General features: G+C 71.7%; 214 protein-coding genes, 2 pseudogenes and 1 riboswitch (1 of these 217 only partly in view). Of the genes and pseudogenes, 107 read left to right on the plus strand and 109 right to left on the minus strand.

The features are described from left to right. From trxB to AB4Y83_RS00555, 6 genes are all read right to left on the minus strand, one after another. On the minus strand, positions 1-379 hold the beginning of the coding sequence (gene trxB, locus AB4Y83_RS00530; protein ID WP_442295700.1) for a thioredoxin-disulfide reductase. Its footprint begins 668 nt before the window's first position; only the first 379 of its 1,047 coding nucleotides appear in the window; the start codon lies at positions 377-379; its stop codon lies beyond the left edge, outside the window. Between the two features lie 195 nt (positions 380-574). Further along, positions 575-1,489: a hypothetical protein gene (locus tag AB4Y83_RS00535; RefSeq protein WP_442295701.1), complete on the minus strand. Its 915-nt coding sequence runs from the start codon at positions 1,487-1,489 to the stop codon at positions 575-577. Positions 1,490-1,699: 210 nt separating this feature from the next. After that, a complete protein-coding gene (gene sigM / locus AB4Y83_RS00540) occupies positions 1,700-2,272 on the minus strand; it encodes an RNA polymerase sigma factor SigM (protein WP_056823337.1) in 573 nt (190 codons plus the stop codon). A gap of 2 nt (positions 2,273-2,274) precedes the next feature. After that, positions 2,275-4,215, minus strand: coding sequence for a hypothetical protein (locus tag AB4Y83_RS00545; RefSeq protein WP_442295702.1), 1,941 nt, complete (start codon positions 4,213-4,215; stop codon positions 2,275-2,277). A 64-nt stretch (positions 4,216-4,279) separates the two neighbouring features. Continuing rightward, on the minus strand, positions 4,280-6,649 hold the full coding sequence (locus AB4Y83_RS00550) for a DUF6049 family protein (protein ID WP_442295703.1): 2,370 nt from the start codon (positions 6,647-6,649) through the stop codon (positions 4,280-4,282). A 53-nt stretch (positions 6,650-6,702) separates the two neighbouring features. Further along, positions 6,703-7,188 carry an NUDIX hydrolase gene (locus AB4Y83_RS00555; RefSeq protein ID WP_020141640.1) on the minus strand — a complete coding sequence of 162 codons (486 nt, stop codon included), beginning with the start codon at positions 7,186-7,188 and terminating at the stop codon, positions 6,703-6,705. A 200-nt stretch (positions 7,189-7,388) separates the two neighbouring features. On the opposite strand from AB4Y83_RS00555, the gene AB4Y83_RS00560 reads away from it, so the two are divergent. The 15 genes from AB4Y83_RS00560 to AB4Y83_RS00630 all read left to right on the plus strand — a co-directional run bounded on the left by AB4Y83_RS00560 (position 7,389) and on the right by AB4Y83_RS00630 (position 34,196). After that, positions 7,389-8,888 (plus strand): CCA tRNA nucleotidyltransferase, encoded by a 1,500-nt coding sequence (locus AB4Y83_RS00560; RefSeq protein WP_442274495.1) that lies wholly within the window; start codon positions 7,389-7,391, stop codon positions 8,886-8,888. A gap of 268 nt (positions 8,889-9,156) precedes the next feature. After that, positions 9,157-9,708, plus strand: coding sequence for a hypothetical protein (locus AB4Y83_RS00565; RefSeq protein WP_442295704.1), 552 nt, complete (start codon positions 9,157-9,159; stop codon positions 9,706-9,708). Next, on the plus strand, positions 9,705-10,517 hold the full coding sequence (locus tag AB4Y83_RS00570; protein WP_442274497.1) for a PP2C family protein-serine/threonine phosphatase: 813 nt from the start codon (positions 9,705-9,707) through the stop codon (positions 10,515-10,517). Before AB4Y83_RS00565 ends, AB4Y83_RS00570 begins: the two co-directional genes overlap by 4 nt. 2 nt (positions 10,518-10,519) lie before the next feature. After that, entirely contained in the window at positions 10,520-13,264 is a 2,745-nt protein-coding gene (locus tag AB4Y83_RS00575) for an FHA domain-containing protein (protein WP_442295705.1), read from the plus strand. 46 nt (positions 13,265-13,310) lie between these two features. Further along, the gene (locus tag AB4Y83_RS00580) at positions 13,311-15,011 is read left to right on the plus strand and encodes a serine/threonine-protein kinase (protein WP_442295706.1); all 1,701 of its coding nucleotides are present in this window, start codon (positions 13,311-13,313) and stop codon (positions 15,009-15,011) included. A 178-nt stretch (positions 15,012-15,189) separates the two neighbouring features. Then, positions 15,190-15,975, plus strand: a complete 786-nt coding sequence (locus AB4Y83_RS00585) for a hypothetical protein (protein ID WP_442295707.1) — start codon at positions 15,190-15,192, stop codon at positions 15,973-15,975. Then, on the plus strand, positions 15,972-22,292 hold the full coding sequence (locus AB4Y83_RS00590; protein WP_442295708.1) for an Ig-like domain-containing protein: 6,321 nt from the start codon (positions 15,972-15,974) through the stop codon (positions 22,290-22,292). Before AB4Y83_RS00585 ends, AB4Y83_RS00590 begins: the two co-directional genes overlap by 4 nt. A gap of 93 nt (positions 22,293-22,385) precedes the next feature. Beyond that, complete coding sequence (locus tag AB4Y83_RS00595; protein ID WP_056779668.1) at positions 22,386-23,378, plus strand: AAA family ATPase; 993 nt, start codon at positions 22,386-22,388, stop codon at positions 23,376-23,378. Between the two features lie 31 nt (positions 23,379-23,409). After that, positions 23,410-24,885: a DUF58 domain-containing protein gene (locus AB4Y83_RS00600; protein WP_442295709.1), complete on the plus strand. Its 1,476-nt coding sequence runs from the start codon at positions 23,410-23,412 to the stop codon at positions 24,883-24,885. Next, the gene (locus AB4Y83_RS00605; RefSeq protein WP_442295710.1) at positions 24,882-27,650 is read left to right on the plus strand and encodes a transglutaminaseTgpA domain-containing protein; all 2,769 of its coding nucleotides are present in this window, start codon (positions 24,882-24,884) and stop codon (positions 27,648-27,650) included. The genes AB4Y83_RS00600 and AB4Y83_RS00605 overlap by 4 nt, the downstream gene beginning before the upstream one ends. Next, positions 27,647-32,047: an FtsK/SpoIIIE domain-containing protein gene (locus AB4Y83_RS00610; protein ID WP_442295711.1), complete on the plus strand. Its 4,401-nt coding sequence runs from the start codon at positions 27,647-27,649 to the stop codon at positions 32,045-32,047. Before AB4Y83_RS00605 ends, AB4Y83_RS00610 begins: the two co-directional genes overlap by 4 nt. Before the next feature lie 284 nt (positions 32,048-32,331). Next, positions 32,332-32,607 (plus strand): WXG100 family type VII secretion target, encoded by a 276-nt coding sequence (locus tag AB4Y83_RS00615; protein WP_081633740.1) that lies wholly within the window; start codon positions 32,332-32,334, stop codon positions 32,605-32,607. 54 nt (positions 32,608-32,661) lie between these two features. Continuing rightward, a complete protein-coding gene (locus tag AB4Y83_RS00620) occupies positions 32,662-32,937 on the plus strand; it encodes a WXG100 family type VII secretion target (protein WP_156022898.1) in 276 nt (91 codons plus the stop codon). A 189-nt stretch (positions 32,938-33,126) separates the two neighbouring features. Beyond that, the gene (locus tag AB4Y83_RS00625; RefSeq protein ID WP_056779656.1) at positions 33,127-33,711 is read left to right on the plus strand and encodes an RNA polymerase sigma factor; all 585 of its coding nucleotides are present in this window, start codon (positions 33,127-33,129) and stop codon (positions 33,709-33,711) included. After that, positions 33,711-34,196 carry a carboxypeptidase regulatory-like domain-containing protein gene (locus tag AB4Y83_RS00630; protein WP_442295712.1) on the plus strand — a complete coding sequence of 162 codons (486 nt, stop codon included), beginning with the start codon at positions 33,711-33,713 and terminating at the stop codon, positions 34,194-34,196. The genes AB4Y83_RS00625 and AB4Y83_RS00630 overlap by 1 nt, the downstream gene beginning before the upstream one ends. A gap of 18 nt (positions 34,197-34,214) precedes the next feature. On the opposite strand, the gene AB4Y83_RS00635 is transcribed toward AB4Y83_RS00630, so the two are convergent. Beyond that, positions 34,215-36,872 carry a CHAT domain-containing protein gene (locus tag AB4Y83_RS00635; protein WP_442295713.1) on the minus strand — a complete coding sequence of 886 codons (2,658 nt, stop codon included), beginning with the start codon at positions 36,870-36,872 and terminating at the stop codon, positions 34,215-34,217. 38 nt (positions 36,873-36,910) lie between these two features. Between AB4Y83_RS00635 and AB4Y83_RS00640 the strand changes: the two genes are divergently transcribed. After that, positions 36,911-38,230 (plus strand): S8 family peptidase, encoded by a 1,320-nt coding sequence (locus AB4Y83_RS00640; protein WP_442295714.1) that lies wholly within the window; start codon positions 36,911-36,913, stop codon positions 38,228-38,230. 91 nt (positions 38,231-38,321) lie between these two features. Here AB4Y83_RS00640 and AB4Y83_RS00645 read toward each other — a convergent pair whose 3' ends face one another. Then, positions 38,322-38,960: a peroxiredoxin gene (locus AB4Y83_RS00645; RefSeq protein ID WP_442274508.1), complete on the minus strand. Its 639-nt coding sequence runs from the start codon at positions 38,958-38,960 to the stop codon at positions 38,322-38,324. Between the two features lie 176 nt (positions 38,961-39,136). Between AB4Y83_RS00645 and AB4Y83_RS00650 the strand changes: the two genes are divergently transcribed. Further along, complete coding sequence (locus AB4Y83_RS00650; RefSeq protein WP_442274509.1) at positions 39,137-39,820, plus strand: DedA family protein; 684 nt, start codon at positions 39,137-39,139, stop codon at positions 39,818-39,820. Positions 39,821-40,000: 180 nt separating this feature from the next. After that, positions 40,001-40,399, plus strand: a complete 399-nt coding sequence (locus AB4Y83_RS00655; RefSeq protein WP_442274510.1) for a hypothetical protein — start codon at positions 40,001-40,003, stop codon at positions 40,397-40,399. Between the two features lie 81 nt (positions 40,400-40,480). Here AB4Y83_RS00655 and AB4Y83_RS00660 read toward each other — a convergent pair whose 3' ends face one another. The 4 genes from AB4Y83_RS00660 to AB4Y83_RS00675 all read right to left on the minus strand — a co-directional run bounded on the left by AB4Y83_RS00660 (position 40,481) and on the right by AB4Y83_RS00675 (position 44,014). Then, positions 40,481-41,572 carry an inositol-3-phosphate synthase gene (locus AB4Y83_RS00660; protein ID WP_442274511.1) on the minus strand — a complete coding sequence of 364 codons (1,092 nt, stop codon included), beginning with the start codon at positions 41,570-41,572 and terminating at the stop codon, positions 40,481-40,483. Between the two features lie 3 nt (positions 41,573-41,575). Beyond that, the gene (locus tag AB4Y83_RS00665) at positions 41,576-42,229 is read right to left on the minus strand and encodes a PadR family transcriptional regulator (RefSeq protein ID WP_056779632.1); all 654 of its coding nucleotides are present in this window, start codon (positions 42,227-42,229) and stop codon (positions 41,576-41,578) included. A gap of 196 nt (positions 42,230-42,425) precedes the next feature. Further along, complete coding sequence (locus tag AB4Y83_RS00670; protein ID WP_442295715.1) at positions 42,426-43,505, minus strand: hypothetical protein; 1,080 nt, start codon at positions 43,503-43,505, stop codon at positions 42,426-42,428. Beyond that, entirely contained in the window at positions 43,502-44,014 is a 513-nt protein-coding gene (locus AB4Y83_RS00675; protein ID WP_442274513.1) for a SigE family RNA polymerase sigma factor, read from the minus strand. The genes AB4Y83_RS00670 and AB4Y83_RS00675 overlap by 4 nt, the downstream gene beginning before the upstream one ends. 261 nt (positions 44,015-44,275) lie before the next feature. On the opposite strand from AB4Y83_RS00675, the gene AB4Y83_RS00680 reads away from it, so the two are divergent. The 6 genes from AB4Y83_RS00680 (at position 44,276) to rplI (ending at position 49,942) form a co-directional block, all read left to right on the plus strand. Next, complete coding sequence (locus AB4Y83_RS00680; protein ID WP_442274514.1) at positions 44,276-46,528, plus strand: transglycosylase domain-containing protein; 2,253 nt, start codon at positions 44,276-44,278, stop codon at positions 46,526-46,528. Positions 46,529-46,576: 48 nt separating this feature from the next. Continuing rightward, positions 46,577-47,920 carry a glycosyltransferase 87 family protein gene (locus AB4Y83_RS00685; protein ID WP_442274515.1) on the plus strand — a complete coding sequence of 448 codons (1,344 nt, stop codon included), beginning with the start codon at positions 46,577-46,579 and terminating at the stop codon, positions 47,918-47,920. 238 nt (positions 47,921-48,158) lie between these two features. Continuing rightward, on the plus strand, positions 48,159-48,446 hold the full coding sequence (rpsF, locus tag AB4Y83_RS00690; protein ID WP_028785248.1) for a 30S ribosomal protein S6: 288 nt from the start codon (positions 48,159-48,161) through the stop codon (positions 48,444-48,446). 48 nt (positions 48,447-48,494) lie between these two features. Continuing rightward, a complete protein-coding gene (locus AB4Y83_RS00695; protein WP_442274516.1) occupies positions 48,495-49,115 on the plus strand; it encodes a single-stranded DNA-binding protein in 621 nt (206 codons plus the stop codon). 116 nt (positions 49,116-49,231) lie between these two features. Next, positions 49,232-49,468: a 30S ribosomal protein S18 gene (gene rpsR, locus AB4Y83_RS00700; protein WP_056779614.1), complete on the plus strand. Its 237-nt coding sequence runs from the start codon at positions 49,232-49,234 to the stop codon at positions 49,466-49,468. Positions 49,469-49,495: 27 nt separating this feature from the next. Continuing rightward, positions 49,496-49,942 carry a 50S ribosomal protein L9 gene (gene rplI, locus AB4Y83_RS00705; RefSeq protein WP_056750292.1) on the plus strand — a complete coding sequence of 149 codons (447 nt, stop codon included), beginning with the start codon at positions 49,496-49,498 and terminating at the stop codon, positions 49,940-49,942. A gap of 184 nt (positions 49,943-50,126) precedes the next feature. On the opposite strand, the gene AB4Y83_RS00710 is transcribed toward rplI, so the two are convergent. From AB4Y83_RS00710 to AB4Y83_RS00735, 6 genes are all read right to left on the minus strand, one after another. Then, positions 50,127-50,576 carry a DUF6299 family protein gene (locus AB4Y83_RS00710; RefSeq protein WP_442274517.1) on the minus strand — a complete coding sequence of 150 codons (450 nt, stop codon included), beginning with the start codon at positions 50,574-50,576 and terminating at the stop codon, positions 50,127-50,129. Positions 50,577-50,697: 121 nt separating this feature from the next. Then, positions 50,698-51,726 carry a LacI family DNA-binding transcriptional regulator gene (locus tag AB4Y83_RS00715; RefSeq protein WP_056823279.1) on the minus strand — a complete coding sequence of 343 codons (1,029 nt, stop codon included), beginning with the start codon at positions 51,724-51,726 and terminating at the stop codon, positions 50,698-50,700. Then, the gene (locus AB4Y83_RS00720) at positions 51,723-53,264 is read right to left on the minus strand and encodes a GH1 family beta-glucosidase (RefSeq protein ID WP_442274518.1); all 1,542 of its coding nucleotides are present in this window, start codon (positions 53,262-53,264) and stop codon (positions 51,723-51,725) included. The genes AB4Y83_RS00715 and AB4Y83_RS00720 overlap by 4 nt, the downstream gene beginning before the upstream one ends. After that, positions 53,261-54,142, minus strand: a complete 882-nt coding sequence (locus tag AB4Y83_RS00725; protein ID WP_056779603.1) for a carbohydrate ABC transporter permease — start codon at positions 54,140-54,142, stop codon at positions 53,261-53,263. Before AB4Y83_RS00725 ends, AB4Y83_RS00720 begins: the two co-directional genes overlap by 4 nt. Continuing rightward, positions 54,139-55,134 (minus strand): carbohydrate ABC transporter permease, encoded by a 996-nt coding sequence (locus AB4Y83_RS00730; RefSeq protein WP_442295716.1) that lies wholly within the window; start codon positions 55,132-55,134, stop codon positions 54,139-54,141. The genes AB4Y83_RS00725 and AB4Y83_RS00730 overlap by 4 nt, the downstream gene beginning before the upstream one ends. A 122-nt stretch (positions 55,135-55,256) precedes the next feature. Next, the gene (locus tag AB4Y83_RS00735) at positions 55,257-56,582 is read right to left on the minus strand and encodes an ABC transporter substrate-binding protein (RefSeq protein ID WP_442295717.1); all 1,326 of its coding nucleotides are present in this window, start codon (positions 56,580-56,582) and stop codon (positions 55,257-55,259) included. A 224-nt stretch (positions 56,583-56,806) separates the two neighbouring features. Between AB4Y83_RS00735 and iolC the strand changes: the two are divergent. After that, positions 56,807-57,747, plus strand: a pseudogene (gene iolC / locus AB4Y83_RS00740) (5-dehydro-2-deoxygluconokinase). 277 nt (positions 57,748-58,024) lie between these two features. Here iolC and AB4Y83_RS00745 read toward each other — a convergent pair. After that, positions 58,025-58,996 carry an AraC family transcriptional regulator gene (locus tag AB4Y83_RS00745; protein WP_442295718.1) on the minus strand — a complete coding sequence of 324 codons (972 nt, stop codon included), beginning with the start codon at positions 58,994-58,996 and terminating at the stop codon, positions 58,025-58,027. A gap of 89 nt (positions 58,997-59,085) precedes the next feature. Between AB4Y83_RS00745 and AB4Y83_RS00750 the strand changes: the two genes are divergently transcribed. Then, entirely contained in the window at positions 59,086-59,568 is a 483-nt protein-coding gene (locus tag AB4Y83_RS00750; protein WP_442295719.1) for an anthrone oxygenase family protein, read from the plus strand. 3 nt (positions 59,569-59,571) lie between these two features. Here the strand turns inward: AB4Y83_RS00750 and AB4Y83_RS00755 are convergent, their stop codons facing one another. The 5 genes from AB4Y83_RS00755 to AB4Y83_RS00775 form a co-directional block, all read right to left on the minus strand. Continuing rightward, positions 59,572-60,912, minus strand: a complete 1,341-nt coding sequence (locus AB4Y83_RS00755; protein WP_442274524.1) for an MATE family efflux transporter — start codon at positions 60,910-60,912, stop codon at positions 59,572-59,574. Between the two features lie 7 nt (positions 60,913-60,919). Then, on the minus strand, positions 60,920-61,630 hold the full coding sequence (locus AB4Y83_RS00760) for a DNA alkylation repair protein (RefSeq protein ID WP_442295720.1): 711 nt from the start codon (positions 61,628-61,630) through the stop codon (positions 60,920-60,922). A 290-nt stretch (positions 61,631-61,920) separates the two neighbouring features. Beyond that, the gene (locus AB4Y83_RS00765) at positions 61,921-62,547 is read right to left on the minus strand and encodes a class I SAM-dependent methyltransferase (RefSeq protein ID WP_442274526.1); all 627 of its coding nucleotides are present in this window, start codon (positions 62,545-62,547) and stop codon (positions 61,921-61,923) included. 21 nt (positions 62,548-62,568) lie between these two features. After that, entirely contained in the window at positions 62,569-63,240 is a 672-nt protein-coding gene (locus tag AB4Y83_RS00770) for a metallophosphoesterase (RefSeq protein WP_442295874.1), read from the minus strand. Positions 63,241-63,466: 226 nt separating this feature from the next. Continuing rightward, positions 63,467-63,742 carry a DUF2277 domain-containing protein gene (locus tag AB4Y83_RS00775; protein ID WP_056823265.1) on the minus strand — a complete coding sequence of 92 codons (276 nt, stop codon included), beginning with the start codon at positions 63,740-63,742 and terminating at the stop codon, positions 63,467-63,469. A 171-nt stretch (positions 63,743-63,913) separates the two neighbouring features. Between AB4Y83_RS00775 and AB4Y83_RS00780 the strand changes: the two genes are divergently transcribed. The 9 genes from AB4Y83_RS00780 to AB4Y83_RS00820 all read left to right on the plus strand — a co-directional run bounded on the left by AB4Y83_RS00780 (position 63,914) and on the right by AB4Y83_RS00820 (position 75,311). Beyond that, positions 63,914-65,050, plus strand: coding sequence for an ROK family transcriptional regulator (locus tag AB4Y83_RS00780; protein WP_200961823.1), 1,137 nt, complete (start codon positions 63,914-63,916; stop codon positions 65,048-65,050). A gap of 178 nt (positions 65,051-65,228) precedes the next feature. Beyond that, the gene (locus tag AB4Y83_RS00785) at positions 65,229-66,587 is read left to right on the plus strand and encodes an extracellular solute-binding protein (protein WP_442274527.1); all 1,359 of its coding nucleotides are present in this window, start codon (positions 65,229-65,231) and stop codon (positions 66,585-66,587) included. Between the two features lie 83 nt (positions 66,588-66,670). Continuing rightward, positions 66,671-67,618, plus strand: a complete 948-nt coding sequence (locus AB4Y83_RS00790; RefSeq protein ID WP_442295721.1) for a carbohydrate ABC transporter permease — start codon at positions 66,671-66,673, stop codon at positions 67,616-67,618. Further along, positions 67,615-68,490, plus strand: a complete 876-nt coding sequence (locus tag AB4Y83_RS00795) for a carbohydrate ABC transporter permease (RefSeq protein ID WP_442295722.1) — start codon at positions 67,615-67,617, stop codon at positions 68,488-68,490. Before AB4Y83_RS00790 ends, AB4Y83_RS00795 begins: the two co-directional genes overlap by 4 nt. Before the next feature lies 1 nt (position 68,491). Then, positions 68,492-69,922, plus strand: coding sequence for a beta-N-acetylhexosaminidase (nagZ, locus tag AB4Y83_RS00800; protein WP_442295723.1), 1,431 nt, complete (start codon positions 68,492-68,494; stop codon positions 69,920-69,922). Beyond that, a complete protein-coding gene (locus tag AB4Y83_RS00805; protein ID WP_442295724.1) occupies positions 69,919-70,986 on the plus strand; it encodes an ROK family protein in 1,068 nt (355 codons plus the stop codon). The genes nagZ and AB4Y83_RS00805 overlap by 4 nt, the downstream gene beginning before the upstream one ends. Then, a complete protein-coding gene (locus AB4Y83_RS00810) occupies positions 70,986-71,765 on the plus strand; it encodes a glucosamine-6-phosphate deaminase (protein ID WP_442274532.1) in 780 nt (259 codons plus the stop codon). Before AB4Y83_RS00805 ends, AB4Y83_RS00810 begins: the two co-directional genes overlap by 1 nt. 437 nt (positions 71,766-72,202) lie before the next feature. Then, the gene (gene dnaB / locus AB4Y83_RS00815; RefSeq protein WP_442295725.1) at positions 72,203-74,791 is read left to right on the plus strand and encodes a replicative DNA helicase; all 2,589 of its coding nucleotides are present in this window, start codon (positions 72,203-72,205) and stop codon (positions 74,789-74,791) included. An 85-nt stretch (positions 74,792-74,876) separates the two neighbouring features. Then, positions 74,877-75,311, plus strand: coding sequence for a VOC family protein (locus AB4Y83_RS00820; RefSeq protein WP_442274534.1), 435 nt, complete (start codon positions 74,877-74,879; stop codon positions 75,309-75,311). 62 nt (positions 75,312-75,373) lie between these two features. On the opposite strand, the gene AB4Y83_RS00825 is transcribed toward AB4Y83_RS00820, so the two are convergent. From AB4Y83_RS00825 to AB4Y83_RS00850, 6 genes are all read right to left on the minus strand, one after another. Next, positions 75,374-75,610: a DUF1059 domain-containing protein gene (locus AB4Y83_RS00825; protein WP_020141695.1), complete on the minus strand. Its 237-nt coding sequence runs from the start codon at positions 75,608-75,610 to the stop codon at positions 75,374-75,376. Between the two features lie 75 nt (positions 75,611-75,685). Then, entirely contained in the window at positions 75,686-76,459 is a 774-nt protein-coding gene (locus tag AB4Y83_RS00830) for a MerR family transcriptional regulator (protein WP_256793079.1), read from the minus strand. Between the two features lie 4 nt (positions 76,460-76,463). After that, positions 76,464-76,802 (minus strand): DUF1048 domain-containing protein, encoded by a 339-nt coding sequence (locus AB4Y83_RS00835; RefSeq protein ID WP_442295726.1) that lies wholly within the window; start codon positions 76,800-76,802, stop codon positions 76,464-76,466. A 37-nt stretch (positions 76,803-76,839) separates the two neighbouring features. Further along, positions 76,840-77,601 (minus strand): ABC transporter permease, encoded by a 762-nt coding sequence (locus AB4Y83_RS00840; protein ID WP_442274538.1) that lies wholly within the window; start codon positions 77,599-77,601, stop codon positions 76,840-76,842. Further along, the gene (locus tag AB4Y83_RS00845; RefSeq protein WP_442295727.1) at positions 77,598-78,380 is read right to left on the minus strand and encodes an ABC transporter ATP-binding protein; all 783 of its coding nucleotides are present in this window, start codon (positions 78,378-78,380) and stop codon (positions 77,598-77,600) included. The genes AB4Y83_RS00840 and AB4Y83_RS00845 overlap by 4 nt, the downstream gene beginning before the upstream one ends. Positions 78,381-78,458: 78 nt before the next feature. After that, a complete protein-coding gene (locus AB4Y83_RS00850) occupies positions 78,459-79,355 on the minus strand; it encodes a hypothetical protein (RefSeq protein ID WP_442295728.1) in 897 nt (298 codons plus the stop codon). A 175-nt stretch (positions 79,356-79,530) separates the two neighbouring features. Between AB4Y83_RS00850 and AB4Y83_RS00855 the strand changes: the two genes are divergently transcribed. From AB4Y83_RS00855 to AB4Y83_RS00880, 6 genes are all read left to right on the plus strand, one after another. Next, positions 79,531-80,175 carry a DUF4396 domain-containing protein gene (locus AB4Y83_RS00855; protein ID WP_442295729.1) on the plus strand — a complete coding sequence of 215 codons (645 nt, stop codon included), beginning with the start codon at positions 79,531-79,533 and terminating at the stop codon, positions 80,173-80,175. A gap of 162 nt (positions 80,176-80,337) precedes the next feature. Beyond that, positions 80,338-81,120, plus strand: a complete 783-nt coding sequence (locus AB4Y83_RS00860; protein WP_442295730.1) for a metal-dependent transcriptional regulator — start codon at positions 80,338-80,340, stop codon at positions 81,118-81,120. Positions 81,121-81,367: 247 nt separating this feature from the next. Further along, complete coding sequence (locus AB4Y83_RS00865) at positions 81,368-81,934, plus strand: TMEM165/GDT1 family protein (protein ID WP_442295731.1); 567 nt, start codon at positions 81,368-81,370, stop codon at positions 81,932-81,934. 83 nt (positions 81,935-82,017) lie between these two features. Next, positions 82,018-82,890: a DinB family protein gene (locus tag AB4Y83_RS00870; RefSeq protein WP_442295732.1), complete on the plus strand. Its 873-nt coding sequence runs from the start codon at positions 82,018-82,020 to the stop codon at positions 82,888-82,890. Between the two features lie 143 nt (positions 82,891-83,033). Next, on the plus strand, positions 83,034-83,360 hold the full coding sequence (locus AB4Y83_RS00875) for a Sec-independent protein translocase subunit TatA (RefSeq protein WP_442274545.1): 327 nt from the start codon (positions 83,034-83,036) through the stop codon (positions 83,358-83,360). Between the two features lie 9 nt (positions 83,361-83,369). After that, the gene (locus tag AB4Y83_RS00880; protein WP_442274546.1) at positions 83,370-83,792 is read left to right on the plus strand and encodes a cupin domain-containing protein; all 423 of its coding nucleotides are present in this window, start codon (positions 83,370-83,372) and stop codon (positions 83,790-83,792) included. A gap of 62 nt (positions 83,793-83,854) precedes the next feature. On the opposite strand, the gene AB4Y83_RS00885 is transcribed toward AB4Y83_RS00880, so the two are convergent. Beyond that, the gene (locus AB4Y83_RS00885) at positions 83,855-85,048 is read right to left on the minus strand and encodes a RimK family alpha-L-glutamate ligase (RefSeq protein WP_442295733.1); all 1,194 of its coding nucleotides are present in this window, start codon (positions 85,046-85,048) and stop codon (positions 83,855-83,857) included. A gap of 78 nt (positions 85,049-85,126) precedes the next feature. Between AB4Y83_RS00885 and AB4Y83_RS00890 the strand changes: the two genes are divergently transcribed. Beyond that, complete coding sequence (locus tag AB4Y83_RS00890) at positions 85,127-85,549, plus strand: ATP-dependent zinc protease family protein (RefSeq protein ID WP_442295734.1); 423 nt, start codon at positions 85,127-85,129, stop codon at positions 85,547-85,549. Here the strand turns inward: AB4Y83_RS00890 and AB4Y83_RS00895 are convergent. Next, positions 85,471-86,748: an MFS transporter gene (locus tag AB4Y83_RS00895; RefSeq protein ID WP_442295735.1), complete on the minus strand. Its 1,278-nt coding sequence runs from the start codon at positions 86,746-86,748 to the stop codon at positions 85,471-85,473. The genes AB4Y83_RS00890 and AB4Y83_RS00895 overlap by 79 nt on opposite strands. 87 nt (positions 86,749-86,835) lie before the next feature. On the opposite strand from AB4Y83_RS00895, the gene AB4Y83_RS00900 reads away from it, so the two are divergent. Next, on the plus strand, positions 86,836-87,402 hold the full coding sequence (locus AB4Y83_RS00900) for a CGNR zinc finger domain-containing protein (protein WP_442295736.1): 567 nt from the start codon (positions 86,836-86,838) through the stop codon (positions 87,400-87,402). Positions 87,403-87,443: 41 nt separating this feature from the next. On the opposite strand, the gene AB4Y83_RS00905 is transcribed toward AB4Y83_RS00900, so the two are convergent. Both AB4Y83_RS00905 and AB4Y83_RS00910 read right to left on the minus strand, forming a co-directional pair. Next, positions 87,444-88,442 carry an NAD-dependent epimerase/dehydratase family protein gene (locus AB4Y83_RS00905; protein WP_442295737.1) on the minus strand — a complete coding sequence of 333 codons (999 nt, stop codon included), beginning with the start codon at positions 88,440-88,442 and terminating at the stop codon, positions 87,444-87,446. Positions 88,443-88,530: 88 nt separating this feature from the next. Continuing rightward, positions 88,531-88,968, minus strand: a complete 438-nt coding sequence (locus AB4Y83_RS00910) for a MerR family transcriptional regulator (RefSeq protein ID WP_442295738.1) — start codon at positions 88,966-88,968, stop codon at positions 88,531-88,533. A gap of 81 nt (positions 88,969-89,049) precedes the next feature. Between AB4Y83_RS00910 and AB4Y83_RS00915 the strand changes: the two genes are divergently transcribed. The 5 genes from AB4Y83_RS00915 to AB4Y83_RS00935 all read left to right on the plus strand — a co-directional run bounded on the left by AB4Y83_RS00915 (position 89,050) and on the right by AB4Y83_RS00935 (position 93,667). Then, positions 89,050-89,970, plus strand: coding sequence for an NAD(P)/FAD-dependent oxidoreductase (locus tag AB4Y83_RS00915; RefSeq protein WP_442295739.1), 921 nt, complete (start codon positions 89,050-89,052; stop codon positions 89,968-89,970). Positions 89,971-89,989: 19 nt separating this feature from the next. Further along, positions 89,990-90,589 (plus strand): ATP-binding protein, encoded by a 600-nt coding sequence (locus tag AB4Y83_RS00920; protein ID WP_442295740.1) that lies wholly within the window; start codon positions 89,990-89,992, stop codon positions 90,587-90,589. 155 nt (positions 90,590-90,744) lie between these two features. Beyond that, the gene (locus AB4Y83_RS00925; protein WP_442295741.1) at positions 90,745-92,079 is read left to right on the plus strand and encodes an aminopeptidase C; all 1,335 of its coding nucleotides are present in this window, start codon (positions 90,745-90,747) and stop codon (positions 92,077-92,079) included. 90 nt (positions 92,080-92,169) lie between these two features. Beyond that, entirely contained in the window at positions 92,170-92,703 is a 534-nt protein-coding gene (locus AB4Y83_RS00930; protein WP_442295742.1) for a hemerythrin domain-containing protein, read from the plus strand. A 46-nt stretch (positions 92,704-92,749) separates the two neighbouring features. Next, complete coding sequence (locus AB4Y83_RS00935) at positions 92,750-93,667, plus strand: amidohydrolase family protein (RefSeq protein ID WP_442295743.1); 918 nt, start codon at positions 92,750-92,752, stop codon at positions 93,665-93,667. Between the two features lie 22 nt (positions 93,668-93,689). On the opposite strand, the gene AB4Y83_RS00940 is transcribed toward AB4Y83_RS00935, so the two are convergent. Beyond that, complete coding sequence (locus tag AB4Y83_RS00940; RefSeq protein WP_442295744.1) at positions 93,690-94,778, minus strand: alpha/beta hydrolase family protein; 1,089 nt, start codon at positions 94,776-94,778, stop codon at positions 93,690-93,692. 81 nt (positions 94,779-94,859) lie between these two features. Beyond that, entirely contained in the window at positions 94,860-95,993 is a 1,134-nt protein-coding gene (locus tag AB4Y83_RS00945; protein WP_442295745.1) for a glycoside hydrolase family 76 protein, read from the minus strand. A gap of 138 nt (positions 95,994-96,131) precedes the next feature. Here AB4Y83_RS00945 and AB4Y83_RS00950 point away from each other — a divergent pair, with 138 nt between their 5' ends. The 6 genes and pseudogenes from AB4Y83_RS00950 to AB4Y83_RS00975 all read left to right on the plus strand — a co-directional run bounded on the left by AB4Y83_RS00950 (position 96,132) and on the right by AB4Y83_RS00975 (position 100,939). Beyond that, positions 96,132-96,527, plus strand: a complete 396-nt coding sequence (locus AB4Y83_RS00950; protein ID WP_442295746.1) for a YciI family protein — start codon at positions 96,132-96,134, stop codon at positions 96,525-96,527. 13 nt (positions 96,528-96,540) lie between these two features. Next, positions 96,541-97,779 carry an RNA polymerase sigma factor gene (locus AB4Y83_RS00955; protein WP_442295747.1) on the plus strand — a complete coding sequence of 413 codons (1,239 nt, stop codon included), beginning with the start codon at positions 96,541-96,543 and terminating at the stop codon, positions 97,777-97,779. 131 nt (positions 97,780-97,910) lie between these two features. Further along, positions 97,911-98,345 (plus strand): annotated as a pseudogene (locus tag AB4Y83_RS00960) (alpha/beta fold hydrolase); the annotation flags it as partial. 8 nt (positions 98,346-98,353) lie between these two features. Further along, positions 98,354-98,683: an alpha/beta fold hydrolase gene (locus AB4Y83_RS00965; protein WP_442295877.1), complete on the plus strand. Its 330-nt coding sequence runs from the start codon at positions 98,354-98,356 to the stop codon at positions 98,681-98,683. A gap of 129 nt (positions 98,684-98,812) precedes the next feature. Next, positions 98,813-99,637, plus strand: a complete 825-nt coding sequence (locus tag AB4Y83_RS00970; RefSeq protein ID WP_056823211.1) for an SDR family oxidoreductase — start codon at positions 98,813-98,815, stop codon at positions 99,635-99,637. Positions 99,638-99,787: 150 nt separating this feature from the next. After that, positions 99,788-100,939, plus strand: coding sequence for an SGNH/GDSL hydrolase family protein (locus tag AB4Y83_RS00975; protein ID WP_442295748.1), 1,152 nt, complete (start codon positions 99,788-99,790; stop codon positions 100,937-100,939). 114 nt (positions 100,940-101,053) lie between these two features. On the opposite strand, the gene AB4Y83_RS00980 is transcribed toward AB4Y83_RS00975, so the two are convergent. Next, positions 101,054-101,653 (minus strand): TetR family transcriptional regulator, encoded by a 600-nt coding sequence (locus AB4Y83_RS00980; RefSeq protein WP_056779476.1) that lies wholly within the window; start codon positions 101,651-101,653, stop codon positions 101,054-101,056. Positions 101,654-101,755: 102 nt separating this feature from the next. Between AB4Y83_RS00980 and AB4Y83_RS00985 the strand changes: the two genes are divergently transcribed. Then, a complete protein-coding gene (locus AB4Y83_RS00985) occupies positions 101,756-103,213 on the plus strand; it encodes an MFS transporter (protein WP_442295749.1) in 1,458 nt (485 codons plus the stop codon). Positions 103,214-103,351: 138 nt separating this feature from the next. Here the strand turns inward: AB4Y83_RS00985 and AB4Y83_RS00990 are convergent, their stop codons facing one another. After that, a complete protein-coding gene (locus tag AB4Y83_RS00990; protein WP_442274566.1) occupies positions 103,352-103,576 on the minus strand; it encodes a hypothetical protein in 225 nt (74 codons plus the stop codon). A gap of 37 nt (positions 103,577-103,613) precedes the next feature. Next, the gene (locus AB4Y83_RS00995; protein ID WP_442295750.1) at positions 103,614-104,498 is read right to left on the minus strand and encodes a DUF429 domain-containing protein; all 885 of its coding nucleotides are present in this window, start codon (positions 104,496-104,498) and stop codon (positions 103,614-103,616) included. Between the two features lie 91 nt (positions 104,499-104,589). Here AB4Y83_RS00995 and gndA point away from each other — a divergent pair, with 91 nt between their 5' ends. The 5 genes from gndA to AB4Y83_RS01020 all read left to right on the plus strand — a co-directional run bounded on the left by gndA (position 104,590) and on the right by AB4Y83_RS01020 (position 111,171). Further along, entirely contained in the window at positions 104,590-106,041 is a 1,452-nt protein-coding gene (gndA, locus tag AB4Y83_RS01000; RefSeq protein ID WP_442295751.1) for an NADP-dependent phosphogluconate dehydrogenase, read from the plus strand. A 278-nt stretch (positions 106,042-106,319) separates the two neighbouring features. Continuing rightward, positions 106,320-107,717, plus strand: a complete 1,398-nt coding sequence (locus AB4Y83_RS01005) for a sigma 54-interacting transcriptional regulator (RefSeq protein ID WP_442295752.1) — start codon at positions 106,320-106,322, stop codon at positions 107,715-107,717. A 9-nt stretch (positions 107,718-107,726) separates the two neighbouring features. Then, positions 107,727-109,718 carry a vWA domain-containing protein gene (locus AB4Y83_RS01010; protein ID WP_442274570.1) on the plus strand — a complete coding sequence of 664 codons (1,992 nt, stop codon included), beginning with the start codon at positions 107,727-107,729 and terminating at the stop codon, positions 109,716-109,718. Positions 109,719-109,766: 48 nt separating this feature from the next. Further along, positions 109,767-110,357, plus strand: a complete 591-nt coding sequence (locus AB4Y83_RS01015) for a dihydrofolate reductase family protein (RefSeq protein ID WP_442295753.1) — start codon at positions 109,767-109,769, stop codon at positions 110,355-110,357. A gap of 49 nt (positions 110,358-110,406) precedes the next feature. Further along, positions 110,407-111,171, plus strand: coding sequence for a GNAT family N-acetyltransferase (locus AB4Y83_RS01020; RefSeq protein ID WP_442295754.1), 765 nt, complete (start codon positions 110,407-110,409; stop codon positions 111,169-111,171). Between the two features lie 114 nt (positions 111,172-111,285). Here the strand turns inward: AB4Y83_RS01020 and AB4Y83_RS01025 are convergent, their stop codons facing one another. Continuing rightward, complete coding sequence (locus AB4Y83_RS01025; RefSeq protein ID WP_442295755.1) at positions 111,286-112,284, minus strand: thermonuclease family protein; 999 nt, start codon at positions 112,282-112,284, stop codon at positions 111,286-111,288. Positions 112,285-112,428: 144 nt separating this feature from the next. Between AB4Y83_RS01025 and AB4Y83_RS01030 the strand changes: the two genes are divergently transcribed. After that, entirely contained in the window at positions 112,429-112,851 is a 423-nt protein-coding gene (locus AB4Y83_RS01030) for an iron chaperone (RefSeq protein WP_442295756.1), read from the plus strand. A 15-nt stretch (positions 112,852-112,866) separates the two neighbouring features. Here the strand turns inward: AB4Y83_RS01030 and AB4Y83_RS01035 are convergent, their stop codons facing one another. The 6 genes from AB4Y83_RS01035 to AB4Y83_RS01060 form a co-directional block, all read right to left on the minus strand. Continuing rightward, positions 112,867-113,148: a DUF427 domain-containing protein gene (locus AB4Y83_RS01035; protein WP_442295757.1), complete on the minus strand. Its 282-nt coding sequence runs from the start codon at positions 113,146-113,148 to the stop codon at positions 112,867-112,869. Positions 113,149-113,252: 104 nt separating this feature from the next. Continuing rightward, positions 113,253-113,984 (minus strand): class I SAM-dependent DNA methyltransferase, encoded by a 732-nt coding sequence (locus AB4Y83_RS01040; RefSeq protein WP_442295758.1) that lies wholly within the window; start codon positions 113,982-113,984, stop codon positions 113,253-113,255. Further along, entirely contained in the window at positions 113,981-114,235 is a 255-nt protein-coding gene (locus AB4Y83_RS01045) for a DUF4287 domain-containing protein (protein WP_442274577.1), read from the minus strand. Before AB4Y83_RS01045 ends, AB4Y83_RS01040 begins: the two co-directional genes overlap by 4 nt. A 102-nt stretch (positions 114,236-114,337) precedes the next feature. After that, entirely contained in the window at positions 114,338-115,720 is a 1,383-nt protein-coding gene (locus tag AB4Y83_RS01050; RefSeq protein WP_442295759.1) for an NAD(P)/FAD-dependent oxidoreductase, read from the minus strand. Continuing rightward, on the minus strand, positions 115,717-116,793 hold the full coding sequence (locus AB4Y83_RS01055; RefSeq protein WP_442295760.1) for a semialdehyde dehydrogenase: 1,077 nt from the start codon (positions 116,791-116,793) through the stop codon (positions 115,717-115,719). The genes AB4Y83_RS01050 and AB4Y83_RS01055 overlap by 4 nt, the downstream gene beginning before the upstream one ends. A 136-nt stretch (positions 116,794-116,929) precedes the next feature. Then, entirely contained in the window at positions 116,930-117,130 is a 201-nt protein-coding gene (locus AB4Y83_RS01060) for a hypothetical protein (RefSeq protein WP_056779437.1), read from the minus strand. On the opposite strand from AB4Y83_RS01060, the gene AB4Y83_RS01065 reads away from it, so the two are divergent. Then, positions 117,129-117,269: a hypothetical protein gene (locus AB4Y83_RS01065; protein WP_442295761.1), complete on the plus strand. Its 141-nt coding sequence runs from the start codon at positions 117,129-117,131 to the stop codon at positions 117,267-117,269. The two genes, AB4Y83_RS01060 and AB4Y83_RS01065, sit on opposite strands and share 2 nt — an antisense overlap. Here the strand turns inward: AB4Y83_RS01065 and AB4Y83_RS01070 are convergent. After that, a complete protein-coding gene (locus tag AB4Y83_RS01070) occupies positions 117,242-117,823 on the minus strand; it encodes a dihydrofolate reductase family protein (RefSeq protein ID WP_442295762.1) in 582 nt (193 codons plus the stop codon). The genes AB4Y83_RS01065 and AB4Y83_RS01070 overlap by 28 nt on opposite strands. 33 nt (positions 117,824-117,856) lie before the next feature. Continuing rightward, positions 117,857-118,957 (minus strand): DNA glycosylase AlkZ-like family protein, encoded by a 1,101-nt coding sequence (locus AB4Y83_RS01075; RefSeq protein WP_442295763.1) that lies wholly within the window; start codon positions 118,955-118,957, stop codon positions 117,857-117,859. Between the two features lie 187 nt (positions 118,958-119,144). Between AB4Y83_RS01075 and AB4Y83_RS01080 the strand changes: the two genes are divergently transcribed. Then, the gene (locus tag AB4Y83_RS01080) at positions 119,145-119,348 is read left to right on the plus strand and encodes a hypothetical protein (RefSeq protein WP_442295764.1); all 204 of its coding nucleotides are present in this window, start codon (positions 119,145-119,147) and stop codon (positions 119,346-119,348) included. 23 nt (positions 119,349-119,371) lie between these two features. On the opposite strand, the gene AB4Y83_RS01085 is transcribed toward AB4Y83_RS01080, so the two are convergent. The 5 genes from AB4Y83_RS01085 to AB4Y83_RS01105 all read right to left on the minus strand — a co-directional run bounded on the left by AB4Y83_RS01085 (position 119,372) and on the right by AB4Y83_RS01105 (position 123,067). Next, a complete protein-coding gene (locus tag AB4Y83_RS01085) occupies positions 119,372-120,151 on the minus strand; it encodes a methyltransferase family protein (protein WP_442295765.1) in 780 nt (259 codons plus the stop codon). Between the two features lie 69 nt (positions 120,152-120,220). Then, the gene (locus AB4Y83_RS01090) at positions 120,221-121,240 is read right to left on the minus strand and encodes an alpha/beta fold hydrolase (protein ID WP_442295766.1); all 1,020 of its coding nucleotides are present in this window, start codon (positions 121,238-121,240) and stop codon (positions 120,221-120,223) included. A gap of 45 nt (positions 121,241-121,285) precedes the next feature. Then, entirely contained in the window at positions 121,286-121,747 is a 462-nt protein-coding gene (locus tag AB4Y83_RS01095; protein WP_442295767.1) for a DUF4440 domain-containing protein, read from the minus strand. A gap of 93 nt (positions 121,748-121,840) precedes the next feature. Further along, positions 121,841-122,350: a putative immunity protein gene (locus AB4Y83_RS01100; RefSeq protein WP_442295768.1), complete on the minus strand. Its 510-nt coding sequence runs from the start codon at positions 122,348-122,350 to the stop codon at positions 121,841-121,843. Positions 122,351-122,434: 84 nt separating this feature from the next. Then, complete coding sequence (locus AB4Y83_RS01105) at positions 122,435-123,067, minus strand: dihydrofolate reductase family protein (RefSeq protein ID WP_442295769.1); 633 nt, start codon at positions 123,065-123,067, stop codon at positions 122,435-122,437. 250 nt (positions 123,068-123,317) lie between these two features. On the opposite strand from AB4Y83_RS01105, the gene AB4Y83_RS01110 reads away from it, so the two are divergent. The 4 genes from AB4Y83_RS01110 (at position 123,318) to AB4Y83_RS01125 (ending at position 126,985) form a co-directional block, all read left to right on the plus strand. Next, the gene (locus AB4Y83_RS01110) at positions 123,318-123,665 is read left to right on the plus strand and encodes a YciI family protein (protein ID WP_442274588.1); all 348 of its coding nucleotides are present in this window, start codon (positions 123,318-123,320) and stop codon (positions 123,663-123,665) included. Between the two features lie 81 nt (positions 123,666-123,746). Further along, complete coding sequence (locus AB4Y83_RS01115) at positions 123,747-124,430, plus strand: N-acyl homoserine lactonase family protein (protein ID WP_442295770.1); 684 nt, start codon at positions 123,747-123,749, stop codon at positions 124,428-124,430. Between the two features lie 12 nt (positions 124,431-124,442). Next, complete coding sequence (locus AB4Y83_RS01120; RefSeq protein ID WP_442295771.1) at positions 124,443-125,036, plus strand: YdeI/OmpD-associated family protein; 594 nt, start codon at positions 124,443-124,445, stop codon at positions 125,034-125,036. A gap of 116 nt (positions 125,037-125,152) precedes the next feature. Then, a complete protein-coding gene (locus tag AB4Y83_RS01125; RefSeq protein WP_442295772.1) occupies positions 125,153-126,985 on the plus strand; it encodes a GMC family oxidoreductase in 1,833 nt (610 codons plus the stop codon). A gap of 124 nt (positions 126,986-127,109) precedes the next feature. On the opposite strand, the gene AB4Y83_RS01130 is transcribed toward AB4Y83_RS01125, so the two are convergent. The 9 genes from AB4Y83_RS01130 to AB4Y83_RS01170 form a co-directional block, all read right to left on the minus strand. After that, positions 127,110-127,601: a potassium channel family protein gene (locus AB4Y83_RS01130; protein ID WP_442274592.1), complete on the minus strand. Its 492-nt coding sequence runs from the start codon at positions 127,599-127,601 to the stop codon at positions 127,110-127,112. A gap of 91 nt (positions 127,602-127,692) precedes the next feature. Further along, positions 127,693-129,159, minus strand: coding sequence for a DUF2252 domain-containing protein (locus tag AB4Y83_RS01135; RefSeq protein WP_442274593.1), 1,467 nt, complete (start codon positions 129,157-129,159; stop codon positions 127,693-127,695). A gap of 8 nt (positions 129,160-129,167) precedes the next feature. Then, entirely contained in the window at positions 129,168-130,901 is a 1,734-nt protein-coding gene (locus tag AB4Y83_RS01140; RefSeq protein WP_442295773.1) for a SulP family inorganic anion transporter, read from the minus strand. Next, entirely contained in the window at positions 130,898-132,544 is a 1,647-nt protein-coding gene (locus tag AB4Y83_RS01145) for an MFS transporter (protein WP_442295774.1), read from the minus strand. The genes AB4Y83_RS01140 and AB4Y83_RS01145 overlap by 4 nt, the downstream gene beginning before the upstream one ends. Positions 132,545-132,712: 168 nt before the next feature. Then, entirely contained in the window at positions 132,713-133,831 is a 1,119-nt protein-coding gene (locus tag AB4Y83_RS01150) for a VWA domain-containing protein (RefSeq protein ID WP_442295775.1), read from the minus strand. A 1-nt stretch (position 133,832) separates the two neighbouring features. After that, positions 133,833-134,768: a VWA domain-containing protein gene (locus AB4Y83_RS01155; RefSeq protein ID WP_442295776.1), complete on the minus strand. Its 936-nt coding sequence runs from the start codon at positions 134,766-134,768 to the stop codon at positions 133,833-133,835. Between the two features lie 109 nt (positions 134,769-134,877). Beyond that, entirely contained in the window at positions 134,878-135,888 is a 1,011-nt protein-coding gene (locus tag AB4Y83_RS01160) for a DUF58 domain-containing protein (RefSeq protein WP_442295777.1), read from the minus strand. Continuing rightward, positions 135,867-136,982 carry an AAA family ATPase gene (locus AB4Y83_RS01165; protein WP_442295778.1) on the minus strand — a complete coding sequence of 372 codons (1,116 nt, stop codon included), beginning with the start codon at positions 136,980-136,982 and terminating at the stop codon, positions 135,867-135,869. Before AB4Y83_RS01165 ends, AB4Y83_RS01160 begins: the two co-directional genes overlap by 22 nt. A gap of 102 nt (positions 136,983-137,084) precedes the next feature. After that, complete coding sequence (locus AB4Y83_RS01170) at positions 137,085-138,002, minus strand: S1C family serine protease (protein ID WP_442295779.1); 918 nt, start codon at positions 138,000-138,002, stop codon at positions 137,085-137,087. A 106-nt stretch (positions 138,003-138,108) separates the two neighbouring features. On the opposite strand from AB4Y83_RS01170, the gene AB4Y83_RS01175 reads away from it, so the two are divergent. After that, on the plus strand, positions 138,109-139,005 hold the full coding sequence (locus AB4Y83_RS01175) for a CHAD domain-containing protein (protein WP_442295780.1): 897 nt from the start codon (positions 138,109-138,111) through the stop codon (positions 139,003-139,005). On the opposite strand, the gene AB4Y83_RS01180 is transcribed toward AB4Y83_RS01175, so the two are convergent. From AB4Y83_RS01180 to AB4Y83_RS01195, 4 genes are all read right to left on the minus strand, one after another. Continuing rightward, positions 139,002-140,546 (minus strand): sulfatase family protein, encoded by a 1,545-nt coding sequence (locus AB4Y83_RS01180; protein ID WP_442295781.1) that lies wholly within the window; start codon positions 140,544-140,546, stop codon positions 139,002-139,004. The two genes, AB4Y83_RS01175 and AB4Y83_RS01180, sit on opposite strands and share 4 nt — an antisense overlap. Further along, positions 140,543-141,241 (minus strand): DinB family protein, encoded by a 699-nt coding sequence (locus AB4Y83_RS01185; protein WP_442295782.1) that lies wholly within the window; start codon positions 141,239-141,241, stop codon positions 140,543-140,545. Before AB4Y83_RS01185 ends, AB4Y83_RS01180 begins: the two co-directional genes overlap by 4 nt. 81 nt (positions 141,242-141,322) lie before the next feature. Then, entirely contained in the window at positions 141,323-142,150 is an 828-nt protein-coding gene (yidC, locus tag AB4Y83_RS01190; protein ID WP_442295783.1) for a membrane protein insertase YidC, read from the minus strand. 82 nt (positions 142,151-142,232) lie between these two features. Continuing rightward, positions 142,233-142,583 carry a hypothetical protein gene (locus tag AB4Y83_RS01195; protein WP_442295784.1) on the minus strand — a complete coding sequence of 117 codons (351 nt, stop codon included), beginning with the start codon at positions 142,581-142,583 and terminating at the stop codon, positions 142,233-142,235. Between the two features lie 378 nt (positions 142,584-142,961). On the opposite strand from AB4Y83_RS01195, the gene AB4Y83_RS01200 reads away from it, so the two are divergent. Next, the gene (locus tag AB4Y83_RS01200) at positions 142,962-143,954 is read left to right on the plus strand and encodes a potassium channel family protein (protein WP_442295785.1); all 993 of its coding nucleotides are present in this window, start codon (positions 142,962-142,964) and stop codon (positions 143,952-143,954) included. Between the two features lie 9 nt (positions 143,955-143,963). Next, a complete protein-coding gene (locus tag AB4Y83_RS01205) occupies positions 143,964-144,602 on the plus strand; it encodes a GNAT family N-acetyltransferase (protein ID WP_442295786.1) in 639 nt (212 codons plus the stop codon). Between the two features lie 181 nt (positions 144,603-144,783). Here the strand turns inward: AB4Y83_RS01205 and AB4Y83_RS01210 are convergent, their stop codons facing one another. The 4 genes from AB4Y83_RS01210 to AB4Y83_RS01225 form a co-directional block, all read right to left on the minus strand. Then, the gene (locus AB4Y83_RS01210) at positions 144,784-145,854 is read right to left on the minus strand and encodes an alkene reductase (RefSeq protein ID WP_442295787.1); all 1,071 of its coding nucleotides are present in this window, start codon (positions 145,852-145,854) and stop codon (positions 144,784-144,786) included. Positions 145,855-146,133: 279 nt separating this feature from the next. Next, positions 146,134-147,033, minus strand: a complete 900-nt coding sequence (locus tag AB4Y83_RS01215; RefSeq protein WP_442274609.1) for a CHAP domain-containing protein — start codon at positions 147,031-147,033, stop codon at positions 146,134-146,136. 4 nt (positions 147,034-147,037) lie between these two features. After that, positions 147,038-147,225, minus strand: a riboswitch (cyclic di-AMP (ydaO/yuaA leader). 305 nt (positions 147,226-147,530) lie between these two features. After that, entirely contained in the window at positions 147,531-148,322 is a 792-nt protein-coding gene (locus tag AB4Y83_RS01220) for a sortase domain-containing protein (protein WP_442295788.1), read from the minus strand. Positions 148,323-148,462: 140 nt separating this feature from the next. After that, entirely contained in the window at positions 148,463-149,242 is a 780-nt protein-coding gene (locus AB4Y83_RS01225) for a hypothetical protein (RefSeq protein WP_442295789.1), read from the minus strand. Between the two features lie 230 nt (positions 149,243-149,472). Here AB4Y83_RS01225 and AB4Y83_RS01230 point away from each other — a divergent pair, with 230 nt between their 5' ends. Then, positions 149,473-149,868: a VOC family protein gene (locus tag AB4Y83_RS01230; protein ID WP_442295790.1), complete on the plus strand. Its 396-nt coding sequence runs from the start codon at positions 149,473-149,475 to the stop codon at positions 149,866-149,868. A gap of 18 nt (positions 149,869-149,886) precedes the next feature. Here the strand turns inward: AB4Y83_RS01230 and AB4Y83_RS01235 are convergent, their stop codons facing one another. The 4 genes from AB4Y83_RS01235 to AB4Y83_RS01250 all read right to left on the minus strand — a co-directional run bounded on the left by AB4Y83_RS01235 (position 149,887) and on the right by AB4Y83_RS01250 (position 153,523). Further along, positions 149,887-150,261 carry an iron chaperone gene (locus tag AB4Y83_RS01235; RefSeq protein WP_056823129.1) on the minus strand — a complete coding sequence of 125 codons (375 nt, stop codon included), beginning with the start codon at positions 150,259-150,261 and terminating at the stop codon, positions 149,887-149,889. 238 nt (positions 150,262-150,499) lie between these two features. Further along, complete coding sequence (locus tag AB4Y83_RS01240) at positions 150,500-151,228, minus strand: alpha/beta hydrolase (protein ID WP_442295791.1); 729 nt, start codon at positions 151,226-151,228, stop codon at positions 150,500-150,502. Between the two features lie 99 nt (positions 151,229-151,327). Continuing rightward, positions 151,328-152,344 (minus strand): zinc-dependent alcohol dehydrogenase family protein, encoded by a 1,017-nt coding sequence (locus AB4Y83_RS01245; RefSeq protein WP_442295792.1) that lies wholly within the window; start codon positions 152,342-152,344, stop codon positions 151,328-151,330. Between the two features lie 180 nt (positions 152,345-152,524). Beyond that, positions 152,525-153,523: a pirin family protein gene (locus AB4Y83_RS01250; protein WP_442295793.1), complete on the minus strand. Its 999-nt coding sequence runs from the start codon at positions 153,521-153,523 to the stop codon at positions 152,525-152,527. A gap of 144 nt (positions 153,524-153,667) precedes the next feature. Between AB4Y83_RS01250 and AB4Y83_RS01255 the strand changes: the two genes are divergently transcribed. Beyond that, complete coding sequence (locus tag AB4Y83_RS01255; protein ID WP_442295794.1) at positions 153,668-154,993, plus strand: MFS transporter; 1,326 nt, start codon at positions 153,668-153,670, stop codon at positions 154,991-154,993. 155 nt (positions 154,994-155,148) lie between these two features. Here AB4Y83_RS01255 and AB4Y83_RS01260 read toward each other — a convergent pair whose 3' ends face one another. Further along, complete coding sequence (locus AB4Y83_RS01260; RefSeq protein ID WP_442295795.1) at positions 155,149-156,693, minus strand: S8 family serine peptidase; 1,545 nt, start codon at positions 156,691-156,693, stop codon at positions 155,149-155,151. 162 nt (positions 156,694-156,855) lie between these two features. Next, the gene (locus AB4Y83_RS01265; protein ID WP_442295796.1) at positions 156,856-157,668 is read right to left on the minus strand and encodes a hypothetical protein; all 813 of its coding nucleotides are present in this window, start codon (positions 157,666-157,668) and stop codon (positions 156,856-156,858) included. A 274-nt stretch (positions 157,669-157,942) separates the two neighbouring features. Between AB4Y83_RS01265 and AB4Y83_RS01270 the strand changes: the two genes are divergently transcribed. The 3 genes from AB4Y83_RS01270 to AB4Y83_RS01280 all read left to right on the plus strand — a co-directional run bounded on the left by AB4Y83_RS01270 (position 157,943) and on the right by AB4Y83_RS01280 (position 161,431). Beyond that, positions 157,943-158,260: a hypothetical protein gene (locus tag AB4Y83_RS01270; RefSeq protein ID WP_442295797.1), complete on the plus strand. Its 318-nt coding sequence runs from the start codon at positions 157,943-157,945 to the stop codon at positions 158,258-158,260. 1 nt (position 158,261) lies between these two features. Beyond that, positions 158,262-159,362 (plus strand): hypothetical protein, encoded by a 1,101-nt coding sequence (locus AB4Y83_RS01275; RefSeq protein WP_442295798.1) that lies wholly within the window; start codon positions 158,262-158,264, stop codon positions 159,360-159,362. Between the two features lie 245 nt (positions 159,363-159,607). Next, positions 159,608-161,431: a hypothetical protein gene (locus AB4Y83_RS01280; protein WP_442295799.1), complete on the plus strand. Its 1,824-nt coding sequence runs from the start codon at positions 159,608-159,610 to the stop codon at positions 161,429-161,431. 92 nt (positions 161,432-161,523) lie between these two features. Here AB4Y83_RS01280 and AB4Y83_RS01285 read toward each other — a convergent pair whose 3' ends face one another. Further along, a complete protein-coding gene (locus AB4Y83_RS01285) occupies positions 161,524-161,913 on the minus strand; it encodes an SRPBCC family protein (protein WP_442295800.1) in 390 nt (129 codons plus the stop codon). A 33-nt stretch (positions 161,914-161,946) separates the two neighbouring features. Continuing rightward, complete coding sequence (locus tag AB4Y83_RS01290) at positions 161,947-162,411, minus strand: cupin domain-containing protein (RefSeq protein WP_442295801.1); 465 nt, start codon at positions 162,409-162,411, stop codon at positions 161,947-161,949. A 97-nt stretch (positions 162,412-162,508) separates the two neighbouring features. Between AB4Y83_RS01290 and AB4Y83_RS01295 the strand changes: the two genes are divergently transcribed. From AB4Y83_RS01295 to AB4Y83_RS01315, 5 genes are all read left to right on the plus strand, one after another. Then, positions 162,509-163,873, plus strand: a complete 1,365-nt coding sequence (locus AB4Y83_RS01295; RefSeq protein WP_442295802.1) for an NAD(P)/FAD-dependent oxidoreductase — start codon at positions 162,509-162,511, stop codon at positions 163,871-163,873. Between the two features lie 63 nt (positions 163,874-163,936). Beyond that, positions 163,937-166,273 (plus strand): TIM-barrel domain-containing protein, encoded by a 2,337-nt coding sequence (locus AB4Y83_RS01300; protein ID WP_442295803.1) that lies wholly within the window; start codon positions 163,937-163,939, stop codon positions 166,271-166,273. Positions 166,274-166,412: 139 nt separating this feature from the next. Further along, on the plus strand, positions 166,413-167,381 hold the full coding sequence (locus AB4Y83_RS01305; RefSeq protein WP_442276628.1) for a cation diffusion facilitator family transporter: 969 nt from the start codon (positions 166,413-166,415) through the stop codon (positions 167,379-167,381). Between the two features lie 108 nt (positions 167,382-167,489). Further along, entirely contained in the window at positions 167,490-167,798 is a 309-nt protein-coding gene (locus AB4Y83_RS01310) for a PadR family transcriptional regulator (RefSeq protein WP_442276629.1), read from the plus strand. After that, entirely contained in the window at positions 167,795-168,166 is a 372-nt protein-coding gene (locus AB4Y83_RS01315) for a hypothetical protein (protein WP_442276630.1), read from the plus strand. The genes AB4Y83_RS01310 and AB4Y83_RS01315 overlap by 4 nt, the downstream gene beginning before the upstream one ends. Positions 168,167-168,230: 64 nt before the next feature. On the opposite strand, the gene AB4Y83_RS01320 is transcribed toward AB4Y83_RS01315, so the two are convergent. Further along, positions 168,231-169,793 carry a DUF222 domain-containing protein gene (locus AB4Y83_RS01320; RefSeq protein WP_442295804.1) on the minus strand — a complete coding sequence of 521 codons (1,563 nt, stop codon included), beginning with the start codon at positions 169,791-169,793 and terminating at the stop codon, positions 168,231-168,233. Between the two features lie 242 nt (positions 169,794-170,035). Then, on the minus strand, positions 170,036-171,079 hold the full coding sequence (locus AB4Y83_RS01325) for a LacI family DNA-binding transcriptional regulator (RefSeq protein WP_442295805.1): 1,044 nt from the start codon (positions 171,077-171,079) through the stop codon (positions 170,036-170,038). Between the two features lie 240 nt (positions 171,080-171,319). Here AB4Y83_RS01325 and AB4Y83_RS01330 point away from each other — a divergent pair, with 240 nt between their 5' ends. The 4 genes from AB4Y83_RS01330 to AB4Y83_RS01345 are packed head-to-tail and all read left to right on the plus strand — an operon-like array spanning position 171,320 to position 175,476. Next, positions 171,320-172,615 carry an ABC transporter substrate-binding protein gene (locus AB4Y83_RS01330; RefSeq protein ID WP_442295806.1) on the plus strand — a complete coding sequence of 432 codons (1,296 nt, stop codon included), beginning with the start codon at positions 171,320-171,322 and terminating at the stop codon, positions 172,613-172,615. A 9-nt stretch (positions 172,616-172,624) separates the two neighbouring features. Then, entirely contained in the window at positions 172,625-173,563 is a 939-nt protein-coding gene (locus tag AB4Y83_RS01335; RefSeq protein WP_028785260.1) for a carbohydrate ABC transporter permease, read from the plus strand. Further along, positions 173,560-174,504, plus strand: a complete 945-nt coding sequence (locus tag AB4Y83_RS01340) for a carbohydrate ABC transporter permease (RefSeq protein WP_442295807.1) — start codon at positions 173,560-173,562, stop codon at positions 174,502-174,504. The genes AB4Y83_RS01335 and AB4Y83_RS01340 overlap by 4 nt, the downstream gene beginning before the upstream one ends. Before the next feature lie 3 nt (positions 174,505-174,507). Continuing rightward, a complete protein-coding gene (locus AB4Y83_RS01345; RefSeq protein WP_442295808.1) occupies positions 174,508-175,476 on the plus strand; it encodes a glycosyl hydrolase family 32 in 969 nt (322 codons plus the stop codon). Between the two features lie 134 nt (positions 175,477-175,610). On the opposite strand, the gene AB4Y83_RS01350 is transcribed toward AB4Y83_RS01345, so the two are convergent. The 4 genes from AB4Y83_RS01350 to AB4Y83_RS01365 are packed head-to-tail and all read right to left on the minus strand — an operon-like array spanning position 175,611 to position 180,309. Continuing rightward, positions 175,611-176,027, minus strand: coding sequence for a hypothetical protein (locus AB4Y83_RS01350; protein WP_442295809.1), 417 nt, complete (start codon positions 176,025-176,027; stop codon positions 175,611-175,613). Further along, the gene (locus tag AB4Y83_RS01355; RefSeq protein ID WP_442295810.1) at positions 176,027-178,000 is read right to left on the minus strand and encodes an AAA family ATPase; all 1,974 of its coding nucleotides are present in this window, start codon (positions 177,998-178,000) and stop codon (positions 176,027-176,029) included. The genes AB4Y83_RS01350 and AB4Y83_RS01355 overlap by 1 nt, the downstream gene beginning before the upstream one ends. Continuing rightward, positions 177,997-178,254, minus strand: a complete 258-nt coding sequence (locus tag AB4Y83_RS01360; protein ID WP_442295811.1) for a hypothetical protein — start codon at positions 178,252-178,254, stop codon at positions 177,997-177,999. The genes AB4Y83_RS01355 and AB4Y83_RS01360 overlap by 4 nt, the downstream gene beginning before the upstream one ends. A gap of 3 nt (positions 178,255-178,257) precedes the next feature. Further along, complete coding sequence (locus AB4Y83_RS01365; protein WP_442295812.1) at positions 178,258-180,309, minus strand: DEAD/DEAH box helicase family protein; 2,052 nt, start codon at positions 180,307-180,309, stop codon at positions 178,258-178,260. 306 nt (positions 180,310-180,615) lie between these two features. On the opposite strand from AB4Y83_RS01365, the gene AB4Y83_RS01370 reads away from it, so the two are divergent. Genes AB4Y83_RS01370 through AB4Y83_RS01380 form a run of 3 tightly spaced genes read left to right on the plus strand, consistent with a single transcriptional unit; the run spans position 180,616 to position 183,667 of the window. Further along, the gene (locus AB4Y83_RS01370; RefSeq protein WP_442295813.1) at positions 180,616-181,431 is read left to right on the plus strand and encodes a ParB/RepB/Spo0J family partition protein; all 816 of its coding nucleotides are present in this window, start codon (positions 180,616-180,618) and stop codon (positions 181,429-181,431) included. Next, on the plus strand, positions 181,428-182,294 hold the full coding sequence (locus tag AB4Y83_RS01375) for a hypothetical protein (RefSeq protein WP_442295814.1): 867 nt from the start codon (positions 181,428-181,430) through the stop codon (positions 182,292-182,294). Before AB4Y83_RS01370 ends, AB4Y83_RS01375 begins: the two co-directional genes overlap by 4 nt. Beyond that, on the plus strand, positions 182,291-183,667 hold the full coding sequence (locus AB4Y83_RS01380; protein WP_442295815.1) for a DNA methyltransferase: 1,377 nt from the start codon (positions 182,291-182,293) through the stop codon (positions 183,665-183,667). The genes AB4Y83_RS01375 and AB4Y83_RS01380 overlap by 4 nt, the downstream gene beginning before the upstream one ends. Positions 183,668-184,538: 871 nt before the next feature. Here the strand turns inward: AB4Y83_RS01380 and AB4Y83_RS01385 are convergent. The 13 genes from AB4Y83_RS01385 to AB4Y83_RS01445 form a co-directional block, all read right to left on the minus strand. After that, positions 184,539-185,093, minus strand: a complete 555-nt coding sequence (locus AB4Y83_RS01385) for a hypothetical protein (protein ID WP_056823075.1) — start codon at positions 185,091-185,093, stop codon at positions 184,539-184,541. Positions 185,094-185,190: 97 nt separating this feature from the next. Next, positions 185,191-185,805 carry an isochorismatase family protein gene (locus AB4Y83_RS01390; RefSeq protein ID WP_442295816.1) on the minus strand — a complete coding sequence of 205 codons (615 nt, stop codon included), beginning with the start codon at positions 185,803-185,805 and terminating at the stop codon, positions 185,191-185,193. A 92-nt stretch (positions 185,806-185,897) separates the two neighbouring features. Then, positions 185,898-186,500, minus strand: a complete 603-nt coding sequence (locus tag AB4Y83_RS01395; RefSeq protein ID WP_442295817.1) for a hypothetical protein — start codon at positions 186,498-186,500, stop codon at positions 185,898-185,900. After that, positions 186,497-187,447 (minus strand): hypothetical protein, encoded by a 951-nt coding sequence (locus tag AB4Y83_RS01400; RefSeq protein WP_442295818.1) that lies wholly within the window; start codon positions 187,445-187,447, stop codon positions 186,497-186,499. The genes AB4Y83_RS01395 and AB4Y83_RS01400 overlap by 4 nt, the downstream gene beginning before the upstream one ends. Beyond that, positions 187,447-188,346: an ATP-binding cassette domain-containing protein gene (locus tag AB4Y83_RS01405; protein ID WP_442295819.1), complete on the minus strand. Its 900-nt coding sequence runs from the start codon at positions 188,344-188,346 to the stop codon at positions 187,447-187,449. Before AB4Y83_RS01405 ends, AB4Y83_RS01400 begins: the two co-directional genes overlap by 1 nt. Beyond that, positions 188,343-189,290 (minus strand): anti-sigma factor family protein, encoded by a 948-nt coding sequence (locus AB4Y83_RS01410; RefSeq protein WP_442295820.1) that lies wholly within the window; start codon positions 189,288-189,290, stop codon positions 188,343-188,345. The genes AB4Y83_RS01405 and AB4Y83_RS01410 overlap by 4 nt, the downstream gene beginning before the upstream one ends. Further along, complete coding sequence (locus tag AB4Y83_RS01415; protein ID WP_442295821.1) at positions 189,287-189,841, minus strand: RNA polymerase sigma factor; 555 nt, start codon at positions 189,839-189,841, stop codon at positions 189,287-189,289. The genes AB4Y83_RS01410 and AB4Y83_RS01415 overlap by 4 nt, the downstream gene beginning before the upstream one ends. 66 nt (positions 189,842-189,907) lie before the next feature. Further along, positions 189,908-191,818, minus strand: a complete 1,911-nt coding sequence (locus AB4Y83_RS01420; RefSeq protein WP_442295822.1) for a glycoside hydrolase family 15 protein — start codon at positions 191,816-191,818, stop codon at positions 189,908-189,910. A 370-nt stretch (positions 191,819-192,188) separates the two neighbouring features. Then, the gene (locus AB4Y83_RS01425; RefSeq protein WP_442295823.1) at positions 192,189-192,707 is read right to left on the minus strand and encodes a glycine cleavage system protein R; all 519 of its coding nucleotides are present in this window, start codon (positions 192,705-192,707) and stop codon (positions 192,189-192,191) included. A gap of 180 nt (positions 192,708-192,887) precedes the next feature. Continuing rightward, positions 192,888-193,844 (minus strand): oxygenase MpaB family protein, encoded by a 957-nt coding sequence (locus AB4Y83_RS01430; protein WP_442295824.1) that lies wholly within the window; start codon positions 193,842-193,844, stop codon positions 192,888-192,890. A 62-nt stretch (positions 193,845-193,906) separates the two neighbouring features. Then, a complete protein-coding gene (locus AB4Y83_RS01435) occupies positions 193,907-194,302 on the minus strand; it encodes a PPOX class F420-dependent oxidoreductase (RefSeq protein ID WP_442295875.1) in 396 nt (131 codons plus the stop codon). Between the two features lie 71 nt (positions 194,303-194,373). Further along, entirely contained in the window at positions 194,374-195,726 is a 1,353-nt protein-coding gene (locus tag AB4Y83_RS01440) for a hypothetical protein (RefSeq protein WP_442295825.1), read from the minus strand. Continuing rightward, the gene (locus AB4Y83_RS01445; RefSeq protein ID WP_442295826.1) at positions 195,723-196,343 is read right to left on the minus strand and encodes a hypothetical protein; all 621 of its coding nucleotides are present in this window, start codon (positions 196,341-196,343) and stop codon (positions 195,723-195,725) included. Before AB4Y83_RS01445 ends, AB4Y83_RS01440 begins: the two co-directional genes overlap by 4 nt. A gap of 144 nt (positions 196,344-196,487) precedes the next feature. On the opposite strand from AB4Y83_RS01445, the gene AB4Y83_RS01450 reads away from it, so the two are divergent. From AB4Y83_RS01450 to AB4Y83_RS01460, 3 genes are all read left to right on the plus strand, one after another. Next, the gene (locus AB4Y83_RS01450; RefSeq protein ID WP_442295827.1) at positions 196,488-197,012 is read left to right on the plus strand and encodes a 2'-5' RNA ligase family protein; all 525 of its coding nucleotides are present in this window, start codon (positions 196,488-196,490) and stop codon (positions 197,010-197,012) included. Positions 197,013-197,105: 93 nt separating this feature from the next. Continuing rightward, positions 197,106-198,254: a hypothetical protein gene (locus AB4Y83_RS01455; protein WP_442276660.1), complete on the plus strand. Its 1,149-nt coding sequence runs from the start codon at positions 197,106-197,108 to the stop codon at positions 198,252-198,254. A gap of 310 nt (positions 198,255-198,564) precedes the next feature. After that, positions 198,565-199,197, plus strand: coding sequence for an SRPBCC family protein (locus tag AB4Y83_RS01460; RefSeq protein WP_442295828.1), 633 nt, complete (start codon positions 198,565-198,567; stop codon positions 199,195-199,197). 31 nt (positions 199,198-199,228) lie between these two features. On the opposite strand, the gene AB4Y83_RS01465 is transcribed toward AB4Y83_RS01460, so the two are convergent. Further along, the gene (locus AB4Y83_RS01465) at positions 199,229-199,468 is read right to left on the minus strand and encodes a hypothetical protein (protein ID WP_056779221.1); all 240 of its coding nucleotides are present in this window, start codon (positions 199,466-199,468) and stop codon (positions 199,229-199,231) included. Between the two features lie 71 nt (positions 199,469-199,539). Then, a complete protein-coding gene (gene rocD / locus AB4Y83_RS01470) occupies positions 199,540-200,760 on the minus strand; it encodes an ornithine--oxo-acid transaminase (protein WP_442276662.1) in 1,221 nt (406 codons plus the stop codon). A gap of 186 nt (positions 200,761-200,946) precedes the next feature. On the opposite strand from rocD, the gene AB4Y83_RS01475 reads away from it, so the two are divergent. Genes AB4Y83_RS01475 through AB4Y83_RS01490 form a run of 4 tightly spaced genes read left to right on the plus strand, consistent with a single transcriptional unit; the run spans position 200,947 to position 204,492 of the window. Further along, positions 200,947-202,371: a cyclic 2,3-diphosphoglycerate synthase gene (locus AB4Y83_RS01475; RefSeq protein WP_442276663.1), complete on the plus strand. Its 1,425-nt coding sequence runs from the start codon at positions 200,947-200,949 to the stop codon at positions 202,369-202,371. Next, positions 202,368-202,853 (plus strand): hypothetical protein, encoded by a 486-nt coding sequence (locus AB4Y83_RS01480; RefSeq protein ID WP_442276664.1) that lies wholly within the window; start codon positions 202,368-202,370, stop codon positions 202,851-202,853. The genes AB4Y83_RS01475 and AB4Y83_RS01480 overlap by 4 nt, the downstream gene beginning before the upstream one ends. A gap of 5 nt (positions 202,854-202,858) precedes the next feature. Then, complete coding sequence (locus AB4Y83_RS01485) at positions 202,859-203,473, plus strand: hypothetical protein (RefSeq protein WP_442295829.1); 615 nt, start codon at positions 202,859-202,861, stop codon at positions 203,471-203,473. Then, positions 203,470-204,492 carry a DUF4389 domain-containing protein gene (locus AB4Y83_RS01490; protein WP_442295830.1) on the plus strand — a complete coding sequence of 341 codons (1,023 nt, stop codon included), beginning with the start codon at positions 203,470-203,472 and terminating at the stop codon, positions 204,490-204,492. The genes AB4Y83_RS01485 and AB4Y83_RS01490 overlap by 4 nt, the downstream gene beginning before the upstream one ends. 36 nt (positions 204,493-204,528) lie before the next feature. Here AB4Y83_RS01490 and AB4Y83_RS01495 read toward each other — a convergent pair whose 3' ends face one another. After that, positions 204,529-204,717 carry a hypothetical protein gene (locus AB4Y83_RS01495; RefSeq protein ID WP_020141819.1) on the minus strand — a complete coding sequence of 63 codons (189 nt, stop codon included), beginning with the start codon at positions 204,715-204,717 and terminating at the stop codon, positions 204,529-204,531. A gap of 184 nt (positions 204,718-204,901) precedes the next feature. Here AB4Y83_RS01495 and AB4Y83_RS01500 point away from each other — a divergent pair, with 184 nt between their 5' ends. Further along, complete coding sequence (locus AB4Y83_RS01500; RefSeq protein ID WP_442295831.1) at positions 204,902-206,686, plus strand: alkaline phosphatase D family protein; 1,785 nt, start codon at positions 204,902-204,904, stop codon at positions 206,684-206,686. Between the two features lie 69 nt (positions 206,687-206,755). On the opposite strand, the gene AB4Y83_RS01505 is transcribed toward AB4Y83_RS01500, so the two are convergent. Further along, a complete protein-coding gene (locus tag AB4Y83_RS01505) occupies positions 206,756-207,682 on the minus strand; it encodes an alpha/beta hydrolase (RefSeq protein ID WP_442295832.1) in 927 nt (308 codons plus the stop codon). Positions 207,683-207,938: 256 nt separating this feature from the next. Here AB4Y83_RS01505 and AB4Y83_RS01510 point away from each other — a divergent pair, with 256 nt between their 5' ends. From AB4Y83_RS01510 to ptsP, 5 genes are all read left to right on the plus strand, one after another. Beyond that, the gene (locus AB4Y83_RS01510; protein WP_256792930.1) at positions 207,939-208,700 is read left to right on the plus strand and encodes a DeoR/GlpR family DNA-binding transcription regulator; all 762 of its coding nucleotides are present in this window, start codon (positions 207,939-207,941) and stop codon (positions 208,698-208,700) included. Continuing rightward, positions 208,697-209,641, plus strand: coding sequence for a 1-phosphofructokinase (gene pfkB, locus AB4Y83_RS01515; protein WP_442276669.1), 945 nt, complete (start codon positions 208,697-208,699; stop codon positions 209,639-209,641). Before AB4Y83_RS01510 ends, pfkB begins: the two co-directional genes overlap by 4 nt. A 58-nt stretch (positions 209,642-209,699) precedes the next feature. Next, positions 209,700-211,775, plus strand: a complete 2,076-nt coding sequence (locus tag AB4Y83_RS01520) for a PTS fructose transporter subunit IIABC (protein ID WP_442276670.1) — start codon at positions 209,700-209,702, stop codon at positions 211,773-211,775. Positions 211,776-211,851: 76 nt separating this feature from the next. Continuing rightward, positions 211,852-212,121 carry an HPr family phosphocarrier protein gene (locus tag AB4Y83_RS01525; RefSeq protein WP_256792927.1) on the plus strand — a complete coding sequence of 90 codons (270 nt, stop codon included), beginning with the start codon at positions 211,852-211,854 and terminating at the stop codon, positions 212,119-212,121. A gap of 5 nt (positions 212,122-212,126) precedes the next feature. Further along, complete coding sequence (gene ptsP, locus AB4Y83_RS01530; protein WP_442276671.1) at positions 212,127-213,833, plus strand: phosphoenolpyruvate--protein phosphotransferase; 1,707 nt, start codon at positions 212,127-212,129, stop codon at positions 213,831-213,833. Positions 213,834-213,872: 39 nt separating this feature from the next. On the opposite strand, the gene AB4Y83_RS01535 is transcribed toward ptsP, so the two are convergent. Beyond that, positions 213,873-214,313, minus strand: a complete 441-nt coding sequence (locus AB4Y83_RS01535; protein WP_442276672.1) for an SRPBCC family protein — start codon at positions 214,311-214,313, stop codon at positions 213,873-213,875. A 145-nt stretch (positions 214,314-214,458) separates the two neighbouring features. Here AB4Y83_RS01535 and AB4Y83_RS01540 point away from each other — a divergent pair, with 145 nt between their 5' ends. Then, positions 214,459-214,800 (plus strand): hypothetical protein, encoded by a 342-nt coding sequence (locus tag AB4Y83_RS01540; protein WP_235508532.1) that lies wholly within the window; start codon positions 214,459-214,461, stop codon positions 214,798-214,800. Between the two features lie 56 nt (positions 214,801-214,856). On the opposite strand, the gene AB4Y83_RS01545 is transcribed toward AB4Y83_RS01540, so the two are convergent. After that, positions 214,857-217,058, minus strand: a complete 2,202-nt coding sequence (locus tag AB4Y83_RS01545; protein ID WP_442295833.1) for an ATP-dependent DNA ligase — start codon at positions 217,056-217,058, stop codon at positions 214,857-214,859. 182 nt (positions 217,059-217,240) lie between these two features. Between AB4Y83_RS01545 and AB4Y83_RS01550 the strand changes: the two genes are divergently transcribed. Beyond that, positions 217,241-217,642, plus strand: coding sequence for a PPOX class F420-dependent oxidoreductase (locus tag AB4Y83_RS01550; protein WP_056779166.1), 402 nt, complete (start codon positions 217,241-217,243; stop codon positions 217,640-217,642). A gap of 12 nt (positions 217,643-217,654) precedes the next feature. On the opposite strand, the gene AB4Y83_RS01555 is transcribed toward AB4Y83_RS01550, so the two are convergent. Beyond that, on the minus strand, positions 217,655-218,461 hold the full coding sequence (locus AB4Y83_RS01555; protein WP_442276675.1) for a UbiA family prenyltransferase: 807 nt from the start codon (positions 218,459-218,461) through the stop codon (positions 217,655-217,657). Positions 218,462-218,554: 93 nt separating this feature from the next. On the opposite strand from AB4Y83_RS01555, the gene AB4Y83_RS01560 reads away from it, so the two are divergent. The 5 genes from AB4Y83_RS01560 (at position 218,555) to AB4Y83_RS01580 (ending at position 222,700) form a co-directional block, all read left to right on the plus strand. Next, on the plus strand, positions 218,555-219,625 hold the full coding sequence (locus AB4Y83_RS01560; protein WP_442276676.1) for a type III polyketide synthase: 1,071 nt from the start codon (positions 218,555-218,557) through the stop codon (positions 219,623-219,625). Between the two features lie 12 nt (positions 219,626-219,637). After that, positions 219,638-220,189 (plus strand): isoprenylcysteine carboxyl methyltransferase family protein, encoded by a 552-nt coding sequence (locus tag AB4Y83_RS01565; RefSeq protein ID WP_442276677.1) that lies wholly within the window; start codon positions 219,638-219,640, stop codon positions 220,187-220,189. Beyond that, positions 220,186-221,301 carry an NAD(P)/FAD-dependent oxidoreductase gene (locus AB4Y83_RS01570; protein ID WP_442295834.1) on the plus strand — a complete coding sequence of 372 codons (1,116 nt, stop codon included), beginning with the start codon at positions 220,186-220,188 and terminating at the stop codon, positions 221,299-221,301. Before AB4Y83_RS01565 ends, AB4Y83_RS01570 begins: the two co-directional genes overlap by 4 nt. Then, a complete protein-coding gene (gene idi / locus AB4Y83_RS01575) occupies positions 221,298-221,930 on the plus strand; it encodes an isopentenyl-diphosphate Delta-isomerase (protein WP_442295835.1) in 633 nt (210 codons plus the stop codon). Before AB4Y83_RS01570 ends, idi begins: the two co-directional genes overlap by 4 nt. Before the next feature lie 74 nt (positions 221,931-222,004). Next, entirely contained in the window at positions 222,005-222,700 is a 696-nt protein-coding gene (locus tag AB4Y83_RS01580) for a phosphodiesterase (protein WP_442295836.1), read from the plus strand. An 88-nt stretch (positions 222,701-222,788) separates the two neighbouring features. Here the strand turns inward: AB4Y83_RS01580 and AB4Y83_RS01585 are convergent, their stop codons facing one another. The 5 genes from AB4Y83_RS01585 to AB4Y83_RS01605 form a co-directional block, all read right to left on the minus strand. After that, positions 222,789-223,235, minus strand: a complete 447-nt coding sequence (locus AB4Y83_RS01585) for a hypothetical protein (RefSeq protein ID WP_056779155.1) — start codon at positions 223,233-223,235, stop codon at positions 222,789-222,791. A gap of 187 nt (positions 223,236-223,422) precedes the next feature. Beyond that, positions 223,423-223,770, minus strand: coding sequence for a YciI family protein (locus AB4Y83_RS01590; protein WP_442295837.1), 348 nt, complete (start codon positions 223,768-223,770; stop codon positions 223,423-223,425). A 126-nt stretch (positions 223,771-223,896) separates the two neighbouring features. Further along, a complete protein-coding gene (locus tag AB4Y83_RS01595) occupies positions 223,897-224,607 on the minus strand; it encodes a dienelactone hydrolase family protein (protein WP_442295838.1) in 711 nt (236 codons plus the stop codon). Between the two features lie 32 nt (positions 224,608-224,639). Then, positions 224,640-225,095 (minus strand): hypothetical protein, encoded by a 456-nt coding sequence (locus tag AB4Y83_RS01600; protein ID WP_442295839.1) that lies wholly within the window; start codon positions 225,093-225,095, stop codon positions 224,640-224,642. An 83-nt stretch (positions 225,096-225,178) separates the two neighbouring features. Further along, entirely contained in the window at positions 225,179-225,730 is a 552-nt protein-coding gene (locus tag AB4Y83_RS01605) for a DoxX family membrane protein (protein WP_442276684.1), read from the minus strand. Positions 225,731-225,899: the final 169 nt, after the last annotated feature.

Here is a 225,899-nt window from a genome sequence, read left to right on the forward strand (position 1 = left end):
CCTTCTCGCGGGGCAGGCCGAGCTCGCGGTAGGCCGAGCCCATCGCGAGGATGACCGAGCGGGCGCGGTGGACGGTGCCCTCGCCGTCGGTGACGGTCTTGACCTCGCCGGTCAGGTCGACGGCGGTGACGTCGTCGGTGACGAGCTCGGCGCCGAAGCGCTCGGCCTGGGCGCGCATGCCGTCCATGAGGTCGGGCCCCATGATGCCGTCCTTGAAGCCGGGGAAGTTCTCGACCTCGGTCGTGTTCATCAACGCGCCACCGGCGGTCACAGCGCCCTCGAAGACGAGGGGCGCGAGGTTCGCGCGCGCGGCGTAGACGGCGGCGGTGTATCCCGCCGGGCCTGAGCCGATGATGATGACGTTGCGGACGTCGGACATGTGGGCTGCTCCTCGTGAAACTCGTGTCGTCGCCGCTCGTCCCCGCCCGGTGACCGATTGGAACCGGTACGGCGGGAGGCCGCGAGCCGCATAGGCCTCAACCGATCCTAGGCGGTTGTTGTTCCCGTGCCCGTCAGCCTGCGCGGGTGCGCCCGCGTGGCGGGACGGCGCGTGGTGCGAGTGCGCTCGTGGGGCTCAGGGGACGGGCGTGGCACCCGCGAGCAGGCCCGGCGCCCCGGTCGTGCAGCTGCGCTCGACGGCCCAGGCGGTGCTGGCGCCGGCCAGCGTGACGACGACGACGACCGCTGGACGTCCGGCGAACGTGGCGAGGTCTGCGGACACGGCATCGGGCGCCGGGTCGGCTGCACTGACCGCGCCGATCTCCTCGAGGCACGCCTCGAGCCCGATCGGCGTCGCGATCGGCCCGATACCCGGAGACTCGGCCGCCAGGTCGCGGATCGGCTGACCGGGGTGGTCGAGCAGCGCCCGGGCCTGCGTGGCGAGCGTCCCGGCGGTGTATGGCGTCGTGCTGAGCTGGATGTGCAGCCCACCGGAGGTCGCCAGCGGGTTGGGCGTTGGCGTCGTGGCCCCCGTGGCGTACGTGTCGCCGACGACCGCCGCGCCGTTGGGACGCTTGGTCACGTGCAGGGCCGAGGCGCCCACGGCGACGACGGCGGTAGCCGCGGCGACCGCGGCCACGAGGTAGATCGGCTTGGGACGGCCGGCGCGGCTCGGCATCGCGAGCACGGTGCCGTGGTCCGCGTCGTTCGTCCCCGTGGCGTCCGAGCCGGAACGGGAGGCGGACAGCGGTCCGGGGTCGACCCGCAGCCGCGCCGCGTCGAGCAGGGCGCCCGAGATGCGCTCGGACACGGCGTCGGGCATCGGTCCCGGGTCGGCCGCGCCGGCGAGCAGGGTGCGCACGTGCTGCTCGACGTCCGGGTCGAGGYGGGTCAGGGGGGCGTCGTCCGCGACCTCGTGAGCGAGCCCGTCGAGCCCATCGAGCCCATCGAGCCCGTCGAGCTGGGCGGGAGGCGCCGGCTCGGTCGTCGCACGTCCGTCGGGGTCGCGGACGCGAGGGTCGTGCTCAGGGGTGTGCGCGGACTCGTCCACGGATGTGGTCCTTCGGGCAGAGCGTGCGGTGGTCGTACGGGCAGGGCAGGGGTATGCCGGTCGCCGTGGTTTCGACGGCCCCCTGTGGCCGTCGGGTTCCACCGGATTCAACCATTCTTCGGCCGGTGCCCGAGCGGTGACCCGGCGAGCCCAGGGGCCGACCGGTCACCGGTCGTCCCGTACCCCATGAGGGCCGGACGTGGACCGCCCTCAGTCCTGCTCGACGGGACGGACGCCCGGCGTGAGCCCGAGGTGCTGGGCCAGGGCCGCGCGTCCGCGGGCGCAGCGCGACTTGATGGTCCCTTCGGCCACGCCGAGGATGACGGCGGCCTCGGCCACGGGAACGGCGTGCATGTCGACGAGCACGAGCGCCGCCCGCTGCCCCTCGGGGAGCCTGGCGAGGGCCTCCTGGATGTCGAGGCGGACCTCCGTCGAGGCGTGGTGGTCGTGCCGGTCGGCGAGCTCGTACTCGGGCAGCTCGGCGGTCGGCTTGCGCCGACGGAGCCGGTCGAGGCAGGCGTTGACGATGATGCGGTGCAGCCACGTCGTGACGGCAGCCTCGCCGCGGTAGGACTCGGCACGGCGGAAGGCCGCGATGAAGCCGTCCTGGACGCAGTCGGCCGCGAGCTCGGGATCACGCACGGTGCGCAGCGCCACCGCCCACATCCGGTCCTTGTGCCGGCGGAAGAGCTCGGCGAAGGCATGGTCGTCGCCGTCGACGTGCAGTGCCAGCAGCTCCCGGTCGCTCAGATCGGCGATCGGGGCGGCAACCCCCGGGCTCACGGTCAGCGCACCGTCACTTCGCTGATCTGCGCGCGGTAGTGGTTCGCGGCCTCGGCGGGCGCCGCCTTGGTGACGATGACGAGGATCTTGCTCGCCGGCTGGAGCTGGCCGCTGGTCTTGATGACGACGGTGCCGTTGGCCTTCTTCATCGAGCCGATCTTCTGCGCGCCGTCGAGCGACTTCGTCGAGCCGGAGTCGGTGGCGTAGACGGTGACGTTCTGCTCGGCGGGCAGGACGAGCTCCACCTCCTTGACGACGGTGGGCGCGCTGAGGTCGAGCAGGACCCCGACGCCGTCCTTGTTGCCGTTGAAGGAGGCAGTGCCGTACCAGCGGGAGCGCCACTGGGTGCTCGGGTCGCCGTCGAAGGTCAGCTTGACGTTCTGGTCGGCCTCGGTGCCGTCCTCGGGGTCGAAGCCCGTGCCGCCGACGACGCTGACCGCGGCGGCAGGCGGCGCCTGGGTCGTGCTCGGCGGCGCCTGGGTCGTCGTGCCCTGCGTCTGCGTGGCGGCGGGGGTGCGCGTCTTGGTCACCGTGACGGCGGGAGCCGGGCCGTCGTGCTGGCCGATCTTCATGACGTTGTTGATGCCGATGAAGAGCGCGATGAGCACGAGCACCCCGACGATCGCGAGCGCGATGCGGGACTGGGCACCGCTGGGGGCCTCAGGAGCCTCGCGGCCGAAGACGGGCAGGGGCGGCTCGAGGCGGGTCGCGGGGGCCTCGTCGAGCGCGTCGACGAGGCCGATGTCCTCGCCGTCGAAGTCGTCGTCGTGCGCTGAGCGGCGCTCGGCGGCCCGGGAGGCGGCCTTGTCGGCGGCGGCGCGGGCGAACGAGCCGACCTTGTCACCGATGGCTCCGGCCACGCCGGCTGCTGCCGCCCCGGCCGCGGCGACGCCGCCCTGGAGCCGCTCGGTGGTGGCGCCGCGGGCGGGCGTCGTGCCTGACTGTGCGTCGGGGACGCTGTCGAAGAAGATCGTGCTGGACTGGCCGGAGTCGCCGGCAGCGCCCGCCATCGATCCCCCGGCCACACCGGCTGCGCCTGCAGCGCCGACCGCGGCGGCGTCGGCGCGCACCGACGGCATGACGCGCGTCGGCTCGAGGGACTCGCGGTCGTCACGACTGCGCAGGCCGATGCCGGTGGCGCCGTCGGACGACGCCTGCTCACTGGGCCATGGCGCGATCTGCAGGGCGAGGTCGCCGGGCGAGACGGGTCCACGCCGGCCGCTGCCCAGGGTCATCCGGCAGATGAGGTCGAGGTCGTTGGGCACGCCCACGGCGATCTCCGAGGGGGCGGCCACGCCGCCGACGATCGTCGGGGCGGCCTCGAGTCCGACCGGCCCGCCGGCGGGGATCAGCCCGTCGTCGACGGACACCATCGGCCAGCGACCGGTGAGGCCGGCATACGCGATCTTGACGAGGCCGACCGCGTCGGCGCGGGACGCCCGCTCGTCGGAGAGCCGGTCGGCGTCGGTGAGGGCGGCCTCGGTGGCGAGGCCACGCACCTTGACGGCGCCGTCGGACATGCGCAGCAGCGAGCTCGGCGTCAGGGCCAGGTGGTGCAGGCCCCGATGGCTCGCCTTGTCGAGGGCGGTGGCGGCCTCGCCCGTCAGGCGGCGCACCTCGTCGGGTGACAGGCCGCCGCTCTGCAGCAGGTGCGAGAGGGGCGCGGCGCCGGTCAGCGGCTCCTCGACGATGAAGCCGACGCCCTGGTCGGTGCCCACGTCGAGGACCCGCACGAGACGGGAGTCCTCGATGCCGGCGGCGCGGCGTGCCGCATCGAGCGCGGCGGCGGCGACCGACGAACCGGCCGGGAAGCAGACGAGCACGACCTCGCGCTCGAGGGTGTGGTCGTTGGCACGCCAGCGTTCGTGGTGGGTGCCCTCGGAGGTGCGCAGCGTGACCGCGTAGCGGCCGCCCAGGACGGATCCGGGTCCGACTCCCTGCACGTGCGTCACCCTCCCTCGTCATGTCGTGCGCGGATGCGTGGCTCGCCACCCATCCTAGGCCGACTCAGACGTGATCCCGGTCGTCCGCATCGCCGAGCGCCTCGTGTGCCGCGGTGACGGCCTCGATGTCGGCGATCTCGTCGACACGCGAGGTGCCCTTGACCACGGCGCGGATGACGCCGGCGAGCAGGACGAGCCCGACGAGGATGCCGCCGACCCAGTAGATGGCGGCGTCGAGCGGGTTGGCCGACACGGGGATCGTGGCGGGCGAGCCGATCTGGGTGCCGTCGGCGGTCGTGAGAAAGGCACGGATCTCGGCGCGCCCCGCGGCCACCGCGGCGACCTCGACGGGGACGTTGGTGCGCGAGGACGGTCCGATCGTCACGGGGTCGGGCTGCTCGACGATCCGGATGCGGGGGTTGTCGGGCACGAGCCGCAGGCGGATGTCCTCGACGGTGTAGTCGAGACCGTTCTCGACCGTGATGCGCAACGTGCCGTTCTCGGCGAGCAGGTTGATCGTGCTCGTGCGCGGCACGACCCGGATGGCGCTCGTGGCGGCCTTGATGTCGGCGTCCACCGAGTTGGACAGGGTGACCCACCCGGCAGGGTTCCAGCGCCACCGGGCGCTTGCGAGCCCGTCGAGCACCTCGCGGTAGGTGCGCTCGAACTCCTCTCCGTCCCGCAGCACCGACGAGACGCTGAGGAGCGTGTCGCGCTGGTCGGCCATCCGGGCGAGCCGGCGCGCGTTGAGCACGGGCTTCGGGGCGGCGGAGGCCACGGCGGTGGTCGGCCTCGTCTGCGGCACGGCCTTGTCGTTGCCGTTGTCGGTGAGCAGCGACGCGGCGTCGACGGTCTCGAGCCAGGGCGCGCTCGACGTGGCCGCGAGGAAGGTCGCGAGGTCGGCGGCGTCGGGGTCGTAGGTGCGCGGCGCGGTGACGAGCAGGGAGCGCGGCGTGCCGGCGCGCTCGCCGAGCAGCACGAGCGTCTCGGCGAGGTATCGCTGCACCGACAGGACGGGGCTGGGGTCGGTGCGCTTCGGGAGCAGTGCGGACAGACGCGTGTTGTACGCGAGCAGCCGCGTCCCGCTCGCCGTGACCCGCCGCGCGGTCGGGGTGTATGCCGACTCCTTCGTCACAGCCGCGGCGTTGACGACGATGCCGGCGGGCTTCCTGACCGTCGTGCCGGACAGCAGCGTCTTGATGCCCTGCTCGCGCCCGGCGGGCAGGAGGCCGTCGACCGGCCAGACGATGTCGGCCCGGGCCGGCTGCCCGAGGCGGCCCGCGAGGGTGGACGCCCGGCTGACGAGGTCGCGCACGAGGGAGTTCACCGGGTCGACACCGACCGTGGCGGCGACGTCGGCGTCGGCGTACGGCAGGGCCCAGACGCTCCGCCCGCTCAGCTGCGTGACGACGTCGTCGCCGAGGCGCGCGATGGCCAGCGTGGCCTCGGACGGGGTGCCGGCCGGCGGCGGGGTCGACGTCGCCGACGGCGTCGGCGGGGTCTGGGTGGTGCCATCGGGGGCGGGGGCGCTCGTCCCGGCCCCCGGGGCCGGGGTGCCCGGGGTTCCCGTGGCGGACGGGGCGGGAGCCCCCGAGGTGCCGGACGGCGCCGGAGCGGTGGTGCCGCCGGGCGTCGACGTCCCGCTCGGCGTCGGACCGGTCGTCCCGGAGCCGGCGCCCACGTCGGGACCGAGCACCGACGGGTCGACGGCGAGGTCGACCGGCGTTCCACGCGTGCCCTCGAGGATGCGGTCCACCCGCGAGTCGGGGCCGATCGCCTGCTCCCAGGCCGCCAAGCGGGCCGCGTCGTCGCGCGCGGCGAGCGCGACGGTGGGGGGGAGGGTCACGGGCAGGACCGTCGCGACCTTGAGCGGGACGTACTCCTTGCGGCCGTTCCAGGCGATGAAGGTGCGCGTCATGCCGGTGGGCTCGCTCGCGCCCTCCTGGACGACCTCGACGGAGATCGGCAGCGCCGCGAACGCATCGTCGGACCGCAGCCGCTCCCACGGGACCGTCGCGGTGAAGGGCTGCGTCTGACCGGCGGCGACCGTGGCCAGCGACGTCGTGTCGACGGTGCGGCCGGACGTCTCGGTGCGGCCCGTGGCCCAGTCGTCGAGGGCGCTGCGCTGGTTGACCGCCACGTCGCCGCGCACGACCCGGACCTCCGGGCCCGAGAGCGGTCCGGTGAGCGGGGCGGTGACCGTGCCCGTGATCGTGACGTCCTTGCCGGGTCCGACGACGGCGGGTGTCAGCGTGTCGAGCACGACGACGGCGACGTCCTTGGCGGGCACCACGGCGGCTCGGTGGGTGGGGGACGAACCCGGGCGGGTGGCATACGTGCTCAGCCCGGCCGGGGACGGGACGGCGCTCGCAGCCGGGCCGACGGACAGGCCGAGCGCCGCGAGCGTCGCTGCCGTGGCGGTCAGCCGGCGCACGAGGTGGCTCCCGCGGCGCCCCCTCGTGTCGGGACGCCGCGACCCTCGAAGGATCACGCCGTCCCCGCCAGCCGGTTCCACGCCGCCTGCGCGATGCGACGCTCGTTGGGGAAGGTGAGCCTGCGGTGCACCTCGTCGAGGCGCATCCAGGCGACGTCGATGGCCTCGTGGTCGGGGTCGTTCTCGATGGAGAGCTCACCGCCCGTGGCCTCGAGGAGGTAGTGGTGCACGAACTTGTGGACGCGCTTGTTGGACGTCGCGAACCAGTAGTCGATGGTGCCGAGCTCGACGAGCACGCGGCCCACGATGCCGGTCTCCTCGGCCACCTCGCGCGCGGCCGTCTCGACGAGCGTCTCGCCCGGCTCGACGTGGCCCTTGGGCAGACACCACTCGACGCGGCCGGCCCGGTTGCGGCGAGCGATGATCGCGATGAGGGCCAGGCCCTCCTGCACGTCCACGACGATGCCGCCCGCAGAACGCTCCTCGACGGCGGGCAGACGCCTCCCCGGCACGGGGCTGGGGACGGGCTGCGCGCTCACATCGCCACCATAACGGGCAAGGCCCGGAGCGCTCTCGTCGTCGGGGAGACCCCGCCCGCGAGGGTGCCGACCGGCGTGTCCGGGGCGGGGTCGGTCGGGTCCCCGTCGGGTCCCCGTCGACTCCCGGGCGCGTATGCGTGGGCCACCCCTCGCGTACGCGCGCGGTCAGGAGCAGCGCGAACGCTCACTAGGCTGGTCGGGTGCCTGACCGTTCCGACACGCCCCTCGCCGACAGCCACGAGCCGGTCGACGCCGGACTCCCGCTCCTACGGGCCGCCGTCGCCCGGCTCGCACCCGTCCTGCCCATGCTGACCGAGCTGGGGGAGCGGTTCGCCGCCGCGGGGCACGAGCTGGCCCTCGTCGGCGGGCCGGTACGCGACGCCTTCCTCGGGCGTGTCTCACCCGACCTCGACCTCACCTCCGACGCCCGTCCCGACGACATCCTGGCGCTCGTCATCGGATGGGCCGACGCGCACTGGGACATCGGTCGCGAGTTCGGCACGATCGGCCTGCGCAAGGGTGCGCACGTCATCGAGATCACGACCTACCGCGCCGACACCTACGACCGCACGTCACGCAAGCCCGAGGTGATGTTCGGCGACCACCTCGAGGGCGACCTCGTCCGGCGCGACTTCACCGTCAACGCCATGGCGATCCGGCTGCCGAGCCTCGAGTTCGTCGACGTCCACGGCGGGCTCTCCGACCTCGTGCGGCAGCGCCTCATGACACCGGCCGCGCCCGAGGAGTCCTTCGCCGACGACCCGCTGCGGATGATGCGGGCGGCGCGCTTCGCCTCGCAGCTCGGCTTCGACGTCGCGCCCGAGGTGCGGGCCGCGATGGTCGAGCGGGCCGGGACGCTCTCGATCATCTCGGCCGAACGGGTCCGCGACGAGTTCACCAAGCTGCTCCTGTCGCCCCAGCCCCGGCTCGGTCTGACCCTCCTCGTCGACACCGGCCTCGCCCAGGTCTTCCTGCCCGAGCTGCCCGCGCTGCGCCTAGAGCTCGACGAGCACCACCGGCACAAGGACGTCTACGACCACTCGCTCATCGTCCTCGAGCAGGCGATCGACCTCGAGGGCCCCGCCGACGGTCCGCCGGAGTCGGTGCCGGGCCCCGACCTCGTGCTGCGTCTCGCCGCCCTGCTCCACGACATCGGCAAGCCGGCCACCCGGCGCTTCGAGGACGGCGGCGGCGTCTCCTTCCACCACCACGAGCTCGTCGGCGCCAAGCTCGCGAGCAAGCGGATGAAGGCGATGCGCTTCGACAAGGACACGACCAAGCAGGTCGCACGCCTCGTCGAGCTGCACCTGCGCTTCCACGGCTACGGCGACGGGCAGTGGACCGACTCGGCCGTGCGGCGCTACGTCAACGACGCCGGACCACTGCTCACGCGCCTGCACCGCCTGACGCGGTCGGACTGCACGACGCGCAACGCCCGCAAGGCGCAGCGGCTGTCGCGGGCCTACGACGACCTCGAGAAGCGCATCGAGCGCCTGGCGGCCGAGGAGGAGCTGGCGAGCGTCCGTCCCGAGCTCGACGGCAACGAGATCGCCGAGGCCCTGGCCATCCGTCCCGGTCCGGTGCTGGGAGAGGCCTACGACTTCCTCCTGTCGGTCCGCCTCGACGACGGGCCCATCGGCAAGGACGCCGCCCGCGAGAAGCTGCTCGCCTGGTGGGCCGCCCGCGAGTCGGTGGGCTGACGGTTCGAGGCCCTCGGGCTCCGCCCTGTGTCCGCGCCTGAACGGGCTGCGGCGCGTGGGCTGCGCCTGAGCGGCCGCCCATCGTGCGGTGGGGAGTTCTCCCCATCGCGGCGCCGGGTGGTGCGGTCGTACGCTCGACGGGACCTCGTTCCCGCGCCGCCATCGCCGCCGTGACGGTGCGTCACCCGATCTGACACGGCATGCCGTGAATGATTGACTGACCGCGCCGTCCCCGACCCCCGCGGGAACGACCGAAAGGAACGAGCCCATGAGCACCCTCGCCTACCCGAGCGCCGACTTCCCGGGCCAGCCGTCGGTGGCCCTCGAGGTGCCGGAGGGCTGGGAGCCCGCGCACGCGCCGGGAACGACGATGGCGGCGCGACTCCCGCGCGAGGGGTCCTTCGCACCCAACGTCGTCGTCACGATCGAGCAGTGCGGGCCGTCCTTCCGCATCGAGGACTCCCTCGAGCAGATCGCCTCCCTGGCCACCTCGCGGGGCGGAGCCGTCTCCGAGCCGTATGCCGCCGACCTCGGGGGCGCGCAGTTCGTCGGCTGCGACGCGACGTGGCCGGACGCAGACGTCGAGACCGTCCTGCAGGCCAACCTCTTCCACCTCGTGACCTCCGGGGCGTCCGCCGCGGCCGATGCCCCGGCACACCTCGTCCAGCTGACCGGCGCCGTGGGTGGCGCCGACGCCCTGGCTGACTACGAGCTCATCCGCCAGGTGCTGACGACGGCGCGCGTCACCCCGTGGGGCTCCGCGGACGACTCGGACGCCGGCGCTGCCACCGCTGCCACCGACCTGGACGTGGACGCATGAGCACGACGCTACCGGCCATCTCGGCAGGCCTGGCCACCGATGTCGGTCGGGTCCGGGCGCACAACGAGGACTCTGCGTGCACGCGGGGCACCGTCTACGTCGTCGCCGACGGCATGGGTGGCCATGCTGCGGGCGAGGTCGCGAGCCGGATCGCCGCCGAGACCGTCGCCGAGCTCGCCGACCGGCCCGTCGTGCAGGTGCGCGACGTCGTCGCCCAGGTCGGCGAGGCCAACCGCCGCATCCTCGCGTCGGCCGCGCGACACCCCGAGCAGACCGGGATGGGCACGACCGTCGCCGGCCTCGCCCTCGTGTCCGTCGGGGGGTCGCGCCACTGGGCGGTCTTCAACATCGGCGACTCCCGCGTCTACCGCTGCCTCGACGGCCGGCTCTCGCAGGTGACCGTCGACCACTCGGAGGTCTGGGAGCTCGTCGAGCGGGGCCTCATCACCCCGGAGCAGGCGCACCGCCACCCCGGGCGCAACGTCGTCACGCGCTCGCTCGGGCGCGACCCGATGGGTGTCGTCGACACGTGGGTCTTCCCGCCCTACCCCGGCGAGGCGTTCGTCATCTGCTCCGACGGTCTGTCCAACGAGCTCACCCGGGAGGAGATCGAGGCCGTCCTCGCCGATCACCCCGACGCCGACGAGGCCGCCGAGGAGCTCGTGCGACGTGGTGTCGCAGCCGGTGGCCGCGACAACGTCACTGCTATCGTCGTCGCCGTACAGGGCGAGGACTCCGACTCGGACGTCGACGAGGACACGACCCCGCGCGAGAACGTGAACGGCTCATCAGGGGAGAGCAGGTCGTAGACGTGAGTGGCCCGTCCGTGGTTGTCGACCGGGCCCCCGAAGGGTGGACGCACATCGGGGGCCCCGGCATGCACCTGCTCATCGGACTCGACGAGGACGACGAGCGCACCATCGCCGCGAGCGACGCGGCCGACGGCGGTGACATCGACGACGTCGTCGAGGTGCTGACGGCCGGCGGGATGCGCAAGGCGCACCACTTCGTCGGCGTGCACTGGCAGCCCCGCACGCGCATCGTCGCCTTCGGGCCGGTCTCGGCTCTCGTGACCCTCGCTGACGGCACCGAGCACGACGTGCGAGCCACGAGCAGCAAGGTCTGGACGGACCTCGAGCTCCCAGAGCACCCCGACCGGATCGTGCTCCGCGTGCTCGAGGAGTCCGAGCGGGCGCAGCCCGTGCCTCGGCAGGGCCTCGCGGCCGGATCGCCGTCGCCCGGCACCGCATCCGCGGCAGCGCTCGTCGGCGAGTCGGCGCAGCCCACCGTGCCGGACGAGCCCGCCGACGCGACCCCGCAGCAGACGGCGGCGTCCATCGCTGCGGCCGGTGCGCCGGTGGTGAGCGGGCAGCACGTGGACCATCCCGACGCAGCGGCGGTGTCCGAGCCGGAGGGGGCGCCCGGGCGCGACGACGCCACGGGGTCGGGCGGCATCCCGACCTTCGCCACATCGACAGCGGACGGCAGGGCGTCCTCGGACCGTCCTGACGCGCAGAGCCTGCCTGGCCGCTCGACGTGGGAACGCAGCTGGGCCCAGGGTGGCACTCCACCGACGACATCCGACGTCAGCGCCTCGAACGACGAATCCACCTCTGCTGCAGCGACGTCCGACATGTCGGGTGCGAAAGAGCCTGCAGCGCAAGGTCATTCCCAGAGTGCGGCCGAGCCCTCCCGCGCGCCGGAGGTCGTCGCCACAGGGCCTCTCCCCGCTCCGCTGCCGGCGCTCCGCTCGTGGACCTCGGTCACCCCGGCCGTGCCGGTTCGTGCCACCCCGTCGAGCGACCTCCTGGGTGACGGGGCAGGTGCGTCCGGCGAGACACCCGCCCCCGCCGCTGCATCCGGTCACGACACGTCCGTGCCGTCCGTGCCGTCCGTGCCGTCCGTGCCGTCCGTGCCGTCCGTGCCGTCCGTGCCGTCCGTGCCGTCCATGCCGTCCGTGCCGTCCGAGCCGGTGACGCCGCCGACTCAGCCGACGGCCTCCTCGCCGACCGAGGCCGTCGCTCCGGCGCCCTCGCCGTCCACCGCGCCCGTGGCGCCGACGTCCCCGTCACCCGTCGCCCTGACGGCACCGGCGACGACACCCGTACCGACAGCGCCCACAGGGCCGACAGCGCCGGGGCCGGTGGCCGACGACCTGCCCGCGGCGGCGCCGCGTGACGTCGACTCGACGTGGGCCGGCCGCCCGGTGCTCGAGCCCGACGCGTCCCCGACGTCGACGACTCCGTCCGCCCCGGTGGCCGGAGCGGTCCGTCGTCCGGCCGCGGGGCCCACCACCTCCGCACTCGACGACCCTGACGAGACGGACGACGCGGACGACGACCAGCCCGCTGCGCCGCCGAGCTACGACTACCTCTTCGGCCACACCACGGCCGCCGACGAGCACCGCAAGGTGCTTGCGTCACTGACGCGGTCCGACGACGACGAGGCCGGGCACGACGAGGACGACCACCTTCCCAACCCGTCGGTCCCGTCCGTCGCCGACGCCTCCGACGCGCCGGTCACGAACGCTGCCCCGGCGCCCGAGGTGCCGGCGCGGCCCATCCCGTCGGCGCCCGTCGTGCCCGAGGGTGGCCTCATCTCCTCCGTGCCGTGGGCCCGGTCCACCCCGGCCGCCGAGGTGCCCGAGCCCGAGCCGGAGCCGGAGGTCCCGACCTTCTCGGGGCGGCACACGCCGCCGCCGGCCCCGAGCCTGCTCCCCCCGATGAACACCCCGCCCCCCGGCGTCCGCGCACCAGAGGCGACCCCGCTCATCTCGACCGGACCGCCGCAGGCGAGCACCGCCCCCGCACCCGCGCAGACCGCGCCATCCACACCGACGGCGGCGACGGCATACGCCAGCGCGGCGCAGCCGCCTGCCGAGCCCACCTTCGACGTGCCCGTCTCGCTCCCCGTCGCCCTGCCCCCGGTCCCCCCGGTCCCCCCGGCGGCTACGGGCGCGGAACCCGTCGCGGACCCGCCCGCGCACACCGCCGACATCGGCGCGGGGACCGACGACGACGAGACGGAGCTGACCGTCGACCGAAGCGCCCTCCTCGAGGCACGCAACGCCGCGCAGAACCAGACCTTCTCCGGACCCAGCGTCCTCGCCGTCCTCTGCTCAGCGGGCCACCCGACGCCTCCGCACAGTGATCGCTGTCGGGTGTGCGGCTCGAGCATCCCGCCGCAGGAGCCGTTCACGATGCCGCGACCGCCGCTGGGCGTGCTCCGCCTGTCGACGGGTGACGTCGTGACCCTCGACCGCAGCGTGCTGCTCGGCCGCGCGCCGAAGCTCGGCGACGGCCTGGCCGTCCACGACCGACCGCACGTGGTCAAGGTCCCGAGCCCCGAGCGCGACGTCTCGCGCAACCACGTCGAGGTCATCCTCGAGGGCTGGCACGTGCTCATCCGTGACCTCGGGACGACCAACGGCACGACGGTGACGCTGCCCGGCGAGAGCCCCCGCCGCCTGCGTGCCAACGACCAGCAGGTCCTCGAGCCCGGGTCGCTCGTGTCCATGGCCGACGAGGTCTCCTTCACCTTCGAGGCGGCGTCGTGACCCGCACGCCCGACCACCACCTGCCGGCCGCGGACGGAGGTGCCTCGTGAAGAAGGGTGCGCCCCCGAAGATCCCGGGCCTCGTCTTCGTCCAGCCGCTCGGCTCCGGCGGCTACGCCGACGTCTTCCTCTACGAGCAGCAGAGCCCCCGCATGCCGGTCGCGGTCAAGGTGCTCAAGTCCGAGGGCCTGACCGACGCGCTGCGTCAGCAGTTCGTCGAGGAGGCCGACACCATGGCCGCCCTCGGCGACCACCCGTACATCGTGCAGGTCTTCCGTTCGGGTGCGTCCGACGACGGCCGGCCCTACCTCGTCATGAAGTACTACCCGCCGCCCAACCTGGCGATGCGGGCCCGGGCCGAGCGCTTCTCGGTCGAGGACGTCCTGCGCACCGGCATCCAGCTCGCGAGTGCCGTCGAGACGGCACACCGCGCCCACATCACGCACCGCGACATCAAGCCGGCCAACGTCCTCGTCAGCGCCTACGGCGCCCCGGGCCTGACCGACTTCGGCATCGCCGGTCGCGGCGCCCGCGAGGGCGACGCCCCGGCCGAGGCCACCGACGACGTCGGCGTCTCGGTGCCGTGGGCCCCGCCGGAGGTGCTCTACGGCCAGAGCAACGGCGACGAGCGCTCCGACGTCTACTCGCTCGCCGCGACCCTGTGGCAGCTGCTCGTCGGCCGTTCGCCGTTCGAGATCCCGGGCGGTGACAACTCGGCGTATGCGTTGATGCCGCGGATCCGGAGCACCGCGCCGCCCGCGACGGGCCGCCAGGACGTGCCGGCCGGCCTCGAGCGCCTGCTGGCCCAGGCGATGGCCAAGGACCCCGCGCACCGACCGGCGTCGGCGCTCGAGTTCGCCCGGGCGCTGCAGGCGGTCGAGCAGCAGCAGCGGTTGGGCCGCACGCCCATCGTCGTCCTCGACGAGCAGGGTCACACGACGCTCGTCAGCCAGACCCAGGGCTCGCCGACCGGCCGCGGCGGTGACGACGACGACCGGACCCGGATCAAGGCGCCGCAGACCGTGGTGGCCCAACCCGTCGGTCCGTCGCCGACCATGCTCGACGACGAGACGCGCCGCCGCTCCGAGGCCGGCGGCCAGCGGTGGTCGCCCGCACCGATGCCGAGCCCGAGCGTCCCGGCCGCAGCGGCCCCGGTCCGTCCGGCTGCCGTGACCGACCCGGTGCGGAGCCAGACCGCTCCGCTCGGGAGCGACTCCGCCGAGGAGGCGACGGTCCGTCGCGCCGCGAGCACGCAAGGGACACAAGCACTTCCGGCTTCCGGGCCGGCATCGACGTCCCCGCTCGCGAAGCCCGCGGTGCTCTGGGGTCTGGCCGCCTCGGTCGTCGTCCTCGTCGGTCTCGTCGTCTTCCCCGTGCTGCAGTCCGGGTCCGGTGACCCGACTCCGGCGACGCCCACGCCGAGCGCCACCATCTCGATGCCGGGTGACGACAGCGCGATCGGCGACGGAGTCTTCGACAAGCCCACCATCTCGGCGACGTCGGGGCGGGGCAGTGTCCGTTTCACGTGGAACTACCCGCAGCCCTCCACGAAGGACACGTTCCGGGTGTCCTACGGACCGACGCCGTCCGACGCGGGGAACCCGGAGCGGGCCAGGCTCGTCTCCGTCACGGCCAGGACGTACACCGTCAAGGCACCGAAGGGCACCAAGGTGTGTGCCACCGTCGTCGTGGCCCGCGCGGGCCAGGCCTCCCCGGGGGCCGATGTCCAGTGCGAGACCGCGCAGTGAGGGCGGCTGGCACCAGCTGCCTGAGTATGGCGGCGGGTGGACACGAAACGGTCGGACCGGCAACCTCGACGCAGACACCACCAAACCACCACAGACGTCCGTAACGCCGCGCGGCCGGACATCGTTGGCCGCGAACACCCGCGCGAGAGCGTGTCGACAGGGATTAGGGGACCTGATCGTGATCCACAGCAAGGTGACCGTCGTGTTCTGCGGCGAGGAGTACTCCGTGTCACCCGACACCGGCCTGACCATCGGTCGCACCGGCGACGTCGAGGTGGATGACAACCCCTACCTGCACCGCACCTTCCTCGTCGTGTCCTTCGAGAACGGCTTCTGGTGGCTGAGCAACACCGGCTCGACGCTGACGGCCACGGTCGCCGACGAGCAGGGCCTCTTCCAGGCGTGGCTCAACCCGGGCGCGAAGATCCCGCTCGCGATGAAGCAGCTCATCGTCTGGTTCACGGCCGGCCCCACGACCTACGACTTCGAGATCCACGTCGCGAGCCCCGCCTTCACGTCGGTGACGGCCGACCCGCCAGCCGACTCCGACGACGAGGAGGTCGGCGCGGCCACGGTCGGGCGCGTCTCGTTCACCCCCGACCAGAAGCTGCTCATCGTCGCGCTCTGCGAGCCGTTCCTCCGCCGCCGGGAAGCGGGTACGAGTCAGATACCCTCCTCGGCAGCTGCCGCCGACCGGCTCGGCTGGACCATCACCCGTTTCAACCGCAAGCTCGACAACGTCTGCCAGAAGCTCGCCGACGCCGGCACGCGCGGCCTGCACGGCGGCGTCGGCAAGCTCGCGACCAACCGCAAGGCCCGACTCGTCGAGCACGCGCTCTCGACGAAGCTCGTCACCGAGGACGACCTCGCCCTCATCGACGACCCGGCCCGCACCGACACCACGCCAGCTGAAGAGAACCGGGCCGAGCACCGCATGGTCGTCGCCGAACAGGGGAACGCATGAGCACCGCCGCTACCAAGCGACGGGTCGGAGTCATCTCCACCGTCGTCGTCGCCCTCGTCGCGAGCCTGCTCGTGTGGCTCGCCACCCGCAGCGAGGGCGAGGTGGCGCGCAAGGCCGACCTCAACGACGGTGGCGTCTGGGTCACCAACTCCGAGCAGGCGCGCTACGGCCGCATCAACAAGCCGGCGGGGCAGCTCGACGCCGGCGTCCTGTCCGACGGCTCGACCGGCTCGGGTCTCGACATCTTCCAGGACGGCGCCGCGATCGTCGGCTACTCCAAGGCGAGCAACCAGATCGTCCCGATCAACCCGGCCGAGGGCACCCTCGCTCCTGAGCAGTCGATCGTCGTGCCGAAGCCGAGCACGGCCACCGGCAACCGCGTCTTCACCGCCCCGCTCGTCGACGTGCGCGGCGGGACGATCGCGATGATCGACCCGGCCAAGGGCGAGCTGCGGGCGCAGCGGGTCGACGACCGGAGCGGCATCACGGGCCTCGACGCCCTCCAGACGCAGGCCAAGCCGCTCGCGAAGGTGGGCGGCAACTCCGCCGTCGCCGTCGGCGTCGACGGCACGGTGTATGCCGTGTCCGCCGAGGTAGGCACGGTCACCCTGCTGAGGCCCGAGGGCAACGCCTTCGCCAAGCCGGTCACGACGAAGCTCGGCTTCACGTCGAAGTCGGCGCAGGTGACGGCGGTCGGCAGCCACTGGATCGTCTGGGACTCCGCCACCGGCAAGCTCTACTCCGACGCGCTCACCGAGCCGGAGCAGCTCTCGGTCGGCAACGCCGAGCCCGGCAACCCCGCCTTCGCCGCCCTCCAGCAGCCTGGCCCCGACGCGGCGTCCGTCCTCATCCAGGACGAGGCGCAGCTGACGCAGGTCTCCCTGACCGGCGACAGCCCGACGACCGGTGGCGTGAAGCTGAGCCAGGGCGCTCCGGGCCAGCGGCTCTTCCTCTCCGCGCCCGTGCGTCTCGCGAGCTGCATCCACGCGGCGTGGGCCGGGGCCTCCAACGTCTACTACGGCCGCAACTGCGGGTCGCCCACCGACGCCGACACGGTCGACCTCGGAGCGATGAAGAAGGGCGTGCGCACCGACGGCGTCAAGCTGCGCGTCAACCGTGGGCTCATCGTCCTCAACGACCTCGACTCCGGTGACGTCTGGGACATCGACCGCAACCGCGTCAAGATCGACAACTGGAACTCGGTCATCCCGCCGCCGCAGACCGACGACAAGAACAAGAAGAAGGACGAGAACCTCGTCGACGACGAGGTGAGCCGCACGCCGCCCAAGGCGCAGCCGGACAACCTCCAGGTCCGTGCGGGGCGCACCTCGACCCTGCACGTGCTCGACAACGACTCCGACTCGCAGGGCTCGATCCTCGCGATCTCCCCGGGGGACGTCACCCAGCCCGGCGTCGAAGGCATCTCCTCGAGCGCCTCGGCCGACGGCCAGACCGTCCAGGTGACCGTGCCGGAGGAGGCCAGCGGCTCGTTCTCCTTCGACTACACCGTCAACAACGGCACGACCGCCAAGAACGGCCGGGCCACGGCCAAGGTCAACGTCCGCATCGTCGGCGCCGACACCAACACCCCGCCGAAGATCCGTACGGGTCAGGCCAAGCTCGCCCAGGCGAAGTACCCCGTCGTCGCGAGCGGCTCGGTGCGCATCGGCGTCATCGCCGACTGGCGCGACGCCGAGAACGACCCGATCCAGGTCTCGGCGGTCGACCCGACCACCACGGGCGTCGACGGCTCCGGCGCGCTCACGGTCAAGGCGCAGGGCGACAAGGGCGACCAGGTCGTCGACTACGTCGTCGACGACGGCCGCGGCGGCACCCAGAAGGCGTCGGTCACGCTCGACGTGCTGAGCGAGCAGGACAGCAAGGCCGTCCCGCCGAAGACGCAGCCCGACGTCGTGCGGGCGGTCGTCGGCAAGCCGGTGCAGCTCCAGCCGCTCGGCAACGACATCGCCGGCGCCGACCCGACCGACCCGCAGGCCCGCATGCGCCTCGCGCAGTCGGTCAAGGGCCCGGGCCAGCTCAAGCTCGACACCAACCTCGACACGAGCGTCCTCACCGTCACGGGGCAGACCCCCGGCACCTCGACGGTGACGTATGCCGCCCAGGTCGGTTCCGGCGTCAGCGTCGGCCGGATCCGCGTCGACATCCTGCCGAACCCGTCGGTCGACCTGCCGCCCGTCGCGACGCCGGACGCCGCCGTGCTCCGTGGTCAGACGCCGGTCATCGCCGACGTGCTCTCCAACGACTACAGCCCGCGCAGCGACGTCCTCGTGGTCCAGCGCGTCGTCACCGGTGACGCGTGGCTGCGCGTCTCGGTCGTGCAGGGCCGGTGGGTCCGCGCCGAGGCCACGGCCCCGCTCGACGGTGACACGCCGCGCCGCGGCACCGTCGGCTACACGATCAGCGACGGCACGAAGACCGCGGTCGGACAGCTGTCGGTCGTGCAGAAGCCGGAGCCCAAGGACAAGGTGCTCCCGACGGTCGTCGACGACGTCGCGACCGTCCGCGTCGGTGACGCCGTGACGATCCCGGCGCTGGACAACGACTCCATGAGCGAGGGCATCCCGCTCAAGCTCGACCCCGCCGGCGTCAAGGTGCTCTCCGGTGGCGGTCAGGCCTTCGCCTCCGGCACCGTCGTGCGCTACGTCCCCGACCAGGAGACCCTCAAGGGCCCGAAGTCAGCCATCCTCGAGTACGCCACCTACCCCGAGGGCCTGCGCGCCCGGGCGGTGACGGGGCGCATCAACGTGACGATCAACCCGCTGCCCGATGCGGTGAAGTACCCCAACCAGCCCCCCTCGGCGCGCAGCTTCTCGGCCAGCGTGACCGCCGGTGACACCCTGGCCATCACGGTGCCGACGAGTGGCGTCGACCCCGACGGTGACCTCACCTTCGTCAGCGGGATCGTCGGCGAGGACGGCAAGGCCGTCGACCTCAAGCTCGGTCGCGTCCTCGGCTTCGGTGCCGCGACGATCCGCTACGAGGCCTACCCGCGCAGCGCTGGCACGGAGGTCATCCGCTACCAGCTGCGCGACCGCTTCGGCCTGACGAGCGAGGGCTTCGTGCGCGTCGGCGTCGTCCAGCCGGGCGACCCGCAGCCGCCGGTCGCCGTCGAGGACGACGTCGTCGCCGCACCCGGGCGCACGGTCCACGCCGACGTCCTGTCCAACGACCTCATCGCCGCGGGTGACTCGGTGTCGTTCGTCGACCTGTCGACGCTCAACGACGCCGACGTGCTCAAGGACTTCCAGAAGCAGAAGGACGACACCTTCAAGGTCGTCGCCCCCGAGGACGGCCCGGCCAAGGTGCTGACCTACGGCATCACCGACGGGCTCTTCGACGCGTCGAAGTCGACGTTGACCGTCCGCGGCCAGAAGGACTTCAACAACCCGCCGATCGCCGTCGACGACACCGGCCTCGCCAAGCAGGGCGAGACCTCGATCCTCGTCGACGCGCTCGCCAACGACCGCGACCTCGACGGTGACCAGGCGAGTCTCAAGATCACGAAGTTCATCGGCGACGGCGTCGTCCGCGAGGGTCGCAAGCTGCGCATCCAGCTGCGTCCGCAGGCACGCGTCGTGCCCTACCTCATCGAGGACGCCGACGGCGCGTCGGCCATGGCCCTCATCTACGTGCCGGCCGGCACCAACGGTGCGCCCTACGTCGTCGACGGCAAGACCATCAAGATGGGCGCCGACTCGACGGTCGACGTCAGCCTCGCCGACTACGTCGTCGACCCCCGTGGCGGCAAGGTCTCGGTCACGTCGCCCGAGACGATCTCGACGTCGCCCGACGAGGACCTCCAGTCCGCCCTCTCGTCCGGCACCGAGCTCAAGCTCACCTCCACCAACGGCTACGTCGGACCGGCCGCCCTCATGCTCGAGGTGACGAACGCGACCGGCCCGTCCGACAAGGCGGCCCAGAAGGCGTACGTCACGATCCCGGTCCAGATCGGACCCGACGTGCCGGTGCTCCGCTGCCCCGACCACGAGGTCCGCCTCGTCGCCGACGGCCCGGCCCGCACCTTCGACATCCCGCGGCTCTGCCACGCCTGGCTGCCCACCGGGATGGATGCGAGCACGGCGCAGTACGAAGCGACGTGGGACCCCGCCATCGACCGCGTCGACCTGAACCAGACCGGTGCCGGTGGGCGCCAGGTCGTCCTCAAGGCCCAGCCGGCGGCGCAGGAGGGCTCGACCGGTGCGGTCACCGTCAAGGCCAAGGGCGGCGCGGAGTCCTTCAAGATCAAGGTCCGCGTCGTCAGCGCCCCACCCGCAGCCACGCTGCGTCCCGTTCGCGTCGAGGGCCTCATCGCCGGGACGAGCCGCACCGTCAACCTGTCGCAGTACCTCGACAGCCCGCTGTCCGCTCCCCGCTGCCAGGTGCAGTCGGCCCGGGTCGTCTCGGGCACGGGAGTGAGCGTCACACAGAGCGGCTGCCAGATCACGGTGTCCGCGTCGGACAAGGGCCGTGGCGACGCGCGCATCACGGTTCAGGCCGTCGACGCGCCCGGTCGACCCGCGGCGCTCGGCCAGGTCTCCGTCAGCGTCCGCAGCAAGCCCGACCCCATGGCCGCGCCGACCGCGGTCGCCGACCGCATCCTCGGCAGCAGCGCGCGGGTCGACTTCCGGCCGCCGGCCTACGACGGCGGCCTGCCGATCCAGGCCTACGAGGTCACCGCGATCGGACCGGGTGGTGGCACCAAGGCCTGCTCGTCCTCCCCGTGCACCGTCACGGGGCTGACCAACGGTCAGGACTACTCGTTCACGGTCCGCAGCCGCAACCCCGTCGGCTGGTCCGACCAGAGCCCGCGGAGCAACACCGTGCGGCCCGACACCAAGCCGAAGGCGACGTCGATCACCGACATCACGCCGGGCGACCGCAAGCTGACGGTGCGCTGGAGCGAGCCGCCCAACGAGGGCAGCAAGGTGCTCAAGTACCGCGTCCAGTGGGTCAACATCGGCGGCAGCGCGGGCGCGACCGGCCAGGCCGAGGTGGCCGCACCGGGGCTGACCAAGGTCATCAGCGGCCTCATCAACAACGACGCCTACAACGTCCGGGTCCAGGCCAACAACGAGGCCGGCTGGGGTCCCTTCGGGGCGCAGGTCAAGGCGCAGTCGTTCGGCAAGCCGGCCGCGGTGCCGGCGCCGACGCTGACCCCGCGCGAGCCCGTGCCCGGCGAGGCGAACGCCCAGGTCTCCATCGCCTGGTCCGCGACCGACCCGAACGGGCCGCCCATCACCAAGTACGACGTCTTCCGTCGCACCGGCGGCGGCGCGTGGAACCTCATCGCCACCGTGTCCGGCGGTGACCAGCGCGTCGCGAGCGACACGATCCCCTACCAGGGCCAGACGGTGCAGTACGTCGTCACGGCGACGAACGGCGGACCGGCGACCTCCGACAAGGCCAACTTCAGCAGCTACACCGCCGACGGCATCCCGGAGACGCCCAACCTCACGTCGGTCGCGACGCCGACCGAGAACTACGCGGCGAACGCCTCGTTCAGCCTCGGTGACTCGCGCTCGCGCGGCTACGACAAGGTCAACTGGCGCACCAACGAGGGCCGTTCCGGCTCGTGGGCGTGCGGCAGCGGCTGCTCGGGCGGCACCGCGTCCAACCTCGGCAACAACCAGCAGTCGATGGAGATCCAGGCCTGCAACGTCGCCGGGCGGTGCTCGCCGTGGTCCAACAGCGTCACCTACCACCCCTTCGGTCCGACCCGGGCGATCCGCAACCCGGGCGAGAACCACGACAACAACAGCATCACGTTCACGTGGAACGCGCCGACCAACAACGGCCGCCCGATCACGCAGTACCAGGTGACCGGCGACAAGAACGAGACGTTCGGCGCCGGCCGGGAGTCGACGACGATCGGTGGCCTCGGCTACAGCGACACCCGCACCATCCGGGTCCGCGCCTTCGCGACCGACTCGGGCTGGGGTCCGTACACCTCGATCTCGGGCACGACGAACGCCGCGCCCAAGCCCAAGGTGAACTCGGTCTACAAGGGCAGTGGCTGCGGCGCGACCGGGTGCCTCAAGCCGGACGGCACCCAGTGCGGCTCCAACTGCAACCACATCGGCTACAACCTCTCGAACTACAACGGCGCCATCAGCTGCACCGTCGACAGCTCCGACGGCGGCTGGTCCAACCCCGACAACGGCTCCGGCGGGTCGCACCGCCCGAGCAACGGGGGCAACGACTCCAACAAGTTCTTCGGGTTCCCCAACGGCTGGGTCCGCGTGACCTGCTCGTCGTCGAACGGGTCCGACTCCGCGCAACGCAATCCCTGGGGGTGACGGCCCGCTCCCGCGAGGGAGCCTGCCGCGCCCCGACCCAGCCACACGGCATACCCCACGATCGATGAAACACATGACAGGAGAACGACACCCATGACGGCCACCCCCACCACAGGTCGCATCACGCAGGAGCAGGTCACCTGGTTCGCGCACACCTTCGACCAGCTCGTCGGCAACATCGAGAAGGCCGTCCTCGGCAAGCAGCACGTGACGCGGCTCGCGCTGACCTGCCTGCTCTCCGAGGGGCACATGCTCCTCGAGGACTTCCCGGGCACCGGCAAGACGCAGCTCGCCCGCGCCCTCTCGGCCACGGTGCAGGGCACGCACAGCCGCATCCAGTTCACGCCCGACCTGCTCCCGAGCGACGTCACGGGCGTCACGATCTACGAGCCGACGAAGCAGAGCTTCGAGTTCCACCCGGGCCCGATCTTCGCGACCATCGTGCTCGCCGACGAGATCAACCGCGCCTCGCCGAAGACGCAGTCGGCGCTGCTCGAGGTCATGGAGGAGGGGCGGGTCACCATCGACGGCAAGCCGCACTCCGTCGGTGAGCCGTTCATGGTCATCGCGACCCAGAACCCCATCGAGCAGGCCGGCACCTACCGCCTGCCCGAGGCGCAGCTCGACCGCTTCCTCATGAAGGCGAGCGTCGGCTACCCCGACCACGAGGCGACGATCGCCGTCCTCGCCGACGCCAAGACGCGTGACCGCGCCAAGACGCTGAGCCCGCTCATTGCGAGCAACGTCATCGTCGAGATGTCCAAGCTCGCCGACGAGGTGCACGTCGACCCGGCGATCCTCGGCTACGTCAGCCGGATCGCCGAGGAGTCGCGGCGTCACCCGTCGCTCAAGCTCGGCCTCTCGGTCCGTGGCTGCCTCGCCTACGTCCGCTGCGCCAAGACGTGGGCCGCGAGCCAGGGCCGCACCTACGTCGTGCCCGACGACATCAAGCTGCTCGCCGAGCCGATCCTGAGCCACCGTCTGCTCCTCAACGCCGAGGCGCAGTTCGCCGGAACGACTGTCGAGCAGTGCGTCGACCAGATCCTCGGCGACATCGCGCCGCCGGCCGAGCGCGCCTCGGCCTGACCGCGACCGTCGAAGCAACCAAGGGGACCGCATGACCCAGCAGGACCAGGGGGCCACGTCGTCGCGTCGCGGCGGCCGCTTCCGTATGCCGTCACGCAGGGGAGCGCCGGCCGGTGCCGGTGCGCCCGTGGCGGCGTCCGCCCCCACGGCGGCCACGACCGGCGGTCGGGCGCGCGCCGTCCCGGGCACGACGAGCCGGGGGATCCGTCAGATCACCCAGCCGATCACACGATCCATCGAGCAGGTGGCCGGTCAGACCGAGGGCGTGTGGCGCCCGGTCGCCGGCATCCTCCGGTGGATCTCACCGCTCGGCTGGACGATCCTCGCGCTCGGCCTCGTCTGCTGGTTCGTGGGGGCCCGCTGGGGCTGGACCGAGCTGCTCATGGTGGCCGCGGCGGCCCTGCTCCTCTTCGCGATCTGCTTCGTCCTCGCCCTCGGTCGCACCAAGGTCCGCATCCTCGCCGAGGTCGACCCGCGCCGTGTCGTCGTCGGCGACCCCGCGACCGGGCGCATCCTCGTCACCAACGAGGCCCGCACCCCCATGCTGCCGATCCTCGTCGAGCTGCCGGTGGGTCTGTCGGCCGCGCGATTCGTGCTCCCCGCCCTGACCTCGGGCAACGCCCACGAGGAGCTCTTCGTCGTGCCGACGTCGCGCCGCGGCGTCATCCAGGTCGGGCCCGCCACGACGGTCCAGGGTGACCCGCTGGGTCTCATGCGCCGCACCCTGACGTGGACCGAGCGCACCGAGCTCTTCGTCCACCCCCGCACCGTCGCGCTCGAGTCGCTCGGCGCCGGTCTGCTGCGCGACCTCGAGGGCAGCACCACCGAGGACGTGTCGATGAGCGACCTCGCCTTCCACGCGTTGCGCGAGTACCAGCCCGGCGACGACCGCCGATACATCCACTGGCGCAGCTCGGCCAAGGCCGGCAAGCTCCTCGTGCGCCAGTTCCTCGACACGCGCCGGTCGCACGTGACGATCATCGTGGACCCCGACCCGGAGCAGTACCGCTCGGGTCACGGCAAGACCGGCCGGAGCGACCGCGACGTCGAGCGGGACGTCATGGCGGCGAACGCGCCGACGGCGATCCAGGCCGACGTCGAGACGGCCATCTCGGTCGGCTCCTCGATCATGGTCCGCGTCATGCTCGACGAGCAGGACTGCACCATCGTCTGCGGGTCGCAGAAGGTCACGAAGTCGGTGCCGCAGGTCGGCCTCGACGCGATGTCCCGGGTCGAGCCCGGGCCCGTCGACCTCTTCACCACCTCGCTCGACGCCGCCGACCTCGCGCCCGACACGAGCACGTGCTTCATCGTCACCGGTCCGCACCGGCCGTTCATCGAGCTGCAGCGCGCGGCCGGGCAGTTCCCGCCCGAGGTGACGCGCGTCATCGTCGTCCTCGACCCGCAGGCCGACCACGGCATCCGTCGAGGCGGTGGCCTCGTCATCCTCACGCTCGCCGCGCTCGAGGACCTCCGCACACTTCTCGTCGGAGGGGTGGCCCGATGAGCTCTCCGACGTCTCCCGGCGCTGCCGGCTGGATCCCTGCACCGCCCCCGTCCGCACTGGTCACGCCCCCGTCCGCGGGTGAGCGCGTCCGCACGCAGCTGTCGCGTCTGCTGCCCACCACCACCCACCTCGTCGACGCCGGCTTCACCGTCGTGCTCGTGGGCCTCGCCCTCGTCGGCTTCCGCACGACGTTCTTCGGCCTCGGTTGGCTCTGGGTCGGCCTCGCCGGTCTCGTCATCGGAGTGCTCGTCGCCCACGTGACCGCGACCTTCCGGGCACCCGGGGTGCTCACGCTGCTCGCGGTCGCGGCGGCATACCTCCTCCTCGGTGGTCCGCTCGCGGTCCGCGAGGACCTCATCGCCGGGTTCATCCCGTCGGGCGAGACGTTCGCGACCCTCGTGCACATGGCCGTGCCAGGCTGGAAGGAGCTGCTCACCGCGCTCCCGCCCGTCGACTCCGAGGGCCCCTACATGGCCCTGCCGTTCCTCTTCGCGCTCGTCGGTGGGTCGCTGACCTACGGCGTCGCGCGCCGGTGGACCGGCGCCGTGACGGCGCTCGTCGCGCCGGTGGTGCTGCTCGTCGCGTCGATCGTGCTCGGCACGCTGACGCCCGCAGGCGTGCTGCTCCAGGGCGCCCTCTTCGCCCTCGTCGCCATCGGGTGGACGGCGTTGCGCAGCAACCGCAACCGACCCGCGCTGCAGAACGGCGCGGGTCGTGCGACGCGCGCGGTCACCACCGCGGCCCTGCTCGCCGTCGCGACCGTGGGTGGCTTCTTCGTCGGTCCGATGCTGCCGGGCGCCGACCCCGCTGACCGCACGGTGCTCCGCACCGGCCTCCAGCCGCCAGTCGACGTGACGCAGTACGCCTCCCCGCTGGCCGGCTTCCGCCAGTACACCGAGCCCAACGGCTCCGAGCTCTTCGACAAGACGCTGCTCACGGTCAAGGGACTGCCGCCCGGTGTCCCGGTGCGCATCGCGGCGCTCGACTCCTACGACGACTTCGTGTGGGGCGCGGGCAACAACGCCAACCTCGGCACGGGCGAGGTCCCGGAGGGCACGAGCTTCCGCAAGGTCGGCAGCCACATCGCCGCGGAGGGGGCCGGTGACCCGGTCACCGCGACCGTCGGTGTGCCGGCCGGTGGCTACAGCGACGTCTGGCTGCCGACGTTCGGCACCGTCACGGGTCTCGACTTCGGTGGACCCCGGKGGGACCAGCTTGCGGACGACCTGCGCTTCAACGTCGACACCGACACCGGCGTCCTGCCCGAGAAGCTCCAGGCCGGCGACACGTACTCCGTCAGCGCCCTGGCGCAGAAGGTCGACGCGCAGCTGCCCAAGGACGTCGACGTGGCCGACGGCACCGTCGTCGACAGCCAGAACCTCACCTTCATCGACGACAAGATCTCGCCGTGGACCGAGCGCGTCGACGGCCAGTGGCAGAAGGTCGTCGCCGTGGCCAAGGCCATGCAGGACGGCGCCTACACGGACGGCGGCGCCCCGGGCGACTACCAGAACGTCTTCCTCCCCGGCCACAGCCTCCGGCGGATGACCCAGTTCATGAAGGCCACCCAGCTGGCCGGCAACGACGAGCAGTACGCGTCGGCGCTCGCCCTCGCTGCCAACCGCCTCGGCGTGCCGGCCCGGGTGGTGCTCGGCGCCGAGCCCGACGCCACCGGCTCGATCAAGGGCAAGGACGTCCACGCCTGGGTCGAGATCGCCAAGACCGACGGCTCGTGGCAGCCGATCTACTGGAAGCAGTTCGTCCCAGACMGCAACAAGAAGCCGCAGCAGCTGATCCAGAAGTCCGAGGAGAAGAAGACCGGCGCCCAGGTGCCGCCGCCCGCGGCCAACAACCCGCCGAGCGTCCTCCAGGGTCCCGATCAGGCGCAGAACGCGACCCAGCTGAAGAACCCGCCCAAGGACGACAAGAACCCGCTCGACCCCGACAACTGGCCGGACTGGCTTCGGTGGCTCTTCTTCTTCGTCGTCGTGCCGCTGCTCGTCCTGCTCCTCGTCTACGGCGCGATCCGACTCGCCAAGTGGCTGCGGCGGCGTCGCCGGCGCACGACCGGCGAGACCGCGAGCCGTGTCAGCGGCGGGTGGCGCGAGGTCGTCGACACGGCCCGCGACCTGCGGATGCCGCTGCCGGTCAAGGGAACTCGACTCGAACAGGCGCGCGCCCTCGAGGAGCACGTCTTCGGCCCGCCGCCCGAGAAGCCGAGCCCGGTCGTCGACGGCGCCCTCATGGGCGCCCCGGTCCGCGTGACCTCCTCGGTCTCGGAGCCGGCCGACCCGGGGCGCACCGAGCCCCTCCGTCCCGGCGAGCCCTCGAAGACGGGGGCGACCCCGGTCGGGGCCCCGGCGCCGAACCTGGCGCTCGTGCCGCTCGCGGCCGCCGCCAACGGCCACGTCTTCGACGTCGCCGAGCCGACGCCCGAGGAGGTCGAGGCCTTCTGGGCCGACGTCGAGACGGCGCGCAAGCGGATCCGCAGCGGGCAGGGCTTCTGGCAGAAGCTGCGGGGCGACGTGTCGCTGCGCACCTTCCGCGACCACCTGCCCACCGGGGCCGGACTCGGCCCTGCCCTCGCGCGGACGTCGCGCCGCCACGGCGGTCCGCAGCAGCCGGTTCGACGCGGCAAGACCACCAAGGCCGGGATCGGCACGAGCGCGCCCGGCCGCGACGCCGGACGTCGCGGCAGCCGGCGCGGAGCAGGATCGAGCCCGAACAACTCGAACGCCTCGAACAGCACGAAGGGTGACGCGTGAAGCTGAAGTTCGTCCTCCGGTCGGGAGACCGTGAGACCGACCTCGTCGCGACGACGGACTCCGCCACCACGGTCGGGGACCTCGCCGCCTATCTCGCGGCAGCCGACCCGCACCGCTCGAGCGTGCTCGGCGTCGACGCCCCGATGACGCTCGCCCTCGTCGACCAGGACATGCGTGGCCTCGACCCCCGTGCGACCGTCGCCGAGAGCGGCCTCCAGTCCGGCATGCGCGTCTCGACGACCCGTGCCGGCGAGGGCTTCGTCGACCGGGGCCGGCCCGCGGCCGTCGCCTACATCCGCACGGGCCCCGACGCCGGGCGCGAGTTCCCGCTCGCCCGCGGGACGGCATACATCGGCCGCGGCCGCGGCAGCGAGGTGCAGCTGTCCGACGAGTCCGTCTCGCGCAAGCACGCCAAGCTCGTCATCCAGGAGGTCGTCGAGGTCGTCGACCTCGGCTCGGCCAACGGCATCACCGCCGGGGGGCAGCAGGTCACCCGTGCCCACCTCAAGAGCGGTGACGTCGTGCGCATCGGCGACACCGAGCTCGAGGTGCACCTCGAGGGCGACGGCGTGGTGACGCGACCCGGCAGCGGCGTGCTGTCGGGCGACGCCGGCACCGTGGCGTTCTCGCGCTCTCCGCGCGTGGCGCCGCTCTTCTCCGGCCAGGAGTTCCAGGTCCCGGACCTGCCCGAGCGCGGCAAGCCCAACCCGATGCCGCTCGTCGCGATGATCGTGCCGCTGCTCATGGGGGCGGTGCTCTTCGCCATCACGAAGAGCCCGTTCTCGATCATCTTCATGCTCATGATGCCGGTCATGATGGCGGGCACCTACTACGAGGCCCGCCGCCAGCAGAAGAAGGACTTCGCGCAGGCGATGGAGGACTTCACGGAGGACCTCGCACTCCTCTCGCAGCGCATCCGCGGCTCCCTCGAGGTCGAGGGCCACACCCGTCGCGGTGAGCACCCCAGCGGCACCGAGTGCCTGACCGCGGTGCGCGACCGGAGCGCCCTGCTCTGGACCCGTCGTCGCGACGGCAACGGCTACGCCGAGCTCCGGCTCGGCCTCGGCACCCGTCCGTCCCGCTCGGCCATCAAGATGCCGGCCGTCGGCCGCTCCAAGGCCGAGGCCTGGCTCGAGGTCTCCGAGCAGCTGCACGGCCTCGAGGTCGTGCACGACGTGCCGATCGTCGCGAGCCCGCTCGCCGACGGTGCCATCGGCGTCGCCGGCCAGCGCGCCAACGCCCTCGGCGCCGCACGCTCGGTCGTGCTCCAGACCGCCGCGCTGCACTCGCCCGCCGAGCTCGCCGTCTGCTCCTTCGCCTCGGGCAGCTCGGCCCGCGACTGGGACTTCCTCAAGTGGCTGCCGCACACGACGTCGCCGCACAGCCCGATCGGCACCGACCACCTCGCTGCCAGCGCCCCGGCCTGCTCGGCGCTCGCCGACGCCCTCGAGGACATCATCGAGGCCAAGGGCACCGCGAACGAGCGCGAGCAGGCCAGCGCCGAGCGCCCGACCGTCCTCGTGCTCGTCGAGAGCGACGCGCCCATCGACCGCAGCCGTCTCGTCGCCATCGCCGAGCGCGGCCACCGCCAGGGCGTCCTCGTGCTCTGGGTCGCCGAGACCCAGCAGCTGCTCCCGGCGGCCTGCCACACCTTCCTCGTCGTCAGCGACGACCAGAGCTCGCTCGCCGGCTACGTCCACGCCGGCGAGGAGGTCCAGCCCGTCGCCGTCGACCGCATCGGCTACGACGAGGCGATGGCCTGCGCCCGCCAGCTCGCACCGGTCGTCGACGCCGGCGTCCCCGTCGACGACGCGAGCGACCTGCCGCGTGCCGTCTCGCTCCTCACCCTCGCCGGCACCGACCTCGCGAGCTCCGAGGAGGCCGTCATCGAGAAGTGGGGCGAGTCGCGCTCGATCCTCACCGGTCCCTACGCGCCCGCCGTGCTGCCCCGCAAGCCCGGCAACCTGCGCGCCATCGTCGGTCAGTCGAGCCAGGGCACCTTCTCCGTCGACATCCGCTCCGACGGCCCGCACGCCCTCGTCGGCGGCACGACCGGTGCCGGCAAGTCCGAGCTGCTCCAGGCCTGGATCCTCGGCATGGCCGCGGCCCACTCGCCGCAGCGCGTCACCTTCCTGCTCGTCGACTACAAGGGTGGCTCGGCCTTCCGCGACTGCGTCAAGCTGCCGCACACCGTCGGTCTCGTCACCGACCTCTCGCCGCACCTCGTCCGTCGTGCTCTCGCCTCCCTCGCGGCCGAGCTGCACTACCGCGAGCACCTGCTCGCCCGGCACAAGGCCAAGGACCTCCTCGAGCTCGAGCGTCGCGGAGAGGTGGACGCCCCGCCGTCGCTCATCCTCGTCGTCGACGAGTTTGCCGCGCTCGTCCAGGAGGTGCCGGAGTTCGTCGACGGCGTCGTCAACGTCGCGCAGCGCGGCCGGTCGCTCGGCCTGCACCTCATCCTCGCGACGCAGCGTCCCGCGGGTGTCATCAAGGACAACCTCCGCGCCAACACCAACCTCCGCATGGCGCTGCGGATGGCCGACGAGAACGACTCCGACGACGTGCTCGGGTCCAAGGAGGCCGCTTTCTTCGACCCTGCGCTGCCCGGCCGTGCCGTGTCCAAGACCGGCCCCGGCCGGCTCGTCCCCTTCCAGACGGGGTATGCCGGTGGGTGGACCTCCGACGTCCCGCCGCCCCCCGACATGAAGGTCGAGACGCTCACCTTCGGCCGAGGCGTCGAGTGGGAGCCGCCGCGCGTCGAGGGCGCCGACGACGCCGCGGACCTCGGGCCCACCGACATCCAGCGTCTCGTCAGCACGCTCGGTCGGGCCGCCCGCGTGGCCGAGCTGCCCAAGCCGCGCAAGCCGTGGCTGCCGGACATGCGCTCGGTCTACGACCTCGCGACCCTCCCGACGCAGCGCCGCGACGACGAGCTCGTCTTCGGCGTCGCCGACGACCCCGACAACCAGGCCCAGCCCGAGATCGCGTTCCGCCCCGACAAGGAGGGCAACATCGCGATCTACGGCACGTCGGGCTCCGGCAAGTCCGTCTTCCTCCGCTCGATGGCGGTCGCGGCCGGCTACACGGTGCGCGGCGGTCCCTGCCACGTCTACGGACTCGACTTCGGCAACCGTGGTCTCGCGATGCTCGAGGCCCTGCCGCACGTCGGCTCGATCATCCCCGGGGGCGACCACGAGCGCGTCATCCGCCTCCTCCGCACGCTCCGGTCCACGATCGACGAGCGCGCCTCGCGCTACTCGGCCGTCAGTGCCGCGACGATCACCGACTACCGTCGCCTCGCCGGCCGCCCCGACGAGCCGCGCGTCATCGTCCTCATCGACAACATGACGGCGTTCCGCCAGGCCTACGAGGTCGGCGGCCGCTTCCAGTGGCTCGACCTGCTCGCCGGCCTCGCCGCCGACGGCCGACCGGTCGGGGTCCACTTCATCATCGCGTCCGACCAGCGCACCGGCCTGCCGACGAACCTCGCTGCGGCCGTGCAGGGCCGGATCATCCTGCGCATGAGCAACGTCGACGACTACTCCGTCTTCGGCGTGCCGGGTGACGTCCTGACGATGGCCTCACCCCCGGGGCGCGGGCTCATGTCCGGGTCCGAGGTGCAGGTCGCGGTGCTCGGCGGCTCGTCCGACGTCACCGTGCAGGCCGCTGCGATCGAGGCCTTCGCCGACGCGACCCGCAAGGCCGGCGTCAGCCAGGCCCCGCCGATCGAGAGCCTCGCCGAGGTCATCCCCCTCGGCGACCTCCCGTCGGAGTTCACTGGGCGTCCAGTCGTCGGGGTCGCGTCCTCGACGCTCGAGCCGATCGGCTTCGACCCGAAGGGCACGTTCATCATCACCGGGCCGTCCGGGTCGGGACGCACGACCGCCGTCGCGACGACCGCGGCCGGCCTCTTCCGTTTCAGCTCGGGATCGGCGCTCTACCTCATGACGCCGCGTCGCACGTCCGAGCTGCTCGACCTCGGCATCTGGGCCGAGACCGCCGTCGGTGGCGAGGCCACGTCGGCTCTCGCGGGCCGGCTCGCTGCCGAGATCGAGGAGGGGCGCGTCACGAGGCCGATCGCCGTCTTCGTCGAGCGCATCGACGACCTCGCGCCGTCGGGCGCCGAGAACGCCCTGACGACCCTCGCCAAGGCCTGCGTCGACAACGACCAGCTCGTCGTCGCCGAGGGCGAGGCCGCCTTCTTCAGCAGCAACTTCGGCCTCCAGGCCCTGCTCAAGACGTCGCGCTCCGGCCTCGCCCTGCACCCCGACGGCAACGAGGGCCTGTCCGTCTTCAAGGCCAACCTCCCCGCCCTCAACCGGGCAGAGCTGCCCCCGGGCCGGGGTTTCATCATCGAGAAGGGCAAGTTCGAGCTCCTCCAGGTGGCCCGACCATGAGCCTACAACTCAAGCCGAAAGCCTTGGTGCACAGGGGAATCGGACGAAGCACACGGCATACGCCATCGGTGCCCCACAGGGTCACGAATCATGGGGAGTGCTCCCCATCGACACCCCCCGAGGGCTGACATAGGTTTCTGCATGTCGACGAAAGCCGCCCATCAGGACGAACTGCCCGAAGGGCCCAGCGGACGTCGAGGAGTTGGCACAGCGCGGGCCTGCACGGTTGGTCCGGAAGAGAACTTCCCGAATCAGTCGGGGGAACACAGGCAAAGGAGAAGGTCATGGCTTGGCTCGGAATGAACGACGATGAGGTCAACGCTCAGGGCAACGTCCTGCAGCAGCAGGCGGAGGCCATCCAGAAGCTCATCACGAAGGTCGACCAGGAGGTCGAGTCCCTGAAGCAGAACTGGCAGGGTGACGACTCCAAGCAGTTCGAGCAGGAGTGGACCGGCACGCACCGTCCCGAGCTCCAGAAGGCCCAGAAGCTGCTCACCGAGATGAAGTCGACGATCGACCACGAGGTCCAGCAGCAGCGCAGCACCTCGTCGCAGTACTGATCCACCTCATCTCACCACGACCTACACACGCTTCACTCCTGAAGGGGAACTGACATGGCTGTTTACAAGAAGGGTATGAATGCCGACGCGGTGTCCGCGTCCGGTGACAAGCTCGTCGGCTACAAGGGCGAGCTCGACGGCATCGTCGAGGCCGTCAACGGCGCCGTCTCCACGATCAAGGGCAACTGGGGCGGCACCGACGCCGACCGCTTCCAGAGCGACTGGCACGGCCAGCGTCAGGTCGTCTCGGCCGCCGGCGACAAGCTCGACGCCATGGGCAAGAAGTGCAAGACCAACGCCGAGTCGCAGAAGCAGACGTCGTCGAAGTGAGCCCGGCTGCCGCGTGAGCACGGCTCCGCAGCACCCGACGCGAAGGGTGGTCGCTCCCGGACAGGGGAGGAGCGGCCACCCTTTCGCCTGCCCGGCCCACGCGTGCCCCCCCGGGACGTATCAATTCGCTTGACAGCCGCGTCTGCCCGGTGTGAGACCTAGACTGAGCACCCAGAGGAGGGGCGACGCATGGGCGAACCTGGTGAACTCACCGAGCTGGTCGCCCGCGCCTCGCAGGGAGACGCCGCCGCGTGGAACACCGTCGTCGAGCGCTTCTCGTCACTGCTGTGGGGCGTCGCGCGCGGCCACCGGCTCCGACAGGAGGACGCCGCCGACGTCGTGCAGAACACGTGGCTCAAGCTCCTCGACCACCTCGACACCATCGCGCAGCCCGAGGCACTGGCGGGCTGGCTCTCGACGACGGCTCGCTATGAGTGCCTCGCCGTCCTGCGCAAGAGGGGCCGCGAGCACCTCGTGCGCGACGACGACCTCGCGACGCGTGTCGTGGATGACCAGGTGCTGGCCCTCGACGCCGCACTGCTCGACGACGAGCGCGACGGCGAGCTCTGGACGTGCTTCTGCCACCTGCCCGAGCGCTGTCAGGTGCTCCTCCGGGCCCTCATGGCGAGCGACCGCCCGAACTACCGTTCCATCTCGGACGCGCTCGGGATGTCGGTCGGCTCGATCGGTCCGACCCGGATGCGGTGCCTCGACAAGCTGCGCGACCTCATCGGCGCCTCCGGCTACGTCTTCGACCCGAGGGGGAGGCCCTGATGTCTGACCAGGAGCTGCACCCGGACGACCTCGAGCTCCTCGACCGTCTGGGACGGATCGCGGCGGTCGTCGACCCCGTGCCCGATGCCGTCGTCGAGCTCGGCCGGGCCGCCTTCGAGCTGCGCCATGTCGACACGGCGCTCATGCGCCTGATGACCGGGACGCTGGACGAGGCGGCGGTGCGCGACGCGAACGGGTCGGGCATGGCCTCCCACCTCATCGTCTTCGAGCACGAGGGCGTGTCCATCGAGCTGGAGATGAGTCGTCGTGGTGACTTCGCGAACGTCGTCGGCGTGGTCATGCGGGCAGAGCGGCCGTATGCCGCAGGTTCCCAGGTGCTGCTCGAGACGTCCGCATCGCTGACCCGCCTCGACCTCGACGACGGCCAGTTCACCTTCGAACGGGTGCCGCTCGGCCTGGCTCGCATCGTGCTGGAGCACGACGGCGCGCGAGTCATGTCGACGCCGTGGTTCGACGCCCGCTGACCCGCACGGCGCAGGCCCTCAGCCACCCCAGACGGTGAACGATGCGGCCGTGGCCGCGAGGAGCGGGTCCTCGGCGCCGGCGGCCCGGGCATCACGGAGGCCGTCGGCGAGCGACCCGCCCGCGGCCACGGTTGCGTGGACGGTCGACATGACCCTCACCGTGGCGGCGTCGTTGACCGGGTTGACGCTCGCGACGACGGACCGGGTGCCCATGGCGAGCAGGCTCGACACGAGACCGAGCGCCTCGTCGGCGCCGATCGGGTGGACGCCCCCGGAGTCGCACGCAGACAGCACGACCGAGCGTGGGGGTCGTCTCAGCCGGTCGAGGTCGTGGACCATGAGGGGCCCGTCGGCGAGCATGAGTGACGAGAACAGTGGCGCATCCGCCCGGAAGTCGCCATGGGCCGCGAGGTGGGCCAGTCGGGCTCCCTCCAGGACGCCGAGGGTGGCCTCGACCGTCGCGGCCCCGCCGCCGAGCACCACGGCGTCACCGTGGAGGCGGCGCAGGTCGGCGACCTCGCGCTGCTCGGAGCTGAGGCCCGGGCCCGTGACGAGGGCGACGTGCCCGCGCGACGACCGAGGCGGAGCGTCCTCGCGCGACCGAGCCCACAGGGCGATCGAGGGCGAGACGGTGAGGGCCGCGTCCCGCAGCGCCGGCATCAGCGCGAAGGGCACGGTCAGCAGCGAGGCGGCCGGGACGACGAGCACCGACGGACGGCACCAGGCCGGATCGGGCGTCCCGAGCAGGACGTCCTGGAGCCGCTGTCCGGCAGCTGACACGTCGACGGCGCGCCCGTAGGCGGCCCGGCGCAGGGCGAAGCGGGCGTACGTCGCCTCGCGCTCGACCGACGCGGCGTCGCCGAGGCGTTGCAGCCGGGCCCGCCCGTCGGCCACGGTGACCGCGACGAGCGAACCGCGCACTATCGCGACGTAGAGCAGCGTCGTCTCACCGAGACGGTCGCTGAGACGGTCGAGGTCGCGGCCGACGTGGTCGGTGCCTCCGGCGCGCAGGCGGCGGTAGCGGCTGCGCACCGCCGACTCCAGGCGCGCGCGCTCGCGCACCAGGTGGTGCTCCTCCCCGCCGAGGGTGAGGCGGCGCGTCACGTCACGCAGCGCCGAGACCTGGCTCGCCAGCTCCGGGTCGTCGGGCGGGCGCACGGCCGGCCCGGTGAGGGCGGTCGCGCGCCAACGGTCGGTCCACCAGAGCACGGCCCGGGCGTCACCGGCTGCCTCCGCGTCCGCGACGGCGATCGAGACCAGGTCGAGCCCGTAACCGCTCGCGAGGGCGCGCAGCTCGAGGTCGCCGATGAGCGACCGGTGCTCGTCGACGGCGTCCAGCCCCCGCCGGCAGGCGTGCCGGAGCGCACGCCGGTCGCCGGCCTGCTCGGCGAGGAGCGCCTGGGCGAGCCAGGCCGCGGCACGGGGCAGGGGAGCGCCGTCGCTGCGCCGGTCGGCGGCGTCTCGGAGGGACTGAGACCGCAGGCGCTCGTGCCCGGTGTCGCCGGCGACCTGCGCCAGCAGCAGGAGGGCCTCCGGCAGGGACGGGTCGTCGAGTCGGCGCAGGACCCGTACGAGCGTCCGTGTCCGGTGCAGCAGCTCGGGCAAGGACGGACGGGGCAGGGCGCTGACCCCCYCGGTGGACCGGCGAGCCTCCTGCTCGGCGGCATATGCCGCCTCGAGCCCGAGCAGCGTCGACCGGGCCGCCCACCGGTGGCGACGGTGAGCGCGGAAGGTCAGCTCGGCCTCCCGGGCGCGCGTGGCCGCGGCCTCCCACCGGCCCAGCAGGAGCGCGGCGCGCGCCGACGCCAGGAGCAGGTCGGCCCGCCACACCGGTGCCAGGTCGGGACGTGCCAGCGCGGCCTCCAGCAGGCCCTCCGCCTCGGCCCCCAACCGGGCCGTGAGCAGTGCCTCGGCATGGTCGACGAGCTGCTCGACCGAGTCGACCCCGGCCGTCCGGTAGCGCTCCTCCGCCTGGTCCATCAGCGTCAGGGCCACGACGACGTCGCCGCGCTGGAGGGCGACGAGGGCCCGGTTGCGTGCCGAGAGCGTCGCCTCCAGGACGGCCCCCATCTCGAGGTGGACGGCCTCGGCGGCGGCGTAGTCCGCGCTCGACCCGTCGGCGTCACCGAGCGCTCGGCGGGCATCGCCGCGCGACCCGAGCGCCCTTCCCTCCCAGAGACGGTCGTGTGCCCGCCGGCTCAGCTCCACGGCCCGCGTGAGGTCTCGCACGGCCTCGTCGTAGCGACCGAGCAGCCAGAAGGTGCACCCGCGCAGGTGGAGCACCCGGTGCCGGGTGGGGCCGGTGCTGAGCCGCAGCGCGCGTTCGAGCTGCAGCAGCCCCTGGGCGGTGCGCCCGGCGAAGACGAGGGTCGTGCCGAGCGTCGCCCGCACCTCCGCCTCGCGGTCGGGTCCCGCGCGACGGGCGTACGCCACGGCCCGTCTCGCCTGGGCGAGGGCGGCCTCCGTGCGCCCGCGGTCACGCTCGACGATGGCGAGGGCGTGGTGTGCGAGCGAACGCTCGTGAGGCCCGGCCGGTCCGGCCAGCAGCTCCAGAGCCGTTGTGGTGGCGAGGCCGGGCTGGGATATTGCGAGAGGGAGCAGGTCGTCCGCGACAGGGCTCGGGGGACGTGTATCAGCCGCGGCGGCCGCCTCGTCTGCTGCATGTCTGGCGTTCATGTCGGACCTGTTTCATGTCCCCGCCCCGGAGGTAACTCATGACTACTACCAGTGATGATGGCAGCAACTCGGACGTGGGCGGGCGCGATGACGTCCTGCGCGCGATCCAGTGGTGGGACCCCTGGGACGACGGAGTGGTCACCGACCGGTCCGACGTCCAGGTGCGCCGCATCGTCAAGGCATTCCGACGAGCAGGACGCGCCCTCGGGGTCGAGCGCGACGCGCACGGCGTGGCCCGCTACCTCTATCGGCCCGGCGTCGTCCTCGTCCGCGACGAGGACGTGCCGAGGGTCGTGACGCACCTCGGCCTCGACCTCCCGGTCGACAAGGCCGGGGACGAGACGCCGCAGCAGACCGTCGGCCTGCACGCCCTCGTCCTGCCCGCCCGGGCGCACGTGCCCTCGGTCGTGGCCGAGCTCGACGACGCCCTCGGGGTGGGGGTGGCGACCCCGGACCACCTCATCCACGTGACGCCCGTGACGTGGTGCATGGCCAAGGAGCCCCAGCCCCGGTCCGTCGACTCCTTCGACGAGTCCGTCGTCCCGGACAACATGGACGGCCGCAGCGGACGGGTCGTCATCGTCGACACCGGGACGCTGCGCGACGTCATCGCCGCCCACTCGTGGCTCGAGGGTGTGACGGGCCCGCCCGAGCCCCCGACGGTCGGCCACTACACGGGACACGGCACGTTCATCGCGGGCATCGTGCGGACGTACGCGCCCGCGGCCGAGGTCCGCGTCGAGGCCGTGCTCTCGGTCGGGGGCGCGGCCTTCGAGACCGATGTCGTCAGGGGCCTCGTCCGGGCCCTCCGGCACGCGCCGGACGTCATCAACCTGTCGGGCGGCACGCGGACCCGGCGCAACCTGCCCCTGCTGTCCTTCGAGGTCTTCTGGGAGCGGCGGTTGCGTCACCTCAAGGGGACCGTGCTCGTGGCGGCCGCGGGCAACGACGGCGACCGCGGCCCGTTCTGGCCGGCTGCCTTCCCGTGGGCCGTGTCGGTCGGGGCGCTCGCCGGCGACGAGGGCAGCGCCCGCGCGGGCTTCTCGAACCACGGCAGCTGGGTCGACGTGTACGCGTTGGGCACCGACGTCGTCAACGCCTTCCCCGAGGGTACCTACGTCTACCGCGAGCCCCCGCTCGTCGGCCGCAAGGAGGACTTCCCGGACGGGCTGGCCGCCTGGAGCGGCACGTCGTTCGCGGCCCCCATGGTCGCCGGGCTCACTGTGTCGCGGATGACGTGGAGCGGCGAGAGCGCCCGCGGCGCGGTCGACGCGCTGCTGGACGTCGCCCGCGGTCAGGCCGGGGTCGGCGTCGGCGCCCGCCTGCTCGGCAGTGGTGACGCCAGCCCGACCGCCTGACCCGGGTGCTGACGTCACCCGTGTCGTGACAGGACGATCGGTACGTCGACGGTGGCCGACCCACGGGCCGGCCACCGTCCGTCCCGCCGCGTCAGGCCGGGGCGGTGGTGAAGCGCAGGTAGGGCTTGACCTCGTCCACGGCGTCGGCACCGAAGCGCTCGCGGGCGTCGGCGGTCGACACGGTCGGGGCCACGATGACCTTCTGGCCCTCGCGCCAGTCGGCCGGCGTGGAGAACGGGCCGCTGTCGGTGAGCTGGAGCGCGTCGACGGCGCGGAGGATCTCGTCGAAGTTGCGGCCGACGCTCTTGGGGTAGGTCAGCGACAGGCGGACCTTGTTGGCCGGGTCGATGATGAAGACGGAGCGCACGCCCGAGGTGTCGCCCTCGCCGGGGTGGATCATGTCGTAGAGCTCGGAGACCTGGCGGGAGTCGTCGGCGATGATCGGGTAGCCGACGGTCGCACCGCTGACCTCCTCGATGTCGCCCTTCCACTCCTCGTGCTGCTCGATCGGGTCGACCGAGACGGCGAGCACCTTGACCCCGCGCCTGTTCCACTCGTCGTCGAGGGCGGCGACGCGGCCGAGCTCGGTGGTGCAGACCGGCGTGAAGTCGGCCGGGTGGCTGAAGAGGACGGCCCAGCTGGCGTCCTTCCAGTCGTGGAAGCGGATCGGGCCCTCGGTCGTCGTGGCCTCGAAGTCGGGGGCGATCTCGCCCAGTCGCGGTGTTGCCATTGGCTCGTCCTCTCGCGGTCGGGCGCACGGCGCGCCCCGGTCTGCGTGCCATTCTGACCACAGAACCATGCATCACGTTATGGGTGTCCAAATGTTGTGACGCGCATCCAGTGGACTCCCAGCCGACTCACCGAGACTGCGCGTGGAATCTGTCGCCATCCATAGGAGCCCCCGACGTGAGCGCCCTGCTCGACACCATCACCACCCAGGTCCTCCATGCCCCGGTGTGGCTCGTGCTCCTCGTCGTCGGTGGGATCGTCTTCGTCGAGGACGCGCTCTTCGTCGGCTTCGTCGTGCCCGGCGAGACCGTCGCCATCCTCGGTGGCGTGGCCGCCTCGCTCGGGCACGTGCCGCTCGCCGCGGTCCTCGTCGTCGTCGTCGTGGCCGCGATCGTCGGCGACACCGTCGGTTTCGAGGTCGGCCGTCATCTCGGCGGCCGGGTCGTGGCTCTGCGCGCCTTCGACCGGCACCGCGAGCGCATCGACCAGGCGCAGGGCTTCCTCGGCCGCCGCGGCGGCGCCGCCGTCTTCCTCGGCCGCTGGACCGCGTTCCTGCGCGCCGTCATGCCGGCCCTGGCCGGGATGTCGAAGATGCACTACCCGACCTTCCTCGTCTGGAACGCCGCCGGCGGCATCGCCTGGGGGAGCGTCGTCGTCACGGCCGGCTACCTCGCGGGCCGCTCCTACGCCCGGGTCGAGACGTGGCTCGGGCGCGGCGCCGCCGTCGCCGTGGGTGTCGTCGTCGTGGGGGCCCTCGTCGTCTGGCAGGTGCGCCGCCACCATGCCGAGGGCGCCGACGCTGCCGAAGGTGCCGACGCGGAGGGCGGCGAGAACCCCTCGCGTATGCCGTCAGCGGGCTGAGCGCGCGCGTCGGGGTCGCTCATCGGGCTTCGTCTGGACCGCGAACCGAGCGCTGCGCCCGGATCACCGGCTCCGACTGAGTCGCCATACTCGTCCGCAGCGGCCGGATCGGTGCTGTGCTGGAGCATGACGACCTCCACGCACCTCGGTTCACACAGGCGTGCACCGTCCGCCCAGGCCATGGCCATCGCGCTGGGGCACGTCGTCGTCGCCGCGGCAGCACTGGGCACGGGGATCGTCCTCGTCGTGGCTGGCACGCGGTCCGGTGCCGAGCTGGAGACGCTCTACACCCCCATCGGCGTGGCGGTCTGCGGAGTCGCTCTGGTCTTCGGTGCGGTCGCGGTCAACGTCGTTCGCTCCACGCCCCACCACCCGCACCGAGCTGCCGGCCTCTCGCGCGTGCTCGGCCTCCTCGAGGTGCTCGCCGGGCTGGTGTGCGCCGTCAGTGCCGCCGTCGCCGTCGCCTCGTACCCGCAGTTCACGCCCTGGCGGTCACCGGCGCTGCTGCCGGCCCTGGTGCTCCTGGCCCTCGGCGTCACGGCAGTCGTCCAGTCCGGCCGCGTCCGGCGCCAGGCGTGATCCTCGAGGAGCGACAGCGATGAGGCCCCTCCCGGCTGGGAGGGGCCTCACGGCATACGGGCTCGGGATCGACCGGTTGGGTCAGCGCTCCTCGGTGCCTGCGATGAAGGCCTCGAGCTTGGCGCGACCGAGGTCGTCCGGGCGCTGCTCCGGCGGGGACTTCATGAGGTAGGACGAGGCCGACAGCAGGGCGCCGCCGATGCCACGGTCCTTGGCGATCTTCGCCGCACGGATGGCGTCGATGATGATGCCGGCCGAGTTGGGCGAGTCCCACACCTCGAGCTTGTACTCGAGGTTCAGCGGCACGTCGCCGAAGGCGCGACCCTCGAGGCGGACGTAGGCCCACTTGCGGTCGTCGAGCCACGCGACGTAGTCGGACGGGCCGATGTGGACGTTCTTGCTGTCGACGAGACCCGAGAGCGAGCCCGTCAGGTTGGACGTCACGGCCTGGGTCTTGGAGACCTTCTTGGACTCGAGGCGCTCGCGCTCGAGCATGTTCTTGAAGTCCATGTTGCCGCCGACGTTGAGCTGGTACGTCCGGTCGAGGGCGACACCGCGGTCCTCGAAGAGCTTGGCCATGACGCGGTGCGTGATCGTCGCGCCGACCTGGCTCTTGATGTCGTCACCGATGATCGGGACGCCGGCGGCCTCGAACTTCGCGGCCCACTCGGGGTCGGAGGCGATGAAGACCGGGAGCGCGTTGACGAAGGCGACCTTCGCGTCGATGGCGCACTGGGCGTAGAACTTGTCGGCCTGCTCGGAGCCCACCGGGAGGTAGGAGACGAGGACGTCGACCTTACGGTCCTTGAGGACCTGCACGACGTCGACCGGGTCGGCGCCGGACTCGTCGATCGTCTGGCGGTAGTACTTGCCGAGACCGTCGAGCGTGTGGCCGCGCTGGACCTCGACACCCGTCGTGGGGACGTCGGCGATCTTGATGGTGTTGTTCTCGGAGGCGTTGATGGCCTCGGAGAGGTCCTTGCCGACCTTCTTGTCGTCGACGTCGAAAGCGGCGACGAACTCGACGTCAGAGACGTGGTACTCGCCGAACTTGACGTGCATGAGGCCGGGGACGCCGGTGGTGGCGTCAGCGTCCTTGTAGTACTCGACGCCCTGCACGAGCGAGCTCGCGCAGTTGCCGACGCCGACGATGGCGACGCGTACGGATCCCATGGATCACTCCTTGTTGTTGGTGGTCGTGCTCTGGGGGGTGGTGATGTCTGTGGTGGCCAGGCCGGGTTCGTCGTAGGCCGCCGGGCCCGGGTCGAGGGCCGCGCGGCGTTCGGCGACGATGAGCTCCTCGAGCCAGCGCACCTCGCGCTCGGCGCGCTCCTCGCCGTGCTGCTGGAGGGCGAGCGTGTAGCTGTCCATCCGCTCGCGGCGGGCCTGGGAGGCGTCGCGGATGTTGGCGAGCCGCTCCTCGAGCCGGGAGCGCCGGCCCTCGAGGATCCGCAGGCGTACCTGCGCCTCGGTGCGCGAGAAGAAGGCGAAGCGGACGTCGAAGTCGTCGTCGTCCCAGGCGTCGGGGCCGCTGGCCGCGACGAGGTCCTGGAAGTGCTCCTTGCCGTCGGCGGTCAGCTCGTAGGTGATGCGGGGCCGCTTGCTGCTTCCCGTCGCCGCCTCGGTGGTCTCGTGGATCCAGCCCGAGTCGACGAGGTGGCGCAGCGCCGGGTAGAGCGAGCCGTAGGACAGCGCCCGGAAGATGCCGAGCGCGGTGGTGAGGCGCTTGCGCAGCTCGTAGCCGTGCAGCGGGCCGTCGTGGAGCAGGCCGAGGACCGCGAACTCGAGCAGCGCAGCGCGGCGGCTCTGAGGACGTTCGGACTTGGGCACGTGACTACGGTACACCCAGATATATCGCTGCGATACATCACACCGACGCATCGCGCTACGGCTTGCTCGCCGACGGGTCAACCAACAGGACCGAACCCAGGTTTCGGCGTCTATCCGACGCCTTGGTGGTTCGTGCCTGTTGGTTGACCCGGCGCCGGGCGTCCGGGCCGGTGTGGCCTGGACCGGAGCCGGGGTGTCAGGGCTCGGAAACGTAGACGGCCACGAGCCGGACGCCCGTCGCGGCGACCGCGCCGTCGTGACGCAGGGTCACGGTGCCTTCGGGCCGGGCCGGCTGTGCCGCCGTCGTCAGGCCGCCTGAGACGGCGGTGCTCTCGTCGACGAGTCCGGTGAGGTGCTCGGCCCCGACGGAGGGGCCACCGGTGCCGGCATACCCGTAGGTCACGAGGAACGGCCGACCGCCGGGTGTCGGGACGACGAGCTCGTCGCGCGTCGTCGCGTCGGCGACCGACGCACGGCCCTCGAGGCGGTAGCGGTAGCCCTCACGCTCGACGACGTCGGGGAGGGCCGCGACCGGCTTGCCGGACAGGTCCCTAATCAGGGTCCGTGCGCCCTGCGCGTAGATGGCGCCGGTCAGCTGGGCGCCGTCGACCGAGACCGGCTTGCGCGTCTTCGCGTCGACGAGCTGGATGCGGACCGAGGCGGTGCGCCCGACCGTCAGCTCCGTCCACCCTTGGTCCGGCTCGCCGGGGACGGTTCCCCCGGCCGGCAGGTCGCGCTCCGCGGGCCGGCCGGCCGCGCACGAGCTGCCGAAGAAGCCCGCGGTCCCCCCGAAGCTGACCGTGACCATGTACGTCGCCGCTGCGGTGTCGGTCAGGCCGGGCAGGTAGCACTCGGCGCCGATGGAGACGTGGGTCGTCATGGGCTCCCAGACCAGCGAGAACTGACCTTGGCCACGGTCACCGATGAAACCGGCGACGAGCCGGTCGTCGGCCACCCGGGCGCGGTAGCGCAGGCCGTCCTTGACGACGTCGCCGGGAGCGTCGGGGACGGAGCGGAACGGCAGGCCGTCGGCTCCGATCATCGGAGCAGCGCTCGACGACGACGCGGCTGGGACCGTCGGCGCGGGACGGCCGAGCGAGGTCACGACACCGACGGCGAGGGCGGCGACGGCGAGCGTCGCGACCGAGCCTGCGGCGACGGCCCCGCGGCGCTTCGTCGTGCGCACCCGGCCGGCGACACCGGCCGTGAAGTCAGGGGCGGTGCCGAGGTCGTCGGCGTGGGTGGTCAGCTCGTCGCGCAGGTCGGTGAGGTTCATCGGACACGCTCCTCGTCGGAGGTCGGGCTCAGGGTGGGGTCGATGCGGAGCTTGGCCAGCGCGCGGCTCGCCTGGCTCTTCACGGTGCCGACGGAGCACTGCAGGATCTCGGCGGTCTCGATCTCGGACAGGTCCTCGTAGAAGCGGAGCACGACGACGGCCCGCTGGCGCCTCGGCAGCCGAGCGAGCGCCCGCCAGAGGTCGGTGCGGTCGTCCACGCGTACGTCCTCGGGGCGGTGCCCGGCAGCGGCGGCACGCTCGGGCAGGTCGGCCGTGGCCTGCTCGCCGTTCCAGCGCCGCCGCCACCAGCTCGAGTACGTGTTGACCATGACCCGGCGGACGTACGCGTCGGGCTGGCCGTCGATGCGCGCCCAGGCGAACCACGCCTTGGCGAGCGAGGTCTGCACGAGGTCCTCGGCGAGTGCCCGGTCGTGCGTGAGCAGGTATGCCGTCCGCAGCAGTCGGGTCGAGCGCGTCGCCACGAAGTCGTCGAAGGACCCTCGGTCCACGGCTCGTCCCCCTGTCAGCGGCCCGGCGGAGAGGCTGCTCGCCCCGGCGTCGGTGCCTGTCACTGTCGTCACATCCTGCAGGACCGTCTGGGGCCGGAGAAAGGTTGCCCGCCACCCCCGGGTATGTGAAAACAGTCTGTGGGGTGCTTGTGCCGCTCGTGTGAGCCGCCTCCGTCGTTTCGTCGTCACGGCGCCGGTCAGGTCATACTGAGTGGCGGCCCGGGACGGTTTCTCGGGCCTGATCAGTGAATGGAGCAGGTTGTGACGCAGAGCAGGCGCGACATCCGCGCTGCCCAGCTGGCGGGCGACAAGGGCCGGCCCCAGCGCGCAGGGAATGGCAACGGCAACGGCCGGTCCGCAGGGACCGCCGGCTTCGCCGACGGTGAGGGCGAGGGCCGCACCGGCTGGAAGAAGTGGGTGCTCGGCACGCTCAAGTGGGGCTCGATCGCCGCCGCGGTGCTGCTCGTGCTCGGTGTCGTCGGCGTCGTCATCGCCTACAACCAGACCGCCATCCCGCAGCCCAACGAGCTGGCCAACAAGCAGGTCTCGATCGTCTACTACAGCGACGGCAAGACCGAGCTCGACCGCATCGCCGTCCAGGACGGCAACCGCGAGTCGGTCAAGCTCAAGCAGGTGCCCAAGTTCGTCCAGGACGCCCACATCGCCGCCGAGGACCGCACGTTCTACCAGAACAACGGCATCTCGGTCGGCGGCATCCTGCGCGCCGTCAAGACGAGCGTCACCGGTGAGACCCAGGTCGGTGGCTCCACGATCACCCAGCAGTACGTCAAGAACTACTTCCTCACCCAGGACCGCACGATCTCCCGAAAGGCCAAGGAGATCCTCATCGCGGTCAAGATCGACGGCCAGCTCTCCAAGGCCGAGATCCTCGAGAAGTACCTCAACACCATCTACTACGGTCGCGGCGCCTACGGCATCCAGAGCGCGGCCAAGGCGTACTTCGGCAAGGACGTCTCCAAGCTCACCGTCGGCGAGGGGGCCGTGCTCGCGTCGGTCATCAACGCGCCGTCCCTCTACGACCCCGCCAACGGCGACACGGCCGAGGCCAACCTCACCAAGCGCTACGCGTACGTCCTCGACGGGATGGTGCAGGAGGGCTGGCTCAGCGCGGCCGAGCGGGCCAAGTACACCGAGCTGCCGAAGATCCAGGCCTACAAGGGCAACAAGTTCTCGTCGGGCCCCAACGGCTTCATCACCGCCCAGGTCAAGCGCGAGCTCGTCTCGACCGGCCTCTCGGAGCAGGACATCGACAACGGCGGCCTGCGCATCGTCACGACGATCGACAAGAAGGCCCAGACCGCGGCGATCGCGGCGATGCAGGACAACCTGCCCAAGAAGGTGCAGGGCGGCCTCGTCGCGGTCCGGCCCGGCGACGGTGCCGTGGTCGCGATGTACGGCGGCGCCGACTACGCCAAGTCGCAGTTCAACACCTCGACCCAGGCGATCATGCAGGGCGCCTCGAACTTCAAGCCGTTCGCCGTCCTCGCGGCGGTCCGCGACGGCGTGTCCACGAAGACGAAGTTCGACGGCGACCAGCCCCAGGAGATCGACGGCACGAAGATCACGAACTTCGGCGACCGCTCCTACGGCATGGTCGACATGCGCCGGATGATCGGTCGCTCGATCAACACGGCCTTCGTCAACCTCAACAACACGATCACGCCGGCCCTGACCCGGCAGGCGGCGATCGACGCCGGCATCCCCGCGCGGACGCCGGGTCTCGACGAGACCCTCACCAACGTCCTCGGCACGGCCTCGCCGCACGTCATCGACATGGCCACGGCCTACTCGACGATCGCCTCGCAGGGGGTGCGGGCCAAGCCGTACTTCGTCAAGAAGGTCACCTCGACGACCGGTGACTTCACCTACGACGCCAAGCCGCAGACGAAGCGCGCCTTCGACAAGGACGTGACCGCCGACGTCACCGACGCCATGACCTACACCGTCAAGGACGGCGGCACCGCGACGAAGCTCCAGCGCCTGAACCGCCCGGTCGCGGGCAAGACGGGCACGTCCTCAGAGGCGAAGTCGATCTGGTTCTCCGGGTTCATCCCGCAGCTCGCGGTGTCCATCGGCATGTACAAGCCCGACGCGAACGGCAACCCGCAGACGCTGACGAGCTCCGAGGACACCAACCTCACGGGTGGCACGATCCCGGCCGACGTCTTCTACGACTTCATGAAGGTCGTGACGGACAACATGGAGGTCCAGGACTTCCCGAACCGTGCGGGTGTCGGCGACGACAAGATCCCGACCCCGACGACGACGTTCACGCCGCCGCCGCAGACGACGACCCAGGCGCCGACGGCGACGACGACGACCACGCAGGCGCCGACCACCACGACGGCACCGCCGACGACGACGCAGCAGCCGACGAAGACGAACGGCACCGGGAAGCCCCAGCCGACGACGACGCAGCCGACGATCACGATTCCCCTGCCCGGGGGAGGGGGACCGTCGCCCACGTCGACCAAACCCGGCAACGGCCCATGACGCGCGGGCGGGCCGGGGACCGTGACGGGGTGACGGGGTGACCGTCCCGTGACCGAGAAGGTCGACGACCCCGTCGTGCGGGCGGCCTCCGAGATCATCGGAGGCCCCCGCGGACGGTATGCCGCAGCCCGTGAGCTCCCGTGGGTGCTCACGGCCGCGTTGCTGTCGGCCCTGACGGCCGTCACCGCCGGGCTCGCGATCCTGCTGCGCGCCCCCTGCCTGCGCACCGGCTTCACGGGCGACACCCAGTTCTGGAGCGCCTGCTACGCCGACCTGCCCACGGCATACCGCGACGCGAACCTCAAGGCCGGCCTCGCGGCATACCTCCAGGGTGGCGACGGCGCGCCGGTCACCGGGCAGCCGCCCCTGACCGGGCTCGTGCTCACGGCCGTCGCGAGCCTCGGCCCCGACGACGGATCGCTCAAGACGCGGGCCGCGTGGTACTTCGCGCTGTGGTCGGTGCTGCTGACCCTGCTGCTGCTCGTCATCGTGTGGCTCGTCGCGTCGTCGGCCGCTCGACCCATCTCGGCGGCGCACGTCGCGCTGTCCCCCGTCGTCGTGCTGGCCGGCTTCATCTCGGCCGACCTGCTCGGGGTGGCGCTGGCCAGCGCCGGCATGTGGGCGTGGTCGCGGCGCAACCCGACGCTCGCCGGAGTGCTGCTCGGGCTCGCCATCGGGGCGCGGACCTATCCCGTGCTCATCCTCGTCGCGATCGCGCTGCTCTGCGTGCGGTCGGGTCGGCTGCGCGAGATGGGTCGCGTCGCCGGCTACGCGCTGCTGACGTTCGGCGCGCTGCTCTCCGGGCTCTGGCTGCTCAACCACGAGGCGGCCGCCTCCCCCTACCAGGGGTGGGCGTCGGCCGGAGCCGGCTATGGCTCTCCGTGGCTGCTGCCGCAGCTCGCCGGGCACCCCCTGCCCACGGGGGCCGTCACGGCGCTCGCCGTCGTCGGCTGGCTCGTCGCCCTCGCGGTCGGGGCGGTGCTGGCGCTGTCGTCGGCCCGACGCCCGACGATCGCCGAGGTGTCGCTCGTCATGGTCGGCATCGTGCTCGTCACCGGCAAGTCGTTCACCGTGCAGAGCTCGCTGTGGCTGCTGCCGCTCATCGCGTGGTGCGCCCTCCAGTGGCGCGACCACCTCATCTGGGCCGGCGCCGAGACGCTCAACTTCGTCGCGGTGTGGCTGACGATCGCGGCGACGACCGTGCCCGATCGTGGTCTGCCGGCGTCGTGGTACGCCTTCTTCTCGATGCTGCGCGTCGTGGCCGTGCTGTGGCTCGTGGCCGTCGTGTGGCTGCGGGCCCGCGACCGGTGGAGCCGGTCGAAGGGTGAGCCCGACGACCTCGCGGGCCCGATGAGCGGCGCCGAGGACCGGCTCATCGTCCGCTTCTCCTGAGCCGTGGCCGCGCGAGGGCCCTCCGATTTCGGAGTATGCCGTCCGGGCCGGTAGTCTTGCCCAGTTCGCCGTGTGCCCGGTGGCCTGTGGATCGAACCGACCGATGTCGGTGAGGTCTGCGAGGCTGAACCCGGCTGGAAGATCAGGCCGGGCCCCAGGCTCGCGGCGGGACGAATGCAACCCTCCTGTCACGAGAGAGACTCGTGACCGCCGAGACCAGAGGAGGTGGGTTAGAAGCATGCGTCAGTACGAACTCATGGTCATCCTCGACCCGGAGACCGAAGAGCGCACCGTCGACAAGACGATGGACAAGTTCCTCACCGTCGTGAAGAACGACGGGGGCACCGTCGAGAACGTCGACATCTGGGGCCGCCGCCGTCTTGCCTACGACATCAAGAAGAAGTCCGAGGGCATCTACGTCGTCGTCAACATGACGACCGAGCCGGCCACCGCCCAGGAGCTCGACCGCCAGCTGAACCTCAGCGAGTCGGTCATGCGCACCAAGCTGCTGCGCCCCGGCGCCTGATTCAGCGAAGTTACTGATCCGCTCGATCAACCGACGAAGGACTGGTCCATGGCAGGCGACACCGTCATCACGATCATCGGCAACCTGACCGCCGACCCCGAGCTGCGTTTCACGCCGTCCGGGGCTGCGGTCGCGAACTTCACCGTGGCCTCGACGCCGCGGCAGTTCGACCGCCAGAGCAATGAGTGGAAGGACGGCGAGACGCTGTTCATGCGCTGCTCGGTGTGGCGCGACGCGGCGGAGAACGTCGCCGAGTCGTGCCAGCGGGGCATGCGCGTGATCGTGTCCGGCCGGCTGAAGTCTCGTTCCTACGAGACGAAGGAAGGCGAGAAGCGCACCGTCGTGGAGATGGACGTCGACGAGATCGGCCCGTCCCTGCGCAGCGCCACCGCCAAGGTCAACAAGACCCAGCGCGGTGCCGGCGGCGGTGGCGGCTTCGGCGGCGGCCAGGGCCAGGGTGGCGGCTGGAGCGGGGGCTCCGGCGGCGGCCAGGCCGAGGACCCGTGGGCGACCGGCGGCTCTGCCGGCGGTGCCCAGGGTGCCCCGGCCGCAGGTGGTCAGCAGGGCGGCGGCTGGAGCGGTGGCTCCGGTGGCGGTCAGCCGGCTGCCGGTGGCCAGCAGGGTGGTGGTTGGGGCGCAGCCCCCAGCTACGACGAGCCCCCCTTCTGATCGAGCAGGTCAGCACCGCCGTCCGGTGACGCAGCCGGACGGCATACCCCAGTAGTTCTTCAAACCCATCCCGGGGCACCAAACCCCGGGCTCTCATCAAGAAGGAGAGCACCACGATGGCAAAGCCCGTTGTGCGCAAGCCCAAGAAGAAGGCCAACCCGCTGAAGGCGGCGAAGGTCGAGAACATCGACTACAAGGACACTGCGCTCCTGCGCAAGTTCATCTCCGACCGCGGCAAGATCCGCGCGCGTCGCGTGACCGGTGTGTCCACCCAGGAGCAGCGTCTCATCGCCACGGCCGTCAAGAACGCCCGTGAGATGGCCCTGCTGCCCTACTCGAGCTCGGCTCGCTGAGCCGGTTTCGGGAACGAGGAGAACACCATGAAGCTCATTCTCACGCACGAGGTCACCGGTCTCGGTGCTGCTGGTGACATCGTCGAGGTCAAGGACGGCTACGGCCGGAACTTCCTCATGCCGCGCGGTCTCGCGACCCCGTGGACCAAGGGCGGCCAGAAGCAGGTCGACGCCCTGACCAAGGGCCGCGCGGTCCGCGAGATCAAGGACCTCGACACCGCCAAGGGTGTCAAGGGCCAGCTCGAGGCCACGTCGGTCAAGGTCCCGGCCAAGTCCGGCCAGTCCGGTCGCCTCTTCGGCGCCGTCAGCAACGGCGACATCGCCGCGGCCGTCAAGGCTGCCGGTGGCCCGGAGCTCGACAAGCGCAAGATCGAGGTCAAGCAGGCCATCAAGACGCTCGGCTCCTACGAGGCGACCGTCCGTCTGCACCCCGAGGTCGCGGCGACCCTCAAGTTCGAGGTCGTCCCCGCCTGACCGTCGAGGTCTGACACGTCGAAGGGCCGGGATCCGCACACGCGGAGCCCGGCCCTTCGTCATACCTCCCGAACGGCGCCGCGCACACGCCCGCGTCGACCGCACGCCGCGCTCCTTGAGCAGCTGACCCCAAGCTCTCGCTGACGCCGAGGTGTGCCGCCGGTTCGCCGGCGAGGCGGGCCCTTCAGCGGCGGCCGACCACCGCGACGGTCGTGTCGAAGAGCTCCCAGGGCGTGCTGCCGGCGGCATCGGGCACCTCGAGGTGGCCGTGCACCCAGGCCCGGCCCTGGCGCAGCGAACCTGCGGCGGTGGAGACGGTCCAGCTGCGCTCGGTCCCGTCGCAGGTGACCGGGACCGAGACCGTGAGCGGTGTCGTGGCGGCTGCCCCCGACCGCGACACGAGCTCGAGGCCCAGCGTCCCCGGACCGGAGGGCGCCGGCGAGTCGGGCACGGTGCACGTGTAGGTGCCTCGAAGGGTGACGACGCCGTCGTGCAGGCGGGCCTGGCGGTCGACGTCCACGGTGCCGAGATCGGGTGCGCCCCCGGCGTGCGCCGGAGCGACGACGAGGGCGGTCGTGCCGATGGTCGTCGCGGTGGCGAGGGCGATGGCGGTGACGGTACGCGTGACGGACATGTGATGGATCCCCTGTCTGGTGGGCTCGCTCGTCGAGCCGATGCAGATCAGGACGCTCGCGTGCCGCGGGAGGTTGTCAGGGTGGGCACAGCAGTTCCAAGCATTCCGGTTCCGCTGCCCGTCAGCTCGAGTCGCGGACGACCAGCTCGGTGTCGAGCGTCGTGACCCGGGGCGGGGACTCGCCCGCGAGCAGGCGCAGCAGCGTGTCGGCCATGACGACGCCCATCTCCTGGGCGGGCTGGGCCACGGTGGTCAGCCCGACCTTGCCGCGCGTGGCGTACTTGCTGTTGTCGAAGCCGACGATCGCGACGTCGTCGGGCACCCGCAGCCCGCGCTCGTCGAGAGCGAGCAGCGCACCGCTCGCCATGAGGTCGCTCGCGACGAAGAGCGCGTCGAGATCGGGGTGCTCGTCGATGAGGGCGAGCGCGGCGCGGATGCCGCCGGCCTCGGTGAAGTCGCCACGCGCCAGGCGGTGGTCGGACAGCCCGGCCTCTGCGAGGGCGTCGCGCCAGCCCTGCTCGCGGTCGACCGAGGCCGGCATGTCGGCCGGTCCGGTGATCGTCGCGATGGCGGTGCGCCCCCGGTCGATGAGGTGCTGGGTGCCCCGGACGCCGCCGAGCCGGTTGTCGACGTCGATGTAGTAGTCGCGGTCCTTGGCCTCGCCGATCGGCCGGCCGCCGAAGACCACCGGCAGCGACCGGCTGAGCGAGGTGAGGAAGTGGTCGCCGGAGTGGTGCGAGACGACGATGGCGCCGTCGACGTTGCCGCCGAGCAGGTAGCGCTTCGTCTTCTCCGACGGCGAGCTCGGGTGCGTCAGCTGGAGGTTGAGCACGTAGTCGCTGTCGTCGAGCCGGTCGCTGATGCCCTGGACGACGTCGGCGAAGTAGGGGTCGCCGAAGAAGCGGTGCGTGTCCTCGGGCACGACGAGCGCGATCGACATCGTCGCGCGGGCGACGAGTGACCGTGCGGCCCGGTTGGGCACGTAGTCGAGCTCGGCGATGGCCTTCTCGACGACGACGAGCACGTCCGGGCTGACCCGGGGCGAGCCGTTGATGACGCGCGAGACCGTGGCCCGGGACACGCCGGCCACCCGGGCGACCTCCTCGAGGGTGGGTCGTCCGACGGGGGTGGCCAGCGTCCCGTCGCTCATGGTGTCGATTCTCCTGCAGGGTCGTCGCCGTCACCGCTCGTGGCCGGGGCGTCCCACGGGCTGGGCAGCCTCCGCGTCGAGATGATGCGGGCGAAGTCGAGCGCGCTCGCCTTGGGCGTGCGCACCTGGGTGTCGTAGTCGACTCGGACGATACCGAAGCGCTTGGCGTAGCCCCAGGCCCACTCGAAGTTGTCGAGCAGCGACCAGTAGAAGTAGCCGCGCACGGGGACCCCCGCGTCGACGGCGTCGAGGATCGCACCCAGGTGCGAGCGGACGTATGCCGTCCGGCCGCGGTCGTCGACGAAGCCGTCCTCGTCGGGGGCGTCGTCGAAGGCGGCGCCGTTCTCCGTCACGTGCAGGGCGACCCCGGCCGGGCCGGCATACTCCTCGTGGAGCCGGACGAGCAGGCGGGTGAGCCCCTCGGGCTGGATCTCCCAGTCCATCGCGGTGACGGGGAGCCCGCGCGGGTGGCGGTGGGCGTCATCGGCGGCGGGGAACGGCGATCGGGTGGTGCGGCCGCCGTTGACGCTGTCGTCGAGGGCGTCGGCAGGCGCCTCGTGGCCGATGGCCTCGCCGTTGTAGTAGTTGACGCCGAGCACGTCGATGGGCGTGGAGATCACCTCGAGGTCGCCGTCCATGACGTGGTCGGTCAGTCCCAGGTGGCGGACGTCCTCGAGGAGGTCGGCGGGATACTGCCCGCGGAAGATCGGGTCGAGGAAGATCCGGTTCATCTGCGCGTCGACCCGGCGCGCGGCGTCGACGTCTCGCGGGTCCGAGGGGTCGAGCGGGTCGGCGACGGTGAAGTTGAGGGTCAGCCCCAGCTCGAGCGAGGCGTCGCGGGCCCGCAGCTCCTGCACGACCCGGCCGTGGCCGAGCAGGAGGTGGTGCGCGGCGGCGAGACCGTCGGCGGGTGAGGTGCGGCCCGGCGCGTGCATGCCGGCGGTGTAGCCGAGGAAGGCCGAGCAGAACGGCTCGTTGAGGGTCGTCCACGTGCGCACCCGGTCGCCGAGCCGATCGTGCACGGCCAGCGCGTAGTCGACGAAGCGGTCGACGGTCTCGCGCGAGGTCCAGCCGCCGCGGTCCTCGAGGGTCTGCGGCAGGTCCCAGTGGTAGAGCGTGAGCCACGGCGCGATGCCCGACTCGATGAGCGAGTCGACGAGCCGCTCGTAGAAGTCGAGCCCCTTCGCGTTGACCGGTCCGCCGTCGGGGCAGATGCGTCCCCACGAGGTGGAGAAGCGGTAGGACTGCAGGCCGAGCGACCTCATGAGGTCCACGTCGGCGGCATACCGGTGGTAGTGGTCGCACGCGACGTCACCGGTGTCACCGTCGACGACGGCGCCGGGGGTGTGCGAGAAGGTGTCCCAGATCGAGTCGGTGCGGCCGTCCTCGTGACGGGCCCCCTCGATCTGGAAGGCCGCGGTCGCGGCACCGAGGAGGAAGTCCTGCGGCACCGGGCGTCCTTCTGCGACGAGGAGATTCGTCGCGGGCGTCGTGCCCGGCGTGATGAGGGTCTGGTGGGTACGCGTCTGGGCGGTCATCCCTTGACGGCTCCTTGCATGATGCCGGAGACGAGCTGCCTCCCGGCGAAGACGAACAGGACGATGAGGGGCAGCGCCATGAGCACGACCCCGTTGAGCACGAGGGAGTAGTCGACGAAGTAGGCGGCCTGCAGCTGCTGCAGGGCGACGGGCAGCGTCGGGTTGCCGGGGTCGAGGATGATGAACGGCCAGAAGAAGTTCGTCCACGTCGCGATGAAGGTGAACAGGCCGAGCATCGCCGCACCCGGGCGGGCGGCAGGCAGCGCGATGGACCAGAACGTCCGCAGCGTCGACGCGCCGTCGACGCGCGAGGCCTCGATGAGCTCGTCGGGCAGCGCCTCCTGGAGGTACTGCGTCATCCAGAAGACGCCGAACGCGCTGACGGCGCTGGGCAGGATGACGGCCCAGAGGCTGCCGATCCAGCCGAGCTTGCTCATGACGATGAAGAGCGGCACGATCCCGAGCTGGGTCGGCACGGCCATCGTCGCGATGACGAAGACGAGCAGACCGTTGCGGCCCCGGAAGCGCAGCTTGGCGAAGGCGAAGCCGGCCATCGCCGAGAAGAGCACGACGAGCACGGCCACCGTGGAGCTGACGAGGATGCTGTTGCCGAGGGCCTTCCAGAACGGGATCGTCGTGACGACGGTGCTCGCGTTCTGGAGGAAGTGCCCGCCGGGGACGAACGAGAACGGGTCCTGCACGATGGCGGCGGAGTCCTTGCTGCCGATGACGTAGGACCACCAGAGCGGGAACGCCGAGCCGACGAGGACGATCGCGAGGAAGACGTATGCCGTCGGGCTGGCCTGGGTGCGGCGCACGAGCTTCGTGCCCCGTCGGGGCTTGACCACGGGTGCAGGGGTCAGGGTCGGGGCGGTCATCGCTGTCCCTTCGAGGCGATCCGGCGGGTGACGAGGAAGTTGACGACCGCGAAGACGATGACGATGAGGAAGAGCATCCACGCCACGGCGGCCGCGCGGCCGAAGTTCTTCTGCGTCCAGCCGAGCTGGTAGAGGTAGAGGGTCAGCGTCTGCCACTGGCGATCGGCGCCGCCGAGGCCGTACTGGTCGTACATCCGCGGCTCGTCGAAGATCTGCAGGCCGCCGATCGTCGAGGTGATGACGACGAAGATGATCGTCGCGCGCAACTGCGGGATCGTGATCGAGAAGAAGGTGCGGACGCGGCCCGCGCCGTCGATCATGGCCGCCTCGTAGTAGTCGCGGGGGATGGCCTGCATGGCGGCGAGAAAGATCAGGGCGTTGTAGCCGGTCCACCGGAAGTTGACCATCGTCGCGATGGCCACGTGGCTGGGCAGCACCTCCTTGTGCCACTGGATCGGGTCGATGCCGACGAGGCCGAGCAGGTGGTTGACGAGGCCGAACTTGTCGCCGAAGAGGTCGCTGAAGATGAGGGCGACGGCCACGGGGGCCACGACGTAGGGCAGCAGCACCCCCATCCGCCAGAACGTGCGGGCCCGCAGCCCGCTGTCGAGGGCGGCCGCGATGAGCAGGGCCGCGATGACCTGCGGCACGCTCGAGAGCAGGAAGATGCTGACGGTGTTCTTCAGCGCGTTCCAGAAGTAGGGCTGCGCGAGGACGTCCGCGTAGTTCTTGAGCCCGACGAAGTCGCCCTGGCCCCCGATGAGGCTCCACTTGTGGAGCGAGACCCACGCCGTGTAGAGCAGCGGGAAGAGCCCGACGATGCCGAAGAGGATGAAGAACGGCGAGACGTATGCGTAGGGCGCGCCCTTCTCGTCGAGCTTCGTCAGGCGGCGCCGCCATTCCGAGCGGGGCGGCAGGAGCGTGCGCTGCACGATCGCCGCGGCGCCGGGCGGGTCCGGCTGCGTCGTGCGGGTGGGGGACTGAACGGTCATGGCGCTTCCGATGGTCGGGCGGACGGCCCGGTGCCCGGGTGAACGGTGAGGGGTGCACCGGGCCGTCCGCGGTCGGCTGGTCGACGGGTCGGGCGTTCGACCCGTCGACCGGCGGGATCAGGTCAGCCGAGGGCCTTGACGTCGCCGACCCACTTGTCCCACGACTCCTGCGGGGAGCTGCCCTGCTCGACGCGGGTCAGGGCCTGCTGCATCGCGTCGTTGATCGCGAAGTAGTGGGTGCCCTTGTACGGCGTGATGGTGACGGCCTTGGCGCGGTCGGCGAAGATCTGGCCGGTCGGCGCGTTGTTGAAGGAGGCGACCGTGAAGGAGAGCAGGTCCTGGCTCTCGAGGGCCTGCTTCTGGCTCGGGAAGGCACCGACCTTCTTGAAGGCCTTGATCTGCTGCTCGGGCGCGGTCAGCCACGCGGCGAGCTCCTGGGCCTCCTTCGGGTGGGCGCTCTGCTTCGGCACGGTCAGGTACGAACCGCCCCAGTTGCCACCGCCACCCGGGAAGGTGTTGGCGACGTCCCAGCCCTTGACGCCCTTGGCGTTGCCCTCGATGACTCCGACCATCCAGCCGGGGCAGAGCATCGTCGCGAAGCCGTTCTTCTGGTAGCTCGCGGTCCAGTCGTCGCCCCACTGCTGGAGCTTGGCGGAGAGACCGTCGGTGATGCCGGCCTGGATGACCTGGTCGTAGATCTTCTTGACGGCGGCGTTGTCCGTCGCGGTGATCGCGTCGTCGCTCGGGTTCTCGTAGGCGGCCTCGAGCTGGTTGACCATGCCCTGGTAGGTGGCGCCGATGCTGTCGAAGAAGGGGACCTTCGACTTGGCCTTGAACTGCTTGCCGGCGGCGAAGTAGCTCTCCCACGTGGTGCCGAACATCTTGGCGACCGACTCGCGGTCGCTGGGCAGGCCGGCGGCCTTGAAGAGGTCGCTGCGGTAGCAGATCGCCTCGGGGCCGGAGTCCGTGCCGTAGCCGATGAGGTGGCCCTCGGCGTCGGTGGCGGCCTTGGCCTTCCAGTCGAGCCAGCGGCCCTGGACGTCGGCGGAGTTGAGGTCGGTGAACTTGTCGGAGTACTGGAGCATCTCCGGGAGCCAGTCGACCTCGACGGCCTCGACGTCGGCCATGCCGCTGCCGGCCGAGAGGCGGGTGAAGAAGTTGTCGCGGGCCTCGTTGGAGGTCGCGGCCTTCTTGTGGGTGACCTTGATGTTCGGGTGCGACTTCTCGAACTCGGGGATGAGCTCCTCGTAGCCGAACTGGTTGAAGGTGGCGAGGGTCAGGGTGACCGGTCCGCCGCCGCCGGTGCTGCCGGCCGCGGTGGAGGGGCTGTCGGCACCCGAACCCGAGCTGCAGGCCGAGAGGGCCAGCAGGCCGACGGTGAGGGTGGCGAGTACGGCGTGGCGAGAGCGCACGGAGTGCGCGCCGATCCGGGTGGAACGGGATGTCATGGAGAGCTCCTTTGGTCTCATCCCCAGTGTGGGTGTGGGAGCGCTCTCCGTGCGTGAGACGTGGCCGTGAGAGCGCTCTCACGAGGAGAATGGGGGTGCCGGAGGGCATCGGTCAAGAGCCGTGACCATTCCGTGACCTGATCGCCGCTAGCGTGGAGGTCCAGACGCCGGCGTGGGCCCGGCACCGGTGGGAGGCTCCCGTGACCGTCTACGACCTCGTCGCGATGGGTCGGGTGGGCGTCGACCTCTATCCCCTCCAGCACGGCGTCACGCTCGACGAGGTGCGCACCTTCGAGAAGTTCCTCGGCGGCAGCGCGGCCAACGTCACKGTCGCCGCGGCCCGCCACGGTCGGCGCGCCACGCTCGTCAGCGCCACGGCCGACGACGCCTTCGGACGCTTCGTCCACCGCGAGCTGCTGCAGCTCGGCGTCGACGACGCTCACGTGCAGACCATCACCGCGGGGCCGCCGACCCCGGTCGCCTTCTGCGAGGTGTTCCCGCCTGACCACTTCCCGATCTGGTTCTATCGCTACCCGATCGCGCCAGACCTTCTCATCACGGCGGACTCCCTTCCCCTGCAAGCGATCCGGGAGGCACGGGTCTACTGGTCCACCGTCACCGGGCTCAGCCAGGAGCCGAGCCGAGCGGCCCACCACGCTGCCTGGGAGGAGCGCGGCCGGGCGCCGCTCACCGTCCTCGACCTCGACTACCGGCCCGTCTTCTGGAGCGACCCCGACGAGGCCCGTCGTCGGGTGCGCGAGGCCGTGGGTCACGCGACCGTCGCCGTCGGCAACGTCGAGGAGTGCGAGGTCGCGACCGGGGAGACCGACCCCGAGGGGGCGGCCCGCGCGCTCCTGGCGGCGGGCGTCGAGCTCGCCGTCGTCACGCAGGGACCACGCGGCGTGCTCGCCATGACGCCCTCCGAGCAGGTGAGGGTCGGCGCCTTCCTGTGAGGGTCGTCAACGGCCTCGGTGCGGGCGACGCGTTCGGTGGGGCGCTCGTGCACGGCCTGCTCGAGGGGTGGGACCTCGAGCGCGTCCTGCACTTCGCCAACGTCGCCGGTGCTCTCGTCGCCGGCAGGCTCGGGTGCTCGACGGCGATGCCGACGACGGCCGAGGTGCAAGCCCTGCTGTCCGATGTCGAGGTCGCCGACGGCGCCATGTGAGGGGCGCGCGAGCAGGCCCGGAAACGAGAAAAACCCGCCCCTGCTGGTCACGTCGCCGAACTCGACCAGCAGGGGCGGGTGCCCTTGACCCGATGATCCGACAGGGGGAGGAGATCACCGAGTCGCACAGGAGCAACTCACGACATCGACTATGAGCGCCCGACCTTAAAGAACGCTGGGAAACCCGTAGCAGTTGGCCCTGACCGTGCCCACGCGTCGGTCGGGATCGCTGGACCGCTGCGGGACGGCATACGTGCGCCGTCCGAGGCGCCGGAAGTCAGCCGGGGACGGGGCTCGACGCTCCCGGGACGACGGGCGCCGACCGGAAGGCGCGCGGCGCCGACCCGTGCTCACGCTTGAAGGCGGCGCTGAAGGCGAACGCGTTGGCATAGCCCACGGCGTGCGCGACCTGCTCGACGCTGAGGCTGCCCGCGCGCAGCAGGTCGGCGGCGCGGGCCAGCCGCCAGTGGGTGAGGTAGGCCATCGGTGACTGGCCGACGAGGTCGGTGAACCGGCGCGAGAGGGTCGCGCGCGACACGTGGACGTGGGCGGCGAGGACGTCGAGGGTCCAGGGGTGCCCCGGCTCGTCGTGCAGCGCCGCGAGCGCGCGGCCCACGAGCGGGTCGGACCCCGCCCGCCACCACGAGGGCGCCGAGTCCTCGGCGCGCGAGAACCACTGGCGGACGGCCTCGATGAGCACGAGGTCGACGAGGCGGTCGAGCACGACGTCCTGGCCGGGGAGGTCGCGCTTCACCTCACGGGCGAGCAGCCCCGAGAGGGTCGGGTCGGCCTCGTCGGCATGCACGACCGCCACGTCGGGCAGGGCGTCGAGCAACCGGCCCGTCACCTGGCTCGCGAGCTCCCACGACGCCGTGAGGAAGGTCGTCTCTCCCGGCTCGTCACCTGCGTTGCCCCACGTGCGTGTGCCGAGCCCGAGCGACACGGCCAGGTGCTCGCCCGTCAGGGACCGGCAGACGTTGCCGGGCTCGATGACGACACCGGGCTCGGTCGCGACGTCGTCGGCGAAGACCCACGGGTGGGTGCCCTTGACGAGTGCGAGGTCGCCGGTGCCGAGGGCGATCGCCTCGCCCCGCTGGGGCAGCAGCTCAGCCGTCCCCGCCACCATGACGACGAGCCCGAGGGCGGCCTCGTCCTCGATCCGCAGGGCCCACGGCGCCCGCATCTCGCACCGCAGCAGCGAGGCGCCGCGGGCCCGGTGGCCGTCCATGACGGCGCTGAGGGTGTCCATCGCCCCACGGTACGCCGATGAGACGATCGCTGAGGTTGATGAGCCGAAGGGACATTCACCTGCTCACCCCGGCGCAGTGTCATGGAGACATGGACACGACTCTCATGCGCACCGTCACCCTCGCGACGGCCCTCGGCACCGGCGTGCTCGGGGGCGTCTTCGTCGGCTTCTCGACCTTCGTCATGCCGGGCCTCGACCGGTTGGCGGCGAGCGACGCCGTGCGCGCCATGCAGGCCATCAACGTCACGGCGCCACGCGGCCTCGCAGTGCCCCTCGTCGTCTCGGGCCTCGGGTCGCTCGCCGTCGGCGGCTGGGCGTTCGCCCGCTCGAGCGGCAGCGCTCGGGCGCTGCTCGTGGCCGGGGCGCTCACCGGCGTCGTCGCCCTCGGGGTCACCGCGGCCTACCACGTGCCGCGCAACGACGCGCTCGGCCGGGTGGACGCCGGCTCCGCCGCCGCCGCGGCGGTCTGGCAGGGGTATGCGCCGGGCTGGGTCGCGATGAACCACGTGCGGGCCGCGCTGTCGCTGGCCTCCGCGGGGCTCCTCGTGGCCGGCGCCGTCCGGGCGGGCTGATGCTCAGCGGGCGCCGACGACCATCCAGTCGTCACGGCGGGACCGCCAACCGAGCAGGACGCCGCGGATGACCATGAACCCGGTGAAGGCGAGCCAGAGCACGACGACGTCGCGGGTCGCGGAGCCGCTGGGCCCCCCGGCGCGCACCGCGAGGATGAGCGGCAGGTAGGCGACGAACGTGACGACCATGCCCCACGCGAGCCACCGGCCGTCGCCCGCGCCGATGAGCACGCCGTCGAGGACGAAGACGTAGCCCGCGACCGCCTGTCCGAGCCCGACGACGACGAGGGCCGCGCCGAGCGCCTCCTGGACGGCCGGGTCCGGAGTGAAGAGCGGCGGCACGACCGAGTGGAGCCCGGCGATGACGAGCCCGAGGGCCAGCCCACCCCACACGCCCCAGCGGATCATCGTGCCCATGGCCTCCCGAACCGCCATCCGGTCGCCGGCGCCGAGGGCGCGACCGGTGATGGCCTGCGCCGCGATCGCGAGGGCGTCGAGCGCGAAGGCGAGGAACGACCAGACCGTCATCGCCACCTGGTGGGCCGCAAGGGTCACGTCGCCGAGCGAGGCCGCGACCCACGTCGTGACGATGAGGATCGCGCGTAGGGCGACGGTGCGCACGAGCAGGGGTATGCCGGTCCGCGCGGCTGCGAGGACGCGCGCCGGGTGCGGGCGCAGCCGGGCCTGCCGGGCTCGGGCCTTGACGAGCAGCACGGTGACGAGCGCGAGGCCCATGCCGGTCTGGGCGATGACGGTGCCCCACGCGGATCCGGCGATGCCCCAGTGCAACCCGTAGACGAAGACGAGGTTGAGCACGATGTTGGCGCCGAAGCCCACGACCGAGGCGACGAGGGGCGTGGTCGTGTCCTGGAGGCCACGCAGCACTCCCGTGACCGCCAGGATGACGAGCATCGCGGGGATGCCGAGGGCGGAGATGCGCAGATAGGTCGTCGCCTGCTCGATGACGGCGGGGGAGGCGCCGAAGGCAGCGCTGATCGGTCTGGCCCACACAGCCACCGCGGCGGCCGTGACGGCGCCGAGGCCGAGGGCCAGCCAGAAGCCGTCGATGCCGGCGCTCACCGCAGAGCGCTCGTCGCCGGCGCCGAGGTGGCGCGCGACGACGCTCGTCGTGCCGTAGGCGAGGAAGACGAAGATGCCGGCTGCCGTCACGAGGGACGCGCTCGCGACCCCGAGCCCGGCGAGCTCGGCGGTCCCGAGGTGGCCGATGATCGCCGAGTCGGCGAGGAGGAAGAGCGGCTCGGCGATGAGCGCGAGGAAGGCGGGGACCGCCAGGCGGACGATCTCGCGGCGGTGGTTCGTGGGCAGGGGGGCGGTGTTGCTCATGACGGCCTCACGACAGCGGTCCGAGGTGCTTGAGCGCCTCGCGTCGCGACAGGCCGGACAGGTCGGGGTGGGCGGCGACGAACGAGCGCACCCACTGCGGGTCGACGCGGGAGTGGTCGCGCAGCGCCCAGCCGATCGCCTTGCGGCTGAAGAAGTCCGGGTCGTCGATGTTGGGCTCGACGACATCGGTGAGCAACGACTGGTCGAGTCGGTCACGCGCGCCGACCTGGCAGATGATCGCCGCTCGGCGCACCCACAGCGAGTCCGATCCGGCCCAGTCGCGCATTCGCAGCCTCTCGACCGTCGGGTGGGTGAGCACCGTGTCGCGGACGAGGTGGGTCGCGATGTCGTCGACGACGTCCCACCACGCACCGGCCCGGATCAGGCTCTCCCACAAGGGCATCGCGCCGCTGTCGACCCACGCGCGGTAGGGGCGGTGACGCGCGAGGGCGATGGCGGCATACCACTGCTCCCGGTGGGTGGCACCGTCCCACAGGGCCCGGATCGTCGCCTCCCACTGCTCCCGTGACTCCATGGCGAGGCCGGGGTCGCGGAGCAGGGGAGCGAGGGCCGCCTTGAGCTGCGGGGACGTGAGGCCGACGTACGGCATCGCCGACTTCATGTAGCGCTGCTGTCCCGCCGCTCGATCCGGGTCGGCCCGGGCGACGAGAGCGGCCCTCACCTCCGACACGAGGTCGGGGTGCGGGCCGATCGACATGTGACAACCGTAGTCGGCGCCGTCGACGGCTCAGGTCAGCCGTCGAGGACCACGACGTCGAGAGCCGGATCGGTGAGGAGCCGTCCGACGCTGCGTAGCTCACCTTGGTCACCGTGACCCCGCCGAGGCGCAGCGAGCGGCACGTCGGGTTCGGCCGCTGCTCCCGGCCCTTGGTGCCCTGGGGCCCACCACTGCGGTGGACCGTGACCCGGACCCCGGTCTTCGCCTGGTGGTCGGCCCGTCACCGTCTTGACGAGGAGGGGTGCCGGACGGTTGGGTCCCGCTCGTCGTCAGACCGGCCGCACGGCCCGGCCGAGGTAGCCGAAGACCCACGGGCGCATGACCTTCGGCATCGGCGCGTAGGCCCGCTCGATGTCCTCGACGACGAGGCCGGACTCCTCGACGAGCCGGTCGATGGGGCGGGTCAGGTGGCATCCGTCGAAGACCTTCTTCTGCACGGGCTCGATGACGCGCTGCCACCGCTGCACGCCCTCCTCCGGCGCGATGCCGTGCTCGAGGAAGTGGAGCGCGGCGCCGGGGCGCAGGACGCGCCGGACCTCGGCGAGGGCGCGGCCGACGTCGGGGATGGTGCACAGCGTGAACGTCGAGAGGACCGCGTCGGCGCTCGCGTCGGGCAGGCTGAGCCACTGGCCGTCGAGGTCGCCCCGGACGATCGGGATCGGGCTGCGTGCGCGGCGCTGGGCCCCCAGGGCCCACGCGACGTCGGACGGCTCGACGGCGACGACGCGGGTGACCGCAGGGGGGTAGAGCCCGATGTTGAGCCCGCTGCCGAAGCCGAGCTCGACGACCTCGCCGTGGAGGCCTTCGCAGGCCCGCGCACGGAGGGCGCGCACCTTCTCGTCCTCGCCGCCGGCTGCGACGAGCCGCGGAGTGACCTGGGTCGACCAGATGCCCATGCGAGCAGACTAAGGCGGGACTCAGCCGGCGCGCAGGGTGATGACGGGGATCTCGGGCGGCGCGAGCACGCGGACGGGTGGACCCCAGGCGCCGGCGCCGCGGCTCGTCAGGACGGGCACGTCGCCGACCGCGGCGAGCCCGTCGATGACCGGCTGCTGGAGCGGCACGGCATACCGGAAGGGCCACAGCTGGCCGCCGTGCGTGTGGCCGGAGAGCTGGAGGTCGACGCCCGTGCCCGCGGCCGACGGCGGCCTTGGGCTGGTGCGCGGCGAGCAGCGTGAAGGTCGATGCGGGGACGTCGGCGAGGGCTCGGTCGATGTTGGGGGCGTCGGGTCCGCGCCCGGTCTCGTCGTGGATGCCGCCATCCGGATGCTGGCGGATCCCAGTGTGAGCGTGACGTTCTCGCTGCGCAGGACGTCGATGCCCAGGGTCTCCCCGTGGTCCATCCAGGCGTCGGCCTCCTGCGAGATGAACTCGTGGTTGCCGCGGACGGCGAAGACCCCGAGCGGGGCGTCGAGGTCGCCGAGCGGAGCGAGCGCGTCGGCCACCTGGCTGACCGTGCCGTCGATGAGGTCGCCGCCCAGCACGACGACGTCGGGGTGCTGCCCGTTGACCTGGTCGACGACGCGGCGGGTGAAGCCCGCGTCACGGATCGGGCCGACGTGCAGGTCGGTGACGCGGGCGACGCGCAGGCCGTCGAGCCCACCGGGTGCCGCGCGGGTCGATGAGACCGCTCTGGACGGCGAAGGCGGACAGGGTCGCGGCCCAGCCGAGCGCCCGCACGACGGCGGTGGTGCGTCGGGCCGCCGTGGGCCAGCCGGGTGCGACGGCGAGGCGGCGGCGGAGGAAGACCGTGAGCAGCGCGAGGATCGCCGCGACGACGGCGACGAGGAAGGACGACGAGTCGGCTGGCGCGGGTCAGGCGGGGGTGCCGAAGCGGACGGCGTTGCGCTCGCGCGCCTTCTGGCGCTCGATCTCGCGGTCCTTGGGCGGCGCGGTCGTCGTCAGGTGCTCGAGCAGGTGGGCCGTCGCGTGCGCGATCGCCTCGACCGCCTCGTCGAAGGCCGCCTGGTTGGCCTGGCTGGGCTTGGTGCTCCCGCTGACCTTGCGGACGTACTGCAGCGCGGCGGCACGGACCTCATCGCTCGTCGCGGCCGGCTCGAAGTTGTGGAGCTGTCGGATGTTGCGGCACATGCCTCGACTGTATGTCGCGGCACCCACGCAGGGCCCCTCCAGACCGCTTCGTTCGAGGTGATGGCGCTACCCACCTCGGTGTCAGCATCACCTCGATCGGCCGGAGGGCCGGTGAACTCTTCTCGACCAGGGGGTTGCCAAACTGAGAGTTAGTAAACTTTACTAACTCTCGTGACCACCGCACTGCCGCGAGCCCGCCGCGTCTCCCCCCGCACCGCCGTACTGCCTGCGCACGGCCGGCGGCACAACCTCTCGCTCGTGCTGCAGATGCTCTACTCCGTCGGCGCGATGAGCCGGGCCGACCTCGCCCGTCGCCTCGGGATGAGCAAGGTGACCGTCTCCGACCTCGTCTCCGAGCTCATGGACAGCGGCCACGCCGTCGAGCTCGGCCCGTCCGAGGTCGTGCGTCCGGGCAAGCCGGGCACGCTCGTCGACGTCAACCGCACCGGCCTGCAGGCCATCGGCGTCGACCTCGCCGCCCACGAGGTGCTTCGCGCCGCGGTGCTCGACCTCGACGGCAACATCCTCGTCCGCGCCGAGCGCCCGATCGGCGACGACTCCGGCCAGGCCGTCGTCGACACGGTGCTCGACCTCGTCCACGAGGTCATCGGCGCCGCCACCGCGCCCCTTCTCGGCATCGGCGTCGGCACCCCCGGCATCGTCGGCCCGGGCGGCGTCGTCGACACCGCCCCCAACCTCGGCTGGACCGACGTGCCGCTGCGCGACATCGTCGCAGACGCGACCGGCCTGCCCGTCTTCGTCGTCAACGACGCCGACGCGGCGGTCCACGCCGACTACACCCTCGGCGACGGCGGCGACGACCTCGTCCTCGTCAAGATCGGCCGCGGTGTCGGTGGCGGGCTCATCGTCGGCGGCCAGCGGGTGCGCGGTGCGCACTTCGCGTCCGGCGAGATCGGCCACGTCACCGTCGGCACCGACGGCGGTGCGACGTGCCGCTGCGGCAAGGTCGGCTGCCTCGAGACGTGGATCTCGGCGCCCAACCTCGAGAAGGCGCTCGCCGCGGCCCCGGGCGATGACCCGCAGGAGCCGCTGCGCGAGGCCGGCGAGCGGCTCGGCATCGCCCTCGCCCCCGTCGTCGCGGCCCTCGACCTGTCGGAGGTCGTGCTCAGCGGCCCCGAGCACCTGCTCGGCGGGGTCCTGCGCGACGCCGTCGAGGAGACCCTCCGGGCCCGCCTCCTCGCCCGTACGACGACTGACCTCACGGTGCGCCTCGCGCACCGCTCCGACGACATCGTCCTGCGCGGCGCGGCCGTCCTCGTGCTCTGGGACCAGCTCGGCGTCGCCTGACGCCGCGGTCCACCCCGACCCGGCCCGGCGGCATACGCCATCGGTCCACGACACCGCACCACGACACCGCACCACGACACCGCACCACCCCCCGAACTCCCCTCCACAGGGACACCCCTCCACTCGCGTCCAGCGAACAACCGGTCCGCACCGCGGCCCTTCGAAAGGAAGACAAGGAATGAAGAAGACCCTGGGTCTGGCCGTGGCCACGACCACCGCGGCGCTCGTCCTCACCGCGTGCGGTGGGGGTGCCACCGGCTCGACCACCGACCCCTCCGCGGGCGCGTCGGGCAACGCCGGCAAGACGATCACCCTCTGGCTCGCCGGCACCGACACCCCGAAGGAGCTGCGCACCTACCTGCAGGACACCTTCAAGAGCAAGACCGGCGCCACCCTCAAGATCGAGGAGCAGAGCTGGGGCGACCTCGTCACGAAGCTGACGACGTCGCTGCCCGACCCGAAGAACACCCCCGACGTCACCGAGATCGGCAACACGCAGAGCCCGACCTTCACCAACGTCGGCGCCTTCAGCGACGTCTCCGACCTCTACCCGGAGCTCGGCGGCAGCAAGCTGCTGCAGTCGTTCGTCGACGTCGGCAGCGTCGACGGCAAGCAGTACGCGCTGCCCTACTACTTCGGCTCGCGCTACATGTTCGCGCGCAAGGACCTCTGGAAGGAGGCCGGTGTCGCCGCGCCGAAGACCCTCGACGAGTTCAACGCCGCCGTCAAGACGATCACCGCCAAGAACCCCCGCACCATCAAGAACTTCTCCGGCTTCTTCCTCGGCGGCCAGGACTGGCGCAACGGCATCTCGTGGATCTTCGCCAACGGCGGCGAGCTCGCGAAGCAGGAGGACGGCCAGTGGGTCTCGACGCTCGCGGACCCCAACACGGTCAAGGGTCTGACCCAGCTGCAGGATCTCTACAGGAACGCGTCCAAGGCCCCGGCCGATGCCAAGGACCAGACCCCGTGGCTCTACGTCAACGACGCCGACGAGATCCTCGACGAGTCCGGCAACGTCACCGGCAAGACGTCGCTCGCCGCCGCGACGATCATGGCTCCCGGCTGGGCGCACTGGTCGATCGGCGACCTCAAGGACAAGGACGGCAAGAAGGTCCGCGAGTGGAACGACGCGAAGTTCAGCGCCTTCGTGCTCCCGGGCAACGACGGCAAGCCCGCCCCGGTCTTCGCCGGTGGCTCGAACATCGCCATCTCCAAGGCCAGCCAGAACCAGGCCCTGTCCAAGGAGCTGCTCAAGATCATCTTCTCCGCGGACTACCAGAAGAAGCTCGGCGGTGCCGGTCTCGGTCCGGCCAACACCGACTACGTCAGCTCCCTCGGCGACGACCAGTTCGCCAAGGCGCTCATCGACTCCGCGACGAACTCCAAGCTGACGCCTGCGGCCCCGGGCTGGGCCACCGTCGAGTCGAAGATGGTCATGGAGGAGTTCTTCTCCAAGATCCGGGACGCCTCGGACCTCACGGCCCTGGCCCAGGAGTACGACGCGAAGATCACGCCGCTGCTCAACCTCAAGTGACCTGACCCTCGCGTGACACCACGTCCGGCGGTCGGGAGATCCCTCCACCCGACCGCCGGCCGTCAGGTTCGAAAGGCCCGCCCATGACCTCCACGGCGACCGCTCCCCCCGAGACCGCCCCCGTGCCGGAGCCCACGGCTCCCGCCCGCCCCGCCCGACGGCATACGCCCGTCTGGCTCGTGCTCCCCTCTCTCGTCCTGCTCGTCGCCGCCCTCGGCTACCCCGTCGGGTGGCAGGTCGTCACGAGCTTCCAGCACTTCGGGATGATGCAGCAGTTCGGCCAGCCGCCCGAGTGGGTGGGCCTCGCGAACTACGCGTCCCTCGTGACCGACCCGGAGCTCTGGGTCATCGTCGGGCGCTCCATCGCCTTCTGCCTCGTGTGCGCCCTGTCGACGGTGGCGATCGGCCTCGGCCTCGCCCTGCTCATGGGCGCGGTCAGCCGCGCCGCCCGCCTCGTGCTCCAGGTCGCACTGCTGCTCGCCTGGGCCATGCCCGTCGTCGCCTCGATGACGGTGTGGACGTGGATCGTCAACTGGCGAAACGGCCTGCTCAACTGGGCGCTCGAGCGCGTCGGCGTCGACGCCCAGGGCCACAACTGGCTCGTCGAGCCGCTCTCGTTCCTCGTCGTCGCGGCCGTCATCGTCGTCTGGATGAGCGTGCCCTTCGTCGCCCTGTCGATCTACGCCGGCCTGACCCAGCTCTCCCCGGAGGTGCTCGAGGCGGCCGAGATCGACGGCGCCGGTGGCTGGAAACGCCTGCGGCACATCATCCTTCCCCTCGTGGCGCCCGTCATCTCGATCGTCCTGCTGCTCCAGCTCATCTGGGACCTGCGGGTCTTCACGCAGATCAAGCTGCTCCAGGACGCCGGTGGCGTGGCCAACGAGACCCACCTGCTCGGCACGTACATCTACCAGCTCGGCACGGGCGCCGGGGACTTCGGGATGGCCAGCGCCGTCTCGATCCTCATGCTCCTGCTCACCGTCGCCGTCAGCTGGTACTACGTCCGCTCGCTCATGAAGGAGGAGTCGTGAGCCGCATCCTCGGCCCCGCCAGCTCCCGTCACTCGACCCGCGGCTCGACGCGGCGCTCGGTCCTCACGGTCGTCGCCGTCATCGTCGCCCTCGTCTGGGCGTTCCCCGTCTACTGGATGGTCAACTCCGCCTTCCTCGACAAGGTGACGCTTCAGTCGAGCACCCCGACCTTCCTGCCCTTCGGCGGCTCGTTCGACAACTTCGCCACCGTCTTCGGTGACGCGGGATTCATTCGCGCACTGGGGATCTCGCTCGCCGTCACCCTCGTCACCGTCGCCGCCGCGATCGTCATCGCCTTCCTCGGCGCCCTCGCGATCAGCCGCTTCCGCTTCCGGGGCCGGCGCTCGTTCATCCTCGCCCTGCTGCTCATCCAGATGCTTCCGGCAGAGGGCCTCTTCATCGCGCAGTACAAGATGATGAGCTCGGTCGGGCTGCTCAACAACGTGCTCGGGCTCGCGCTGCTCTACACCGCTGCCGTCGTGCCCTTCACCGTGTGGATGCTCCGCGGCTTCGTCGCGGGCGTGCCGGTCGAGCTCGAGGAGGCGGCCATGGTCGACGGGCTCTCGCGCACCCAGGCCTTCCTGCGGATCACGTTCCCGCTGCTGGCTCCCGGGCTCGTCGCGTCGGGCGTCTACGCGTTCCTCCAGGCGTGGAACGAGTTCACCGTGGCCCTGGTCGTCATGACCGAGGAGCAGTCGCGCACCCTGCCGCTGTGGCTCCGTGGCTTCGTCCAGGCGAGTGCGACCCGCGAGACCGACTGGGGCCAGGTCATGGCCGCGTCGACCGTCGTCGCCGTGCCGGTCATCATCTTCTTCCTCGTCGTCCAGGGGCGCATGAGCAACGGCCTCGTCGGCGGGGCGGTGAAGGGCTGAGATGCACACCTCACGAGAGGCGCTGCGGCGCCTCACCGTCGGCACGCTCATGCCCGGATTCGTCGGCACCACCGTCCCCGCGTGGATCGAGCGGGAGTATGCCGCCGGGCTGGCCTCCGTCTGTCTCTACGGCGCGAACGTCGTGGACCCCGACCAGCTGGCCCAGCTGTGTGGGTCGCTGCGGTCGGTGGCGCCGGACGTCATCGTCGCGGTCGACGAGGAGGGCGGTGACGTGACGCGGCTGCACTACCCGACGGGGTCGACGCAGCCCGGCAACGCGTTGCTCGGTCGCCTCGACGACACCGCGCTGACGCGGGACTCCGCCGCGGCCATCGGGCGCGAGCTCGCGGCATACGGCATCAACCTCGACCTCGCGCCCGTCGTCGACGTCAACTCCGCCGACGAGAACCCCGTCATCGGGGTCCGCAGCTTCGGCGCCGAGGCGGCCCACGTCGCGCGGCACTCGGCCGCCTACGTCGATGGTGTGCAGTCGGTCGGGGTCGCCGCGTGCGCCAAGCACTTCCCGGGCCACGGCGACACCGTGACGGACTCGCACCACGCGCTGCCGCGGGTGCATGCCGAGGCGCACGTGCTCGACGCGCGAGAGCTCGAGCCGTTCCGTGCGGCGATCGAGGCGCGGGTCGCATGCATCATGACCTCGCACGTCGTCGTCAGCGCCATCGACGCCGAACGTCCGGCGACCTTCTCGCCCGTCGTCCTCGGCGACGTGCTGCGCGACCGGCTCGGCTTCGAGGGGGTCATCGTCTCCGACGCCCTCGACATGGCCGGGGCCTCGGCCGAGACAGGCATCCCCGAGGCCGCGGTGCGCGCCCTCGTCGCGGGGTGCGACCTGCTCTGTGTCGGGTCCGAGACGACGGAGGACTGCTACCTCGCCGTCGTCGAGGCGGTCGTGCGGGCGGCGGAGTCGGGTCGGCTGCCTGTCGAGCGACTCGAGGAGGCGGCGGCGCGGGTCGTCCTGCTGTCCCAGGGCTTCGCGGTCGGCGGCCCGGATGTGCACGGCAGAACCGCCGACGTGGTGGGGCCCGCTCGGGCCAGCGGCGCGCTCGTCGGCGGCTTCGAGGTCGGGGACGCGGTGCGCACGTGGCTCGACGCCCCGGGCGAGGCCGTCATCGTGCAGGTGGCCTCCGACCCGAACCTCGCCGTCGGGCGGGTTGCCTGGGGGCCGACGGCCGCCGGGCTGACGACACCCGAGGGCGACGTGCCCGAGGGCGCCAGGGTCGCCGTGGCCGGCCGCGGGCTCGCCGCGGGGCACCCGCTCTGGGAGGTCGCCGATCGCCTTCGTGCACAGGGACATCCGACGATCGTCGTCGACTGCGGCTGGCCTCGCGGCGGCGCGGACCTCGTGACCTTCGGGGGCTCCGTCGTCGTCGCCCAGGCCCTCGGCCGCTACCTCGGGGTGCCGGAGCGATGACGGCCGAGCCGCGGCTCGGTATCGACATCGGCGGGACGAAGACGGCTGTGGTCCTCGTGGCCGACGGCTCGGTGCGGGCGATGTGCTCGGCACCGTCCGGACGCGGCGCGTCAGGGGTCGTCGACGTTGCCGTGCGCCTCGCCCGCAAGGTCCTCGCTGACGAGGCTCGGGGTGCCGGGGGTGCCGGGGGTGCCGGGGGTGCCGCGGACGTCGTGTCGGTGGGTGCGTGCATGCCCGGGCTCGTCGACCCCGTGAGCGGGGTCGCCCGGCACGCCGTCAACCTCGAGGTCGAGTCGCTCGACCTCGCCGGTGAGCTGTCCGTACGCCTCGGCGTTCCGGTCGCGGTCGAGAACGACGTCAAGGCCGCCGCCCTCGGTGCCTGGCGGCTGCGCGCGCCATGGGCCGAGGGGTCGACGGCTGCCGACACCGGTCCCGGTGGTCATGGTGGTCCTGGTGGTCTGGCACTCGCGTACCTCAACCTCGGGACGGGGCTCGCCTCGGCCGTCGTGCGCGACGGCGTCGTGGTCCGCGGGATCGACGGGGCGGCAGGCGAGATCGGACACCTGCCGGTCGGCGGGGACGCCCCGTGCACGTGTGGTCAGGTCGGCTGCCTCGAGACCGTGGCCTCGGGCTCGGCGCTCGCCCGTCTCTGGCCGGTGGCCGGGCGTCGGGCCACGAACCCGTTCGCGGCCGCCGCTGCCGGCGACGCCCTCGCGGCCGCCGCCGTCGACGTGCTCTGCACGGGGGTGGGGCTGGCGGTCCAGCTGCTCGCTCTCGCCTCCGGGGCCGAACGCGTCGTCGTGGGTGGCGGCCTCGCCGGGTTGGGGGCCCCGCTCCTCGACGGGATCCGCGCTGACCTCGAACAGCGCGCACGCAGCTCACGGATGATCGACGCCCTCGGCCTGCCCGAGAGGGTCGAGCTGTTGCCTGCCGACGTGCCCGTGGCGGCCCTCGGCGCCGCATGGCTGTCCGCACCGGACCTTTCCCGCGCCCCGCGGCTGGCCTCCGTCGGCTCCCCGGTCGGGCTCGCAGCCGTCACCGTGCCCGGTGAGAGGGTGGGGTGATGGAGGTCCTCGTCCTGCCCACGCCCGCCGACGTCGCCCGCCGGGCGGCCGAGGTCGTCATCGACGGCCTCGGGGCCGCACGCCGCGACGAGCCAGTCCTCGGGCTCGCGACCGGGTCGTCGCCCCTGGGGCTCTACGCGGAGCTCGCGCGGGCCGTGGCGACCGGTCGTCTCGACCTGCGCGGCGCCCGTGGCTTCGCGCTCGACGAGTACGTCGGCCTGCCCGCCGGTCACCCCCAGTCGTACCGCGAGGTGCTGCTCCGCGAGGTCTGCGGGCCCCTGGGGCTGTCGCCCGACCGGCTCCAGGTGCCCGACGGCTCCGGCCATGACGAGGACGAGCTCGTCGCCGGTGCCTCGGAGTACGAGCGACTCATCCGTGTTGCGGGTGGGGTCGACGTGCAGATCCTCGGCATCGGTGCCAACGGTCACCTCGGCTTCAACGAGCCCGGCTCGGCGCTCTCGTCGCGAACGCGCGTCAAGCGGCTGTCCGACCGCACGCGCCACGACAACGCACGCTTCTTCGACGGGATCACGGACGTGCCGACCCATTGCGTCACCCAGGGACTCGGCACCGTCCTCGACGCGCGACGCCTCGTGCTCGTCGCCTCCGGACCCGGCAAGGCCGCGGCCGTGGCGGCCGCGCTCGAGGGTCCGCTGTCGGCCTCGTGCCCGGCCTCGGTGCTCCAGTGGCACGCCGACGCGACCGCGCTGCTCGACGAGGCTGCCGCCTCGATGCTGCGCAACCGGGACTACTACGACGCCTCGGCCGCCGGGCTCTGAGCCTGTCCGCGCGACCGCGGCGGACGGCATACCCCATGGTCGGGCGTGTCGCGACGGGCTGTGGACAACGCACAGGGGTGAGGAACTTGTTCTCCACAGCCCGTGGACAGCCATTTGTGCAGGTCACCGAGCACGACGTGATGTGACCGGCGCCACATGCCCACAGTTGTTCACACACGTTGTCCACACCTGTTGACGGCGTGTCGGGGATGTCCGTCCACCGGTTGTCCACAGGGGGATGAGGCCGAGGGGCGGCTGAGGTTGTTGTCCGTGGAGCCCCGCACCTACGGTGGGGCGGGTGCTCCTCGGGAAGGGCGCGCGACGGGCTGGGTAGGTCTCGTCGGCGCCGTCCTGCCTGGCGCTGTCAGCGCAACGCTGTCTACTGGTGTGGACCGAGTTGCACCGATGTCATTCATTACTCAGGGGAAGGGGAGCACGTGTCGCTCGCTGAGCTGAGCACGAGCGCGTTCGCGTCGTCGTCGACCCGTGACGGAGGCCCCCCGGACGACCGTCTCCCGCCGCAGGACGTCGGGGCCGAGCAGTCCGTCCTCGGCGGCATGCTCCTGTCCAAGGACGCGATCGCCGACTGCGTCGAGCAGCTCAAGGGCACCGACTTCTACCGTCCCGCCCACGAGCTCATCTACGACGCCGTCCTCGACCTCTACGGTCGCGGCGAGCCCGCCGACGCCATCACCGTCAGCGATGAGCTGACCAAGCGCGGCGACCTCGGGCGCGTCGGCGGCCAGGCCTACCTCCACCAGCTCATCGCCTCGGTGCCCACCGCGGCCAACGCCGGCTACTACGCCCAGATCGTCGCGGAGCGCGCCGTGCTGCGCCGCCTCGTCGAGGCCGGCACCCGCATCGTCCAGCTCGGCTACGCCCAGGGTGGCGGCGACGTCGAGGACATCGTCAACGCGGCGCAGGCGGAGGTCTACGCCGTGGCCGACAAGCGCGGCGGCGAGGACTACCACGCCATCGGCGACATCATCGAGGCCACGGTCGACGAGATCGAGGTCGCGTCGGGCCGTTCCGGTGAGATGACCGGTGTGCCAACGGGATTCACCGACTTCGACGCCCTGACCAACGGCCTGCACCCCGGACAGATGATCGTCATCGCCGCCAGACCGGCGATGGGCAAGGCGCTCGCCCTCGACACGCCTCTCCCGACACCCGCCGGGTGGACGACGATGGGCGAGGTCGCCGTCGGTGACTTTGTCATCGGTTCGGACGGCCGTCCCACTCGCGTCGTGGCGGCCACCGAGGTCATGGTCGACCGCCCCTGCTACGAGGTGGAGTTCTCGGACGGCTCGGTGTTGGTCGCCGACGAGCAGCACCAGTGGTTGACGCACTCGCGCGCCGAGCGGCGTGGCCAGGGTGTGGGGTCGGTGCGCACCACCGGAGAGATTGCGCTCTCTGTGCGCACGACCACGGCCGAGGCGAGGCTCAACCACTCCATCGCGAACGCGGGCGCCCTTCAGCTCGAGAGCCAGTCGCTGCCTGTCCCGCCCTATGTCCTCGGTGCCTGGCTCGGAGACGGCACGAGTGCCGGGGCTTCGATCACCACGGCGGACCCCGAGCTGGTGATGCGACTCGAGGCCGAGGGTCTCGTCGTCAAGCCCCTCGCGGCCCGGATGCGCTACTCCTTGTCCCTGCCCGACGAGCCCGTCGCCGCCCGGACGTGTGTCGTCTGCGGCGAAGAGTTCGTCCCGCGGACTTCTCAGGTCAAGACCTGCGGAAGGTCGTGTGGAGGTCGCGCGAAGGGTCTCGGTGCACCCAGTGCCCACCCCTCGTGCCCCGACTGCGGCCAGCCCTCATCCGGCCTCCGCAGGTGCCAGGTCTGTCGCGACGAGCACGGAACGGTGACCGCGTTGCTGCGCGGTCTCGGCGTCCTGGGCGACAAGCACGTCCCGCAGGCGTACCTGCGCGCCAGCGAGGCCCAGCGTCGCGATCTGCTGGCCGGTCTGCTCGACACCGACGGCACCGTGACCAATGCCGGCTGTGTGCAGTTCACCGTGACGAACCGCGTCCTGGCCGAGGGCGTTCGTGAGCTCGTCGTCAGCCTGGGCTACCGGTGCACCATCGCGACGCGTGCGGTCAAGGGCCGCTCGGTCGAGTCGTCCACGGCCTACAACGTCAACTTCACGTGTGACGACGACGTGTTCTGGCTTCCTCGGAAGGCGCTCCTGCACAAGGAGCTTCGACGCAAGACGCTCACCCGCCGGTCGTCGCGGTTCATCACCGACGTGCGTCGCATCGCGTCGGTCCCGGTTCGTTGCATCGAGGTGGCGGCGGATGACCACCTGTACCTCGCCGGCGAGTCGATGATCCCGACGCACAACTCGACCATCGGACTCGACATCGTCCGGTCTGCTGCGATCAAGCACAAGATGGCTGCCGTCGTCTTCTCGCTCGAGATGAGCCGCACCGAGATCACCATGCGTCTGCTCTCGGCCGAGGCCGGCATCCAGCTGCAGCACATGCGCAAGGGCACGATGCGCGAGGAGGACTGGACCCGCCTCGCCTCCACCATGGGCCGTGTCTCCGATGCGCCGCTCTTCATCGACGACTCGCCCAACATGTCGCTCATGGAGATCCGCGCCAAGTGCCGCCGGCTCAAGCAGCGCGAGAACCTCAAGCTCGTCGTCATCGACTACCTCCAGCTCATGAGCTCGGGCAAGCGCGTCGAGTCACGCCAGCAGGAGGTCTCGGAGTTCTCCCGTGCCCTCAAGCTGCTCGCCAAGGAGCTCGAGGTGCCGGTCATCGCGATCTCGCAGCTGAACCGTGGTCCCGAGCAGCGCACCGACAAGAAGCCCGCGATGAGCGACCTTCGCGAGTCGGGATCGATCGAGCAGGATGCCGACATGGTGATCCTGCTCCACCGAGAAGCCGCCTACGAGAAGGACTCTCCGCGAGAGGGCGAGGCCGACCTCATCGTGGCCAAGCACCGAAACGGCCCCACCGACACGATCGTCGTCGCGTTCCAGGGCCACTTCAGCCGCTTCACCAACATGGCCAACAACTTCTGACCCGGATCCCTTGGCAGCACAGGTCGCTCGAGCCCGCGGAGATCTGGCGTGGTCGCCTCCGGGGCTGCGCCCATAGGCTGGGCGCATGGCGACGGTGAGGCAGGTCCAGGTCACGTTCGACTGCGCAGATCCCGAGCGGGTGGCTCGCTTCTGGTGCGAGGTGCTCGGCTACGAGGTGCCGCCACCGCCCGAGGGTTTCGCCTCGTGGGACGAGTTCGACCGGTCGCTGCCGGCGGAGCGTCAGGGTTCGGCGTTCGCCTGCTCCGACCCGACGGGGGTGGGTCCGCGCCTGTTCTTCCAGCGCGTCCCCGAGGGCAAGGTCGTCAAGAACCGGGTCCACCTCGACGTCCGGGTCGGCACGGGGCTCGTCGGTGAGCAGCGCCTCGCGGCCCTCGAGTCCGAGTGCGCACGGCTCGTCGCCCTCGGAGCCACCCGGGGGACGCTGCTGCGCGCCGACGGCTTCAACGAGTCGTGCCAGGTGATGCAGGACGTCGAGGGCAACGAGTTCTGCCTGGACTGAGCGCGACACGGCCACCCCGCACAATCCACGCGAACGGCGGGTGGCCGGATCGACGGCAGGTCTCAGTCGTCGGCCAGGGCGGCGAAGGTCTGCTTGGTCCCGGTGTACCAAGCCATCGACTTCTTCGGGTGCCGCCACCGGGCCTTCATCGCCTGACGGGCCTCCTGGTGGGTGGCGTCGCCCGACTTCTCCGCCTCCTTGAGGTGGCGGTCCTGGGCCTTGATGATCTCGTCGGCCGTGTCGGCCCGGTGGGCGAGGTCGCACGGTCCGCCGAGGTCTCGGCAGGTCATCGTCTTCATGGTCGTCTCCTTCTCGCGGGGGTGTCTCGCTCTACTGACGAGCGGGACGCAGCAGATGTGACAGCCCCCGATCGCTCAGTGCGCCGGCTCCAACCGCCGGATGTCGGTCCACCCCGTCCATCCGCGTTCCTCGAGCAGCTCGAGCAGCCGGGCAGCGCAGGCGAAGGACTCGAGGAAGGCTGTGTCGAGCAGGACGATGAGCTCGTCGCTGACGGGGTGCACGTCCTCGACGCCCTCGGCCTCGGCGGACGCGGCTTCGATGAAGGCGACGACTCGGTCGGCGAGCGTAGGCAGCCGGGGGTCGTCGGGAGCGCAGTCGACGAGGTCGCCGATGTCGAGGTAGAGCCGGCGCAGCACCTCGTGCTCGATCTGGGTCTGCTTGACCTGCATGAGGGTCGCGACGGCGTCGGGCATCTGTGCCGAGATGAGGATCCAGCTGTCGCGCTCGACCTCGATGAGCCGCTCCGGGAAGCCGAGCTCGCGCATCCGGTCGACGTAGGCGACCACCTCGGGCGGCAGCGCCAGGCTGTCGCCGGCCGCGAGCCTGGCGATGCGCTCACGGTGCCGCTGCAGCTCGCGGATCTCGGTGCGCAGGCGGCGGTCGATCTGCGCGACCGCCGCTGCGAGCTCCTCGTCATCCGCATCGAGGAGCTCGTGCACGCGGGACAGCGGGACCCCGGCGTCGGCGAGGGTGCGGATCCGCACGAGCTGGACCACTGCCGCCGCGTCGTAGCGCCGGTAGCCCGAGTGGTCGCGCTCGGGCTCGGGCAGCAATCCCTTGGCGTGGTAGTGCCGGACGGTGCGCACGGTGACGCCGGCGTACGCCGCGAGCTGGCTGATGGTCAGCATGGCCCTATTGTGCGACCTTCGACTCGACCGCGCGGTTCAGCTCGGACCGCCACGTGTCGGCATACGTCGTGACGCCGCTCAGGCGCTCGTCGCAGAAGGCGGCGACGTCGCGGCCCGTGACGTCGAGGACGCGCCGGCCCTCGCGAGCACTGGTCTCGAAGAGCTCGAGGACGTCGCGCAGGACCGCGACGACGTCCATGCCGTCGCCCGAGGTGAAGCGCCACATGTACGACTTCATCTCGCCGTAGACGAGCCGGTAGTCGTGGGGCAACGCGTGCGCCCGCGCCTCCATGGCCTTCCACTCCTTCTTGTCGCCGATGGTCTTGCTCAGCAGGTTGTTCATGACGGTCTCCTTCACGCGGTGGATGGCGTATGCCGGGTCAGGCGAGCTTGCTGCGGTAGGTGCGCATCGCGAGCGCGTAGGCGACGAGGAGGAGCCCGACGCACCAGGCGAGGGCGACCCAGCCGTCGCGGCCGACGGGCTGCTGCTCGAAGAGGCTGCGGATGGTGTTGACGATCGAGGTGACCGGCTGGTGCTCGGCGAACCACTGGACGGGGCCGGGCATGCTCTCGGTCGGCACGAAGGCCGAGCTGACGAAGGGCAGGAAGATCAGTGGGTAGGAGAACCCGCTGACGCCGTCAACGGTCTTGGCCGTGAGGCCCGGGATCACCGCGAGCCACGTGAGGGCGAGGGTGAACAGCAGCATGATCCCGAGGACCGCGAGCCAGGCGAGCACCCCGGCCCCGGTGCGGAAGCCCATCGCCAGGGCGACGAGGACGACGAGCACGAGCGAGGTCAGGTTGGCCACGACCGAGGTCAGCACGTGCCCCCAGAGAAAGGCCGAACGGGTGATCGGCATCGACTGGAAGCGCTCGAAGATGCCGCCCGAGACGTCGGTGAAGAGCCGGAAGGCCGTGTAGGCGATGCCGGAGGCGACGGTGATGAGCAGGATGCCGGGCAGCAGGTAGTTGACGTAGGAGGCGCCGCCGACGTCGATCGCCCCGCCGAAGACGTAGACGAAGAGCAGCAGCATGGCGATCGGCGTGATGGCCGTGGTGATGATGGTGTCGGGGCTGCGCAGGATGTGGCGCAGGGACCGTCTGAGCAGGACGTCGGTGTCGTGGAAGACGTAGGTGGTCATCGCTGGGCTCCTTGGTGGGCGGCGTCGTCGTGGCCGACGATCGCGAGGAAGATGTCTTCGAGGGACGGCTGCTTCTCGACGTACTCGACCTTGGCCGGCGGGAGGAGCTGCTTGAGCTCCGCGAGGGTGCCGTCGGCGATGATGCGGCCCTCGTGGAGCACCGCGATCCGGTCGGCGAGGTGCTCGGCCTCGTCGAGGTACTGCGTGGTGAGCAGGACGGTGGTGCCTCGGCCGGCGAGCTCCTGCACCGTCTTCCACACCTCGATGCGCGACTGCGGGTCGAGCCCTGTCGTCGGCTCGTCGAGGAAGAGCACCGGCGGGTCGCCGATGAGGCTCATCGCGATGTCGAGTCGGCGGCGCATGCCGCCCGAGTAGGTCGCGACGCGCTTTCCGCCGGCCTCGGCGAGGCCGAACCGCTCGAGCAGGGAGTCGGCGATCGCGCCCGGGCCGTCGAGGCGTCGCAGCTGGGCGACGAGGACGAGGTTCTCGCGTCCGGTGAGGATCTCGTCGACGGCGGCGAACTGCCCGGTGAGGCTGATCGCCGCGCGGACCTGGTCGGGCTCGGTGGCGACGTCGTGGCCGTCGACGGCGGCGGTCCCGCCGTCGGCCTTGAGCAGGGTCGAGAGGATCTTGACTGCAGTGGTCTTGCCGGCGCCGTTGGAGCCGAGCAAGGCGAAGATCGTGCCCGCGGGGACGCTGAGGTCGACTCCCTTGAGCACTGCGTGGTCGCCGTAGGACTTGGTGAGCCCGACGATCTCGATGGCTGGTGTCGTGGTCATGTGGACAGCGTGCGACCCTGACGCTGCGTCAAGGTCAAGCCCTGATCGCGACCGACCTTCGAGCGCGCCCGCGACCCGTCAGCGGGCGCTGGCGAGAACGCGTCGCCGAAGGGCCAGCAGCCGCGTCGCGACGTCGGTCTCGACCCGCTCCGGGTCGGTGAGCCAGTCCACGAGGACGCGGTCGTCCCGCGTCACCCCGGACCGCTCGTCGGCGATCGCAGCGGCCATGAGGGCTCCGCTGCGCGGCACCGGCAGGTCCTGGCCGAGCGCCTCGTCGGCCCAGTCGTCTGCCGAGCGGATCAGCTCGTCGTCGACGTGTCGGCGTCGGGCCACCGCCAATGCGTCCGCCGCTGCGGGGAGCGACCCCACCGCGGCCGGATCGGCCACGGAGCGCACCTCGGACACGAGGGCGTCGAGGTGCATCTCGAGCAGCCAGGTCGGCATCCCCCGTGCGGCGAGCACGCGCGAGAGCCACTGGACCTGGTGCACGGCGCGGCTCTCGGCGAGCGTGGCGAGCGAGATGAGCCATGCGGAGTCCGTCGTGGCGAAGCGGGAGCCTCGCTCGCCGTAGCGGATGCCGTAGTAGGGCATCGCGTCGATCGACCCCTGCGCGGCCCGGACGGCGGCACGCAGCAGCGTCGCGTCCGTCGTGATCTCGTAGCCGCCGGAGGACGGGTTGACGACGCCGGCGTCGATGGCCTGCCCCGTGCTGCGGCGGAGGAGTCCGGCCACGACGTGACGGGTCGCCTCGGCGACGAGGGCGGCGACGCGCTCGGGGTCCGCGTCCGGTACGCGCCGGCCCGCGAGCGCTGCGTACAGCACCCGCACGTCGGTGGATCCCGTTGCGACGACGAGGCGCTCGATCCCAACGACCGCTGCGAGGACTGCCGGGTCCTCGAGCGGGCCAGTCACCTTCCGGTCGGCATGGTCGAGGAGGATCCGGTGCGCGTGGTCACCGTCGACGTGCTGTGTCACGCATCCAATCCTTGTGCATGGCTCCACCGTTGGAGTGGCGAACGCCCGACTTCGGAGCACGGGAATGCTCGACGGCCGGCACGCGTTGACGCCAACGGACGGCATACCCATGGGGGGTATGCCGGGTGACGGGCCCCGCCGGGGTCCCGTGGCCCCCAGGACCGGAAGGACGACCATGAACGAGGCGGCGACATCAGCGCACGAGCACCAGGACGCCCACGAGCACCCTGGTGCCCAGGACGCGACTGCGGGCTTGGGTGGCGGGCTGGCCTCCATGGCGGCCGGCGCCACGCTGCACTGCCTCACCGGCTGTGCCATCGGCGAGATCCTCGGCCTCATGATCGGCACCGCCGTCGGGCTCGCCGCCGGCGCGACCATCGCCCTCTCCGTGGCCCTCGCCTTCCTCTTCGGCTACGCGCTCTCGAGCCTCCCCCTGCTGCGCAACGGCCTGTCGCTGCGCGCCGCGCTCGCGCTCGTCCTGGCCGCCGACACCGTCTCGATCCTCACGATGGAGGTCGTCGACAACCTCGTCATGGCCGTGATCCCCGGCGCCATGGATGCCGGCCTCGTCAACGCCGTCTTCTGGGTCGGCATGTCGATCTCGCTCGTCGCTGCGTTCGCCGCCGCCTATCCGGTCAACCGCCACCTCCTCTCGCGGGGGAGGGGCCACGCCTTGACCCACGCGCACCACCGGGCGAGCGGGGCGGTCACCGGTTGGCGCAGGTTCATCCCCGACCTGCCCGCTCCGGCGCTGGCAGCGGCCATCGCTGCGTTCATGCTCGGCGGGCTCGTCGTCGCGGTCGCCGACGGCCTGGCGTGACGCGCCTCTCGTCAGGGATCCGGACGTCGCTCGGTGCGCCCATGATAGAAGTTAGGCATGCCGAACTTCGAGATCCGGCGGCTCGTCACCGGGACGCTCACGACGATCCTCTTCGTCGGTTCCTTCGTGCTGCTGGCCCGGCTGCTCACGTAGTCTCTGGCGGTGGCCAAGACCGAGAACCGCACCGCCGTCGAGGACTACCTCAAGGTCATCTTCTCCCTCGGTGAGTGGCAGGACGAGACGGTGAGCAACGCGGCCGTCGCCGCCCGGCTCGGGGTCTCGACGTCGTCGGTCTCGGAGATGGCGCGCAAGCTCGCCGACGGCGGGCTCGTCGCCCACAAGCGCTACGGCGGGATGCGGCTGACCGACGAGGGTCTCGAGCAGGCGTTGCGGATGGTGCGCCGCCACCGCCTCGTCGAGACCTTCCTCGTCCGGTCCCTGGGCTACTCCTGGGACGAGGTGCACGACGACGCCGAGGTGCTCGAGCACGCCGTCTCGACGCTCATGGTCGACCGGATGGACGACCAGCTCGGCCGCCCGTGGCGCGATCCGCACGGTGACCCGATCCCCACGCCGGACGGCGTGCTGCACCAGCCGACCGCCGAGCCGCTCGCGACGAGCCCTGCGGGGGAGCGCCGCTTCGTCGCCCGCATCGACGACGACGACCCGGCGCTGCTCCGCTGGTTCGCCGAGACCGGAATCGCCGTCGACGCCGAGGTCGTCGTCCGGGAGCGCAAGCCCTTCGGCGGCGCGACCCGGGTCGGGGTCACCCCACCCGGCGAGGTGGCGGGGGTGTCCCACGAGGTCGAGCTCGGCGACCAGGCCGTCGCCGCCCTCCTCGTCAGTTTCGAACCGGCCGCGCCGGATCCGTTGAACGACAAGGGATGTCACTACGTCGGCTGTCGGCACATCGGCGTCCCAAGGGTTTCCGAGAAGAATCGCTAGGCGCACCGAGACGTTGCACGACGCGTGGCGTTCGGCCTACGGTCGGCGCATCGAAAGGGAGTAGTCCCCAACGACCGCATCGACATACTGGCTCCGGCCCGGTGCGGTCGGCCCTGATCGCGACGCCAGCACGGCAGGCGCGGACCCGCGGCGGACGAGACTTTCGATCTCGTGCCGACCCACCGACGGGCGCGCCAGGTCGAGGCTCCCTGCGGTGCCTCGTGGCTGCGCCGAGGAGACCGATCCGATGTCCGCGTTCCTGCTGAGTGCAGCAGTCATCTTCGTCGCCGAGCTCGGCGACAAGAGCCAGCTCATGGCGATGACCTTCGCCACCCGCTTCAAAATGCTCCACGTCCTCGCCGGCATCACGATCGCGACGGCCGTCGTCCACCTCGGCTCCGTCGCCATCGGCGCCGCGATCGGCGACAACCTCCCGCGCGACGCCATCTCGATCACCGCCGGGGTCGCCTTCCTCTTCTTCGCCGCCTGGACGCTGCGCGGCGACTCCCTCTCCGACGAGGAGGCCGCCGTCGCTCGGACGACGAGGCGCACGGCGATCATCGCCGTCACCGTCGCCTTCTTCCTCGCCGAGCTCGGCGACAAGACGATGCTCGCCACGATCACCCTGGCGACCCAGCACGGGTGGTTCGGCACGTGGCTGGGCAGCACCGTGGGCATGGTCGCCGCAGACGCCCTCGCCATCGTCGTCGGCGCAGCCCTCGGCAAGCGTCTGCCCGAGCACGTCATCACGTGGGGCGCAGCCGCGGCCTTCGTCGTCTTCGGTGTCCTGCTCATCGTCGAGGGAGTCCGCTGACCGGAGGTCTCAGGACGCGGATCGTCCGGGACGGGTTCTAGGCTTCCTCTGGCGCCAGCGACCCACGAGCCAAGGAGACCGGGATGAGCGACGTGACCTACGACGACCGGCAGGGCGCCCGCTTCGAGAGAGTGCGGCTGACCGGGGCGACCTTCGAGGACGTCTACCTCGACGGAGCCCGGCTGCACGACGTCGACCTGCGGGGTGCCTCCCTGCGGATGGTGGACCTGCGTGGCCTGCGGGCGCGTGACGTCTGGCTCGAGGACGTCGACATCACCGGCGACGTCGAGAACCTCGTCATCAACGGGGTCGACGTCGCGCCGCTCATCGAGGCCGAACTCGACCGCCGTGACCCCGACCGGCCCAAGATGCGACCGACGGACGCTGCCGGCTACCGCGAGGGCTGGGACGTCGTCGAGCGACTCTGGGCCGGCACGGTCGAGCGGGCGCGCACCTTCCCGCCCGAGCAGCTGCACGAGCGGGTCGACGGCGAGTGGTCGTTCATCGAGACCCTGCGCCACCTCGTCTTCGCCACCGATGCGTGGGTGTGCCGAGCCCTCCTCGGCGACCCCGAGCCCTGGGACGCCCTCGACCTGCCGCACGACGACATGCCGGACAGTCCGCCCGTGCCGCGCGACCGTGATGCGCACCCGACGCTCGACGAGGTCCTCGCACTGCGGGCCGACCGGATGGCGACGGTGCGTCGCGTCGTCGACGGCCTCACCGACGACGACCTCGCCCGCACGACCGAGCCCGTCACGGCCGCCGGCTACCCCGAGCCGGAGCCGTATGCCGTGACCCGGATCCTGCGCACCATCCTCAACGAGGAGTGGCAGCACCGCCTCTACGCCGAGCGCGACCTCGACGCCCTCGCTGCCCGCGAGGACACCGGAGTCGACTCCGGAGTTGACGCCGGAGTTGACGCGGGAGTCGACGCAGGATCTGTCGCGCGCTGACGCGCCGACCGGTGCTGACCCCGCGCTCGGCGGGCTCACAGCCGGCTCCCGGCCGTTTCCCACCCGCGGCTCCTACGGTGCCCCATCACCATGCGTGCGCGGGCGCCCGGAGCCGCCGGTGCCGCCGACATCAGGAGGTTCCCGTGGCAGATCTCGGGTGGCCGGAGCTCAGCATCATCGCCCTCGCCGTCGTGCTCCTCTTCGGCTGGAAGCGGATGCCCGACATGGCCCGCAGCCTCGGACGGTCAGCACGCATCTTCAAGTCCGAGGTCGACCAGATGCGGTCGGAGCCCGACGCCACCACCGGACCCGCCGGGAGCACCACCGCCCGCCCCTCCGGGAGCACCACCGCCGGGGCCGCCGACGGGACCCTCTCGGCGGCTGACGACCGCGTGGCGGCTGCCGACGCCGAGGTGGCCCGGCTCCGAGCCGAGCTCGAGGCGCGGAGGCACGCGAGCGGCTCGCACTAGTCTGCGACGGTGACGAGCGACCCCTCCACCCCGGGACCCGACGCCGAGCCCAAGCACCCGTCAGCCGGCGAGCGCCCCGCACTGCCGGCAGCGGTGGCGCTCCTCGTGGCCGACGTGGGTGCCGAGCCCCTGGACGAGCAGGTTCCCGCAGGGGTGGAGGTGCTCGCCGGTGTGCCGACCGCGGCCATCACGTCTCTCGCCGAGGTCGCGGGTGCCGAGGTCGGCGTCTGGGAGATGACGCCGGGCACGGTCACCGACGTCGAGGCCGACGAGGTCTTCGTCGTGCTCTCCGGCAGCGCCACCCTCGGGGTGGAGGGCGGTGTGACGCTCGAGCTCGGACCCGGTTCCGTCGTGCGGTTGCCCGAGGGCGCTCGCACGACGTGGACCGTCACCGAGACGCTCCGCAAGGTCTACGTCACGCCCCGGGGCTGACGGCATACGCCATCGGGCGTGGCGGCATACGCCATCGGGCCTGACCGCACACTCCCGCTCGGTCAGGCGACGGTGTGGATCGGGTCGCTCGGCAGCTGACGCACCTTGGCGCGGCGGCGCCGGCGCTCCGGGATCATCGAGCGCATCTCCTCGAGGCGGCCGAAGCACAGCAGCCGGTCCTCGGCCTCGAGCACGACGCGGCGCCGCGGGTTGGGGACGACGCTCGTGCCACGGTGCAGGGTGAGCACCTGCAGGTCGCGCTCCTCGAGCCCCGAGTCGCCGATCGTCTTGCCGATGATGTCGGCGCCGGCGTGCACGACGAGCTCGGCGACGCCGTAGCCCGTCGAGACCGTGAGCCGCTGGCGCACGTCGATCTCGGGGAAGGCGACCTGGCCGGCGATGTGGTCGATGATCGCGCCGGCGACGTCGAGCTTCGTCGCGGCCTCGATGCCCTCGAGGCCGGGGGAGGAGTTGACCTCCATGACGAGCGGCCCGTCGTTGCCCTCGAGCATGTCGACGCCGGCGACGCGCAAGCCCATGATCTGGGCCGAGCGCACGGCGGCCTGCTCGTACTCCGGCGTCAGCTCGACCGCCTCGACGGTGCCACCGCGGTGGACGTTGGAGCGGAACTCTTCGCCGCTGGCCCGTCGCCGCATCGCGGCCACGACGCGGTCGCCGACGACGAGGGCGCGGATGTCGCGGCCCCGGCTCTCGGTGACGAAGCTCTGGATGAGGACGTTCTGCTTCGTGCTGTGCAGCGTCTCGATGATCGCCTCGGCGATCTTGATGTCGGGCGCGAGGATGACGCCGATGCCCTGGGTGCCCTCGAGCAGCTTGATGACGACGGGAGCGCCGCCGACCCGCTCGATGGCCGGCATGACGTCGGCGCGGTTGCGCACGAACGTCGTTGCCGGCATGCCGATCTGGTGGCGCGAGAGGATCTGCGCGGCGCGGAGCTTGTCGCGGGCGTTGGAGATGCCGTTGGCCGTGTTGGGCGTGTAGACGTCCATCTGCTCGAACTGCCGCACGACGGCCGTGCCGAAGTAGGTGATCGAGTTGCCGATGCGCGGCAGCACCGCGTCGTAGTCGGAGATCGGGCGTCCGCGGAACTGGAGATCCGGCTCCGGGCCCGACAGGTCGATGGCGAAGCGGAGCGTGTTGAGCACCCGCACCTGGTGCCCGCGGTCGAGCGCTGCGGTGCGCAGGCGCTGCGTCGAGTAGGCACGCGGCGCGCGGGAGAGGATCGCGAGTTTCATGCAGGGTCCTGCCAAGATGGGCGGGTGTCTGGGCCGGCCTATTCAAGCACTCCCGTCGGGTGGAGGGAGTGGGTCGGTATGCCCGGAATCGACCTGCCGTGGCTCAAGGCCAAGATCGACACGGGCGCTCGCACGTCGTCGCTGCACGCCGAGGACATCGAGGAGTTCGACCGCGACGGGCAGCCCTGGGTGCGCTTCACCGTGCACCCCTGGCAGGACGCCGACGACGACGGCCGCACCATCGAGTGCCCGGTCCACGACCGACGCAGCGTGCGCAGCTCGTCGGGGCACGTGACCAAGCGCCTCGTCGTGCGGCTCGACCTCGCGCTCGCCGGCCGCACGGTCCCCGCCGAGGTGACACTGAGCAAGCGTGACCGGATGGGCTTCCGGATGCTCGTCGGTCGGGAGGCACTGCGCCAGGGCTACGTCGTCGACCCCTCGCGGTCGTACGCCGGCGGCAAGCCCCCCAAGGACGTCCGGCGCCGCAACCGCGGTCGCTGACCGGCGCGGACGAGGGTGGTCGCGAGCAGGGCGACTGCCGCGGCACCGAACGGCGCTCCGGGGCCGTATGCCGTCCCGAGCGTCGTGAGGATCGCCGGCGCGACCGAGGTGGCGAGACCCCACGTCAGTCCCAGCACGGCGAGGTAGGTGCCGCGGGCGCCGTCGGGAGCGAGGGTGCCGGCGCGGGCCATCGTCGTCGCGATGACGAGCAGGCCGCCGACGTCGAAGGCGACGAGACCGGCGGCGAGGGTCACCGGGTGGCCGGCGAGGGCGATCGTCGCGAGCCCGGCCGACGCGACCACCTCGCCGACGAGGAGGACCCCCGCGTCGTCGGTCCGGTGACGGAGTGCAGCCGCGAGCCAGGCGCCCGGGACGCTGGCCGCCGCTCCCGCGGCGAGGACCCAGCCGGTCACGGCCGGAGACAGGCCCCGCTGCTCGACGAGGAGCGGGAACCCAAAGACGACGACCATCGTCACCGTCGCGGCGACCGTCCCGAAGGCGACGACGGGCCGCAGGCGCCGATCCGTCAGGGCGGCGACCCAGCGTGCGCGGGCCGGCGTCGAGCGCGCGTCGGCCGTGACGTCGTGGCGTGGCAGGATGCCCACCCGACGGCCGTCCTGGTCGAGGGGGCGGTTCGTTGTGGGTGTCGTGGCGCGGGGGATGCGGTGTGCCACGAGGGCTGCGCACGCGAGGCAGGTGGCGGCGTCGACGACGAAGAGCCAGCGCAGGCCGACACCCGAGACGGCTGCTGCGACGACACCGGCGAGGATGCCTGCGACGGCCAGTGAGGCGTTGAGCGCCGAGTAGGCGAAGGCGCGGGAGTGCTCGGGCACGAGGTCGGAGACGAGCGCCTGCGTCGGCGGCTCGACGACCTCGTAGGCGAGCCCGAGCAGGACCGCCCCGACGAGGGCCCAGGGCAGGGACGGCGCCGCCGCGACGACGAGCTGTGCCGCGGCGCAGGCGACGAGACCGAGGAGCATCGTCGGCCGGTGGCCCCACGCGTCGGCGAGGTGGCCGCCGACGATGCGCGAGGGGATCGTCGCGGCGCCGAAGCAGGTGAGGACAAGTGCGGTCCCGGCCGCCCCCGCTCCGAGGTCGCGGACGAGGAGCACGCCGAGGAAGGCCATCGAGAAGCCACCGAGCCGATTGACGCACCGGGCGAGGACGAGGAGGCGCAGCTCCGGCGGAAACGTGGTCATCGCGCTCGTGGTCCGCACGCGGACTCCTGACTGTCGAACTAGACTTTGACAGTCATGAACCTAGGCGCGGAAGGAGTGACTGGTCAAATGCGTTTCGACAGTCATGTCGAGCGACTGCTCGACGCGGCGGTGGCCCTCGTCAACCTCGCGTGCCCGGGGGAGGCGCGTGGGACGGCCTACGCCCCTCCCGTCGGCGACGCGCTGGCGCTCGGCGTGGCCGACGCGACGTCGTCGGCGGACCGACGCTCCCGGCCGACTGCCGAGGAAGCTCTCGGGCTGCTCGAGGTCGTGCCGCGCGTCCGCACCGTCTTCGAGGCCGCCGGTCGTGGCGACCTCGCGACGGCGGCCGGGGTCGTCAACGACCTGCTCGCCGCGACCGAGGCCCGTCCGCGCCTCGACCTCGACGAGGCGGGTGGCCACCAGCTGCACTTCCACGGACCTGACGACGGCTTCGTCCGCGGCTGGCAGGCCGGGATCGCCTCAGGCCTGGCCGTCGCCATCGGCAGTGACCTCGGCGGCCGGCTCGGTGTGTGCGACGCGCCCGTCTGCGACCGCGTCTACGTCGACGGGTCGAAGAACGGCACGCGTCGCTACTGCTCGACCCGGTGCCAGAGTCGCGTCAAGGCCGCCGCTCACCGCGCCCGCACCCGCTGACCCCACGACCCCCCGGACCCACGCGACGGGGGGCGGGGCTCTCAGGTGGTGGCGGCGTCGTGGGCGGCCCAGAGGCGGGCCTCGGCGTCGGCGTCCATCGGGCCGCCGCCGCGGTTCGTCGGCCGCTCCGGCAGGCCCTCGCGCTGCAGCCAGGCCCACGTGTCGGCGACCGTCTCGGGCATCGGCCGGCAGTGCAGCCCCGCCGCCCGGGCGGCAGAGGTGTCGAGGGCGTGCAGGCCCGCGAGCTCGCCGGTGGGCGGGACCCAGATCGGCAGCTCGGTCCACGGCTGGACACCGGCCGCCTCGACCGTCTCCGGGTCGAGCCAGACGAGCTCGGCGTCACTCCCCGTCACGGTGCGCACCTCGTCGAGCAGGGCGCCGATCGTCGTGTGGCCGGGGTCGCTCACCACGTTGAACGTGCCGACCGGCCGTGACCCGAGCACCCAGTCCGCGATGTCCCGGCAGTCGACGTACTGCAGCGGCCGCTCGTGGGGTCCCGGCGCGGGCACGCGCCCGCCCGCCGCGATCCGCTTGAGCCAGAACGGCATCCGGCCGACCATCTCGTAGGGCCCGAGGATGAGGCCCGCCCGTGCGATGGCCACGTCACCGCCGAACTCCGCCAGGGCGGCGAGCTCGCCGCCCCGCTTGGCCGCGGCGTAGTCGGAGGCGTCCGTCGAGGCCGGGTCGCCCTCCACGACGGGCGCGCCCTCGTCGGATCCCACGGCGATGGGCCACGTGTAGACCGAGCACGACGAGATGTAGGTGTAGTGCCCTGCGCGACCGCGGAGCAGCCGCGCCGACGTCTGCACCGCGACGGGCTCGGCCGACCACGTGTCGACGACGGCATCCCACTCGTCGTCCCCGAGCGCCGTGCGCAGCGCGTCGGGGTCGAGGCGGTCGGCGTGGCGCGCCTCGGCGCCCTCGACGGCGGTGCCGGTGAGGCCCCGGGTCACCGTCGTGACGTCGTCGCCGCGGGCGAGGGCAGCCTCGACGAACGCGCGGCCGACGTGGTGGGTGCCTCCGAGCACGAGCAGTCTCATGGGCACGATCCTCGCCCGCGCCGGCCGCCGCGCCAAGGGCCCTTCGCTGTCGACGTAAGACCAGCGCGGGTCCGGATGGGACGTGTGCCTACGCCCAGTCGTCGATGCGCGCCGTCGCCGCACGACCGTCGGTCAGGTCGGCGACGTGCTGCGAGAAGCGCGGGCACGCGACGATGTCGTGCGCCCTGCACCGCAGTGCGTGCTCGGTCATCTCGCGTGACCGCTCGATCGACCGTGCCCGCTCGTCGAGGTCGCGCAGGTGGGCCTCGAGCACCTCGTGCCGTCCGGCCGCCTCGCCGTCGAGCAGCACGCCGATCTGCTCGAGCGTCATGCCGGCCGCCTTGTTGCGGAGGATGGCCGCGACACGGACGAGGTCGCCCCGGCCGTAGCGCCGGTAGCCGGACCCATCGCGCTCGGGCGTGAGCAGCCCGAGCGTCTCCCAGTGGCGCAGCACGTTCGTCGGCAGGTCGAAGCGTGCCGCCAGCTCTCCGACGGTCCAGCTCTCGTTGCGCGCCCTTGCCTTCATGTCGACATGAAGGTACACGCTGGATCGCAACAGGCACAGGGCCGCCCAGCCCTCGCCGGATCGATCACCCAGGGAGCCACCATGACCGCCAGCACGCACACCGACGTCGCCGTCATCGGCGGAGGCCCCGCCGGCCTCCAGGCCGCACTCACCCTCGGTCGCGTCCACCGAGACGCCGTCCTCTTCGACGACGGCACCTATCGCAACGCCACGGTCAGCCACATGCACAACGTCGTCGCCCTCGACGGCACTCCGCCGGCGGACTTCCGCGCCGACGCGCGAAAGCAGCTCACGGCATACGACACCGTGAGCGTGCGGGAGCAGCGCGTCGAGTCGGTCGAGGAGGCTGACGGGTTGTTCCGGCTGTACGTGGCCGACGGCACGGCCGTGACGGCGCGGGCCCTCGTCCTCGCCACCGGCGTCCGTGACACCCTCCCGCCCGTGCCCGGGCTGGACGCGTTGTGGGGCGACCTCGTCGCGCACTGTCCCTTCTGTCACGGCCACGAGCTCAGCGGTCAGCGCGTCGGCATCCTCGGGGCGACCATCGCCCCGCACCTATCGGGCCTGCTCGGACGCATCGCGTCCGAGATCGTCGTGCTCACGGACGGAGACGCCGTGCCCGACGGTCTCCCGGTGGGGACCACCGTGCGCACCGAGCGTGTCGTCTCGGCCGAGCGGCACGGCCGGGGCGTACGCGTGGTGCTCGCGGGTGCTGACGGCGAGCAGGTGCCCGCCGGGACGACCGAGCAGGTCGCCGGGCTCTTCGTGAAGCCGGAGCTGAGCCAGTCGGCGCCCTTCGCCGAGCAGCTGGGACTCGAGCTCAACCCGTCCGGCGCCGTGCGGGTTGACGAGTTCGCCCGGTCGAACCGGGAGCGGGTGCTCTGTGCCGGTGACATGGCGCACCTGCCCGCCTACCCGATGCCGATGGCCTCGGTCGTCGCCGCGGCGGCGTCCGGCCAGCTCGCGGCCTCGGCGGCGATCATGGCCTTGACGGCGCGCTGACCTCTGACAGGGTGGGGGCGTGGGAACCACGCACGACTGGAGCAGGGCGGTCGACCCCGACCATCTCGACGAGATCCGCACCAACGCAGGTGCGTTCGCTGCCGGAGGCCCGCTGAGGCTCGTCCTCGAGGTGCTCGCCTACCCCGTCGACGAGGCTGTCGAAGGACGCACGACCCGGATCCGTGTCGTGCTCCACGCCGACGGCTCGGTCTCGGTGGCCGACGACGGCCGCGGCACCGAGACCCGCGTCGACGAGGACGGTGTCGCGCGCGTCAAGCCGATCATGGCGACGAAGGACCTGCGCTTCTACGGCCGCGACGACGCACCGCTGCTGCCCGACGGGTCGCCGCGAGCCGGCATCTCGGTCGTCGCCGCCCTCAGCGAGTGGGTCGTCCACACCAACCGGCGTGCCGAGGGCGGCTGGAGCCAGCGCTTCGAGCACGGCCTGCCACAGGGGGTGCTGGAGGCCGTGCCCGGTCAGGCGTCGACGGGGACGGTCGTCCAGTTCCGGCCCGACCCGGCGCTCGTCCCGGGCTCCCTCACCGCCGACGAGGTCCGGGCTGCCGCGCAGGCGTACACCGCAGCGGTGCCGATCGAGGTCGTCGCCGAGAGCGTGTGACCGACCTGCCGCGACGCGTGTGGCGGGGCGCTCACTCGAGTGGGGCCTGGCGCTCACCCGAGTGGCGGGCGCTCACTGGAGTGGGGCGGGACCGGGTGGGTGCCGGCGGGGCGGCATACGATGCTGGGATCCCGAGAAGCTCGAAGGAGTGGCCCATGCCGCGCGACCTCGCCCCCGACCTCGTCGAGCGCCTCACGAAGGCGTTCGAGGCCGACCCCACCGCACGAATGCTCCAGAATGCCGTCACGACGACGTCGGTCGACGAGATCGCGCTCGACCGCCGGGTGGTGACGGGCATCGACCACTCGGTCTCGAACCTCCTCGACGACTGGACGGCGACCTCCCAGGAGAAGAGCGGCCGTTGCTGGCTCTTCGCCGGCACCAACCTGCTGCGCGCGAGTGCCCGCGAGAAGCTCAAGGTCAAGGACTTCGAGTTCTCGCAGAACCACCTGCTCTTCTGGGACAAGTTCGAGAAGGCCAACCACTGGCTCGAGTCCGTCATCGCGACGTCCGACCGTGACGTCGACGACCGCACCGTGGCGCACCTGCTCGCCACGCCGGCCGAGGACGGCGGGCAGTGGAACATGTTCGTCGCGCTCGTCGTCAAGCACGGCCTCGTGCCCAAGATCGCGATGCCCGAGACGAAGAGCTCGAGCAACACCGGTCAGATGAACCGCGACCTCAGCACGATCCTGCGCCAGGCCGCGCGCGACCTGCGGGCCGCGGCAGCCGACGGCGCCGGCGCCGAGGACCTCCAGGACGCCAAGGAGCAGGTGCTCGTGACGGTCCACCGTCTGCTCTGCATCCACCTCGGCACGCCGCCGGAGTCGTTCGTGTGGCAGTGGAAGGACACCGACGGCGGCTTCCACCGTGACGGCACGATGACGCCGCTCGAGTTCGCCGAGCGCTACGTCACGGTGCCGCTCGAGGACTACGTGTGCCTCGTCAACGACCCTCGCGCGAGCAGCCCCTACGGGCACACCTTCACGGTCGAGCACCTTGGCAACGTCGTCGGGGCGCCGCCGGTCACCTACCTCAACGTCGAGCCGGATCTCATGAAGTCCCTTGCGGCACAGGCGATCGTCGGCGGCGAGCCCGTCTGGTTCGGGTGCGACACCGGCCAGATGTCCAACGCCACCCTCGGGCTCTGGGACGCCGGCCTCTTCGACCGCGCCGCGATCTACGGCACCGAGCCGAGTCTCGGCAAGGCCGACCGGCTGCTGCACCACGAGTCGCTCATGACGCACGCCATGCTCTTCACCGGCGTCGACCTGCTCGACGACGTCCCGCGTCGTTGGCGCGTCGAGAACAGCTGGGGCACCGAGAAGGGCGACAAGGGCTTCATGACGATGAACGACTCGTGGTTCGGCGAGTTCGTCTTCGAGGTGGCCGTGCGCCGCGACGCGCTGCCCGCCGAGCTGCAGGAGGCGCTGACCCGCGACCCGATCGTGCTCCCCGCCTGGGACCCGATGGGCGCCCTCGCCGGCTGACTCCCTTCCGCTCCGCGTCGAGCGCGCCGCTGCCGGTCAGGCGGCGGCGCGCTCTGCGTCGGCGGGTGCACGTGATGGACTGGGTGGACCATGCTCCCGAGCTCCCGCGACCCACGTGATGACGACCAGGACCGCACGGTGGCCCTGGCTGCCCAGCTGAGCGCCGTGCACGACGACCTGCGGGCCCGGGTGCGCGTCCTCCGTGACAGCCTCGGCCGGGACGGCGCGCCGGCGGCCGGCGCTTCCTCGCCGGTCGCCGGGCTCCTCGCGCACTGCCTCGGCTTCTGCCGCGCCCTCCAGGCCCATCACACCGGTGAGGACGACGGACTCTTCGCCGCGCTCCGCGCCGAGCGCCCCGACCTCGGCCCGATGCTCGACAAGCTCGCCGAGGACCACCACCTCGTCGCCGGCATCCTCACCCGGGTGGCCGTCCTCGCCGAGGAGGCGTCGGAGACATCGGAGGCGTCGGGGGCGCGCCGGACTCGTCTCGTGGGGGAGCTCGACGGGCTCATGGCGATCATGGACTCCCACTTCGCCTTCGAGGAGCGCAGCATCGGCGCCGCGCTCGACGGCCTCGACGACCGCTCGTGGGTCGGGGCCGTGCTGACGGCGCGTGGCACGTGAGCGCCCGCCCGGCGAGGGCGACCGGCCTGACCTACGCTGCCAGACGATGACGACCTCTGACGCACCCCGCACGACACCGGGCCCGGCGACGGACGCCGACGTGCCGGCATACGTCCGCTCCCTCGGGTTGCCGGGGCTCGCCGACATCCACGTGCACTTCCTGCCCGACGCCATGCAGCGCAAGGTGTGGGCCTACTTCGAGGACGCCGAGACGCACTACGGCGCGCCGTGGCCGATCACGTACCGCGACGAAGAGCCGACGCGTCTGGCGACGCTGCGCGCTCTCGGGCTCCGGGCGATCCCGGCTCTCGTCTACCCGCACAAGCCCGGCATGGCGACGTGGCTCAACGAGTGGTGTGCCGACTTCGCCCGGAGGGTGCCCGACGCCGTGCACTGCGCGACGTTCTACCCGGAGCCCGGCGTGGGTGACCAGGTGGCGGCGGCCCTCGACGACGGGGCCGGCCTCTTCAAGATCCACGTCCAGGTCGGGGACTTCACCCCGGACGACGACCGGCTCGACCCGGCGTGGGCGCGGCTCGAGGCCGCCCGCGTGCCCGTCGTCGTCCACGCCGGGTCGGCGCCCATCCGCGGCACCCACACCGGCCCGCGAGCGGTGCGTGAGGTGCTGCGCAGGCACCCCGACCTCGTCCTCGTCGTCGCCCACCTCGGCATGCCGGAGTACCACGAGTTCGCCGACCTCGCGGAGGAGTTCGCCGGCGTGCACCTCGACACGACGATGAGCGGCACGGACTTCACGAACCGTTTCGCGCCATTCCCCGACGGCTACGTCGACCGTCTCGGCGGGCTGCGCGACCGGGTCGTGCTCGGCTCGGACTTCCCGAGCATCCCCTACCCCTACGCCCACCAGGTCGACGCGCTCGCCCGTCTCGACCTCGGCGACGACTGGATGCGTGCCGTGCTCTGGCACAACGGCGCCCGTCTGCTGGGTCTGCCCACCACGTAGCCGTGGCAAGCCGCACCGGACGTCAGCCCAGGTGCTCGGCGAGGAAGGCCTCGGTGCGGCGGATCGAGGTGTCCCAGTGCGGGGACGTCAGCGTGTGCCGCCCGCCGGGATAGATGCGCAGCTCGACGTCCTTGCCCTCGGCCTTCAACGCCGCGACGGACTCGCGCGACCACGACAGCGGGCAGTCCTCGTCGGCGGTGCCGTGGTGGATGAGGAGCGGCTCGGTGATCCGGCCGAAATAGGTGCGCGGGCTCGTCGCCGCCCAGGCCGCCGGCTGCGCCTCGGGAGTGCCCAGGCGGCCGATGACGGCGCGGGCCGCGCCCGAGCGGGAGGCGTCGCGCCGCACCCACGTGTCGAAGTTGTCGACGGTGTCGGAGCTGACCGGCGCGTAGGCCACGGCCGCGCGGAAGAGCCCCGGGCGTACGACCAGGGCGGTGTAGACGACCCCGCCGCCCATCGACCGGCCGATGAGCGCGACGCGGTCGGGGTCGACCACCTGCGCCTTCTTGAGCGCCAGCCCGGCGTTGATGGCATCGACCGCGTAGCCCGCTCGGAGGTTGGCGTCGTTGCGCGGGTCCGTGTCGGACTGCGCGTGGTTGCGGTAGTCGATGTGCAGCGTGACGTAGCCCTGCCGCGCGAGGTGGTCGCGCTCGCGGAGCATGGTCTCGCCGTTCGTGTAGGCCGCGGGGTCGACGTAGCCGTGCGCGAGGACGACAGCCGGGAACGGGCCCGTGCCGCGCGGGATGTTGATGCGCCCCGAGATCGTCAGCCCGTTGCTCTCGTAGGTCGCGAAGTACTGTCGGTACGCGTCGGTGCTGCCGCGCTCGCGCCCGAGCCTGAGGTTGCCGCCGTCGTACTGCATCGCGATGAGCGCCGCGATCGACGCCGGATCGGGCGCGGGCTTCGGCGTGCTGGTCGGACCGGGTGTCGGGGTCTGCTCCGGTGCCGTCGTGGAGGGCGCCGGGGACGGAGCGCTCGACGCGCTGGCGTATGCCGTCGGGCCGGCTCCCGTCGTGCCGCCCCCTCGGTCGTCGGTGGGCCCCACGGTCGAGCAGGCGCCGAGCAGCAGCGCGGCGGTGAGGCCGACGGCGAGGGCTCGTGGGGTGCGCACGTCTCGAGTCTCACCCGTGGGAGGCGGGATTCCCAGCCCGCTCCCAGCCTTCGTGCCCGATCCGAGACCTTCCCGACGGGGTCAGTGGAGCGCGGCGGCGGCCTCGAGGACGGTCCAGGCCTGCAGCTGCGGCGACAGCTCGAGCGGTGGCACCGGTGCGGGCCCGCCCGGCTCGACGGCGAAGACCGACGGGTCACGCCGACCTGCGACCCGCAGGCTGCCGCGACCGGTCCACAGCGCGTCGGCCGTGCCCGTGACGAGCCGCCGTGCGGTCTCCCGCGCCTCCGGGTCGAGGGCCGGGACGTTCGCGGCGAGCGCGAGGTAGCGCACGAGGATCCCGGTGAAGAGGCCGCCGTCGCCGCCGCCGTGCGTCCGAAGCACCCGGGCGCCACCGACCTCGGTCGTCAGCCACGCGTCCACCGCGGCGACGAGCGCGGCTGCCCGCGCGAGGCTCTGGTCGTCCCCGAGCGTCACGAGCGCGCCGAGCACCGTGCCCTGGTTGTACGACCACACGTCGGGGACGAGCACCTCCTCACCACCCAGGAGCCGGATGCCGTCGAGCACGAGTCCGCTCTCCACCGACCACAGGCGCGCGTAGAGCCAGTCGACGAGCCGGCGAGCCTCGTCCGTGTCGCCGAGACGGGCGAGGTGCAGCGCGGCCGGGCCCGTCGCGGGACTGTTCTTGAAGTCGCGGTCCCGGCTCCAGAAGAGGCCGCCCCCGAGGTCGTCCGTGTGCGCCGACCGCAGCTGCGCCGTGAGGTGGCTGCCGGCCGAGCGGAGGCGTCGGCCCCGCGCGGTGCGCCCGATCTCGTCGTGCAGGTCCTGCAGCCGACCGGAGGCGAGCGCGAGCCAGGCCATGTCGTCGTAGAAGTCGTTGACCCAGCGCACCCGGTTGCGCAGCCGGATCGTCGAGAGCAGCCGGTCACCCTGTCGGGCACGGGCCTCCGCGCCTGCCGGGTCACCGGCGCGCAGGGACCGGAGGCCTGCGTCCACGACCGCATCGAGGTAGTGCGCCTGCCACCAGTAGTGCCACGCCCCGCGGAGGCCGCCGAACGTCCGTGACCCCGGCGGCGCGGGGTGCACGATGCGCGCGAGGTGCGTCAACGGCATACGCCCGAGCCGCCCGGCGAAGAGCGCCGTGACGGACCGCTCGGCCTCGGCGGCGCGCTCGTCGAGGACGGCCGGGGGAGCGGTCGGGGCGTCGGCGGCTGACACGCTGCGACGCTACCGCGACCCCCGCCACACCTGACTGTGGAAGGGTCGGTGGCGGTGTCGAGATCGCGGCCACGGCTCCGACGTCCCTGACGAGACGTGAATCGGCCGCCACGACGGCGCCAGGACGAAGGAGTCGACGTGAAGTACCTGCTCATGATCTGGAGCAACCCGCAGATGTGGGGGCACCCGATCTTCCTGCGCACGCCCGAGGCCGCGGCCATGACCGACGACGAGCGCGCCGGGATGCTGCGCGACTTCGAGGAGCTCATGGGCGAGATCAGCGAGTCGGGTGAGCTCGTGACCGCGCAGGCGCTCGCGGACCCGCTGACGGCCCGGAGCGTGCGGGTGCGCGACGGCGAGAGCCTCGTCACCGACGGTCCCTTCGTAGAGTCGAAGGAGCAGATGGCCGGCTACTTCGTCGTCGACTGTGCGACTCCCGAGCGGGCCGAGGAGATCGCGGGACGCTTCCCCGACGCCCGGTTCGCTGTCGTCGAGGTGCGCCCGCTCATGGGTGGATCGGCCGAGGACCTCTGAGAAGGCTTGTGACGTGGGCGGATCCGTGGTGACCGACGACCTGTGGCGCAGCGTGACGCCGCAGGTCATCGGGGCGCTCGTGCGTCGCTACCGGGACTTCGACCGTGCCGAGGAGGCCGCCCAGGAGGCGCTGCTCGCCGCGGCGGCGCAGTGGCCCGAGGAGGGCGTGCCGGACGACCCCAAGGCGTGGCTCATCCGGGTCGGCTCGCGTCGCCTCATCGACGGCCTGCGCAGCGACGAGGCGCGGATCCGACGCGAGCTCGCCGATGCGACCAACGTGCCGGTCGGCGACCTCGTCGTTCCGCCTGCGTATGCCGCCGGGCCGGCCGACCACGACGACACCCTGACGCTGCTCCTCCTGTGCTGCCACCCCGCGCTGGCTCCAGCGTCACGGATCGCCCTGACCCTCAGGGCGGTCGGCGGTCTGACGACGGCGCAGATCGCCCATGCGTTCCTCGTGCCCGAGGCGACGATGGCGCAGCGGATCAGCCGCGCCAAGCAGCGGATCCGCGAGTCGGGGGCCGAGTTCCGGATGCCGCCGCCCGACGACGTGCCCGAGCGGCTGCGGGAGGTGCTCCACGTCCTCTACCTCGTCTTCACCGAGGGTCACACGGCGAGCAGTGGCGACTCGCTGCACCGGATCGACCTGACGGCAGAGGCGATCCGCCTGACGCGCCAGGCGCACGCCCTCCTGCCCGATGACGGCGAGGTCGCCGGGCTGCTCGCCCTCATGCTGCTCACCGAGGCGCGACGGCCGGCCCGGACGAGCGAGGCCGGTGAGCTCGTGCCGCTCGCCGAGCAGGACCGCTCTCGGTGGGACACGGCATACGTCCGGGAGGGCGTCGCCCTCGTGACCGACGCCCTGACGCGGACCCGGCTCGGGCCCTACCAGGTGCAGGCGGCGATCGCGGCCGTGCACGACGAGGCGCCGACGGCGGCGCAGACGGACTGGGAGCAGGTGCTGGCCCTCTACGGGCTGCTCGAGCAGCTCGCGCCCGGGCCGGTCGTGACGCTCAACCGCGCCGTCGCGCTCGCCATGGTCGAGGGACCTGTCGCCGGGCTCGCCGTGCTGGACGACCTCGAGCAGGACAAGCGGCTCGCCCGGCACCACCGGCTGCACGCGGTGCGCGCCCACCTCCTCGAGATGTCGGGAGCCGCCGCCGGTGCTCGCGACAGCTACCTGCTCGCGTCCCGGCTCACGACGAGCATCCCCGAGCAGGACCACCTCCGACGAAAGGCCGAAGCCCTGTGAGCGACACCCCAGCCGCCCCGAGCGCCGTCACCGAGAGCGACGTCGATCTCGGCGACGGGCACGTGCTGCACGTCTACGACACCGGCGACCTCGGGGCCGGCGGAGCCGCCGACGTAGCGCCGCTCGTCGTCGTGTGGCACCACGGGACGCCCAACATCGGCGCACCGCCACGGCCCCTCTTCGAGGCCGCGGCCCGGCTCGGCATCCGCTGGGTGTCCTACGACCGGCCCGGCTACGGCGGGTCGACGCCTCGGCCGGGCCGGGACGTCGCCTCGGCCGCCCGGGACGTGGCTGCCGTCGCCGACCACCTCGGCGTGGGGTCCTTCGCGGTCATGGGGCACTCGGGCGGCGGCACGCACGCCCTCGCGTCGGGCGCGCTGCTCGGCGAACGGGTGCGATCCGTCGTCAGCGTCTCCGCGGTCGCTCCGTTCAGCGCCTCGGGGCTGGCGTTCTTCGCCGGCATGGCGCCCGGCGGTGAGGCCTCCCTCCGCGCTGCAGCAGCTGGTCGCGAGTCCAAGGAGCGCACGAGGCCGCGGCCGCACAGGCGCCGGCGGGTGAGACCGACGTCGGCTTCGTGGAGGCAGACGAGGCGGCGTTCGCCGGACCGTGGGGCTGGTTCGGCTCCGTCGTCGGGCCCGCCCTCGCTGCGGGTCCGGCGGCGCTCATCGACGACGACCTGGCCTACGTCTCCGACTGGGGCTTCGAGCCCGGCGCCGTGTCGGCCCCCACGCTCGTCGTGCACGGCGGGGCCGACCGGATCGTCCCGGCCTCGCACGGCCAGTGGCTCGCGAGTGCCCTCCCCGACGCCGACCTGTGGCTCCAGCCCGGCGACGGCCACATCTCGGTGCTCCGCACCGCCGAGGACGCGCTCACCTGGCTGGCCCGGACCGCCCGACGATCCTGAGGGCCGGCCCCCGGCTGGTTCGAGGTGATCGCGGGGTCCACGCGGGGCGTCGGCATCACCTCGAACCGGGGTCTGGCGGCGACGGCGCGGCTTGCGTTGGAGCGCACTCGAAGTCATAGCGTCGAACGCATGACGAAAACGTGGTTCATCACCGGAACGTCCCGTGGGTTCGGTCGCGAGTGGGCGATCGCCGCACTCGAGCGAGGCGACAACGTCGCCGCGACCGCCCGCGACACCTCCACCCTCGACGACCTCGTCCAGACCTACGGCGAGCGGCTGCTGCCGATCGCCCTCGACGTCACCGACCGCGACGCGGACTTCGCCGCCGTGCAGCAGGCGCACGATCGGTTCGGCCGTCTCGATGTCGTCATCAACAACGCCGGCTACGGCCACTTCGGCTTCGTCGAGGAGCTGAGCGAGGCCGACGTCCGCGACCAGCTCGAGACGAACTTCTTCGGTGCGCTCTGGGTGACGCAGGCGGCGCTGCCGATCATGCGCGAGCAGGGATCGGGCCACATCATCCAGGTCAGCTCGATCGGCGGCATCTCTGCGTTCCCGATCGTCGGCGCCTACCACGCGTCGAAGTGGGCGCTCGAGGGTCTGAGCCAGTCGCTCGCCCAGGAGGTCGCGCCCTTCGGCATCACGGTCACGCTCATCGAGCCCGGCGGCTTCTCGACCGACTGGGCCGGCCCGTCGGCCAAGCACTCCGAGCCGTCGTCCACCTACGACGAGATCCGCGAACGCACCCACCGCGAGCGCGCGGCCCGCAACACCTCCGGCCCCGGCGACCCCAAGGCCTCCGCGGCGGCCGTGCTCGAGGTCGTCGACGCCGACGAGCCGCCGCTGCGCGTCTTCTTCGGCGCGGCCCCGCTCTCGATCGCCAAGGCGGACTACGCCTCGCGGATCGAGACCTGGGAGAAGTGGGACGACGTGTCCCAGCTCGCGCAGGGCTGACCCCCGCCACGACCCGAGGAGGTATGCCGTCACGCACGTCCGTGACGGCATACCTCCTCCGCGTGGGGTGGCGGCCACGGCGCCCGCGTGACCTCCGTCGTGTCGGTGTCGTTCTCCTCGGAGACCGACACCGGACGAAGGAGTCCCGCCGTGCCCCGTTCCGCACCCACCGGCCGCCCGGCCCGCCCCGCCGCAGCCCTCGTCGCGGCGCTCGCCACGGCCGCAGCACTCACGGCCGGCGCGGCCACCGCCCCGTCAGCCGCGGCCTCCCCGACCGCCGTTGCTCTGTCCGCCGTCGCTCCGTCCGCCACGACGACCGCGCCGCACGTCGTCCAGCTCGGCGACTCCTACTCGGCCGGCAACGGCACGGGCAGCTACGAGGAGCGCAGCTGCTACCGCTCGCCCGACAACTACGGCTCGCAGGTCGCGGCCTCGATCGGCGCGAGCTACACCGACGTCGCGTGCAGCGGTGGGGTCGTCGCCGACATCCTCGAGCCGCGCGAGCTCGGCGACCCGTCCACGAAGAGCGCGACGTACTCGATCGATCCGGCGCGCCACCCCGACCAGAAGACCGAGTGGCTGCGCCGGGCGCAGAACGAGCGGCTCTGCGGCGTCCCGACCCAGCCCGACTTCGCCTACACCTACACCTTCGTCGCCGGAGTCGGCGTGGGCGGCCTCTACACCGGCACCGTCTCGTGCCAGCTGGTGGCCCGGCCGCAGATCGACGCGGTCACGCCAGACACCGACTACGTGTTCGTCACCATCGGCGGCAACGACATCGGCTTCTCGACGATCGTCGTCGACTGCCTGACCCTCCGCGACCCGTCGAGCTGCAAGCAGGCGCTGGACGCGGCGACGGCCAAGGCGCCCGAGATGGTCGACCGCACCAAGGCGGCCCTGCGTGCCGTCGTCGCCCGGTCCGGTGGGCACGCGCAGGTCTACCTGCTCAGCTACCCGTTCCTCGTCAACTCCGAGAGCTACGGCATCCCCGAGGTCGCGCCGGTCTACGACGCAGGCACGGCGCTCAACGACCTCCAGCGCCTCGGCGACGACCTCAAGGCGCGCGGCATCGCCGAGCTCGACGCGGAGGACGCGACGACGCAGTACCACTTCGTCGACACGGTCAAGGCGGCCTGGGGCGGCCGAGTCCACGGCCTCGACCCGCACGTCGTCGCCGACAACTCGAAGGCGTGGCTCGTGCCCGTCGGCACGCCGGGCCGTGACGTCGCCGAGCTCGTCCACCCGAGCCAGCCCGGCTGGGACGCGACCGCCGGAGCCCTCCGGGTCGCCGTCACCGGCTGACCTCCACGGGGTCAGAGGGACAGCCCCCGCTGGGACGAGGTATGCCGTCGCGTCCGGTCGCGACGGCATACCTCGGTGACGTCGTGGCGGGTCCGGGTGGTGTGCGGGCGGTGCTCAGTCGAGCGGGGAGACGGCGCCCATGACCTCGTCGAGGAGGGACGAGAGTCGGACCGAGGGGTCGGCGGCCCACGTCGTCTGCGCGATCTCGAGGCAGGCGAGGGCGCTGCTCGTCATCGCGGCCGCGCGCACGTCGGGACCTCGGTGGCCACGGCGGCGGGGCATGCGCCCGGCCACCAGGGGGGTCAGCGACTCGAGCCAGCGTCGGTGCAGCTCGGTGACGGTGCCACGCAGCACGGGCTCGCGATGGAGCATGAGCTGAAGCGGCCGGGAGCTGACGGCATGGGCCTCCATCACGCTGACGATGGCCTCGAAGGCGCCGCGCAGCGCCGTCCACGGCGGCTCGTCCGCCGGCCGCTCGTGCATCGCGTCGACGACGGACTCACCCGACTCGAGGAGGCGGTCGAGGACGAGGTCCTCCTTGCTCTCGAAGTAGCGGAAGAAGGTGCGGCGCGACATGCCTGCCGCGGCGGCGATCTGGTCGACGGTCGTCAGCTCGAAGCCCTGGGCCGCGAAGAGGCGCCACGCCTGCTTGGACACCTCGTCACGCACGGCCCCGCGCGCCCGGTCGCGGAGGGTGGTCGGCGTCGGCGGCATGTCCCGATCTTAGCACCGGATGGCATCTCATGCCGCATTTGACACTCGGTGACACAACGGGCGTACAGTGTCACCACACCCAGATCCTCCGGAGGAGTCCGCATGTCCGTCAGCACCGAGCCGCCCGAGACGGCCGTCGCCACCGCACCGAGCACGACGTCGAGCACACCTTCGGGCCGGGCCACCGTCCAGCTCGTCTTCGTCGGCCTCGGTGCGCTCGTCGTCGCGCTCTCGCAGTCGCTGCTCGTCCCCGTCCTCTCGTCCCTGCCGGCCGACCTGAACACGTCGGCCAGCAACGTCTCGTGGCTGCTCACCTCGACGCTGCTCGTCGCCGCCATCTCCGTGCCGATCCTGGGCCGCCTCGGTGACATGTTCGGCAAGCGCCGGATGCTCCTCGTGGCCCTCGCCGCCCTCACCCTCGGCTCGCTCCTCACGGCCCTCACCGACAACATCGGTCTGCTCATCCTCGGCCGCTCGATCCAGGGCATGGCCGCCGCGGCGATCCCGCTCGGCATCAGCCTGCTCATGACGACGATGCCCAAGGAGCGCGTCGCGTCGTCGGTCGCCCTCGTCAGCGCCATGCTCGGCGTCGGCGGTGCGCTGGGCCTGCCCCTCGCCGGCTTCGTGGCCGAGCACTTCTCCTTCCACGCGCTCTTCTGGATCACCTCGGTCGCCGGGCTCATCGCCTTCGCCGGCATCCGGATGATGGTGCCCGAGGCTCCGGGCCGCAGCGGCGGCCGCGTCGACCTCGTCGGTGCGACCCTCATGGGTGCCGCCCTGCTGACGCTCCTGCTCCCGCTCACCCAGAGCGCCGCCTGGGGCTGGTCCGACCCCCGCGTGTGGTGGCTGCTCGCCGCGTCCGCCGTGCTCTTCGCCGTCTTCGGCTGGAGCCAGACCCGCATCCAGGACCCCCTCGTCGACCTCCGGGCCCTGCGCCGCCGTCCCATCGTGCTGACCAACGTCGCCTCGGTCCTCTTCGGCTTCGCCCTCTTCGCGTCGTTCCTCGGCACGGCGGCCTTCGTCGAGGCCCCCGAGGCGAGCGGCTACGGCTTCGGCGCGAGCCTCATGACCGGCGGTCTCGCCCTGCTCCCGAGCGGCATCGCGATGATCATCTTCTCGCCGATCGCCGCGCGCCTCATCGGCTCGTGGGGCGCCCCGAAGACCCTCGCCCTCGGCGCGGTCGTCGTCGCCGCCGGGTGGTTCATGCGCATCGTCTGGACCTCGAGCCTGACCGAGGTCATCATCGGCACGACCATCGTCGGGATCGGCACGGGCATCGGCTACGCCGCCATCCCCTCGCTCATCAACGAGCACACGCCGCGCACCGAGATCGCCGCCGCCAACGGGCTCAACGCGCTCTTCCGCAGCCTCGGCAGCTCGCTCGCCTCGGCCCTCGGCGGCAGCATCCTCGCCGCCAACACCGTGATCCTCGGCAGCTTCGCGGTGCCGTCGCTCACGGCCTATCGCCAGCTCTTCGCGCTCTGCGCCGGTGCGGCACTCCTCGCCGCGGTCGTCGTCCTCTTCATCCGTCGGGCTCCCCAGGTGGCACCTGCCGCCTGAGCCCCGACCCACCACCGGACGAGGTATGCCGTCGCGCCCGGTCGTGACGGCATACCTCGTTCGCGTCGTGGTGCCGTGTGCAGGCGTCGGGGTCCTGACGCCGCCCCGTGCACACGGCGCCGGCGTCGGACCGGCGACTCAGAGCTCGAGGGTCATGAAGGTGCTGTGCGGGTCGAGGCGGTAGCTGCCGAAGGGCCCGCACTCGGCGAAGCCGTGGGCGGCGTACAGAGCCCGGGCGGGCGCGAAGAAGTCGTCCGAACCGTGCGAGCTCTCCGGGGGCGAGATGGAGCGCAGCTGCGCGACGTGCCCGTCGAGCAGGGCGATGACGGCCGGGTCGGTGAGGTCGTCGAGCGTGATCTGCATGCGCCCATCGTCGGACACGACTGCGCGCGTGCGTCGCTCAGGCCCAGATGGCGGCCGGGATGCCGTCGGAGAAGACCTCCGGCGGGTCGGGCAGGGACCGGGCCAGGCCTGCCGCGTGGCGCGCAGCCGACCACGCGACCGCGCAGGCGTCGAGGACGTCGTCCGCGGCATACCCCTGGCCCCGGAGCACGGACGGGCGCGCGATGCCCGCGGCCGCGAGCGCTGCGAGCCGCTGGTCGCGTCCGTCGTCGGTCTTCTTGCTCGCGAGGATCGGGGCGCCGGTCATCGTCGCGAAGGACACCTCCGGATGGACCTCGAGCACCGTCACGGTGGGGCGCGTGCGCAGCCAGGCGTCGACCTCGACGATCTTGTCGCGCAGGGCGAACGCCTGGGCACCCACGCCCTGGCCGACGAGGCCACGGTTGACGGCGTCGGCGTCGAGGCGCGTGGCCTCCCCGTAGGCGGTGCGGGTCAGCGTCGAGAAGATCGACGACGCCTTGCCGGGCAGAGCCTTGCGTGCGAGGACGTCGGCCTGGCGGATCGTGCTGTCCGGCAGGCCGATCGGGATGTCGATGCCGACGACTCGGATGCCGGTCGACTCGCGCACCATGGCGACGAGCTCGGCGATCGTCGGGGCGACGAGGATGCGCGGACGTGGGGCGCCGGGCTCGAGCAGCGCGCCCACCCAACCGGCTGTGCACCCGTCGACACCGAGAACGGGCGCGACGACCTCGACCGGAGCGGGGCGCCCGGAGGTCGCCGCGGCATCGGAGTGCTGCTCGACGACGTCCGCGAGCCGGCGCAGCGCTGCGACGCTCTCCGCGAGGGCGGCCCTGATCTCGTCGCTGCCGCCGACCGGCCCGGCCAGCGCTGTCGTCAACCCGTCGGCGAGCCCGCGGATCCGCTGCGCGTCCGTCTCCATGGCACCACTCAACCCCATCGGAGGCTGTGCGGTCTGGCCCGGTGGGTGGACAGCGCGGAATGGACCGGTCTCCGGGGAGGTTGGCGCCCACATGGAGACACGCGCAACGATCGGCGTCACCGGCCTCGCGACGATGGGCCGCAACCTCGCCCGCAACATCGCCCGCCACGGCCACACGGTGGCGGTCCACAACCGCACGACCTCGCGGATGACGAGCCTCGTCGAGCAGTTCGGCGACGAGGGCGACTTCGTCCCCGCCGAGACGGTCGAGGACTTCGTGGCCGCGATCCAGAAGCCGCGAGCCATCATCGTCATGGTCAAGGCCGGTGACCCGACCGACGCCGTCATCGACGAGCTCGTGCCGCTGCTCGACGAGGGCGACATCGTCGTCGACGCCGGCAACGCGCACTTCGCCGACACGCTCCGACGGGAGAAGGCCCTCTCGGACCAGGGGATCCACTTCGTCGGCATGGGCGTCTCGGGCGGCGAGGAGGGCGCGCTCAACGGTCCCTCGATCATGGTCGGCGGGTCCGACCATGCCTACGAGCGCCTGGCTCCGGTCGTCGAGTCGATCGCCGCGCAGGTCGACGGGACGCCGTGCGCCGCGCACCTCGGCCCCGACGCCGCCGGCCACTTCGTCAAGATGGTCCACAACGGCATCGAGTACGCCGACATGCAGCTCATCGCCGAGTCCTTCGACCTGCTCCGCAGCGTCCTCGGGCTCGAGCCCGCCGAGATCGCCGACGTCTTCCGAGAGTGGAACGAGGGCGACCTCGAGTCCTTCCTCATCGAGATGACCGCCGACGTGCTCGCCCACACCGACGCCTCGACGGGCAAGCCGTTCGTCGACGTCGTCGGTGACGCGGCCGAGCAGAAGGGCACCGGCCGCTGGACCGTGCAGAGCGCCCTCGACCTCGGCGTCCCGGTCACCGGCATCGCGGAGGCGACCTTCGCGCGCAGCCTGTCGGGCCACACGAGCCAGCGCGCCGCGGTGCGCGAGACCTTCTCGGACCTCGCCGACCTCGACCCCGCCACGCAGCGCGACGTCGATCGCGACGCCTTCGTCGACGACGTCCGGGCCGCCCTCTACGCCTCGAAGATCGTCGCCTACGCCCAGGGCTTCGACCAGCTCGCCGCCGGCTCGGAGGAGCACGGTTGGGACCTGGACCTCGGTGAGGTCGCGACGATCTGGCGTGGTGGCTGCATCATCCGCGCCCGCTTCCTCGACCGCATCAAGGAGGCGTACGCCGCCGAGCCCGACCTCGAGACGCTGCTGACCGCGCCGTGGTTCGCCGACGCCATCGGCGACGGGGTGCAGGCCTGGCGCCGCGTCGTCGCCGTGTCGGCCGAGCGGGGCGTCCCGGCACCGGCCTTCGCGTCGTCGCTCGCCTACTTCGACGGCCTGCGCCGCGACCGTCTGCCAGCCGCGCTCATCCAGGCGCTGCGCGACAACTTCGGTGCGCACACCTACACGCGCGTCGACCGCGCGGGCGCGTTCCACACCGACTGGGCCGGCGACCGCGCCGAGTCCGCCCCGGCCTGAGGACCCGGCGCTCGGGGAGCGGCGTCCGGCTCCCGGCACCGGCCCGGTGCGTGCGTAGGCCGGCGGCTCACTGTGCCTTGAGTCGTGAGGTGACTCAGCCGGTTCGATGGGCGCAAAGGCGCACGAGAGTCACAGCGTGACCCAACGCACAGGCTCCGGTCGCCATCGTGGCGCGGTGTGGGGAAGCCCCCTGCAAGGGGCGGCCGGGCCGGCCGCGCCCGCGGACCCGGGCATACGCACCCTTCGACAGGGTCGGGAGTCGGACGTAGCGTGAAGCAATGACCCACCCCGACACCGGTCGTGCCACCACCCTCGGCGAGCTGCGCGACAGCGGCCACGTCCACCGCAGCGTCAAGAGCGAGATCCGCGAGAACCTCCTGGCCCGGCTGCGCGCGGGCGACGACGCCTTCCCCGGGATGGTGGGCTTCGAGGAGACCGTCCTGCCCGAGCTCGAGACGGCGCTGCTGGCGGGCCACGACCTCGTCCTGCTCGGCGAGCGCGGCCAGGGCAAGACCCGCCTCATGCGCACGCTCTCGGGCCTGCTCGACGAGTGGAGCCCCGTCGTCGAGGGCTGCGAGATCGGCGACGACCCGCACGCGCCGTCGTGCACCCGCTGCCGTCGCCTCGCGGCCGAGCTCGGCGACGACCTGCCCGTCGCGTGGCGCCACCGCAGCGAGCGCTACACGGAGAAGCTCGCGACGCCCGACACGAGCGTCGGTGACCTCGTCGGCGACGTCGACCCCGTCAAGGTCGCGCAGGGCCGCACGCTGGGCGACCCCGAGACGGTGCACTACGGCCTCGTGCCGCGCAGCAACCGTGGCATCTTCGGCCTCAACGAGCTGCCCGACCTCGCCGAGCGCATCCAGGTCGCCCTCTTCAACGTGCTCGAGGAGCGCGACATCCAGATCCGCGGCTACTCCCTGCGGCTGCCCCTCGACATCCTCCTCGTCGCGACGGCCAACCCCGAGGACTACACGAACCGCGGCCGCATCATCACGCCGCTCAAGGACCGCTTCGGCGCCGAGATCCGCACCCACTACCCGACCGAGGTCAGCGACGAGGTCGCCCTCATCGCGCAGGAGTCAGCGCTCGTCGCCGACGTGCCCGAGCACCTCCTCGAGGTCGTCGCCCGCTTCACCCGCGGGCTGCGCGAGTCGTCGGCCGTCGACCAGCGCTCCGGTGTGTCGGCGCGGTTCGCCATCGCGGGGGCCGAGGGCGTGGCCGGCTCCGCGCTGCGCCGCGCCGCCCGCTCCGGGGAGGCGTATGCCGTCGCGCGCGTCTGCGACGTCCCCACCGTCGTGCCCACCCTGCTCGGCAAGGTCGAGTTCGAGATGGGGGAGGAGGGCCGGGAGCGCGATGTGCTGACGCACCTGCTGCGCCTCGCCGTCGCCGAGACCTACCGCTCGCGCCTCGCGGGCCTCGACCTCACCGGCTTCACGAACCTCTTCGCCGAGGGCGCCGTCGTCGAGACCGGGGAGCTCGTGCCGGGCGCCGACCTGCTCGCGCAGGTGGGCCCGGTGCCGGGCCTGTCCAAGGTGCTCGACCGGCTCGGGCACGGCGACGACGCGACCCCCGGGCAGGTCGCTGCCGCAGTCGAGTTCGTGCTCGAGGGACTGCACCTGACGCGCCGCATCGACAAGGACTCCGTCGCCGGCCGCACCGTCTACGGGGCCTAGGTCGTGCCGATGACGCCGCGGGACGGGGACGAGGTGCACGGGCGGTTCCGCTATGCGCCGTGGTCGGGTGGGCCCGACCCGCTCGCGCCGCCCTTCGACGTCCGCTCGGCCCTGGACGAGGTCGGGCACGACGTCCTCGCCGGTGGCTCCCTGCGGGAGGCGCTGCGCGAGCTCATGCGACGGGGCATGGACGGACGTCGCGGCCTCGACGACCTCGCTGACCGCGTACGCCGTCTGCGGGAGGCTGCGCGTCGGCGCGGCGACCTCGGCGGCACCCTCGACCAGGTGCGCGCCATGCTCGACCAGGCGCTCGCCGAGGAGCGCGACACCCTCGCCGGTGAGGACGGTGACGACGCCCGGCTGGCCGAGATGGACCTCGCGACGATCCCCGACGACGTGGCCGGCGCGGTCCGCGCACTCGGGGACTACGCGTGGCACTCGCCCGAGGCGCAGCAGACGTACGAGCAGATCCAGCAGATGCTCCAGCGCGAGGTCGTCGGGGCGCAGTTCGAGGGGCTCAAGCAGGCGTTGTCGGGCAACGACCCCCAGGCGATGCAGGCGGTCAAGGACATGCTCGCCGACCTCAACCAGCTCCTCGCCGCCCACGCCCGTGACGAGGACACCGAGGACCAGTTCCGCGACTTCATGGACAAGCACGGCGACCTCTTCCCGGAGCACCCCGAGAACGTCGACGAGCTCATCGACGCCCTGGCGCGGCGACAGGCCGCGGCAGACCGGCTCATGGCCTCGCTGACCCCCGAGCAGCGCGAGCAGCTCGGCCAGCTCATGTCCGACGCCCTCGGCGACCCCGACCTCGCGTCGCAGATGGCGCAGCTCTCCGACAACCTGCGCGCCCTGCGGCCCGGTCTCGACCGGCGCAGCCCCGTGCAGCCGGGTCAGGGCGGCGAGCCGATGGGCTACGGGGAGGCTGTCGGGGCGGTCGCCGAGCTCGCCGATCTCGAGCAGCTCGGCGAGCAGCTCGGTCAGGGCTACTTCGGCGCGACTCTCGACGACGTCGACGTCGAGCGGCTCGAGCAGTACCTCGGCGCCGACGCCGCCCGTGACATGGAGGCCCTCCGCCAGCTCGAGCGCGAGCTCGAACGCCAGGGCTACGTCTCCCGCGGGGACGACGGCCTGCGACTCACCCCGCGTGCCGTGCGACGCCTCGGCGAGACCGCGCTCAAGCGGGTCTTCGACCGCGTCGAGGCGACCGGCCGCGGCGACCACGACGACCGCGCGGCGGGTCAGGCCGACGAGCCGACCGGGCTCACCCGTCAGTGGGAGTTCGGCGACGAGCTGCCCATCGACACGGTGCGCACCGTGTCGAACGCCTTGCAGCGCAACGCGGCCCGACGGAGCACCGCCTCGGGCGGTGGGGTGGAGCTGCTCGTCGACGACTTCGAGGTGGCAGAGACGGAGCGGCGCTCGGTGGCGGCGGTCGCGCTGTGCGTCGACATGTCGTTCTCGATGATGCAGGAGGGTCGGTGGGGGCCGATGAAGCAGACGGCGCTCGCGCTCTCGCACCTCGTGCAGACCCGCTTCCGGCACGATGCGCTGCAGATCATCGGCTTCAACCTCGCGGCCCGCAAGCTCACGCCGACGGAGCTCACTGAGGCCGAGCCGGAGTGGGTGCAGGGCACCAACCTCCAGCACGCGCTCATGCTCGCCTCGCGGCACCTGCGGCGGCACCCGGACGCGGAGCCGGTCGTCCTCGTCGTCACCGACGGTGAGCCGACGGCGCACATCGAGGTGGACGGGCGCCCGGCCTTCCACTGGCCGGCGACGCAGGAGACCGTGCGCGCGACCGTGGCGCAGGTCGACGAGCTGCGGCGCTCGGGGGCCCAGCTCAACATCTTCATGCTCGGCGACGACCCGGGGCTGGCGCGCTTCGTCGACGCCGTGGCCCGGCGGGCGGGTGGGCGCGTCTTCACGCCCGACATCTCGCGGCTCGGGGAGTACGTCGTCGCCGACTACCTCCGCACCCGCCGGGGCCGCCGCTGAGCGCTGGGCCGCACGGGTGGACGAGCACCTCGCAGACAGGAGAGCACCATGGGCAAGGTCGTGTCGTCGGCATCGATGTCGCTGGACGGGTTCGTCGCCGGTCCGGACGACGAGGTCGGTCCGCTCTTCGACTGGTACGAGGCCGGCGATGTGCCGTGGGAGTCGGCCGGCGGTGACATGACCTTCCACCTGACCCGGACCGATGCGGACTACTGGCGGTCGTGGGCCGGCAGCCTCGGCGCGCTCGTCGTCGGCCGGCGCCTCTTCGACATCACGGACGGGTGGAAGGGCACGCATCCGCTCGGGGTCCCGGTCGTCGTGCTCACCCACGAGCCGCCCGAAGGCTGGGGCTATCCCGGCGGGACCGTCGAGTTCGTGACGGGGGGCGTCCACGACGCGGTGGCCCGGGCGCGCGAGGTCGCGGGTGACTCCGCCGTGGGTGTCGCGGCCGGTGAGATCGCGAGCCAGTGCCTCGCCGAGGGCCTGCTCGACGAGGTGGCGATCGACCTCGTGCCGTGCTTCCTGGGCGTCGGGCGTCCGTACTTCACCGAAGCCGCCGGCCAGGTCGTGCTCGGCGACCCGACCACGGTCGTCGAGGGTGAGCGGGTCACGCACCTCGTCTACCCGGTGCGCCGCTGACGCCGTAAACCGGTCGCTCGCGCGTGCCGCGGACTGTCATGGTGGCGCCATGGGGCGAGCTCACGACGCGCGGCTGGACCGCATCGAGGCGTACTACGACTGCGTCCCGCGCGCCGTCGCCCGCGCCATGGAGGTCGGGCCCGTCACCCTCTTCGTCGCCGAGGAGGGCACGGGGTGGCAGTTCTACGCGCGCCCCCGGCTGGGTGGCCGGGGCGCCTTCAGCGCCGATGACGTATGCCGTGTGCTCGAGACCCAGCGCGAGCTCGAGGTGCCGCGGGCCGTCGAGTGGGTCGACGAGGTCACGCCGTCGTTGCTGCCTGCGGTGCGTGCGGCCGGCCACGAGCCGCACCGCTACCCGCTGCTCGTCATGCCGTCGGACGTCCCGGTGGCGGCGGACCCACGGGCCCGGGCGCTGAACCCGGCCGAGCCGCACCTGTCGCTGGCCATGGGCGCGGTGTCGGCGGGCTTCGCCGGGCGCGACGAGGTGGAGCCGAAGGACCCGGGCAAGCGACCCGAGCTCATGGAGCGCGGAGACCTCCTCGTCGTGGCCTCGTTCGAGGGCAACCGCCTCTGCGGCGCCGGGTCGGCCGCTCCGCGTGGTGACGTCGCCGAGCTCATGGGCATCGCCGTGCCCCCGGGTCACCGAGGCCGCGGTCACGGTACGGCGATCACGAGCACCCTCGTGGCGGCCTGCCGCGAGCAGGGCGTCGAGATCGTCTTCCTGTCGGCCGGATCGGACGCGGCTGCCGACATCTACCGCCGGGTCGGCTTCGTCGACGTCGGGACCGCCTGCATCCTCGAGCTCGACGACTGAGGCACCAGCTGCATCATCACGCGCTCCCTACGTCACTGCTCCGCTGGTGGAGCTCCGACGTGGGGCGCCGGGCCGGGTGACCGCGGCGTCCTCCCGACACCGGTCGACGCGCGGTCAGACCTTGGCGGGGCGGAAACCGGCCGCCTCGGCGTCGGCCATCGTTGCGAAGCACTGCTCAGGCTTCGTCTTGGTGTAGTACCGGTCGCCCGGCTCGTGGGCGATCATCGAGTTCTCGTTGCCCTTGACCGGGCGCGACTGCGGGCAGGGGTACGTGTCGCCGGGCAGGGGCCAGGCCCCGGTGAACCCGCTGCCGCCCGTGGTGCCGTTGGAGGTGCCGGCACCGGGTTCGGCACAGGCGGCCTTGGGGCTTGCCGCGTCGGCGCGGACGTAGGCCGCCTCCCGGGTGTGCGAGCCGTAGCCGTCGCGCGAGTCGTAGCGGGCGACGGCATACCCCTGCTTGACGAGGCGCAGGCCCGCGTCGACGCCGTTCACGTCGACGTACCGCAGCAGTCGGCCATAGCGGTCGACGTCGTCCCGGGCACCCGCGGTGAGGGTGACGCGCTGGCCCCCGATGATGTCGCGCAGCGCGTTGCGGGCCTCGGTGAAGCCGCACTCGCCGGTCTCGGGGGTGTCGATGCCGATGAAGCGGATCTTGCGGGATATCCCCGAGCGCGAGACCCAGATCGTGTCCCCGTCGACGACCTTCGTGACGGCCCACGTGGCGGCAGACGCCGAGGCCTTCGCCGCTGCGGCGGCCCGAGCCTGGTCGGCTGCGACCCTGGCCGCGGCGGCGCGAGCGGCGGCAGCCTTGGCATCCGCGGCCTTCTTCGCCGCAGCAGCCTGGTCCGCAGCAGCTTGGTCCGCAGCAACTTGGTCCGCAGCAGCCTGGTCTGCGGCAGCCTGGTCTGCGGCCGCCTGGTCGGCGGCGCGTCGCGCTGCGTCCCCGTCGGTCGCCACGCTCGGCGCCGGCGTGCTCGTCACGGTCACGACGGGCGAGGCACCCGCGCCCGTGGGCGCGATCTCGTCCGAGCCTCGTGCGGCGTTGCCGCCGATCGCCGCGAGCGCGACGAGAGCCGCGACCGTGACGACTCCCTTGGTCCTGCGACTGCGCATCGTGCTCCCTGATCCCCTGGTGATCGGCTCACCGTAGGTGATCGGCACCGCCCTGTCCGGCGAATGGACCATGGTCGCCGGGCCCCCAGTGGGTCACACTGGCGAGGGACGACGCAGCAGCCATGAAGGGCACGAGGGGGACCGATGAGCGAGCCGGAGACCACGCCCGACACCACGCCCGACACCACGACCGACGCCACGCCCGACGCGGGGGCCACGGGCGCACCGACGACCGTCGACGCCTACGTCGACGGGTTCCCTGACGGGCCCCGGCAGGTGCTCGAGCAGGTCCATGCCGCGCTCCGGCGGGCGGTGCCCGGCGGCGAGGAGAAGATCCGCTACGGCATGCCGGCCATCATGTTCGCCGACCGCTACGGCATCCACTTCGCGGGGTGGAAGAAGCACGTCGGGCTCTACCCGGTGGGCGAGCTCGACCCCGATCTCGAGGCCGAGATCGCGCCGCACCGGGCGGCCAAGGACACGGTGCAGTTCTTCTACAAGGACCCGGTGCCCTACGACCTCATCGAGCGGGTCGCCCGGGCGCTCGCGGAGCGCCACCGGGCGTGAGTGTCGCGGCGGCGCTCAGTCGGTGACGGTGACGCCGCGCCAGAAGGCGACGCGGTCCTTGATCTCGGCTGCGGCGCTCTTGGGCGTCGGGTAGTACCAGGCGGCGTCGCGGTTGGTGTCTCCGTCGACGGCGATCGAGAAGTACGACGCCTCGCCCTTCCACGGGCACGTCGTCTGCGTGCTGCTGTCGACGAGCACGCTGTCGTCGACGGACTCGCGCGGGAAGTAGTGGTTGCCCTCGACGACGACGGTGTCGTCGCTCTCGGCGATGACCTTGCCGTTCCAGATCGCACGCACGCTGAGCTCCTCATCGGTCGGGCCCCGGTTGGGCCGTCCTCAGCGACAACTCCCGGAGCGGCGGATTCCTTCCGAACGTTGGACAGCCTCGGCGGCCGCGAGGCTCAGCCGCGGCGGGCGAGGAGGAAGGCCTGGGGCGTCTTCTCGTGGTCCTGCGGGACCCGCTCGGTGCGAACGGTGACGCGGAAGCCGGCGTCGGCCAGCTGTGCGGCGACGCCGTCCGGGTCGTGGCGGTGGGCCTCGAAGGTGACCGCGTGGCCGTAGGCCTGCTCGTGCCGCACCGAGAAGCCGCCGGCCTGGAAGGCGAGCAGCAGCAGGCCGTTCGCCCGGATGACCCGGTGGAGCTCGACGAAGACCTCGGGGAGCAGCTCAGGGGGCGTGTGGATGATCGAGTACCACGCGACCACCCCCGTGACCGAGGCGTGGGGGAGGTCGAGCGCGGCGAGGCTCCCGGTGCAGAAGTCGAGGTCGGGGTGCCGCCGCTGCGCTTCGGCGACCATGCCCGGCGAGAGGTCGATGCCGCTGACATCGAGTCCGAGGGTCCCGAGGTGGCCGGTGATGCGACCCGGTCCGCAGCCGACGTCGACGACCGGGCCGCCGCCCTCGAGGCCGACGAGCTCCGCGAAGTGCCCGAGCAGCGCCCGGTCGAGCGGGCTGCGCGCGAGCTCGCCCTCGAGAAGGCTCGCGTAGTCGACGGCGACCGTGTCGTAGGCGGCTCGCGTCTCGGTGACGTGGCTCGGCTCGCTGGTGTGGCTCGGCTCGGTGACGTGGCTCGGCTCGGTGGGGCGGCTCGGCTCGGTGGGGTGGCTCGGCTCGGTGGGGTGGGCTTCCGTCACGCCTCGGCCCTGATGAGCCCGAGGGCGTGCGCGACGACGGCGTTGGCGTGGCCGTGCCCCAGGCCGTGCTCGGTCTTGAGCCAGGCGACGAGCTCGCCGTGCCTGACCGTGCCGGCGGCGTGCTGCTCGCGGACGAGGCCGATCCAGTGCTCGATCGGCTGACCGTAGGTCTTCTCGATCGACGGGAAGTAGGACGCCGGGCCCTTGGGAGCGGGGCTGGCGGGGTTGCCGGTCGTGGGCTGCGTGGTCATGGCTCCTCCTGAGGTGGTCGTCATGCCACCACGTCGAACGGCGCCCTCGCATCTCGACACTCCGGCGACATCCGCCCGCGCGGCAGGGGCGACCATGGTCGCCTAGGCGGTGCGGGCGGCGGCGAGGTCAGCGACCGCGGGCTCGGCGACCGCTGGCTCGGCGACCGCGGGCTCGGCGGGTGCCGGAGCGTTGCGGCCGTGGGCGGCATGGCGGGCGAAGTCGGTCACGACCTGCGCCGCCTTGCGCCGCGACGGCATGAAGCGCAGGAAGAAGGTCAGCCGCAGCACCCACGCCACCCAGCCGGTGAAGGGGATGCCGTAGAGCTCGGAGATCGAGCGGCCGACCCCGAAGGAGGCCGCCTGGCCGAGGCCGCGGTATGCGAACGGCCGGGTCGGGCGACCACGCAGCGTCCGCGCGAGGTTGCGGCCGACGTGCTCGCCGCCCTTGATCGCCCACAGCGCGTTCGCCGGGACGGGTTCGCCGGTCGTGGGGTGGACGACGCACGCCGCATCGCCGGCAGCCCAGACCCCGTCGACGACGGAGAGGTCGGGGCGCGTCACGAGCCGGCCGCGCGGGTCGCGGTGGGCGTCGAGCCCCGGGACGTGCACGGGGCGCTGTCCGATGGTCGCGATGACGGTGGTCGCCGGGAGGCTCGTCCCGTCGGAGAGGTATGCGTGGTCCTCCGTCACCGAGGCGAGGCGCACTCCCAGCCGGACCCGGACACCGAGACGCCTCAGCTCCTGCTCGGCACGGCGGGCCAGTCGGGGCTGCTCGGCACGCAGCTCGGGGAGGATCGCGTCGCCGGAGTGGACGAGCTCGACGCGAACGCGCGCCCCGCCGAGGTCGGCGACGGCCGCCGCCATCTCGACCCCGGCCATCCCGCCTCCGGCGACGACGACCGTGTGACGGCGGAGGCCACGGTGCGCCGCCGCCTCTCGGACCCGCTCGGTGAGGGCCGCGATGTCGCCGGGCGCTCGCAGGGTGAAGCCGTGCTCGGCCAGGCCGGGCACCGCGGTCGCGGGCTCGCGGCCCCCGGTGCCGACGACGAGGGCGTCGTAGTCGAGGACGCGCTCGTGGTGCGAGTCGGAGTCGGAGTCCGAGCCCGAGTCCGAGCCCGAGTCCGAGTCGTGCTGCGGGTCGACGTGCCGCCCCGCCTCGTCGTCGGCGAGCACGTAGCGCACGACCCGCCGGTCGGCCTCGATCGCCGTCGCGCGGCCGAGGACGACGTGCGCGTGCGGCATCGCGTCGACGAGCGGCGTGCGCGTCCGGTCGTAGGGCAGCAGGCCCGCGAGCACCTCCCCGGTGAAGCCGTGGAAGCTGTGGGCGTCGTCCGTGCTGATGACGACGACCTGGACGTCGCCGGCGCGGACGGCACGTCCGGCGTGACGCATGAGGCCGGCATACGCGTGGAGGGTGACGTAGCCGCCGCCGAGAAGGACGACGCGGTGGCGGGCGTGGTGGCCACCGCGCACGAGCGTCGTCACGACGCCACCGCCAGCGTGGAGACCGTGGTGGTGGCGGTGCGGCCGATGGTGACGGAGCGGCCGAAGCTCGTCGGCTCCGCGGCCCGGAAGCCGAGGTGGGCGAGGCCGGCGGCCATGCCACGGGTCCGGTCGACGAGCTCGAGCGTGGGCACCCCGATGGAGAAGTGGCCCCGGTGGCCGGTCAGGGCGAGGAGAGCGGTCTCGGCGAAGCAGGCGTAGGAGCGGCCGTCGGGCAGGCCGATGTTGCCGCCGACGAGGCGCAGGCTCGGGATGTCGACGACTCCGCCGTCGACGACGAGCACGTCGGGCCGCTCGTCGACGAGGGTCGGCGAGGTGTTGCGCGGCTGGGTCGCGTCGAGCACGACCGCGCCGGGCGCGAGGTGCCGCGCCTCGAGGAGGGCGTCGGCGGAGGCGGTGAGCAGGATGACGAGGTCAGCCGTCGCGACGGCGTCCATCGTCGTGGCGGTCGTCGTCGGGACCTGGCGGCCGACGTCGGTGGCGAGCGCGTCGAGCCGGCCCGTCGACCGGGCGACGAGGGTGAGCCGGGCGGCGGCGCGGTCGCGGGCGAGCAGCCGGGTCACGGCCCCGCCGACGCTGCCGGTGGCCCCGACGATGGCGACGTGCGGGTCGGCCGCGTGGTCGACGGCGTCGCGCAGCAGGCGGCGGGCCTGGTCGTCGACGATCGCGGCGGTGAAGGCGTTGCCGTTCGTCACGCCGATGTCGGTGCGGCCGCGGAGCGAGACCCCGCCCGCGGTCACCGTGGCGGTCAGGGCGCCGAGCCCCACGACGTCGCAGCCGAGGGCGCGGGCCTTGTCGACCGCACGGTGAACGCGGGCCCGGCCTTCGCTGGGGGAGGTGAGCAGGTGGCGCGCCCCGAAGGGCACGAGCACGACGTGACCGACGTGCGCGCCGCCGATGTGGATGCCGGCCATGGAGATCGGGCGCAGCGGCAGCCGGCGCAGGGCGGTGTCGTAGACGGGGTCCGGCACGCGGCCGAGCGGCGACCAGACGCGGGCGAGATCGGCGCCGAGGCGGGCCCGCGGGTGAACGGTGAAGGCGAACGTGCTGCTCACGAGGTGCTCCTGAGGGGTCTGCGTATGCCGTGTGGCGCGGGGCGCCGCCGTTGCAGGAGAGGAGGAGCGGGCGGAGGGGGTGATACCTCGGAGAGCGGGTTGGACGGCATACGCCATCGGAATTGGGTATGCGTGCCTAGGCTGCGGTCATGGCGACGTCGCGCACAGGGAAATGGTCGATCGCGTCGCGGGACTCGTTCCTGTCGATCGGGTCGACGGGGTCGGTGCTCTCGATCGGGAGCGTGGGGTCGGTGCTCTCGATCGGCAGCGTCGGGTCGTTCGCGTCGTTCCTGTCGGTCGGGTCGTCGATGAGCATGGCGTCGCTGCTGTCGAACATGTCGCGCCTGTCCGTGCTCTCACACCAGTGCGACGGGTCGATCCTCTCGGCGCAGTCGCAGCGGGCGGTGCGCGGCTACCGCGTCAGCGGGACCCTGGGTCGGCGCCGCGCCTACGAGACCGGTGCGGCAGGGCGGTAGACGAGCCAGAGGGCTCCGCCGGGGGTGGGAGTCGCGCTGACGAGGGTGAGGCGCTGCAGCTCGGGCAGGCCGTCGAAGAGGCGGCGACCCTCGGGGTCGAGGACCGGCGCGACGGCGAGATGCAGCTCGTCGACGAGTCCCTCGGCCAGGAGTGACTGCGCGAGCTGAATGCTGCCGTGGACGCCGATGTTGTTGCCGGGCAAGGCTTTCAGGTCGCGGACGATGTCGGCGAGCGGTCCCTGGACGGCTTCGGCGTCGCCCCACTGCGTGGTGAGCGGGGTGGAGGTGACGACGTATTTCGTGACGCCGTTGATGAAGTCGGCGAACGGCTGCTCGTCGGAGGTCGGCCAGTAGCGGGACCACTCGTCATACATGTGGCGGCCGAGGAGCACGGCGTCCTGCTGCCCGATGAGCGCGGTCTCACGCTCGATGAGGACGTCGTCGAAGGTCGGCGGCTGCGGCTTGTCGGGGTCGACGTCGGGTGGGAAGCAGCGTGTGGGGTCGTCGACGGAGCCGTCGAGGGAGGTGATGACGTAGGCGACGATCCCGCGCACGGTGCTCTCCTGGAGGTCAGTGTGGTGCTGGGTCTAGGGCGCGGCGGGGCCGCTGAGCGTGAGCCCGAGCCACGTCGCGAGGTCGGCGATCTCGCGGTCGACGGCGGACCGGATGGCCTTGGTGAAGCGGACGTCCTCGTGGACGGCGTTGACGACGAGGGTGCCGGCCTTGCGATCGGCCTGGGCGTCGAGCTTCCCGACGAGACGGTCGTGGTGGAGGATCGGGAGCGCGAAGTAGCCCCAGCGCCGTTGGCCCTTGGGCTTGTACATCTCGAGGATGTACTCGAACCCCCAGAGCTGCTCGGCGCGGACCCGGTCGTGGATGAGCCGGTCGAACGGGCTGAGCAGCGCGGTCCGGCCCGTGAAGGTGTCGGCGACGTCGAGGTATGCCGGGTCGACGCGCCACGTGCCCGGCACGCCGTCGACCTCGGCGGGCTCACCGGCGTTGCCGACGTAGCTGCCCTCGCCGGGCATGACGGTGCCGGTGGCGCGGGCGATGCCGAGGGCGGCGAGGCGTCGCTCGTTGCGGTGGTCGATGGCCTGCTCGAGCGTGAGCCTCGGCAGGTCGGGCGGGTAGACGCGCTCGGGGAGGTCGAAGTAGCGCTGTCGGCCCTTGCGTCCGGAGATGGCCACCTCGCCGCGCAGCGCCAGGGCCTCGAGCATCTTCGTGACGTTGCGGTTGTTCGTCCAGCCGGTCGAGGGCCAGGGGACGACGCTCGTGTCGGGGATGTCGCGGGAGAGGAGCGGGCCGTCGGCCTCGAGCGTGGCGAGGACGTCGCGGCGGAAGGAGTCGTTGGCCTCGAGCCAGGTGGCCATGAAGGGGTAGGGCTCGGCCTCGCGCACCTCGGCGATGACGGCGGGGATGTCCGTCGGGCTGCGCACGTAGGCGACGGTCTCGACGAGGGTGCGGTCGTGCTCGACGGTCTTCGTCAGGTCGGCGGGGTCGTAGGTGCGGCCGAGCCGGCTCCACAGGACGAGGTCGGCGCTCGGCGCGATGGCCGCGGTGGGGTCGATCTGGAGGAAGGTCAGGCGCTCGACGGTCTGCACGAGATCGGTCGGGCGCGGCAGGTCGAGCAGCTGCGCGTGCACCGCGATGCGACGGGCGCGCTCGACCGTGAGCCGGTGGACCACCATGCCCGAGACGCTAGCCGAGCGCGGGGACAGGGCGACGGATCTGCGGCCAGGCATCCTCGGCAGGCATCCTCGGTCAGGCATCCTCGGTCAGGCATCCTCAGCCACGCATCCGCGGCAGCGCCGGGACGGTCGCTCACGGCATACAGGATCGGTGTGGTCGCGACCCGCGCGCGACTACTGTGGCGGCATGGCAGGTCAGGTGCAAGCGCCCTTCTGGGCCAAGGTGATCGCGACCTTCACCGGGTGCGCGTCGATCGGGGCGCTCGCCGGGCTCATGGGCGGCGCGCTGACCCAGGACGTCGGCCGCGGGCTCGTCGTCGGCATCGTCGTCAGTCTGCTTGTCGCGCTGGCCCTCGTGCTCCTCAGGCCGGACCGCATCCGCGGCGAGTGACTGCTGCCTCGACCGCGCGGTGGTCAGGCCCGGTCGCGCCCTGAGGGTGCCACCACGTGCGCCGCCCGCCCCAGCCGGAGCCCGGGCACGAGCGCGGGGACGCGGGCGGCATACGCGTCGTAGTCCGCCCCGAACGTGCGGCGGAGGTCGCGCTCCTCGAAGGTGATCCCGACGGCGATGTAGCCGGTCGCGGCGACGGCGAAGAGGAGGTGGGGCGCGCTCATCCGGGGGGTCGCCCAGAACGCGAGCACCATCCCGGTCATCAACGGATGCCGCACGATCGCGTGGAGCCCGCCGACCTGCAGCGCCGTGGGTCCGTCGTCGGACAGGGTCGTCCGGGCACCCCAGCCCGCCTGCCGGAGCCCGATCAGCTCGAGGTGGTCGACGGCGAAGGTCGCCGCGATCGCGAGGGCCCAGCCCGCCGCGCACAGCGACCAGAGGGCGTATGCCGCCAGCCCCTCGACGTGCCAGACGACCTGGTCCCACGGTTGCCACAGCGCCAGCAGGAGGGCGAGGCACACGTCGGTGGCGAGCACGTAGGTGGTGCGCTCGAGCTCGGCCGGGACCCGGCGCCGGAGCCAGGCCTTCGCCGGGCGGCGCGCCATCACCGAGTGCTGGAGGGCGAAGAGCAGCAGGAGGGCGAGGTCGACGGCCACGGCCCAGCCGGTGCTCGTGCGTGTCGGACCGTCGACGGTGCGGGGGAGCAGCGCGCCGGCGAGGAAGGCCATCGTCCACGCGGTGATGGCGACGAAGCCGCACCAGGCGGCGGCAGAGACGGCGAGGGGCACGATGCGTCGGGTCATCTCCTCATGGTGTCCACCGACAGTCAGCGGCACAGCCGTGGAACTACCCCACTTCTCGTGGGTCTCTTCCTACGGGGTGCGCGCGACGTACCAGGCGGCCACCTGCGCTCGGGAGCTGAACCCGAGGCGCACGCGGATCCGCTCGAGGTGCGACTCGGCAGACCGCTCGGTGATGCCGAGCCGATCGGCGATCTGGCGGTTCGTCAGCCCCTCGGCGACCAGTGCTGCGACCTCCGTCTGGCGCGTCGTCAGCCCGGTCGGCACGGCCCGGCGCAACGTCGGCAGGCCGAGGAAGCGCCGCACCTCGTCGACGACCGACTGCGTGTCGCCGATGGCCGGGAGGTGCGAGCGGCCCTCGAGCTCGACGAGCCCGGCGCCCGGGATCGCCTGTGCGAGAGTGCGTCCCCCGGCTATCGGTGCCGCTCGATCGCCGCGCCGGTGCAGCACGAGGGTGGGCGCGCGCACCTGCGCGAGGAGCGGGCTGACGTCGAGCTCGTAGGCGAGCTGCAGCAGCGCGACCGCCGTCTCGGCCGAGGAGGCGGCGCGTTGGTAGCGAGCGAGCGTGCGCCTCGTGCCCGCGTCCGCGTCGGGGGCGAAGACGTCGGTGAGCAGGTCCGACCCGAGTCCCCAGTGGGTGGCGAGCAGGCCGAGCACGTGCTGCCGGCTGTCGTCGTCGCCGATGGAGCTGCCGGTGGGCCATCCGCCGTAGAGCACGAGCCGCGACACGGTCTCGGGCCGCTCGGCGGCCCACTGCACGGCCGTCGCCGCGCCGAGCGACCAGCCCAGCAGGTCGAACCTCTCGGCGCCGACGGCCTTGGCCACGGCGCCGATCGTCGCGACCTCGACATCCATGGTGCGGGGACCGTCGTAGGCGTCGGAGAGGCCGCAGCCGGGGCGGTCGTAGCGCACGAGCGTGCGTCCGGACGACAGTGCCTCGTGGAACATCCGCTCGGCCGGGATGGCCCACCCCATCTCGAGGTGGCTCAGCCATCCGGGGGCGACGACGAGGAACGGACCACTGCCGGTGACGGCATACGCGACCCTCGTCCCGTCCGTCAGGGGCGCCGTCCCCAGGCGCTGCGCAGCCACGCTCTCCAGTGAACCGCACCGGGGCGCCGGCCGGACCCGGGTGTCTCAGCCGGCGTCGGTCGGCATGGTCAGGCCCTCGCGCTCGTCGTCCCACGCGGCGGCGCTGATCCGCCACCCGTCGGCGGTGCGGACGAACTGGATCGTCTTCATCCCGCGCCCGGTGAACGGCTCGCCCTCCTGCGTGCCCGCCTTGGCGTAGCTGCCGAACCAGTGCGCGATGTCGCCGAAGACCTCGACGCGCCCCGCGGCGGGCCACTCGCGGAAGTCGGTGAGCGAGCCACCGGTCAGCAGGGCCTCACGCGGGGCGATGAACTCCTCGACACCCATGACCGCGGGCTCCATCCCGCACGTGCGCACGATGACGGCCTGCGGGAGCAGCAGCCCGCGCAGCAGGCTCATCCGCTCGGCGCAGCCGGGTCCCGAGACGAACGCCCCGAAGAACGCGTCGACCATCCCCTGGATCGCGGCGTGGTCGGTGGTCTCGTCTGCCGTCGGGTCTGTCGTCACGGCCCACACGCTAGCCGCGCCGCGTCGACCGATGGCGTGTGCCGTGTGGCGTGGGCCCGTAGCCGCCCGGCCGATGCTGGGGGCCTGGCATCGTCAGTCCTCGAAGGCGCCCCAGCAGATGGCGTTCCGGCGGACCTGGTCGTCGAGGACGAGTGCGCGGACCTGGGCGCCGAGCTGGTCTCGCTGCCAGTCACGCTCGAGCCGTCCGGCGTCGACCTCGTGGGGGTGTGCAGCGCGAGCGGCCTTGATCGCGTACGCGGAGGCGCCCAGGTCGTGCTCGGCCACGTGGCCCACGCAGGCTGCCTGGCCGGCAGCGTATGCCGCAAACCGGGCCGCTCCCTGCAGCGGTCGGGCGGCCCCCATCGCAAGCCCACCGCGGGCTCGCGCATCCATCATCCTCATCTCGCCGCGGGCCCACGCCCGAGCGGCATGGATGGCGTCCCGAGGGCGAGTGTCCGACGACGCCTCCGCCTCGAAGAGATGCAGCACGTGCTCGGCGCACGTGGCGGCCCACAGCGACAGCAGCCGGTGATCCGCGTCGGTGAGCAGTCCGCCACGGCGGATCGTCACGAGGCGCGCGTCGCGCACCTTCGGCAGGATCATGCAGCCAGCCTGCCAGTGCCCGTTTGGACGCGTCACCCCCACCGATGGCGTATGCCGGGTGCCCGGGTCTGCGTGGACGTGACCTCACGACGCCTTGCGGGTGAAGGTGAAGTGCGTGACACCGGTCGGGGAGGCGACGGTCTCGACGTCGAAGGCCTCCTCGACGCCCTCGAGACCGTCCCAGAGGCGGACGCCGCGGCCGAGCACGATCGGGACCTGGACGAGGTGCATGTGGTCGACGAGCCCGGCGGCGAGGAAGTCACGGACGACGGTGGCACCGCCACCGATCCGGATGTCCTGGCCGTCGGCGGCCGCGCGGGCCGTCTCGAGCGCCTCGGCCGGGGTGGCCTCGAGGAAGTGGAAGACGTTGCCGCCCTCCATCTCGAGGGAGGGCCGGGCGTGGTGGGTGAGGACGAAGACGGGCGTGTGGAACGGCGGGTTGGGGCCCCACCACCCCTTCCAGTCCGGGTCGTCGTGCCAGCCGGGCGGGCCGAACTTGTTGGCGCCCATGATCTCGGCGCCGATGCCGGGGCCGTGGCGCTCGGCGTAGGCGTGGTCGACCCCATCGGTGCCGTTCGGGTCCCAGTACTGGGTGCGCATCATCCAGGTGTGGAGCTTCTGGCCGGCGTGCCCGAAGGGGGTCTCGAGCGACTGCGGCTCGCCGGTGGCGAACCCGTCGAGGGAGATCGAGAAGTTGTGGATCCGGGTGCGTGACATCGATGTCCTCCGTGATGGTCCAGTCGCTCTCCGGTCGTCGCCGCGAGGCAGGTGCTCGGCGACCCGCCCGACTCTAGTGCTGGGTGACGACACCGTCGGCGATGGTGGAGGGGGATCCGGCTGGGCGCTTCCGAAGAATTCTCGAGACGTGTGTCGAGGACCTGCCCACCCGGTCGACGTACGAGTACGAAGGACACCACAGCAACCAGGAGGAGTGATCGACATGCCGCGTTTCATGGGGTTCGTGAGGATGGAAGAGGGGATCGGGACGCCGCCGCAGGCGCTGTTCGACGCGATGGACGTCCACATCGGCGAGCGGGCCGCCGCGGGCGTGTTCCTCGACGGCGGCGGGTTGTACGGGACGGAGGACGCCGTGAACTTCGTCGTCAGCCAGGGCGAGATCACCCAGCACGACGGACCGTACGCCGAGTCCAAGGAGGTCATCGGCGGGTGGTCGATCCTGCAGTACGACACCGTCGAGGAGGCCGTGGCCGACCAGCGGAAGTTCGCCGAGCTGCACGCCGAGCACTGGCCCGAGGTCACGGTGATCTCGACCCTGCGCCAGATCTCCGACGGCCCGGACGCGCCTGGCGACTGACGCAGGACGCATCGGCGAGCGACGGTGGCCGACTTCGGCACTTGGCCACCGTCGTCCGCCGCTCTGGCCCAGACTTGCGCCATGGGTGATCCACTGGACGAGACGAGCGAGGCGTCGGAAGGCGGGCTCGCGACGGTGACGGTCACGCCGGTGCTCGTCGCCGAGCTGCTCGCCGACGGCGAACGGATGCCGGTCTACGTGCACGTCGTCGACCATCCCGACGCGCGCGTGCTGGTCGACACCGGCATGACGCAGCTGCACCCTGCGGTCGACGACATGGATCCTCGGCTGACTCCACTGAGCGAGCAGGCCGGCTTCGACGTGGCCGGCATCGACGTCGTGGTCAACACCCATCTGCACTTCGACCACTGCGGTGGCAACCACCTCTTCGCCGGCAAGCCGGTGTACGTCCAGAGGGCGGAGCTGGATGACGCGCGGACCCAGGACGACTACACGATCCGCGAGTGGGTCGAGGCGCCGGGAGTGCACTACGAGACCGTCGACGGCACGCTCGAGCTGCTGCCCGGAGTCCGGCTCGTGTCGACGCCCGGCCACACGCGAGGCTCGCAGGTCGTCGTCGTCCAGACGGGCGGTCGCTCCGTCGTCATCGCCGGTGACACGGCGGTCTTCTTCGACGAGCTCGACCATCCGCGCACCGAGGGCCAGCGGCTGATCCGGGCACTCGCCCCCGACGAGGTCTGGCTCTCGCACCAGCACGAGCCCTGGCGTCCCGCGGCAGCCGGCCACCCCGTCGGCCGCCGATGACAGGATGGCCGCATGTCCGACGAGCAGGCGCCGGAGGAGCTGGCCGGTGAGCCGGTGATCTCGTTCGCCACGGCCTCCGACTGCGAGGCCTGGTTCGACGAGCACCACCTCGACCGCCGCGGCTTCTGGCTCAAGATCGGCAAGGCGGGGGCGGCCGAGACGGTCACCTACGTCGAGGCGCTCGACGTCGCCCTCTGTCACGGCTGGATCGACGGGCAGAAGCGGGGCTACGACGAGACCTACTGGTTGCAGAGGTTCACCCCGCGCGGACCGCGGAGCACGTGGTCCCAGATCAACCGGGACAAGGCCGAGGCGCTGATCACGGCCGGCCGCATGCGCCCGGCAGGGCAGGCGAAGGTCGACGCAGCGAAGGCGGACGGTCGGTGGGCGGCAGCGTATGCCGGTCAGAAGAGCGCGACCGTCCCCGACGACCTGGCGGTCGCGCTCGCTGCCGACCCGGAGGCCAAGGCGTTCTTCGAGACACTCACGGGAGCCAACCGCTACGCGATCCTCTACCGCATCGGCGACGCCAAGAAGCCGGAGACCCGGGCCGCGCGCATCGCCACGTTCGTCGAGATGTGCCGTCACCACGAGACCCTCCACTGACTCGCTGACCGACGTCGCAGCTGGGGCGCCGGCTCCCTTGTCTCCCCTGCCGGAGTGTGGTTGCGTGGCGAGACCGTCCCCGCCGCTCGGCGAGGCACCACGACGAGGTGGTAACGATGGGCTCGACGTACGACTACGTGATCGTGGGGGCGGGCTCGGCGGGCGCCGTGGTCGCTGCCCGGCTGAGCGAGGACCCGGCTGTCACGGTGTGCCTGCTCGAGGCCGGCGGTCCGCCCCCGCCCGCCGAGCTCGTGCCAGCGGCGGTCGCGAGCCTGCAGAACGACCCCGCGACCGACTGGATGTACAACGGCGACCCCGGTGGAGTCGGAAGGGGCCTCGTCGGCGGCCAGATGATGGTGCCGCGCGGGAAGATGCTCGGCGGCTCGTCCGGCCTCAACTACATGGCATACGTGCGAGGGCACCCCGGCGACTTCGACTCGTGGGGCGCCGGCGGCGCGGAGGGCTGGTCCTACGACGAGGTCCTGCCCTACTTCCGCAAGGCCGAGGGCTTCGTGCACAGTCCCGAGCTGCACTCCGACCTCGACGTGCACGGCCACCACGGACCGCTGGGTGTGTCGGTACGCCAGCCGATCCTCCGCGCCTCGAACCAGTTCGTCGAGGCCGCGGGCGTCACGGGCCTGAAGCAGGGTGACTACAACGGTCGCGACCGCCTCGAACCCCAGGGGGTGGCCTCGCTCTTCCAGACGACGACGAAGGACGGCCGGCGCAGCTCGACCTTCCACGCCTACCTCGAGCCGGCGATGGACCGGCCGAACCTCACCGTGGTCACCGGCGCGCTCGTCGAGCGGATCCTCATCGAGGCGGACGGGGACGGGGCCCGCGCCACCGGGGTCGCCTACCGCACCGGGGACGGCACCCTCGAGGAGGTGGCCGCGGGCGCCGAGGTGGTGCTGTGCGCGGGCGCCATCGGGTCGCCGCACCTCCTGCTCCTCTCGGGGGTCGGAGCCCGCGACGAGCTCGCCACCGTCGGGGTGGACTGCCTCGTCGACCTCCCGGACGTGGGGCGTCACCTCAAGGACCACCTCCACACGCCCTTGATGTTCGCCGCCGACGGCATCGGCGAGACGATGACCGAGGTCGCCATGTCCCTCGGCCCGGACGCGCTCCGGGCGCCGGCTGGTCCGCTCCCGGCCGACCCGGCCGACGATGTCGACCTCCCCGAGCCCCTGGCCGCTGCCAAGGCCGAAGCCGAGCGCCGCATCGGCGAGTGGTTCACGACCGGCCGCGGCATCGCGTCATCCTCGCTCTACGACGCCGTCGCGTTCTTCTCGACCGGGCTGGGCGACGAGCACACCCATGACGCGCAGATCGGCTTCCTCGCGACCGGGTACACACCGGCGATCTGGGAGGGCGTCTTCCGACTCCCGCCGTCCGCGTTCTTCGAGGACCCGGAGTCCTTCCTCGACCCGACGCACGGCCAGGTGGTCGTCCTGCCCAATCCGGTGCAACCCCACTCGGAGGGTTCGGTGACGCTGGCCAGCGCCGACCCAGCGGTCCCACCGCGCATCGCGTTCAACTACTTCGGCGACCCGCACGACGTGTTGGTCATGGTCGCCGTGATGCGCAGAGCCCTCGAGATCGCGAAGGCGTGGCCCGGCGGGGGCCTCGGTGAGCCGGTCATCCCGCCGCACCTGGCGAAGGCCCATGGCCACGAGGTCGGATCCGAACCGAGCGACGCGTTGCTGGAGGACCTGGCCCGCCACTACGCGCTGACCGTCTACCACGCGACGTCGACCTGCCGGATCGGTGAGGTCGTCGACCCGCGGCTGCGGGTGCACGGCATCGGGGCCCTGCGTGTGGCCGATGCGAGCGTGATGCCGAACGTCGTCAGCGGCAACACCAACGCCGCGACCATCATGATCGGCGAGAAGGCCGCCGAGCTGATCGCCACGGACCACGGCGTCCACCTCCACGAGCTGGTCGGCTGACGACCCGGCCGGCTCGACGGAGCCACGGACGATCCCGATCCATCGCAGCCAGCTCCTCCGGGGTGATCGCTGGTCGATCGACCCAGCAGGGGCAACTGGGTCGTGGTCCCGCCGTGATCGGGCGTCAGCTCTCGTGGTCCTCGCGCCGCCGCTTCATCCCGAGTCGCGTTGCTCCGGTGATGACCCGTGCCACGAGGCCCAGGAAGACGAGACCGAGCAGCATCTGCAGCGTTGCCACGAGGCGCGCGGTCTGCGACACGGGTGAGATGTCCCCGTAACCGACGGTCGCGAACGTCGTCACCGTGTAGTAGAGAGCATCGAGCCGTGTCATCGGCTGGGTGTAGCTGCCGGGATCGACGTTGTCGATGACGTAGTGCGAGCTGGCGAACACGATGAGGAACAGCGGACCCGTCGTCGCGAGGGCTTCCACCGTCCGGAGCAGGGGAAATGGCGAACGAACGATTCCGCGGGTCTGGAAGGCGAGCGTCACGACGACGATGACCAACCCGGAGACGAAGATCGTGATCGACCGCGCGTCCGACGACCCGGTGAGCGGGATGCGGAAGTAGACGACGACGGCCACGACCAGCGACAGGGTGACCCGGAGCAGCGCCACGACGACCACTCGACGCGGGGGCGCGATCAGGACCGCTGTCACTCGTGGCGCGGGGTCTTCAGCGTGCTGCGGCGAGGATCCGACCATCACCTCAGACCCCTTCACGCGCTTCGATCCGGCCCGAGCTGATGGCGTCCAGAAAGGCCTCGTAGTCGTGGTCGTTCTGGACGGCGTAGTGTTCCGCGAACTCGGCGACCGCCTTGTCGAACCGCCGCTTGCGGCCGAGGTAGGCCGCGATGGCGACGGGGTCGCCCGTCCGTGCGTGTGCGCGGGCCAGGGTCCAGCCGCAGATCTGGGCGTAGAAGGTCATGCCGGCCGGGATCATCGCCTCGACGACCGCCGCCCCCTTCATGTCTCTGAGCTGGCGCCAGTAGTAGAAGCGGTCCGTCTCGATGCCCGCGGACCAACCGAGGAAGATGTCTGACGCCGACTGGAGCAGGTGCTGGCCCTCGACGACGCGCTGGCCCGAGTCGGCGTACGCGCTTCTGGGCAGGTGCGCCTCGAGGACGGACCGGGTCGCCTCCTTCACCTGGAGGAACAGGGGGTCTCTCTCGTCGCGACCCTCCAGCAGCGCCACGAAGGCCCGGGTCCCCACGGAGCCGACGCCGACGACCTTGCGGGCGACGTCGACGATCGTGTAGCGGTCGAGCAGGCGCCGCTGGCTGTCGCTCAGCGTCACGCTGTAGCGCGCGAAGAACTGCCTGATGATGTCCTCGACGTCGGCGGCGTCCAGCTCGTAGTACTTCTCGAGCTCGCGGCGCGGGATGAGCACGGGTGGCTGGCTGACGATGCGCTGCTTTCCGTCGACGACCTCGGTGAGCTTGGCCAGCGCCTGCAGGTTGGTCCGGCGGTGTGCCTTCCGCAGCAGGGCCTCGCCCGACTTGATCGACGCACCCGCGTGTTTGGCCGAGGCGTGCTGGTGGCCCTTGCTGTCCTTGTCCAGGGCCACCAGGCTCCGGCGGGCCTGCTTCATCCCTGCTCGCAGCTCGGCTTCGGACAGGCGGGCATACCAGACGTCCAGCGTGTTCTGCTGTGCGAACTCCGCCATCGCCTCCCGGTAGGACCTGCCCACGGTCAGGCAGATCTCGCGGACGTCCGAGGGCTCGAACTGGTTGTGGCGCGCCGCGATGACGAAGCTGGCGGCCAACCGCCAGACGTCGAACTCGAACGGGCCGGGCAGCGTCTCGTCGAAGTCGTTGAGGTCGAAGAGCAGCTGCCGTTCCGGCGATGCGTAGACCCCGAAGTTCGACAGGTGGGCGTCGCCACACAGCTGCACATCGAGCCTTGCGGTCCGCCTGGTGGCCAGGTCGGCGGCCATGATCGCGGCCGAGCCGCGGTAGAAGGTGAACGCGGACACCATCATCCGGCCGTGCCGGACCGGAACGAGGTCAGGTTCTCGGGTCGCGTTCTGGGCCTCGAGCAGGCCCACCGGGTCGGGCCGTCCCGGCGGTGGTTGCCAGCCGGCCTGCGCCTCGAGCGGCACGCGGTGCCGCGCCTCCCTGCCGAGGGCCCGTCGCTCGGCAGCGCTCAGGTGCGATGGGGTCCCTGTAACGGTCATGACAACTCCTACGTCTCGGCTGATCGAGCGCCGGGGCCGGGCTTCGGCGACGACGAGCGGAACGCAACGACGGCATCCGCGACGGTCGGGTAGATCTGGTCGACGGAGAGCATCTGCAGGACGCCGAGCTTCTCGAGGGTCGTGCGGAGGTCCGGGTCGACGGCGGCCAGCGCCACCGTCGCTCCTCGGTTGTGGACGAACGTCACGAGCTGGTGCAGCGCGGCCCCTGCCGAGTAGTCGATGTCAGGGATCGACGAGCAGTCGAGCACGAGCCACCGCACCGGGTCCGGCGTCGCCGTGATGAGCTGCTGGACCCCGTCGGAGAACTGGTTGGCGTTGGCGTAGAAGAGGTCGGCGTCGTAGCGGAAGACGAGCAGCCCCGGCGCACTCTGCATGCCCTGCTGCGCTCGGGCGTAGGTCGGCTCGCCCTCGGCGTCGATGCCCATGACGAACCGGTGTGGTCGGTACTGACGCCGCACCATCTCCACGATGGAGAGCACCACCGCCAGGACGATGCCCTGCTCGACGCCGACAGCGAACACGACGACCGCCGTGAGGATCGCGATGTAGAACTCGCTGGGTCGGGCCAGCCAGACCCGGCGCAGCCCGGCGATGTCGATGAGGTCGACGCCGATGAGGAACACGATCGCCCCGAGCACCGGCTTGGGGAGGTTCGTCAGCGCGCTGGTGAAGAACAGCACGATGACGAGTACCACCAGGGCCATGGTGGCGTTGGCCAGCTGGGTCTTGCCCTTCTGCTCGTCGAGGATCTGTGTCTTGGTGGGGCTGCCGTTGACCACGAAGGTGCCGCTCAGGCCTGCCGCGATGTTGGCACCGCTCAGACCGACGATGTCCCGGTTGACGTCGACCCGCTGGCCGTGTCGGGTGGCGAAGCTGCGCGAGGTCGCGGCGCTCTGGGCGATGATGAGGACGAAGCACGAGAAGGCCACGCCCAGCAGCTGCCGCACGTCGGACCAGCCGACTCCCTCGGGCAGTCCGATCGGCGGGAAGCCGCCCTGCATCGGCCCGACGATCGCCACCCCGTGCGACGAGACCTGCAGGGTCGAGGCCAGGATGATCGACAGGATGACCGCGACGATCGCGCCCGGGACCTTCGGGACGAAGCGCTTGAAGCCGAGGATGGTCGCGAGCGTTCCCAGGGCGAAGGCCAGAGCGGGCAGGCTGGTGTCGCCCAGGTGGGTCAGCGTCGACCACTGCTGCTCGAACCAGCCGCCTTTTCCCTTGGGGATCCCGAGCATGTCGGGCAGCTGGCCGGTGAAGACCTGGATGCCCACGCCGGTGAGGAAGCCGATCAGCACCGAGGCGGACAGGAAGTCGCCGAGGAACCCCAGCCGCAGCAGTCGGGCGAGCACGAGCAGGACGCCGCACATGAGCGCGGTCAACGAGGTCAGGGCGAGCCACTGCGGCGAGTTCGGCGTGAGCCCGGCGATCCCGAGGGTGGCGAGGCCACCGGCGAGGATCGCTGCGGTGGCGGAGTCGGCACCGACGACGAGGAGCCGGGACGAGCCGAGCAGCGCGAAGACGAGCGCCGGGAAGAGAACCGTGTAGAGACCGGTGATCACCGGCACCTGGGCGATCGAGGTGTAGCCCATGGTCTCGGGGATGGCCACCGCCGCGAGGGTGAGCCCCGCGATGATGTCCGCCTTCAGCCACGATCGTTGGTAGCCACGCAACGACTCCGGAGCCAGCCGGGACGCGCTGGTGGGCCGATCCGTACTCATGTGCGGCTTCCCTCCTTGGTCGGCCGGGCGTCCTCTGCGCGATACCGCTCCAGCAGCTCCAGCTCTCCCTCGTGCTTCGGGAACAGGGTGAACACGATGACGGCACCCCCGAGGATCGCGATGATGCCCGCCGTATAGGCCCAGTCGGCGCCCGACAGGAACGACTCCCGGGCCGCGGCGATGATCTGCGCCGAGTACTGCGGGTACTGCCCGGCCACGGCGTCGGCGCCGGCAAACGACTTCGTGAGCTCGTTCTGCACACTGCTGGTGATCTCGTCGCCGTTCGAGGCGGCGGCGATGCTGGCACCGACGGCGGCGGCATACCCCGCGGTGAGCAGGGCCCCGAAGACGGACTGCATGATCGCACCGCCGAGGTCACGTTGCAGGTCGGCGGTGCCCGAAGCCATTCCGGCCCGCTGCACCGGGACGGAGCCGGTGAGCGAGTGCGACGCCGGCGTGCCGGCGAACCCGACGCCGATCCCGATGAAGGCGTAGGCGAGGGCGATCTGCCAGTAGGAGCTTCGTTCGGACCAGAAGCCGAGCATCCAGGCGAACGCGAGGAACAGGAACACGTAGCCGGCGAGCAGCGTGAACCGGGATCCGCGTGACTCGATCAGCTTCGCGGAGCGTGGCGCGACGAGGACCATGAAGACCACGGCCGGCAAGAAGGCCGCACCGGCTTCGAAGGTGGAGTAGCCGAGGACGTTCTGGAGGTACTGCTGGCTGACGAAGGCGGATGCCATCAGCGAGCCGAAGACGATGATCCCCGCGCACGCCGCCACCCAGAAGACACGGCGCCCAGCGATGTGGAGGTCGTAGAGCGGTACGGAGGCCCGCCGCTGTCGCACGACGAACGCGACCAGCGCGGCGGCCGCGACGACCGCGAGGCCGAGTGCCAGCGTGCCCCTGCCGGGGACGGGGGCGAAGTTGATCGCGAGGATCAGCGCGCCGACGAGGACGACGGACAGCACGCCGCCGAGGTTGTCCACCGGATCGGTGGTCTCGTTCACGTGAGCCGGCACGAGCATCACGGCCATGACGAGCGCGATCGCGGCCAACGGAAGCGTGACGAGGAAGACCGACCCCCACCAGAAGCGCTCGAGCAGGAAGCCGGCGACCAGCGGTCCCAGAGCGGCGATGCCGCCACCGACCGCAGACCACAAGGCGATCGACCGGGTCCGGGCCGGGCCGGCCCACAGCGCGGCGATCAGCGCGAGGGTCGTCGGGTAGGCCATCCCTGCGGACACGCCGCCGAGTACCCGCCCCAGGAACAGCAGGACGTCGGAGGGGGCGTAGGCCGCCAGTAGGCAGGCCGGCACGGAGAGCGCCATGCCGAGGATGAGCAGCAGCTTGCGGCCGTAGCGGTCGCCGATCGCTCCGAGGTAGAGCACCGACCCGGCGAGCCCGAGGGAGTACCCGACTGCGATGAGGTCGAGCGTCGTCTGGGAGGAGCTGAAGGCGCGGCCGATCGATGGAAGCGCGACGTTGGCGACGGACAGGTTGAGGTTCGCGACCGCTGCGACGGTGATCAGGGCGAGCAGGACGAGCGCCGCGCGCTTGGGCTGGGTCGATGCCTCCGCGCCGGTCGCGCCGGTCGCGCCGGTCGCGCCGGTCGCGCCGGTCGTCGGCGGCCCGTCAGCCATGACGTTCGCCCCTCCTGACGGGCGACATCCCCGGCATCTGCGCTGGTGCAGTTGTCATCGTCAACCCCTCCCGCTCGAGAGCACCGGTCACCATGGTCGGCCTGGTCGGGGCGGGCGCGCATCACCCCGATGGGGTGGGTCTGCAGCTCACCTCGCGGCTTGAGCAGCTCAGCTGGTTGAGCGGCGGATCGAGATGCCCAGACCCGCGAGGAGGAGCGCTGCCGCGAGCAGACCGGCTGCCGCGCTGAGGTCGATGTCCTGCTCGCTGACCGTGACGTGCTTGGGGAGGTCGGCCAGGACCTGGGTCAGACCGTCGGCGTCGGTCGCGGCGAAGTACTCGCCACCCGTCGTCTGGGCGACTCCCTTCAGGGCACCTTCGTCGACGACGAGGAAGTTGCGACCACCCAACGTCCCGCCGCCCGGACCGCCGAAGTCGCGCGCCCGAGGCTGGAAACCGCCGTACTGGTCGCGCGTGCACGCCATCTGCGTCGGGTTCGTCGTGCCGAAGCCGATCGGATAGACCCGCACTCCTCGCGCCGCGGCCTGCTCCGCGGCCTGCGCCGGCGTCACGCCGCGCGTGTTCGCTCCGTCCGTCAGCAGCACGATGATCTCCGGCGCCACGTCCACGGGCACTCCACCGCCGCCCCCACCCGTACCGCCCGTCGGCGTGGGCGCAGGAGTCGGGTCAGCCAGGCCCGGCCCGTCCGTCGACGGCTCGTCCACGGCATCCGCCGGCGCCACGTTCGGGTCCAGCTCGGCGATCGCGTCGATCGACCGCAGGATCGCCGCGCCGATCGTCGTCCCGCGCCCCGTCGTCACCGCGTCGATCGCCGACAGCAGCTCGCCCCGGTCCGCAGTCGGCGCCACCGCCAGCTGTGCGAACCCCGAGAAGACGACGAGCCCGACCTTCGTCTCGTCGTCCTGCCCCTCGACGAACGACCGCACCGCCGCCTGCGCCGCGCTCAGCCGGTTCGGGGACACGTCCGTCGCGCACATCGACCCCGACACATCCAGGGCCAGGATGATCGTCGCGCTCGACGTCGGCACCTCGGCCCGCACCGTCGGCCGCGCGCTCGCCAGCCCCAGCAGCCCGAGAGCCCCGAGCACCAGGGCAATGGGCACGTGCCGCTTCCACGACGCCGACCCGGCCCCCGCCGCCCGCAGCAGCGCGACGTTCGAGTAGCGCACCGCCTGCCTCCGCCGACGCCGCAGCTGCCACACGTAGACCCCGAGCAGCACCGGCACGAAGACCAGCGTCACGAGCAGCAGCGGCACTCCGAACGACACGTCAGATCACCCGCCCCCGCCGCAGCACCGACACCGTCGCCCCGCCGAGCAGCAGCAGCGCAGCGAACGCCGCCACCCAGGACGTCACCTCGTGCGGCACCGTCCGCGTCGTCCACTGCAGCTCGATCGCGTCATACACGGAAGCCAACGACGCAGCGTCCGACGCCCGGCGGTACGTCCCGCCGGTCATCTCCGCCACCGCCTGCAGCGACGACTCGTCGAGCGCCGTCGCGATGCTGAAGCCGTCGACCTTGATCGTCGTCCCCGCCGGCGTCCCCAGCCCGATCGGCTCGATCCGCACCCCCGCCGCCGACGCGAGCTCGGCCGCGCCGGAAGGCCCGTCGTCCGTCGTGTCCTCGCCGTCGGTGAGCAGCACGATCGCCGTCCCGCCGTGGTAGCCGATCGGCGTCTCCTCGTCCGTCCCCTTCTCCGCATCGCCGGGCGCCTTGACCGGCTTGCCGACGATCGCGCTCAGTCCGCCGAGGATCCCGTCGCTCAGCGACGTGTCGCCGGCCGGCTTGAGCCGCGCCACCGCCGCCAGCACGGCCGCCCGGTCCAGCGTCGGTCGCTGCGTCACGAGCCCCGTCCCGCCGAACGCCACCACGGCGATCCGCACCGACGCCGGCTGCTTCTCCACGAACACCCGCGCCGCCGCCTTCGCCGCCTCGAGCCGCGACGGCTTCACGTCGGTCGCCGCCATGCTGTTCGACACGTCGAACGCGAGCACGACCGTACCCTCGCGGTGCGGCTCCGTGACCGACGCCACCGGGCGGGTCAGCGACAGCACCATGACGGCCAGGGCTGCGATGAGCAGCGCCGGACCCAGGTGCCGCCACCGGGAACGGCCCTGAGCCGGCATGACGAGCCCGTCCGCTGCCAGCGCCGCCCGCCGTGTCTCCTGCGCGCGCAGCACCCGCCGGTAGCCGACGACGAGCACCGGCACGACGAGCAGCCCCGCCAGCGCCCACGGCCACGTCAGCGACAGCTCGCTCATCGCAGCCACCTCATCGCAGCCACCTCATTGCAGCCACCTCATTGCAGCCACCTCATCGCCGTCGCCTCCGCCGCAGCTCGGAGATCCGCAGCAGCGACCGCACGAGGTCGTCGTCGGTCCGCACCGGGTAGAGGTCGACGCCGGCCGTGCGCGCCCGCGCCTCGAGGTCGGCCTGCCGCGACTCCGCAGCCGCCGCGAGCCGGGCCCGGAACGCGACGTCGCTCGTGTCGACGAAGATCTGCTCACCCGTCTCCGCGTCCTCGACGTAGAGCCCGCCCGCGTCGGGCAGCTCGCTCTCGCGCGGGTCGACGACCTGGATCGCCACCACCTCGTGCCGTCGCGCCAGCCGCGACAGCGGCGCCTCCCACCCGTCCGCCGAGATGAAGTCCGACACGACGAGCACGAGCGACCGCCGCCGCGCGATGCCGTATGCCGCCGCGAGCAGCACCCCGAGGTCCGTGACCGTCCCCGACGGGGCTGGGACTCCAGCCTGCTCAGAGCGACCCAGCACCCGGCGTACGCCACGACGGAGGCTCGACGCTCCACCCTCCCGGGTCCTGGCCTCTCGACGGTCCGGGACGGGGGTGCGGGCCTCGCGGCGGTCGAGCAGCGTCTTCGCGATCCGCAGCACCTGGTTGCGGCCCGACGCCGGCGGGATGACGAGGTCGACCCCGGTGTCCATGACGATGGCGCCGACCCGGCTCCCGCCGCGGGTCAGCACGTGCGCGAGGGTCGTCGCCACCTCGGCGAGCACGAGGTCCTTCTGTCGGTCGACCGGCCCGAAGCCCATCGACGCCGAGTGGTCGAGCAGCAGCCACGCCGTCAGCTCGCGGTCCTCGACGAACTCGCGCACGTAGGGCTCGTCGAGCCGCGCCGTGACGTTCCACTCGATGTGCCGCAGGTCGTCGCCCGRCACGTACTCCCGCAGGTCGGTGAAGTCGAGACCGGCACCGCGGAAGAGCGTCCGGTAGTCGCCCTGGAGTCGCCCGTCGAGCCGCCGCACCACCCTCCACTCGAGGCGCCGCAGCAGGCTCTCGGCGCTCAGCGTGGTGGTCGCGCCCATGTCGCGTCCCCACCGGGGCCGCCAGCACCACCATCAGGCCCAGCCCCGAAAGCGCCTGCCACAGAAGCCGACCCGGCAGCCCGCTCGCGCAACGGAGCCGTCGGCACCGGGACGGCCGCGAGGAGCGGCGTCAGCAGGTCGTCGGGCGAGAGGTCCTCGGCCAGCGCCTCGTAGGACAGCACGATCCGGTGCCGCAGCACGTCCCGCGCGAGGTCGCGCACGTCGTCGGGCAGCGCGTAGTCCCGTCCCCGGAGGAAGGCCAGCGCCCGCGCCGCCAGCACGAGGTTGATCGACGCGCGCGGGCTCGCGCCGTACGTCAGCAACCGGGCCAGGTCGTCCCGGCCCACGCTCGCCGGCTCACGGGTCGCGGTGGCCAGCCGGACGGCGTACTCGATGACCGCGGGGTCGACGTAGACCGCGTCCGCCTCGCGCTGGAAGCCGCGCAGCATCTCCGGGTCGAGCACCGTGACGGTCGCGACCTCGGCCGAGATCTGCCGCTCGACGACGACGAACTCCTCGGCGGCAGAGGGATATCCGATGAGCACCTTGAGCATGAAGCGGTCGACCTGGGCCTCGGGCAGCGCATACGTCCCCTCGGACTCGATGGGGTTCTGCGTCGCCATCACGAGGAACGGGTCCGGCGCCGGGAAGGTCTCGCGCCCGATCGTCACCTGCCGCTCCTGCATGACCTCGAGCAGCGCGCTCTGCACCTTCGCCGGCGCGCGGTTGATCTCGTCGGCGAGCACGAGGTTGGCGAAGACGGGCCCGAGCGAGACCTGGAACTCGCCGTCCTTCTGGTTGTAGATCCGCGTCCCGACGAGGTCGGCGGGCACGAGGTCGGGCGTGAACTGGATGCGCTGGAACTCCCCGCCGATGGCCTGCGCGAGCGTCTTGATCGCCATCGTCTTGGCCAGCCCCGGCACGCCCTCGACGAGCAGGTGCCCCCGCGCCAGCAGCGCGACGAGCATCCGCTCGACGAGCACGTCCTGCCCGACGATCGTCCGCTTCACCTCGTAGAGCGCCTGCTCGAGCGCGTGTCGAGCGTGCTGACCAGTGGGTGCCTGTCCGTCCATGCCGTCCTCCTGCTCGTTCACGCTGCTCGTTCACGCTGCTGGGTCACGCTGCTCGTTCACGCTGCTGGGTCACGCTCGTCGATGGCGTATGCCGGGTGCTCGCCTCCCCGCGGAGGCTCGGTCTCAGCGGGGCGGGCTGCCCGCGGCCCCTCCCGCCGTCGCGATCGGCACCGCGAAGCCGATGCCGACGAAGAGGCTCTGGTCCGTCGGGTTCGCCAGCCCCGTGACGATCCCGACGACCTGCCCGGCCTTGTTGAGCAGCGGTCCGCCCGAGTTGCCCGGGTTGACCGCCGCGTCGATCTGGATGAGGTGCTCGAGCTTGCGGTCGCCCTCGACGCGCACCGTCCGGTCGAGTGCCGACACGACGCCCGCCGACAGCGAGTCGGTGAGGCCGAGCGGGTGGCCGACGGCGAAGACCGGCGCCCCGACCGCCACCCCACCGCCGAGCACGGCGGGCACGACGGTCTCGGGGAGCTTCGAGGGCGTGAGCGTCGCGATGTCGCTCTCCGGCTTCTCGGTCGCGACCTTCGCCGGCGAGGTCGTGCCGTCGGCGAAGGTGATGGTGATGTTCGTCGACCCGTCGACCACGTGCAGTGCGGTCAGCACGGTGCCGTCCTCGTTGACGACGACCCCCGCGCCGCTGCCCTCCTGCTGCCCCCCGGCCACGGTGTCGCGGGTCTCGATGAGGACGAGCGACGGCGCGATCGCCGCGTGCGCGACCGACCCGTCGGCCGGCGCGGCGGCCTCCGCCTCCGCCTGCTTCTCGATGCCGCGCCGGACGCTCGTGTCGACGTCGCGCTGCGTGAGGACGGGCGGTCCCGGAGGTCGCGTCACGGCGTACGTGCTGACGAGCGCGACGATGACCGCCAGCGCGACGAGGCCCCACCACGCGCGGCGCGGCACCCGCGCCGCCCGGTCGCGGACGCGCTGCCACCGGCGCGGGGGGGGAGGCTCGGGCTCTGGGTCGGGCGCGTCGAGGAGGAGCCTGGCGCCTGGGGCGACGGCGGTGTCGATCGCGGGAGGAGCGGTGACCCGTGCCACCTTCTCGACTGTACGTTTCCTGAGACCCGAGCGGCAGGGGCTGTCGAGTCTTCACAGGATCCGGCGAAGCGGGGACGTCGACGGTGCTGAGGGGTAGACAATGCGTATGCCGACCGCCGCGTCCCTGCTGAGCGAGCACCTCCGCGAGCAGCGGGAGGCCCTCGCGACCGCCGAGGCCGCCGTGCGCGCAGGGGAGCCCGAGGGGGTCCACGACCTCCGGGTCGCGATGCGTCGGATCCGCAGCGCCCTCGCCAGCTTCCACGCGCTCGTCGACCCGGCTGTCACCGAGCCGCTCCGCGACGAGCTGCGCTGGGCGGCCGGTCGCCTCGGGGAGGCACGCGACGCCGAGGTCGTCCAGGACCTCGTCGACACGCTCCTCGACGACATCGGCCCCGCCGGCCTCACCGGCATCGACGAGGCCGTGACCGGTCTCCGGGCCCGGCTGCACCTCGACGCCACAGCCGCCACCGAGGTCATCGACGAGACCCTCGGGTCGAGCCGGTATGCCGCCGCGATCGCCCTGCTCGACAGCGTCGTCACGCACCCGCCCTTCACCGACGACGCCGAGCGGGGCGCGAAGAAGGTCGTGCGCACCGTGCTGCGCAAGGAGGGCAAGCGCGTGCGTGAACGGGCGGACCTCGCCGAGGCCGCCGTCGCAACGGGTGACTCCGAGCTGAGGTCCGCCTGCCTCCACGACGTGCGCAAGGCCGCCAAGCGGCTGCGCTACGCCGCCGAGGCCGTGGCGCCGGTGACCGGGTCCACGGTCGGCCTCGTGGCCGAGCGGGCGGCTGACGTGCAGGGGCTCCTCGGCGAGCACCACGACGCCGTCGTCACCCGGGCGACGCTGCGGCACCTGGCCATCGACGAGGACGCGGGCGTCGCGGCCGCCTTCCTCCTCGGCCACCTCGACGCCGACGAGCAGCGCGCCGCGGACCGTCTCGAGCGCCGCGGCGGCAAGGCACTGCGTCGCCTCGACCGCGCCATCGACCAGGCCATCGCCTAGGAGACCGAGCCTGCGTCGGTGATCAGGCGGGGGACGGGCTGGTCCGGGTGGGGGTCGTCGCCGACCTCCTGCTGCGCGAGCCACATCCGCGCCTCGAGCTCGTCGCGCACCTCGGCATAGGAGGGGTCGTCGGCGACGTTGACGAGCTCCTCGGGGTCTGCCTCGAGGTCGTAGAGCTCCCACTCCTGCGCGAAGCGCCGGTCCGAGCAGCCCGGCAGCCCGAGCCCGTCGTTGTAGAAGAAGATCAGGGTGTAGCGGTGCGTGCGGTAGCCGTAGTGCGCCCCGACCTGGTGGCTCCGGTCGTCGTGCATCCAGTAGCGGTAGTAGAAGCCCTCCCGCTCCCGATCGCGCTGCGCCCCAGCCGGATCCGTGAGGTCACCCCAGAACGAGCGCCCCTGCATCCGCTCCGGCACGTCGACGCCGGCCGCATCGAGCAGGGTCGCCGCGATGTCGACGTTCGTGACGATCCGGTCGAGCGCCTGCCCGGCCGCGACGGCGCGCGGGTAGGAGAGGACGAACGGCATCCGGATCGACTCCTCGTACATGAAGCGCTTGTCGAACCAGCCGTGGTCGCCGAGGAAGAAGCCCTGGTCGGAGGAGTAGACGACGATCGTGTCGTCGAGCTCGCCGCGGTCGGCGAGCCACGACGTCAGGCGACCGACGTTGTCGTCGACGGACGCGACGCACGCGAGGTAGTCCTCCATGTAGCGCTGGTACTTCCACAGCGCCTCCTCGTCCGCCGACAGCCCGGGCGGCACCGGCTGCTTGAGGTCCTCCTCGGTGAGGTGGTCGGCGATCCGCATGGCCGCCCGCCGCGCCGTGTCGGACCGTCCCGCCAGGTCGTCGGTGAACGTCGCCGGCACTGGGATCGGCATGCTCCCGGCGGGCCCGCCCTCGGCATACATCCCCGCGTGCGCGGCGTCGGGCTCCCACGGTCGGTGCGGCGCCTTGTGCCACACGAGCACGCACCACGGCGGCTTCTCCCCGTCGCCGTCGCCGTCCCCGTCCTCGTCCCCGTGGCCGTCCCCGTCGTGGTCGCCCTCGTCCAGGGACTCGACCCAGTCGATGGCGAGGTCGGTGATGAGGTCGGTCGCGTAGCCCGGCTCGACGCGCAGCCCGTCGGCGGAGAGGAAGCGCGGGTCGTGGTACTCGCCCTGGTCGATGAGCGCGTCCCACCGGTCGAAGCCCTGGGGGTCGTGGTCGATGCCGCCGCTCGAGCCCTGCCCCATGTGCCACTTGCCGACGAACGCCGTGCGGTAGCCCGCCTCGCGCAGCGCCGTGACGAAGGTCGGTTGCGACGCGTCGATGAACGTGTCGAGGGTCGTCACACCGTTGACGTGGCTGTAGGTGCCGGTGAGGATCGAGGCCCGGCTCGGCGCGCACAGCGAGTTCGTCGCGAAGAGGTTGTCGAGACGCACCCCGGCCGCCGCGACCGCGTCGATGTGCGGCGTGCGGTTGACGACCGAGCCGTAGGTGCCGATGGCGTGCGCGGCGTGGTCGTCGCTCAGCATGAAGACGATGTTGGGCCGGCGGTCGCTCATGAGTCGGCCCCGCCGTCGGCTGCGTCACCGGCTGCGTCACCGGCCCCGTCACCGGCTGGCGGCGTGCGGTGCGCGTCGGCGGCGGCCTGGATGCGCGCCAGGTGGTCGGTCCACCACGCCTCGCCGCCCAGCTTGTCGTGGTCGCGCCCGCCCCGCCCGTCGATCGTCTCCCGGAGGATGTCAGCGTGCCCGGCGTGCTGCGACACCTCGGCGACGCAGCGCACCAGGAGCGAACCGAGGGTCGTCGACCGGCGCTCCTCCGGCCACCACGCGACGCTCGCCGGGGCGTCGAGCCCGAGCTCGCGCACGACGGCGTCGCAGTGCACCGCGGCCCGCTCGTAGAGCCCGACGAGGTCGGCTCGCGACTCCTCGGCCGTCGCCCACATGTCGGCCGAGTCCCAGATCGAGTCGTCCTCGACCCACGGCAGCCGCTCGCCCGACGGCCGCCCGACCGAGTCGCCGAGGTAGGCGAGCTGGACGCCCGCGACGTGCTTGACGAGCCCGAGCAGGTTGGTCCCGTTGGGCGTGATCGGGCGCCGCACGTCGTAGTCGCCCAGCCCGTCGAGCGCCTTGAGCAGCCCGTCACGCCCTTCCTGCAGGTAGCGCAGGAGGTCGTCGACGAGGTGGGGCCCGCCCACCCGCGTCGACTCGCTCGTCCCACTCACGTGGCTGGTCCCGGTCGGCGTCGCGCTCACGCCGACCACGCTAGACGCCTCCCCCGACCACGGCGCGGGATCGTGCCCTCACCGCAGACGGGGTACGCCGTCACCGGGTCGTCAGGATGTGGCGCCTTCCAGCACCCTGGCGTCACGTCGCCTCGCGGCCGGTGAGCCCGGCGTCGGGGCGAAGCGCCAGATGATGCCCTGCTGCGCGAAGGTCCAGGCGTTGTTGACGAACCAGTAGGCGATGAGGCCCGCCGGCACGACGAGCGCCGCTGCGAGGACGCCGACCGCGCCGAGCCACGGCATGAGTCGCTGGACCGTCGCCATCCCTTCGGGCAGGTCGGTGACGTCGGTCATCGGCAGCACGAACCAGCGCTGCGCGAGCAGGCTCAGCGCGGCCGCCCCGAGCGCGACCGCGACGAGGACGAGCCCGGCCCCGGGGTTCGACCCCATCGTCGTGCCGAGGTGGCTCGTCAGGTGCAACCCGGCGAGGGACGCGGCCGACGCCGAGGCGACGAGCCCGGCGTCGAGCGCCCCGACCGAGTGGCCGGCCGTGAGGTCGGAGACGACGCGGTAGAGCGCGTAGAAGAGCGGCAGCTGGAGCAGCGCCGGCGCGAGGCTCCACCCCGAGACGCCGTGCTCGGCATGGATCGCCTTCTGCTCGGCGCGCATCGCGGTCAGCTGCTCGAGGTCGCGGCTGCCGGCATACCTCTGGCGCAGCTCGCGCAGCTGGGGCGCGGCGTGGGCGCGGGCGTGCGAGCTGCGCACCCCGTGGATCGTCACGGGCAGCAGCACGGTGCGGACGGCGACGACGAGCAGCGCGACGGCGAGCAGCCAGGCGCCCGCGGAGCCGGGGCTCAGGCCGAGCGCGCCGGCGATGTCGTGCGTGGCCGCGAGCACCGCGGCGACGGCATGGGTGAAGGGGGACAGCAGGTCAGGCATGGGTGAGCTCCTCGGCTCGGGCCCGCGCGGGGCCGGGATGGGTGGGCAAGAGGCCCGGACGTCGCAGGTGCGACGAACGGGGTCAGTGCCGACCCGGAGCCCGAGGACGCTGTGGGCAGTGCGGTGCGTCGAGGGCGCACCAGTACGCCGTCGACGCGGGCACGGCGCCGGGGACCCCCGACGCGTGGACGCGCACCGGCAGAGGACGCACCGGGCGCACCGCGGTCCTGGCGAGCACGACGGTCAGGACGCCGACGGTCGCCGCGGTGAGGAGCACCTGACCGGCTCCCGCACCCGAGACGGTGCCGAGAACGGTGCCGAGAACGGTGCCGAGAACGGTGCCGAGGAGGACGACGACCGCCGCGGCGAGGCTCGCGGTGAGGACGGGGAGCACGGCCACGTCGGCGGACGCGCGGTGGCGCAGGACCCTCATGCCCTCTCCTCTCGTGACCTGGCTGCTCGGCAGCCCGGGTTCGTCGACCCACCTCGAGCGTACGTCACCGTCTCTGCCCGACCACGCTCGCGGCGGCATACGACCCGTGCCGGCGCGACGGGCTGCGCGACCCCGAGGACCAGTTCGACTCCGACGGGCAGGAGGCACTCGTGGCCCTAATGCGGCGGGACTTCGGTGAGATCGGCTGGTGGGTTCGACACGTCCGCGCTGACGCCGGAGGAGACCGCCGAGCAGGGTGCTCGACCAGGCGTACGCCCTCGGTCGGCGCGGTCTCTGACGACCTACGGGCGCGGGTGGCCCCACCGCCCTATCCTCGGACTCGGGAGCCCATCCCCCGCGACCCTCGAGGAGGGCGGCATGGCCGAGTCCAGCAGCGGGCCCGAGAACGGGCAGGAGCGTGGGCAGAAGCGCGGGCCCGAACGCGGGGCGGACGACGACGCGAACGCGCCGAGGACCGCCCCGACGAGTGCGCCCGGCCGGCCCGGCCCTCTCGACCGTTCCGGCCCGACGAGCCGCGCGGAGCGCCGAAAAGTCCTCGTCGGCCTGCCCCTCCTCGATCGGTACGGACTCGTCCTCGTCCTCGTGCTGGCCACGATCGCCGTCCAAGGACTCGTCGACACCCGTGGCTCGGTCGTCTCCCAGCTCTTCGCGCACGCGATCAGTGGCCTGGCGCTCGTCGCGGCGGCCCGTGCGTCAGGGCTGCGACGTCGCTGGCGTCGCGCCGTCAACGTCCTCGTCGCCGCGGTCCTCATTCTCAGCGTCGCGACGTTGACCTACCGTCGCGCCGATGGCAACCAGACGGTGCCCCCCGAGACGGTGTGGCTGCTCGCCGCCGCGCTGACCCCGGTGCTCATCGCCCGACGGGTGCTGCAGCACACCGTGGTCACCGTTCAGACCATCATGGGCTCGGTCGCTGCCTACCTCCAGATCGCCGTGACCTATGCCTTCCTCTTCCAGACCCTCGACGCGTTCACCTCGACCCCGTTCTTCGGTGAGGACGTGCCGACGACGACGTACATGTACTTCAGCCTCGTGACGATCTCGACGGTCGGCTTCGGTGACGTCGCAGCAGTGACGGATCTCGGCCGGATGGCCGCGGCGAGTGAGGCCGTCATCGGCCAGGTCTACCTCGTCACCTTCGTCGCGCTCATCGTCGCTCGCTTCGCGGCGGGTATGCCGCGTGCCTCGGCCGCTGTCGGCGCCGGCGGGGTGCCCGGCGGGGCCCGGGCCCCTCGCACCCTCTTCGAGGCGTTGGACTCGTCCAGGACGCAGCAGCCGCCTCCCGAGGGCGAGCCGGAGGAGCCGGAGGACGGCCCACCGGGCAGACCCGGGGCCGAGGGCTCGGCCTAGCATCGGCGCATGTCCGACGTGCCCGACGTGCCCGACGTGCCCGACGTTCTCGACCGGATCGCGGCGACCGGTACGACCGGTACGACCGGTACGACCGGTACGACCGATGCGCCGGCGGTGCGTGATGCCACGCCCGCCGACGCCGCGGCGTGCGCTGCGATCTACGCCCCCTACGTCACCGGCACGACGGTCACCTTCGAGACGGAGCCTCCCGACGTCGCCGAGATGGAGCGCCGGATCGCCAAGGCGCAGGCGCGGCACGCCTTCCTCGTGCTCGAGGACGCGGGAGAGGTCGTCGGCTACGCGTATGCCGGACCGTTCAAGGAGCGGACGGCGTACCGGTGGTCGTGCGAGGTGTCGGTCTACCTCGCGGGCGATCGGCGGGGTCGCGGCGGTGGGCGGCGGCTCTACGAGGCTCTGCTCGAGCGGCTCACGGCCCGCGGCTACCGGATGGCCGCAGCCGGGATGACCCAGCCCAACGAGGCGAGCGGCCGACTGCACGCGGCGATGGGCTTCGAGCCGGTCGGCACCTACCGCGACATCGGCTGGAAGTTCGGCGCCTCGCACGACGTGGCGTGGGTCCAGCGACCCCTCGGTGACCCGCTCCCGTCCGGGGGCGCCGCCGAGAACCCGCCCGAGCCCACCTGACGGGCCAGCGCCGGTGCCCACCTGACCGGCCTACGCCGATGCCCATCCGACCTGGTCCAGTCGAGTGAGCGCTCCGTCCGAGTCGAGTGAACGCCCCGCCACAGGTGGTCTGTGACGGGGCGCTCACTCGACTGTTACCGGGCGCTCACTCGACGGTGTGATCGGGGAGGGCGGTGGGGTGTCAGGGGAGGGCGGGGTAGTCCGTGTAGCCCTCGGCGCCGCCGCCGTAGAAGGTGGCGGAGTTCGGCTCGTTGAGCGGGGCGCCCTCGCGCCAGCGACGGACGAGGTCCGGGTTGGCGAGGAACTCGCGCCCCACGGCGACGAGGTCACCGAGGTCGCGCTCGAGGATGTCCTCGACGTCGGCCAGCTCGGTGACCTTGCCGAAGCCGGTGTTGAGGATGACCGGGCCGTCGAAACGCTTGCGCAGATCGCGGACGAGGTCGGACTCCGGGTCGCCGAGGATGCTGAGGTAGGCGAGCCCGAGCGGGGCGATGCCCTCGACGAGCGACTCGTAGGTCGCGGCCGTCTCGGCCTCGTCCTCCTCGAGGACGCCCTGGATGTTGTGCGCGGGCGAGATGCGGATGCCGACGCGGTCGGCGCCGATCGCCTCGGCCACGGCCTTCGTGATCTCGACGGTCAGGCGGGCGCGGTTCTCGGGCGAGCCGCCGTAGGAGTCGGTGCGCTCGTTGCTCGACGGCGCGAGGAACTGGTGCGGCAGGTAGCCGTTCGCGGCGTGCACCTCGACGCCGTCGAGCCCGGCCGCGACGGCCTGGCGCGCTGCGTGGACGAACTCCGCCACGAGCGCGGGGATCTCGTCGGTCTCGAGGGCCCGCGGGACGGCATACGCCTGCTGGCCCTTCGGGGTCACGATCTCGCCGGGCGCGGCGATGGCGCTCGGCGCCACGCTCTCGAGGCCGCCCTTGTTGTCGGGGTGGGCGATGCGGCCGGCGTGCATGAGCTGGACGACCACGCGGCCGTCGCCCTCGTGCACGGCATCGGCGACGAGGCGCCAGCCGGCGACCTGCTCGTCGGAGTGCATGCCGGGGGTGTCGAGGTAGCCCTGCCCGACGGCGCTCGGCTGGGTGCCCTCGGTGATGATGAGGCCGGCGCTCGCGCGCTGGCCGTAGTACTCGGCGTTGAGCTCGGTCGGTGCCTGGCCCTCGCCCGCGCGGTTGCGGGTCAGCGGGGCCATGACGAAGCGCTGGGGAAGGTCCCAGCGGCCGATGCGGATGCTCTCGAAGGCCGTGGACACAGGCCTGCTCCTCACGTCTAGGGGACTGTCGGTGGCGGTTGGCGGCCCCCACCGTCGATCGGTGGAGCCTTCAACTACCTAGGCGACAAGGAGGGCAGGCGGTCGATCATTCCCGTGTGTCCAGGGTTGCGCGTGTGGGGGATCCCACGCGGCCGGAGGGTTTCGGGTGGGCATGCCGAAGGGGAGGATGCCCAGGCATCCTCCCCTTCGTACGCGCTCAGCTCGTGGAGAACTCCGCGGTGGTCGTCGCGGAGGTCGTCGAGATGACGACCCGGTGGGTCACGGCGCGTAGATGTACTTCATGCCGGGACCGTCGGTCAGCGTGCGCGTGTTGTAGTTGTACGCACCGGCGAGGGCGTTCATCTCGATGATCGTCACCTCGTTGCCGTTGACCGCGGTCACCCAGGCGACGTGGCCGACGCTCGAGGAGCCGTGGACGCCGGGCTGCATGACGAGGATCGACCGCGTGCGCGGCGTGCCCGTCACGGTGTAGCCGGCGGACGCTGCGCCCGAGGCCCACGCCATGGCGTTGCCGGTCCAGCCACCGGGGTAGTAGCCCTCGGACTGGTACCACTTGTTGAGAGCGCCCCACGTGCACTGGCCCGCGGTGGCCCAGTTGGACGAGGCGCGCACGCCGGACGAGGCGCTCGGTGCTGCGGTGTTGACGCTCGCCTTCGCCGACGACGTGCTCGTCGTCAGGGTGGCGCGGGTCAGGTCGCGGGAGGCGCGCTGGACGGCGACCTTGCGCGAAGCGGCAGTCTGGGCGGCAGTCTGGGCGGCGGCCTTGGCGGCAGCGCGCTCGGTCTTGACCTGGACGTCCTCGATGACCTGCGGCTTGGCCGGCGCGACGCGGTGGGCGACGGCCTTCTGCACGGCGGGGGCGAAGCCGATCTTCGACAGCGCGGTCGACGCGGCCGGGGTGGCAGCCGTGGCCGGACCGACAGCGGCGGGAGCCGCGGTGTCGACACCGGCAGCAGCCGCGACGTCACCCGAGTTGGGCGACAGGGTGTCGGCGCTCGCCGGGTTGGCGAAGGTGGCGACCAGTCCACCGGTGGCGGCGACGACGGCGCCCGCCTTCATGGCCGGCTGAGCCGACTCACGGGCGAGGAGCTTGAGTTCGTTGAGGGGGTTGTGGCGGCCTGGCGCACGATGGCGACCGCGGATGTTCTCAGTGTTCACGCGTGTTACCTCTCCGCGCCTACGAAGTTAGCTGTCGGGTTCGGGCGGAAAGGTGCCCGGGCCACGCCCGCCCCGCGAAGCTCGCGTGGCGGGTGGGTCTTCACCCCAAGGACGTCCGAAGTCGTTGCGTAGGACGTCCGGAGAAACGTGTGGTTCCTCCGCTCCTGTCACAAGGTTCGATCTCTCTCGTCAGGCGGTGACAGGACTAGGCGGTCCACCTCACGAGAGCCCGACCAGGTGGCCGGACTCCCGGAAGACTAGACGAGGCGACTGGCAAATGTCACGCCACGGTAACGACGACGCGCGCCGATCGCCCCTGAATGTCCGAAGTGCCCGTCTATACCAACGCTTTACCTTCAGATGGGTGAGACGTGGATCACATCCGGACGTGGTCCTCGACAAGCCCCCCACGGGTATGCCGCGGGGTCCCTCGTGGGGACCCCGCGGCATACGCCGGACTGGTGTGGCTCGAGCGTGGGTCGGGCCGGGCGCGGTCGTCAGGTGGCGCTCGAGAGGTGGCCGAAGACCACGACGTTGTCGCGGTACTCGTTGCGACTGTCGGTCGGCCCGCCACACGTCACGAGGCGGATCTCGGCCTGGGTGAAGTCGCCCTTGTAGACGAGCTCGGTCGGGAACTGGGACTTCTTGTAGGCCGCGACCTTGTCGACGGTGAAGGTCAGGTGCGACCCGTCTCGCCGCGACACCGTGACGACGTCACCGGCCCTGACCTTGCCCAGCTCGTAGAAGATGCCCGGGACGCCCGAGGGGGTGTCGACGTGTGCGGCGAGGACGGACGGGCCGAGCTGGCCCGGCGTGGGGCCGGCGTCGTAGATCCCGACCTCCTGGGCCGTGCCCGGCACGGAGATCGTGCCATCGGGCTGGATGCCGAGCCGGACGAAGTGCGAGGAGCGCACCCCGATCGACGGAATCTCGATCGACGTCGGCTCGGAAGCCTCGAGGAAGTCACCCATGCCGACGGTGCCCGGCGCGGCGCCGGCCGTCCTGCCCGCCGTCGGTGTCCCACCCTGACCGGGGGACGCCGACGGGCTGGACGAGGACGGGCCGGGCGCCGCGGGGGCGCTGGCCGTGGCGACCCCGCCCGCCGCGGGCTGCGGCGGGCCGGGGGTCCCCGGGCTCCCTCTGAGGCCGACCACGAGCGCGACGATCCCGATGACGACGAGCACGGCCGTGACCGCCAGCGCCGCAGCCACTCCGGCGCTGATGCGCCGGGTGCTGCGGTCGCCGGTGGGCGACGTCGGCGCGGGCGTGGAGCCGGTCGGTGCGCTCATGGTCGGGTCACTCCCGGTCGGTCGTGTCGGTGTCGGTCGTGTCGGTGTCGGTCGTGTCGGTGTCGGTCGCTCAGTGTCGGTCGCTCGATGTCGGCCGCTCGGACTCGGTCGCTCAAGTGCGCGACGTCGGTCTCGGTCGCTCAGGCGCGCGACCGGGCGCGACGGGCGGCGAAGGCGCCGGTCCCGGCCGCGGCGAGCAGGGCGCCAGCACCGACGAGCATGAGGGCCTCGTTCTGGCCACCGCTCTTGAGGCCGTCTGCGGCCTGGCCGCCGCCGGTGTGCATACCGCCGGCCGGGGCGACGCGCAGCGCGCCACACAGGGCCGGGTCGGTGGCCTCGGTCGGGAGCGACGGCATGAGGTCGCTCTTCGTGGCACCGGAGTACTTGCCGTCCTTGTTGTAGTCGACACCGTGGATGACGACGACGGACTGGCCGGCCGAGATCGCCTTGGCGACGTCGCTCGAGACCTTGATGCTGCCGCGCTGGTAGGCGATCTTGCCGCCGGGCGCCGTGCTGAAGCGGTCGATCGCGAGGCCCGACTTCGGGCTCGTGTCGCCGGTCTTCGTCAGCGACACGACGATGTCGCCGTAGGCCGGTCCGCCCTCGGTCGTGTTGAGGTGGCCGTCGCCGTTCTTGTCGTCGGACAGGACCGGGCACTCGTGGCGGGCCTCGGCGCCGAAGTGGATGTGCGCGGCGTGCGGGTTGTCGGGGAGCAGGCCGTTGGCGGCCATCGTCACGGTGATCGTGTTGCCCGTGACCTCGACCATGGCGGTACCGCTGCCGTCGACACCGTTGCCGGCGACGGGCTTGAGGTTGGCGCTGACCCAGGCGTCCGCGGCGAAGGCCGGGCCGACGCTGAGGGCCATGGCGGCGGCAGCAGCGAGGCTGGCGCCGGCGATCCGAGTGGTGGTGGTGCGCATCTGTGTTCCTCCTTGACGAGGAGACAAACCGTCCATCCTGCTCTGCTTCAGACGGGGGGTCGTCGTCGACCGTCTCCGGGCGGGGGTTCGCCGCGGGCAGGCCCACTGGATTGGGGTTCCACCGAAWTTTCTTCGATGGAGGCGCGCCGTGGCGCGCCCCACGGGTCTTCACTGGAGGGGTCGGGCGCGCTGCGCCCCCTCACCTGCCCACCTTCACGGAAGGACACACCGTGCTCCAGGACTCCCACGCCTTCAGCGGCTTCTCCGTCGACGACGTCGGCGCCGCCCGGACGTTCTACGCCGACACCCTCGGCCTGCGCGTCACCGAGGAGAACGGCATGCTGACGCTCCACCTCGCCGGCGAGGGCGGCGAGCGTCCCACGCTCGTCTACCCGAAGCCGAACCACGAGCCGGCGTCGTTCACGATCCTCAACTTCCCGGTCGACGACATCGAGGCCGCGGTCGACGAGCTGACCGCGAAGGGTGTCATCTTCGAGACGTATGCGGGGACGCCGATGGAGACCGATGCCAAGGGGGTCTTCCGCAAGGGAGGACCGCTCATCGCGTGGTTCACCGACCCGGCCCGCAACGTCCTCGCGGTCATCGAGGCACCCGGCCCCGGCTGATCCGCGGCGGGCAGCGTGTCAGGCGTCGTGGCCCTCGGAGACGGCCGCGCGGCGCTTGAGGCAGAGCTCGGTGATCTCGGAGACGAGCTCGAGCGGGACCGGTCGGCTGATCGGGAAACGCACGGTGTCCTTGGCGCGGCGGTAGGGGCTGATCGCCTCCTCGAACTGCGCGTCACCCGTCGGGACGGGGTAGAGGCCGACGTGGTTCTTCCAGCCGGCGTAGTAGATGAGGGGCTTGCCGTCGACGGTGAACGTCGCCATGCCGTAGCTGATCTTCTCGCCTGCGTGAGGGGCTACCTCGCGGATCGTGCGGCGGACCCCCGCAAGCTGAGTTCGCGTCTCCTCGGGGTAGGAGGCGATGTAGTCATCGACTGACGCAAATCTCGGGGCCAATCCTGGTCCTCACTTCAGTTCCGGACCGGTCGTTGGAGGGGGTGACTCGACTGTATTGGGCGAAACGGACGACTGCAAAGTAAGTACACGTTTAGTGACCAAACGGTCACAAAACTACAAAAGCTGAATTGGACCGACGATCTCGCCGCAAGACGTGCTGAAGGCCGTCCTCCGTGTGTCTGGGGCCCTGACGTGCGAAGGCCCTGGCGTTGGAGCCGACGTCCGGTCAGACCTCGGCTCAGACGTCGACCCAGGCCTCACCGGCGAGGACCCGGCCGATGACGCCCTCGGGTCGGCGGCCGAGGAGGGTCGCGACCGCGAAGTCGGCGGCCAGGCCGTCGAAGACGCCGTGGCGCCGGAGCATCGCGTGCTTGCCCCCCTCGACGGTGACGTAGCCGACCTCGGCGGTACGGGCGAGGTCGCGGGCTACCGCCGCCGAGCTCGTCGGTCGGGCGATGCGGTCGTCGTCTCCGTGGACGACGAGGACGCGTCGCCCGGTCAGGTCGAGGTGCCCCTCGGTCGGGTAGACCCACGGGTTGAGCGCGACGGCGCTGACGACGGGGTCCTCGCCGGCCGCGAGCAGCGCGGCGCGACCGCCGAGCGAGTGACCGACGAGGCAGACGGGCAGGTCGGGACCGAAGCGGTCGGCGACCTCGCCGAGGGCCCAGCGCACGTCGTCGACCGGGGTGTGGTGGGCGTCCCAGCCGCGCGTCGAGTTGAGGAGGCGCAGCACGGCCAGCTCGCCCTTCGCGGCGCGCGCGATGCGGCCCGCGATCGGCACCATCCGCAGCACCGACAGCTGGGTCGGGCTGACGCGCATCGGTGTGCGCCTTGCCGCGCCGCCGTGGAGCACGAGGACGATGCCGCGTGGCGCACTCGGAGCCGTCGCGTCGATGAGCCGGGCGTGCGTCACGTCTCGCTCCTGGTCCGCAGCTGGGTATGCCGTGTGCTCGGGTTCGCGGGTCACGTGCGGTGTTCGGAGCGCGAGCGTCAACGGCTTGGTGTCCTCACGGCATACCCGTTCGGTGTCGCCGGTCAGCCACTGTCCAGGGTTGGTGAGGCTGGTTCAGGGGCGCAGCAGGACCTTGATCGCACGCCGCTCGTCCATGGCGCGGTAGCCCTCGGCGACCTCGTCGAGGGGAAGCGTCAGGTCGAAGACCCGGCCCGGGTCGATGCGGCCGTCGAGGACGCGCTCCAGCAGGTCGGGCAGGTAGGTGCGCACGGGAGCCATGCCACCGGCGAGGCCGACGTTGCGGACGAACATCTGCCGGACGGGCAGCTCGACGCCGTGCGGGGCGCCGACGAAGCCGACGGTCGAGCCGGGGCGGCCGATGCGGAAGGTGGTCTTCATCGACTGGTCGGTGCCGACGCACTCGAGCACCGAGTCGGCGCCGATGCCGCCGGTCAGCTCCATGACGGCCTCGACACCGGCGTCGTCGCGCTCGGCGATGACGTGGGTGGCGCCGAACTCGCGGGCCAGCGCCTGGCGCGGCTCGTGGCGCGACATCGCGACGATGCGCTCGGCGCCGAGCTCCTTGGCGGCGATGACGCCGCACAGGCCGACGGCCCCGTCACCGATGACGACGGCGGTGCCGCCGGGCTGCACGCGCGAGGACACGGCGGCGTGCCAGCCGGTGGCCATGACGTCGGAGAGCGTGAGCAGCGAGGGGAGCATCGCGTCGTCGGGCATCCCGTCGGCCGCGACGAGGCTGCCGTCCGCCTGGTTGACGCGGACGAGCTCGGCCTGGCCGCTCTCGGTCCAGCCCTGGTGGTCGCACACCGAGGTCATGCCGGCGAGGCAGTGCGGGCACGTGTTGTCGCAGTGGACGAAGGGGATGACGACGAAGTCGCCCTTCCTGATCTGCCGGACGTCGGCGCCGATCTCCTCGACGACGCCGACGGCCTCGTGACCGATCGTGGAGCCGGCCGTGATCGGGTTGGCGCCCCGGTAGGGCCAGAGGTCCGAGCCGCAGATGCAGCCGGCCACGACCCGGACGATGGCGTCGGTCGGCGCCTCGATCGTCGGGTCGGGGACGTCGGTCAGGCGGATGTCACCGGGGGCATGGATCGTCGTCGCGCGCATGGGCCCATCCTTGTCCTGCCGATGGCCCGATCCCAAACCCCGGACGTCGAACCCTGGACGTCAAAGCGTGGACGTCAAAGCGTGGACGTCAAAGCGTGGACGTCAAAGCGTGGACGTCAAGCGTGGACGTCAAAGCGTGGACGTCGAAGCTTTGACGTCAAAGCTGACGTTCCCTCGCGCTCAGCCGCGGGAGCGCAGGCGCAGGTTGGGCAGGCCGGGGGCGGGGAGGGTGTGGTCCCAGGCGTCGGGGAAGGTGCCGTAGCGCGCGCCGGGTGCCGCGGCGGCATACGACCCCTCCTCGCGCGGCGACCGCTCGCGCTGCCAGTCCTCGCGGAAGCCGACGACCTCGTCGTGGCTGCGGCCGATGAAGTTCCACCACATGACGATCTGCTCGCCGAAGGGTGCGCCGCCGAGGACGAGGAGGCGCGCGGGCCCGTCCGGGCCGGCCTCGACGGTGATGCGGCTGGTGCCGGTGGCCATGAAGGCGATCTCGCCCGGCTTGGCGGTGACGTCGCCGACCGTGAGCACGCCTGTGTCGCAGAGCAGTCCGTGCTCGTGCTCCGGGTCCACGTCGATGTCGAGGGAGGCCCCGGCGGCGAGCGTCACCTCGGCGCCGACGAGGTCGGAGAACATCGTGACCGGTGAGGTCTGGCCGAAGAGGGTGCCGAGGAAGACGAGGACCCGGGCGCCGTCGACCTCCGTGACCGGCGGCGCGTAGTGCTCGAAGCCCGGCTGCGTGCTGCGGTCGGCCTCCGGGAGCGCGACCCACAGCTGTGCGCCGTGGAGCACCGTCGTCTCGGGGGTGGAGTACTCCGAGTGCGCGATGCCCGAGCCTGCGGTCATGATGTTGAGCTCGCCGGGTCGGACGAAGGCGTGCGCGCCCGTGGTGTCGCGGTGCTCGACCTCGCCGGTGAAGAGCCACGACACCGTCTGCAGGCCGGTGTGCGGATGGCCGGGCACGACCATGCCGCCGGTCTGCGAGACGTCGTCGGGGCCGTAGTGGTCGACGAAGCACCACGCTCCGATGAGCGAGCGCTCGCGCTGCGGGAGGCTGCGACGGACCGGCATCGCTCGCGGGCCGCCGAGCGGCACCTCGCGGTAGGGCAGGACGATGGCGGTCGAGGGGGTCGGGTCGTCGCCGCAGACGACCTCGGCGGGGTGGCGGTCCGGGTTGCTCACCCGTTCAGGCTAGGCCCGGAGGGCGCTCTGGTCGCGGGTCCCGTCGCAGCCGTCGTCGCTGGTCCCGTTGCACGTCTCGTCGCAGGTCGGGTTGCAGGTCGGGTTGCAGGTCGGGTTGCAGGTCTGGTTGCTAGGTTGCCCCGCATGACCGACCCGGCTGCCACCACTCCCGGCGGTGTTCCCGCCGCGGCCGATCCCGGACCCGGCCGGGGCCGCTGGTCGGCGTGGCGGGTCGTCTGGTGGTTCGGCTTCGTCAGCCTGGCCGCGGACATGGTCTACGAGGGCGCGCGCTCGATGTACGGCCCGCTCCTCGCCTCGCTCGGCGCCACGGGGCTCGTCGTCGGGCTCGTCACCGGTGCGGGCGAGGCGATGGCGCTCGTGCTGCGCCTCGTCTTCGGGCCGCTCGCCGACCGGACCGGGCGCTACTGGGGGCTGACGATCCTCGGTTACGGCCTCACCGCCGTCTGCGTGCCGTTGCTCGCCGTGACGCCCTTCGTCGGCGGGGCGGGCCTCGCGCTCGCGGCCGTCCTCATCCTCCTCGAGCGCTCCGGCAAGGCCGTGCGCAGCCCGTCGAAGTCGGCGCTGCTCGCGCACGTCGCGTCGGCGGTCGGACGTGGCCGCGGCTTCGGCGTGCACAAGGCGCTCGACCAGGTGGGGGCCTTCGCCGGACCGCTCGTCGTCGCCGGCGTCATCGCGGCCACCGGCGCGATCTGGCCGAGCATGGCCGTCCTCGCGATCCCCGGCACGGCGGCGATGCTGCTCCTCGCCGTCATCCGCTCCCGCGTGCCCGACCCTTCGGTCTACGACGTCGAGACCACGATCGCGCCGAACAGCCTTGCAACGCAGTCGGTCCCGGGTGGTGGCGCGGTTCGTGGTGGGCTGCGGGGGTGGGTCGCCGATGCCGTCGGGTCGGGTCTGCCGCGCGAGTTCTTCGGCTACGCGCTCGCCGCCGGCCTCATGACCGGTGGCCTCGTCACCTTCGGGATCATCGGCTACCACCTCACCGTGGAGGGCCTCGTCCCCGTCGCCACGGTCCCGGTCGTCTATGCCGGCGCGATGGGAGTCGAGGCGCTCGCGGCCCTCGGGGTGGGTCTCGTCTACGACCGCCGCGGCGGCGCCGTGCTGTATGCCGTGCCGGTGCTCGTCGCGCTCGTCCCCCCGCTCGCGCTGTCGGGCTCGGTCGCGCTCTCCCTCGTCGGGGTCGCCGTCTGGGGCCTGGCCTACGGCGTGCAGGACTCGACGGTGAAGGCGCTCGTCGCGGAGGTCGTGGAGGCACCGCGGCGCGCGACGGCATACGGCGTCTTCGCGGGGGTGCAGGGGGCGTTCGCGATCGTCGGCGGGCTCGTGGCCGGCTGGCTCTACGACCGCTCGCTCCCGTCGCTGGTCGCCGTTGTTGCCGTCAGCCAGCTCGTGGCGCTGGTCCTCCTCACCCGCACCGTCCGCTCCCTCCGCCATCACCCCGTCGAGTGAGCGCTCCGTAACACTCGAGTGAGCGCCCCGCGCCAGCCGTCACGGGGCCACTGGGACCGCGCGCTCACTCGAGTGGGACTGTGCGCTCACTCGAGTGGACCCGTCGTCACGGGACGACGGGGCCACTCGAGTGTGATCCGCGGGTGCGGGGTCGGTCAGCTGACGGCGTCGAGGGCGTCGACGACGCCCTCCCCGAAGAAACTGTTGTCCTCGACCGGGCCGACGCAGACCGGGCCACCGGTCGCGGCGCCGCACGCCTTGTCGTCGGCCTGCTCGCGCAGCTTGTCGATCATCTGCGCCGGCGTCCACGTCGGGTGGACCGACTTCATGAGCGCGAGCACACCGGCGACGTGCGGGGACGCCATCGACGTTCCGCTCTTCGTGCCGTAGCCGTTGTTGGCGACGACCGTGGAGAGGATCGACGAACCGGGAGCGGCGACGTCGATCGTGCCGAGGCCGCGGTTGCTGAACGAGGAGAGACGGCTCTCCATCGTCCCCGCCGGGAAACGCTGCATCGAGCTGACCGTCACGACGCCGTCGAGCTCGGTCGGGATGTCCTCGCACCCGCTGTTGAGGGTGCGCGTGACGAAGCCGGAGGCCGGCTGGTCGTCAGGGCTCGTCGTGTCCTTGAACGAGGACTTGTCCGACAGGTCGTGTGCCGAGTTGCCGGCCGCGGCCGCGTGGACGACACCCTGCTTCGTCGACCACGTCACCGCGCGACGGACGGCCTCCTTGGCGGCGAACTGGTCGGGCTGGTCCTCGCAGTAGAACTCGAACGGGTCGACGTAGTAGCTGTTGTTCGTCACGTCCATGTGCTTGAGCCCGGCCCAGATGAAGCCGCACACGGCGTACTCCGGGTAGATGAACCCGGCGTCGTTGACGACCTTGACCGCAGCCATCCGCACGTTCGGGGCGACGCCGACGATCCCGACGCCGTTGCGGGCCGCGGCGATCGTGCCGGCCACGTGGGTGCCGTGGTCGCTCGTCGTCGGGTACCAGCCGGTGGCCGAGAGGTCGGGCCGGCCGGCATCGGTGCAGTTGACCGAGTCGGCGACGTCGATGTTGGCGGCGAGGTCGGGGTGGTCGGGGTCGATGCCGCTGTCAAGGACGCCGACGAGCACGTTGCGGGAGCCGTCGGTGATGGCGTGGGCCTGGTCGGCCTTGATCATCTTGAGGTCCCACTGCTCGGCCTCGCGCGGGTCGCTGGCGGCGGCCGGCGACGCGTCGGACTCGAGGTCGCCGTTGTCGGCCTTCTTCGCGCCCTGCTTGTAGCCGGACGCGCCGCGGCCCCAGGACGCCCCCGCGACCTCGGGCGTGCCCTCGGAGACGGCGACGGTGCGGGTCGCGCCGACGGAGTCGACGGCGTTGCCGCCCTTCGCGACGACGTCGGCGCGGAAGGTCGAGACCTTGGAGTGCGCGATGACGACGCCGATCTGCGGCCACGACTGGACGACGACGCCGCCCGCGGCCCTGACCGCGGTCTCGACGAGACGCGTCTGGCCGGGGTTGGCGATGCGCGCGTTGACGACGTAGCTCATGAGCTGGCCGTCGGGGGTGTTGATGGTGACCGGCGTCGAGACCGGCTCGGCGGTGGTCGCGTCGGTCGAGGCGACGGCGACGCCACCGATCGCGACGGTGGAGGCGAGGGCGAGCGACGCGACGGCGACGATGCCGCGTCTGGTCAGGCTGGGATGACGCATGTGTGAGCTCCTGTGGTGTGAGGAACAAAAGGCGGCGCCCTGGATCGGGCGCGTCCCCACATCCTTGGGGGCTACCGGTCAGTCCGCTCGTCGAGATGCGTCACGGAGGCCTGGCACTCAGGCTGACGCACGGGCGCGGCGGGCCGGCCGGGGGTCAGGCTCTCAGTCCGCCTCGACCGGCCGGGTGAGCGGGGCGAGGGCGATGAGGAGCACGAGCGAGGCGAGCGGGCCCAAGCCCCAGGGCAGCAGCATGATCCCGACCGAGCCGGCCGCCAGGGCGAGCGAGCCGACGGGCAGGCGCCCCTCGACGGTGAGGGCCACGAGCACCATCGCGAGGGCCACGGCCGTCAGGACGCCGCCGCCCGAGGAGAGCGCGGCCGGCGCCTCGTGGCCGATGAGACCCGTGACCTGACCGACCCAGACGGCGGCCGTCGCACCGGCCCCGAACGCCGCGAGGAGCGCCGTCGGCACCGCGAGCGGGAGGTGGCGCAGGCGGGCGCCCAGGCCCACGGTCAGCCACGCGAAGCTCGCCACCGACAGGACGAGGAGCATGCCCGCGGCCACCGACAGCGCGCCCTGGTCGCGGGCGGCGGCGACCCCGCCGAGCCCACCGAGACCGCGGAGCCCGTCGAGGGAGTCGAGCCCGTCGACCCAGCCGACGATGCCGTGGGTGAAGAGCAGGAGCGGTGCGAGCAGCGCCAGGAGCGGCACGCGGTCCGTCGCCTCCCGCGTGCCTGGGAGCGTGGTCGTACGCGTCGTCACCCCCTCGCGGGCCGGCGCGGTCACGGGGGTGGCGGGGAGTGGGGCAGGGGCGGGGACTGGAACGGGGGTGGGGATGGCGGAGGCCGTCGTGGAGGTGGCGGACGGGGGAGGGGTGCGGTGCGTCCTCGGTGGCGTGACGGCATACGCGGCCGGTGCGGTGTGGGCTCTCGGGGAGCCGGCGGCGCGGGCCGGGGAGAGCGTGCTCGTCGTCATGCCTCCAGCGTGGCGGTCGGTGGTGACGCTGCCCATCGGGGTCGACCCCGAGCCGTCCCCGAGCGGTCCCTGAGAGCGGTCGGGTGGACGCGCGGGCCTTTTTGTCCATTTCGGAGATTTTGATCCTCTTTGGGTCGTACCGTGCTTTTTGTGGGGTCGAGGTCAGGGTCGACCCCGTCGAGCTCTGGTCAAAGGGGTAGACATGTCAGTGCGCTTCAATGCTCCTCCGGGATGGCCGGTTCCGTCGTCGTCGTGGGCTCCGGGTGACGACTGGATGCCGGACCCCAGCTGGCCGATGCCGCCGCGCGGCTGGACCTTCTGGGTCGTCGAGCAGCGGGCCGCCGGCACCATGGGCGAGGCCGGCACGCCGCGCTTCGGCTCGCCGCCCCGCACGACCGCCGCCACCTCCGGCGCTTACGGCACCGACCGCGGGAGCTGGCTCGCCGGGCTGCGCGCCCGCGCCTCGTCCGACGCCCTCGAGGTGGCGACCTCGCCCGGCCGGACGGTCGAGCCGGTCGCGACGCGCGCCGTGGCCGAGAGCTCGTGGGAGCTCGACGGCCTGCTGACCTCTGCAGGCCGGCTGGACATCTGAGGTGGACCTGCTGCTCAGGGTCGCACCGGAGGTGCGGCTCAGTTCCTCGACGTCCGGACTCCGCGCCCTGCTCGACGACACGGCCGGCGCGCGCGTCGGCACCGGCGTCGGCGCCCGCACCGACGTCTCGTCCGTGTCCGATCGCGGCTCCGACGAGACGCTGAGTCTCGCCGAGCTCGAGGTGCGGTCGCGGCAGGCCCAGGAGTCCGGCGACCTCAACGCGCTGCGCTCGATCGAGGAGGCGCTCGTGGGCCTGCACCACGAGAACCACCCGCCGCGTCGCCGACCCGAACCGCCCGAGACGACGGCGCTGTCGGCCAAGGAGCGAAGCCTGCTCGAGCGCAAGGCCTTCAACGCTGCGCTGCCCCAGGTGTCGGTCTTCAAGCGCGCCGCCCRCTCCAAGGCCAAGGCGATCGCCGAGACCGAGGCGGACGGCTTCAGCCGCACCCTCGACGTCGCGCACGCCGTCGTCGCCCAGCACCGCGCCGCCGCCCTCGACGACCAGTGGAACGACCTCGCCGGGCACGAGCGCTGCGCCGTCATCGCCGAGCTCGACGCCGCCTTCGCCGCGGCGACGTGCGGCTGCACGTGCGTCGACGCCGGGTGGGACGCCGAGACCTCGCGCGGCTACGTCACGATCGTGGCCCGCTACCCCTCGCTCGACATCGTCGCCGAGCGCGGCCCCGGCGTCTCGTCGAGCGGACGTCGGATGCTGCGCCGCCGCACCCGCTCCGAGCGCAACGCGCTCTACCTCGGCGGGCTGGCCTCGTTCGCCCTGGCCGCTGCGCGGCGGGCGATCAGCATCGCCGTCGCGGCTGACGACATCCACCTCGTCATCGTGCGACCGACCGAGACCGGCGAGGGGCTCGAGCCGATCTACGTCGGCAGCCTGAGCCGGGAGGCGGTCACCCTGCGCCCGGCGCTCGCGGACCCGCTTCCGCTGCTGCTCGGGTCGGCGGAGCGACCGATGCAGTTCGACGGGCCGGCGCACGACCTCGTGGCCGTGGCCCCCGACGCCGACGTCATGGAGATCGTGCGGGTGTGCGTCGACGCGCTCGGCGACGAGGCACTCGACGGTCTGCTGGAGACCGGTCACGCCTGACCCGCGAACTCTGGCCTCTCGACGGGTGAGGACCCGCGAACTCTGGCCTCTCGACGGGTTGAAGCTGGTGGACTGGGGCGGGAGACGGGGCTGCGCGAGCCGACTACGGCGGGGGCTCCGGCGCTACGCTGCGACAGCGGGCGCCCGGACTTCTGGACCATCCCTCCACCGCGGGCCCGTCGATGCGCGATGGTGCCTGGCGGGGAGGGCCACGAGGGGTGGCCGAGGGGGGCCGTGCTGTGACCGTGTGCTTCAACCCGCCGCCGGGGTGGCCGACGCCGCCGGCGGCGTGGCTGCCGCCTGACGAGTGGCTGCCCGATCCCGAGTGGCCCGAGCCGCCGGCCGACTGGACCTTCTGGTCGGTGACCGCGCGGCAGCCGCGGGCCGGGTCCCGGCGTGCCGGGGGCGGCCGCCGGAGCGGGGTGTCCTTCCCCCTCGCGACCGTCGCCGCACAGTCGACGGTGTCGCTCGCCGCGCTCTTTCCCGAGCGGGGTCGCCCGAGTGCGGCGTCGGCATACGGCAGCTCGACGGGTGCATCCGGAGCGACCAAGGCGGGTCGCGAGTACTACGAACCGCGCGGCTGGGGTGCCGGCTCGAGCGGCGGCTCGAGTGGCGGTGCGGGCTCGTCCCCCGTAGGCGGGTCGGTCCTCAACGGCTCCGCACCCACCGCACCCGGGCGCCTTCTCGTGCAGACGGAGCCGGCCGTCGCCGATGCCGAGACGGTCAGGGCCGAGGAGGCCGGGGACGCCGAGGAAGCCACGGAGGCCGAGGTGACGCCGGGCATCCGGCTCTCCCCGATCCTGCGGCTCGTCGCGCACCCCTCTGGGCTGCGCGTGCAGTTCCGGGTCGGTGGTCCGGTGGCCGCGGCGCTCGCCGAGGTCATGAAACCCGCCATCGAGGCGGCCACGCCCGGGCTCACCCCGACCCAGGGAGCGTCGTCGGGGCGCGCGGCTCCCGGCAGCCCCGATCGCGGGGGACGCGGAGGGCGCCAGGGCCGGCTGCGTATGCTCAGGCGCAGCCGGCACGAGGCGAGCGATCTGCCGACGGACACGTCTGCGGGTCGACGTGTCGGCGGACGCCCGGCGGTGCTCTCCGTCCGCGAGCTCGCGGGCCGGGCCCTCACGGCCCGTCGCGAGTCCGACCGCGAGGAGGCGCTCGCGGTCGACCGCGACCTGTGCTCCTTCCACCGTCAGCCGTTCAGCGCGATCCGACCGCCGGTCGTGACGCCACTCGCGCCCCTGACCGCGTCTGAGGTGGCAGCCGTCCGGCAGCAGGTTCTCGCCGCGACCGGGGCGACGGCCAAGGGACTCTCGCGCTCGGAGAGCACGGAGCTCAAGGCGCTCGCCACGGCGCGGGCGGCAGCCTTCGTCAGCGCGAGCAACGTCGCGCGCCGGGTCCTCGCCGACCGACGGGAGGCGCTCGCGTCGGGCGCGTGGCAGCTCCTCGAGTCCCACGACCCGGCGGCGGTCGTGGCCGTCGTCGACGAGGCGCTGCGCTTGTCGGGCAGCGACGTCACCTGCCTCGACGCCGGGACCGACCCCGTGACGRAACGCGCCTACGTCACCGTCCTCGTGCGCTTCGCGACCACCGGCATCGTCGCCGAGGAGGGCCGCGAGATCGCCCCGTCGGGCCGCACGTCGTGGCGGGCACGCACGGCCTGGGAGCGCAACGGGGTGTATGCCGCCGGGCTGGCCGCCGTCGTCCTCGCCGCCGCCAAGCAGGTCGACAGCATCGCGCCGGCGACCGACGACGTGAACGTCGTCGTCGTGCGCCCCACCCGCAACGGCCGCGGCGTCGAGCCGGTCTATGTCGGGCGGCTCGACCGGGGGGACGTGTCGCTGCGCCATCCGGAGGCCGACCCGCTGCCCCTCGTCATCGGCTCGGCAGTGCCACACGGCATACGCATCCACGGTCCGGAGCGCGAGGTCACCGCGCTCGAGCACGCCGTCGACGTCGACGGGGCGCTGCGCGAGATCGTCGACGCGTGCCGCGCGGCGGACGCGCAGTCCGCGCGGCTCCGCGAGGCGGCCCGGGCGCAGGCCGGCGGCGCCGTGCCTCCTGCCGGCTAGGAATCACGCGGGCCGGAGGTCGCGCGGGCCAGAGATGTCGCGGGCTGGAGGTCGCGCGGGCTGGAGGTCGCGCGGGCTGGAGGTCGCGCGGGCTAGAGGTCGCGGCGGACGAGACGCCGCAGGGCGAGGGCCGCGATGGGCCGGTAGCCGACGACGGCGAAGGCCGGCCCGTCGATGACGAGCTCCGTCGTGCAGCCACCCGGCGCAGGCCGCACGACGTGGTCGAGGGTGGCGTGCACGGGGCCGAGGCGCACGTGCCAGCTCCACTCCATCGCCTCGGCGTCGACGGTCAGCACCTCGAACGGGACGCGGACCCCGAGCGGGCCGACGACGAGACCGTTGAGCCCGGGGGAGATGCGCGGTGTCGCGGCGATGACCTCCTGGATCTGCGGCGACCACGTCGACCAGAGGTCGAGGTGCTCGTAGCGGGCCCAGGCGACGGCGGGGTCGGCCCCGCCGCTGGCCGTGATCGTCGCGCGCATCGCTCAGCTCTCTCGTCGGTCAGGCATGGTCGCTCAGGTGCCGTCAGCCGCTGTCGGGGCTGTGGCGGGCGCTGGAGCGGACGCCGGCGCCGGCGCCGGCGCCGGTCCGTCGACGTTGACCGTCGGCGTGCCCGAACCGCAGCGCACGATCACGGCCCGTGACGTGCCGTCGCCCGGGTTGGACTCGCGGTGCACGGCGCCGGCCGGCACGCGGAGGAAGTCGCCGGGACCGGCCTCGACGACGACCTCGCCGCCCGGACCGGACTCGAGCCGCATCCGACCCGACACGACGTAGAGGGTCGTGTCGTGGTCGCCGTGGTGGTGCCACCCGGAGACCGCGCCGGCCACCGTGTCGACGGTGCCCGACCACATCGACTCCGTGTGCAGGGCGACCTGTCGGCTCATCCCCGGCGTCGGGTCGGCCGGGCTGAGGGCGTCACCTGCGACGTGGCTGCACGGCTCGGCGGCGGCGGTCGGCAGGTCGTTGTGCTCGGTCATGCCCCCATCAAACCCCCACGGCTCTAGCCTTGTCGTGTCCTTGGTTCAGTCCTTGGTTCAGTCCTTGGTTGGGTCCGTCGGCGAGGTGAGGTGACGCATGGGCGCCGGACGCTCGGGTCGGGTCGTCGTCGTGGGCGGCAGCATGGCTGGACTGCTCGCGGCGCGGGCGCTCGCCGACCACGCCGAGTCGGTCGTCGTGCTCGAGCGCGAGCACCTGCCCCAGGCCGTCGGCCCGCGCGGCCGCGTGCCGCAGGGCCGGCACCTGCACCTCCTCCTGTCGGCGGGCCTCGACCTGCTCCGCGACTGGTTCCCCGGCATCGAGGACGAGCTCGAGGGCCACGGGGCCGTACGCGTCGACGGCACCGGCGCGTGGGTGCACCAGGGTGGCGCCTATCGTGCCCGCGGCGACTGGGGCCGACCCGCCATCTCGCAGACCCGCCCCCTGCTCGAGTACGTCGTGCGCGCCCGGGTGGCGGCGCTACCCGGGGTCACCGTCGAGGACGGCGTGACCGTCGAGGGCGTCGTCCGGTCCGGGCGTCGCGTCACGGGTGTCGTCGTGGACGGGCAGGAACGGCCGGCTGACCTCGTCGTCGACTGCTCCGGGCGCAGCTCGCGCCTCGCGCACGACCTCGCGGCGTCGCACGTGCTCGATCCACCCGTGACCCGCGTCGGGATCGACATCGGCTACGCGTCCTTCACGATGCGCCGGTCGCCGGACGACTTCGAGGGCCATTTCGTGGTGTGCATCGAGAACCCGGGTTCGTTCCGCGCCGGAGCCGTGCTGCCCGTCGAGGGGGACCGGTGGCAGGTGACGCTCGCCGGCGTCCACGGTGACGCTCCGCCGGCGGACGACGACGGCATCGCGGCGTTCGCGGCGAGCCTCCCGACCCCGGCGGTCGGCCAGCTCATCGCCCGGTGCGAGCGACTCTCGGAGGCGTCGACCTACCGCTTCCCGTCGAGCCAGCGACGGCACTACGAGAAGGTCCGCGACCTGCTCCCCGGGCTCGTCATGCTCGGCGACGCGTCGAGCAGCTTCGACCCGATCTACGGGCAGGGCATGACGTCATCAGCGCTCCAGGCAGCGGCGCTGGGCGAGGTCGCTTCGCAGGTGGGCCTCCGTTCGGACGATCTGCCGAAGCGCTTCCACCGCAAGGCTGCTCGCATCATCGAGTCCCCGTGGCGGATCGCGGTCGGCGGCGACTTCGGCCACCCCGCGACTGAAGGGCCGCGGCCGCTCGGCACCGCCGAGGTCAACGGCTACCTCCAGCGCGTCATCCGCGCCTCGCACGTGTCGGTGCCCGTCGCGCGGGCCTTCAACCGGGTGCTCCAGCTCGACGACCCGCCGACGTCGCTCGTCCACCCGGCGCTCGTCCTGAGGGTGCTGCGCGAGTCCCGCCGCTCGCCCGTCGCGACCGGCGCGGCGATCCGACACCCGCGCATCGGGCCGGCCCGGGTCAGTTGAGTGCAGGTCGGCTGAGTCCGGGCGCGCGGCGCGCGGTCACCTCTTCTTTGACAGGGTGGACGCATGAGGACCGACCACTTCATCCGATTCGAGCGCGTCGACTCCGTCGAGGAGACGCCCCGCGGGCTGCTCGCCCGGCTGCACGGGGAGCAGCTGCGCATCGACGCGGCGCGCTCCGACGTGGTGCGCATCCAGCTGAGCCGAGGCGGCGTCTTCGACGAGAAGCCGACGTATGCCGTGTGCGTCGACCCGCTGGCCGTGCCCGATGGTGGTGGTGACGTCGCGTGGCGGGCCGAGCAGGCGGAGGGTGCGTGGCGGCTCGTCACCGACGACCTCGTCGTGACGCTCTGGCTCGACCCCTTCCGCGTCGACGTGCACCGCGCCGACGGGTCGGTCGTCATCGAGTCGACGCCGGATTCGGAGGGCCACTACTGGACCTACGCGACGCTCAACGACGCGTGGACGGCGCGCCGCCGGATCGGTCGCGACGACGCGATCTACGGCCTCGGGGAGAAGGGTGGCCACCACAACCGGCGCGGCCGCGACTTCACGATGTGGAACACCGACGTCCTCAACGAGCACGCGACGGCCGAGTTCCGGGCGGGGCTCGACCCGGCCGACCCTCGCGCGGACATGTCGAGCATCGAGTTCGACCCCTACTACGTGACGATCCCGTTCTTCTACCAGCGCGACGCGGCGTCCGGTGCCGCGGCGGGCTCGTTCGTCGACAACGGCTACCGCGGCGAGTACGAGTTCAGCCACGACGACGAGTACCGCGTCACCTTCCACGGCGGCCAGTGGACCGAGTACGTCTTCGCCGGACCCTCGATGGCGAACATCCTCGAGCGCTACACGTGGCTCACCGGCCGTGCGTCGCTGCCTCCGATCTGGGCGCTCGGCTACCACCACTGCCGCTGGCACGCCTACAAGCAGAAGGACGTCGAGGTCATCGCCAAGCGCTACCGCGACGACGAGTTCCCTTGCGACGCCATCTGGCTCGACATCGACTACATGGACGGCTACCGCGTCTTCACGTGGGACTCGGAGCGCTATCCCGACCCCGCCGGCATGCTCAAGGGCCTGGCCAACCAGGGCTTTCGGGTCATCTCGATCGTCGACCCGGGGGTCAAGCACGACCCCGGCTACGCGGTCTACGACGACGGGCTCGAGCAGGACGTCTTCTGCCGCACCGAGGGCGGCGACACCTACATCGGCCAGGTCTGGCCGGGCAACACCGTTTTCCCGGACTTCGCGACGCCTGAGGCGCGGTCGTGGTGGGGCGCGCTCAACGCCACGCACGTCGAGTCGGGGCTGGCGGGCATCTGGAACGACATGAACGAGCCCGCGACCGGCGGGATCGCCCCGCAAGCGATGCTCTTCGACCAGGGGCGCGCCAAGCACGAGCGCTTCCACAACCAGTACGCCCTCCTCATGGCCATGGGCACCATCGAGGGACTGCGTGCCGCCCGACCGGAGGCGCGGACCTTCATCCTGTCGCGCGCCGGGTTCGCCGGCATCCAGCGCTACGCCGCGAACTGGATGGGCGACAACCAGGCCCGTTGGGACCACCTGTGGGTCAGCATGCCGATGGCGTGCGGCTTCGGCCTGTCGGGCCAGCCCTTCGTCGGCGCCGACATCGGCGGTTTCCAGGGTGACACGAACCCGGAGCTCTTCCTGCGCTGGATGCAGATGGGCGTGCTGACTCCCTTCTGCCGCAACCACTCCGAGACGAACAACATCGACCAGTACCCGTGGTCGTTCGGCCCCGAGATCCACGACCTCGCCCGCGAGGCCGTGCGGCTGCGCTACCGGCTCCTGCCCTACATCTACTCGGCGTTCGTCCGCGCGACGGAGACCGGTGAGCCGGTGCAGCGACCGCTCGTCCTCGACCACCAGTACGACCCGAACGTCGTCGACCTCGACGACGAGTACCTCTTCGGCCGCGACCTGCTCGTCGCGCCCGTGACCGAGCAGGGGCAGACCTCGCGCACCGTGTACCTCCCGGAGGGTGACTGGTACGACTGGCACACCGGAGAGCTGCACCCCGGCGGCCAGCGGATCACCGTCGAGACGCCGTTCGAGCGCATCCCGCTCTTCGCCAGGGCCGGCGCGGCGATCCCGATGTGGGCCGAGGCGCCGATGTCGACCGACGGCTACCGCCCCGAGTCGGTCGAGCTGCACGTCTTCGACCCGGTCGTCGACGGCCGCTGGGAGTCGGTGCTCGTCGAGGACGACGGGCTCACCGTCCCGGGCGGTGAAAGTGCTGGTGACGCCGAGCGCCTCACGACGACCGTCGTCGTGGAGCGGGCCGCGGGCGAGGTGACCGTCGCGCACGAGACCGCCGGACCGGGGTATGCCGGTCACGCGCGCACCCGCTTCGACGTCGTGCGCCACAGCTGAGCCGAGTGGGGCGGTGCCGTTGGCTGCGAATGCAGCGAACGGCATACGCCCCCATCGGGTATGCCGTCGGGGCAGTCCGCTCGAGCGCCCATCTGAGCGCCCCTTGAGCGGGTGACCCCCGAACGGAAGACTGACGAGCATGGCTGACACGGCGGACCGCGAGCAGGGCCAGAAGAGCGAGAGTCTGCTCACCGTCATCATCGCGCTGGCGATGAACGCCCTGATCGCCGTGGCGAAGTCGGTCGTCGCGATCATCACCGGGTCGGCCTCGATGGTCGCCGAGGCCGCCCACTCGTGGGCCGACGCGGGCAACGAGATCTTCCTGCTCATCGCGGAGCGTCGCGCCGGGCAGAAGCGCGACACGACGCACCCCTTCGGCTACGGGCGCGAGGCGTACGTGTGGTCGATGTTCGCGGCCTTCGGGCTCTTCGGCGCCGGTGCGGTCGTGTCGGTCTGGCACGGCATCTCGGTGCTCGGGCACGAGGAGCCGGAGACGTCGTACACCTGGGCGTACGCCGTGCTCGCCATCGCCTTCGTGCTCGAGAGCGTCTCGTTCGTGCAGGCGACGCGGCAGACGCGGTCCGAGGCGCGAGCCCTCGGCCTGCGGCCGCTGAAGTTCATCGCCAACACGTCGAACCCGACGCTGCGGGCAGTCTTCGCCGAGGACGCCGCGGCGCTCATCGGCCTGCTCATCGCGGGACTCGGGATCTTCCTGCACCAGGTCACGGGCAACGCCGTCTGGGACGCGCTCGGCTCGATCCTCGTCGGCCTGCTGCTCGGCGTCGTCGCGATCTTCCTCATCAGCCGCAACCGTGACTACCTCGTCGGGCAGGCCGTGCGCCCGGAGCTGTGGGCGCGTGCGTTCGATGCCCTGCACGACAGTCCGGAGGTCGAGCGGATCACCTTCCTGCACCTCGAGTTCGTCGGCCCGGGGCGTGTTTTCCTCGTCGCGGCCGTCGACCTGACGGGTGACGACACCGAGTCCCAGGTGGCTGACCGGCTCGCGGCGCTCGGTCACGAGGTCGAGAAGCACGAGCTCGTCGAGCTCGCGATGATCACGCTGTCGCGGACCGACGCACCGAGCCTCGAGCGCCCCACGGTCTCCTGACCTCGACCGCGGAGCCGACGCGGTTGGGCCGACCGATGTCGTGATGGCCGCCGGAGAGGCCTTGTCGACTCATCAACCCCTAGGTAGAGTACGACTATGGCTCCGCGCATGACCATCGCCACTCGGTTGGTCCTCGGCGTCCTGATGAGCGACTTCGGGGCGGAGTGGTACGGCTCGCAGATTGGCAAGGTCGCGGGTCTGCCGAGCGGGACGGTCCACCCGATCCTGGCGCGCCTCGAGCGCGTGGGTTGGCTGGAGTCCTCCTGGGAGGACATCGACCCCAGCAGGGAGGGACGGCCGGCGCGCAGGTACTACCGCCTGACGGAGTCCGGCGGCAGGCAGGCGCAGCACGCCCTGACATCTGCGCGTCGACCGCAGTCCGGTTTTGCCGTGATGCCCAAGGAGGGGTTGTCATGAGAAGGAAGCAGCAGCGGGGATCGATCCGGTTCGCCGTGGCGGCCATGGAGCGGGCGACCAATGGCCTGCCCTCCGAGGAGCGCAACCGCTACCACGACGAGCTGGTCGCCGAGATGCACGAGCTCGGACGCGTCGCCGCGTGGCGCTACGCAGTCGGGGTCGCCGCCTCGGCATCGTCGATGCACGCGGCCCTGACCGACGGCGGCCCGCAGCCCGAGCCGGCGCCCCACCGTGTGCTGGGGTGCCGCACCAACACGCACCACGTGTGGAGGACGACCCACACGTCTGACGGCAAGCTCTACCGCGCCTGCGCCCGGTGCGGCAAGGAGTACGTGAACACCGGAACCGCAGGCGTCATCGGCGGCTGAGGGGCAGGTCGCGGGAGCAGGCTCCCGCACCCCGCCGGGGTGGGCGGGGTGCGGGGCGCGGTCGTCAGGTGTGCCAGGTGACGCCGGTGGCGGTGACCGTCGCCGTGAGGTCGCGGTCGTGGACCACGGTGTGGTGCTTCGGGCAGAGCAGGACCCCGTTGTCGACCGAGGTGCAGCCTCCGTGTCGCCAGTGCACGACGTGGTGGGCGTCGCACCAGGTGGCGGGCACCGTGCACCCGTCGAAGCTGCAGCCCTGGTCGCGGGCGACGAGCGCGAGGCGCTGGCCGCGGGTGAAGAGGCGCTGGCTGCGCCCCACGTCGAGCGGCTCGCCCTCGCGGCCGAGCACCATGGGGATGATCTCGGCGTCGCAGGCCATCCGGCGTACGACCCCGGGCGACAGGACGTCGCCGGTGAGCGTCGTGCCGGTGCCGCGGACGTCATCGACGAGGGTCTCGAGGTCGATGAGCACGACGACCTTGGCCTTGTCGGTGGTCGGGACACCGTCGGCCGACGCGACCCCGCGCTGCACCATGGTCAGCAGGGCGTCCATCCGGCGTCGCGCGGGAGTGCGGTCGTCGGGCGTGACCGTACGGCCGTGCTCGTCCTTCTCGGGGCAGGGGATCGACAGCGGGTCGATCGCGGCCTTGAGGACGGCGGCACCCTCGGGGTCGAGCATGCCGCGCAAGCCCACCATGCCGGTGGCGTTGGGCGGGGTGAACCACAGGCCGCGGGCCTCGCGGCGGCCGCGGTCGAGCCGGTCCTCGTCGCGGGGCGGCCGGACCTGCTCGGAGTGGTGCCGGACCAGACGGGCGAGCTCCTCGGGTCGGAGCCGCGGCGCCTGCTCAGTGAGGTCGGCCAGCGCCGTCGTGAGGTCGTCAGGGTCGGCCACCGGGGTCGTGCGCGTGTCGAACTCAACGATCTGCGCGGCGTTGCCGACGGTGACCTGCTGGGTGGCCACGAGCAGCCGCAACCTCGCCCACCGGGCTTCGGCCAGCGCGGTGCCGACGGTGACGAACGCCTTGGCCTGACCGGCGGTCAGTGACGGGTCGTGGCTGCGGAGCCAGTCGGTGCGCGACAGGCCATCGGGCGCGTCGATGCCGCGTGACACGAGCTCGGAGACGATGGTGACGAGGGTGACCTCGTGGGTGCGCCGCTGGCGGGCGACCCGCTCGGCCGCGGCGGTCAGCTCGGGCTCGGCGTGGCGGGTCAGGCCCAGCCCGGCGCTGGCCTCGGCGACGATGGCCTCGTCGATGCTCGCCGAGGCTTCGGCGCGAGCGGAGGTGGACTCGACCCACGCCGGGTCGTCGACCATCTGCTCGTAGCCGGCGGCATCGAGCCACGTCGGGTGTCGCAGGTCGAGCTGCTCGAGCGAGTCCGCGTCGACAGCCGCCAGGCCCGACCACGGGCCCGACGCTCGGCGCTCAGGACGAGCAGCGGGTGCCAGGCGTCGCGCTCGACGCCCGGCCCGCGCAGACCGCGGGTCGGACTCGGACGGGGGAGACGGCATACTCCCCGCGAAGCGCTCCCAGAACCCGCCCTCGGCTGCGCCGCCCGTGGCGCGCTGTCGCGCCTCGAGGTCGGTGAGCCGGCTCCTCAGGAGCTCGAGCATCGTGGGTTCCCCTGCCATGTAAAGACTCTAGACGCGACCACTGACAGTGCCCTGTCCCGCGGAGCCAGCCCGGAGCCAGCGCGGAGCCAGCCCGGGGCCGGCCCGGAAACGGCGCCTCAGGGGCGCTCCAAGCCGCCCCTGATGCGCCGGCCCAACCACAGTCCTCACCCAGTCGCCGTCCTGCCCACGGCCCGTCACCATCCAGTCTCTGCCCAGCGCGCGCCGAGCCACGAGGCGACCCGCGCCCGGTTTGCGTGCGCTCAGGATGACGAGCGGTCGAGCGGGCGGATCGAGTCGCGTACCTGGACGGGCATCTCGACGAGGTGCTCCCCACCCGGCTCGTCGGGGCCGAGGACGAGCTCCATCGCCTTGCGGCCCATCTCCTCGTAGGGCAGCTTCGCGGTCGTCAGCGCGGGCCGCAGGTACGACGCGATCTCGTCGTCGTCGAAGGAGGCGATCGACACGTCGTCGGGCACGCGGAGCCCGCGCTCGCCCAGCGCCTGGTAGGCGCCGAACGCCACGCGGTCGTTGAGGCAGAGCAGTGCGGTGACCGGGGCGCCCGACTCGAGCACCTGCTTGGTCCCGGCGTAGCCGTTCCACGGCTCCCAGGAGCCGACGTCGACGACGGCGACCGGCGTCGCGCCGGCCTCGGTCAGGGCCTCGTCGACGCCCGCGAAGCGGGCGCCGATCGTCACCGAGGAGCGCTTGTCGGCAGGGGCGCTCGGGGCGCTGCCGATGATGCCGATGCCCTCGCCGTGGCCCTGCTCGAGGAGCAGGCGCATCATGGCCCGGCCGGCCTCGTGCTCGGCGGGCAGCACGGACGCGTAGGTGCCGTCGCCGCCGTTGCTCGCGCTGTTGGCGGTGACGACGCGCATCGACTCGGGCAGCGGTGGCAGGTCGAGGAGGCGGGCGGCCATCGACCCGAACACGATGCCGTCGACCTGGCGGTCGACCATGAACTCGAGGGCCTTGGCGAGCTGCTTGGGGTGGTTGCCGGTCTCGGCGATGAGGACGCCGTGGTCACGCTCGTCGGCGACGTCGAGCAGGCCTCGGATCATCGCGGAGGCGAAGCGGGTGATCGTCACCTCGTCGGAGATGAAGCCGATGGTGCCGGTCGTGCCGAGGCGCAGGGATCGGGCGGCGGGGTTGGGCCGGTAGTTCAGCTCGCGTGCCGCCTCGTGGATGCGGGCCACCGCGTCGGCGGACAGGCGTGAGCCGGGGCGGTCGTTGAGCACGAGGCTGACCGCCGTCTTGGACATCCCGGCCAGGGCGGCGACGTCGGCAAGCGTCGGTCGCTTGGTCACCTGCCACCCCCGTCGGTTCGTCGCATCGGCACATGGTCACATCGTCCGCCAGATCGCGTATGCCGGGTGCTCCCTCCCAGGGCACCCGCGGACAGCGTACCCCACGGTAAGGACGCCGACACGGCATACCTGCTGGTGAAAAGGTTTTAGCAACCTCTTGTGGAAGGTTGGACAGAGCCGCTACCTTCGGGGCTGAAAGGTTTTAGCACTGACGCTGACCTTCCCACCACGGAGGACCCGATGAAGCTCACCCCCACCACCAAGCGCGTCGCCGTCGGCCTGCTCGCCGCGGCGCTGCCCCTCTCCATGGCCGCCTGCACCAAGGGCGGCAGCTCCAGCTCCGGCGGCGCCGGGGGCGAGCTGACGATGTGGACGCACAACGCCGGCAACAAGGCCGAGCTCGCGGCAATCACGGCGATCGTCAACGACTACAACAAGAGCCAGAGCAAGTACAAGGTCAAGATCCAGGCCTTCCCGCAGGACAGCTACAACCAGTCCGTCGTCGCGGCGGCGGCCAGCAAGAAGCTCCCGTGCATCCTCGACATCGACGGCCCCAACGTGCCGAACTGGGCGTGGGCCGGCTACCTCGCGCCGCTCGACGGGCTCGACGCCACGCTCTCGAAGTACCTGCCGACGGTGCTCGGCAAGTGGGACAACAAGACGTACTCCTACGGCTACTACGACGTCGCGCTCGTCATGGTGACGCGCAAGACGATCCTCGACAAGTACGGCATCCGCGTCCCGACCACCGACTCCCCGTGGACGAAGGACGAGTTCAACGCGGCGCTGAAGAAGATCAAGGCGTCCGGCGACTTCCAGAACCCGCTCGACATCGCGACGAGCTTCACCGGCGAGTGGTGGCCCTACGCGTACTCCCCGATGCTCCAGAGCTTCGGCGGTGACCTCATCAACCGCGACGGCTACAAGACCGCGGAGGGGTCGCTCAACGGGCCCAAGGCCGTCGAGTGGGCGACGTGGTTCCGGAGCCTCGTCACCGACGGGCTCGTCCCGCTCAAGTCGGGTGCCGACCCGGCCAAGGACTTCATCAACGGCAAGTCCGCGATCCTCTACAACGGCACGTGGACGGCCGTCGACACCCGCAAGGCCTTCGGCAAGGACACCCTCTTCCTCCCGCCGCCGGACCTCGGCACCGGCCCGAAGATCGGTGGCGGCTCGTGGCAGTGGGGCATCTCGCAGAACTGCTCCGACCAGGCCGGCGCGCTCGACTACATGAAGTTCGCGGCGCAGGACAAGTACGTCGCGAGCGTGGCCAGGGACACGAACAACATCCCGGCGACGGACGCGGCCGCCGCGCAGGTCAAGGGCTACGAGAAGGGCGGGGAGAACGAGGTCTTCCTCGACTACGCGAAGAAGTTCGCCGTGCTGCGTCCCGTGACGCCCGGCTACCCCTTCATCGCGACGGAGTTCACGAAGACCGCGCAGGACATCCTCAACGGCGCCGACCCCAAGCAGGCGCTCGACCAGGCGGTCAAGAACATCGACGCCAACCAGAAGTCCAACGGCTACTTCCAGTGAGTGACTGACATGTCCACCATCACTGCTGCCGAGAACGCGTCGGCGACCACGCTTCGGGAGCGCAAGCCGGCCAAGGGCTCTCGCTCATCGACCACGACGGCACTGCTCATGCTGCTGCCGGCCGCGGTCCTGCTCATCACCTTCCTGCTCATCCCGATCGGGCTGACGTTCGGGCTGGCGTTCACGAACGCCCGGCTCATCTCGCCCCGGCCGGCCGAGTTCATCGGCACCGACAACTTCGTCCGCCTCTTCCAGGACGAGACGTTCTGGAAGTCGCTGCGCAACACGATCGTCTTCGCCGTGGTCATCGTGCCGCTGCAGTCGGCGTGCGCGCTCGGGCTGGCGCTGCTCGTCAACGTCAAGATGCGCGGGGTCAACTTCTTCCGGACCGTCTACTTCCTGCCGGTCGTCACCTCGATGGTCGTCGTGTCGATGCTGTGGCTGTTCATGTACCAGAAGAACGGGCTCATCAACGAGGTGCTGCTCAAGTTCGGGATCGTGGGGCCGGACTGGCTCGGCGACCCGAAGACGGCGCTGCTCGCGATCATCCTCATGTCGGCGTGGCAGGCGATGGGCTTCCACATGGTCATCTGGCTCTCCGGGCTGCAGACCATCCCAGCCGACCTCTACGAGGCGGCCGACCTCGACGGGGCCGACACGTGGCAGAAGTTCCGCTACGTCACGTGGCCGGGGCTGCGCGCGACCCGCACGTTCATCCTCATCACGATCACGATCTCGGCGTTCGCGCTCTTCACCCAGGTCAACATCATGACCCAGGGCGGACCGCTCGACTCGACGTCGACGCTCGTGCTCATGGCGGTGCGCACCGGCTTCCAGCAGCAGCAGACCGGCTACGCCTCGGCGATCTCGCTCGCCTTCTTCGTGCTCGTGCTCGCCGTCACGCTGCTCAACCGCTACGTCACCCGAGACAAGGACGTCGTCCGATGAGCGCCACCGTCACCACCGGCCCCGAGGGCCTGGCCCACGTCGCCGAGACCGCCGTCCCCGAACAGCACCATGGTGGCGACCGGCCCCACCCGGCCCGGCACGCCCTCGGCCTCCTGCTGCGGATCGTGCTGTGCCTCGTCTTCGGTCTGCCGCTGGTCTTCATGGTCGTGTCGAGCTTCAAGCCCGACCTGCAGATCTTCGACGACCTCGGCAGCTTCAAGGCCTTCCTGCCGACCGGGGACATCTCGACGGCGAACTACACCGGCGTCTTCGGGCGAGTGCCCTTCGCGCAGTTCATGATGAACTCGGTCGTCATCACGGTCGTCACCGTGGTGCTCGGGATCGTCGTCAACTCGATGGCGGCTTTCGCCCTGTCGCGCATCGGCTTCCGCGGCGCGGGAGCGGTGCTCGGGATCATCCTCGCGACGCTCATCGTGCCCTTCGAGACGCTCGCGCTGCCGCTGCTGTGGTGGTCGAACCAGCTGCCCTTCCTCGGGCCCGACGGCATCTCGCAGGGCTGGCTCGACACCTACCAGGTGCAGATCATCCCGTTCATCGCCAACGCCTTCTCGATCTTCCTCTTCTACCAGTACTTCGACAGCATCCCGAAGGAGCTGGACGAGGCGGCGAAGGTCGACGGCGCGGGGTGGTTCCGCATCTACCGGAGCATCGTCATGCCGCTGTCGGGGCCGGCGATCGCTACGGTCGCGATCCTCACCTTCCTGCCGATGTGGAACCAGTACCTCTGGCCGCTCATGGCGGTGCAGACCGAGGAGCTGCGGCCGGTCATGGTCGGCATCGACTACTTCAAGCAGCTCAACACCTCGTGGGGTCAGATCATGGCGTACGCCACGATGATCACCGCGCCGGTGCTCGTCCTGTTCGTGGCTTTCCAGCGATCGTTCATCAACTCCATCGCCAGCTCCGGCGTGAAAGGCTGAATCGTGTTTCGTCTCCCCGAGGCGTGGGTGTGGGACTTCTGGCTCGTCGACGACGGCGAGCAGTACCACCTCTTCTTCCTCTACGCGTCGCGGGCGCTGCGCGACCCGCACGCTCGGCACTACCGGGCCTCGATCGGGCACGCGGTGTCGTCGGATCTCGTCACGTGGGAGCGGGTCGTCGACGCGCTCGTGCGGTCAGATGCGCCGGCCTTCGACGAGCTCGCGACGTGGACCGGGTCGGTCGTGCGGCACCCGGACGGGCGGTGGTTCATGTTCTACACCGGGGCTCGGCTCAATTCGTTCGGGGCGAACGTGCAGTCCATCGGGTATGCCGTGTCGTCTGACCTCTACACGTGGGACAAGGCTCCGGGGCCGGTGCTCGAGGCGGACGGTCACTGGTACGAGAAGTACGCGCCGCCGCCCGAGGGGAACTGGCACGACGAGGCGTTCCGCGACCCGTGGGTGGTGGCTGACCCCGACGGGGATGGCTGGCACATGCTGATCACGGCGCGGTCTGCTGTGGGTCCTGCCTCCGATCCTTCGGATCGGGTGGACCGGGGCGTGGTCGGGCATGCGTGGTCTGGGGATCTCGAGAACTGGGAGCTGCGGGAGCCGTTGTCTGAGCCTGGGGCCGGGTTCGGGCAGCTCGAGGTTTTCCAGACGCACGTCGTCGACGGGAAGCAGGTGCTGCTCTTCAACTGCTCGGTCGGGGACATGCCCGAGGCGGCGCGGGCCGCAGGCATCACGGGTGGGGTGTGGATCGCCTCGGCCGAGTCGGTGCTGGGGCCGTATGACCTGACCGGCGCTCAGGAGATCGACGACCCGACCCTCTACGTCGGCAAGTTCATCGACGATCGCGAGACGGGCGAGACCAAGTTCCTCGCCTTCCGCAACGAAACCGGAGGCCAGTTCATCGGCGAGATCACCGACCCGTATGCCGTGCACTTGGACGGCGACCGGCTAACACTCTGACTGACATCAAAGGGTTGGGCCAGAAAGGGCTGTGGCGCTCCGGAATCACTGCGCGCACTTGACGGGCACGACGACTTCGCCCCCTGCGCTGCTAATACGGAATCCGCGGCTCAGAGCAGTCCCGTCGCAATGAATCAGACAACGGAAGTTGGTTCGGCGTTACTTGGCTCGGCTTCTGACACATCGACTTCGTTAATGAGTAGATCAGCCAGCGTCTCATTGCCGTCGAGGCGTCGGGCCATGTCGCGCACGCCAAGCTCGGCGAGCTTCTCGGCGGTTGCAAACGGCCGGTCAGGGTCTCCTATGCCGAGGATCAGGAACAGCTCACGAAGGCTCGTGCCACTCTCGACGGCCTCGGCGTGGTACTTCGTGGTGTAGCCGCCTGTAGGCGCATCGCTTAGGTCCAGCCCCGCCCCAATCGAGTAGGAGATGGCGAACCGGTAGGCGTCTTGCTGGTTGCCGCCGAAGTGCTCGGCCGCGATAGCGGCAATCGCGTCGTTCGCTTCCGGCGTGAGGCCGATTTGCTTCTTGTCGTCCTTTTCGGTGGCCATCACTGCGTCCTCTCGATGGTTGCTTCCTCCGGGTCGTTGTTCGGCCGGTGGATCCGGTAGGCCTGGCCTATGCGGTTGCCCATGATGGTGCGCGCCTGACTCTCGGTCAGCTCGCCGGACTGTACGAGCAGGATCGCCTGGCTGCCGAGCTCGGGCACCCAAGAATTGAGGACGTTCTCCCGGTGCTCGAGGTCGAGACGTGCGAGCGGACTGTCGAGCACGACGGGTCCGCCGCGAACTGCGGCACGTTTGAGCGCGCCGATCAGAGAGAGTGCTATGAGCTGACGCCCACCCTCGCTGGTCTTCATCGACGGGCCTCGCTTGCCGACCAGGTCGACGCGGTAGTCCCGGCCAATGGTAATACCCTCGTAACTCTCGGGGTCACGGATGAGCTTCATGAACATGCTCGTGGCGGTTGTCTCCACGTCGGCCCGCGTCCGCTCTTGGTAGCGGTCGATCGTCCGGGTCACCAGGTCGGAGACGTATTCGAAGAAGAACGTCTCGGACGCGAGTGCAGGCTGTCCGCTGCCCAGCTTGCGCAACACTCCGGCGAGTTTGTTCTGTTCGGCGCTGACCTTCGTCTCGTCGTCGGTCACCCTCCTGAGATGAGCCTCATATGACTCGATTGCATGCTCAAGTCGGTCCTGCTCGTTGCCCAGCTGCCGGATGGCGGCCGCGTCGTTGTCCTTGAGACGATCCTTGACGGTGCCGAGACGCCGGCTGCGTTCGTACTGTGCGGTGACCACTTTGTTGAGTTGCGTCTGCTTATCGCGGTATGCGTTGACGGTCTGGGTGTCAATCAAACCCTGGATGCGTCGCTCGAGGCCAAGGTCAGGTCCGTCGCCTGAGGCATCCCGGAGACCCTGCAGCTCCTCCTCAGCATCGGCCAGATCTTGCTGGGTCGCAGCGTCCGGCGGCGGAAGCTCTTGGTGGCAGCGCGGGCAGGTGCCGCCCTTGATCTGCTTCTGGAGCAGGTCAACTCGGTCACGCGCGGTCTGGATTTCGGACTGCTTGTGCTGAGCGGCGTCGTTCTTCGTCTGGACGCCAAGAAGTGCCTCGGTCAGCCTAGAGCTCGCGGGGGCGAGCCATCCCCGCGCCAACAGGCCACGCATCTCCTCGCGTAGTGCCTTCTCCTCGGCCTCCGCGCCCCTGATCTGGGCCTCAAGCCCTTCCATCTCGCGGGCATCGGCCTTGAGGTCGTCGACGGCAGCGATCCGCTCCCGCACGTCCTCGAGATCGAGCTCCGCCTTACGCAGCGACGACGTGATATCGGAGCGGTCCTTCTCAAGGCTCTCTTGGCGGGATCTCAACTCCCGGAGCTGGCGTTTGGCATTCTCAGCCTCACGCTCGTTCTTCATGGCTTTGGCCTGACGAGTCATGACGTCGCCTCGCATAACCCCAATATCCCGGGAGGCCCGCTGAAGCGCCGGGATCCCCAGCACGCTCTCGATGCTGTTACGCAACAGCTCCCGTTCGCGGTCAGAATTCAGGCGGTCGTAGAAGTCCCGAAGCAACTCACCGTCGAAGAGGAAGAACTCAGAGATCTGGGGGTGCAGGAGTCGCCCGATCTCGGCGTCGATGGAGGCCGGCTGCACGACATCAGCGCCGATCCGCAGGTCCGCGGTCACCCGCGGCGCACCCTCGCCGTCGACGGTAGCTGTTCGAGTCAACCTGTACTGCGCTCCATTGGCGCTGAAGCTGATTCCGACCTGCATGTCGGTCTCGCCCTCTGCACGCGCCGGGCGGTTCATGTATTGAGAAAGGCCGCGAGCCGAGTCAGTCGCTGTCTTGCCGGCCTCGGGCGCGCCGTAGAGGCACCAACGCAAGGCACGGAACAGACTGGTCTTACCCAGAGTGTTCTCGCCGTGGATTACAACCACCGGCGACTCGGGCTCGGTGGACAAGCTGAGATCATCGATCTCGCGGTATGGCCCAAAGTTCTTCAGGCTGACGCCCTCAAAGCGAAGAGTCATTCGTTCAGCTCCAGCCGGGCCAGGATCCGCTCGCTGACGTGGCTCTGCAGCTCCCTCAGCTCGCGTCTGAACTTCGAGCGATCGTCGTCGAACTGATACCGCCACGCGAGGCTCACGATCTCGTCATAGTCCCCCTGCTCGAACGAGTCGATGGCAAGCCCGAATTGCCTCCGATCCGCAGCATCAGCCACCTCTCGGAGCGCCAATAGCGCACCTTGACGGCCGTGGCCGGTGTCGTCGGTTTCATCCACCATTTGTCAGTCACTTTCTTCTTCATCGTCAAGCAAATCGGGCAATTCGATCGGATCTCGACTGAGTGAGACGAGTACCTTGAGGCGTTCGCGGGCGGCGGGGTTGCGGGCCAGGCGTACGAACTCCAGCGCACGAAGAGCCTCGCTCTTCGTCAAGGCACCGCCGAGGCTGTCGACCAGCATCAGGTCGTGCACTTCGGCGCTTACCTTCCCGGAGGCTGGGGCGCGCCGCAGCACCCTTCCCCGGCGTTGTATGTATTCACGCTCGACCGTCGAGCTCGCCAGGATCAAGGCGTGGTCGGTGACAGGTATGTCGATGCCTTCATCGAGGCAGCGGATGGCGACCACGATGCCGCCGTGCTCCGCGAGGCTTCGGATCACGGCGTCGCGGTCGCTCGACATACCGGAGTGGAAGGCCAGCGCGGGAAGATTCGCCTCGAGACAGCCGTCGATGACTGCACGGAGCTGCGCCGTGTCGTCGCAGTAAACAAGCCAGCGGTCCCCCGCCTGATACTCGGACGTAAGGATGTCGACGGCCATTGGGACCTTCTGCCGCGCCTGCTTCAGAACCCGCGCACGCTTGATGAGCAGCATCTGGAGCGGTCCATCCGAGTCACTGACCGCCTCGCCTCTGCCTATGAGCTGGCCGATCCGTTTCGTCAGCTGGTCGTACTCTTCCTCCTCGTCGTCCTCCAGCATGACTTCGTGGAGCCGGTAGTCGTACGGCACCAACATGCCGAGCATGAGGGCCTCGGCGAGTCCAATGACTGGTGACAGCACTTCGCCAAACACCTCGACGAGCCGGTCGGTGCCCTCTTCGTCGAACTGGCGCCGGAAGGTAGCGCTGAGGCCCAATGTCGCACCGCAGGCCGTGCCCTCTAGAGCTGGCAGGACCATCTTGCTGCCGGCACGGTGCATCTCATCGGCTACCACCAGCAGGTGGCCGCCCGACCTCAAGCGGCGCTGGAAGTCCTCAGAGGCGAATGTGGCATTGGTCGCCACGACTACCCGACGCGAGCCGCCTGAGTTGCCGGGCGCGGTAAAGATCGGCAGCAGCTGCATCCAGTCGCTCTTGCTGTTGCCGGCACCCGCCGGGAGGATCTGAACGTCGCCCAGCTCTGCCTCGATCTCACGAATCCATTGGGAATGCAGATCCCGGCCTGGCACCAAAATGACCGCCGCGCCCCCGTCGTTCGTCCAGCGCTTGACGCCCTCGATCGCCGTGAGAGTCTTGCCGGCCCCAGTCGCGAAGTTCACGATTCCGTGGTGGTCTTGGGCCTCCCAGTCCTCCAGGACGAGGCGCTGGTGTTCCATGAGCGGCCGTCCGACAACCTCGTTGAGCCTGCGGCCCTGGTGAAGCCGCACGTCGTCGATGGCGTGATCGAGGTCTTCGTCAGCGATGGTCACGAGTTGTTCGCGAGTGGTCTCGTCCAGCCGGGCGATGAGAACACCAGGCTCCCGACCCCGCCAGATGTCCTGGAAGCTTTCGGCGTGCTCACGGGTTCGCAGGAGCTCATGCTCGTTGCGCCAACTGCACGAGACGTCGAACGACTCGTGGTTATAGCCCCATGCTCGCCATGTCTCGTTGGCGCTACCTCGGAAGGAGACGCGCTTGCCTTCGACATCCTCGAAGACGCCGAGCTTGTCGTGGAACAGACCGCTCGGCTTGTCGGCAAAGGCGATCCGCACGTCGATGATGTCGTTGGCGATGAGAGTCGCAAGCAGCTTCGTTGCAGGCACGGCCGCCGGGTTGCGGAGAAGTCGCTCGAGGTCGGCGCGAACTGTCTCCTGGGCCCGCCGACCGATCTCGTCGGCCTGCTTCATCGCGTCGAAATCGTCGGGGGTGAGCGCTGGCGAACACACCAGGCGCATCCGCCCTCCGCGGCGAGCGAAGTCCGTGAATGCCAGACCGACGACCTGGTATAGCGTGCTGGAGAAGTAGCCCACAGCACGGTCATAGCGGACTGACTCCTGCAAGGAGGGCACATAGAAGTCATCGAGCAGCGAGTCCCGCCCAGAGCGGTAGCTCCTCTGCAGGTCCAGATCCTGCAACGTCATACTTCACCTCCTCCCTGACGGTGAGACCTTACGAGACAGACGCATGGATTTCGGTGTTTTGAGTGCGGCGTGCCCTGTTCGTCAGATCCGTCGGCAAGTCCGTCCCGACGCGGCTGGGGTCCGCCAGTGTCGGGCCTGGGTCGTAGATTGATCGAACAGGTGTTCGACATGTCATCGACGAACTGACTCGCGGGTCGCAGATGAGGGGGTTAATGCGACCATCTGCAAGAATGACATCAGCGTAATTTCGGAGGGTGATGAACGGTGGGTACGGGAGCACGCAGGGTGGCGCACACCCACAGGGGCTTGAACGAGCAGCAAGGGGACGCGTTCGAGCCGAGGCTTACTGAGGTGCAAGTAGCTCGCATCCGACCCGAAAGCGGGCTCGGCCGCAAGCGTGATCGTGATGGCCACCGGGAGCTCCAGCGCTCGATCCAGCAGTTCGGGGTGTTGACGCCGATCACCGTGCGGCCGGCACCTGATGAGAGTGGCGACTTCCTGCTCATCAAGGGCCAGGGTCGGACTCTCGCTTGCCGTCTTCTGGGTGTCGCAACTATCCCCGCCATCGTCGTTGACGATGCGTACGCCGAGACTGAGAAGGTCCAGCAGTTCCTGGTTGAGAATGTCGCCCGCCTCAAGATGCGTCCGGTTGACCGAGCCCTCCTGATCCAGCGTGCTCGTCAGCAGGGCGAGGAGACCTCGGTAATCGCCAACCGGTTCGGTGTCTCGCCCTCCACCGTGCGCCGCTTGCTAGCGCAGCTCGATGGAGCTACGTCCTCCGAGGTGGAGGCGCTGCGGGCCGGCGATGTCAGTCTGTCCATGCACGCGGTTATTGCACGCCACGTCGACCCAGCGGAGCGTCAAGCGGTCCTGTCGATTGTCTCGAGGACCGCCATCAGAACCAAGGAACTTGAGACGCTTTTCGTCGCGCTTGGATGGCAACACCTGGGTGATCTCGGTGACAAGCAGATTGGCGAACGCTTCGCGTTGCTCAATTGGGCCTGCAATGCACTCAACGACGTGCCCGCAGGCACGCAGAGGGAACGATTCCGTCAGCTTGCGTTGAAATTCCCCACCGCGCTGGCGAAGCGGGGACAGTCGTACGAAGTGGTGGCCCAGTGAAGCTCATCGAGGTCGCGCCAGAGGACCTGACGCTAAGCTCTGAATTGGTGCGATCCGGCAGCGCGAAGTCGTTCGAGGATCGGCTTCGATCGTCGCTAGATGAGGTCGGGTTGGCTGAGCCCCTAAAGGTGGCAGTTAACCCGGATGGCGGTTACCTCGTCATTGATGGCGCGCTGCGTCTTCGTGGTATCAAGGCTATTCGTGAAAGGGACCCTTCGCGGTTCGCGTCGGTTGCGGCGTACCTGCTCGACTACGACATACGGTACGAAATCCGCTTCCAGTCCGACATCTATCAGGACTTGCTGCCTAGCCAGCTCGCCACGCTGGTGGAGCATTTGCACAAAGCCGAAAACGTACTCAAGGTCGACATTGCTCGCTACATCGGCGTCTCGCCGGCCACCCTTCGGAACTACACAGGGCTGTGGCGACTTATGGAGCGCGGCGGCCTGTTCGCGCGCATCGTCGAACTGATGGATGTCGGTGTCTTCCCCTCGTCCAACCCCTATGCCTGGTTACGGCTGACTGACGAAGGTTTGAAGCGGGCCCTCCGCGAAAAGTTCGCCGAGGGTGCCGAGCCCGAGGTATGGATTGCTGCCGTGGCCGACGCTGCCCGCCTAGGTGGCACTGAGCGGTATCCGCTCAAGTTCATCGAGATGGTGACCGCCGCCCTCCCGCCTGAGTGCTTCCACGCGGGTGAAGATGTGCGTGCGATCAAGCGCGACCTCGGCCTCCGCCGTGCCGCCGGTCAGGCAACCCAGAGGAAGTTCAAGGAGGCGCGCAGCCACCTCTCGCGCGTGTCCAAGGAATCGAAGGAGCCGGTGCTCGTCGCAGCCGCGAAGTCGTTCGAGGAGTACCTATCGTGAGCGCGTTGGCGGACTGGTCGGATGACGCCTTCTTCGACGCCCCTGGGCGTGGCTCGGTCGACGGCGGGACCACCTCAGCCGGCGACCTTTGGCACAGCATCAGTTCACGCTGGGGCCACTCGATGCACACCATGTGCTCGTACCACGGCATGTTCCCGGCAAAAGTCGCCCATCAGTTCATCCAGCAGTACTCACGGCCGGGAGAGGTTGTTCTAGACCCGTTCAGCGGGCGGGGAACCACTCCGCTCCAAGCTCGCGTAGAGGGTCGCAGGGCGATCGCGAACGATCTCAGTCCGCTCGCGTTCGTCCTGTCGCGGGCTAAGACCGATCCGCCAAGCTGGGGGGAGGCCAACGGCTTCGTCGACGACTTGGAGCATGCCTACAAGGCCACCAAACACGGCCAGCCCGACGTGTCACCTGACATCCGGATGCTCTACCACGACAACACGCTGGCCCAACTCGACTTCATTCGGGGACGCCTCCTCAGCAAGGATCTAACGACCTGGAATCGGGCAGAGTTCATGCTCGCCGGTGCATTGGCCGGCATCATGCATGGCGGCTGGCGGCGGGACGGCACAAGTCAGTACCTCAGCATCAGCATGCCAAACACGTTCAGCATGTCCCCTTCTTACGTGGAGAAGTTTATCCGCGAGAAGGGGCTCGAGAAGCTCGACCAAGATGTGTTCGATCGACTTCGCGATAAGCTTGCTCGGCTCTACCTGGACGAGAATTCTGGCACATCTGGCATCGCACACCACTCCGATGCGGCCGTGCTGCTTACGGGCAAGGACCTTTCATCGGGCTCGGTTGATCTCGTCGTGACATCGCCGCCGTACCTTCAAGTCGTCAACTATGCGCAGTCCAATTGGATCCGGTTGTGGTTGCTCGGAATCGATGAGGTAGGTCGCGAGCAGGGTGAGGGTCGCAAGAGGCTCAACGCCGTCCTCGACCATGGGCACAACTATCAATCGTACTGCGAATTTATGCGTCGCACCGTCCTCGGAATTCAACGGGTTCTAAAGAAGGATGGGGTTGCCGTTCTGATCATCGGCGACGTTAAGGAAACGGGCAAGGATGACCCGATTCCGCTCGCCGCGAAGATGTGGGACGACATTAAGGGCCAGACGCGTTTGCGCAAGATCGGCCTAGTCGAGGACGATCTTCCGGCCCAGAGCAAAGTGAGTCGCATTTGGGGCGACACCAAGGGTGAAGCGACCAATCGCGATTGCGCACTTGTCCTAACGCATGCCGACGGCGATCCCGACCTTGGTTCTGATGACGTCAATTGGGATGAGCCTTGGAAAGACGGCGGTCCTGACGCCGCCCATGAGCGGTTACGCACCGTCCGCTCTATGGTGGGGCGGTCGATCTGATCGTCCCTGAGCGGCGACGTGGGCTCGTGGCAGTGCTTCTTAACCCACCGTCAACGAGCACCGGCATGCGGAGCAGGAACGCGGTGGCCAAAGCTGCAGGTGCGCTCGGTCATGAGGGCGCGGTCATAGCAAACCTATGCGCGGTCCCAACGCCATCAGTCGTCGAAGTCAACGCCCTCGGCCGCGATGCCTGGGATCAAGCCCAGAAGGATTTGGAGGTTGCGATAGCGGATGCGGGGATCGTCATTGCGGCCTGGGGAGTTGCCGGTCTGACTGGTGAGGCTCGGCGTCTACGGCTCGCTCAGGTGAACTGGCTCTCTGCGCGGGCACTGCAGAACGGGATTACCTCCTTCTGGATGGTGGGCCGCGAACCTCGCCACCCATCTCGCTGGCATCAATACGTTTCGGACAAGTATGGACGCACTGCGGGCGGTACATTCGAGGAACGCATTCGCCAGGTGCTAGTCGAGATTCCACTCTGCGACTACGGGTCTCCCGGGAGGCGAGCCCTGAAGGAATGAGCAGGGGAGGCTCAGGCTGTATGGGTGTGCTGTCGCAGCATCACGAGAAGGCTCTGATATTCTCCAATGTTGGTGAGTGCAAGAGCGCGTCACGGATGAGCGTGTGGCGGTCGTTGCGAATGCGTCCCCGATGTCTGCGGCGCGGACGGCGTTCGTTGTCCACCCCGTGGCCCTCCGTGTCGTAGCCTTCCTGTCGTGACGTTGCTTAACGTGGTGGCCGTAGCCCTTTCCTGACCAGCATCGTCTCCATGGTGCGAGCCCCGACATCCGAACGGGCCCAGTTCCCCAGCCCTCCGCGTCTGCGCCAAGAGTGGCGTGAGTCGGGCGTCTGGCCACCTGCCCCTTCGTCTTCAGTCGCAGTTGGGGCAGGGGCCGGAGACGGGCATCTCCATGAAGCAGGTCGGGCAGACCGCGCCGCGGCGAGCCTCGGTGGCCGCGGTCGCACGCGGCGTGCTCGCCCGGACGACCCGGGCCTTGGCGGTCAGCGTCGGCACGGCGTCGGCCGGCACGTCGGCTCCCCAGTGGCGGTAGCACTCGAGCCGTGCGGCGGCCGCGCTGTTCTCGCGCTCGAGCGGGTCGGTGATCGGGGCTTCGCCAGCAACCCGGAGCGCCTCGTCGTAGCCGGCGCCGACCTGACCGTCGTCCTTCCGGACGACCAGTGACGCAAGCGGTGGCTCGTTGCGCACGTGGTTGACCTTGACCAGGTCGGCCAGGAGAGCGCCGATCCAGTTGCGCATCTGCGACTTGGTCCGCAGCGACGAGCGGCGCTGGACCTCCTCGGCGAGCTCGGAGTAGGTGATGACGGCGTTGTAGCGACCCGCGGTCTCCACGAGCACCTCGTAGGCATGCTTCGCCCAGTATGGCTGGGCGAACTTCGGAGTCACGAACGTCTCCTGGTCAGACATGGGCAGTCATCCGCTTCCTTCGTGGTGCAGTCGCCGAACCCCCAGTCTCCACCCTTCGCCTCGGCGCCCGTCACCCACCCACTGACGAGTCGACCGCTCATCGCTCGGTGGACTCAGACGCAGCACCGATCCAGTCGATCATCTCGTGGGTCGTGGCGACCTGGGCGAAGAAGGTGCCGACCGTGGCCAGCGAGGCGCGCTGCACCTCGGCGACCTCCATCCCCGGCACCCCGCCGGTGGTCGTGGCGTCGCTCATGAAGAACGCGCGCACGTCGCGGACCATCGCCTCGCGCGCCGTCGTCTCGCAGCAGACGTTCGTCTCGATCCCGGTGATGATGATCGTGTCGACGCCGAGCAGCTCGAGCCGCACCAGCAGGTCGGTGTCGTGGAAGGCCCCGAAGTGCGGCTTCTCGAGCACGTGGTCGGACGGGTCCATGACCAGCGACTCGTGGAACGCGGCGGTGTGGGACGTGCGGTCGAGCATCCCCTCCCGCACCGGCGGGAACATCTCCCCGAGGATCCCGAGATCGGCTCCCGCAGGCACCGCGTGCCGCACGTGGATGACCGGGATGCCGGCCACACGGCATACCTCCGCCAGGCGGTTGATGCGATCGACCACGGCAGGCGCATCCCGCGCCATCTCGACGAAGACGTTCTGCACGTCGATGTTGAGCAGGGCCATCCGGCGCGGGTCGACCTCGAACTGCATCATGGTGCGCCTTCCGGTCGCCTCGGCCCCTGGGTGCACGCTACGGCTCGCCGGCCCATCGCCACCGGCGAATCGACCAGCAGCACCGCCACTCGTCAGTCGAGCGGGTCCCGGGTCGCGCGCGTCAGCACCGCCAGGCAGATGGCGCCCACGCCACCCCAGAGCACGAACGAGCTTGCCCACCGTGCGTCCGGTTCACTCGGGAAGACGTCGACCCAGCGCGAGAGCGGGTTCACGACGGCCAGCGCGATGACCACCGTCAGCAGCGCGCCGCCGACCGCGTCCCCGGGCTCGGCCACGTTCCGACGCAGGGCAGCGGCCGCGGCGACGGCGACGAGCACGCAGCCGGTCAGCCATACCATGACCCCGAACCGAGCGCTCAACCCGCTCCTGACTGCCAGGGCGGCGACCCCCACCGACCCCGCGCCGAGCACGCCACCGGCGACGACGAGTCGGGATCGGCTGCGCCTCCGCAGGGACGTGGGCGCGGCCCCCACTGCCTCGGCAGCCGCCTCGTCGAGAACGTATGCCGTCGCCGCGGCGAGGGCGGCCACGCCCACCACCAGCGCCGTGCCCGCTACGGCGCTGGTGGTCCACGTCGCTGCGACCCCCAGAAGCAGCAGTCCCACTGAGGTCAGGGCCGCCACGGGCCGCCATGGGATGCCCGCGGCCGGCCCGAGGACGCGCGAGTGGATCATCGCGTCACGACCACGCTGTGGCCGTCGGGGTAGGAGCGCACCGGCTGGCTGAGGCCGGTGGCGGAGGCGAGACCATAGGCGATCACCGACAGCACGAGGGTCACCGCCCCGATCCGGACGAGCCGCCGCCGGGTCTGACCCTCCGACCGCCACAGCAGTGCGGCGAGGGCTGCGAGGCCGCAGAGAGTGATGACCCAGACGAGGTACCACGCCGGCGACCCGGTGAGGCTGGTGACCGTGACGTAGTCCGCCGATGCCGACGAGAAGTAGCCGACCGGCGCGAAGAGGCGGACCCAGTGGAACCACGCAGGCGGTGCCCCCTCGGTGGTGCTGAAGGCGCCGAGGACGCCGATCGTCCAGACGACCACCGCCAGCACGAGGACTGCCGAGGCGCCACGGAACCGCCACCACCGCCCGGCCGCGATGCCGAGCAGGGTGCCGCCGACGGCCGTCGCGACCGAGTTCTCGACGAGGACCGCCGCGACCGCCGCGTGCGACAAGGGGCCGTACATCCACTCCGGCGCGCCCAACGCCGACGGGCCGATGGCGTAGTAGAGGACGAGCCATGCCGAGGCGACGAGCGCAGGGACACCAGCCATCAGGCAGAGCGCGGCCGTCCGGGCGGTGACGGAGGTGGGCGACGCCTCGAGCAGCTCGCCGGCCCCGTGGAAGGACCGCGTCAGGTGGTAAGCGGTGATCATCGAGGAAACCCCCACCGTCAGGGCGACGACGGGCAGGCTGAGCGAGTCGCTGGTGACCTGGTGTGCCTGCTCGTTGAGGGCCATGACCGTGAAGACGACACCGAGCGCCGTGCCCACGAGGAACATCGGGTGTCGGGCGAAGCGCCACGCCTCGATGCGGGCGAGCGCGGCGAACGGGCTCCGGTAGCCGCCGCGCGGGGCGAGGGCGGTCGTCACGGCAAGGGCGTCCTGCGGGGTGGTGGTCATCACGCCACCTCCGCCGAGGTCGTGGCGTCAGCGGACGCGGGGCTGGTGGCGCCCCGCAGCAGCAGGTAGGCGTCCTCGAGGCTGGGCTCGACAAGCTCGGCGCCCCTCGGCACCGACTCCCCGACGTTGCGATAGCGCCCGGACGCGGTGCGCCACGACGCCTGCGCCGCGGCATCCGGCGCAGCGGCCATCCAGACACGTCCGGCCGCGAGCGACACGAGCTCGGGCACCGTGCCGTCGAAGTGCACCCGCCCGGCATCGAGCACGACGACCCGGCGGCACAGCGCAGCGACGTCCTCGGTCTGGTGCGTCGAGATGACCATCGTCGACGTCGCGGCGATGTCGGCGAGCACTCCACGCAAGGACGCGCGCTGCTCGGGGTCGAGCCCGGTCGTCGGCTCGTCGAGGACCAGCAGCTCCGGTGTGCCGAGCAGGGCCTGGGCCAGGGCGACCCGGCGCCGCTGCCCACCCGAGAGCCGACTGATCCGCTTGGCCGCGACGTCGCCGAGGCCGACGAGGTCGAGCACTCGTCTCACCTCGGTGGTGCGAGTCCCACGGTCGGCCCACTCCTTGAGGACTGCCATGTAGTTGACGAAGGCGAAGGTGGAGAACCCGCGCGGGAAGCCGAGCTCCTGCGGTTGGTAGCCGAGACGCCGCCTGACCTCGGTGCGGGCATCCGGCTGGCTCGGGTCGCGGCCGAGGAGCCGCACCTCGCCGGCGTCGGGGCGCAGCACCGTCGCCATGACGCGGAGCATCGTCGTCTTGCCGGCGCCGTTCGGACCGAGCAGTCCGGTGATGCCGGGTCCGAGGTCGAGGTCGACGTCGTCGAGGGCCGCGAGTGAGCGGTAGCGCTTGGTGACACCGCGCAGGGAGACCGGGGTCGAGCTGGTTGCGGTCATGACGCGATCCTTCCGATCGTGCCGAGTCGCCGGGCTCGAAGGACGAGGACGGGCGGCCCGATGAGGAGCATGAGGACGTAGAGGACGAGGTACTGCGGCGCGAAGACGGCCCAGATCGTGTCGAGGCGGGAGGCCGCGCCGGTGGCAATGACCCAGACGACGGTGATGGCGCTCGCCGGGCGCCACGGCCCGAACCACGTCGAGAGGGCGAGCACCGCCGCGGTGAAGCCCAGCGCCGGGAGGAGCCACACCCACGCCGCCGACTCGGGGAAGACGAACTGGCCGACGAGCACCACGGGGAGCGCCGCGAGGAGCACGGCGGCGGTCCGGAGCAGGAGCAGGCGAGCGAGCGGGTACGGCGCCGAGCTCTCCTGCTCGAGCGCCGGCCCGCCCTCCGGGCCGAAGGCCGCCGCCACGGCGAGCACCGGCACGAGCGGCGCCACGACGAGGAAGATCATGACGCTGCCGTTGCGCGCCGCCACGGCCCCGCCGACCGCGAAGGCGACGGCGAGGGCGACCGCGCAGATCCACGACCCGCGCAGCGCCGGCGCCGCGGCCACGAGCATCGCGTCGCCGGGCGGCAGGCCGAGCCGCGCGAGGAGCCGCTCCAGCACCGACACACGCGGCACCTCGATCTCGTCGCGCACGGCGCCCCAGACGGCCGCCAGGTCAGGAAGGTCGGGCAGGTCCGGCAAGTCCGGCGCGTCCGGCACGTCTGAAAGCGCTGGTGGCTCAGGCTGCCCGTGACCTGCCGCGCCCGAGAGGGGGGTCACGTCGGGAAGGGAGCTGACGGCATACGCCATCGGGGGCAGCTCGGCGGCGACGCTCGCCTGGCACTGCGGGCACCGCACGAGGTGCTGCTCGAGCGACATCGACGTGACGGCGTCGGCCTCGCCGTGGACCCACGCGTGCAGGTCGTCCGGCCGCACGTGGCGCGTACTCATGAGGAGGCTCCTTCCAAGAGGCTCGCCCGCAGGCGCGCCCGTGCGCGGTGGGCCCGCGTCTTGACGGTGTTCTGGGGGATGCCCAGCAGGCGCGCGGCCTCGCGGGTGGTGAGGCCGTCGAGCACCGTCGCCTGCATGACGGCCCGCAGCTCGGGGGACAGGGCGGCCATCGCCCGACCGAGATCGCCGTACTCCACGCCGAGGAGCAGCTCGTCCTCGGCGGTGGGCGAGGCAGTGCCGGAGGCCCTCGGGTCGCGCAGGAGCACGACGTCCCGGCGCGACCGGAGCCGGCTGACGAGCCGTCTGATCGCGATCCCCCACATCCACGCGCCGACCTCGCCCGTCCCCTGGTAGCGCCGGGCCCCCTGCCACACGGCGACGAAGGTGTCCTGGAGCACGTCGGCCACGACCTCACGGTCGTTGCAGCGTCGCATCAGCCGGACCGAGAGCCACGGTGCGTGACGCTCGTAGAGCCTCTCGAGGGCGCCGACGTCCCCGGAGGCCAGCGCCTCGAGGAGGCTCTGGTCGTCGGGAGCGACGAGCGGTGACACATCTCTACTGTCGACCCGGAGGGCCCGATCGGTTCTCGGTATGGCGACGAAGCGCGGTGCGGGGCGTCAGCGGGGAGGCAGGTCGCCGCCCGTCTCGGTGGCGATGACGTGCATGACCGCGTTGATGAGGGCCAGGTGGGTGAACGCCTGGGGGAAGTTGCCGAGGTGGCGCCCCGTGTGGGTGTCGATCTCCTCCGCATACAGCTCGAGGGGCCCGGCAAAGGAGAGCAGCTTCGCGCACAGCTCGTGCGCCCGCTTGTGCTCGCCGATCTCCGACAGCGCAGACACGAGCCAGAACGAGCAGATCGTGAAGGTCCCCTCCTCGCCGGAGAAGCCGTCGTCGGTCTCGTCGACGCGATAGCGCAGCACCAGCCCGTCGACCGTCAGCTCGTCCGCGATCGCGAGGACCGTCGCCCGGATCACCGGGTGGTCCGGCTCCAGGAAGCGGACGAGCGGCGCCAGCAGCAGGGAGGCATCGAGGGCGTCCGACCCGTAGTACTGCGTCAACACGCCACGCTCGTCGACGCCGTGCTCGAGGATGTCGGCCTTGATCTCCTCGGCGGCCAGCTCCCACTCCGCCGCCTGCGAGTCCTCGCCGATCATCGACGCGAGCTTCGCCCCGCGGTCGACCGCGACCCAGCACATGATCTTCGACGATGTGAAGTGTTTGAGCTCGCCGCGCACCTCCCAGATGCCGGCGTCCGGCTCCTGCCAGTGCTTGAGCGCCGACCGGACCTGCTTGCCAAGGATCGGCCAGATGCGCCCGTCGAGGTGGTCGGCGACCTTGGAGTGAAGGTAGACCGAGTCGAGGAGCGCGCCCCAGACGTCGTGCTGCACCTGGGAGTGCGCGGCGTTGCCGATGCGCACGGGCCGCGACCCGGCATACCCCGATAGGTGGTCGAGCTCGAACTCTGGCAGCTCGCGCTCCCCGCCGATGCCGTACATGATCTGCAGGTCCTCGTCGCGCTCGGCCATGTCGGCGATGAACGAGAAGAAGTCCACGGCCTCCCAGTCGAACCCGAGCGAGTACATCCCCCACAGCGCGAACGTCGCATCACGGATCCACGTGTAGCGGTAGTCGTAGTTGCGCTCTCCGCCGATGGTCTCCGGCAGCGACGTCGTCGACGCGGCGGCGATGGCGCCCGTCGGCGCATACGTCAGTCCCTTGAGCGTCAGGGCACTTCGCTGGAGGTAGCTGCGCCACGGGTGGTCGGGGAAGCGACCGCGGGCGAGCCAGTGCTGCCAGTGGTGGGCCGTCCACACGAGTCGCTGGTACGCCTGCCCGAAGTCGGTCGGCGGCGCCTTCTCACCCCACGAGAGTGCGATGTAACGGACATCGCCCTCCCTGAGCAGGGTTCTCGCAGCAGCCTGCCCGCCCTCGAAGCCGAGCCGCAGGTCCGTCGTCAGCGTGAGCACCACATCCGACCCCGCGCCGGTCGCGCGGCCCTGGTGGTAGCCCAGGTCGGTGTAGTCCCACGTCACCGGCTGGCGCCCGTAGTCGAGCACCGGCTCGCACTCCATCACCGTCTGCACCTCGCCCGACACGCAGCGGATCGTCCGCAGCAGCGTGTGCTCCGCGTCGTAGTCCATCGGCGTGCGCCGGTGCTTCGGCGACACGTCCTCGTCGTGGCGCCACGGCCCGATGAGCAGCACGTCGCGGACGATGATCCAGCCCGTCGGGGTGCCCCAGCTCGTCTCGAGCACCATCGTGCCCGGCAGGTAGCGCCGCGCCGTCGGCACGCTGACGTCGGAAGGCCCGAGCCGGAAGCGCCCCGAGTGCCGCCCGAGCACCGCCCCGAAGACGCTCGGGGAGTCGAGGCGCGGCACGCACATCCAGTCGACGTCACCGCCCGGTGCCACGAGGGCCGTCACCTCACCGTCGGACAGGAACCCGTAGTCCGCGATGGGGACCGCCTTCACGTGCCCGGTCGGCCCCGTCGGGGCGTGGGAGATCGCGACGTCGGCTGCAGCGTCCATGTCCTCAGACTGCTCGTGGTCCCCCCTGCGCACAAGAGGAGCCGCGCTCCGAGCCCGTATGCCGTCCTGGCCGTATGCCGCACCGAAGCCTCCGCGCCCCGACCGTGCGCCACCGCAAGAGCCGCGCAAGAGTCTCGCAAGGTCTCACGAATTCGGACTTTCGGGCGCGTGCGCGGGTCTCCACTGGAGGGAGTCGTCCACCGACGACGCAGACTTCGGCGGTTGGCCCGTTGTGGTACGTGAACCGTCACGGGGCCCGAGCTCGCATCGCGAGGCGGGCCCCATCGTCATCCCCAGGCAGCCGCCACGACGCGCTGAGTCACCTGATGACCCAATGCACAGCCGCGGCGGCCAGGGCCGCAGGCCGCCGTCAGGCGACGGCGATGTCGACGAGCAGCTCGGTGGCGAGTCGCTCGAGGTCCGCCCGCAGTGCGGCCGAGTCCGACCCGCCCGGCACCCGCACGACGACGTGCGCCTCGAAGAGCAGCCCGCCGGCCATCGGCGCCTCGCGCGTCCCGGTCGTCAGCGTCTCGATCGACAGCTCGTGCCGGTTCAGCACCGACGACACCTCGCGCACGATGCCCGGGCTGTCGTTGCCGAGCAGGTCGATCGTCAGCCGCTGCGCGTCGGCGTCATCAGCAACGCCCGAGGCCTCGGCGCCCGGATGGGCGGCCACCTCGAGCAGCCCGTCGAGCTCGCCCAGCGCGGCCGTCAGCGCGTCCACCCGTTCACCGGGCACACCCACGACGACGATGCCGGCGAACTTGCCGGCGAGCTCCGCGAGCTGGCTGTCCTCCCAGTTGCCGTCGTGCGCGGTGACGACGTCCGCGAGGGCACTGACGAGGCCGGCGCGGTCGTCGCCGATGACGGTGAGCACGAGTCTGGGCACATCCGCAGCCTACTGACCGGGGCCCGCTCGTGCGGCAGCGCGCGCGGCGTCGGGCCACCCGATGACGCAGCCCACGGCGTACGCCATCGGGGCGACGACGGCGGCTCGCCGTCGGGAGGGAGCGCCGGGCCGGGTGCACCCGCTTCTTGAGTGCAACCCGGCCCGGTCAAAGGTGGCCGCTCAGCTGGCGGCCTGGGCCCCGACGAGGTCATCCGTCTCGTCGGGGGGTCTGGGGGAGCCCGACGGGGTGTCGGGTGGGGTGTCGGACGGGCGCCGCTCGGCGAGCCCGGCCATGCCCCAGCGCACCGCGGCCGTGCCGAGGTGCCCGAGCGGCCGCGCCACGAGCGTCGAGACGACGCCGGGCAGCGGGATGCCGAGCATCTCGCGCGCCCACCCGGGCAGCAGGGACACGCCTCCGGAGGCGAGGGTCCCGTAGCCAGGTCGGGCGTAGAAGGGCAGCGGCGGGTCGAGCAGGAGGAAGCGCGCGGCCTCGCGGGCGGCGGGCGACGTCTCGAGCTCGGGACGGTAGGACGCGAGGACGGCCCGCAGCTCGGCGACCGAGGTGGGCGGGTCGATGACACCGAGCCGTCCGGCCGGGATGCCGGCCTGAGCGACGTAGACGTCGGCCTCGTCATCGGTCAGGGGGGTGTCCCCGAAGGTCTGGTAGCCGCGGAGGAACGAGTCGATCTCGGCCGCGTGCACCCACATGAGCAGGTGCGGGTCGTCAGCGCGGTAGGGGCGCCCGAGGTGGTCCTTGCCGCGCACCCGCTCGTGGATCGAGCGGACCATGGCGATGGCCTCCTCGGCGTGCTCGATCGTGCCGAAGGTCGTCGTCGCGAGGTAGTGGCTCGTGCGCTGGAGGCGCCCCCACGGATCGCTCTTGTAGCCGCTGTGGCCGGCCACCCCGGCCATCGCCATCGGGTGGAGCATCTGCAGCAGCAGCGACGTCACGCCCGCCGGGAACATCGAGGCGTCCGCGTGCACTCGCCACACCGGGTCCTCGGGCGTGAACCACCGCTCGCCCTGGGCACCCCAGATCCGTTGCGCGCGGTCGGGCGCATCATCGCCCGCGACCTTGCTGCGCAGCATGACGCCGAGCTGGCGCTGGACCAGCCGGGCTCCTGCCGTGGGACTCATGATCGACAACATAACCGCAGGTCAGCGGCGCGCGGAAACGATCTGTACAGGGTTGCGACGGCTCAGCCGAGCGTGATGCGGATGCCGGCGCGCGGGCCACGCGGCCGTACCCGGTCGGTGACCGCTGCCAGGGCGTCGCCGAGCCGCGCCATGACGTACTTGCGGCCCATGGCGCRTTTGACCGCGGCGACGCCCTCCGGGCTGCGGTCGACGACGGCCGTGCCGGCATACGTCGGCGCCCCCTCGGGCACGCGCCCGCGGATGTCGCACGGACGCAGCTCCACCCGGGCGGTGTGCGCGAGCCGCTTGAGCTTGCCGCTCGGGTCGACGGTGATGACGACGAGCTTGCCGGCGTCGCGGGCGACCCACACGGGCGAGCTCACCGGAACGCCCGTCCGGCGGAACGTCGTCAGCGACACGTAGCGGTTGGCGTTGACGACGTCGAGGTCGCTCGGCATGGGGCTCACGCCGTCAGCGTATGCCGTGTCGCCGGCCCCAGCCCGTGTCGAGGACGTGCCCGGCGACGTCCTCAGGCGAGCGACCGGACCACCGCGACGACGCCGATGGCGAGGGCTGTCGCCGCCATGAGCGCCGCGGTCGTCGTCGCGGTCGTGCCGCCCCGTCCCGGTCGCCGCGCCAACGCTGCGGCCGTCGCCGTGAACGCGGCGAGGAGGAGGCCGAGGGTCATGAGGTTGGCCGCGTCGCCGCGTCGCTGCGAGGAGTCGACCGCCTCGTGCTGGGCGGCGAGGAGTCGGTCGTAGTCCGCCGGCTCGGACGTCACCATCGCGACGACGTCGGCCGGGACCCCGTCGGACTCGGTGGGCGGCGCCGTCATCGCGCCCGCGACCTGCGCCCACGTCGACGCCGCGGCGGCGTCGGCCTTCGCGAGCTCGGGCTGGCCGGGCACGTCGTCTCCGACGGCAACGAACTGCCTTGCGAGAGAGAGCATCCCGAGCTGGACCTGCTCCTGCTGGCTCCGGAGCGCGAACGAGCTGTAGAGCTGGCTCGCGAGCAGCGAGCCCGTGATCGTCGTCGCCCGTCGTGACGACTCGGCGTCGTCGCGCGCAGACCCGCTCGAGAGCACGAGCTGGGCCGCGGTGAGGACCGGCAGCAGCAGCCACGCGACGAGAGCGACGGCGGCGGCCAGGCGCTGGGCCCGGGTCCGCTCCTGCCACGGCTGGGGCACGAGCCCGACGTCGTCGTCGCCCTCAGGCGTGCCCTGGGCGTGCGGGCCCGTCGCCGCCTGCGCCCGGTGACGGTGGCCCGCCGTGCGGACGACGACGAACGCGGCCGCGGCGACGACCGACATCGCAGCGAGCCGCAACGCCCACGCCGCTTGCGCGTCACCGTCGGCGACGGCGTCCTTGACGCCCTGAGGGTCGGCCCCCGTCAGGGTGAGCGCGTCCGCGAGACGCGAGCTCACGGCATACCCGTGGTCGCCCCGCTCGTAGTCCGCGGACAGCAGGGAGCTGCCCGCCTGCTGCAGCCCGGCTCGGAGCTCGCCGGCGGTCTTGCGCAGCGTCGCCGCCTCCGCGGCAGCGAGCCGGCTGCCGGGCGTCGCGAGACCCCGCGAGGTGACCGCGTCGGACGCGTCCTGGAAGGCATCGGCCCGCACCTCGAGCAGCGCGAGGTCGAGCGCGACCGGAGCTTGGTCCTGGTAGAGGTGACGCACCTCCTCGACGGTCAGGGCCATCGAGCGGGTCTCGAGCCGGGTCGACTGCAGCCAGTCGCCGCCCGCCTGGGCAGCCAGCCACGTGCCACCGGCGAGCAGCGCCGCGACGAGGACCGAGACGGCGACCTGCGCCGGGTTCGAGCGGATCCGCGCCGCCCACCCGTCCAGACGGCCGACGGCGCGTTCGGCCGGTGAGTCGGGGACGTTCACCGGGGTGCCTCCTGCGTCATCGGCTCGTAGGTCACCGCTCCGAACCTGCCGACGAGGACGAGGTTCTCTCCCTCCCGCGACCACCTGTACGTCTCCTTCGACAGGTCGTCGAGCGGGCGCCCGTCGTAGCTGCCGGACGGCGAGTCGGGATCGTGGAGGGTCTGCACGCCGCCCTGCGGGGTCAGCGTCAGCGTCGAGCCGGTCACGTCGACGACGCCCTTCGTGCCGATGTCGAACTCGAAGGTGCCGCTCGAGCGCGACTGCATCATGACCTCCGCCCGCTCGAACCGGCCGTCGGGCCGGAAGGTGTAGAGCACCTCGGCCGATCCCTGGTCGAGGCTGCGCCACGTGCCCTCGAGCTCGACCGGGACGGACGTCGCCCCCGGCACGGGCGCCGGGCTGGAGGTCGGGGTGGGCGTCGGGACGGGAGCCGACGTGGGGAGCGACGTGGGGAGCGGCTTGGGGGTGCGCGTGACCGTCACGGTCGTCAGGGGCGGCGTCGCACCCGGCTGTGCCGTCGAACACGCGGTGATCGACCACGGGACCACCGTCACCGCGGCGAGCGTGAGCATCGCGGTCCGGCGCCACCGGGTCCGGTCCGGTGGCTGCGAGGTCATGTGGTGGTCCATGTGCTCGGGCATCGGGCTCGCCCTCCTCGTACCGGGCGCCTCGACGGTGCCCCTTCTGAGCTGACGGTCGAGCCGGGCCGGTGATACGTGCCGACGGCGCCCCGTCGCCGGGCGGCGTGCGCACAATGGGCCATGGCGCTCGCGCTCTGCCTGCTGCTCGACCGCAGGTCCGACCGCGCCGTCCGCGCACTCTGGGAGCGGCTCGAGGAGGACGGCGTCCCGACGCTGCTCTCCCACACCCACGGCCACCACGTGCCCCACCTGTCGTATGCCGTCCTGCTGGCCTGGGACGAGGAGGCGGCCCGCGCCGCCGTGGCCGGGCTGGGCGACGGCGGCCCCGTCGAGGTCTCGGTGCAGGGCACGGTCGTCTTCCCGCGCGGACGCGTGGCGCTCGCCGGCTCGGCCTCGGTCRCTCTCGCCACCCGGCAGGCCCGCGCGGTCGAGGCGCTCCGGGCCACCGGCGCGACGATGCACCGCCACTACGAGCCCGGTCACTGGATGCCGCACGTCTCGGCCACGACCGGGGTGCCCGGGGCGCGGCTGCAGGTCGTCGTCGACGCGGTGTCCGACCGGCTGCCCCTGACGCTCCGGTGCGACCGGGCCGCTCTCATCGACACGACCGACGGCACGACGTGGGACCTGTCCGGAGTGCCCTGACGAGACCGGTATGAGTACCGGTGCCCAGTATCGACAGGGGTGCCCGTGTCTCTTCTCCCCGACCAACAAACCTTCGGGGAGAGACACACGACCATGCGCATCAGCTTCACGCCCGCCGAGAACGGCTTCGCCTTCAGCAACGGCTTCACCAACCACGTCCTCCGGATCCCGGCCGTCGGGGTCGACATCACGACCCGCGGCCGCTGCGGCGGCATGGCGGCCGCCGCCATGGACTACTGGTACGCCGGCCTCGCCATGTCGACGAACGGCACTCTGCCGCAGGACGGCTCGCTCGTCGCCGACTACATCTACGCCCGGCTCATGGACACCTTCGTCGACAACGGTCTGAAGTTCGTCCAGTACGCGACGAGCCTCGACCACCCGACCTGGCTGCGCGGCAAGGGCGTCGCCCGGATGACCCGCGAGGACGAGCTGCCCAAGCTCAGGGCGCGTCTCAACTCCGGCCAGCCGGTCCTGCTCGGCCTCACCCAGGCCCGCTCGGTCACCGAGCTCGGCAACGACCACCAGGTCGTCGCGTACGGCTGGGAGCAGGACAGCCGCTACACCTACGTCCTCGTCTACGACAACAACAACCCGGGCCAGGAGGTCCGGCTCAAGCTCACCACCGTCGACGACCCGGCCGAGCGCGCCATCACCGGCAGCAACGGCAAGACGTGGCGCGGGCTCTTCGTCGAGAGCTACACCCGCAAGGTGCCGGGCTACCTCGCCGACGGCCGCGTCATCCACGACTCGACCGACCCGCGCATCATGATGATCCGCGGCGGGGGCCAGTTCTGGGTGCCGTCGCCCGCGGAGTTCGACGCGTGCGGGCTGCGCTGGGACGCCGTCGTGTCGGCCAAGCCCGGGTCGATGGCCCACGTCGCGACCCACCCCGGCAACGGCACGCTCGTCCGCGAGCGCGGCACCGACCCGATCCACGTCGTCTACGGCGGCAAGGCCTTCTGGATCCCGTCGCCCGAGGTCTTCGAGGGTCTCGGCCTCGACTGGGGCAAGGTCCGCGAGATCCCGCAGGGGTCGCTCACCGGTCTGCGCCAGATGCCGCTCGACCGGACCCTGCTGCGCGAGCGGTCCGCCGACCCGGTGTGGCTCGTCGACGGCGGCCGCCTGCGTCACGTCACGAGCCAGGCCGTCATGGACCGGCTCGGCCTCGAGTGGGGCTGCGTCCGCGTCGTCCCCGACGGCGCTCTCACCGGTCTCGCGACGGGGTCGCCGATCAGCTGAGAAGGCCTGGGGGACTAGTCACTTCTGGTCTGTTTGTGCCATCTTGCGTCATTTCCACGAACTGCGCCGACACCGGCGTGTCACTCTGTCGCGGTCGCCCTGGGGCGGGACACTCGTTCCCAGGAAGACCAAGACTTCGACGGTTGGCCCGTTGTGGTACGTGAACCGTCACTGGTAGCCCGGACTCGCGAACGCGAGCCGGGCTCCAACACTTTCCGGGGTGTTTCGTGTCGGAACCGCCTCGGCGCCCGACTCGACGGTGACGCGGATCTCGCCGCGCGCCAACGGTTTCCGGACTACCGTGGAGATCATGAGGCGCCTCGTCGCACCGTTGGTCGCCGGCGCCGCGGTCCTGTCCGTGGTGACGCTGCGCTGGTCTGCGTTGCACTGGGGTGCGACGACCGAGGAGACGCGCGAGCACCTTCCGGGCGACGAGATCCTCCCGGTCGCCGGCCTCGTCGCGACGCGCGCCATCACCATCGAGGCGCCGCCCGAGGACGTCTGGCCGTGGGTCGTGCAGCTCGGCGCCGACCGGGGCGGCTTCTACAGCTACGACCGGCTCGAGAACCTCGCCGGCTGCCGACTGCACAGCGCCGACACCATCGTCCCCGAATGGCAGCAGCTCGCCGTCGGTGACCTCGTGCGCCTCCACCCGCAGGTCGCTCTGGCCGTCGCCTCGGTCGAACCCGGGCGCTCACTCGTGCTGCACGCCGCGCCGGACGTGACCGGCGACCCGGAGGCCGCGCCGTACGACTTCACGTGGTCGTTCGTCCTGCGCCGGCACCCGCACCGCGCGACACGGCTCATCACCCGCGAGCGCTTCGCCTACACCCACCGCTGGTCGCCGCTCCGCGTCGAGCCGGTCTCGGCCGCGAGCTCCCTCATGAGCCAGAAGATGCTCCGCGGCATCCGCGACCGCGCCGAGCGCGCGGCCATGGCGTAGGCCGCGGTCTCCGTGCGCGTGCGATCGCGAATCAGGCGGCCGACGCCTCCGTGGCGACCACCCGCCGTCCCCGCGCGAAGTAGGCGAGCGGTCCGACGAAGTTGATCGCGATGATCGCGGCCCACTTTCCCTTGCTCCCCACGATCTCGCTCGCCGGCCGTCGGGCCAGGTCGGCCCAGGCCGTCGCCGCCAGCGACAGCTGAACGCAGCCCGCGACGAGGATCGCCCGCTGCTGGCCGCTCGTCAGGTCCGACCACTTCTTCTGTGCCATGACCCCTCCTCAGGGACGGTGGAGCTCTCGGTGCTGGAACGCGGGTGGCAAGACGGATGCAGGATCGACCCTCAACGCAGGATCGCCCGGAAGGCGTCGAGGAGGATCTCGAGCTCCATCTCGCCGACGACGAGCGGGGGAGCGATGCGCACCGTCGAGCCGTGCGTGTCCTTGACGAGGACGCCGTGCTCGAGAAGTCGGTGCGACGCCTCGCGCCCGGTCATGAGGCCCGGGTCGAGGTCGACGCCGGCCCAGAGGCCGCGGCAGCGCACCGCGTCGACGCCGTGCCCGATCAGGTCGCGCAGCCCGTCGTCGAGCAGCGCGCCGAGGTGCCGCGCCCGCTGCTGGAACTCGCCGGTCGAGAGCAGTCCGACGACCGCCTGCCCGACCGCCGCCCCGAGCGGGTTGCCGCCGAAGGTCGACCCGTGGCTGCCGGGCGTGAAGACGCCGAGCACGTCACGGTCCGCGACGACGGCCGACACCGGGACGATGCCGCCCCCGAGCGCCTTGCCGAGGACGTAGATGTCGGGCACGACGCCCTCGACGTCGCAGGCGAAGGTCGTGCCGGTGCGACCGAGCCCCGACTGGATCTCGTCGGCGACCATGAGCACGTTCCGGTCCCGGGTCAGCCGGCGCACGTCGCGCAGCCACCCGTCGGGCGGGAGGATGACGCCGCCCTCGCCCTGGATCGGCTCGAGGAGCACGGCGACGGTCTCGTCGGTGATCGCGGCCTCGACCGCCGCGAGGTCGCCGAAGGGCACCATGTCGAAGCCGGGTGTGTAGGGGCCGTAGTGGTCGTGCGCGAGCGGGTCGTCGGAGAAGCTGACGATCGTCGTCGTGCGGCCGTGGAAGTTGCCGGCCATGACGACGATCCGGGCCCGTCCGTCCGGCACGCCCTTGACCTCGTAGCCCCACCGTCGCGCCGTCTTGATCGCCGTCTCGACGGCCTCGGCGCCGGTGTTCATCGGCAGCACGAGCTCCTTGCCGGCGAGGGTCGCGAGGTCCCGGCAGAAGGGTCCGAGCCGGTCGCTGTGGAAGGCGCGGCTCGTCAGCGTCAGCCGGTCGAGCTGCGACCGGGCCGCGGCGACGAGCGTCGGGTGGAGGTGACCGAAGTTGAGGGCCGAGTAGCCGGCCAGCGCGTCGAGGTAGCGGCGACCGTCGACGTCGGTGACCCAGGCGCCTTCGGCAGACGCGATGACGACGGGTAATGGGCTGTAGTTGTTGGCGATCCAGCTCTGCGCCAAGGAGACGTGCTCGTGCGTGGTCCCGGTTCGTGCCGCCGTGTCGCTCACCCTTCGATCGTGGCACCGGACCGCTTCGGTGGTGGCCGAATGTGACTCGAAACCGGGGTGATCCCGCTCTCGGACCATCGCCGCCACGACGCCCCGGTGGGACACTCGGAGAGGCGGGTCCCGCAGCCAGGACTACCCGTGGTGAGGTGTGTCGGTCACGTCGGTGACCCAGCCGTGGAGATGGCCATGAGCACCACCAGCCCCAGCACCGACACTCACCGTGCAGCCCGGACTCGCGTCGTCATCCTCGGCGCTGCCGGCCGGGACTTCCACGACTTCAACGTCGTCTTCCGCGACGACCCTGCCTCCGAGGTCGTCGCCTTCACCGCGACGCAGATCCCCGACATCGACGGCCGCCGCTATCCGCCCGAGCTCGCGGGATCGCTCTATCCGCAAGGCATTCCGATCGTCGCGGAGTCCGAGCTGCCCGACCTCGTCGAGCGGGAGCACGTCGACGTCGTCGTCTTCGCCTACTCCGACGTGCGGCACGAACAGGTCATGCACCTCGCATCACGCTGCATCGCTGCCGGCGCCGACTTCCGTCTCCACAGCGCGCGGCGCACGATGCTACGCAGCACGAAGCCCGTGGTGGCCGTGACCGCCGTGCGCACGGGCGTCGGCAAGAGCCAGACGACGCGCTACCTCGCCCGGTTGCTCCTCGACCTCGGCCAGCGCGTCGTCGCGGTCCGGCACCCGATGCCCTACGGCGACCTCGCCGCCCAGGCGTGCCAGCGCTTCGCGACCTACGCCGACCTCGACCGCCACGACTGCACGATCGAAGAGCGTGAGGAGTACGAGCCGCACCTCGACGCGGGCGTCGTCGTCTACGCCGGTGTCGACTACGAGCGGATCCTGCGCGAGGCCGAGCAGGAGGCCGACGTCATCCTCTGGGACGGCGGCAACAACGACCTCCCCTTCTACGTCCCCGACCTCCACGTCGTCCTCGCCGACCCGCTGCGACCCGGCGACGAGGCGGCCTACCACCCGGGCGAGGCCAACGTCCGGATGGCCGACGTCGTCGTCATCGCGAAGTGCGACTCGGCACGCACCGCCGACATCGAGGCGGTCGAGGCATCGGTGCGCGCCCTCAACCCCCGTGCCACGGTGCTGCGCGCCGACAGCCCGGTCACCGTCGACGATCCCGCCGCCGTCCACGGCCGCCGCGTCATCGTCGTCGAGGACGGACCGACCCTGACGCACGGCTCGATGACCTACGGCGCCGGCGTCGTCGGCGCGCGCGCGGCCGGTGCCGCCCTGATCGTCGACCCGACCCCGTATGCCGTGGGGTCCATCGCCGCGACCTACGCGAAGTACCCGAACGCGCGGGGCGTCCTGCCGGCCATGGGCTACGGCGGGGGCCAGGTGCGCGACCTCGAGGCGACGATCCGGTCGGCCGTCGTCGCGGGCGAGTGCGAAGCCGTCGTCAGCGGCACGCCCATCGACCTCACCCGGGTGCTGACGGTGCCCGCACCCCTCGTGCGGGCTCGCTACGAGCTGCGYGAGATCGTGCCCGGTGGCCTCGCGGCCGCGCTCCGGACCGCGCTGCCCCTCGACGTCCAGGACGTCCTCGGCACCCATGCGGACTCCACGTTGGCGGGGAGCGCGTCATGACCACGCCGACCGAACACCTGCCCTCCGACTCTCGCGACCACCGGAGCGGCCACGAGCTCGACCCCCGAGCGCCCGTACCCCAGCGAGGGCGGCGTGCGGGCTACGCCGGGTCGCTCCTCACGAGCCTCGTCATGCTCCTGCTCATCAACGTCTGGCCCGGCTGGGAGGTCGTGCCGTTCCTCACCCCGCGCACCGTCCTCGTCATCGGCGCGGTCAACGCCTCGATCATCGCGAGAGCCATCGCCGACCTCGTCAACGTCGTCGTCGACGAGCCACGACCGCGGGCCTTCGGCGACATCATCTCCATCGGCTTCGGCCTCATCGCCCTGGTGCAGATGTGGCAGGTCTTCCCGCTCGACGTCATCGGCACCGGCTGGGAGGTCGTCGCGCGCGTGCTGCTCGCGATCGGCGTCGTCGGCAGCGTCGTCGGGATCGTCGAGGCCATCGTGCGGCTCGTCACGGGCCGCTTCCCGAGGATGTGATCGTCGTGACCGCCACCAGTCCCAACCCCTCCAACCCCTCCAACCCCTCCAACCCCATGGCCCCTCCCGGCACGACGGGTGGGTTCCATCCCGCTGGGCGCCACATCGCGGCCCTCGTCATCGGCTGCCTGCTCATCCTGCCCGGGCTGGGTCTGCTCCTCGGCGGCGCCGGCCTCGCCATCACGTATGCCGTGGGGCGGGACGACGCGGGCTACCTCTCCCTGACGCTCCCTGCCCTCACGAGCCAGTCGCCGGCCATCACGGCCGAGGACATCGTCGTCGAGACGGGTCCCGACGTGCCCGCCTGGGTGCTCGACCGGCTCGACCTCGACCTCCGGCTCACGGCACGTCCGCTCGCGTCCGGGACCGACGTGTTCCTCGGCGTGGCACCGTCCGGCGACCTCACGGCATACCTCCAGGGCGTCGCCCACGAGCAGGTCGTCGGCATCGCGCGGGCCCGCGACGGGAGCGCGAGCGCCGCTGTGCTGCGGGCGACTCCGGGCGCCTCGACCGTGGCCGCCCCGACGACGCAGACCTTCTGGACCACCTCGGCCACCGGTGCCGGCCAGCAGCAGCGTCCTGGCGCGTCACCGGGGGCCAGTGGGCCGCCGTCATCATGAACGCCGACGGGAGCGCCGGGGTCGCCGTCGCCGCGACCGTCGGGGTGCGGGCCGGCTTCCTCCTGCCCCTCGCTCTCGTCATGCTCGGGATCGGTCTCGTCCTGACGGGGATCGCCGTGGCCCTGATCGTCCGCGGCGCGAACGGCACCAGGCCGCCCCAGGCCGGCGGCATCGCGCCGCCGGACGGCGGCCTGCCCGCCCCGACCGTCGAGGCGTCTCCCGTCGCCGCACCGGCGTCGCTGCCGACGCACCCCCGAGCCGTGAGTCCGGTCGCGCTCGACGCGCGCCTCGACGAGCCGCTCTCGCGGTGGCTGTGGCTCGTCAAGTGGTTCCTCGCGATACCGCACGTCATCGTGCTCGGCTTCCTGTGGATCGCGTTCTCGGTCGTCAGTGTCTTCGCGTTCTTCGCGATCCTCGTCACCGGGCGCTACCCCCGCGGGCTCTTCGACTTCAACCTCGGGGTGCTCCGGTGGACCTGGCGCGTGTCCTACTACGCGAGCAGCGGCGGCCTCGGCACCGACCGCTACCCGCCGTTCAGCCTCGACGACGAGCCCGACTATCCGGCGCGGCTCGACATCGCCTACCCGGGGCGGCTCTCGCGGGGTCTCGTCCTCGTCAAGTGGTGGCTGCTCGCGATCCCGCACTACCTCATCGTCGGCCTGCTCGTCGGTGGCGGCTCGTGGGCGTGGACCTGGGCGAGGGACACCGACGGGAACGGTCGCCTCAACATCCTGAGCGGAGGCCTGCTCGGACTGCTCGTCCTCGTCGCGGGGCTGTCGCTCCTCTTCGCCGGCCACTACCCGCGAGCGCTCTTCGACCTCGTCGCCGGCCTCAACCGGTGGGTCTACCGCGTCATCGCCTACGCCGCGCTCATGACGGACGTCTACCCGCCGTTCCAGCTCGACGAGGGTGGTGCCGAGGTGCCCCAGGGACTGCCGGGACCGCCGCCACCCCCGACGCTCCCGCCGCCGGTGGCCGACGACGCCGTCCGCCCGACCGGCCCCACCCGGGTCAGCTGACCGGCTGACCTCGCCGCAGCGCTCCTGCCGCCTCGGTCAGGGGCGGCGGCGAGGTCGCGACAGTGCGAGCCCGAGACCCGCGACGGCGACGATCGGACCGATGACGGCCCACAGCGTGTTGCCCGACATCGCGCTGCCGCCGACGTAGCCGAGACCCTGCAGCGTCCACAGCGCTCCGACGAGCAGCACGAGGACGCCGACGATGACGCGGACCGGGCGGGTCATGACCGGACCCGCAGGTAGGTGCTCATGTGCCGACGCTACGTCGCCGGACCCGCCCCGTCACCTCACGCGCCAGCGGCCAACCGAAGCCGTATGCCGTCGCCGACCACCATCGGTCACGCGCTCGCCCGATGCCGGTCGACGCGTACGCCCCTGTCGGTCACCGGGCGGGCTTAGCCTCCGGAGCATGACAATGCCGTCCCTCGACCGGCGCACCCTCCTCAAGGGTGTGGCCGCGGCCACCGCCGCCCTCGCCGTCCCCCGCGTCTTCGACCCGGCCGCCGCTGCGGCGCCGGCGAGTCGGGGCATCTTCGGCTACGGGGTCGCCAGCGGTGACCCCACCGCCGACTCCGTCATCATCTGGACCCGCGCCACGCCACCGGCCCGCCCCGGAGAGCCCGTCGCCACTCCGGGCAGCGGCCTGGGCCGGTCGATCCCGGTGCGCTGGCAGGTCGCCCGCGACCAGCGCTTCACGCGGATCGCCGCCCACGGCACCGTCATGACCTCGCCCGACAGCGACCACACGGTCAAGGTCGACGTCACCGGGCTCGACCCCTACACGCGCTACTTCTACCGCTTCCAGTCGCTCGGTGAGTTCAGCGACGTCGGGCGCACCCAGACCGMCGGCGACATTTCGGGCGAGACCCACGCGCTGCGGATGGCCCTCGTCAGCTGCAGCAACTACACGGGCGGCTTCTTCACGGCCTACCGCGCCATCGCCGCCCGCGACGACCTCGACTTCGTGCTCCACGTCGGCGACTACATCTACGAGTACGGCAACGGCGCCGACCGCTACGGCCCCGCCGCGCTCGTCGGCGTCCGCGACGGCCAGCCCGCGACCGAGACCATCGACCTGACCGGGTACCGGCTGCGCCACGCGCTGCACAAGGCCGACCCCGACGCGCAGGCCGCGCACCAGAAGCTGCCGTGGATCACGATCTTCGACGACCACGAGGTCGCCAACAACGCGTGGGCCGGCGGCGCCCAGAACCACCAGGCGGGCGAGGGCGACTACCTCGCGCGCCGGGCCCGGGCCATGCAGGCCTACCTCGAGTGGATGCCGTTCCGGATGCCCGACCAGTCCGTGCTGCACCGGGGCACGCGCTTCTTCAAGCGGTTCACGTTCGGAGCCCTCGGCGACCTGTCGATCCTCGAGACGAGGCAGAACCGCAGCGCCCAGGTGACCGTGCCCGACGTGCCGTTCGACGGGTTCGTCCCGATCGGGGTCAGCCCGGCGATCGACGGGGCCATCGCCTCGGCGGCCCGGCACCTGCCCGAACCGGAGCAGCTGAGCTGGCTCAAGGACGGCCTCGCCGAGCAGGGGCGCCAGTGGCACCTGCTCGGCAACCAGGTCATGGTCGCGCCGGTCCTCTACCCGGGTGCCGCGCTCGGCGCCCCCGGTCTGACCTTCGTCAACGCCGACCAGTGGGACGGCTACACCGCCGACCGCAGGAGCCTGCTCGACCACCTCGCCGCGCAGCCCCCGGCCGCCGGCGACGCGGTCGTGCTGACCGGCGACATCCACGCGTCGTTCTCGTGCGACCTGCCCGTCACGTCGTCACCCGGCCAGACGGCCTACGCCTCCGCGGGGGTCGAGTTCGTCTGCCCGTCGGTGACGAGCGACGGCTTCTTCGAGGTGCTCGGGCGCACGCCGCAGCTCGCCGGACAGCCGCCCGAGGTCGTCGTCGCCGTGACCCGGCAGGCCATCGGCGCGGCGCAGCAGCTCAACCCGTGGCTGCGCTACATCGACGGGGTCAGCCACGGCTACGTCGTCATCGACGTGACGCCCGAGCGCGTGCAGGCCGACTACCACCACACCCCGGTGCCGACGAGCGCCCAGCCCGACCCGCGCGTCGTCCCGACGATCGTGCCCACCTACACGCGCAGCCTCCAGACGCTCGCGGGCACACGCCGCCTCTCGCCGGCGACCGGGCCGGTCGGCCCGCGCTCGGACCTGCCCCGGGGCGGCTGACCTCCGGCACGGCAGCGCCCACTCGCCGCTCGTGGTCGAGTGGGCGCTGACGTGCGCGTGCGGTGTGGGTCAGCCCTGAGCGGCGAGGTGCGCGTCGATCCAGTCGACGATCTCGACCTCGACCTCGTCGCGGTTCGTCTCGTTGAGGATCTCGTGGCGGGCCTGCGGCCACAGCTTCACCGTGACGTCCTGCACCCCGAGCCGTCGCAGCTGGTCGGCGACCTGCTGCACGCCCTTGCCGTTGGCGCCGACCGGGTCCTGGTCGCCCGAGGCGAGGTGGACCGGCAGGTCCTTGGGGATGCGCGAGGCCACACGGTCGGTGTTGACCGACCCGAGCCCGCGCAGCAGGTCGGCGAATCCGCCTGCGCTGAAGACGAATCCGCAGTCGGGGTCGTTGACGTACTTGTCGACCTCGGCCGGGTCCCTCGAGAGCCAGTCGAAGTCGGTGCGGGTCGGCTTGAACGCCGAGTTGTACTGCCCGAAGCTCAGCGTGTTCATCAGGCCGCTCGCGTGCTCGTGCCCGCGGAGCCGGGCCTGGGTCGAGGCGAGGAAGACGCCGACCTTGCCGATGGCGCCGGCGCCCCCGGCGGTGCCCGTCAGCACGAGGCCGGCGAGCTCGGGACCGTACTGGGCGGCATACCCCCTCGAGATGAACGAGCCCATGCTGTGGCCGACGAGGACGACGGGCCGTCCCGGCTGTTCCTCGCGGGCCTTGTCGGTGACGGCGTGCAGGTCGTCGATGACCGTCTGCCAGCCGTCCCGCTCGGCGAAGGAGCCGCGTGGGCTCGACGTCTTGCCGTGCCCGCGGTGGTCGGAGCCGTAGACGGCATGCCCGTGGTCGGTGAGGCGCTGGGCGAAGCGGGCGTAGCGGCTCGAGTGCTCGGCGAGGCCGTGCGCGATCTGGACGACCGCCCTCACGTCGCCGTCGGGGAGCCACCGGTTGACGAAGACGTCGGTGCCGTCGGGCGTGGTCAGCGTGAACGTGCTGCTCTGCATGGATCGTCCTCGATCTGCTCGGTGACTGGCCGTCGAGCGGCAGCGTATGCCGTCCGCCGCGTCTCGGGGGAGCGTCTGCCCACGAGGTGGCTCGGGCGTCGGGCCGGCCGCCCGCATTGCCCGTTTCGCCGACATCACCGTCTGGAAACCACAGAAACGGGTGCCCGAATCTATTTACTTCACGCCGCACCGGTGGTTTCCTTGTGGGACGAGCCCCAGAGGGCACGATGGGAACCACACAGGACGAAGGAGTCCGATGTACGCAGCGGAGCGGCAGCAGCGGATCATCGCTGAGGCGCGTCGCGCCGGCCGGGTCGAGGTCACCGCCCTCGCCGACTCGCTGGGTGTCGCCGCCGAGACCGTGCGCCGCGACCTCACCGCCCTCGAACGCCGCGGCTCCCTGCGCCGGGTCCACGGTGGCGCGATCCCCGTCGAGCGCCTCGAGGTCGAGCCGACCTTGGCCACGCGGTCCGGCCGCCTCGCCGACGTCAAGCGTCGCATCGCAGCCCGTGCGCTCGACGAGCTGCCCAGCGGCGGCAGCATCATCCTCGACGGCGGCTCGACCACCCTGGCCGTCGCCGAGATGCTCCCGCCCGACCTCGACCTCACGGTCCTCACCAACAGCCTCGCCGCGGCGACGGTCCTCTCGACCCACCCCGGCATCACGCTGTACCTCCTCGGTGGACGCGTCCGCGGCACGACCGGCGCCGCCGTCGGCGACTGGGCCACGGGCGCCCTGGCCGACGTCGTCGTCGACGTCGCCGTCATCGGCACCAACGGCCTGTCCGTCGTCCGGGGCCTCACGACGCCCGACCAGTCCGAGGCCCTCGTCAAACGCGCCATGGTCACCGCCGCCCGCAAGTGCGTGGTCCTCGCCGACTCGAGCAAGGCCGGCGACGACCACCTCCACCGATTTGCCCAGCTCGCCGACGTCGACGTCGTCATCAGCGACACCGACCTCGACGACGACGTCGCCGCCGAGATCCGAGCGGCCGGACCGGAAGTGGTGACCGCATGATCGTCACGTTCACGCCCAACCCGAGCATCGACCGGGCCGTCCTCATCGACGTGCTCCGTCCCGGCGAGGTGCACCGCGCCACGAGCAGCCGGATCGACCCGGGTGGCAAGGGCGTCAACGTCTCCCGCGTCCTCGCCGCGCAGGGCAGCTCGACCGTCGCGGTCATCCCGAGCGGCGGGCCCGAGGGCCACCTGCTCGAGCAGCTGCTCGACAGCGCCGGTGTCGCCTACGCGTCCGTGCCGGTCGGTGGCTCGGTCCGGATGAACATCAGCGTCCTCGAGCCGGACGGCACGACGACGAAGCTCAACGAGCCCGGCCCCGACCTGTCCGCCGCCGAGGTGGAAGCGCTGCTGGCCACCACCCTCGATCGCGCCACCGGCGCGCAGTGGGTCGTCGGCTGCGGCAGCCTCCCGCCCGGCGCCTCGACCGACCTCTACGCCGGCCTCGTCAGGCGCGTGCGCGAGCGCGGCGGGCGGATCGCCATCGACTCGTCAGGCGCACCGTTCGCCGCGGCCGTGGCCGCGAAGCCGCACCTCATCAAGCCCAACCACGAGGAGCTCGCCGAGCTCGTCGACCACGACCTGCCCACCCTGGGCCACGTCCGGGACGCGGCCCGAGAGCTCGTCGCCGGCGGCATCGACGTCGTGGCCGTCAGCCTCGGCGGTGACGGGGCCCTGCTCGTGACGGCCGACGACTGCGCCCACGGCCACGCGTCGATCACGGCACCCTTGTCCACGGTGGGCGCCGGCGACTGCATGCTGGCCGGCATGCTCCACGGCCTGTCGACCGGTCAGGACCCGGCCGACGCGCTCCTGACGGGCGTGACGTGGGGTGCCGCGGCGGTCACCCTCCCCGGAAGCCGGGTGCCCAAGCCCGAGGACCTCGACGGCATACGCGCCGAGCTGACGCGCGAGCCCGACTTCGGCCGTGTCCTCTCCTGACACGGCACGACCACTGATGCCGAACACCTGATCGCCTCATCCTCCGAAAGGAAAACGCATGTCCCTCATCACCGAAGACCAGGTCGTCCTCGACCTCACCGGTGCCGACCGCCACGAGGCGACCCGGAAGCTCGGCGAGCGCCTCGTCGCGTCCGGCAGGTGCACCGACCTCGACACCTTCCTCAGCGACGTGCGCAAGCGCGAGGAGACGATGGCGACCGGGCTTCCCGGCGGCATCGGCATCCCGCACGCGCGCAGCGCCGCCATCACCGAGCCGTCGCTCGTCTTCGGCCGCACGGACGGCATCGACTGGGGCGCCAAGGACGGTCCTGCGACGCTCGTGTTCCTCATCGCCGCGCCTGAGGCCGGCGGCGACGCGCACATGCAGATGCTGCCCAAGCTCGCCCGCGCCCTCATGAAGAAGGACTTCAAGGCCGCGCTCGCAGCCGCGACGACCGAGGCCGAGGTCGTCCGCATCGTCAGTGCCGAGGTCGAGCTCGACCAGCCCGTCATGGCGGCCGCGGCCGCCGGAGCCGGTGCCGGTGCCGGTGCTGCCCGCACGGACACCACCGGCGCCGCAGCGCCGGCGGCCAAGCGCGCGCTCAACCTCGTCGGGGTCACCTCGTGCCCGACCGGCATCGCCCACACCTACATGGCGGCCGAGGGCCTCGAGAACGCCGCCAAGGCCGCCGGCCACACGATGAAGGTCGAGACCCAGGGCTCGGCGGGCTCCAAGCCGCTCAGCGCGGCCGAGATCGCCGCCGCCGACGCCGTGATCTTCGCGCACGACCTGCCCGTCAAGGATGCCGGCCGCTTCGCCGGAAAACCGCTCGTCGACGTGGGCGTCAAGAAGGGCATCTCCGACGGCCCGGCCCTCGTCTCCCAGGCCGAGCAGCTCGTCACCGAGTGGGACGCCGACCCGAGCAAGCGCGAGACCGCCGTCGCCGCCGCAGCCGCCGCAGGTCCGTCCGGTGGGCTCGTCTCGAAGGTCGAGAGCGGCTCGAGCACGGGCACGATGATCCGCCAGTGGCTGATGACGGGTGTCTCCTACATGATCCCGTTCGTCGCGGCCGGCGGCATCCTCATCGCCCTGTCGTTCATGCTCGCCCAGGTCGCGATCGGTGAGCAGGGCCCGATCGAGATCGTGAAGTACAACCTCACCTCGACCGACCAGTACAACATCGCGCAGACCTTCAGCGCGTTGAGCCTGACGTCCTGGGCTGCCCTGCTCTTCGTCATCGGCAACGCGGCCTTCGGCTTCCTCGTGCCGATCCTCTCGGGCTTCATCGCCTTCGCCATCGCCGACCGGCCCGGTCTGGTCCCGGGCATCGTCGGTGGCGCCGTGGCCTCGACCATGGGTGCCGGATTCATCGGTGGTCTCGTCACCGGTGTGCTCGGCGGTCTCGTCGCCCGGTGGGTCTCGAACTGGAACGTCGCCAAGGGCGTGCGAGGCATCATGCCCGTCGTCGTCATCCCGCTCCTGTCGTCCTTCATCACGATCGGACTCTTCATCACCGTGCTCGGCCGCCCGATCAAGGGCCTGACCGACGCGCTCAACACGTGGTTGACGGGCATGTCGGGCGCGAGCGCGATCATCCTCGGTGTCATCCTCGGCGCGATGATGGGCTTCGACCTCGGTGGGCCCGTCAACAAGGTCGCCTACGCGTTCGCCACGACCGGTCTCGCAGCCGCAGGTGCCGCCACCGACGCGCCGCAGCTGAAGATCATGGCGGCCGTCATGGCGGCCGGCATGGTCGCGCCGCTCGCGATGGCGCTCGCCACGACGGTGCGTCCGAAGCTCTTCTCGGAGCCGGAGCTCGAGAACGGCAAGGCGGCCTGGTTGCTGGGAGCGTCGTTCATCTCCGAGGGCGCGATCCCCTTCGCCGCCGTCGACCCGATCCGCGTCATCGCCGGCTCGGTCGTCGGCTCGGCGATCACGGGAGCGCTGGTCATGGTCTTCGGGTCGACGCTGCGAGCCCCGCACGGAGGCATCTGGGTGCTGCCGCTCATCGGCAACTTCCTGCTCTTCCTGCTGGCGCTCGTGATCGGCGTCCTCGTCATGGCGTCGATCGTCGTCGCCCTCAAGTCGCGTGACACCCACCTTGCAGAGGTCGAGGCGAGCGCTACGGTCTGATCAGGGCGTGAGCTCGATCGCCGTCTGATCCACATCGACAGCACGACCACTCTGAATCCATAGAAGGAGCACGTCCATGGCAACCCGCACCGTCACCATCGCCTCCTCGGTGGGCCTCCACGCCCGCCCGGCCGCTCTCTTCGTCGAGGCCGCGAGCGCGTCCGGGCTCGACGTCGAGATCGCCAAGCCCGGCGAGGACCCCGTCGACGCGACGAGCATCCTCGGCGTCATGGCCCTCGGGGCCAGGCACGGCGAGGAGGTCGTCCTGACGGCTGAGGGCGACGGCGCCGACGAGACGCTGGACTCGCTCGTCGACCTCCTCTCGCGCGACCTCGACGCGGAGTAACGAGGATGGCCGAGTCGGAGACCCGTTCGGAGCCCTCTTCGGAGACCAGGCACGGCATCGGTGTCAGCCCGGGCACGGCGTACGGGCCGGTGGTGCAGGTCGCACCACCGGTCCGGCCGCCGGCCGACGAGACCGCGGTCGACGACGAGGAGGCGGCGCTCGCCGACGTACGCGCGGCCTTCGAGTCGGTCGCCGTCTCGCTCGAGGAGCGGGCGACCCGGGTCGACGACACGGCCCAGCAGATCCTCAAGGCGACCGCCCTCATCGCCCGCGACAAGGGCCTCGTCAAGGCCGCGGCCAAGGAGCTCGCCGCCGGGCACGGCCGGGCGCACTCCATCGAGAACGCCGTCGAGACGTATGCCGCCCAGTTCGAGGCGCTCGGCGGCTACTTCGCCGAGCGGGTCGCCGACCTGCGGGACGTCGGGTCGCGCGCGGTCGCCGCGGTGCTCGGGGTCCCCGCCCCCGGCGTACCCTCCTTCACCGAGCCCAGCGTCATCGTCGCCGAGGACCTCGCGCCCGCCGAGACGGCGACGCTCGACCGTCGACTCGTCGTCGGGATCATCACCGAGGCCGGCGGCCGGACGAGCCACACGGCAATCCTCGCCGCGCAGATGGGCATCCCCGCCGTCGTCCAGCTCGCCGGGGCCACCGAGATCGCCGCGGGCACGCCCGTCGCGCTCGACGGCGACACCGGTGAGGTGACGATCGACCCCGACATGGAGCTCGTCACCGCCCAGCGGGAGCGGGCTGCGCGTCGCGCCGAGGCGTTGTCGCACCTCTCCGGTCCTGGTCGCACGTCCGACGGCGCCGAGGTCGCGCTGCTCGCGAACATCGGCGGCGTCGAGGACGCCGTCGCGGCCGGCGCCCAGGACCTCGAGGGGGTCGGGCTCTTCCGTACCGAGTTCGTCTACCTCTCGGCGACGAAGGCACCGACGGTCGAGGAGCAGACCGAGATCTACCGCGGCGTCTTCGCGCCGTTCGAAGGCCGACGCGTCGTCGTGCGCACCCTCGACGCCGGCGCCGACAAGCCGCTCAAGTTCGCCGACCTCGGGCCGGAAGAGAACCCCGCGCTCGGGCGTCGCGGCCTGCGGCTCTCGGCCGAGCGGCCCGACCTGCTCGACGCCCAGCTCGAGGCGCTCGCCATCGCCGCCCGCGAGACCGGGGCCGACGTGCGCGTCATGGCCCCGATGGTCGCAACGGCGGAGGAGGCCGCGTGGTTCGCGCGCCGCGTCCGCGAGAACGGGCTGCCCAAGGCCGGCGTCATGATCGAGGTGCCCGGCGCAGCGCTGCGGGCCCACGACGTGCTCGGCGAGGTCGACTTCGGCTCGCTCGGCACCAACGACCTCGCTCAGTACACGATGGCCGCCGACCGCATGCAGGGCGCGCTGTCCGACCTGCTCGACCCGTGGCAGCCGGGCGTCCTCGACGTCGTCGGGCTCGCGTGCGAGGGGGCCGCCCGAGCCGGCCGCCCCATCGGGGTCTGCGGCGAGTCAGCCGGTGACCCCCTGCTCGCCCTCGTCCTCGTCGGCCTCGGGGTCTCGTCGCTGTCGATGGCGCCGAGCAAGGTGCCGGTCGTGCGCCTGGCCCTGTCGCTCCACTCCGTGGCCGAGTGTCAGGACCTCGCGGCCGCAGCTCGCGGTGCGCGCACCGCCATCGACGCCCTCACGGCCGTGCGCGAGGCCGCTCGGACGGAGCTCACCGACCTGCTCTGAGCCCGTTGCCCTGAGACGACCTGGGCCGGGTCGTGGCCGCTAGCGCGGCTGCGACTCGGCGAAGGTCTTGAAGGCCTCCATCATCGACAGGCTCTGCTTCGGGAAGCTCTTGGCGAGCACGAGGCCGACGACCTTCATGACGCCGTGGAACTCGAAGTCGTTGTGGGTCACCCAGCGCGTGGCATCAGGGCCGGCCTCGTGAAACTCGTTGCGCGTCGTCGAGTGGACGCCCTTGGCGTCGTAGGTGCCCTCGAACGCATACGGCAGGTCCCGGCGCGTCACGGTCTCGACCATCTCGAGGGTGCCGCGCCCACGCCGGAAGGTCAGCCGCGACTGGGCCCCCGGGTGACCCGGCTCGCCGTGGATCGGCTCGAACGAGACGAGGCCCTCCTGCCACTTCGGCAGGTTGTCCGGGTCGTCGAAGAGCTCGATGAACCGCGCCCGCGGCACCTGGACGACGACCTCCTGGGTGAACTGCATCCTCGAACGCTACTGCCGATGCGGGGAACCGTCAGCGACCCGCGGGTGACCACCTTCATACGTCCGGAACGGTTGGACGCCAAGGCGGCTCGATAGAATCGAGGTGGACGTCGACACCGGCGCCCACGCGGCAAAGGAGCTCGGCATGAGCACGTCCAGCCTCTTCATGGATCGGGTCCGTCTCGAGGACGGGTACCACGAGGACGACCTTCCCTTCATCGAGCACGCGCTGAGCCAGCTGTTCACCCAGCTGGAGCGCTTCGACCCGTCGATGGTCCACATCGGGCTGCGGGTCAAGGACCGTGGCCAACCGGGCATGCACACCTCCGTCGAGGTCTGCATCAGCGGTCTGCCGACGGTGATCGGCGTCTCCCACCTCACCGACACCAAGGCCGCGCTCAACGACGCCGAGACGAAGGTCGTGTCCCAGCTGCGCGAGGCCGCCGACCGACACCACGACCGCCGACCTCGCCAGCCCCGCCACTGACGCGGCACCGAAGCGGCACTGACGCGGCACCTGACTCGGCCGAGACGCGCTGTCGCTCAGTCGGATCCGGCGGAGAGGACGTCGGAGAGGTCGTAGCTGACGGGCTCGTCGAGCTGGTCGAAGGTGCACGACTCGGGGGTGCGATCCTCACGCCACCGGACGAACTGTGCCGTGTGCCGGAAGCGCGTGCCCTCCATGTGGTCGTAGCGCACCTCGACCACCCGCTCGGGCCGCAGCGGCACGAAGGAGAGGTCCTTCTGGTTGTTCCAGCGGGAGTGCTCCGACGACCGCGGAGTGCGTACGCCGCCGGTGTCCTCCGCGGGAGCAGCCCAGTTCCAGGGGTGCTCGTCCCACTCGGCGACGAGCGGCTGGAGCTCCTCGAAGATCTCCTTGCGGCGGGCCATGGGGAAGGCGCCGATGACACCGACCGAGGCGAGCTGCCCGTCCTCGCCGTAGAGCCCGAGCAGGAGCGAGCCGATGGCGTCGGGCCCGCTCTTGTGGACCCGGTAGCCGGCGACGACGCAGTCGGCGGTGCGCTCGTGCTTGATCTTGAACATGAGGCGCTTGTCGGGCTCGTAGGCGATGTCGACCGGCTTGGCGATGACCCCGTCGAGCCCGGCGCCCTCGAACTGGGTGAACCAGCCCCTGGCGACGTCGCGGTCGGCGGTCGCGGCGGTCAGGTGGACCGGAGCCTCGGCCGTGGCGAGGGCCTTCTCGAGCGCGGCCCGGCGCTCGGCGAACGGCTTGTCGAGGTAGGACTCCTCACCGAGTGCGAGGAGGTCGAAGGCGATGAAGGACGCCGGGGTCTCGGCGGCGAGCTTCTTGACGCGTGAGGCCGTCGGGTGGATGCGCTGCTGGAGCAGGTCGAAGTCGAGCCGGTCGCCGGACTCGGGCGAGACGAGGACGATCTCGCCGTCGATGACGCACTTGTCGGGGAAGTTGGCGAGCACCGCCTCGACGACGTCGGGGAAGTAGCGTGTCATCGGTTTCTCGTTGCGCGACCCGATCTCGACGAGGTCGCCGGAGCGGAAGATGATCGACCGGAAGCCGTCCCACTTCGGCTCGTAGAGCACGTCGACCTTCACGGCCGTGAAGTCCTTGACCGGCTTGGCGAGCATCGGGGACACGGGAGGGACGACCGGCATGCCCCACGTCGTGCGGAGATCGGCGTCACGCTCCGCCTTGGGAGCCATGTACTCCGTATCCGCCTTGTCCTGCCGGCGCTTGCTCGGCTGGACGCGCGGCGGCTCGCCGGGCATCTTCGGGTAGTCGGGCGGGAAGTTCAGCTCGCCGAGCCCGCGATCACTGACGTCCTTGTCCCACAGGGCGATCGCGGCCGCGACGTCACCCACCTCGTCGTCGATGCCGGCCCAGGCGTCGCCGCGGTCGGCGATGAGCTGCGGCACGGTGCGCACCGTCAGCTCCTTGGGGTCGACGGACCCGAGCTCGTCCCACGTCACCGGCGTCGAGACCGGCGCACCCGGGAGCGGCCGGGGGGAGTAGGCCGAGGCGATGGTGCGGTCGCGGCAGGCTTGGTTGAAGTCGACGAAGATCTTCTCGCCGCGCTCCTCCTTCCACCACGAGGTCGTCACGAGGTCGGGGAGTCGCCGCTCGAGCTCGCGCGCGATGCCGATGACGCCGTGGCGCACGTCGAGGAACTCGTGGGTCGGCGCGACCCGCGCGTAGACGTGCACGCCGCGGTTGCCGGACGTCTTGGCCCATGCGGTCAGCCCGATCTCGGCCATCACCTCGCGCAGCGCGACGGCGGCCTCGACGGCGTCCTTGAAGCCGCGCCCCGGCTGCGGGTCGAGGTCGATGCGCAGCTCGTCGGGCTTGTCGACGTCGGCCGTGCGGACCGGCCACGGGTGGAAGGTGATGGTGTTCATCTGCGCGGCCCACACGGCGTCGGCGATCTCGTCGATGACGAGCTGCGGGTGCTTGCGGCCCGACGGATAGGTGCACATGACGGTGCGCGTGCCGTCGGGCACGCCCTTGGGCGGGTTCTTGGAGAAGAACTCCTCGCCCTCGATGCCCTCCGGGAAGCGCTGGAGCGTCACCGGCCGGTCGCCGAGCGCTCGGAGCATCGGGTCGGCGACGGCGACGAGGTAGTGCGCCATGTCGAGCTTCGTCACCGGCTGGCCGTCCGCCATCCCGGACGCCGGCCACAGCACCCGGTCGGGGCTCGAGACGCGGACCTCCCGCACGCCCGACGGGCTCGACGGACTGGGCGCTTCGACGACGACGGGCTTGGCGCTCACCCGCCGATCGTAGCCACGAGGTGCGACCACGGGACGGACCACGCGCTGTGCATTGGGTCAGGGGGTGACTCAGTTCCGCGGGAGCCGGACGAACCGGCCGTGAGTCACGGGGTGACCCAATGCACAGGGTGCCGACGGGGGCACCCTGCTCGCGGCGCGCCCGGAGCGGGTACGTCGTGCCCATGACCCAGGCGCCCACACTCCACAACCTCGGTGGCGAACGCTTCGTGCTGCTGACGACCTACCGCCGCAACGGCGAGCCGGTCCCGACCCCCGTGTGGGTGCTGCCCGACGCCGGCGCCGCGATCGTCAGCACCCCCGAGGGTGCCGGCAAGCTCAAGCGCCTGCGCCACGACCCACGCGTCACGCTGCAGCCGTGCGACCGTCGGGGCAACGTCAAACCCGACGCGCCCGTCGTCGAGGGCCGCGCCGAGATCATCCGCGACTCCGCCGCCTCCGAGGCCGTCAACCGCCGGCTCAGCCGCAAGTACGGCGTCGAGTTCCGCATCTTCATGGCCATCGAGTGGGTCGTGCGTCGCGGCAACAGCACGCGCGTCGTCGTCCGGATCACTCCGACCGACTGAGCGTGACGAGGGTCAGCTGCGCGCGACGAGGCTGACGACGTTCGCGAGGGCGATGAGCACCGCCGCGACGAACGGCAGCCGCCCGCGCCCCACGACGGCCACGACAGCGAGGGCCACGCACGCCGCGAGCAGTCCCAGCCCCGTGGCGTCGAGACCGGGGCCGTATGCCGCCACGACCGACCCCGCGAGCAGCACCGCGGGTGCGAGCCACCGCACGACCCGAGACCCGAGCCGGTGCGGCAGCCCGCGCACCCCGGTCGCCTCGTCGTCGGCGAGGTCGGGCAGGGCGTTGAGCAGGTGGGCGCCCACCCCGAGCAGGGCCCCGGTCACGAGCACCCACGCCGGCGGCCAGACGGGGTGGGGGAGGGCGAGCGTGACGACGGCCGGCAGCGCGGCGAACGCGACGGCATACGGCAGCGGGGAGAGCGCGGTGCGCTTGAACCACAGGTTGTAGGCCCAGCCGGACGCGACGCCGAGGAGCAGGTGGACGAGGCCCGAGGCCCAGCCGCACGCGAGCGACAGCACGACGCACGCGGCCAGGGCGGCCGCGCAGGCGGCCCGGACGACCCGCTCGGTCACGGCGCCGGCGGCCAGGGGCTTGTCGGTGCGCCCCACGGCGCGGTCCCGGCGCGCGTCGACGAGGTCGTTGGACCACCCGATCGACAGTTGGCCGGTGAGCACGGCCGCGGTCACGAGGACGCCACGAGCCAGCGTGTGCCCGGCCGACCAGGCGAGCAGCGCCGTGAGCACGGTGACGGCCACGGTCGGGCCCGGATGGCAGGCCAGCGCCAGTCCTCGCACCGTCCGCCGCACCGCCACGCGCCGAGCCTAGGTGTCCACGGGGCCGAGCGCCCCGACGGCCGCTGTCCAACGTCGCCCCCCGGGTGCGTCGGCGACGCCTAGGCTGGCCGGGTGAGCCACCTAGCGGCCGTCCGCGGCGTCCTGCCCGAGCACAGCTACGCGCAGGCCGAGGTCACGGAGGCCTTCGCCGACGTGCTCGGATCGACGGGGTCCGACCGAGCGCTCCTCGAGCGGTTCCACGCCAACGCCGGGGTGAGCCAGCGTCACCTCGCCCTGCCACTCGAGCGCTACTGGCAGCTCGCGGACTTCGGGGCGGCCAACGACGAGTTCATCCGGGTCGCCACCGAGCTCGGCTCGCACGCCGTCACCAAGGCGCTCGCGGCGTGCGGTCTCACCCCGCGGGACGTCGATCTCATCATGTCGACGACGATCACCGGCCTCGCCGTCCCGTCGATCGAGGCCCGGGTCGCCGCCGAGATCGGGCTGCGCGACGACGTGAAGCGCGTCCCGCTCGTCGGTCTCGGGTGCGTCGCCGGTGCCGCCGGTGTGGCCCGCGTCCACGACTACCTCCTCGGCCACCCCGCCGACGTCGCGGTGCTCCTCTCGGTCGAGCTGTGCAGCCTCACGGTCCAGCGCGACGACCGGTCGACCGCGAACCTCGTCGCCAGCGGCCTCTTCGGCGACGGGGCCGCCGCGGTCGTCATGGTGGGGGCCGACCGCGCCGCCGCGCTCGCGCCCGGCCAGCCGCGCGTCGTCGCCACCCGCAGTCGCCTGTACCCCGGGACCGAGCGCGCCATGGGCTGGGACGTCGGCGCGACGGGGTTGCGTATCGTCCTCGGCGCCGAGGTCCCCGACCTCGTGCGCGAGAACGTCCGCGACGACGTCGACCGTTTCCTCGCGGGCGAGGGCCTGACCCGCGCCGACATCGGCTGGTGGGTCGCCCACCCCGGCGGCCCCAAGGTCCTCGAGGCGATGCAGGAGGCCCTCGAGGTGGACCGCGAGGCGCTCGGCGTCACGTGGAGCTCGCTCGACCGCATCGGCAACCTCAGCTCCGCGTCCGTGCTCCACGTGCTCGCCGACACCCTCGCCGACCACACCCCCGAGCCCGGCTCGTGGGGCGTGCTCATGGCGATGGGCCCCGGCTTCTGCCTCGAGCTCGTCCTGCTCCGCGCGGCCGACTGACAGGAGGCGCCGATGACCTCCCAGTGGCTCTTCACCGGCCTCGTCCTGCTCGTCGGGGTCGAGCGTCTCGCCGAGCTCGTCGTGTCGAAACGCCATGCGGCGTGGGCGTTCTCGCGTGGCGGCGTCGAGCGGGGGCAGTCGCACTACCCCGTCATGGTCGTGCTCCACACGGGGCTGCTCGTCGGCGCCGTCGCGGAGGTGTGGCTCGCCGACCGCCCGTTCGTCCCGGCCCTCGCCTGGGTCATGCTCGCGCTCGTCGTGGCCAGCCAGGCCCTGCGCTGGTGGTGCATCACGACCCTCGGCAACCAGTGGAACACCCGGGTCATCGTCGTGCCCGGCCTCCCGCTCGTCCGCCGCGGCCCCTACGGCGTCATCCCGCACCCGAACTACGTCGCCGTCGTCGTCGAGGGCTTCGCCCTGCCGCTCGTGCACACCGCCTGGGTGACGGCGCTCGTCTTCACCGTCGCGAATGCAGCGCTGCTCACCGTCCGCATCCGCGTCGAGAACGCCGCCCTCCGCGAGATCGCCTCTCCCGCAGACGCCCCCAGCGGGGCCGCCACGTGAGTGTCGACGTCATCGTCATCGGCGGCGGACCGGTCGGTCTCGCCACGGCGTTGTATGCCGTCCGCTCCGGTCTGTCTCCCGTCGTCCTCGAGCCGCGGGCCGGCTCCATCGACAAGGCCTGCGGCGAGGGTCTGATGCCCGGCGGTCTCCAGGCGCTCGCCGGCCTGGGGGTCGACCCGGACGGACACGACCTCCGCGGCATCCGCTACGTCGCCCGGGGCCGGGTCGCCGAGGCGGACTTCACGGCCGGTCCCGGCCGCGGCATCCGGCGCACCACCCTGCACGCCGCCCTGAGCGAGGCCGTCGCCGCCGCCGGCGTCGAGGTGCTCCCGTTCGGCGCCACCGAGGTGACGCAGGACGACACCGCCGTGACGGTGCGCACCGACGACTCGGGGGGTGAGGGGCCGACACTCACCGCGCCGTGGGTCATCGCCGCCGACGGGCTGCACTCGCCGACCCGCCGCTCCCTCGGGCTCGACCGCGACCACACCACCTTCCGCCGCCTCCCCAGCGGGAGCGGAGGCGTCGCTCGGACCGCCGACACGCGCCCGCTCCGCCGCTACGGGCTGCGCCAGCACTACGGCATACGCCCGTGGGGAGACCACGTCGAGGTGCACTGGGGCGCGCACGGGGAGGCGTACGTGACGCCCGTCGCCGACGACCTCGTCGGGGTGGCCGTGCTCAGCAAGCAGCGAAACCCCCTGTCCGAGAGCCTCGCCGAGTTCCCGGAGCTGCGCGCGCGCCTCGACGGGGCGCCGGTCGTGACGTCGGTGCGCGGGGCGGGGCCGCTGCGCCAGCGCACGACGCACCGCGTCGAGGGGCGCGTCCTGCTCGCCGGAGACGCGAGCGGCTACGTCGACGCCCTGACGGGAGAAGGCATCTCGCTCGGCCTCGCCCACGCGCGGGCGGCGGTCGCAGCGGTCGTCGCCGACGACCCGCAGTCCTACGAGCGGTCGTGGCGTGCGGCCACCCGGCGCTACACCCTGCTCACCCACGCGCTCGTCCAGGTCACGCGACCGGCCTGGACCCGGCGGCTGCTCGTCCCCGCCGCCGCGACGCTGCCCCCGGTCTTCCGCGGCGCGGTCAACGAGCTCGCGAGGCCCGGCCGGTGACTGTCGTGACGCCGGACGCCGACGAGGAGCTCGTCGTCCTCGTCTCCCCGGACGGTGAGGCGATCGGCACGGCGCCCAAGGCGACGGTCCACCACGCCGACACCCCGCTCCACCTCGCCTTCTCCGTCTACCTCCTCGACGACGCCGGCTCGCTCCTCGTGACGCAGCGCGCTCTCGCCAAGGCGACCTTCCCGGGCGTCTGGACCAACTCTGCGTGCGGTCACCCGGCGCCCGGTGAGCCGGTCGAGGACGCCGTCGGCCGGCGTGCGCGCGACGAGCTCGGCCTCGACGTGCACGACCTCCGACTCGTGCTGCCCCGCTTCTCCTACCGCGCCGAGATGGACGGAGTCGTCGAGTGGGAGCTGTGCCCGGTCCTCGTCGGCCGGGTCAGCGGGGTCGCACCTCAGCCAGGCCCCGACCCCGGCGAGGTGGAGGCGGCCGAGTGGGTGCCGTGGCGCGAGTTCGCCGCCGACGTCCTGTCCGGCGGGCGCGAGGTGTCGACGTGGTGCCGGGAGCAGGTGGCCGAGCTGGCCGCTCTCGGCGCCGATCCGGCGGACTGGCCCACCGCCGACGCCGCCGACCTCCCACCCGCCTTGTCCTCCCACACGACGCGACCCCCACTCGACTGAGCGCCCCGTCCCACTCGAGTGAGCGCTCCGCCCCAGGGACGGCGCAGGCGCCTCCGGCTGGGTACGTGGACCTCGTGACCTCCACCTCCATCGCGAGACCCGCTCCGCCCCGCGTGCCCACCCCTCCCGAGCGCGCTGCCGGCGTCGTGCTCGCTGCGGGACTCGGGCTCGTCGCATGGGCCTCCGGACGCAAGCCGCTCCATGCCGTCGGGAGGACCTGGGGCGCCGAGCTGCGCATCGACGCGCCGGCCGCGCACCTAGGGGTCCCGCTGCTCGTCGACCGTGGTGTGCACCCGTGCACGGTCCGCGTCTCGCGCGCCATGAGCACCAGGCCCGGTTGCTGGGACGTCGGTGGCCTCGCCGTGCGTCTGCCGGCGGCCGGCACGTCCGGTGGGGCCGCCGACCTCCTCCTCGCCACGACGGGGACGGGCCGGGTCAGCCGCTACGTCCTGCGCCCGGTCCGGTGGGCCGCGAGCCGGTCGCTGACGACGCTGCTGCCGACGAGGGCCGGGGAGCACTCGCTCGCCCTGCTCGCGAGACCCAGAGGTGACGAGGTCGTGCCGCGGGAGTACGAGCTGGCAGCATCGCTCGACGGTGGCCCCTGGCGCGCGGTGGGGCTCCTGCAGCTGCTCCTCGAGCAGGCTGACGCCGCCATGCGGTTCGACCCGATCGTCAACGAGCTCGCCGGCACCTCCCCGCCGGCCTGGGTCGTCGCCGTGCGCGAGCCCGCCTATCGGTGGGCGCGACGGCTGGGTCGTCGGCACGCCTGACCCTGCCCCCGTGGTGCCCCCGTGGTGCCCCCGTGGGGCGGGGCGCTCACTCGAGTGGGGCGGGGCGCTCACTCGAGTGAGAGTTGGGTCAGTTGACGAGGAGCTGGTCGGCGAGGGCTTCGAGGGCAGCGGCCTCGCACCCGGCGGCGAATGCCTCGTGGGTGGCCTGCCGGGCGGCGACGAGCGCGTCGGGCTTGAGGGCGGCGATGACGGCAGCGACGGCACGGGCCTCGACGCACTCGTCGTGCAGCCGGAGCTGGTCGAGGTTGCACGTGTCGGGGTGCGTGCCGAGGTGGGCCTCGCACGCGGAGTCGAGGTCGCGCTCCAGGTCCCAGAGCGCCACGAGGTCCTCGACCTCTGGGTAGTGCTCGAGACCCCCGCGGGCGACCTCGAGCGCGTTGCGGTCGTGCACCCCGGCGACCGCGCACGCGAGGCGAGCGACGCGGAAGGCGAACCGTCGGGCGTCTCCGCGCTCGGCGCCCGCGATGCGCGCGGCGAGGCCGGGAGCCACCGCCTCGACCGGGTGCAGCTTCACGGGTACTCCTCGACGGTCACGGGCAGGGCTGCAGCAACAGCCCACGGGGCCATACCCGCTCCGGCACCTGCCCACCCGGTGTGCGGACGTCTGCCCGGGAGATCCCGTGCCGGACCGCCACCAACACGCGCAAACGGCCCCGGCGGCACCCAGTGCCCGGGGTCGTCCGCATCGGGGCGGTTTGAGGTCACTCGCCCTGCAGGGCCCGGACCTCCACCGGACCATGACACGCGGCCGAGCCCTCCTGGGCCAGGGCCAGCGCGGTGTCGAGGTCGGCGGCCTCGACGATCCAGAAGCCACCGAGCCACTCGCGGGCCTCGCTGAACGGCCCGTCGGTGACCGACCCCGCCCCGGCCGACGCGTCGACGACGTTGGCCTGGCTCACGTCGGTGAGCCCGCCGGCGTGGACCCACGCCCCGGTCTCCTGGAGCTTCCGGTTGAAGGCGTCGACGGAGGCGTACATGTGCTGGATCTCGTCCTCGGAGGGCATGGCGTCGCCCTCGCGGTGGTGGACGGAGAGAAGGAACTGCGTCATGGGAGGTGCTCCTGGGGTCGATGGTGTGGCTGGTCCCGGCTCGCTGCCGGCTCACCCCCACGTCGATCGGCGCCGCGCGGCCTCGACACGGCTCGACGAGGACGTCTCCGGGAGGGAGGGAGACGCTCAGTCGACGGGCAGCCGTTCGCGGAGGAACTCGCTCGTCGTCGCCCACGCGAGGGCCGAGGACGCCGGGTCGTGCCACGGCATGTCGTCGTTGTCGAACGCGTGGTCGGCGCCGGCATACGTCTCGAAGACGGTGGCGGGCTGCTCGGTCAGGGACGCCTCGATCCGGCGCACCGTCTCGGTGTCGATGAACGAGTCGGCGAGGCCGAAGTGGTGCAGGCTCGGCGCGGTCACGGTCACGACGTCGTGCAGTCCCGGCAGGGCCGAGCCGTAGTAGCTGACGAGCGCGTCGAGCGGAACCGAGCCGTCGGACTCGAGGTGGCCGGCGACGTTGAAGCCGAGCCCGCCGCCGAAGCAGAAGCCGACCGCGCCGACACCGGCCGTGATCTCGTCACGGTCGCGCAGCCACTCGACGGTGGCGGCGGCGTCGGAGACGGCCGCCGGCCAGTCGAGGCGCTGAACGAGACCCATGCCCTGCTGCAGCGCGTCCTCGCCCTCGACGGGCGAGGTGACGCCGAGGCGCCAGAAGATCTCGGGTGCCACGACGACGTAGCCCTGCTCGGCGAGCTGGGCGGCCCGGCGCTGGATGTAGTCGCTGACGCCGAAGATCTCCTGCAGCACGACGATGCCCGGGCCCTGCCCGGTCGGCGGGAGCCAGAGGTGCGCGGGCATCTCGCCGGCGTCGGTCGTGATGGTCACGTGTTCGGTCATGCCGTCAGTATGTCGACCGTCCGTCCCCACGGTCAGCGTCGGGGTCGCAGCTCCAGCAGGCGGGCGTCGTACATCCGCACCCGCTCGGCGAGGACGTCGTGCTCGCGCTCGTGGCTGCGCAGCACCGCGACGAGGGCCACGATGGCGGCGACGAGGAGTCCGCCGAGGGCGACGAGCGCCAGGGCGCCGGACCGCGTGTCGGCACGACCGGTCGCGAGCACCACGAGGGCGGCGGTGAAGAGCAGGGCGACGACGCCACCGAGGCCACCGATCCGGCGCGACGCGGACCGGTCCGTCGCCTCGAGTGCCTGCTGGGCGACGGCACGCTCCTCACGGGCGACGCTGCGGCACAGGTAGGTCGCGGCCGGGAAGCGGTGCGTGTCGCGGCGGCGACCGCGCACCTGCAGCCGGTGGTCCGTCGGGACGTCGACGAGGTGGGGTCGGGGTGCGCCGAGGGCCGGCGGGGGGTTCGTGGTCAGTGCGGTCATCGGTGGGCTCCTTCACTCGGCCGCTGGGTGCACCCCATCACCATCAGGGTGCACCCAGCGGCGGCTGCGTGATTGCGGTTCGGTCAGTCGTCCGTGCCGGCGTGCAACCGGGCCCCGAGGGCGTAGGCGGCGACGACGAGGGCCGAGGCGGCCAGGACGATGTCCTTGAGGACGTACTGGCCCATGAGCGTCGGGCCGTGCGGGAAGAGCTCGGCCGTGAAGAGGGCGAGCGGCGACATGATCCCGATGAGGGCTCCGCCGAGGACGACGATGCCGACGCGCAGGAACTTGCCGGTGACGAGCGTCAGCCCGATGACGGTCTCGGTCACGGCGGTGAGCAGCACCGCGGTGTGGCCGGAGACGAGGCCGAACGTCAGCCGGTCGATCGTCGCCGAGGCGATGGCCTCGGCCGGGCTGAGCCCCGGGACGAACTTGATGACGCCGAAGCCGAGGAAGACCAGCCCGAGGCTGATCCGCAGGGCCTGGAGGCTGTAGGCCACGAGGAACGCCTGGAGGCGGTCCACGGCCGTGGTGGCTGCGCCGGTGACGGTCCCTCGGAGGGATCCGAGGCGGCCGGACGATATGGATCGGTGGGCCCCGGGCTCTCCGGGACGGTCGAGGACGAACTGCGACATGGTGGTTGCTCCTTGTGGTCGAACTGTCGAGACCTCAGAAGGAGCAGGACCGCCGGAAGATACGCCGGACAGCAGGGTTGAGTCGATCTACCTAGACCAAACCCGGGCTGACGCGGGCAAAACGGGCGCTGAGCGGTTGCCTTCAATTCGATTGACGCAGAAGCGCATT

The organism is Terrabacter sp. RAF57, from assembly GCF_052113925.1.
Taxonomy (GTDB): Bacteria; Actinomycetota; Actinomycetes; order Actinomycetales; family Dermatophilaceae; genus Terrabacter.

Bases quoted from the DNA above. Each gene is read 5' to 3' on its own strand.
- AB4Y83_RS00565 (WP_442295704.1), top strand. From the start codon at position 9,157: ATGAGCACCCTCGCCTACCCGAGCGCCGACTTCCCGGGCCAGCCGTCG.
- AB4Y83_RS00570 (WP_442274497.1), top strand. From the start codon at position 9,705: ATGAGCACGACGCTACCGGCCATCTCGGCAGGCCTGGCCACCGATGTC.
- AB4Y83_RS00590 (WP_442295708.1), top strand. From the start codon at position 15,972: ATGAGCACCGCCGCTACCAAGCGACGGGTCGGAGTCATCTCCACCGTC.
- AB4Y83_RS00595 (WP_056779668.1), top strand. From the start codon at position 22,386: ATGACGGCCACCCCCACCACAGGTCGCATCACGCAGGAGCAGGTCACC.
- AB4Y83_RS00600 (WP_442295709.1), top strand. From the start codon at position 23,410: ATGACCCAGCAGGACCAGGGGGCCACGTCGTCGCGTCGCGGCGGCCGC.
- AB4Y83_RS00615 (WP_081633740.1), top strand. From the start codon at position 32,332: ATGGCTTGGCTCGGAATGAACGACGATGAGGTCAACGCTCAGGGCAAC.
- AB4Y83_RS00620 (WP_156022898.1), top strand. From the start codon at position 32,662: ATGGCTGTTTACAAGAAGGGTATGAATGCCGACGCGGTGTCCGCGTCC.
- AB4Y83_RS00625 (WP_056779656.1), top strand. From the start codon at position 33,127: ATGGGCGAACCTGGTGAACTCACCGAGCTGGTCGCCCGCGCCTCGCAG.
- AB4Y83_RS00630 (WP_442295712.1), top strand. From the start codon at position 33,711: ATGTCTGACCAGGAGCTGCACCCGGACGACCTCGAGCTCCTCGACCGT.
- AB4Y83_RS00640 (WP_442295714.1), top strand. From the start codon at position 36,911: ATGACTACTACCAGTGATGATGGCAGCAACTCGGACGTGGGCGGGCGC.
- AB4Y83_RS00645 (WP_442274508.1), bottom strand. From the start codon at position 38,960: ATGGCAACACCGCGACTGGGCGAGATCGCCCCCGACTTCGAGGCCACG.
- AB4Y83_RS00655 (WP_442274510.1), top strand. From the start codon at position 40,001: ATGGCCATCGCGCTGGGGCACGTCGTCGTCGCCGCGGCAGCACTGGGC.
- AB4Y83_RS00660 (WP_442274511.1), bottom strand. From the start codon at position 41,572: ATGGGATCCGTACGCGTCGCCATCGTCGGCGTCGGCAACTGCGCGAGC.
- AB4Y83_RS00670 (WP_442295715.1), bottom strand. From the start codon at position 43,505: ATGAACCTCACCGACCTGCGCGACGAGCTGACCACCCACGCCGACGAC.
- rpsF (WP_028785248.1), top strand. From the start codon at position 48,159: ATGCGTCAGTACGAACTCATGGTCATCCTCGACCCGGAGACCGAAGAG.
- AB4Y83_RS00695 (WP_442274516.1), top strand. From the start codon at position 48,495: ATGGCAGGCGACACCGTCATCACGATCATCGGCAACCTGACCGCCGAC.
- rpsR (WP_056779614.1), top strand. From the start codon at position 49,232: ATGGCAAAGCCCGTTGTGCGCAAGCCCAAGAAGAAGGCCAACCCGCTG.
- rplI (WP_056750292.1), top strand. From the start codon at position 49,496: ATGAAGCTCATTCTCACGCACGAGGTCACCGGTCTCGGTGCTGCTGGT.
- AB4Y83_RS00710 (WP_442274517.1), bottom strand. From the start codon at position 50,576: ATGTCCGTCACGCGTACCGTCACCGCCATCGCCCTCGCCACCGCGACG.
- AB4Y83_RS00715 (WP_056823279.1), bottom strand. From the start codon at position 51,726: ATGAGCGACGGGACGCTGGCCACCCCCGTCGGACGACCCACCCTCGAG.
- AB4Y83_RS00720 (WP_442274518.1), bottom strand. From the start codon at position 53,264: ATGACCGCCCAGACGCGTACCCACCAGACCCTCATCACGCCGGGCACG.
- AB4Y83_RS00725 (WP_056779603.1), bottom strand. From the start codon at position 54,142: ATGACCGCCCCGACCCTGACCCCTGCACCCGTGGTCAAGCCCCGACGG.
- AB4Y83_RS00730 (WP_442295716.1), bottom strand. From the start codon at position 55,134: ATGACCGTTCAGTCCCCCACCCGCACGACGCAGCCGGACCCGCCCGGC.
- AB4Y83_RS00735 (WP_442295717.1), bottom strand. From the start codon at position 56,582: ATGACATCCCGTTCCACCCGGATCGGCGCGCACTCCGTGCGCTCTCGC.
- AB4Y83_RS00745 (WP_442295718.1), bottom strand. From the start codon at position 58,996: ATGGACACCCTCAGCGCCGTCATGGACGGCCACCGGGCCCGCGGCGCC.
- AB4Y83_RS00750 (WP_442295719.1), top strand. From the start codon at position 59,086: ATGGACACGACTCTCATGCGCACCGTCACCCTCGCGACGGCCCTCGGC.
- AB4Y83_RS00755 (WP_442274524.1), bottom strand. From the start codon at position 60,912: ATGAGCAACACCGCCCCCCTGCCCACGAACCACCGCCGCGAGATCGTC.
- AB4Y83_RS00760 (WP_442295720.1), bottom strand. From the start codon at position 61,630: ATGTCGATCGGCCCGCACCCCGACCTCGTGTCGGAGGTGAGGGCCGCT.
- AB4Y83_RS00765 (WP_442274526.1), bottom strand. From the start codon at position 62,547: ATGGGCATCTGGTCGACCCAGGTCACTCCGCGGCTCGTCGCAGCCGGC.
- AB4Y83_RS00775 (WP_056823265.1), bottom strand. From the start codon at position 63,742: ATGTGCCGCAACATCCGACAGCTCCACAACTTCGAGCCGGCCGCGACG.
- AB4Y83_RS00785 (WP_442274527.1), top strand. From the start codon at position 65,229: ATGAAGAAGACCCTGGGTCTGGCCGTGGCCACGACCACCGCGGCGCTC.
- AB4Y83_RS00790 (WP_442295721.1), top strand. From the start codon at position 66,671: ATGACCTCCACGGCGACCGCTCCCCCCGAGACCGCCCCCGTGCCGGAG.
- nagZ (WP_442295723.1), top strand. From the start codon at position 68,492: ATGCACACCTCACGAGAGGCGCTGCGGCGCCTCACCGTCGGCACGCTC.
- AB4Y83_RS00805 (WP_442295724.1), top strand. From the start codon at position 69,919: ATGACGGCCGAGCCGCGGCTCGGTATCGACATCGGCGGGACGAAGACG.
- AB4Y83_RS00810 (WP_442274532.1), top strand. From the start codon at position 70,986: ATGGAGGTCCTCGTCCTGCCCACGCCCGCCGACGTCGCCCGCCGGGCG.
- AB4Y83_RS00820 (WP_442274534.1), top strand. From the start codon at position 74,877: ATGGCGACGGTGAGGCAGGTCCAGGTCACGTTCGACTGCGCAGATCCC.
- AB4Y83_RS00825 (WP_020141695.1), bottom strand. From the start codon at position 75,610: ATGAAGACGATGACCTGCCGAGACCTCGGCGGACCGTGCGACCTCGCC.
- AB4Y83_RS00830 (WP_256793079.1), bottom strand. From the start codon at position 76,459: ATGCTGACCATCAGCCAGCTCGCGGCGTACGCCGGCGTCACCGTGCGC.
- AB4Y83_RS00835 (WP_442295726.1), bottom strand. From the start codon at position 76,802: ATGAACAACCTGCTGAGCAAGACCATCGGCGACAAGAAGGAGTGGAAG.
- AB4Y83_RS00840 (WP_442274538.1), bottom strand. From the start codon at position 77,601: ATGACCACCTACGTCTTCCACGACACCGACGTCCTGCTCAGACGGTCC.
- AB4Y83_RS00845 (WP_442295727.1), bottom strand. From the start codon at position 78,380: ATGACCACGACACCAGCCATCGAGATCGTCGGGCTCACCAAGTCCTAC.
- AB4Y83_RS00855 (WP_442295729.1), top strand. From the start codon at position 79,531: ATGAACGAGGCGGCGACATCAGCGCACGAGCACCAGGACGCCCACGAG.
- AB4Y83_RS00865 (WP_442295731.1), top strand. From the start codon at position 81,368: ATGTCCGCGTTCCTGCTGAGTGCAGCAGTCATCTTCGTCGCCGAGCTC.
- AB4Y83_RS00870 (WP_442295732.1), top strand. From the start codon at position 82,018: ATGAGCGACGTGACCTACGACGACCGGCAGGGCGCCCGCTTCGAGAGA.
- AB4Y83_RS00885 (WP_442295733.1), bottom strand. From the start codon at position 85,048: ATGAAACTCGCGATCCTCTCCCGCGCGCCGCGTGCCTACTCGACGCAG.
- AB4Y83_RS00890 (WP_442295734.1), top strand. From the start codon at position 85,127: ATGCCCGGAATCGACCTGCCGTGGCTCAAGGCCAAGATCGACACGGGC.
- AB4Y83_RS00895 (WP_442295735.1), bottom strand. From the start codon at position 86,748: ATGACCACGTTTCCGCCGGAGCTGCGCCTCCTCGTCCTCGCCCGGTGC.
- AB4Y83_RS00900 (WP_442295736.1), top strand. From the start codon at position 86,836: ATGCGTTTCGACAGTCATGTCGAGCGACTGCTCGACGCGGCGGTGGCC.
- AB4Y83_RS00905 (WP_442295737.1), bottom strand. From the start codon at position 88,442: ATGAGACTGCTCGTGCTCGGAGGCACCCACCACGTCGGCCGCGCGTTC.
- AB4Y83_RS00910 (WP_442295738.1), bottom strand. From the start codon at position 88,968: ATGAAGGCAAGGGCGCGCAACGAGAGCTGGACCGTCGGAGAGCTGGCG.
- AB4Y83_RS00915 (WP_442295739.1), top strand. From the start codon at position 89,050: ATGACCGCCAGCACGCACACCGACGTCGCCGTCATCGGCGGAGGCCCC.
- AB4Y83_RS00925 (WP_442295741.1), top strand. From the start codon at position 90,745: ATGCCGCGCGACCTCGCCCCCGACCTCGTCGAGCGCCTCACGAAGGCG.
- AB4Y83_RS00930 (WP_442295742.1), top strand. From the start codon at position 92,170: ATGCTCCCGAGCTCCCGCGACCCACGTGATGACGACCAGGACCGCACG.
- AB4Y83_RS00935 (WP_442295743.1), top strand. From the start codon at position 92,750: ATGACGACCTCTGACGCACCCCGCACGACACCGGGCCCGGCGACGGAC.
- AB4Y83_RS00970 (WP_056823211.1), top strand. From the start codon at position 98,813: ATGACGAAAACGTGGTTCATCACCGGAACGTCCCGTGGGTTCGGTCGC.
- AB4Y83_RS00980 (WP_056779476.1), bottom strand. From the start codon at position 101,653: ATGCCGCCGACGCCGACCACCCTCCGCGACCGGGCGCGCGGGGCCGTG.
- AB4Y83_RS00985 (WP_442295749.1), top strand. From the start codon at position 101,756: ATGTCCGTCAGCACCGAGCCGCCCGAGACGGCCGTCGCCACCGCACCG.
- AB4Y83_RS00990 (WP_442274566.1), bottom strand. From the start codon at position 103,576: ATGCAGATCACGCTCGACGACCTCACCGACCCGGCCGTCATCGCCCTG.
- AB4Y83_RS00995 (WP_442295750.1), bottom strand. From the start codon at position 104,498: ATGGAGACGGACGCGCAGCGGATCCGCGGGCTCGCCGACGGGTTGACG.
- gndA (WP_442295751.1), top strand. From the start codon at position 104,590: ATGGAGACACGCGCAACGATCGGCGTCACCGGCCTCGCGACGATGGGC.
- AB4Y83_RS01005 (WP_442295752.1), top strand. From the start codon at position 106,320: ATGACCCACCCCGACACCGGTCGTGCCACCACCCTCGGCGAGCTGCGC.
- AB4Y83_RS01010 (WP_442274570.1), top strand. From the start codon at position 107,727: ATGACGCCGCGGGACGGGGACGAGGTGCACGGGCGGTTCCGCTATGCG.
- AB4Y83_RS01015 (WP_442295753.1), top strand. From the start codon at position 109,767: ATGGGCAAGGTCGTGTCGTCGGCATCGATGTCGCTGGACGGGTTCGTC.
- AB4Y83_RS01020 (WP_442295754.1), top strand. From the start codon at position 110,407: ATGGGGCGAGCTCACGACGCGCGGCTGGACCGCATCGAGGCGTACTAC.
- AB4Y83_RS01025 (WP_442295755.1), bottom strand. From the start codon at position 112,284: ATGCGCAGTCGCAGGACCAAGGGAGTCGTCACGGTCGCGGCTCTCGTC.
- AB4Y83_RS01030 (WP_442295756.1), top strand. From the start codon at position 112,429: ATGAGCGAGCCGGAGACCACGCCCGACACCACGCCCGACACCACGACC.
- AB4Y83_RS01045 (WP_442274577.1), bottom strand. From the start codon at position 114,235: ATGACCACGCAGCCCACGACCGGCAACCCCGCCAGCCCCGCTCCCAAG.
- AB4Y83_RS01065 (WP_442295761.1), top strand. From the start codon at position 117,129: ATGTCGCGCCTGTCCGTGCTCTCACACCAGTGCGACGGGTCGATCCTC.
- AB4Y83_RS01060 (WP_056779437.1), bottom strand. From the start codon at position 117,130: ATGTTCGACAGCAGCGACGCCATGCTCATCGACGACCCGACCGACAGG.
- AB4Y83_RS01075 (WP_442295763.1), bottom strand. From the start codon at position 118,957: ATGGTGGTCCACCGGCTCACGGTCGAGCGCGCCCGTCGCATCGCGGTG.
- AB4Y83_RS01080 (WP_442295764.1), top strand. From the start codon at position 119,145: ATGGCAGGTCAGGTGCAAGCGCCCTTCTGGGCCAAGGTGATCGCGACC.
- AB4Y83_RS01085 (WP_442295765.1), bottom strand. From the start codon at position 120,151: ATGACCCGACGCATCGTGCCCCTCGCCGTCTCTGCCGCCGCCTGGTGC.
- AB4Y83_RS01100 (WP_442295768.1), bottom strand. From the start codon at position 122,350: ATGATCCTGCCGAAGGTGCGCGACGCGCGCCTCGTGACGATCCGCCGT.
- AB4Y83_RS01105 (WP_442295769.1), bottom strand. From the start codon at position 123,067: ATGTCACGCACCCGGATCCACAACTTCTCGATCTCCCTCGACGGGTTC.
- AB4Y83_RS01110 (WP_442274588.1), top strand. From the start codon at position 123,318: ATGGAAGAGGGGATCGGGACGCCGCCGCAGGCGCTGTTCGACGCGATG.
- AB4Y83_RS01115 (WP_442295770.1), top strand. From the start codon at position 123,747: ATGGGTGATCCACTGGACGAGACGAGCGAGGCGTCGGAAGGCGGGCTC.
- AB4Y83_RS01120 (WP_442295771.1), top strand. From the start codon at position 124,443: ATGTCCGACGAGCAGGCGCCGGAGGAGCTGGCCGGTGAGCCGGTGATC.
- AB4Y83_RS01125 (WP_442295772.1), top strand. From the start codon at position 125,153: ATGGGCTCGACGTACGACTACGTGATCGTGGGGGCGGGCTCGGCGGGC.
- AB4Y83_RS01135 (WP_442274593.1), bottom strand. From the start codon at position 129,159: ATGACCGTTACAGGGACCCCATCGCACCTGAGCGCTGCCGAGCGACGG.
- AB4Y83_RS01140 (WP_442295773.1), bottom strand. From the start codon at position 130,901: ATGAGTACGGATCGGCCCACCAGCGCGTCCCGGCTGGCTCCGGAGTCG.
- AB4Y83_RS01145 (WP_442295774.1), bottom strand. From the start codon at position 132,544: ATGGCTGACGGGCCGCCGACGACCGGCGCGACCGGCGCGACCGGCGCG.
- AB4Y83_RS01175 (WP_442295780.1), top strand. From the start codon at position 138,109: ATGCCGACCGCCGCGTCCCTGCTGAGCGAGCACCTCCGCGAGCAGCGG.
- AB4Y83_RS01180 (WP_442295781.1), bottom strand. From the start codon at position 140,546: ATGAGCGACCGCCGGCCCAACATCGTCTTCATGCTGAGCGACGACCAC.
- yidC (WP_442295783.1), bottom strand. From the start codon at position 142,150: ATGCCTGACCTGCTGTCCCCCTTCACCCATGCCGTCGCCGCGGTGCTC.
- AB4Y83_RS01195 (WP_442295784.1), bottom strand. From the start codon at position 142,583: ATGAGGGTCCTGCGCCACCGCGCGTCCGCCGACGTGGCCGTGCTCCCC.
- AB4Y83_RS01200 (WP_442295785.1), top strand. From the start codon at position 142,962: ATGGCCGAGTCCAGCAGCGGGCCCGAGAACGGGCAGGAGCGTGGGCAG.
- AB4Y83_RS01205 (WP_442295786.1), top strand. From the start codon at position 143,964: ATGTCCGACGTGCCCGACGTGCCCGACGTGCCCGACGTTCTCGACCGG.
- AB4Y83_RS01220 (WP_442295788.1), bottom strand. From the start codon at position 148,322: ATGAGCGCACCGACCGGCTCCACGCCCGCGCCGACGTCGCCCACCGGC.
- AB4Y83_RS01225 (WP_442295789.1), bottom strand. From the start codon at position 149,242: ATGCGCACCACCACCACTCGGATCGCCGGCGCCAGCCTCGCTGCTGCC.
- AB4Y83_RS01245 (WP_442295792.1), bottom strand. From the start codon at position 152,344: ATGCGCGCGACGACGATCCATGCCCCCGGTGACATCCGCCTGACCGAC.
- AB4Y83_RS01255 (WP_442295794.1), top strand. From the start codon at position 153,668: ATGACCGACCCGGCTGCCACCACTCCCGGCGGTGTTCCCGCCGCGGCC.
- AB4Y83_RS01260 (WP_442295795.1), bottom strand. From the start codon at position 156,693: ATGCGTCATCCCAGCCTGACCAGACGCGGCATCGTCGCCGTCGCGTCG.
- AB4Y83_RS01265 (WP_442295796.1), bottom strand. From the start codon at position 157,668: ATGACGACGAGCACGCTCTCCCCGGCCCGCGCCGCCGGCTCCCCGAGA.
- AB4Y83_RS01270 (WP_442295797.1), top strand. From the start codon at position 157,943: ATGCCGGACCCCAGCTGGCCGATGCCGCCGCGCGGCTGGACCTTCTGG.
- AB4Y83_RS01285 (WP_442295800.1), bottom strand. From the start codon at position 161,913: ATGCGCGCGACGATCACGGCCAGCGGCGGGGCCGACCCCGCCGTCGCC.
- AB4Y83_RS01290 (WP_442295801.1), bottom strand. From the start codon at position 162,411: ATGACCGAGCACAACGACCTGCCGACCGCCGCCGCCGAGCCGTGCAGC.
- AB4Y83_RS01295 (WP_442295802.1), top strand. From the start codon at position 162,509: ATGGGCGCCGGACGCTCGGGTCGGGTCGTCGTCGTGGGCGGCAGCATG.
- AB4Y83_RS01300 (WP_442295803.1), top strand. From the start codon at position 163,937: ATGAGGACCGACCACTTCATCCGATTCGAGCGCGTCGACTCCGTCGAG.
- AB4Y83_RS01305 (WP_442276628.1), top strand. From the start codon at position 166,413: ATGGCTGACACGGCGGACCGCGAGCAGGGCCAGAAGAGCGAGAGTCTG.
- AB4Y83_RS01310 (WP_442276629.1), top strand. From the start codon at position 167,490: ATGACCATCGCCACTCGGTTGGTCCTCGGCGTCCTGATGAGCGACTTC.
- AB4Y83_RS01315 (WP_442276630.1), top strand. From the start codon at position 167,795: ATGAGAAGGAAGCAGCAGCGGGGATCGATCCGGTTCGCCGTGGCGGCC.
- AB4Y83_RS01320 (WP_442295804.1), bottom strand. From the start codon at position 169,793: ATGGCAGGGGAACCCACGATGCTCGAGCTCCTGAGGAGCCGGCTCACC.
- AB4Y83_RS01330 (WP_442295806.1), top strand. From the start codon at position 171,320: ATGAAGCTCACCCCCACCACCAAGCGCGTCGCCGTCGGCCTGCTCGCC.
- AB4Y83_RS01335 (WP_028785260.1), top strand. From the start codon at position 172,625: ATGTCCACCATCACTGCTGCCGAGAACGCGTCGGCGACCACGCTTCGG.
- AB4Y83_RS01340 (WP_442295807.1), top strand. From the start codon at position 173,560: ATGAGCGCCACCGTCACCACCGGCCCCGAGGGCCTGGCCCACGTCGCC.
- AB4Y83_RS01350 (WP_442295809.1), bottom strand. From the start codon at position 176,027: ATGGCCACCGAAAAGGACGACAAGAAGCAAATCGGCCTCACGCCGGAA.
- AB4Y83_RS01355 (WP_442295810.1), bottom strand. From the start codon at position 178,000: ATGACTCTTCGCTTTGAGGGCGTCAGCCTGAAGAACTTTGGGCCATAC.
- AB4Y83_RS01360 (WP_442295811.1), bottom strand. From the start codon at position 178,254: ATGGTGGATGAAACCGACGACACCGGCCACGGCCGTCAAGGTGCGCTA.
- AB4Y83_RS01365 (WP_442295812.1), bottom strand. From the start codon at position 180,309: ATGACGTTGCAGGATCTGGACCTGCAGAGGAGCTACCGCTCTGGGCGG.
- AB4Y83_RS01385 (WP_056823075.1), bottom strand. From the start codon at position 185,093: ATGTCTGACCAGGAGACGTTCGTGACTCCGAAGTTCGCCCAGCCATAC.
- AB4Y83_RS01390 (WP_442295816.1), bottom strand. From the start codon at position 185,805: ATGATGCAGTTCGAGGTCGACCCGCGCCGGATGGCCCTGCTCAACATC.
- AB4Y83_RS01395 (WP_442295817.1), bottom strand. From the start codon at position 186,500: ATGATCCACTCGCGCGTCCTCGGGCCGGCCGCGGGCATCCCATGGCGG.
- AB4Y83_RS01400 (WP_442295818.1), bottom strand. From the start codon at position 187,447: ATGACCACCACCCCGCAGGACGCCCTTGCCGTGACGACCGCCCTCGCC.
- AB4Y83_RS01405 (WP_442295819.1), bottom strand. From the start codon at position 188,346: ATGACCGCAACCAGCTCGACCCCGGTCTCCCTGCGCGGTGTCACCAAG.
- AB4Y83_RS01410 (WP_442295820.1), bottom strand. From the start codon at position 189,290: ATGAGTACGCGCCACGTGCGGCCGGACGACCTGCACGCGTGGGTCCAC.
- AB4Y83_RS01420 (WP_442295822.1), bottom strand. From the start codon at position 191,818: ATGGACGCTGCAGCCGACGTCGCGATCTCCCACGCCCCGACGGGGCCG.
- AB4Y83_RS01430 (WP_442295824.1), bottom strand. From the start codon at position 193,844: ATGAGTCCCACGGCAGGAGCCCGGCTGGTCCAGCGCCAGCTCGGCGTC.
- AB4Y83_RS01445 (WP_442295826.1), bottom strand. From the start codon at position 196,343: ATGACCTCGCAGCCACCGGACCGGACCCGGTGGCGCCGGACCGCGATG.
- AB4Y83_RS01455 (WP_442276660.1), top strand. From the start codon at position 197,106: ATGCGCATCAGCTTCACGCCCGCCGAGAACGGCTTCGCCTTCAGCAAC.
- AB4Y83_RS01460 (WP_442295828.1), top strand. From the start codon at position 198,565: ATGAGGCGCCTCGTCGCACCGTTGGTCGCCGGCGCCGCGGTCCTGTCC.
- AB4Y83_RS01465 (WP_056779221.1), bottom strand. From the start codon at position 199,468: ATGGCACAGAAGAAGTGGTCGGACCTGACGAGCGGCCAGCAGCGGGCG.
- AB4Y83_RS01480 (WP_442276664.1), top strand. From the start codon at position 202,368: ATGACCACGCCGACCGAACACCTGCCCTCCGACTCTCGCGACCACCGG.
- AB4Y83_RS01490 (WP_442295830.1), top strand. From the start codon at position 203,470: ATGAACGCCGACGGGAGCGCCGGGGTCGCCGTCGCCGCGACCGTCGGG.
- AB4Y83_RS01495 (WP_020141819.1), bottom strand. From the start codon at position 204,717: ATGACCCGCCCGGTCCGCGTCATCGTCGGCGTCCTCGTGCTGCTCGTC.
- AB4Y83_RS01505 (WP_442295832.1), bottom strand. From the start codon at position 207,682: ATGCAGAGCAGCACGTTCACGCTGACCACGCCCGACGGCACCGACGTC.
- AB4Y83_RS01510 (WP_256792930.1), top strand. From the start codon at position 207,939: ATGTACGCAGCGGAGCGGCAGCAGCGGATCATCGCTGAGGCGCGTCGC.
- pfkB (WP_442276669.1), top strand. From the start codon at position 208,697: ATGATCGTCACGTTCACGCCCAACCCGAGCATCGACCGGGCCGTCCTC.
- AB4Y83_RS01520 (WP_442276670.1), top strand. From the start codon at position 209,700: ATGTCCCTCATCACCGAAGACCAGGTCGTCCTCGACCTCACCGGTGCC.
- AB4Y83_RS01525 (WP_256792927.1), top strand. From the start codon at position 211,852: ATGGCAACCCGCACCGTCACCATCGCCTCCTCGGTGGGCCTCCACGCC.
- ptsP (WP_442276671.1), top strand. From the start codon at position 212,127: ATGGCCGAGTCGGAGACCCGTTCGGAGCCCTCTTCGGAGACCAGGCAC.
- AB4Y83_RS01535 (WP_442276672.1), bottom strand. From the start codon at position 214,313: ATGCAGTTCACCCAGGAGGTCGTCGTCCAGGTGCCGCGGGCGCGGTTC.
- AB4Y83_RS01540 (WP_235508532.1), top strand. From the start codon at position 214,459: ATGAGCACGTCCAGCCTCTTCATGGATCGGGTCCGTCTCGAGGACGGG.
- AB4Y83_RS01550 (WP_056779166.1), top strand. From the start codon at position 217,241: ATGACCCAGGCGCCCACACTCCACAACCTCGGTGGCGAACGCTTCGTG.
- AB4Y83_RS01565 (WP_442276677.1), top strand. From the start codon at position 219,638: ATGACCTCCCAGTGGCTCTTCACCGGCCTCGTCCTGCTCGTCGGGGTC.
- AB4Y83_RS01590 (WP_442295837.1), bottom strand. From the start codon at position 223,770: ATGACGCAGTTCCTTCTCTCCGTCCACCACCGCGAGGGCGACGCCATG.
- AB4Y83_RS01595 (WP_442295838.1), bottom strand. From the start codon at position 224,607: ATGACCGAACACGTGACCATCACGACCGACGCCGGCGAGATGCCCGCG.
- AB4Y83_RS01600 (WP_442295839.1), bottom strand. From the start codon at position 225,095: ATGACCGCACTGACCACGAACCCCCCGCCGGCCCTCGGCGCACCCCGA.
- AB4Y83_RS01605 (WP_442276684.1), bottom strand. From the start codon at position 225,730: ATGTCGCAGTTCGTCCTCGACCGTCCCGGAGAGCCCGGGGCCCACCGA.